At 27.8% G+C, this 230,686-nt stretch carries 149 protein-coding genes, 1 tRNA gene, 1 other RNA gene and 2 pseudogenes (2 of these 153 cut by a window edge); 81 read left to right on the top strand and 72 right to left on the bottom strand.

All coding sequences use genetic code 4. The features are described 5' to 3' along the window. A protein-coding gene (locus GOQ20_RS04220) for a lipoprotein 17-related variable surface protein (RefSeq protein ID WP_167845535.1) crosses the window boundary here: on the top strand, positions 1-1,082 show its final stretch. 8,530 nt of this gene lie to the left of the window's left edge; the window shows 1,082 of its 9,612 coding nt (coding positions 8,531-9,612); the start codon falls outside the window, past its left edge; the stop codon is at positions 1,080-1,082. A 655-nt stretch (positions 1,083-1,737) separates the two neighbouring features. On the opposite strand, the gene GOQ20_RS04215 is transcribed toward GOQ20_RS04220, so the two are convergent. Beyond that, positions 1,738-2,028 (bottom strand): hypothetical protein, encoded by a 291-nt coding sequence (locus GOQ20_RS04215; RefSeq protein WP_167845534.1) that lies wholly within the window; start codon positions 2,026-2,028, stop codon positions 1,738-1,740. A gap of 244 nt (positions 2,029-2,272) precedes the next feature. On the opposite strand from GOQ20_RS04215, the gene smpB reads away from it, so the two are divergent. The 9 genes from smpB to GOQ20_RS04170 all read left to right on the top strand — a co-directional run bounded on the left by smpB (position 2,273) and on the right by GOQ20_RS04170 (position 11,622). Beyond that, the gene (gene smpB / locus GOQ20_RS04210) at positions 2,273-2,713 is read left to right on the top strand and encodes an SsrA-binding protein (RefSeq protein WP_129620029.1); all 441 of its coding nucleotides are present in this window, start codon (positions 2,273-2,275) and stop codon (positions 2,711-2,713) included. 10 nt (positions 2,714-2,723) lie between these two features. Next, positions 2,724-3,099: a transfer-messenger RNA gene (gene ssrA / locus GOQ20_RS04205) on the top strand. A 3-nt stretch (positions 3,100-3,102) separates the two neighbouring features. Beyond that, positions 3,103-3,177 (top strand) — tRNA-Thr (locus GOQ20_RS04200). Positions 3,178-3,303: 126 nt separating this feature from the next. After that, the gene (locus GOQ20_RS04195; RefSeq protein ID WP_167845533.1) at positions 3,304-4,893 is read left to right on the top strand and encodes an MAG5620 family putative phospho-sugar mutase; all 1,590 of its coding nucleotides are present in this window, start codon (positions 3,304-3,306) and stop codon (positions 4,891-4,893) included. A gap of 64 nt (positions 4,894-4,957) precedes the next feature. Continuing rightward, on the top strand, positions 4,958-6,298 hold the full coding sequence (gene hisS, locus GOQ20_RS04190; protein WP_167845532.1) for a histidine--tRNA ligase: 1,341 nt from the start codon (positions 4,958-4,960) through the stop codon (positions 6,296-6,298). A gap of 11 nt (positions 6,299-6,309) precedes the next feature. Next, on the top strand, positions 6,310-8,028 hold the full coding sequence (aspS, locus tag GOQ20_RS04185; RefSeq protein WP_167845531.1) for an aspartate--tRNA ligase: 1,719 nt from the start codon (positions 6,310-6,312) through the stop codon (positions 8,026-8,028). A 15-nt stretch (positions 8,029-8,043) separates the two neighbouring features. Next, a complete protein-coding gene (gene asnS, locus GOQ20_RS04180; RefSeq protein ID WP_167845530.1) occupies positions 8,044-9,396 on the top strand; it encodes an asparagine--tRNA ligase in 1,353 nt (450 codons plus the stop codon). 74 nt (positions 9,397-9,470) lie between these two features. After that, positions 9,471-10,277, top strand: coding sequence for an alpha/beta fold hydrolase (locus GOQ20_RS04175; RefSeq protein WP_167845529.1), 807 nt, complete (start codon positions 9,471-9,473; stop codon positions 10,275-10,277). Positions 10,278-10,413: 136 nt separating this feature from the next. Then, positions 10,414-11,622, top strand: a complete 1,209-nt coding sequence (locus GOQ20_RS04170) for a hypothetical protein (RefSeq protein WP_167845528.1) — start codon at positions 10,414-10,416, stop codon at positions 11,620-11,622. A gap of 124 nt (positions 11,623-11,746) precedes the next feature. Here GOQ20_RS04170 and GOQ20_RS04165 read toward each other — a convergent pair whose 3' ends face one another. The 9 genes from GOQ20_RS04165 to GOQ20_RS04130 all read right to left on the bottom strand — a co-directional run bounded on the left by GOQ20_RS04165 (position 11,747) and on the right by GOQ20_RS04130 (position 19,110). Next, complete coding sequence (locus GOQ20_RS04165) at positions 11,747-12,841, bottom strand: IS30 family transposase (protein WP_233091217.1); 1,095 nt, start codon at positions 12,839-12,841, stop codon at positions 11,747-11,749. A 377-nt stretch (positions 12,842-13,218) separates the two neighbouring features. After that, complete coding sequence (locus tag GOQ20_RS04930; protein WP_233091216.1) at positions 13,219-13,590, bottom strand: winged helix-turn-helix domain-containing protein; 372 nt, start codon at positions 13,588-13,590, stop codon at positions 13,219-13,221. 96 nt (positions 13,591-13,686) lie between these two features. Further along, the gene (locus GOQ20_RS04925) at positions 13,687-13,953 is read right to left on the bottom strand and encodes a hypothetical protein (RefSeq protein WP_233091215.1); all 267 of its coding nucleotides are present in this window, start codon (positions 13,951-13,953) and stop codon (positions 13,687-13,689) included. A 304-nt stretch (positions 13,954-14,257) separates the two neighbouring features. After that, entirely contained in the window at positions 14,258-15,061 is an 804-nt protein-coding gene (locus tag GOQ20_RS04155; protein ID WP_187468889.1) for a TIGR00282 family metallophosphoesterase, read from the bottom strand. 42 nt (positions 15,062-15,103) lie between these two features. Next, positions 15,104-16,078 carry a recombinase RecA gene (gene recA, locus GOQ20_RS04150; RefSeq protein ID WP_167845527.1) on the bottom strand — a complete coding sequence of 325 codons (975 nt, stop codon included), beginning with the start codon at positions 16,076-16,078 and terminating at the stop codon, positions 15,104-15,106. Between the two features lie 121 nt (positions 16,079-16,199). Then, positions 16,200-16,466 carry a 30S ribosomal protein S15 gene (gene rpsO / locus GOQ20_RS04145; RefSeq protein ID WP_129620039.1) on the bottom strand — a complete coding sequence of 89 codons (267 nt, stop codon included), beginning with the start codon at positions 16,464-16,466 and terminating at the stop codon, positions 16,200-16,202. A 114-nt stretch (positions 16,467-16,580) separates the two neighbouring features. Then, positions 16,581-17,441 carry an FAD synthase gene (locus GOQ20_RS04140; protein WP_167845526.1) on the bottom strand — a complete coding sequence of 287 codons (861 nt, stop codon included), beginning with the start codon at positions 17,439-17,441 and terminating at the stop codon, positions 16,581-16,583. A gap of 2 nt (positions 17,442-17,443) precedes the next feature. Next, a complete protein-coding gene (locus tag GOQ20_RS04135; RefSeq protein ID WP_167845525.1) occupies positions 17,444-18,256 on the bottom strand; it encodes a YcsE-related riboflavin metabolism phosphatase in 813 nt (270 codons plus the stop codon). After that, complete coding sequence (locus tag GOQ20_RS04130) at positions 18,244-19,110, bottom strand: tRNA pseudouridine(55) synthase TruB (protein ID WP_167845524.1); 867 nt, start codon at positions 19,108-19,110, stop codon at positions 18,244-18,246. The genes GOQ20_RS04135 and GOQ20_RS04130 overlap by 13 nt, the downstream gene beginning before the upstream one ends. A gap of 133 nt (positions 19,111-19,243) precedes the next feature. Here GOQ20_RS04130 and GOQ20_RS04125 point away from each other — a divergent pair, with 133 nt between their 5' ends. After that, on the top strand, positions 19,244-22,546 hold the full coding sequence (locus GOQ20_RS04125) for a hypothetical protein (RefSeq protein ID WP_167845523.1): 3,303 nt from the start codon (positions 19,244-19,246) through the stop codon (positions 22,544-22,546). Between the two features lie 54 nt (positions 22,547-22,600). Here GOQ20_RS04125 and GOQ20_RS04120 read toward each other — a convergent pair whose 3' ends face one another. The 5 genes from GOQ20_RS04120 to GOQ20_RS04100 all read right to left on the bottom strand — a co-directional run bounded on the left by GOQ20_RS04120 (position 22,601) and on the right by GOQ20_RS04100 (position 29,063). Then, a complete protein-coding gene (locus tag GOQ20_RS04120; protein WP_167845522.1) occupies positions 22,601-23,464 on the bottom strand; it encodes a PTS glucose transporter subunit IIA in 864 nt (287 codons plus the stop codon). A 108-nt stretch (positions 23,465-23,572) separates the two neighbouring features. Next, the gene (locus GOQ20_RS04115) at positions 23,573-25,171 is read right to left on the bottom strand and encodes an MHO_4530 family protein (RefSeq protein WP_167845521.1); all 1,599 of its coding nucleotides are present in this window, start codon (positions 25,169-25,171) and stop codon (positions 23,573-23,575) included. Further along, positions 25,171-27,357, bottom strand: coding sequence for an ATP-dependent helicase (locus GOQ20_RS04110; protein WP_167845520.1), 2,187 nt, complete (start codon positions 27,355-27,357; stop codon positions 25,171-25,173). Before GOQ20_RS04110 ends, GOQ20_RS04115 begins: the two co-directional genes overlap by 1 nt. Before the next feature lie 30 nt (positions 27,358-27,387). Further along, a complete protein-coding gene (locus tag GOQ20_RS04105) occupies positions 27,388-28,041 on the bottom strand; it encodes an RDD family protein (protein ID WP_167845519.1) in 654 nt (217 codons plus the stop codon). A gap of 8 nt (positions 28,042-28,049) precedes the next feature. Next, positions 28,050-29,063: a glycosyltransferase family A protein gene (locus GOQ20_RS04100; protein WP_167845518.1), complete on the bottom strand. Its 1,014-nt coding sequence runs from the start codon at positions 29,061-29,063 to the stop codon at positions 28,050-28,052. 213 nt (positions 29,064-29,276) lie between these two features. On the opposite strand from GOQ20_RS04100, the gene GOQ20_RS04095 reads away from it, so the two are divergent. Both GOQ20_RS04095 and GOQ20_RS04090 read left to right on the top strand, forming a co-directional pair. Continuing rightward, complete coding sequence (locus GOQ20_RS04095; RefSeq protein ID WP_167845517.1) at positions 29,277-30,113, top strand: DegV family protein; 837 nt, start codon at positions 29,277-29,279, stop codon at positions 30,111-30,113. A 77-nt stretch (positions 30,114-30,190) separates the two neighbouring features. Then, the gene (locus tag GOQ20_RS04090) at positions 30,191-30,784 is read left to right on the top strand and encodes a hypothetical protein (protein WP_167845516.1); all 594 of its coding nucleotides are present in this window, start codon (positions 30,191-30,193) and stop codon (positions 30,782-30,784) included. A 66-nt stretch (positions 30,785-30,850) separates the two neighbouring features. Here GOQ20_RS04090 and GOQ20_RS04085 read toward each other — a convergent pair whose 3' ends face one another. The 11 genes from GOQ20_RS04085 to GOQ20_RS04035 form a co-directional block, all read right to left on the bottom strand. Continuing rightward, on the bottom strand, positions 30,851-31,411 hold the full coding sequence (locus GOQ20_RS04085; RefSeq protein ID WP_167845515.1) for a hypothetical protein: 561 nt from the start codon (positions 31,409-31,411) through the stop codon (positions 30,851-30,853). A gap of 249 nt (positions 31,412-31,660) precedes the next feature. Then, complete coding sequence (locus tag GOQ20_RS04080) at positions 31,661-31,933, bottom strand: hypothetical protein (RefSeq protein ID WP_167845514.1); 273 nt, start codon at positions 31,931-31,933, stop codon at positions 31,661-31,663. A 5-nt stretch (positions 31,934-31,938) separates the two neighbouring features. Beyond that, the gene (pgsA, locus tag GOQ20_RS04075) at positions 31,939-32,646 is read right to left on the bottom strand and encodes a CDP-diacylglycerol--glycerol-3-phosphate 3-phosphatidyltransferase (RefSeq protein ID WP_233091214.1); all 708 of its coding nucleotides are present in this window, start codon (positions 32,644-32,646) and stop codon (positions 31,939-31,941) included. Continuing rightward, on the bottom strand, positions 32,612-33,166 hold the full coding sequence (locus GOQ20_RS04070; RefSeq protein WP_167845513.1) for an MHJ_0274 family protein: 555 nt from the start codon (positions 33,164-33,166) through the stop codon (positions 32,612-32,614). Before GOQ20_RS04070 ends, pgsA begins: the two co-directional genes overlap by 35 nt. An 11-nt stretch (positions 33,167-33,177) precedes the next feature. Beyond that, complete coding sequence (locus tag GOQ20_RS04065; protein ID WP_167845512.1) at positions 33,178-33,501, bottom strand: hypothetical protein; 324 nt, start codon at positions 33,499-33,501, stop codon at positions 33,178-33,180. A gap of 28 nt (positions 33,502-33,529) precedes the next feature. Beyond that, positions 33,530-35,032: a magnesium transporter gene (gene mgtE / locus GOQ20_RS04060; protein WP_167845511.1), complete on the bottom strand. Its 1,503-nt coding sequence runs from the start codon at positions 35,030-35,032 to the stop codon at positions 33,530-33,532. Positions 35,033-35,036: 4 nt separating this feature from the next. Continuing rightward, a complete protein-coding gene (locus tag GOQ20_RS04055) occupies positions 35,037-35,618 on the bottom strand; it encodes a diadenylate cyclase (RefSeq protein ID WP_129620056.1) in 582 nt (193 codons plus the stop codon). After that, a complete protein-coding gene (locus GOQ20_RS04050; protein ID WP_167845510.1) occupies positions 35,618-35,854 on the bottom strand; it encodes a hypothetical protein in 237 nt (78 codons plus the stop codon). The genes GOQ20_RS04055 and GOQ20_RS04050 overlap by 1 nt, the downstream gene beginning before the upstream one ends. Positions 35,855-35,999: 145 nt before the next feature. Further along, positions 36,000-36,431, bottom strand: a complete 432-nt coding sequence (locus GOQ20_RS04045; protein WP_167845509.1) for a bis(5'-nucleosyl)-tetraphosphatase — start codon at positions 36,429-36,431, stop codon at positions 36,000-36,002. Positions 36,432-36,783: 352 nt separating this feature from the next. Then, on the bottom strand, positions 36,784-37,167 hold the full coding sequence (locus GOQ20_RS04040) for a hypothetical protein (protein ID WP_167845508.1): 384 nt from the start codon (positions 37,165-37,167) through the stop codon (positions 36,784-36,786). 357 nt (positions 37,168-37,524) lie between these two features. Further along, positions 37,525-38,703, bottom strand: coding sequence for an IS30 family transposase (locus tag GOQ20_RS04035; RefSeq protein ID WP_167845507.1), 1,179 nt, complete (start codon positions 38,701-38,703; stop codon positions 37,525-37,527). Between the two features lie 100 nt (positions 38,704-38,803). Here GOQ20_RS04035 and GOQ20_RS04750 point away from each other — a divergent pair. From GOQ20_RS04750 to GOQ20_RS04020, 3 genes and pseudogenes are all read left to right on the top strand, one after another. Then, positions 38,804-38,875, top strand: a pseudogene (locus tag GOQ20_RS04750) (hypothetical protein); the annotation flags it as partial. A gap of 30 nt (positions 38,876-38,905) precedes the next feature. Continuing rightward, positions 38,906-40,824 (top strand): annotated as a pseudogene (tet(M), locus tag GOQ20_RS04700) (tetracycline resistance ribosomal protection protein Tet(M)). A 118-nt stretch (positions 40,825-40,942) separates the two neighbouring features. After that, positions 40,943-41,110 carry a cysteine-rich KTR domain-containing protein gene (locus GOQ20_RS04020; RefSeq protein ID WP_000336323.1) on the top strand — a complete coding sequence of 56 codons (168 nt, stop codon included), beginning with the start codon at positions 40,943-40,945 and terminating at the stop codon, positions 41,108-41,110. A gap of 59 nt (positions 41,111-41,169) precedes the next feature. On the opposite strand, the gene GOQ20_RS04015 is transcribed toward GOQ20_RS04020, so the two are convergent. Next, positions 41,170-41,523, bottom strand: coding sequence for a helix-turn-helix transcriptional regulator (locus GOQ20_RS04015; protein WP_001227347.1), 354 nt, complete (start codon positions 41,521-41,523; stop codon positions 41,170-41,172). 504 nt (positions 41,524-42,027) lie between these two features. Between GOQ20_RS04015 and GOQ20_RS04010 the strand changes: the two genes are divergently transcribed. From GOQ20_RS04010 to GOQ20_RS03990, 5 genes are all read left to right on the top strand, one after another. Next, the gene (locus GOQ20_RS04010; RefSeq protein WP_167845506.1) at positions 42,028-42,489 is read left to right on the top strand and encodes a sigma-70 family RNA polymerase sigma factor; all 462 of its coding nucleotides are present in this window, start codon (positions 42,028-42,030) and stop codon (positions 42,487-42,489) included. Further along, positions 42,447-42,677, top strand: coding sequence for a helix-turn-helix domain-containing protein (locus GOQ20_RS04005; RefSeq protein ID WP_000857133.1), 231 nt, complete (start codon positions 42,447-42,449; stop codon positions 42,675-42,677). Before GOQ20_RS04010 ends, GOQ20_RS04005 begins: the two co-directional genes overlap by 43 nt. Positions 42,678-43,056: 379 nt before the next feature. After that, positions 43,057-43,341: an excisionase gene (locus GOQ20_RS04000; protein ID WP_443093813.1), complete on the top strand. Its 285-nt coding sequence runs from the start codon at positions 43,057-43,059 to the stop codon at positions 43,339-43,341. 81 nt (positions 43,342-43,422) lie between these two features. Further along, entirely contained in the window at positions 43,423-43,521 is a 99-nt protein-coding gene (locus GOQ20_RS04895) for an integrase DNA-binding domain-containing protein (RefSeq protein ID WP_198911688.1), read from the top strand. Positions 43,522-43,536: 15 nt separating this feature from the next. After that, entirely contained in the window at positions 43,537-48,267 is a 4,731-nt protein-coding gene (locus GOQ20_RS03990; protein ID WP_167845505.1) for a lipoprotein 17-related variable surface protein, read from the top strand. A 355-nt stretch (positions 48,268-48,622) separates the two neighbouring features. On the opposite strand, the gene GOQ20_RS03985 is transcribed toward GOQ20_RS03990, so the two are convergent. Continuing rightward, positions 48,623-50,266 carry a hypothetical protein gene (locus GOQ20_RS03985; RefSeq protein WP_167844923.1) on the bottom strand — a complete coding sequence of 548 codons (1,644 nt, stop codon included), beginning with the start codon at positions 50,264-50,266 and terminating at the stop codon, positions 48,623-48,625. 97 nt (positions 50,267-50,363) lie between these two features. Between GOQ20_RS03985 and GOQ20_RS03980 the strand changes: the two genes are divergently transcribed. Both GOQ20_RS03980 and GOQ20_RS03975 read left to right on the top strand, forming a co-directional pair. Next, complete coding sequence (locus tag GOQ20_RS03980) at positions 50,364-51,038, top strand: deoxynucleoside kinase (protein WP_167845615.1); 675 nt, start codon at positions 50,364-50,366, stop codon at positions 51,036-51,038. Further along, positions 51,022-51,672: a deoxynucleoside kinase gene (locus tag GOQ20_RS03975; RefSeq protein ID WP_167845504.1), complete on the top strand. Its 651-nt coding sequence runs from the start codon at positions 51,022-51,024 to the stop codon at positions 51,670-51,672. The genes GOQ20_RS03980 and GOQ20_RS03975 overlap by 17 nt, the downstream gene beginning before the upstream one ends. Positions 51,673-51,713: 41 nt before the next feature. Here the strand turns inward: GOQ20_RS03975 and GOQ20_RS03970 are convergent, their stop codons facing one another. The 10 genes from GOQ20_RS03970 to GOQ20_RS03925 all read right to left on the bottom strand — a co-directional run bounded on the left by GOQ20_RS03970 (position 51,714) and on the right by GOQ20_RS03925 (position 60,185). Beyond that, positions 51,714-51,887: a hypothetical protein gene (locus GOQ20_RS03970; protein WP_167845503.1), complete on the bottom strand. Its 174-nt coding sequence runs from the start codon at positions 51,885-51,887 to the stop codon at positions 51,714-51,716. A gap of 24 nt (positions 51,888-51,911) precedes the next feature. Then, the gene (locus tag GOQ20_RS03965; RefSeq protein ID WP_167845502.1) at positions 51,912-52,526 is read right to left on the bottom strand and encodes a hypothetical protein; all 615 of its coding nucleotides are present in this window, start codon (positions 52,524-52,526) and stop codon (positions 51,912-51,914) included. A gap of 15 nt (positions 52,527-52,541) precedes the next feature. Further along, the gene (hpt, locus tag GOQ20_RS03960) at positions 52,542-53,090 is read right to left on the bottom strand and encodes a hypoxanthine phosphoribosyltransferase (protein ID WP_167845501.1); all 549 of its coding nucleotides are present in this window, start codon (positions 53,088-53,090) and stop codon (positions 52,542-52,544) included. Next, on the bottom strand, positions 53,080-53,748 hold the full coding sequence (locus tag GOQ20_RS03955) for a deoxynucleoside kinase (RefSeq protein WP_167845500.1): 669 nt from the start codon (positions 53,746-53,748) through the stop codon (positions 53,080-53,082). Before GOQ20_RS03955 ends, hpt begins: the two co-directional genes overlap by 11 nt. Positions 53,749-53,778: 30 nt before the next feature. Beyond that, positions 53,779-54,261 carry a transcription elongation factor GreA gene (gene greA, locus GOQ20_RS03950; RefSeq protein ID WP_167845499.1) on the bottom strand — a complete coding sequence of 161 codons (483 nt, stop codon included), beginning with the start codon at positions 54,259-54,261 and terminating at the stop codon, positions 53,779-53,781. A gap of 33 nt (positions 54,262-54,294) precedes the next feature. Then, the gene (locus GOQ20_RS03945; protein ID WP_167845498.1) at positions 54,295-55,032 is read right to left on the bottom strand and encodes a BC85_0335 family putative methyltransferase; all 738 of its coding nucleotides are present in this window, start codon (positions 55,030-55,032) and stop codon (positions 54,295-54,297) included. Next, complete coding sequence (gene ruvX / locus GOQ20_RS03940) at positions 55,007-55,459, bottom strand: Holliday junction resolvase RuvX (RefSeq protein WP_167845497.1); 453 nt, start codon at positions 55,457-55,459, stop codon at positions 55,007-55,009. Before ruvX ends, GOQ20_RS03945 begins: the two co-directional genes overlap by 26 nt. Next, entirely contained in the window at positions 55,447-58,071 is a 2,625-nt protein-coding gene (gene alaS / locus GOQ20_RS03935; protein WP_167845496.1) for an alanine--tRNA ligase, read from the bottom strand. Before alaS ends, ruvX begins: the two co-directional genes overlap by 13 nt. An 8-nt stretch (positions 58,072-58,079) precedes the next feature. Next, positions 58,080-59,195: a tRNA 2-thiouridine(34) synthase MnmA gene (gene mnmA / locus GOQ20_RS03930; protein ID WP_167845495.1), complete on the bottom strand. Its 1,116-nt coding sequence runs from the start codon at positions 59,193-59,195 to the stop codon at positions 58,080-58,082. A 153-nt stretch (positions 59,196-59,348) separates the two neighbouring features. Further along, complete coding sequence (locus tag GOQ20_RS03925; RefSeq protein WP_167845494.1) at positions 59,349-60,185, bottom strand: histidinol-phosphatase; 837 nt, start codon at positions 60,183-60,185, stop codon at positions 59,349-59,351. 39 nt (positions 60,186-60,224) lie between these two features. Here GOQ20_RS03925 and GOQ20_RS03920 point away from each other — a divergent pair, with 39 nt between their 5' ends. After that, positions 60,225-60,971: a MurR/RpiR family transcriptional regulator gene (locus tag GOQ20_RS03920; RefSeq protein WP_167845493.1), complete on the top strand. Its 747-nt coding sequence runs from the start codon at positions 60,225-60,227 to the stop codon at positions 60,969-60,971. Between the two features lie 226 nt (positions 60,972-61,197). Here GOQ20_RS03920 and GOQ20_RS03915 read toward each other — a convergent pair whose 3' ends face one another. The 6 genes from GOQ20_RS03915 to rpsF form a co-directional block, all read right to left on the bottom strand. Then, on the bottom strand, positions 61,198-62,877 hold the full coding sequence (locus tag GOQ20_RS03915) for a PTS transporter subunit EIIC (RefSeq protein WP_167845492.1): 1,680 nt from the start codon (positions 62,875-62,877) through the stop codon (positions 61,198-61,200). Between the two features lie 113 nt (positions 62,878-62,990). Continuing rightward, complete coding sequence (rplL, locus tag GOQ20_RS03910) at positions 62,991-63,362, bottom strand: 50S ribosomal protein L7/L12 (protein ID WP_129620071.1); 372 nt, start codon at positions 63,360-63,362, stop codon at positions 62,991-62,993. Between the two features lie 51 nt (positions 63,363-63,413). Further along, entirely contained in the window at positions 63,414-63,911 is a 498-nt protein-coding gene (rplJ, locus tag GOQ20_RS03905; protein ID WP_129620072.1) for a 50S ribosomal protein L10, read from the bottom strand. A 365-nt stretch (positions 63,912-64,276) separates the two neighbouring features. Further along, on the bottom strand, positions 64,277-64,531 hold the full coding sequence (gene rpsR, locus GOQ20_RS03900; protein ID WP_129620073.1) for a 30S ribosomal protein S18: 255 nt from the start codon (positions 64,529-64,531) through the stop codon (positions 64,277-64,279). A gap of 28 nt (positions 64,532-64,559) precedes the next feature. After that, the gene (locus GOQ20_RS03895) at positions 64,560-65,093 is read right to left on the bottom strand and encodes a single-stranded DNA-binding protein (RefSeq protein WP_167845491.1); all 534 of its coding nucleotides are present in this window, start codon (positions 65,091-65,093) and stop codon (positions 64,560-64,562) included. 32 nt (positions 65,094-65,125) lie between these two features. Further along, positions 65,126-65,536 (bottom strand): 30S ribosomal protein S6, encoded by a 411-nt coding sequence (gene rpsF / locus GOQ20_RS03890; RefSeq protein WP_129620075.1) that lies wholly within the window; start codon positions 65,534-65,536, stop codon positions 65,126-65,128. Between the two features lie 262 nt (positions 65,537-65,798). Between rpsF and topA the strand changes: the two genes are divergently transcribed. The 12 genes from topA (at position 65,799) to GOQ20_RS03830 (ending at position 109,120) form a co-directional block, all read left to right on the top strand. Next, a complete protein-coding gene (gene topA / locus GOQ20_RS03885) occupies positions 65,799-67,661 on the top strand; it encodes a type I DNA topoisomerase (protein WP_167845490.1) in 1,863 nt (620 codons plus the stop codon). Positions 67,662-67,983: 322 nt separating this feature from the next. Further along, positions 67,984-86,757, top strand: coding sequence for a GA module-containing protein (locus GOQ20_RS03880; protein WP_167845489.1), 18,774 nt, complete (start codon positions 67,984-67,986; stop codon positions 86,755-86,757). A gap of 679 nt (positions 86,758-87,436) precedes the next feature. Continuing rightward, entirely contained in the window at positions 87,437-87,718 is a 282-nt protein-coding gene (locus GOQ20_RS03875) for a hypothetical protein (RefSeq protein ID WP_167845488.1), read from the top strand. Positions 87,719-87,808: 90 nt separating this feature from the next. Continuing rightward, positions 87,809-89,482 (top strand): IS1634 family transposase, encoded by a 1,674-nt coding sequence (locus tag GOQ20_RS03870; protein ID WP_443093812.1) that lies wholly within the window; start codon positions 87,809-87,811, stop codon positions 89,480-89,482. Positions 89,483-90,070: 588 nt separating this feature from the next. Continuing rightward, on the top strand, positions 90,071-104,215 hold the full coding sequence (locus GOQ20_RS03865; protein WP_167845487.1) for a lipoprotein 17-related variable surface protein: 14,145 nt from the start codon (positions 90,071-90,073) through the stop codon (positions 104,213-104,215). A 1,131-nt stretch (positions 104,216-105,346) separates the two neighbouring features. Then, a complete protein-coding gene (locus GOQ20_RS03860; RefSeq protein ID WP_167845486.1) occupies positions 105,347-106,459 on the top strand; it encodes a hypothetical protein in 1,113 nt (370 codons plus the stop codon). Further along, entirely contained in the window at positions 106,452-106,637 is a 186-nt protein-coding gene (locus GOQ20_RS03855; protein WP_167845485.1) for a hypothetical protein, read from the top strand. Before GOQ20_RS03860 ends, GOQ20_RS03855 begins: the two co-directional genes overlap by 8 nt. Continuing rightward, positions 106,637-106,927, top strand: coding sequence for a hypothetical protein (locus tag GOQ20_RS03850; RefSeq protein WP_167845484.1), 291 nt, complete (start codon positions 106,637-106,639; stop codon positions 106,925-106,927). The genes GOQ20_RS03855 and GOQ20_RS03850 overlap by 1 nt, the downstream gene beginning before the upstream one ends. After that, a complete protein-coding gene (locus tag GOQ20_RS03845) occupies positions 106,915-107,649 on the top strand; it encodes a hypothetical protein (RefSeq protein ID WP_167845483.1) in 735 nt (244 codons plus the stop codon). Before GOQ20_RS03850 ends, GOQ20_RS03845 begins: the two co-directional genes overlap by 13 nt. 39 nt (positions 107,650-107,688) lie before the next feature. Next, positions 107,689-108,021 carry a hypothetical protein gene (locus GOQ20_RS03840; protein ID WP_167845482.1) on the top strand — a complete coding sequence of 111 codons (333 nt, stop codon included), beginning with the start codon at positions 107,689-107,691 and terminating at the stop codon, positions 108,019-108,021. Continuing rightward, positions 108,008-108,400 (top strand): hypothetical protein, encoded by a 393-nt coding sequence (locus tag GOQ20_RS03835; RefSeq protein WP_167845481.1) that lies wholly within the window; start codon positions 108,008-108,010, stop codon positions 108,398-108,400. Before GOQ20_RS03840 ends, GOQ20_RS03835 begins: the two co-directional genes overlap by 14 nt. 102 nt (positions 108,401-108,502) lie before the next feature. Continuing rightward, positions 108,503-109,120 (top strand): hypothetical protein, encoded by a 618-nt coding sequence (locus GOQ20_RS03830; protein WP_167845480.1) that lies wholly within the window; start codon positions 108,503-108,505, stop codon positions 109,118-109,120. A 262-nt stretch (positions 109,121-109,382) separates the two neighbouring features. Here GOQ20_RS03830 and GOQ20_RS03825 read toward each other — a convergent pair whose 3' ends face one another. The 10 genes from GOQ20_RS03825 to GOQ20_RS03780 all read right to left on the bottom strand — a co-directional run bounded on the left by GOQ20_RS03825 (position 109,383) and on the right by GOQ20_RS03780 (position 120,112). Then, a complete protein-coding gene (locus GOQ20_RS03825) occupies positions 109,383-109,604 on the bottom strand; it encodes a hypothetical protein (protein ID WP_167845479.1) in 222 nt (73 codons plus the stop codon). Positions 109,605-109,608: 4 nt separating this feature from the next. Then, positions 109,609-109,962 (bottom strand): hypothetical protein, encoded by a 354-nt coding sequence (locus GOQ20_RS03820; protein ID WP_167845478.1) that lies wholly within the window; start codon positions 109,960-109,962, stop codon positions 109,609-109,611. A gap of 66 nt (positions 109,963-110,028) precedes the next feature. Next, positions 110,029-111,528, bottom strand: a complete 1,500-nt coding sequence (locus GOQ20_RS03815; RefSeq protein ID WP_167845477.1) for a hypothetical protein — start codon at positions 111,526-111,528, stop codon at positions 110,029-110,031. 12 nt (positions 111,529-111,540) lie between these two features. Continuing rightward, positions 111,541-112,875 (bottom strand): hypothetical protein, encoded by a 1,335-nt coding sequence (locus tag GOQ20_RS03810; protein WP_167845476.1) that lies wholly within the window; start codon positions 112,873-112,875, stop codon positions 111,541-111,543. An 8-nt stretch (positions 112,876-112,883) separates the two neighbouring features. Further along, positions 112,884-113,855, bottom strand: coding sequence for a hypothetical protein (locus GOQ20_RS03805; protein WP_167845475.1), 972 nt, complete (start codon positions 113,853-113,855; stop codon positions 112,884-112,886). A 4-nt stretch (positions 113,856-113,859) separates the two neighbouring features. After that, positions 113,860-114,372: a hypothetical protein gene (locus tag GOQ20_RS03800; protein WP_167845474.1), complete on the bottom strand. Its 513-nt coding sequence runs from the start codon at positions 114,370-114,372 to the stop codon at positions 113,860-113,862. 39 nt (positions 114,373-114,411) lie between these two features. Continuing rightward, positions 114,412-116,271, bottom strand: coding sequence for a hypothetical protein (locus GOQ20_RS03795; protein WP_167845473.1), 1,860 nt, complete (start codon positions 116,269-116,271; stop codon positions 114,412-114,414). After that, the gene (locus tag GOQ20_RS03790; RefSeq protein ID WP_167845472.1) at positions 116,264-117,457 is read right to left on the bottom strand and encodes a hypothetical protein; all 1,194 of its coding nucleotides are present in this window, start codon (positions 117,455-117,457) and stop codon (positions 116,264-116,266) included. Before GOQ20_RS03790 ends, GOQ20_RS03795 begins: the two co-directional genes overlap by 8 nt. Beyond that, positions 117,444-119,123 (bottom strand): hypothetical protein, encoded by a 1,680-nt coding sequence (locus GOQ20_RS03785; protein ID WP_167845471.1) that lies wholly within the window; start codon positions 119,121-119,123, stop codon positions 117,444-117,446. The genes GOQ20_RS03790 and GOQ20_RS03785 overlap by 14 nt, the downstream gene beginning before the upstream one ends. Further along, positions 119,114-120,112: a DnaB-like helicase C-terminal domain-containing protein gene (locus tag GOQ20_RS03780; protein WP_167845470.1), complete on the bottom strand. Its 999-nt coding sequence runs from the start codon at positions 120,110-120,112 to the stop codon at positions 119,114-119,116. The genes GOQ20_RS03785 and GOQ20_RS03780 overlap by 10 nt, the downstream gene beginning before the upstream one ends. Positions 120,113-120,449: 337 nt before the next feature. Here GOQ20_RS03780 and dcm point away from each other — a divergent pair, with 337 nt between their 5' ends. The 3 genes from dcm (at position 120,450) to GOQ20_RS03765 (ending at position 126,812) form a co-directional block, all read left to right on the top strand. Next, positions 120,450-121,709 (top strand): DNA (cytosine-5-)-methyltransferase, encoded by a 1,260-nt coding sequence (dcm, locus tag GOQ20_RS03775; protein ID WP_167845469.1) that lies wholly within the window; start codon positions 120,450-120,452, stop codon positions 121,707-121,709. After that, positions 121,693-124,635 (top strand): DUF262 domain-containing protein, encoded by a 2,943-nt coding sequence (locus tag GOQ20_RS03770; protein ID WP_167845468.1) that lies wholly within the window; start codon positions 121,693-121,695, stop codon positions 124,633-124,635. The genes dcm and GOQ20_RS03770 overlap by 17 nt, the downstream gene beginning before the upstream one ends. Positions 124,636-124,853: 218 nt before the next feature. Further along, the gene (locus GOQ20_RS03765; protein ID WP_167845467.1) at positions 124,854-126,812 is read left to right on the top strand and encodes a hypothetical protein; all 1,959 of its coding nucleotides are present in this window, start codon (positions 124,854-124,856) and stop codon (positions 126,810-126,812) included. Positions 126,813-127,158: 346 nt separating this feature from the next. Here the strand turns inward: GOQ20_RS03765 and thiI are convergent, their stop codons facing one another. The 3 genes from thiI to GOQ20_RS03750 form a co-directional block, all read right to left on the bottom strand. Continuing rightward, complete coding sequence (gene thiI, locus GOQ20_RS03760; protein ID WP_167845466.1) at positions 127,159-128,301, bottom strand: tRNA uracil 4-sulfurtransferase ThiI; 1,143 nt, start codon at positions 128,299-128,301, stop codon at positions 127,159-127,161. Next, positions 128,294-129,760, bottom strand: a complete 1,467-nt coding sequence (locus GOQ20_RS03755; RefSeq protein ID WP_167845465.1) for a hypothetical protein — start codon at positions 129,758-129,760, stop codon at positions 128,294-128,296. Before GOQ20_RS03755 ends, thiI begins: the two co-directional genes overlap by 8 nt. Before the next feature lie 93 nt (positions 129,761-129,853). Beyond that, complete coding sequence (locus GOQ20_RS03750; RefSeq protein WP_167845464.1) at positions 129,854-130,693, bottom strand: Cof-type HAD-IIB family hydrolase; 840 nt, start codon at positions 130,691-130,693, stop codon at positions 129,854-129,856. A gap of 114 nt (positions 130,694-130,807) precedes the next feature. On the opposite strand from GOQ20_RS03750, the gene mnmG reads away from it, so the two are divergent. Both mnmG and GOQ20_RS03740 read left to right on the top strand, forming a co-directional pair. Beyond that, on the top strand, positions 130,808-132,649 hold the full coding sequence (gene mnmG / locus GOQ20_RS03745; protein WP_167845463.1) for a tRNA uridine-5-carboxymethylaminomethyl(34) synthesis enzyme MnmG: 1,842 nt from the start codon (positions 130,808-130,810) through the stop codon (positions 132,647-132,649). Then, positions 132,639-133,073, top strand: coding sequence for a 23S rRNA (pseudouridine(1915)-N(3))-methyltransferase RlmH (locus GOQ20_RS03740; protein WP_167845462.1), 435 nt, complete (start codon positions 132,639-132,641; stop codon positions 133,071-133,073). The genes mnmG and GOQ20_RS03740 overlap by 11 nt, the downstream gene beginning before the upstream one ends. A 279-nt stretch (positions 133,074-133,352) precedes the next feature. On the opposite strand, the gene GOQ20_RS03735 is transcribed toward GOQ20_RS03740, so the two are convergent. Continuing rightward, entirely contained in the window at positions 133,353-134,252 is a 900-nt protein-coding gene (locus GOQ20_RS03735; protein WP_167845461.1) for a hypothetical protein, read from the bottom strand. A gap of 1,311 nt (positions 134,253-135,563) precedes the next feature. Here GOQ20_RS03735 and GOQ20_RS03730 point away from each other — a divergent pair. The 3 genes from GOQ20_RS03730 (at position 135,564) to GOQ20_RS03720 (ending at position 139,460) form a co-directional block, all read left to right on the top strand. Further along, positions 135,564-137,045 (top strand): RNA-binding domain-containing protein, encoded by a 1,482-nt coding sequence (locus GOQ20_RS03730; protein ID WP_318028600.1) that lies wholly within the window; start codon positions 135,564-135,566, stop codon positions 137,043-137,045. Positions 137,046-137,620: 575 nt separating this feature from the next. Continuing rightward, on the top strand, positions 137,621-138,949 hold the full coding sequence (locus GOQ20_RS03725) for a putative cysteine peptidase (RefSeq protein ID WP_167845460.1): 1,329 nt from the start codon (positions 137,621-137,623) through the stop codon (positions 138,947-138,949). Further along, entirely contained in the window at positions 138,921-139,460 is a 540-nt protein-coding gene (locus GOQ20_RS03720) for a hypothetical protein (protein WP_167845459.1), read from the top strand. Before GOQ20_RS03725 ends, GOQ20_RS03720 begins: the two co-directional genes overlap by 29 nt. 489 nt (positions 139,461-139,949) lie before the next feature. On the opposite strand, the gene GOQ20_RS03715 is transcribed toward GOQ20_RS03720, so the two are convergent. After that, the gene (locus GOQ20_RS03715) at positions 139,950-140,858 is read right to left on the bottom strand and encodes a hypothetical protein (RefSeq protein WP_167845458.1); all 909 of its coding nucleotides are present in this window, start codon (positions 140,856-140,858) and stop codon (positions 139,950-139,952) included. Between the two features lie 291 nt (positions 140,859-141,149). Between GOQ20_RS03715 and GOQ20_RS03710 the strand changes: the two genes are divergently transcribed. Further along, entirely contained in the window at positions 141,150-144,113 is a 2,964-nt protein-coding gene (locus tag GOQ20_RS03710) for a YobI family P-loop NTPase (RefSeq protein WP_167845457.1), read from the top strand. A gap of 406 nt (positions 144,114-144,519) precedes the next feature. On the opposite strand, the gene GOQ20_RS03705 is transcribed toward GOQ20_RS03710, so the two are convergent. Together GOQ20_RS03705 and GOQ20_RS03700 are read right to left on the bottom strand one after the other, a co-directional pair. Beyond that, entirely contained in the window at positions 144,520-146,178 is a 1,659-nt protein-coding gene (locus tag GOQ20_RS03705; protein ID WP_167845019.1) for an IS1634 family transposase, read from the bottom strand. 371 nt (positions 146,179-146,549) lie between these two features. Beyond that, positions 146,550-147,476, bottom strand: coding sequence for a hypothetical protein (locus GOQ20_RS03700; RefSeq protein ID WP_167845456.1), 927 nt, complete (start codon positions 147,474-147,476; stop codon positions 146,550-146,552). A 442-nt stretch (positions 147,477-147,918) separates the two neighbouring features. Between GOQ20_RS03700 and GOQ20_RS03695 the strand changes: the two genes are divergently transcribed. The 5 genes from GOQ20_RS03695 (at position 147,919) to GOQ20_RS03675 (ending at position 169,848) form a co-directional block, all read left to right on the top strand. Then, on the top strand, positions 147,919-149,568 hold the full coding sequence (locus GOQ20_RS03695) for an ABC transporter ATP-binding protein (protein ID WP_167845455.1): 1,650 nt from the start codon (positions 147,919-147,921) through the stop codon (positions 149,566-149,568). A gap of 1 nt (position 149,569) precedes the next feature. Next, entirely contained in the window at positions 149,570-151,393 is a 1,824-nt protein-coding gene (locus tag GOQ20_RS03690; RefSeq protein WP_167845454.1) for an ABC transporter ATP-binding protein, read from the top strand. Positions 151,394-151,501: 108 nt separating this feature from the next. Next, positions 151,502-151,762 carry a hypothetical protein gene (locus tag GOQ20_RS03685; protein WP_167844892.1) on the top strand — a complete coding sequence of 87 codons (261 nt, stop codon included), beginning with the start codon at positions 151,502-151,504 and terminating at the stop codon, positions 151,760-151,762. Positions 151,763-152,168: 406 nt separating this feature from the next. Continuing rightward, positions 152,169-161,306, top strand: a complete 9,138-nt coding sequence (locus tag GOQ20_RS03680; RefSeq protein ID WP_167845453.1) for a hypothetical protein — start codon at positions 152,169-152,171, stop codon at positions 161,304-161,306. Beyond that, positions 161,299-169,848, top strand: coding sequence for a hypothetical protein (locus GOQ20_RS03675; protein WP_167845452.1), 8,550 nt, complete (start codon positions 161,299-161,301; stop codon positions 169,846-169,848). Before GOQ20_RS03680 ends, GOQ20_RS03675 begins: the two co-directional genes overlap by 8 nt. Before the next feature lie 573 nt (positions 169,849-170,421). On the opposite strand, the gene GOQ20_RS03670 is transcribed toward GOQ20_RS03675, so the two are convergent. Further along, positions 170,422-171,255 carry a hypothetical protein gene (locus tag GOQ20_RS03670; protein ID WP_167845451.1) on the bottom strand — a complete coding sequence of 278 codons (834 nt, stop codon included), beginning with the start codon at positions 171,253-171,255 and terminating at the stop codon, positions 170,422-170,424. 416 nt (positions 171,256-171,671) lie between these two features. Here GOQ20_RS03670 and GOQ20_RS03665 point away from each other — a divergent pair, with 416 nt between their 5' ends. Both GOQ20_RS03665 and GOQ20_RS03660 read left to right on the top strand, forming a co-directional pair. After that, entirely contained in the window at positions 171,672-173,594 is a 1,923-nt protein-coding gene (locus tag GOQ20_RS03665; RefSeq protein WP_167845450.1) for an McrB family protein, read from the top strand. Then, positions 173,594-174,871: an LlaJI family restriction endonuclease gene (locus GOQ20_RS03660; RefSeq protein ID WP_167845449.1), complete on the top strand. Its 1,278-nt coding sequence runs from the start codon at positions 173,594-173,596 to the stop codon at positions 174,869-174,871. Before GOQ20_RS03665 ends, GOQ20_RS03660 begins: the two co-directional genes overlap by 1 nt. 102 nt (positions 174,872-174,973) lie before the next feature. Here GOQ20_RS03660 and GOQ20_RS03655 read toward each other — a convergent pair whose 3' ends face one another. Then, positions 174,974-175,738, bottom strand: a complete 765-nt coding sequence (locus tag GOQ20_RS03655) for a MurR/RpiR family transcriptional regulator (RefSeq protein ID WP_167845448.1) — start codon at positions 175,736-175,738, stop codon at positions 174,974-174,976. A 130-nt stretch (positions 175,739-175,868) separates the two neighbouring features. Between GOQ20_RS03655 and GOQ20_RS03650 the strand changes: the two genes are divergently transcribed. The 9 genes from GOQ20_RS03650 to GOQ20_RS03610 are packed head-to-tail and all read left to right on the top strand — an operon-like array spanning position 175,869 to position 183,040. Next, the gene (locus GOQ20_RS03650) at positions 175,869-176,939 is read left to right on the top strand and encodes an N-acetylmuramoyl-L-alanine amidase-like domain-containing protein (protein ID WP_167845447.1); all 1,071 of its coding nucleotides are present in this window, start codon (positions 175,869-175,871) and stop codon (positions 176,937-176,939) included. 16 nt (positions 176,940-176,955) lie between these two features. After that, on the top strand, positions 176,956-177,831 hold the full coding sequence (locus tag GOQ20_RS03645) for an N-acetylmuramic acid 6-phosphate etherase (protein WP_167845446.1): 876 nt from the start codon (positions 176,956-176,958) through the stop codon (positions 177,829-177,831). Continuing rightward, entirely contained in the window at positions 177,821-178,165 is a 345-nt protein-coding gene (locus GOQ20_RS03640; protein ID WP_165001804.1) for a PTS lactose/cellobiose transporter subunit IIA, read from the top strand. The genes GOQ20_RS03645 and GOQ20_RS03640 overlap by 11 nt, the downstream gene beginning before the upstream one ends. Then, positions 178,152-178,694, top strand: a complete 543-nt coding sequence (locus GOQ20_RS03635) for a hypothetical protein (RefSeq protein ID WP_167845445.1) — start codon at positions 178,152-178,154, stop codon at positions 178,692-178,694. Before GOQ20_RS03640 ends, GOQ20_RS03635 begins: the two co-directional genes overlap by 14 nt. A gap of 1 nt (position 178,695) precedes the next feature. Then, a complete protein-coding gene (locus GOQ20_RS03630; RefSeq protein ID WP_167845444.1) occupies positions 178,696-179,004 on the top strand; it encodes a PTS sugar transporter subunit IIB in 309 nt (102 codons plus the stop codon). Between the two features lies 1 nt (position 179,005). Further along, positions 179,006-180,478, top strand: coding sequence for a PTS sugar transporter subunit IIC (locus GOQ20_RS03625; RefSeq protein ID WP_167845443.1), 1,473 nt, complete (start codon positions 179,006-179,008; stop codon positions 180,476-180,478). A 22-nt stretch (positions 180,479-180,500) separates the two neighbouring features. Continuing rightward, on the top strand, positions 180,501-180,818 hold the full coding sequence (locus tag GOQ20_RS03620; protein WP_167845442.1) for a hypothetical protein: 318 nt from the start codon (positions 180,501-180,503) through the stop codon (positions 180,816-180,818). Between the two features lie 10 nt (positions 180,819-180,828). Further along, entirely contained in the window at positions 180,829-181,917 is a 1,089-nt protein-coding gene (locus GOQ20_RS03615) for a DUF871 domain-containing protein (RefSeq protein ID WP_167845441.1), read from the top strand. Continuing rightward, complete coding sequence (locus GOQ20_RS03610) at positions 181,901-183,040, top strand: anhydro-N-acetylmuramic acid kinase (protein ID WP_167845440.1); 1,140 nt, start codon at positions 181,901-181,903, stop codon at positions 183,038-183,040. The genes GOQ20_RS03615 and GOQ20_RS03610 overlap by 17 nt, the downstream gene beginning before the upstream one ends. Positions 183,041-183,102: 62 nt before the next feature. Here GOQ20_RS03610 and GOQ20_RS03605 read toward each other — a convergent pair whose 3' ends face one another. From GOQ20_RS03605 to GOQ20_RS03595, 3 genes are all read right to left on the bottom strand, one after another. Next, complete coding sequence (locus GOQ20_RS03605; RefSeq protein ID WP_167845439.1) at positions 183,103-183,828, bottom strand: UpaP162 family type II restriction enzyme; 726 nt, start codon at positions 183,826-183,828, stop codon at positions 183,103-183,105. Then, positions 183,821-184,804: a DNA cytosine methyltransferase gene (locus tag GOQ20_RS03600; RefSeq protein ID WP_167845438.1), complete on the bottom strand. Its 984-nt coding sequence runs from the start codon at positions 184,802-184,804 to the stop codon at positions 183,821-183,823. The genes GOQ20_RS03605 and GOQ20_RS03600 overlap by 8 nt, the downstream gene beginning before the upstream one ends. Before the next feature lie 202 nt (positions 184,805-185,006). Continuing rightward, positions 185,007-188,246 carry a type I restriction endonuclease subunit R gene (locus GOQ20_RS03595; RefSeq protein ID WP_233091213.1) on the bottom strand — a complete coding sequence of 1,080 codons (3,240 nt, stop codon included), beginning with the start codon at positions 188,244-188,246 and terminating at the stop codon, positions 185,007-185,009. 254 nt (positions 188,247-188,500) lie between these two features. Between GOQ20_RS03595 and GOQ20_RS03590 the strand changes: the two genes are divergently transcribed. Together GOQ20_RS03590 and GOQ20_RS03585 are read left to right on the top strand one after the other, a co-directional pair. Beyond that, entirely contained in the window at positions 188,501-188,938 is a 438-nt protein-coding gene (locus GOQ20_RS03590) for an RpiB/LacA/LacB family sugar-phosphate isomerase (RefSeq protein WP_129619999.1), read from the top strand. Between the two features lie 2 nt (positions 188,939-188,940). Beyond that, positions 188,941-190,452 (top strand): phospholipase D-like domain-containing protein, encoded by a 1,512-nt coding sequence (locus tag GOQ20_RS03585; protein WP_167845437.1) that lies wholly within the window; start codon positions 188,941-188,943, stop codon positions 190,450-190,452. A 289-nt stretch (positions 190,453-190,741) separates the two neighbouring features. Here GOQ20_RS03585 and GOQ20_RS03580 read toward each other — a convergent pair whose 3' ends face one another. After that, entirely contained in the window at positions 190,742-192,385 is a 1,644-nt protein-coding gene (locus GOQ20_RS03580; protein WP_167844923.1) for a hypothetical protein, read from the bottom strand. 138 nt (positions 192,386-192,523) lie between these two features. On the opposite strand from GOQ20_RS03580, the gene GOQ20_RS03575 reads away from it, so the two are divergent. The 4 genes from GOQ20_RS03575 to GOQ20_RS03560 are packed head-to-tail and all read left to right on the top strand — an operon-like array spanning position 192,524 to position 196,868. Next, positions 192,524-192,790 carry an HPr family phosphocarrier protein gene (locus tag GOQ20_RS03575; RefSeq protein WP_129619997.1) on the top strand — a complete coding sequence of 89 codons (267 nt, stop codon included), beginning with the start codon at positions 192,524-192,526 and terminating at the stop codon, positions 192,788-192,790. Positions 192,791-192,836: 46 nt separating this feature from the next. Continuing rightward, positions 192,837-193,757, top strand: coding sequence for an ABC transporter permease subunit (locus GOQ20_RS03570; protein WP_167845436.1), 921 nt, complete (start codon positions 192,837-192,839; stop codon positions 193,755-193,757). Next, positions 193,747-194,823: an ABC transporter permease gene (locus GOQ20_RS03565; RefSeq protein ID WP_167845435.1), complete on the top strand. Its 1,077-nt coding sequence runs from the start codon at positions 193,747-193,749 to the stop codon at positions 194,821-194,823. The genes GOQ20_RS03570 and GOQ20_RS03565 overlap by 11 nt, the downstream gene beginning before the upstream one ends. Positions 194,824-194,831: 8 nt before the next feature. After that, entirely contained in the window at positions 194,832-196,868 is a 2,037-nt protein-coding gene (locus GOQ20_RS03560) for an OppA family ABC transporter substrate-binding lipoprotein (protein ID WP_167845434.1), read from the top strand. Between the two features lie 76 nt (positions 196,869-196,944). On the opposite strand, the gene GOQ20_RS03555 is transcribed toward GOQ20_RS03560, so the two are convergent. Next, complete coding sequence (locus tag GOQ20_RS03555) at positions 196,945-197,796, bottom strand: hypothetical protein (protein ID WP_167845433.1); 852 nt, start codon at positions 197,794-197,796, stop codon at positions 196,945-196,947. A gap of 28 nt (positions 197,797-197,824) precedes the next feature. Next, on the bottom strand, positions 197,825-201,670 hold the full coding sequence (locus GOQ20_RS03550; protein ID WP_167845432.1) for a GNAT family N-acetyltransferase: 3,846 nt from the start codon (positions 201,668-201,670) through the stop codon (positions 197,825-197,827). Between the two features lie 514 nt (positions 201,671-202,184). Here GOQ20_RS03550 and GOQ20_RS03545 point away from each other — a divergent pair. From GOQ20_RS03545 to GOQ20_RS03525, 5 genes are all read left to right on the top strand, one after another. Then, positions 202,185-204,185, top strand: a complete 2,001-nt coding sequence (locus GOQ20_RS03545) for a DHH family phosphoesterase (protein ID WP_167845431.1) — start codon at positions 202,185-202,187, stop codon at positions 204,183-204,185. Then, on the top strand, positions 204,166-204,627 hold the full coding sequence (rplI, locus tag GOQ20_RS03540) for a 50S ribosomal protein L9 (protein WP_167845430.1): 462 nt from the start codon (positions 204,166-204,168) through the stop codon (positions 204,625-204,627). Before GOQ20_RS03545 ends, rplI begins: the two co-directional genes overlap by 20 nt. Before the next feature lie 41 nt (positions 204,628-204,668). After that, entirely contained in the window at positions 204,669-206,129 is a 1,461-nt protein-coding gene (locus GOQ20_RS03535; RefSeq protein WP_167845429.1) for a DnaB-like helicase C-terminal domain-containing protein, read from the top strand. A gap of 79 nt (positions 206,130-206,208) precedes the next feature. Next, a complete protein-coding gene (locus GOQ20_RS03530; protein WP_167845428.1) occupies positions 206,209-207,444 on the top strand; it encodes a CNNM domain-containing protein in 1,236 nt (411 codons plus the stop codon). 55 nt (positions 207,445-207,499) lie between these two features. Continuing rightward, on the top strand, positions 207,500-208,867 hold the full coding sequence (locus GOQ20_RS03525; protein WP_167845427.1) for an APC family permease: 1,368 nt from the start codon (positions 207,500-207,502) through the stop codon (positions 208,865-208,867). Positions 208,868-209,524: 657 nt separating this feature from the next. On the opposite strand, the gene GOQ20_RS03520 is transcribed toward GOQ20_RS03525, so the two are convergent. Further along, positions 209,525-211,951, bottom strand: a complete 2,427-nt coding sequence (locus tag GOQ20_RS03520; RefSeq protein ID WP_167845426.1) for a UU173 family protein — start codon at positions 211,949-211,951, stop codon at positions 209,525-209,527. Positions 211,952-211,975: 24 nt separating this feature from the next. Between GOQ20_RS03520 and GOQ20_RS03515 the strand changes: the two genes are divergently transcribed. Genes GOQ20_RS03515 through GOQ20_RS03505 form a run of 3 tightly spaced genes read left to right on the top strand, consistent with a single transcriptional unit; the run spans position 211,976 to position 213,310 of the window. Then, on the top strand, positions 211,976-212,452 hold the full coding sequence (locus tag GOQ20_RS03515; protein WP_167845425.1) for a hypothetical protein: 477 nt from the start codon (positions 211,976-211,978) through the stop codon (positions 212,450-212,452). Beyond that, a complete protein-coding gene (locus GOQ20_RS03510; RefSeq protein WP_167845424.1) occupies positions 212,452-212,958 on the top strand; it encodes a DUF4231 domain-containing protein in 507 nt (168 codons plus the stop codon). The genes GOQ20_RS03515 and GOQ20_RS03510 overlap by 1 nt, the downstream gene beginning before the upstream one ends. Further along, positions 212,936-213,310 (top strand): hypothetical protein, encoded by a 375-nt coding sequence (locus GOQ20_RS03505; RefSeq protein WP_167845423.1) that lies wholly within the window; start codon positions 212,936-212,938, stop codon positions 213,308-213,310. Before GOQ20_RS03510 ends, GOQ20_RS03505 begins: the two co-directional genes overlap by 23 nt. A gap of 30 nt (positions 213,311-213,340) precedes the next feature. On the opposite strand, the gene GOQ20_RS03500 is transcribed toward GOQ20_RS03505, so the two are convergent. Continuing rightward, entirely contained in the window at positions 213,341-214,603 is a 1,263-nt protein-coding gene (locus GOQ20_RS03500) for a hypothetical protein (RefSeq protein WP_167845422.1), read from the bottom strand. Next, positions 214,590-214,940 (bottom strand): RNA-binding protein, encoded by a 351-nt coding sequence (locus GOQ20_RS03495; RefSeq protein ID WP_167845421.1) that lies wholly within the window; start codon positions 214,938-214,940, stop codon positions 214,590-214,592. The genes GOQ20_RS03500 and GOQ20_RS03495 overlap by 14 nt, the downstream gene beginning before the upstream one ends. Before the next feature lie 279 nt (positions 214,941-215,219). Between GOQ20_RS03495 and GOQ20_RS04590 the strand changes: the two genes are divergently transcribed. The 6 genes from GOQ20_RS04590 to GOQ20_RS03465 all read left to right on the top strand — a co-directional run. Further along, positions 215,220-216,467 carry an MAG3090 family protein gene (locus GOQ20_RS04590; protein ID WP_187468888.1) on the top strand — a complete coding sequence of 416 codons (1,248 nt, stop codon included), beginning with the start codon at positions 215,220-215,222 and terminating at the stop codon, positions 216,465-216,467. 109 nt (positions 216,468-216,576) lie between these two features. Then, the gene (locus tag GOQ20_RS03485) at positions 216,577-217,917 is read left to right on the top strand and encodes a glycine--tRNA ligase (protein WP_198911694.1); all 1,341 of its coding nucleotides are present in this window, start codon (positions 216,577-216,579) and stop codon (positions 217,915-217,917) included. A 19-nt stretch (positions 217,918-217,936) separates the two neighbouring features. Beyond that, entirely contained in the window at positions 217,937-219,991 is a 2,055-nt protein-coding gene (gene dnaG, locus GOQ20_RS03480) for a DNA primase (RefSeq protein ID WP_167845419.1), read from the top strand. 1 nt (position 219,992) lies between these two features. Then, positions 219,993-221,432 carry an RNA polymerase sigma factor gene (locus tag GOQ20_RS03475; protein WP_167845418.1) on the top strand — a complete coding sequence of 480 codons (1,440 nt, stop codon included), beginning with the start codon at positions 219,993-219,995 and terminating at the stop codon, positions 221,430-221,432. 2 nt (positions 221,433-221,434) lie between these two features. Beyond that, on the top strand, positions 221,435-222,211 hold the full coding sequence (locus tag GOQ20_RS03470) for a Nif3-like dinuclear metal center hexameric protein (protein WP_167845417.1): 777 nt from the start codon (positions 221,435-221,437) through the stop codon (positions 222,209-222,211). Between the two features lie 191 nt (positions 222,212-222,402). Next, a protein-coding gene (locus tag GOQ20_RS03465; protein WP_167845416.1) for an SGNH/GDSL hydrolase family protein crosses the window boundary here: on the top strand, positions 222,403-230,686 show its 5' portion. The gene runs 2,111 nt beyond the window's last position; 8,284 of the gene's 10,395 nt are visible here — the first part of the coding sequence; the start codon lies at positions 222,403-222,405; its stop codon lies beyond the right edge, outside the window.

Raw genomic sequence — 230,686 nt, 5'->3', positions numbered from 1 at the left:
AAAATCTTAACCAAAGTCAGAAAGATGATTTAATTAACAGAATTAAAAATAATGACTTGGTTGATAACCCGGCAATTTTAGATCAAGCTCAAAATCTTGATAATAAGATGAAAGAGTTAAAAGATGAAATTGCAAAAGAAAACGAAATTAAAGGTTCAAGCTACTATAATAAAGTATCTGAAGAAAAACGTAATAACTACGAAAATGCTTTAATTAATGCTAAAAAATTAGTTAATAATGAAACTCCAAATGGTTATAATAGTGCAAATACTTCACTTGCTGAAACTCAAGAAATTTTAGATAAACTTAAACAAAGTTTCAAAGTAATTGATGATGAAACTAAGAAAATTAATGACTTATATGAGAAGTTAAACGCCAAAATTATTGAGTATCAAAAAGATGTTGATAATAAAGAATTACCAAAAGAAATTCAAGACATTTTAGATGAATTAGTTAATTATGACGAAGATATTAATGGCATTAATAAATTGATTGAATTAATTAAGCAAGGTAAATTTCTTAAATCATTAAACGAGCAATGAAATAATTCAGATGTTAAAAATCCTGATACCGAAAAATCAATTCAAGACTTAAATGCTAAAATTAATTCAATTACTGAATTAATTAATTCAGTTAAATCAAGCAATTTAAATAGTAAATTGGATACAAGTAAAAATTTTGTTCTAAACCAGAATCAATATAATCTAAACTTTGCAGAAGCTGAAATAAGTTATTTTGATGCTCTTGAAAATGTTGATAAAACTAAATTTATTGAAGCAACTAATAAGTTAGAACAATTAAATCAAACTAAGTTTGTTGAATTTGCTAATAGCATCTTAAATACTTCATATTTTGATACTTATAAACCAGAAAGCAATTTAAATAAAAAATTAACTAAAGAATTATTAAAACTTAATTACGACCCATTAAATAAAATAGAAAAATCATTATTTGAAACACTATTAAAAGAAAAAGCAGGTGTTGAAGAAAAATTAAGTTGACTTTGATATTTAGCTTTAGGTTTAAGCACAACTCTTGCAGCTATAATGATTGGTGTTTTAGTTAAAAAAAGTAAAAAATAATTCTTAATTTTCATAATAAAAAATATGGAATTTGTGTTCCATATTTTTATTTATTTTAAGAATGTTTAAAATTAATTGATATTACAAAATAACTTTTAATGAATTAAAATCATTCATTGATGATTTTATGTTTGATATAACAGTGAAAGAATTCGATTAATGCTAAATCAAAAACAACTAAAGTGTATTGAAATACCTTAGTAAATTAAACTTTTTACCAACTTTTGATGCCCCAACTTACCGTTTTCTGGGGTTTTATTTTTATATTTTTAAAATAAAATTTTATACTAAAAAAGAAAAAGTATTTTAAAAATTGATAGCAGACTATTATGTATCAAAAATTTTACATTTATGTAAATTATTGTAGCTGAATCAATTGCGTGATAAATGAAGACTTTTTTATTACCAAAAAACACTTCTTGACAAGCATCTAATTCAATATTTTCACCAAATTTTAAATGTATATTTTTAGCTTAATAAACGCTTTTTCTTTTCTTTTCACGCTCATCTATTTCTAAAGAACCAATTCTTGTGAAAAGTGAAGTTTTTTCACCAATTTCTTGTTCAAGCAATCTTCTAATTTTTTAGATTCGTTTTTATATTTTCTTGTCATTTGAACATTAGGAAAACCTTGCTTTTTAACTCTTTTAAAAGCTTATGAATAACTAATTTTAAAAATTTGTTTTACTTTTTCATGATAATAAAGCGAAAAAAGAGCAGTGTTAATAGTTGCATTTTTAGGAAAAAACTCTTCCGTAAAATCATAATAATCACGCATAATTTTATTTATAGTCTCATCTTTATATTTGAGAGCATTTTCATTTTTTCTACCTTTGTTAGCAACAGTAAATGAACCACTTTCGACAAGCAGTTTTATTTCTTTTTTGTATCTAATTATTTTTCTGACACTGACGCAATAAAGGTTTGCAAGTTCTTTGTTTGTCATTTTATTTTAAAGTATTAATACACCCGCGATTATGTGGGCTTTTCTCTCTTCGTAATCACTCATTTTTTCATGTGTTCTAATTTTAAACGCGCTCATATTCACTCCTTATTAATTAAAATTTTATCTAAGATGTAGATTTTATTTTTAAAACTCTAGGGTCTGACATTTCATTTAATATTTAATAAAACTCAGGTTGAGCTCATTTTTTTATACCCTTTTTTAAAAAATGATAAAATAAAAAGGTATGAAAATAGTGTCAAATAATAAAAGAGTTTCGCATAATTATGAGATTTTAGAACGTTATGAAGCAGGTATTTCACTTCTTGGTTGAGAAGTAAAAAGTGCTAGAGCTTCTTCGATTGATCTTTCAAATGCGTTTTGTTCAATTTATAAAAACGAAATTTATTTAAAAGAGGCTTATTTTAAGCAATATATGCTTGTTAAAGGTGATGAATTTCGTGATCGTAAATTACTTATGAACAAACGCGAAATTAGAAAGTTAAAATTCATTTCAGAAACTCAACCAGTAACAATCATACCTACTAAAATTTACTTTAATAATGCTTCTAAAGTTAAAGTAGAAATAGCTATTGCTAAAGGGTTAAAAAAATACGACAAGAGAGAAAAAATAGCTAAAGAAGAAGCTCAAAAAAGATTGCAAAAAACCTTAAAACTATATCAATAGTCCTATAAATGGGGGTGTAATGGTTTCGACACATTTAGGGACTTACATAATGCAGTAGTGTGGCAGACTATAATTGCTACTAGGCTTTCTTAAACGGAAAATCAAAAGAAAAAGAATTCAATGCATTTGCATTAATGAGTTCACAACAATCAAATCTTGCTTTTGCTTAATTAAATGCAATCAAGTTGCTTTAAGTGACTCCTTTAGCTTAAAGTAGGTCTTAAAGGATATATAACTAAAACTGACAAGTTAGTTATGAATTTTTGTCAAATTGCAGGAGTTAATTTTCTTTCATTTTATGCTTGCAATTACAAAATGAAATAAACTGTAGATTTGTGTATGAGCTTTAAGTGTGGACACGGGTTCGACTCCCGTCATCTCCACCATTTGCTGCTATAGTTTAATCGGCAAAACGTTTGACTCGTAATCAAAAATTGCAAGTTCGATTCTTGTTAGCAGCACCAATATTTTTAGTTCTATTTAGATACCATATTATTGAAAAACTAAATGAAGCTTCGCCAAAAGGTGAAGTTTTTTAATAATGATTTTTTAAGCTTTAATTATTTAATATAATTAAACAAAGGTAAGAAATGAATAAAAAAGACATAATAATTAAGTGAATCCAAACTTTTAACGTTACCAAAACTTCTGTACCTAAAAACACAGAGTATTTGGAAAATTTAGCAGCTGAAGATGAAGCGTTTTGAAAGCTTCCGTATTTTAATAATAATGGTATTTGGCTAAAAAATGAAGAGCAACTTTCTTACTCTTCAATTAACCTTTATGTTGTTTTATCTTTAGTAAACACAATGCTTGTTAAAAATAGAGTCAAAAAAGATAAGAAGATCTTTTTATTTTTTGATAAGAGAATTGATAAAAATATTGAAAAAAACACCATTTTCTTTTTAAAAAGTAAAGACTTTTTTGTTTACAAACCTAACTATGTAACTATTGATGAATTAATTACTCTTTATAGCATCAGAGAAAGTCAAATCCCAATTGCAATTACTATAACTTACAATGCTTTTAGGGATCTTTATGTTGTTAAACTTTATGAAGATGGTAAAGAAATTAACCAGAAAGACTATCAACAAATTTTAAGATACTTAATTAATGAAAAACACTCTTTTGAATTTATTCAAAACGAAGAAGTGTTTGAAATTAACACTGATAAAATTTTGAAAGAAATTGTAAATGATTTCAATTTTCTTGAAGAAAAGAACAATTTATACCTTAATGAAACCTTAAATGTAGCAACTATTATTGAAGATTCAAACACTAATTTTTTCATATCTTCACTGCTAACTAATTTCAATATTAAGCACACTAAGTTAAATCCATTCCTTCATAATAAAATCACTCGAGGTTCATTATTTTTTAACCGAATTTTGCAATCAAAATTTAGATATGATATGGTTTTTACCATTAATAAGCAAAATAAAATCTCAATTTATGCTAAGTACCAAAACAAGTTAGTTAAATTAACAACTGATCAAATTATTTACTTTTACTTAAACTTTTTCTTTTTAAATTGAAAAGATAGCCTTAAAAACAAAAGTAAGAAACTTTTTATCCCAATTGATAGTGGTTTTTTAGTTACTAATTTAGTTAAAGGATACCGTTTTGAAGCGCTATACGAAAATGAAATTAAAGATAATTCTAATATCATTTTCGGAAGTGATGGAACTTCATTTTCACACAACCGCTTTAATCTTTTTCAAGAAAGCAATCTTAGTTTCTTGCTTAATTTTATTCATCTTTTTTATATTTATAAAAATAGCAATACCATTTTTAATTACAAGTACAAAAAAATGCTTGAATTTGGTTCAGAATATAAGGTCAAAACATTAAGAATTTCAGCTCCAGATCCAGAACATCTAAAAGAAAATGTATATGATTTTTTTGCCATTGGTGAGAAACTGTCAAAAGAATTTCAAATCGATAAAATTATTAAAAATGATTATGCTTCAGCTAGATTTGATCACCTGTTAGCTCTTGAAATTTCATCTAATGAATGCGTTGGAAAAGTGTATTTAAAATACGATTATTATGAGAAAAAAGTGTTTGTAAAATGTGAAGTGCACCAAGAAAAATTCCAAAGAAAAGCCATTGCAATTTATCAATTTAAAAAACTCATTAATTCGCTCAAAAACAAAGTAAAAGTTTTGATTAAAAGATAAATAATTTAATATAATTTAAAAACTATATATAACTATTTAAAATAGTTAAAATCAAGGAGATAAAATGTTTTCTAAAGTAAAAGGAACTAGAGACTTAAACATTTGCGAAACAACTTTCAAAGACTATAATTTAAATTTAATTAAAGATATCCTTAATGAATACGGTTTTCAAAGAGTGGAAACACCTATTATCGAGCATTCAGAACTTTTCAAAAGAAGTGTTGAAGGAAGTGATTTAGTTAATAAAGAAATGTACGATTTTGTGGATAAAGGAAATCGTGAAATTACCCTAAGACCTGAAGGGACTGCTTCATTTGTGCGTGCTTATGTAGAAAATAAATGATTTGCTAATAATATGCACCAAAAATTCTATTACTATGGGCCTATGTTCCGTTATGAGCAACCTCAAAAAGGTAGATATAGACAATTTGATCAACTAGGAGTGGAATTTGTAGGTGATAAAAATCCTTACAAAGATGCTGATGTTATTGCGCTTGGAAATTTAATTTTAAATGAAGTAGAACTTAAAAACTTTAGATTAGAAATTAATAGTGTAGGTGATGAAGAAAGCAGAAGAAAATACCAGCAAGCATTACAAGAATACTTTAAAGATTTTTACAATGAGCTTAGCGAAACTTCTAAAAAACGTTTTGACCAAGGAAATTGCTTAAGAATCTTAGATGATAAAGAAGATTCACAAAAACCATTTATGCAAAATGTACCACAACTTAAAGATTACCTTTCAGAAGCTTCAAGACAATACTTTAATGACTTACTTGCAATCTTAGATGAAAAAGATATTAAGTATGTTGTGTCAAATAAATTAGTGCGTGGGCTTGATTATTATGATGAAATTGTTTTTGAGTTTATCGCTATTGATAAAAACGCAGGAAGCCAAAACGCTGTAATTGGTGGTGGAAGATACTCAAGATTAATCAATCAACTTGGCGGTCCAGAGCTTTCAAGTGTCGGATTTGGACTTGGAATTGATCGCTTACTTTCAATTTTATATGACAATAACAACTCAATTCAAGAGCAAAGTAAAAAAGCTACTGAAGATTACTTTGTGTATGTTGCTTTTTCAAATGATAAGCTTGCTCTTAGAAACTTCTTCATTATTTTAGATGCTTTAAGACAAGAATTTGGATGATTACGCTTTTATTTTGAATATGATCTTGTTAAGTCTAAAAAAGTGCTTGATCGTGCAAACAAAGTTAATGCTCGCTTTTTAATTACTGATAATCAAGAAGGTCTTATTTATGTTAAAGATCTTCAAAACAAAAATTCAAACATTCACAATGAATTTATTGATCCACAAACTCTTGAATTTGAAGAGGATATGTTAGAACACTTAAGTGAGATTTTTGAAGAAGAATACCAAAAATTACAAGGTGAATTAGAATAAAAAGGATAAATATGAATAAATTAATCAAAAACAATCAACTACGTTTAAGTGATGTTGGTAATGAAGTTACTCTTTATGGATGAGTAGCAAATAAACGTCGTTTTGGTGAAATTAATTTTGTGGATTTAAGAGATAGATTCGGAATTACTCAACTTGTTTTTAATGAACCAATTAATTTTCCAAAAGAAACAGTTTTAGAAGTTAAAGGAACTGTTGTTGCTAGAAAAGACCCAAATGATAAAATCGAAACTGGTCAAATTGAAGTTATCGTCTCATTATACAAAATTTTCTCAACAGCTAATGAACTTCCGTTCCCAATTAGAGATGATATTGATGTTAAAGAAGAACTTAGACTAAAATATAGATTTTTAGATTTACGTCGTCCAATTATGCAAGAAACTATTTTGCTTAAAAATAAAGTTTACTTTGCAATGCGTGAATACTTACAAAGTCAAGATTTTAATGAACTGGAAACGCCAATTTTATCAAAAGCTACACCAGAAGGTGCCAGAGACTTTTTAGTTCCAACACGTAAATATAATTCATTTTTTGCTCTTCCACAATCTCCACAACTTTTCAAACAACTTTTAATGATTTCTGGTTTTGAAAGATACTATCAATTTGCTCGTTGTTTTAGAGACGAAGATTCAAGAAAAGATCGTCAACCTGAATTTACCCAACTCGATATGGAAGTAAGTTTTATGGACGTGGAAGTATTCCAAAGTAAAATTGAAGAGATGTTCAAGCACTTTATGAAAAAAGTTATGAACGTCGATATTCAGATTCCATTCCAAAGGCTTAAATTTGATGACTGTATTCGTGATTATGGTTCAGACAAGCCGGATTTAAGATACGAAGTAAAAATTAAAGATGAACCTTCTTTCTGTAATTCAACTGAATTTAACATAATTAAAGATGCTCCAAGCAAGAGATACTTACAAATTGAAGAAGTAATTTCTAAGAAAGATTTCAAAAAACTTGAAGAAATCGCTAAGAAAAACAAAGTAAAAGCTTTATTCTACTTTGTTATTGAAAATGGAGCAGTGGCTCATTCAAACTTTGCTTCTAAAGTTGCTGATGAAGTAAATGCATTTATTAAAGATAAAAACATTCAAAATGGAACTGTATTTTTCTGCTGTGATAAATACGAAAATGCTTCACAAGCTCTTGGTGCTCTTCGGGTAGAACTTAATAGTTGATTTAACTGAGCTAGAGAAGAATATAACTTCTCATGAATTGTTGATTGACCGATGTTTGAACACGATGAAGAAACAAATACTTGAGCTGCAGCACACCACCCATTTACTCAATTCGATCATGATCTTGAAGATTTAGATAAACTTCCAATGGATAAAATTAGAGCTAAAAGTTATGACCTTGTGCTTAATGGATTTGAATTAGGTTCAGGAAGTGCTAGAATTTATGACCAAAAAACACAAGAAAAAATGTTCGATTTAATTGGAATTTCAAAAGAAGAACAAAAATCTCGTTTTGGTTTCTTCTTAAAAGCTTTCGAATACGGAGTACCTCCACATTGCGGAATCGGTCTTGGTATGGATCGTTTAATTATGATTTTAGCTAAACAAAAAACAATTAGAGATGTTATTCCATTCCCTAAAAACGCAAAAAATGATGATGTGTTCACTGAAGCTCCATCTTCAGTTACACAAGAACAACTTGATGAACTTTTTATTGCTTTAAATAAAAAAGAAGAACAACAAGAAGATTAAAAAATAGGAGAAAAAATGCATTCAATAAAAAAATATTTATTAAAACCAGATTTTTATGATGGTTGAGAAGTAACATTACAAGGATGAGTTTCTTCAAACAGAGGAAACAAAAAAATTCGTTTTGTTTCATTAAACGACGGTTCTACAGTTAAAAACATTCAAATTGTTTTTAAATCAGAAACATTTGACCTTGAATTAGTAGATTCATTAAGAACAGGTGCTGCTTTAGTTGTTAAAGGAACTCTTCATTCAACACCTGAAGCAAAGCAACCAATTGAACTTCAAGCTTCAGAAATCGTCAGCTACAAAAATGTTGATGAAGATTATCCAATTCAAAACCAAGAAATGAAAATGGACGTATTAAGAGAATTACCTCATATGCGTCACCGTACAAGTTTAATCAAAGCAATTATGCTTATCCGTTCAACCCTTGCTCAAGAAGTTCATAAATACTTTGCTTCTAGAGACTTTTACTACATGAATAGCCCTATTATTACTTCAAATGATGGTGAAGGAGCTGGTGAAACATTTAACGTTAGTGATGGCTCAAAAGATGGATTCTTTGGAAAAGGAAACAAAGCAACATTAGGTGTAACAGGACAACTTCATGGTGAAAGTTACGCTATTGGAATGAACAAAATTTATACTTTTGCACCTACATTTAGGGCAGAAAACTCAAACACAAAACGTCACCTTGCAGAATTTTGAATGATTGAACCAGAAGTTGCTTTTTATGATTTACATGATGCAATCAAACTCGCTCACAACTTAATTAAAGTAGTTGTAAGAAATGTATTACACAAAAACAAATTTGAACTGGAATACATCCAAGAAACATTACAAAATGGAATTATCGAAAGATTAGAAAAATTTGTTGAAAGCCCTCTTAAAATTGTCGATTACAAAGAAGCTTTAGAAATTTTAGATAAAGTAAAAGAACGCTTTGAAGATAAAAACATTCACTTTGGTTTAGATCTTGGTTCAGAACACGAAAGATACTTAACAGATGAATACTTTAAAGCTCCAGTTGCGGTTATTAACTTCCCTAAAGATTTTAAAGCTTTCTACATGCACCAAAATGAAGATGGTAAAACAGTAGCTGCTTTTGACCTTTTAGTGCCAGGAGTTGGTGAAATGGTAGGTGGAAGCCAAAGAGAAAGTGATTATGACAAATTATTAAAAAGAGTTCAAGAACTTGGAATCGATGAAAAAGACTTACAATGATACCTTGACCTTCGTCGTTTTGGTCATGCTGCATCAGCTGGATTCGGAGTTGGTTTTGAACGTCTTGTAATGTACGTAACAGGTATTGAAAACATCCGTGATGTTATTCCTTATCCAAGAACTGCTGGAAATATTAGAATGTAATTTTAACCCTTAATAATTATGAAATATGGTAATCCATATTTCATTTTTTATTTAATATAAAGTAAAATTTACTTATGAAACAAATAAACTTTTTCAAGTATCAAGATTGCCAAATCGAATATTTAAAAATAGATAATAACGCAAAAGAAAACATTTTAATTATTCATGGTTTTAGCGCAGATTTTGACTACTATCACAAATTTTATGATTATATTGATTCGCATAATATTCATGCTCTAAACGCACCTTTTCATGGTAATAGTACCAGTTCAAAATCAACAATGAATATGGATTATATTTTAGAAGTTTTAGAATTTTATATTTCAAGCAATAATCTTAATAATTTAACTATTATTGGGCATTCAATGGGTGGTGGGCTTGCAATGATGCTAGTGAAAAAATTCGGAGATATTATCAAAAACATCATTTTAGTTGGCCCAATGAGTAGATCGGGACTTGTGAAAACTGAAGTATTTAAAGAAAGTTTTTTCCCACGTAATATTAAAGAATATGAAAAATTAGCTGCTTTATGTTATTATGACCCAAATATAGTCCTAAAAAATCCAGAATATATGCAAATGCTTGAGAATTATTTTAAGAATAATCAAGAAAAATTAGACTATATTTATGAGCTAGGACACTCGCTTCCTAACTTAGAAAATATGGATAAAATCGATGAAGGAATTGCAAATTATAAAGGAAATTTATATTTATTATATGGTGATCATGATGGGATTATAGATACAGAAAACATCAGTAATTACTATCATTCTCTTAATGCAGATACTAAAACAATTGTTTTTGAAAATGCCGGACATAGTCCTTGATTCGAAAAAGAAAAAGACTTTTTTGAATCAATAAATTTTATTTTAAAAAGCTAATAATTTCTTTTATTTATTACCTTTGGAAAAACAGTTTGCAAAAATTGTTTTTTATGCAAATTTCTTACTTATTTGAATTTTGTGCTCCTTTTTTTTTGAGTAAAATTTTATTAGACACTTAAAAAAGGAGCAATAAATGAAATTATTTAATAAGAAATTTCTTACTAGTTTTGGGTTAGTTTTAACTACCACAGCATCACCGTTAATTTTACTTTCATGTGGTAATACTAATGCTAATGGCAATACTAAACCTTCAGCTGACTCTTCAAACACACAAGAAGAACCAAAAAGACCAGTTAATGATACTTTTACAGTAAATTATTCGTTAAATATTGCTAATGTAGCTGATTTAAAAACTGCATCAAGTCAATTAAGAGAATATGAAACAAAACTAAGAGAATTTGAATCTCAAGGTGCAGAAATTAAAAAAATAAAGTTAAACACACAATTAAATATTGGAAGTTTCCATTTACCTCAAACACCTAAAGCAGTAACTTTAACAAAAGATGAATATCTTGAATTAGTTAAGCCATTTTTAGATGATAATAGTCCATTTTTCTCAACTAACTGAGAATTATCACTTCCAGTTCAAGTGACAAATGCTACTGAAGCAAAAGAATTTGAAAAAGAATTCCAAAATTTCTTCAACAACTTTTATGTAACAGAACAATGATTTAAAGGTGAATTAAAACCTTTAACAGACGCAGCTAAAACAAATAGATTAAATCCATTTATCAACAAAATCACATTAGCTGATGCTCAAAAGAAAAACAAATTAAATGAGTATAATGCAGTAGTTGCAAAAATTAAAGAATTCATTAAACAAACCGCTAATGTTCAATTAAGTGATGATTTACAAATTATTGAAATTGACCCAGATTATGGAGCTAACTGAGGAATTACCTTAAAATTCCAAGCACCAAACGGAGTTCAAACAGGTAATGTAAGACTTGATCTTAAAAAAGCAGATGCTTCATGAACAGCTGCACAAATTGAAGAAAAAAATGCAAATAACCAATGAATTAAAAAAGCTAAAAACCAAATTAATCAAGTTTTAGCTAATCAAACAGTTTCAGCATTATTAAAAGTCTTAAAAACTCAATTTATCTTAAACTTTAGCGAAAATGAAGTTCAAACATTAGCTACAAAAATCGTTGAATTAGTTCAAGATTACACTTTTAGAGCTATTCCTGCTTCTTTCGTAATTCCTAATTTTGTTAAAAATGCTATTAAAAATAAATTAGTATCATTTATTACACCAATTATTAAATCTAAATTATTAACTTACACAGACAAAACAAAAGCTAAATTAGTAGAAATTGCAAATAGAAGAAATTCACAATAATAAAAAAATCCTGTAATTACTTACAGGATTTGCTTGAGTGTAATCTCCAGTGCAACAAAAACACCACTCCCAACGCAACATATGGGATGGTGTTTTTTTGTGGTGTTTCTTTAAATTTTATGAATTATTTTTTATATCATTTGAAGAATTTGTTTCTTTCAGTATTGGACTTTCTTTTTCTAAAAGCACGATCATATAATTGGATTTCTTGTATTTTTGAATCTCAAGGTTTTTTATAATAATTCAAATCGAAAAATAACTCATCAGCTGAAAAATAATCAAGAATTTCTCTTGGCATATTGTTTATTTGTTTTTCTGTTTCCATAATTTCTTCATCGGATATTTTGCTAAAATTCGTTTTCTTTGGATATTTTCTTCTTATTAAACCATTAAAATTTTCAATTGATCCTTTTTGGAAAGAAGCATATGAATCAGCTTTATAAATTTTAATTTGCAACCTATAACCAATCATGAAAAACGACTTAAATTCAAGTCCGTTATCAATAGTTATAGATTTAACATTTAGTCTTTTTTCTTTGATTAATTCAAACAACACTTTTGCTACATTTCACGGATTTTTGTCAGGTACTTTCCTTATCAATCCATAACGAGTTTGTCTTTCTTCAAAGGTTAATAAATGTGCAGTGCTTTTTCCTTTTTTACCGACAATTAAATCAGCTTCTCAGTGTCCAAATTCAGATCTATCATTAACATTTTTAGGTCTAAAAGTTATTGGTATAACATATCTATTACCTACAAGTCTTGTTATTGTGTCACCAGTTCTTTTTCCACCTTTTTTATAACGCGGACGTAGCTTGTTTTTTATTGTCAAAGCTCATAACCCGCTATTCATTCAATTGTAAATTGTTTTTATTGTAGGTATTGGAAAATCATAATGATTCTTTATTTTGAATCAGGTAATTTTTACCCCTGAATAAGTATTGTCAAAGTTTTCTAAAAACACTTTTGTGAAGTCTTTGTAATAATAAAAATCAGATTCCAATTTAAATTGATTTTTTCATTTTTCTCTTATTTTAGATTTGTTTTCAGCTTCTTCAGCTATATACCCATTTTCGGTCGAATTATTTTTTATTTCTCTTCATATTGTAGATTTTGAAAAACCAAGAATTTTTGCAATTTTTTCTAAAGAAATCGAATAATCTTTTAAAAAAAGTTCTAGTTGTGCCCTATTTTTGAAACAAATTCTTTTATAATTCATTTATGTGGATCCTTTGCAAAAACACCACAAAAAAATTTTAATAAATTTAAAAGAAACAAAAACACAAGAAAAAAAGCGTGGCGTGTAGCCATGCCTTTTTTTCTTGTGTTTTTGACCCCCCCGCGTTGCAATGCAAATTACAATCGAGCAAATCCTGTAATTACTTACAGGATTTTTTATATATTGAAATTAACTTTTTGACAATTTTCATTGCTTAAATTAGGACTTAGTATTAACTATAAAGTCAACAACAACAAAATGTAAGAGAAAAGTATGGATCAAAGGTATGGTTTTTGTGTTTTTTGATACCCCTTAGCATTGAAATGTGAATTGCAATCCATGTATTGAAACTAAAGGTTATTGTTAATTTATAAATTTTATTTATTCGATTTCGTGACTACCCATTTATCTGATTTAGTAGAACCCTCTCTTTTAATGAGATCATTAGATTTAAGTTTTCTTAAGTGATATCAGACGCCATCTTCTGTTATTTCTTTAAACTCATTTGCTATCTGTTTTGCAGTAATATTTGGGTTGTTTTTTATAAGAAGCAATATCTGCTCTTTAATATTAATAATTTCTTCGTTAGTTTCATAAGTTTCTTTGGTAGTCCCATCGATTTCTTTGGTAGTTTGAGCAGTTTCTTTTGTGGTTTCTTTGGTAGTCCCATCGATTTCTTTGGTAGTTTGATCAGTTTCTTTGGTAGTACTAATGGTAAAGTCTTTCAAAAATTCCGAATTTATGGTCATAACTGCATTGGTGTAATTGTCATTTTCATTGTCGGGATAAAATTTGAGTTCAGGATAAGAATTTTTAAATAGAGCGTCTTTTGCTCTTCTTATACCTTAACCATAAGACTCTATTAAATTTAATTTCAAAAACATATCTTTAATTTCCTTATTTAGGGCTTCAATAGTTACAGGCGGAAGAGGTCTGTTGTGATTTACAAAATAAATTCTATCATTATAAATATATATCCCTACATATTCAGGTGTATCATATTCTTTATGTAAAATAGCATTAGTAGCAAGTTCTTCAAACATTGTAAATGGATAATTGTAAATAATCTTATGTTCAATTTTATCAGGTTCTCTAATGGTGAAGGAAGCCATGATATTGTCTTCAAAATATTTACTAACTTGTTTAGCTTGTATTCAAACTGGTCCATCAAATCTTTTTTATTCCACTTTATCTTTCCTATCAATTTCTCTTATGATTTCGACATTTAAATTATAAAAAAGTAGTACAAAAATTCATAAATGCTTATAAAGTAAAAACCTATCAAAGCAAAAAACAAAGAAATAAAAACACAATAAAAAGCCTGGCTTATAACCATTCCTTTTATTGTGTTTCGGATCACTCCATCACAATTTAAATTAAAATCGATTAAAAGAGATTTAGTTTTTTGCTTTTTAATTAAAACTTAATATCATCAATTCTTATTGGCGATATTTTATTTTTATTTTCACTCATTTCAATAATTACTGCGTTAAATTGAGTGTTATTTGGACTAACTTCAAATTTTTCTTTGCTTCCGTAACGCATTTTTTTATACACTTGTTCATAGTTAGCACCAATTGCAGCATTTTGTGGCCCGCACATTCCAGCATCACTAATGTAAGCAGTTCCATTTGGTAATGTTCGATAATCATTTGTTTGAACATGCGTATGTGTACCACAAACTGCATTTACTTTACCGTCTAAATATAAACCAAGAACATTTTTTTCGCTTGTAGTTTCAGCGTGAAAGTCTACAAAACGAAAATCTACATTTTCTATACTATCTAAAAGAATATCGATACTATCGAAAAAGTTTAAAGCTTCTTCTTCATTTCAAGGTGACATCAAAGTGTTAAAAGTAATCCCCATTAAAGAAATTACTTGCAATTTAAATCCTTTAACATCAAAAGTTTTGCTTCCTACCCCTGGGTAATCAATTGGTATGTTTAAAGGTCTAATAACATCTGAATTTTCAATAAAATTGTAAATATCAGGATTAGCTCAAACATGATTCCCCATTGTAATTGCATTTACACCTATATTTTTAAGTCTAAGATAATCTTGATTGTCAAGACCCTTTCTACCGGTCACGTTTTCACCTTGTGCGATTACAAAGTCAATATTATTTTCTTTAATTATTTTTGGTAATACTTTTTCAACGGTTACAACTCCTGGTTCACCGAAAATATCACCGATAAAAAGTACGTTGAGTTTCTTCATGTTTATATTATATATGTTAAGAACAAATGTTTAATATATTAATTAATTTTGATTAAGTTTTTCTAAAATTTCTTTCTGAATTTGTTCATTATTTAAGATATATTCTTTTAAAGATTTTCTTCCTTGCGCAATGTTTTGATTATTGTAACTATATCAAGCACCTTTTTTAGCAAAAACTCCTATTTCAGTACCTAAATCTGCTAATTCCCCAATTCGATCAATTCCTTTTGCAAAAACAATTTCGCTTTGAGCTGTTTTATAAGGTGCAGATAATTTGTTTTTAACAACTTTGAATCTAACCTCATTTCCAACAAATTCTTTTCCGTCAGCTAAAACAGTACCTTTTCTCACTTCAATCCGAATGCTTGAATAAAATTTTAAAGCCCTTCCACCTGTAGTGGTTTCAGGATTACCGAAAATTACACCAACTTTTTCTCTAATTTGGTTAATAAAAATTACAGTTGTATTATTCTTGTTTAAACTAGCAGTGATTTTTCTAAGTGCCTTAGACATAAGGCGAGCTTGAAGTCCAATTTGTTGATCTTTCATTTCTCCCTGAAGTTCAGCTTCAGGAACTAAAGCAGCCACGCTATCAACTACTATTAAATCAATGTAACCACTTTTAGCGAGCATATCAACAATTTCAAGTGCTTGCTCACCTGAATCTGGTTGACTTAAAATTAAATTATCAATATCTACACCTATGTTTTTAGCATAAATTGGGTCTATTGAATGCTCAGCATCAATAAAAGCTGCTATTTTTCCTAGTTTTTGCACTTCAGCTATGCAATGGAGTGATAAAGTTGTCTTTCCACAACTTTCAGGTCCATAAATCTCAATAATTCTTCCTTTTGGTATTCCGTTAATTCCTAGCGCTTTATCTAAGGCATAACTGCCACTAGAGAAAGTTTCAATATCTAAAACCTTTGAATCACCCATTAGCATAATTGCTTCTTTTCCAAATTTTTTAGACACTTCATTTAGAGCATTTTTTATAAGTTCTTTGTTTTCATCCATTAATTATCCCTCCAGTATTAATATAAGTAAAAATTGAATATAACTGGAAAGTTTACAAAATAAAAAATATATCTTTGTTTTTCCACTTTACAAGAGAAAACCAAAGATATATTTTCAAATATTATTTACGTAAGTTAAGAGCTTCTAAACACTTGTTGTATTCTTCAAGGTTTGTTTCTTTCAAGTGTTTAAGTAAAACTTTACGTTGTGAAATTTTTGCTAAGAAACCTCTACGTGAGTGGAAGTCTTTAGGATTTACTGCAAAGTGTGATTTTAAAGATTCAATATCTTCTGTTAAAATAGCAATTTGAACAAAAGCGTTCCCTGTATCTTTTGCATTTTTTCCATATTTAGCAACAAGTTCTGCTTTACGAGCTTTAGAAACCATAATTATCTCCTTTAGTTAAATTATGTTTTAAACCGAGCTTAATTTGAACATTAAACTAAGTATAAAATTTATGTTTTATTAGTGCTATCATAATAGCTTTTGTATTATATCATTTTAATTTGAGTTTTGGATTAGATTAATGAAAAAAGATTTGATGCTTAAAAAGTCTTTTTCATTAACATTATCTAACTGACTATTTGAAATAATTCTAAATTCTTTAAAGACTTGAATTAAGATATTTGTATCATTTTCAATCTTAAATTTAGGATCGAAAGAAATGAAATGGTAGCTACGATCCATTTTAACATGAATTATTCCGTATATGCCAACACCATTATCAAAAAGCAGTGAAGCTCCATAAATACCAGGATGCATTCTCACTAGGTTTTCAGAAATTTTTAGCTCCATTTTTTGGTTAATTACTGCTGAAAATCCATAGTTAAAAACTAATAATTTATTGCTATCTTCAATATTTCCATATTGAATTAATTCTTTAATTAATTTGGAACTAATTTTAACACCATTAACTTTTAATAAATCGACAATTTCAACTTTTGAATCTAAATTATAGCAAGAAATGTCATTGCAATTACTTGAAGCATTTTTTCCAAATTTAAAGTCCTTACCTGTAATTATGGTGCAAGGTAAATTTTGTGTAAGTGCATAAATAAAGTTTTCACCATTAAGTTGTGAGATTTTTTGAAAATTAAGTTCCACAATAGCATCAAATTTTAAGTCAGATAAACTTTTGTATTTGTAATTATTATCAGTGAAAATTTCACCATTAAATTTAGGCATTCCAATTTCATTATTAAATGTCACTAAGATGATTCTTTGGTTATCTTTTTTTTGTTCTAAAGCTTTTTTATATAGATTATAGTGGCCTAAATGAAAAGATTCAAAGGAACCAAGAATGAAAATATCATCTTTTTGCGGAACAAAATCTTGAAATTGGTAAATTATTAAATCGTTCATTTTTAGATAATTTCAAGTTCCTTAAGTTTTAAGTAAGTACCATCATATTCACAATCAAGAGCAATATCTTTAGCTACTTCTTTAATTGGTTGTTTTGCACATTCCATTGCAACACCATAAAATGCATCTTTAAGCATTTCATAGTCATTTTCACTATCCCCAAAAGCTATTAAATTATCAAGAGATAAACCTAATTTGTTTGTCAAATATGAAAGAGCATTACTTTTGTTAATTGCAATTGGTCCAACAAAAATACCCTTACTTCAAATGGCAGATACTTCCATTTGGAAGTTATTTTCTTGAATGATTTTGTTAATTTTTTCGCTTACTTCATTTGGGTGTTCTGTATTTAAAGTAATTACATATAAATCATCTGTACCTAAAACTTCTTCATCAAAGTCGTGGTAATTATCTTTAAATGGACGAATAAATCATGAATTTAAATTGACATTAGGTGATTTATAAACCTTGTTAAAATCGGTAATTGAAAACCCTCTGACATCATCTTGAATTAAGTGATAAAGTTGAATAACTTCATCTTTAATCAAGGTTTTTTTATACACAAATTCTTTGTTTTGAACATCTCAAATAAAAGTTCCATTTGCTCCGATGAAATAATCTGGGTTTAATTGTTCTAAAAAATCACCAATAGTTGCAAATTCTCTAGCTGTAGCAAGCACAGAAATAATTTTATGCTCTCTTAATTCTTGGAACATTTTTCTAATGTTATTAGAAAAACGCATATGTCCATTTGGTAATAATGTACCATCAACATCGAAAGCTGCAATTTTTACTATATCTTTTATTTTTTTCATAATAACCTCTCAGGAAATACTTTTTTCGGGTAAATTCTACCGTTTTTAAATTCACCAACGGCACAAATTAAATTGGTGCTTTTGTTAATTAATAAAACCTTTTCTAAGTTTGTCATATTAGCTGAAAATGCCTTAATTTCCCTACCAAAAGATAAATCAAGAACTTGCTTTTCATTTAAAGCAAACTTGCTTAAATCAAAAATTAAATCATAAGAAATTTCGCTATATTGTTCAGGTTCTAACTTTTCTAACTTAACTAAACCAACTGCATCTCTTTTAAGATAGCTCATTACCATTTCGGTATTGCAAAGATTTGCAATATCTCTTAAAAGCGAGCGAATATAAGTTCCTTCAGAAACATCAAAAGCAAAGGTAGCTTCTTGTTTTTGGGCATCAAATTCAATAAGCGAAGCATCTAATATTTCTATTTTTTGCATTTTAAGCTCTACTTCCTTATTTTCCCTTGCATATACGTAAGCTCTAACCCCGTTAATTTTTTTAGCACTATATTTTGGGGGTAATTGTTCTTTAAGCTGCTTGATTTTTTCAAGAGCAATTAAAAGATTTTCCTTAGTTATTAGCGCAGGGTTTTCTAACTTATAAATTTGCTCTGCATCTGTATCTAAAGTATCTGAAAAATAGCCAAATTTGCATTTTGCAATATACTTTTTATTTTTGAAGTTAATAAACTCTAAAAGTCTTGTATCTGCATCAGTAGCTACTAAAACTAATCCTTGTGCTAATGGGTCTAAAATTCCGGAATGACCCACTTTTTTAGCACCTAAGCTTCTCCCAAGTTTCCTTACTTCAGAATTGGTATATACACCACTTTTTTTGTAATATTTATAAAACATTTCTTTACCTCGAATGTGTATTTATATTTTACAAAATTGTCGCAATATCGTTTATAAATATTCAAAAACAAAAATTTAGCTAAACAAAAAGGTACAAAAGTTAATTATTTCTCCATCTAACAATTATTTTTATATGAATAACGGAGGAGGAAAATGAAAAATGTTAATCAAAAACGAAAATAGTTCGTTTCTTTTCGGAAGAAGATATGAAGCTACTAACAAAAAACGCAAAAGAAATTTACTTTGAGTATTACTTGGTGTTAGTGTTATTAGTTTATTAATAACACCTTTTGTGGTTACTCATTGTGCAAATGTAGAAGAAATCAAAAATAACGAAAAGAAAATTGAAACTTTGAATTGACAAGTAGCTAAAAGAAAAAATGAAATTAACTTACTTAAAAATGATTTGGATCACAAAAATAGGCAAATTGAAGCTTTAAGCTCTAATATTGCTACTGAAAAGGAGAAGTTAATCACAGCTAAATCGAAACTTGTAGCATTAGTTGGTAATTCAAATGAAGATTTTTATCCAAGTGCTAATGGAGAAAATGCTTCTGAAAGTTCAATTGTTGGAAACTTAAAAGCTGAAATTTCTAGTTTAAAAAGCACAATTAGAGAAAAAGAAGCTAAAATTTCACGCCTTGAAAAAGACTTAAAAACTTTAAAACAAGATTATGAAAGTTTAAAACTTAAACTCAAAAATGTTGAAAAAGAAAATGTCCGTCTTTTAAATGAAATTGAAAACATTATTGCAATCAATAAACAAAAGATGGACAAATTAAATTTAGAAATTTCGCATTTACAAGGTGAAAACGAAAAGAAAATGAATATTATCAAAGAAAAAGAAACTCAAATTATTTCTTTAAATAGCAACATTTCTAATTTGAAAGCAAAAATTGTGCAGCATGAAAATACAATTAAAGAAAATGAGGCCAAAATTTCTAATTTAAATTCAGAACTTAAGTTAAATAAAGAGATGTTAGTGAATTTCTTTGTAGACTATCGAAGCACAATTAATGAATTGCTTTTAGAAATAGATAAATTAAAAGATAGCAATAATAATTTTGTAAATAGTCTCTTTACTAATATTAATGAAAATCTAGATCCAAACAACCTAGATTTAGCTGAAATTATCAAGTATTCATTACCAAAAGATGCATATTTAACCTTAATAAATGGTGAAAAAATCATTATTGATGAAAGTAAAGAATTATTAATTTCTTCAAGCTATGTAGCTTGAAATAGTTTAGATTTTGAAGATAAAGCTCTTCTTGATAAGTTTTTTAATTTTGAAAGCAATGAATATAAAGAAGCTTTAATTTCTGAAGTAAATAGTAATAATTCATACTTTAAAAAGCATCTTAAACTTGTTAACTTAATAAAAAACGCAATTATAAATAACACAAAAGTGTTAAATGAAAGTTTAACAAAGATAATAGAGTTAAATAATGAAAGAGATGAAAAATTAAGAAAATACTTAAATGTTTTAATTAACAAAATTGAAGAAATAACAGGTGAAAAATATCATCCAACTCGTGATTTTGGCGAAAATGGTGAAAATGCAGAAGGAGGATTAGTTTATAAATTAAGAAGCAAGATAGTTAATTTAGAAAACATTATTGCTATTAATAAAAGCAAATTAAACGAGTATGTTGGGAATTCAGAAACAACCTTTGTCGCTGGTGAAAATGGAGAAAATGCGCTTGAAAATTCTTTAGTTTATAAATTAAGAAAACAAATCGAAGAAAAAACTAATTTATTAAATAGTAAAGAAAGTGAACTTTTGAACAAAAATAGTGAGCTGAAAAATAAGGCATTAGATATAAAAAAATTAGAAAAAGAAAAAGTTAGTTTGACTAGCGAAATATCAGCTAATAAAGCTGAAATTAAGCATTTAAACGACGTTAAAAAACAAAATGAAAAAAATATAAATGAACTTAAATCGAAAAATATTTTACTAGAAAAATCAGGTGCTGAAAAAGATGAAAGTATTAGAAAACTCAATCAATTATTAGCAGCTTATCTTAGTGAAATTTCTGATTTAAAAACTAAATTAAAACACGCTAATAACAATAATGACGAAGCGCAATCAACGATTTTAGAAATCAAAAGAAAACTTAAAAAGTTAACTGGAAGTGATGACCCTACTTTCGATGTCGGTATTAGTGGTGAAAATGCGCTTGAAGGTTCATTAATTGATAAGTTAAATAAAATAATTAAAAGTAAAGAACTTTCAATTGCTAGATTAGAAAATGAATTAGAAATTGAGAAAACAAAAAGCATTGAGCTTGAAAAAATGTGAAATAAATTAAATGTAAGAGAAATTTCTAATTCATCACTTCTTTCTTCAACAAGAAGCACTTTCTATCCTGAAGGGCATATATGACAAGGGATGGTAAAAAATAGATATAATACACATTTTAGAAAAATTCTCCACGGTTTTGATTCAATTGATAGTGATGCCCTTGCTTTTGATATGTATTTTAGTAAAGATGGCCAATGAAATATGAGTAAAATCTTAAGGGCATATAAAGAAAAAGATAAAACTCTTAATCCAACAACTTATTTTGCTGAATTTGTGCTTAAAAAGGACGGATTTAAAACTAAAGTAGATATAGATCAAAAAATTGCATTGCTTGAACGAAGAAAATTTGAATTATTAGAAGGGATTCAAGATCTAGAATTAGAATATGCTGATGAAGATGATATTGAGAGACTAAGGGTTGAACTTAGAGAAGTAGAAAGCAGAATTGATAGAACAATTGATAAGTACTTAATTAACAGAACTGATTTTTCTTTCGAAAGCGAACTAACTGGAAAAGAACACTTTACATTATTATTTGCAGGGATCGAACATAAAAATATGACTCTTAGCGAAATTGAAAATAACATAAGATTGTTTAATGAAGATGAAAGTAATCAATTTATAAAAACTTATCGCGTAAAGCAACTTGTTGCAAGTGAAAAAAGCTCTACTTTCCACTTTAGAGAAAGTGAAATTGAAATTAAATGACAACCAATTATTAAAGTTTCTAGAGATGAAAGCAAAATTATCTTTAAAACTTATGCATTACCTCTTTATATTACAAATAGAGCAGGAAATGATAAACCTACTTCATTTACTTTATCATTATTTGAAAGAAAACCAATGCCAGATATTGAATATATCTTTGCGGACTGATGATATGAAGCCACTCATGATAGAAAAGTACCTACTACAGTTCTAAAAAGATATTTAATTTATGATGATGATAGTGGAGATTCTTGAGGAAGCACTGCTGAGCCAAAATGAGAAGAAAAATATGAATGAGACTTAAATTCTTTTGCTTTACAAAATATGGGAAATGTTTATTTATATGATGCAATCACTGTTCCAAAAGAGTTTAGGTCAATGAGTGAGCATATTCCTACTTCAATGGTTCTTCAGCTTAAATAACGCTTAAAAATAAGAAAAACTTGCCTAGAAAGGGCAAGTTTGATTTTTTACTTATTAGATTTTTTCAAGTTTCATGAATGTGTGAGAAATTGAAGCTTCTGGTCTTAAATCTTTAAGTTTTTTGTATTGTGAATCACCTGTTGCAGCAATAACTAAATGAGTATCAAGATTTTCTTCTTTCATTTTTCTTAAGTTAACTGACATAATTTTTTCACCAGCTAAAACTTTTGAGTTTAATGGTAAAGCATCTTTAAAACCAATTCCGTTAAGTTTATAGCTATCTAAACCAATTAATACAACGATTTCAGCACCAAAGTCACCTTTTAAAATGAATTGGTTTTTGTTAGCTGGAAGCATTGTGATTGTTCCATCAAAAGGAGCAACGATGTTTATAAATCCATTAACATCTTCACCTTCCATAATGATTGCAGCACCTTCACCAACCATTCCTTCTGAAAATACACCATCGTTTAATTCTTTAAGAGTAATTACTCTTCCACTTGTAGGAGCTTTAACTCTTCTAAGGTTAGGAATTTCTGCTTCTTCTTCCTCTTTTTTAGATTGTTCTACTACTTGTGCAATTTTTTGATGTCTGTTTTTTTTCATTTCTTTTTCGTATTCAGCTTTTAATGTTGGCACTGAATCTTTAACTAATTTGTTAAATTCTTCAACACCTACACCGTAAACGATTTGAACGTGGTTTTGACCTTCGAAATAAATTACGTATTTGAACCCAAGGTTAATAAGTTCATCTTTGTTAATTAATGACATATCTTTAACATCATATCTTAAACGAGAAACACAGTTGTTGTATGCTAAAACGTTGTTGATTCCACCAAGAGCATCGATTAATTTTCTTACGTTAGCTGGAACTTCTACTTTGTTTTTTCTACAAAATAATTTTTTAAAGAATTCCATTTTTTGCCTCCCTAATGAGTTTATAGTTATTAAATTTTATTAAAATTTAATTTTTAAAATCTTAATTCAACTTTAAATTTAAAAAAATTGTGGAATTTTTGCACAAATTTATTTGGTTGAATAAGTGCCTAAAATATCAGCTTTTTTAACAATAAAACTATCTAAATTTTTAGGTAAGTTTTCGTAAATTGTTTTAGTGTTGTTCTTTTTAGCTTTTAAGGTAATATTGATGCAATCAAATAAAATATCTGTTTTATCAATCTTACTTGCAATTTGACCACCAATAACAATTAATTGAATTTTAAGATTGTCAATTAAATTCAAAATTGGTTTATCAATATTATTAACATAAATTGAAGTTGGGATTTTATGTTCTAAATTTTCAGCAATAATTGTTTTTAATTGATCATAGTTAAATACTGAATCGTAAGCATACACGAGACATGAAGGTGATTTTTCATTGTGCGTAAATTGATCGTGAATAAACACTTCTTGAGATACTTTAAAAAGTGTTTTTTTAGAAACATTTGGTAATTTGTTTTGGATATAAGTATATCAAGCTAATTCGAAACGAAAATTTAAGTAAGGAATGTTTTTAAAGAATTTTTCTAAACTGGGATCAAAATCATTAGTAATGATTTTAGCAATTTGAATATCCGAAGCATTTTGTGAGTTGTAATTGACAACATTTTCAACAACAATCCCAAATTCATTTGAAGTATTTTTGCGAATGTAAGTTACATATGAATCAAGGAAATTTTTATATTGATCGCTTTCGATGAAATTTTTATCCATATTGATGTAGTTTTCATAATTGCTACGGTCATTTAAAATGTTGAAAATAGAGTAATTAATTAAGTTGGAAATGTTGTTTAAATCTTGGTTTGCCGAGATTTTTCCGTATTCAAAAATAGTGGCTGCAATAAATAATTTAGAAGAGACAAATGATTTGTTAATTTGGGCAATAATGTTTGAAAAATGTGTGTAGTAGCCTTTGCTTTTTCTTTTTTTAGGTATCACCACAAATAAAGAATCACGGTTATAAAAAAACTTGTGTTTTTTCTCGTTTATGGCAAGCATGTTGTAGATACTTGAAATATCTTCAGCAGCAATTTGATTAATGAAATAATAAGGCTTCAGTGCAAAGGCAAGCACGTAATTACTTTCGGAATTGGTTTTAAGTTGCAGGTTATTTTTAAAATAAGGGAGAACAATTCGATTGTCAAAAACTTTTTTACGGTTTCATTTAATTGAACAAATGTAATTTCCATTGCCCACATTATTAATGGTTAAAAAGTAAGGTTCATGTTTTTTTAATGTTGTATCAAGTCTAATAACAATTCGTTCAAATAAAGTTAAATTTTTGCTATTGTAAAAATTGTTATTAAATTCGATTGCAAGCTCTTTTTGATCCTTTGGATTATCGATGTATCCGCTAATGATATCCCTAGTTTTTTTATCAAAGAATTTGTAAACTTCACTAAGTTCAATGTATGAATATTGGTTGAATTTAGTTTTCTTGCTATCAAAAATAATTGAGAAGAAATGGTACTTAGCACTTAATCTTAATACCCTTTTGTTGATGTTGTCGATTTTAAAAAGAATAATCCCAGATGAAGAACGCAAGTAAAAGAAAAATAAGGTAGCTATGAAAATAGATACCATTATTAAGAATGCGAAAATCGAAAGCAAAATAATTAAAAGCATTAGTTTGAGATCACTTTAATTGAAGGGTGTTCCTTATTAAGTGTTCTTTCCTTTCCGTCTTTAATAAATAAAACGACTATATCTTGTCCAATTACTTCAAGAACTTCACCTTCACCAAATGCGATATGGCTAATGATGTCTCCTTTAATAATTTTGCTATTTTGAACTGTTTTTGATGAACTATCATCATCTTTGTTTTTAAAATCTGTATATAAAATGGTTTTGTTAATATCAATACCCATTTCTTCAATGAAGCGAGAAGGTTTTTTGTCTTCGTTTGTAGTGATTAATTTTCCTCTACTATCACTAATGAAAAGTTGTTTTTTAGCTCTTGTAACAGCAACATAAGCTAATCTTCTTTCTTCTTCAATTAGATCATCTTCAGCGTTATTAAGCGGGCTAAATTCACTAAGACCTTCTTCGTGAATGATGGATTTTGAAGTTGGAAAAATTCCTTCAGTAAGCCCTACTAAAAAGACATTGTCAAATTCAAGACCTTTAGAAGCGTGAATTGTCATAAGTGAAACATAATTATTTATGCTATCACTATCATCAGTAACTGATAAAAGAGACACCATATTAAGGTATTCTTGAACTCCCTTACCTTTGTTATTTTTCTCTCAGTTATCAATTGAGTTAATCAACTCTCTAACGTTATCAACAGCTGATCCACGAAGGTTTTTGTTATTTTCGATGTATTTGAAATAGTTAATACTTTCTAAGAAAGTGTTTAATGTAACACTAATTTTGTTAGTTTCTAAAGCTTTTTTGTATTTTAAAATCTCTTGGACAAATGGGAAAATTGACTTAGCAATTAAAGTTTTAGGAACTGGAAGTTCTTTAATATGTTTATAAATTGCGGTCATTAAAGAAATACCTTTAGATTTTGCAAATTCTTTAATTTTAGCAAGATATTTTTCACCAATTCCACGATTTGGTACATTAATAATTCTTTCAAGCGCTACTTCATTACCATCAAACATTACTCTTAAAAAAGCAATAGCATCTTTAATTTCTGATCTTTGGAAGAACTTAGTTCCATTAAAAATTTTGTGATTAATATTTTCATTAATTAAAGCTTCCTCAAAAGGGCGTGAGTAGTAATTAGCACGGTATAAAATAGCGATATTTTTAAGTTGAGTTTTTTGTTTTTTAAGTTCGTTAATTTTTTGAACTACTCATCTAGCTTCAGCTTCAACGTTAAATCCGTGGTAAAACTCAATTTCAACACCTTCTTCATTGTTAGTTACTAAATCTTTATTAAACCGGTTTTTATTGTTTTTAATTAATTTATTAGCAGCTCTTAAAATAACTTTAGTAGAACGGTAGTTGGTATCAAGCACGATTGTTTTAGCATCAGGAAACTCTTTGTCGAAATTTAAAATTAAATTAACATCAGCCCCTCTTCAGTTGTAAATGGTTTGGTCTGGATCCCCAACAATTGTTAAGTGAGTATTTGAACCAACAATTTTGCGGATAATGTCGTATTGAATTTGTGAAGTATCTTGAAACTCATCAATTAAAATATATGAAAAGTATTTTTGATATTCTTTAGCTACATCTGGCCTTACATCAAAAAGAATGTTAGTGTTGATAATTAAATCGTCAAAATCTAAAGACCCTTTAGTTGCAAGTTCATTAAGGTATTCTTGGTAAATTTTAGGAATAAGATCTGAATCAGTATCATTAAGGTTTTCTTGCATTTCTTTCATATTGTAGTGATTATTTTTAGCTCAAGTAATGTATTGAATCATATTTTTGTAGCTAATTTCATTAGTTGAAACATCTAATCTTTTATAAATATCAGCAAGAATTTGTTTTTTGTCAAGTTCATCAATAATTAAGAAGTTTTTTTTATAACCAATTTTATCAATATGGCTTCTTAAAACTCAAGAACAAAATGAGTGGAAAGTAAAAATATGCACTTTTCCACTTGAAGTATCTTGGATATATTTGTTGATTCTATCACTCATTTCATTGCTTGCTTTGTTAGTGAAAGTAACAGCAAGAATTTTATTTGGACTAATTCCAAGATCATTAACAAGATAAGAAACTTTTCTTGTTAATACTTTTGTTTTACCACTTCCAGCACCTGCGATGATCCTTAAATTTGTATCAAAATACACCACAGCTTCTTTTTGTGATTCATTTAAATCTGATAACAAATCAATTTTTTTGGTAATCATATATTTCCCTTTCTTTTTGATAGCTTGTAGCTAAAATTTATCAACTTGATAATAAACAATGTTGCGGTATTTTTTATAAAATGGATAAATTGGAATATCTTGAATTTTTTTGCTCTCTTGCACTATTTTTCAATTAACAACCCTAGTTCCACTTATAACTTCACTAACCCCATTTCGCTTTGAATTTTTAATAATAATGATGTAATTCACTGCCATAATCACAAATCAAATTGAGATAAAGTATCCAATTACATTTTTGAAAACATTAAGGATGCTTAAAGTGTTATCATTTTCTTTAATATTTCCCATTTCTGATAATTGGAGAGGACTAAAAAAGATAACGCTAATCAAGAAGATCAAAATTCAAATATAACAACCAACGATGTTACGTTTTAAAAATGATAGAACTTTAAATTTTTTATTAGAGTTATCGATTATTTTGATGCGAAAAACAAGCATCATTAATGTTTTTCCTTTAGTGATTATTGGTGTTAGTAAATAATAAGCACTAATAAGTAAAATAATTAATAAAATTGGTAGCTTAATATTATAAAAATTTGGTGTGAAATTTTCTTTGTCTGAGCTAGTTGCAAAAAAGACAATTAGCGCAGAAAAAGAAAAAACAATCACGAAATCTAAAAAGTTAGATAAAAATCTTTTTCAAAAAGGAGCGTTTTCGTACATATTATTTCTTATTCTAATGAACTTAATATTTTGCTTTGTTTATTTTTTCAATTGTTTTTAAGTGCTTTAACTTCGTTATTAACAACGTTCATATATAAATTTGAAGCTGTAAAAACCTGGAATTCATTATTTGATTCAAGTTCCTGGATCAACTTAAAGTGCTTATCAATTAAAAGTTGACTTCTTTTTTCAGAGATTTCATTTTTCTCTGATCAAATATTTTTATAGGCAAAAGTTGTTCCTGATAAAATTCCTGAAAGAATCAGTTTTAAAAAGTAATACTTAGCATATGTTAATTCTTGAGTTAATTTAATGTTGCTATTTTTAAGATATGAAATTAAAAGGTTGAAGGTTCTTAAAAAGTGATTTGACACAAGTCATACATCAGAACCTAAGTTTTCCTTAAAGATACGATAATCTAAATAAATGTATTTTTTAGCTTCAAACATTAACATATACATAACTTCAAGACAGAACTTAGTATCATTTTTATTTTCAACTTTGTACTTCATTAATTTTTTAGCAAGGTTTGTTTTAAACACTTTGTTAAATATCATTGGGAATGTATAGGCAAGAATTTGCTGGTTATTAGCAATTTTCATCTCTTTCTCTGCTTCAAGTCTTTTGGCTGGTTTTCATTTAATTGAACCAATGATTCTTGGTTTGAATTCAATAACATCAGCTGATTGTTCTTTAACTTCTTTAATTAAGGTGCTTATGTGGTATCTTTTTAAGTTAGTTGTGGAATTTAAAACAGTGAAATAATCACCTTTAATAACACGGAAAGCGCTAATTAAATTATGTTGGAAGTTGTTAATTTTTGAATTGTAAATTACCACAAGTCTTGTTCCAAAAAAGCTTTTGTACCTCTGGATTACCTTAAAGATTTTTTTAGCTTCAGTTTTTTTATTTAAGCAGATAATTACTTCAAAATCTTGGTTATCTTGGCTCTGCAATGATTTTAAAAATGTATCAACTGTTTTTTCGTTTGTATTATCAAGCGAGATTAACGAAATGGTCATTTTGCTCCTTTTAAGTTAAAAAATAAATTCGCTATAAATTTAAATAACTTATAGCCTTAAAATATATATTAAAATTTTACCATATTTGCCACCTGTTGATTTGCTTTTGTATATAATGAACAGTTAAAGTGTTAATTTTCCAGCACAAATGACAGAAAATATTTTTATCTTCATAACATTAACAAATTCAAAATTATCTATATAATATGATTTATGAAAACATTAGGTATAATAATTGACTCTTTTAGTGGAATTACACAAAAAGAAGCACAAGAACAAGGTTTTTATTTCTTACCTTTACAAATTGAAATTAATGGAAAAGTTTATGAAGATGGTGTTGATTCAACTGAAAATCTTTTAGAAAAATTACTTACAGCTAATACTTTTTTAACTTCACTTCCAAGACTTGATCGAATTGAAACTTCAATTACAGAAGCTGCAGAAAAATTTGATGAGGTAATTTACCTTGGAATTAACGAAAATCTTTCTTCAGCTTCAAGATATGCTAAAACCATTGCTCAAAACTTTAAAAATGTTCACATTTTTGATAACCATTTAGTTGGAAGTCAAATTACAAAAGTTGCAAATTTTGCACTTGAACATTTCAAAAAGAACCAAAATATTGATCAATTACTTAGTGAAATGAACCAAATTAATCACGAATCATTAACTTTTCTTGTCCCAACTAATTTAAATTACATGATTAAAGGTGGGCGTTTAACAGGTGTTAAAAAATTTCTTATGACTAAAATTGCAATGATTCCAGTTCTTGAATACAAAGAAAATGGTAGCGTATCACCGGTAGCTCTTAAAAGAACATTCGCAGGTGCGCTCCAAAAAATCATTGAAAAATTAGTAAAAATTAAGGATTCTTTTGACATTTCACTTATTTGCGGAATTGATCAAAAAAATAATGACACAGTCAATAAAGTAGTTCAAGAAAATGACATTAAGCTTGACACTGTTCAAAAAACACCAATGACAATTGCAATCCACACAGGTCCTGAAGCTATTGCTTTAATTGCAATGCCAAAACTTACATTAAAATAATTATTGAAAATGTAGAATTAAGTTTCTGCATTTTATTTTTAAGGTAAATTTATTAAAATATAAATAGGAGAAATTAAATGATTGAACAAAAAGAATTCGAAGTTATTAAAAAGTTTGTAATTAAGCATTTTAAATATTTTAAAGAACCATTTATTATTAACTTTTATTACCAATTTGGGTATCAAAACCTATTTAGCAAAACTCTATCAGAAAAAAATCTGTCAACCATTTCACAAATCACAAATAATTACGAATTGATTGTAAATGAAAATAGCAATAGTCCACTTTTATATAACTCTAAAGGTGAACTTACACCTTTAGGTCACAAATATAATCGTTTTTTCAAAGTGGTAAACATTTTAGAGCATAGCAAGAAATACGGTTATTTTAATGTCAATGACAACTCACCTTATATTGATCTTAATTTTGAAATTATTGATGCTGGATTTGGATTTATGTTACCTGAATTAGTGCACGAACAAACTTTAAAAGAGATTCTTAGTTATGACAAAATAGAGCATTTAAAATGAATTTTAAGTAATTACTTTAATTTAAATACAAACTTTAATTTATTTAAGCAAGGTTTAGATTTTGATAATTCAAAAATGCCTAAATTTGTGGATAAAGAAGAAAAAGAGTTAATCACTTCTTTGATTGATAAACTTATATAAAAACACCATTCCTAATTATTGAGGAAAGGTGTTTTTATATAAAGTTAATTAGATATTAAATGATAATTATTCTTTTCTAAAAGGTAAAGTGTTTAAAATTCTTTTATTTTTATAAGCTCTTCTTATATTAATTAAATATACAACAAAATAAAATATTGTAGTAAGGTAAATTGAAGGAAAAAAGCATAGGCAAAAAATGATAGGAATTTGAATTAAACTATAAACTGAAGAAGAAATTTTTCATTTAATGACTTTAAAATTAAGATTGAATATCCAAAACATAACATAGGATAAAATTAATACCAAAATTAAAATAAAAACAGAAAATATTATTAAAAATAATTTGTTTTTATATTGGTTTGTGTTGTCGATTTCATCATTTTTATATTTTCTTCGATAACTATAATGGAATAAACTGGATAAAATAAAAGATAGAAACGAGACAAACACGCAAACAGTATTGAAAACTTTTGAAAATATTTTAGAATCATTATCTGTTCAAGTATAAGCAAATACGACCATTAAAAAGAATGTAGAAAAAACAAAAGAAGAAATTAGTCCTAAAAATAACGCATTAACATATTTGTGTTTAGAAGATGGGTAAAAAATAAATTCAATACCAAGCATTGCACACCTCCATTATCATAAGTAATTTTCTTATGAAACTGCAAAAAATACATAAATAAAATATCTTAATTTAATTTTATCTAAATCTTAATTGAATTTTTATTTATAAAAATAATTACCATTTTAACTTAGATAAATAACAATTTTTATACAATGAATCTAAAGTGATGATGATTGCTTACTCAAAATGAGTGTATATAGATGCAAAAATAATAAAAAACCTTTCCTACAAAGTAGGAAAGGACTTCATTAAATTATTTTCATCACTATCAAGTAAATTAAAAATGAAAGAATTGAAATGATAAGTAAAATGCTTAAAATAGCAAAGACATACACAACTTTAGAACGAAAGTATTTAGCTTTTTGTTCTGGTGTGAATTTATTCTCTTCAATAATTTCTTCAGCTAATTTTTGCTTATATTTTAAAGGTTGTTTTTCAATTGTTTCAATGTCTATTGACATTGTTTTGCCTAGTGTATCTTGATCAACAAAATCAAAATTTTTGTTTTGGTTATGTTTCATAAAAATTATTTTGATTCTCTAATAATAGGTCAAATTTTTCTAACGTATAAAAATCCAGAAAAGACACTAAAACCAGCAGCAACTAATAAAGGAATTGAAACTACAAAAGGAGCTCAGCTTTGGGCACTTTTATCAAAGTATGTAATTTTCTCAATATTAAATGAGAAAACAAGTTGGTAAATGAAAACAATAATAATTCCAGCAGTCATAATTAAAGTTTTTAATTTACCTCAAATCGAAGCTTCAACACCAATATTGTTTTTAGCCATTGTAACTCTTGAACCATCAACGATTAAATCTCTAATTACAAAAATTAAAACTATTCAAAAAGGAACGTAATTCATTACTGCAAAATAAATAAGTGTTAAAGTTGTAATGATTTTATCAGCAAGTGGATCTCATAATTTTCCAAATTCTGTTACTTGGTTATTTTTTCTTGCAAAATATCCGTCAAGAAAATCAGTTACCATTGCACCAATAAAGAAAAGAAGAATAACAATATCAATTGCGCCTATTTTTGTGTATAAACCATTTAATGAATACGTAGTTGGTAAGTTATGATTTTCTACATATTTCATATATGACCATCAAAATCCATCTGATGTTCTTAAGATGTAAATGTTTGCGATCATTAAAAAAATCATTGGGATAAAAAGAGCGATTCTAAGCAGAGTTAATTTATTTGGTAGATTTAATTCTTTGAGAAATTTCATCTTCATACTCCTTGTTAATATCGCTAATGATTTTGTCCATTTCTCTTACTTCTAAAGCGTAATGTTCTGGTAAGTTTTTGAAAGCTTTTTCAAAATATTTAATTTCATTTGCTTGCTTGTTTGCTCAAAGATTTGATTTGTTGTCTTTTAAAGCTACATAATTAATTAAAAAATCTTTATATTTTGGTTCATTTGTGATGTATGTTTTAAATGAATCACTAGCAGCATAATTTTTTAAGATATTATGTGCACTTAAAGTGATATCGCTCATTTTGTATTTACCAATACTTACTTCAAAATTATCAAGTTGTTCTTGGTTTAATCTAATAAGTTGATTTATTTTAATAACAATTTCACGATGAAAAACTTCGCCTTCATTTTTTAAAAGCTCAGCAGCTTCTTTAATTTTCTTTCTTTGAATTTTTTCTTTAATAAAGGAATAAATGAAAAATCCAATTAAAAGGGCTAAAAAGACCCCTAGAATAATTCATATTACAGTATTGTCTAAACCTAAGTTCATTTGTGTCCTTTCTATTTTTTCAATTTAATTGATCATTTACCTTCTTTTTCAACGGCAAATTCTTTCATAATTAAATCAAGTTCTTCTTCTGTATAGTTTTTACCTTCTTTAATTGCATTGTGCAAGAAAGCACTATACCCTTTAAAATCAAAAGTAGTTCTAGGTTCTGATTTTTTGTAAGTAATTCTTCCACCATTTGAAAGTGGCTCATCAACTTCAATTTCAATATCTTTAAACTCTTGTTTAAGAAGTTTATTAAGCTCAGATACTTCTTTTTTAGATTCAAGTAAATCTTCAGCGAGCAACTTGATTTTTTCTATATCAACTGTGTTCATATTTGTTCCTTACTATGTTTAAAAATTACTAAGCTATTGGCAATGCTTGAGGGAAAACTCCAGCTTTAAAACCAATATATAAGAATAAAATGTTTATTCCAAAGAAAATTAAAGTTGAAATTGCATCTGAAAGAGTGGCAAGAATTGGAGCAGACATAACTGCTGGATCTTTTTTAAATTTAATAGCTAAAATTGGGATGATTGTACCTAAAAACTTAGATAAAATCACAACTAAAAATAATGAAAGTGAGCTGGCTAAAATGACGAAAATAATTGGAATTCATTCAGTGCCATCTTTAAAAATCGCAAAGTAGATAAAAAGCCGAATCACATTAACGATAAATAAAATAACTCCAATTACAGCTCCTACTGCAATTTCTTTACCAATAACACGTTTAAGATCTTTATCTTCAATTTCACCTAGCGCACTAGCACGGGTAATTGTAGTTGAAGATTGTGAACCAGCATTACCAGCACTACCACTAATAATTGGGATTAACGAAACAATAACCGCAGTAGAAATTCCAGCATTAAACATTGCAATCATATCTTCACTTAAATCAGTGAATTTTTGGATGATGTACTGGCTAATTGTAGCTGAAATCATCAAAATAATTAATCAGAAAACTCTGGATTTAACAATTTTTAAAACTGAAGTTTTTAAGTATCCTTCTTCTGAACCTTCAGGGTTAATCCCGGCAAGTTTATACATATCTTCAGTAGCTTCTTCTTGAATAACATCAATAACATCATCGGAAGTAATCATTCCAATTAAGAAGTTATCTTTGGAAACTACTGGTAAGGTTGAACGGTCATGTTCAGAGAAAATTTGAGCTGCATCTTCTTTATCATCATAAGGGTGCACAGTAGCAACTACTGTATAAAGATCTTCTAAAAGGTCATCTTCATCATTGTTAAACACAAGTTCTTCAAGGGTTATTGAACCTAAGAAAATTCCTTTTTCATCTGTGATGTAGAAGCTATGACTCATTTCAGCATTTTTCTTATAATCACGCTTGATTTGTCTAATAGCTTTTTTACAAGTTCAATTAGACTTAAGAATGGAAATATCCACGCTCATAATGCTTCCAACTTGATCATCTGAGTAAGTTAGGATGCTATTAACTTTCTCTCTTTTTTCCTCGGTAGCTTCAGCTAAAATTTTTCTAGTTAAATTAACTGGAAGATCTTCAAGCAAATCAGCAAGTTCATCAGATTGAAGTTCCTGAATAATTTCCATTCCTCATTCTTCAGTAAAAGAGTGCACTAATTTAGTTTTAGCATCATCTTCAAGGTATGAAAATACTTCAGCTGCAATATCAGTTTTTAAGGTTCTAAAGCAAAATAGCTGAATTTTTAAATCAAGTCCTTCAAGGGCTTGAGCTAAATCAGCAATAGGGTATTCTTCGAAAAATTCTCTAAGTAAACGGATTGATTTATTATCAACAAGTTGTTTAATTTGCGCTTGCAAGAAATCAATTGAATATTCTTGCTCATCAAAAGCTTGTTGATCTTTTTCAAAATCTGCCATTTAATTAATCCTTAAGGTATTTGATAAGTTCTTCTTGGAATTCTTCGATTTTTACTTCAGTGTGTAAATCACCCCTAATTAAAATTACTTTCCCAGTTTCTTCAGAAACAACAATTGTAGTTGCATCACATTGTTCTGAAATCCCAAAGGCAGCACGATGTCTTGAACCATAGCTATTTTTTAAACTCTTACGTGTGATTTTGTAAAAAGTAGCTGCGTAATAAATTTTGTTATCACGAATAACTACAGCACCATCATGAAGTGGAGAGTTTTTATTAAAAATAGCAATTAAAAGAGCACTTGAAATATTAGCATTTAGAACAATTCCGTCAGTTCTAAGGTTGTCAATATTATCGTTGTTTTCAATGGTAATTAAAGCACCAACTCTTCTTCTTGAAAGGTTTTCAACAGTTTCTCTTAGTTGGTTAATAAGACGAATCTGACTACTTCTACCTAATTTATCGTATTTAGATTTAGTAAATTTATTGGTGATGAAATTGGTTATGTATGGATATAAAGTAATTGAAAGCAATGCAACTAAAAGGATAACCACAAATATCAATAATGTAATAATTGTTTGATGCATTATACTCAGAATTTAATATTGTAGGCAATAAGAATTAAACCTACAATTATAAAAACAGTTCCAATAGTACCTAAGATATTAAAGAATAAATCTTTTTTATATCAAGGTAACATTTTTTGATATTCTTTGTGGCTTTGTTCACTTTTTTCTGCTTCAGCTTCAGCTCGATCAAGCTCAATTTCTTTTTTTCTAACTTCAATTAAATAAACCTTTTCTTTTTCGCTTTCTTTATTCATCTTAAACCTCCCTTTTTACAAAAAAATAACCCTTTTTATGACCTATTTTCTTGGCAATTTATAGTAAAAAATAAACATTTATATGTTTATTTATATTATAAATTAAAAAAATTATTTTTAAAAATTTAATTTAGCATAACTTGCTTTATTTTAGTCCATTTTTTACCTTAAAATCACTTCAAGCAAGCTTTAAAATATCACTAACAGACTTTTTGCTAATTAAACACATAGCGCGTGAAACAGGCACAAATTTAGCTTTTAGAATCTCACTTTTTAAATACTTTGGCTGGCTATTTCCATTGTAGCTTGCTAAAAAATAAACTACAATTTTACTTTTACCACTTGGCAAAATGTAGCTATTTGAATATTGATATTTTGTATCAATATCAACACCTATAAGCGAGACTTCTTCTTTTACTTCTCTAATTGCAGTTTCTAACTCATTTTCACCAGCTTCCATATGACCTTTAGGAAAACCTCAATCTTTATTAATTTGTTTAATTAAAAGCACTTTTCATTGCTTTTGAAACTTTTTAAAAATAATTGCACCGCAAGATTTTTCATCGTATTTTTTCATTTCTTTATTATAGATTTTTTTGACTTTTTTAACCCTATAAAAAGTCAAAAAATGAACTTATTAAATGCTGAAAAATTGTAAATTATTAAACGAATTGTCACTCTCATTTGTTTCTTTTAATATAATTATATTGAATTCTTAAGAATTCAACACAAGCAGTTTTGATATTAATTACTGAAATAAAATTCAAGTATTTAATTAATAAAATCAATTAATTGTGTATGTTAGTTTTTGGTTTTACAAATTCAATATTTGTGCTGCCGCACGGGCCTTCTTTTCTTTCGGAGAAAAGAAGCAAAAGAACTTCAAAATTCATAAAGAAATTGTTGATTATAAAATATGTTTTGTGATATTAGTTGTCAATGAATGCAACTTTATCTTTTCACTCTATATCTTTTTCAAGTAAGTTATAAAGTTTTAACAAAATCTGTTCACTTCTTTCAAGTATTTTGATTATCTTTTGTGCATTTTCATTTTTAAGAATTTCGTCGGGGAAATGTCTTAATTGTGACTGTGCTAAAGTGAATTTTCTAGAATTTACAATTGCCTTTGCAATCACATGTACTTGTGGGATAGAAATATCTCACCCTTTAGCTAAAGCATAAATTTCGGTTTCATTTAATTCAGATTCTTCAACTACTTTTGCAATATATTTCTTATTATTGATTTCGAAATACAAGTTTTGGTTTACATCTAAACATAAATTAATATCTTTTCCGCTTTGTGAAAAAAACATTAATCTTTTATTTAAAAATTGGAAAAGTGACGCGCAAGTTAAGTGTCAAAAAAATAACAATGCTTTTTTAATGTTTAAATTATAAGAAAATTAGTGCAAAAAAATTAAGAAATAGTGACAAAGATAAAACCAAAATCGCAAGCCCTTGTGGCTTGTTTTCTTATAAATTTTGAAGTTCTTTTGCTTCTTTTCTCCGAAAGAAAAGAAGGCCCGTGCGGCAGCACAATCATTGAATCTGTGAGAAAAGATAGACATAGAACGACACAGGGATAAACTGACATCGCACATCAAATGAGCTTCAATCACAAAAAATCTGGTTTAAGACTTAAATACCAAGTTTTTTATTCCTATTAATTTTTAATTTTTTATTGCCAGTATTCTTTTGTATTCATCAATTTGTTCTTTGAGTCAAAATACGTATTCTTGTGTTATTGAATTGAAACTTTTACCTTTAGGAATAAATCTTCTAATGTATCTATGAGCATTTTCGATTGAACCTTTTTGATATGAAGCATAAGGTTTACATTTAAATAACTTTTTCTTACCTACAACTTTATGAAGAAGTGTATTTTCACTACCTTTATCTACTGTTAAGGTTTTTATTTCGAGATTATATTTTCTTATTAACATCCTTAATGCTTTGTTAATTGATTTTGCATCTCTTTTAGTTAAAGCAATGTATAACTCTCTAGTTTTACGATCTAAAAGTGTGAAAAGAACAAATTTATCTTCTCTTTTACCAACTACTGTATCAGCTTCGAAATGACCTTTTTCTAATCTTAAATTCGCTTCTTTAGGTCTATATTTTAGATCTCTAGCATGTATTAAGGATCTTTTACCTTGCTTCAATGTAGTTTTTGTATAGCCACCCCTTGATAAATATAAAAGGGGATCAAAAGAAAGTTTTATTCTTTGTTGCTTTAGAGCTTTGTAAACTGTGCTGAATGTAGGACAAAAAGCATTTGGATTTGTTTGTTTAAATGAGTTAATCATAAACTTAACAGACATTTTACATTTAATGTTTTTAGAGTTTTTGTTTGCTTTTTTTCTTAATTCTTTAGTGACATCGTTTCAATATTTTTTAAAGTGACTTCACTTATTTTTTTGCGATTCTGACACTATCATTAACCTTTTGATTTTATAACTAAGCAAATGATTTGATAGTTTTCTGAATGAGAGAAATTTAGTTATAAAAATTTTAGATCCGCAATTTTTGCAAATAACTTTATTTTTCAAGCTATTGTGATAGTTATTTTTTTCGATCATTATTTCCATTTTTTGTTTAATTGTTCTAGATTGATAACCGAAATATTTTGCTGCTTTTGGCACTGAATTCAACACTAGAATTTTTAAAATAATTTCCCACATTAAGAGTATGGATATTTGTTTATCTCTAAGCAGTCTTTTAGATGAAACATTTGAGTGAAGACGTTTTATCTCATCATCTGTTTCTTTGATGATGAAGTGACGGAAATTTTCAGCATTATTTTTTACACAAATAATATTTAGTTTAGATAAATCTATTAATTTTTTCATATAATAAAAATGTGTCCTTTCTTTTCGAGCATTATTATTTTACACAATGGACACAAAAAGTCACACGCATTAAATTTGCGTGTAACTTTTCTAATTTATAATGCTTTGTATGCCTATGGTTATGCATAAAAATCCCAGTCATAAGAGTATTTATCACTGGGATTTTTATGCCCTTTTGGGTTTTTGAATGGAGGAAAATCACATGAAAATTATTAATATTGGAATTTTAGCTCATGTTGATGCAGGAAAAACTACCTTAACAGAAAGCTTATTATATAACAGTGGAGCGATTACAGAATTAGGAAGCGTGGACAAAGGTACAACGAGGACGGATAATACGCTTTTAGAACGTCAGAGAGGAATTACAATTCAGACAGGAATAACCTCTTTTCAGTGGGAAAATATGAAGGTGAACATCATAGACACGCCAGGACATATGGATTTCTTAGCAGAAGTATATCGTTCATTATCAGTTTTAGATGGGGCAATTCTACTGATTTCTGCAAAAGATGGCGTACAAGCACAAACTCGTATATTATTTCATGCACTTAGGAAAATGGGGATTCCCACAATCTTTTTTATCAATAAGATTGACCAAAATGGAATTGATTTATCAACGGTTTATCAGGATATTAAAGAGAAACTTTCTGCCGAAATTGTAATCAAACAGAAGGTAGAACTGTATCCTAATATGTGTGTGACGAACTTTACCGAATCTGAACAATGGGATACGGTAATAGAGGGAAACGATGACCTTTTAGAGAAATATATGTCCGGTAAATCATTAGAAGCATTGGAACTCGAACAGGAGGAAAGCATAAGATTTCAGAATTGTTCTCTGTTCCCTGTTTATCACGGAAGTGCAAAAACAATATAGGGATTGATAACCTTATAGAAGTGATTACGAATAAATTTTATTCATCAACACATCGAGGTCAGTCTGAACTTTGCGGAAAAGTTTTCAAAATTGAGTATTCGGAAAAAAGACAGCGTCTTGCATATATACGTCTTTATAGTGGCGTACTGCATTTGCGAGATTCGGTTAGAATATCGGAAAAGGAAAAAATAAAAATTACAGAAATGTATACTTCAATAAATGGTGAATTATGTAAGATTGATAGAGCTTATTCTGGAGAAATTGTTATTTTGCAAAATGAGTTTTTGAAGTTAAATAGTGTTCTTGGAGATACAAAACTATTGCCACAGAGAAAAAAGATTGAAAATCCGCACCCTCTACTACAAACAACTGTTGAACCGAGTAAACCTGAACAGAGAGAAATGTTGCTTGATGCCCTTTTGGAAATCTCAGATAGTGATCCGCTTCTACGATATTACGTGGATTCTACGACACATGAAATTATACTTTCTTTCTTAGGGAAAGTACAAATGGAAGTGATTAGTGCACTGTTGCAAGAAAAGTATCATGTGGAGATAGAACTAAAAGAGCCTACAGTCATTTATATGGAGAGACCGTTAAAAAATGCAGAATATACCATTCACATCGAAGTGCCGCCAAATCCTTTCTGGGCTTCCATTGGTTTATCTGTATCACCGCTTCCGTTGGGAAGTGGAATGCAGTATGAGAGCTCGGTTTCTCTTGGATACTTAAATCAATCATTTCAAAATGCAGTTATGGAAGGGATACGCTATGGCTGTGAACAAGGATTGTATGGTTGGAATGTGACGGACTGTAAAATCTGTTTTAAGTATGGCTTATACTATAGCCCTGTTAGTACCCCAGCAGATTTTCGGATGCTTGCTCCTATTGTATTGGAACAAGTCTTAAAAAAAGCTGGAACAGAATTGTTAGAGCCATATCTTAGTTTTAAAATTTATGCGCCACAGGAATATCTTTCACGAGCATACAACGATGCTCCTAAATATTGTGCGAACATCGTAGACACTCAATTGAAAAATAATGAGGTCATTCTTAGTGGAGAAATCCCTGCTCGGTGTATTCAAGAATATCGTAGTGATTTAACTTTCTTTACAAATGGACGTAGTGTTTGTTTAACAGAGTTAAAAGGGTACTATGTTACTACCGGTGAACCTGTTTGCCAGCCCCGTCGTCCAAATAGTCGGATAGATAAAGTACGATATATGTTCAATAAAATAACTTAGTGTATTTTATGTTGTTATATAAATATGGTTTCTTGTTAAATAAGATGAAATATTTTTTAATAAAGATTTGAATTAAAGTGTAAAGGAGGAGATAGTTATTATAAACTACAAGTGGATATTGTGTCCTGTATGTGGAAATAAAACACGATTAAAGATAAGGGAAGATACTGAATTAAAAAAATTCCCCCTCTATTGTCCGAAATGCAGACAAGAAAATTTAATTGAAATAAAGCAGTTCAAAGTAACTGTGATTACAGAGCCAGACGCAAAGACGCAGAGCCGATAAAATGAGATTGTATTAATCTCATTTTATCGGCTCTTTCCGTTATGTATGGATTCTTTTAATTAGTCTTCGATGTTTCTTGCTTCGTTGATACCGCTGGCTAAAGATTCCATTAAGGATAGTTCTTTGTCTGTAAAGCTATCCATGTATTTCTCTATCTGTAATCGTCGGGTGCTTTTTACCAAGTTATTAGCAGGTAAGAAAAATTCATCAACGGAAACATGAAGTAACGATACAAGGTCATAAAGAACTTGTATGCTGGGGTGTTGCCCTTTATTTTCAATATTAGTTAAGTACCGTGGGTCAATTTCAATCAATGCTCCCACTTGTTCACGAGTTAAACCTCGTTTCAATCGAGCTTCTTTAATGGCTAAACCAAAGGCTCTAAAATCATATTTATCTTCTTTTTTACGCATAGTAGACCACCTCTATACATTTTATTGTTCCTACTGAATTAAAAACAGGTATAGAAAAACGTGTTATATGGTTTATAGGTTTATATTTAATAAAAAGCACTACTAAACGCCAATAAAAAAAACCGTTATATGGTAGTGCTATTTACGCTGTTAAAATATTGTATATTACTTCCAAATGGCGGTTTGTTGGAGGTCAACGTCGCCATGAAGTACATCATATACAATAAATTTCCTTACATTGGGTTCTTGTCAAAAAAAGTCGTCTATCTGCAATAGATAAGTACGTCCACCAATGTGGTTTTATAAATCATATAGATAGAATAACAGAAGCGTGTAAACAGAGAAATAAATCTGTTTATATGCTTTTTTGGCTATTCAGAACTTTTTTACAAAGTTTATTTATCAGTAATGCAACAAATCCCCCTTTCACATTGGGACTAAGAGTGAAAAGAGATAAACGAGCAAGGCTCACTTCCTTTCCTAGACAGAAAGGGGGTGAGAAACATGAAACCATCTTCTTTTCAGACCACAATAGAAAATCAGTTTGACTATATCTGTAAACGTGCTATGGAAGACGAGCGAAAGAATTATACGCTTTATCTTTCAAGGATTGCAAAGCGTGAGGTGTCCTTTTCGGATGTTGGCGATTATCTTGTTAGCCAGTTTGCGACAACAGATAACTATTCAACTGACTTTCAGATTTTTACACTCAATGGGTTATCAGTAGGCGTTGAAAATGATTTGTTGAGTGAAGCATTACGTGAGTTGCCAGACAAGAAACGTGAAATTCTACTGCTGTTTTACTTTATGGACATGAGCGATTCAGAAATTGCAGACCTGTTGAAATTGAACCGTTCTATTGTCTATCGGCATAGAACCAGTGGACTAGCCTTAATTAAAAAGTTTATGGAGGAATTTGAAGAATGAAAACACAATATCCTATGATTCCCTTTCCTCTCATTGTAAAGGCAACAGATGGCGATACCGAAGCGATTAACCAGATTCTACATCATTACAGAGGGTACATAACGAAGCGTTCCCTACGACTTATGAAAGATGAATATGGCAATCAAAGTATGGTCGTTGATGAAGTCTTACGTGGAAGAATGGAAACCAGACTGATTACAAAGATTTTGTCATTTGAAATTAAGTAATATCCTCTCTCCTTTCGTGGAAGCGTGCTAAACCATTCCACGCTTCCCGAACAGGGAGGTTTGTTATTCCACCAAAGCATATTGAGCTTTCAATGTGTTTTGATAGGCTAACGAGCCATTGTTCTTTGAAAACTGAATAAAAGTAATCGAATACGTTTCGATAAGAAAAGAGCCAACGGAACTAACCGCCATGACCTATCTTATAAAGATAGCGAGCGATTCATGTTAGTGATCCGAGAAGCAATCTTTAGCAGGATTGCCTGCAACGACATTCTTATCGTGATAATGATACTCCCATGCAGTCAATAGTCCGAGCGTGATAAAACCGTCGCAGGCAATGAGTATGGCTACATGAGAACCATGCAGGGGTGGAACTCCCGTGAGCTTTGCTAAAGCTGTTCGATTGCTGGTAAAACAACTTTTATGAAATCCAAATAAGTGATTTGGAAAGGAGGATTTTATGAAGCAGACTGACATTCCTATTTGGGAACGTTATACCCTAACCATTGAAGAAGCGTCAAAATATTTTCGTATTGGCGAAAACAAGCTACGACGCTTGGCAGAGGAAAATAAAAATGCAAATTGGCTGATTATGAATGGCAATCGTATTCAGATTAAACGAAAACAATTTGAAAAAATTATAGATACATTGGACGCAATCTAGCGTCGCCAAAGGGTCTTGTATATGATAAAATAGTATTAAGTCGTATCAAGGCTCTTTCCATAAAGGAAAGGAGCAAATGCCATGTCAGAAAAAAGACGTGACAATAAAGGTCGAATCTTAAAGACTGGAGAGAGCCAACGAAAAGACGGAAGATACTTATACAAATATATATATATATAGAAGGACATAAAAAATATGAAAAAATCAAGAAAGATGTTATTAATGGGCTTAGGTGGTATTGTGACAATAGCACCTTTTAGTACCGTAATTAGTGCTACTCCTAGCTCTGCTGAGAAGCAAGATAAAAAGCAAGAATTAGAAGAAATCGCTAAGGTTCTTCAAATAACAAATATAAATAGCTACAAAGATAAGCCAAAATCAATTGGTGAAGGTTTTATCATTAATCCAAAACAGTATTCATGAGATGATCCTACATACACATACGATATATATCTGGATTCAGCATATGATTGGAACACGGATACAGGAGATGTTTTACTTTTTGGGCTTAATAGAGACACTGGTGAATCAACAAGATTTAAAATAGATTCGTTTTTTGTCTCAGAAATAAATGTTTTAACAGGAAAACTCAAAGTTAAGTTCAAACTACGTTCAATTGATGAAGGTTATGAAGACGTAACAACTGATACTTGACAAGAAAGAGATATTTCTGATATAAACGGTATTACTTGAAATAGTTATCTTGATGCTATAATTAGCGATACTGATGGATATGGAATAATACCAAGAGACAATGCAGCGAAAATAGATGCTGATTATTCTCCCGAAACTAAATTACCTTCAAGTGTTGATGTTAATGAATTATTCAAAAAAACACATATAAGTGATAGTATGCTTTCATATTGGGTTAAATTTGCTAGAGGTGAAAAAGCTAGTCATAATGATAAAGACGGAACTTATTCAATTAAAATCTTCCCCGAACTTTTTGCACCAAGTAATTTTTCAGCGGAAAATATTGAGAATCCACTTGATCCAACTAAAACTGTTATCAATAAGTTAAAATGAATCAATTGAGCAGATAATAATTTTAATAAAATTTCATATACACAATCGACTTTTGATGGACCTAAAACTTTTACAACAGAACATGACAATCATAAACCATCAGATTATACAAGCTCAAAAGGTTATGTTATTACATTAAATGGGTTTAAAACTGAAGGACAAAGACTAAATGAACAACTTCCAAATATAGGGCCATTTAAACTTAAAGATCATACAATATCAAATACTAATCCTGCTAGCGATAACACTATAGATAGAGTGAACTGAATAACATATGAAGATGCTAAACAAGATAACCTTTATTCTCAAAGTAACAATCCGGATTCAGGGTCAATATTTGATTGACACAAAACTGAAGATGATAATAACAGAACAATTACTATTACTTATGATTTAAAATCTACAAGACAGACAGAAGGTGGTTTTACAGGAGATGTTACTTCTAAACAAGTTACAATTACTTTAAAATTCCCACCAGCTGGCACACCAGTAATATATAGACAAACTAGAAGTGAACAAGATGAAATAAATTCATTAGATGCTAATTTTACAGCAGATCCTGAAAAACTAGCTTCATATTTTGACCTTACAGATGATAGTAAAAAACCACAAGGTACTGTTACAGCAGATTCTACAAATAAATATACAAGAACAGTCGAAGTTAAAAGTATTTCAGGTTATAATGACGCAGACGGAAAGTTAAAATTAAAATATGTTATTAAATCTGTAAAAAATGATACTTCTAGCGAAACATTTGAATCAACTGAAAAAGAAATTGAAATTCCAGGATATTTAACAGAAGCAAATAGAATTAAGAAGTTGAAAGAGAAAATAAAAAACCAAACTGATTTATTTACTTACAACGGCGGGAAGAAAAAAGATAAATTACCTAGTGACCTTTCTATATCAGATTTTACCGCTAAGAATTTAGATGCAGAAAACGCTGAGTTAAAAATTACACAATTGAGACCAGATAATCAATCAGGTAACGTAAGCCTTGATTATGCTCTTAAAACAAAGAAAACAGCTGACGATCTTTATCATAGTACTTATTCAAGTGAGTCTAATAAAGTCGACCCAAGCACTATAAAAGAAGATAGTAATATTAATGATAGTGGTTATAAAACAAACCGCGATTTAGAAAAAGAAAGACTTAATAATCTAGCTATTACATTAGACTATCCAGATAAGTCTACAATAATGCCATCTACTCTTACAAGTAGTGATCAAGATAAAGTAACATATGACCATAGCCAACTATCTGACGTAAATGTTGTGATTGATTCTATACAATCAAAAGAAGATAGATATGGAAGTGTAGATGTAAAATATCACTTTGTTTCAACAAAAAATGGAATGACTGATATTGTTTCTAGCACAAAAACACAAACTATATTAGGATTTAAAACAGAAAAACAAAGATTAAATGAATTATCTGTTAATCTTGATTATCCAAATAAAGATCAAATACTTGCTACTAATGCAAATAAAGATGATCTTACAAAAGATCCTAATACATATGATAATGCAAGTTTAGTAATTGATAGCATTGAAAATCAAAATAACCAAGAAGGAAGTTTAGTTGTTAAATATCATTTTGTTTCAACCAAGCCTTTTCTTCAAGATATCATTTCGACCTATAGAGAACAAACTATTCAAGGCTTTAAGAAATTAGATCCAAATGATTTTGATGTAGATGCTGTTACTCCTAATTTTGAATCAAACCACAATCAATTACCTTCTTATTTTGATTTAAGTTCAAGTGATAAAACACCTGCTTATAGATTAGAACAAGATCCACAAAGTAAATATACAACAACAGTTGAAATTCAAGAAGTTGCTGATCAAAATGATAAAGACGGAACTTTAAAAGTTAAATATATTATTAAAGCCACAAGCAAAGAAGATCCATCAAAAGTGCTAACATCAAGTCAAAAAGAAGCAACAGTTTCAGGATATAAAACTGAATTTGAAAGATTAAACGAAATGGATGTTACTTTTGATTATCCTGATAAAAATTTAATTTCTCCGAATAAAGCTATTGATGATTCTATAACTTGAAGTGGCAATGGTAGCGATTCAACAGTTCAAATTGTAAGTGATTCGCTTTTAAAAGATGACGCTACTGGGACTATTTCTGGACAATATACAATTACTTCGACAAAAAATGGTATGGAAGATGTTTTTGTAACTAAAAACTTTGTAATTCGTGGATTCTTAGATGAATCAACTAGATTAAATAATTTAATTGATAATCAAGATGTATCAAAATCAATTAGTTATGATGATCCGAATGTTCCACAAGAAACAATTAAAGCTTCTTGATTTATGCAAAATCCAAACTGACAAAATTTAGTGCGTAAATTGGTTTTAACTCCTGGTGGACTTCAAAATAAATCTGAAATTATTATTTTAGATAATCCAACACCGGATGATGATGAAGGTACACTTGCGGTAAGATATAAATTAACATCGACAAAATCGGAGCTTGAAAACTCACCAGAAGAAGATAAAACATCAACTAAAATTGGTGTGCTTAAAATTTGAGATTTTCTAACTAATTTACAAGAGAGAAAAAACTTATTAATAGATGATTTAAACCGTGAAAAAGAAGAGTATAAAAACAATCAACCTGGGTTAACAGAAGAACAAGCGGAAAAATTTATTAATTTAGTTAATGATGAAGCTACAGACACAATTCCAAAAGTAGATCGAATTCAAACACAAGCTACTATTCGAATCATTAAAAATGAAGCAGAAAAATTAATTTTCTTAAATCCAAAACAAAGAAATGAAATGAATGATGCTTTTAGTAAAAAGAATTTAACACTACAAGAAGCTGAGAAAATTTATCATGATTTTTCAACAATTAACTCTAAAATGAAGATTTTAAAAGATGGAGTTAAAGAGTACGAAGATTTAATTGCAGATCCAAATAATGCTAAATATCAAGAAGCAGAGCCTCTTTCTAAGAAGAATTTTGATGATAACTTTGCTTTTGCAAAAGAATTATTAACTTCCGATAAATTTGATGGTAAAAATCTTGATCCATTACAAAATGGACAAAGACCATATAACACATTAGATACTTTAATTTCAAGTGAAACTGCAGAACGTAGTTTGGCATTTGATTATGCTAACTTGCATCCAAATAGAGAAGAACAAAATCCACCTGCTGAAGAAAGTGAAGAAGCTAAAGAGTTTATTAACAAATTAGTAATTGATGCTAATGGTATTCATAAATTAACTAATAAAGAAATTAAAGAAATACTTGCTGAATTTGACAAGCTCGGTGTGAATAATCCTAACTATATTGAATTAGCAGATGAAATGATTAGATTTAATAATTTAAGGGATCTTTTAAAACAATATCGTGATAGTTCAGTTGATAATCCTGATTTTGATAGTTTAGAAAAAGAATTGATTAAGCTTTCTATCTCACAAGAACCATATGTTTATAATAAATCGAATGTAATTACAGCATGAAGAAGATTATTTAGTGATTTAATGGAATTACAAGATCAAGCTACATATGAAGTTAATTTAGTTCATTCGCTGCTTAACAATAACTTTGATTCGTTTATCTCTGAGACTAATTTAGCTAAGCCAATTAATCGAAATAGATATTCAGAATTTAAAACTGAGCTACTTAATAATAATTACTTTAATTTAATGAACAAAGAATCGAAAAACCTAAGTTCTAAAGAAAAAACAGCTTTACAAAACATTCAGAAAAAAGATGCATCTAATGTGCTATATAGCGCTTTATTTAGACATTACCTAGGTCAAAGACCACTTGAAAGATTGAGTTTTTGATGATGAGTTGTACTAACACTTATTACTTTAGGAATTTTTGATTTAATCTACTTATTGTATTCAAAAATTCAAAAAAGAAAATAAGATAAGAGACGAATTGTAAAATTCGTCTTTTTCTTTGTAAAAATATTTTTAGGGCATTTTCAAAATAAAAGTTTCTTATTGTAAATTATTAAACGAATTGTCACTCTTGTTTGTTTCTTTTAATATAATTATATTGAATTCTTAAGAATTCAACACAAGCAATTCTGATATTAATTATTGAAATAAAATTTAAGTATTGAATTAATAAAATCAATTAATTTTGTATGTTAGTTTTTGGTTTTACAAATTCAATATTTGTCCTACAGCACGGGCCTTCTTTTCTTTCGAAGAAAAGAACCAAAAGAACTTCAAAATTCATAAAGAAATTGTTGATTATAAAATATGTTTTGTGATATTAGTTGTTAATGAATGCAACTTTATCTTTTCACTCTATATCTTTTTCAAGTAAGTTATAAAGTTTTAACAAAATCTGTTCACTTCTTTCAAGTATTTTGATTATCTTTTGTGCGTTTTCATTTTTAAGAATTTCGTTGGGGAAATGTCTTAATTGTGACTGTGCTAAAGTGAATTTTCTAGAATTTACAATTGCCTTTGCAATCACATGTACTTGTGGGATAGAAATATCTCACCCTTTAGCTAAAGCATAAATTTCGGTTTCATTTAATTCGGATTCTTCAACAACTTTTGCAATATATTTCTTATTATTGATTTCGAAATACAAGTTTTGGTTTACATCTAAACATAAATTAATATCTTTTCCGTTTTGTGAAAAAAACATTAATCTTTTATTATGTTCGTCGTAAGGGGCGAGCATTTTATTTTTATACATAACAACCCCATTATTTACTCTTCTTCTAATTCTTAAAGAAAAATCATAAATGTTTGAATTATGATCATTTTTGATAAATTTGGTTTCTTTATTACCTTCTGTTTTTTGAAAATGTTTGTTATATTCGTCAATAATTTCTTCGCTTCTTTTATTTAATTCATCAATAGAATCAATACCTTTATTTTTAAATAAATAAGGGTAATAATTTTGAGCACTAGCAAAAGATCTTTCCACATTTGGCTTATCTTTAGGATTAGATGACACAAATAAAGTAATTCCTCTATCGATTAAAGCCTCTTCAAACATTGTGTATGTTTTTTCTGAACCTCAAAAAGTTCTTCTGCGATCTGTTGTTATATTTGAAGGAAATCCATATTTTTTAAAGAGTTTATCAATTAGCTTTTGGTAACCCACATTTGTTTCTTGCTCTTCACATTGAAGTTCAAGTAATTTACCTGTAGCTGAATCAATTGCGTGGTAAATGAAAACTTTTTTATCCCCAAAAAATATTTCTTGACAAGCATCTAATTCAACATTTTCACCAAATTTTAAATGTATATTTTTAGCTTGATAAACGCTTTTTCTTTTCTTCTCACGCTCATCAATTTCTAAAGAACCAATTCTTGTGAAAAGTGAAGTTTTTTCACCAATTTCTTGTTTAAGCAATCTTCTAATTTTTCTAGATTCTCTTTTACCTTTTCTTGTCATTTGGATGTTAATGAAACCTTGCTTTTTAACTCTTCTAAAAGCTTGTGAATAACTAATATTAAAATTTTGTTTTACTTTTTCATAATAATAAAGTCAAAAAGGAGCGGTATTAATAGTTGCATTTTTAGGGAAAAATTCTTCAGAAAAATCATAATAATCACACATAATTTTATTTATAGTTTCATCATTATATTTGAGTGCATTTTCATTTTTTCTACCTTTGTGAGCAACGTTAAAAGTACCATTTTCTATAAATGGTTTTATTTCTTGTTTGTATCTAATTATTGTTCTGACACTGACGTGATACATCCTAGCAAGTTCTTTGTTTGTTCTTTTGTTTCAAAACCTTATAATACCTGCTATTATTTGAGCTTTTCTTTCTTCATAATAGCTCGTTTTTTTATGTGTTGTTATTTTAAAGACACCCATAGTCACTCCTTTATTAATTAAAATTTTATCTAAGATGTAGATTTTTAATTTTAAAACTCAAGGGTGTGACATTTCGTTTGCTATTTAATAAAAAGTCAAAAAATGAACTTATTAAATGCTGAAAAATTATTTAATGATATAATGAATTAAAGTTTTTAAAGGAGTAAAAATGATTGTAGCAGTTAGTGGAATGATATCTTCGGGAAAAAGTACTTTAGTGAAGCAATTAGCCCAAAAATGCGGTGTAAACAATTTAATTTTAGATGAGTATGATCCAAAAGATTTTGTTTTCGAAAATCTTTTAAGTTGATTTTTACAACACAAACCTAATGTTGGATTAAGTTTTGATATTTATGTTATTGATAGCCACGTAGAACGGGTACATCAAATCCGTGAAAAAATGGTTAAAAATAATCTTGAAAATAGTTTTATTTTCCTTGATCGCTTTCCACTTGAACATTGCATTTTTGCTTTTGTGGATTTTGGTTATATCCAAGACAAAAAATACTTGCAAGTATATAAAGCAGGGTTAAATGAATTAATTACTCCTGAATCTTTACCGGATTTTGTGATTTACTTAGATATGGATTTTGAGACCTTTAAAAAACGTCTTTTTAAAAGAAATCGTCCAGCAGAAGTAAATAATTGAAGCAAGAACATTACTTACTGAGAAAAGCTTCATAGCATTTACAAAAAAGAGTTTATTAAAATGTGTGAAGAATTTAACGTTCAGTACCAAATTATAGATACAAACGGTAAAAGTGAAGAAGAAGTTTTCTTGCAAGCACAAAAGATCATTAATGATGTAAAAATCCAAAGAGGTAAAAATGAAAATAGCAATTAGTGGAATGATTTCTTCAGGAAAAAGCACCTTAGTTAATCATTTAGCATCTCATTTCCAAAAAATAGCTCCTTCAGATTTTTTAAAAGAATTCAAAGAAGATGATGAAATTTTTAACAATCTTTTAAAATGACATCTAGAACATATTCCTAACGTGACATTAGCTTTTGAAACTTATGTTTTAGATTCACATATTAGCGAATTAGAAATTAAAGAAGCGAACTTAAAAAGTAAATACAAGCAGTATTATATCTTTTTGGATCGCTTTTCAGTGGAGCATATTATCTTTAGTAAAATTGCGTTTGATACTAATTCTAGGCAATGAAAAGCTTATCAAAAGATAGCTAATAGTTTAATTAATGCTAGCAATATCCCTGACTTTGTAATCTTTTTAGATTTAGATTTTGAAACCTTTAAAAAGCGGATTTTTGCTCGGAACCGTGAAGTCGAAATAGCTAATTGAGAAACTAATGAAGCTTATTACAAAAAGCTTCATAGCAATTATAAAGATAACTTTATTTCTTTATGTAATCAGTATCAAGTGCGGTATGAAATTATTGATACTAATGAACTTAATGAAGAAGAAGTTTTAAAAAAAGCAATTGCTCTTATTAATGCTTTTGAGCTTAAAAAATAGGGATAAAAAACTATCACAAGATTTTGTGATAGTTTTAATTTTTAATTATTGTTTGCTAATTGTGATAATTTGAAAATTGATTTTTTGCTTAATGTCATAGCTCAAACAAGAGCAAAGTGAATTAAGTAAGGAATTGACTGTAAAATTGGATGTACAAAGATTCCGTTTGAATTGATATTGTTAAATTGGTTTGAACCTGGAGAGATAAAGCTCATTACATAAGATATTATGTGGCTTGTTTAATTGTTATATGAATTATCAATTAAAAGAGTAAGACCTGCTCAAGCCATTTGTAATCCCATTCACACTAAAAGAAACACTAAAAGTCATTTCATGCTATTAATTCTTCTGATAAAGAAAATAGCTACTAAATATAAATAAATTGCTCTAAATGTGAAAAGATAAGCTGAACCAAGGATTTTTGAATCATCATCTAAGCTATTATAAACTTGAAAATCCACTGGTCAGTTTTTGCTATAAACCACAGCAAGCATAATGTAGTGTAAAAGTAAGAATCAACCAAGGATTACACCGGTAAGACCAACAATGTATCCTTGTGATAATTTTTCTTTAGTTTTAAGGTAATGACCCACAAAAACAAGGGTAGCAGTAACTAAAAATAAAATAAGGAATGAAATAAGACCAGGAAAATCTTGCATCGCAAATAAATTATTTTTAAATGCTACTGATGAATTAAATTGCACATTGTTTTTAAAGTGATCAGCTGTGCCTAAAAACACCTTAAAGTCAATGAAAATAAATAAATATAAAGCACTTAAGATTAATGATGCAAGAATAACTCATTTGTAAACATTAAAAGCATGAAGTACTTTTTTCAAAGTTAAATTGTTCATATTTATCACCTTTCTTTATTTGATAAACTTTTTGTCCATTACACCAATGTAGTTAAGGTTTCTAAGTTTTTCTTGGTAATCAAGCCCAAACCCAACTAAGAAAGCATTTTCTACTTCAAAACCAAATTTATCAGCTTTTAAATCCACCTTACGGTTATATGGTTTATCCATTAAAGTAAGAATTCTAAGGGATTTTGGATGTCTTTCTAAAAGCATTTTTTTGATTTTATCAAGCGTAATTCCGCTATCAATGATATCTTCAATAATTAACACATCTTTATTTTCAATATCATTATCTAAGTCCATAATAATTTTAACACTACCACTAGAAGCATGCGAACCACTATAGCTACTTGCAATCATAAAATCAAGCACATGATCTACATCAATATCTTTTATCAACTGAGCTAAAAACGGCACAGATCCTTTTAAAAGCCCAACTAAAATAAGATCCTTGCTATCTTTGTAAGTTTCATTTACTCACACTGCACATTCTTTAATTTTGCTTTCAATAAAACTTTGGTCATATAAAATTTTTTCAACTCAAGGGTGTTTACTTTGCATTATTTCTCCCTTTTTTGTAAGTATTAAGAAGCTCTAAAGCTTTCTCAAAAACCTGCTCTTCGTTTAAAGTGTTTGTGTCGATAATTTCATATTTAATGTTGTATTTATTAGCAATTTTAATGAATGTTTTTTTGTAAGTATTGTACAGAACTTGGAAGTAATCTTTGTTTTTTTCTCAGTTATTAATTTCAACTTCTCTTCCTCTTTCAAAAATTCTCTTTTTGAAATTTTCAAAAGAAACATCTAAAAAGATTGCAAATTCAGGTACGTCATGCTCGCTTACTAAATTGTTAAAAAGAGCGTCGTAAGAACGAATAACTTTTTTAGGTAAATGGCTTAAATTTACTTTGGCAAAAACATAATGCTCTGCACTAAAACGATCTAAGAAGATAAAGTCACTATCTTCTTTTAATTTCTTTTCGTTAAAAAGTTTTACAGTGTCACTAACACAAGCAATATGCTTTGAAACGACATAAGCTTGGAATGCTAAGTCCAAATTTTCTTTTCTTTCATAAAATCAGTTAAGCATTTGATTAAAGACATCATCATCTTCCATAAATTCATCTAATAAAATTGAATTTTCTTTAAAATGATGTGCAAGTTTTTTGGATAGTGTGCTTTTTCCACTACTTATCATTCCAGATATTCCGATCAGCATATTAACTCCTTGTTATGTAATTATTATTTCTTAGTTTTGTTTAAATGAATCAATTCTAATTGTGTATTTAATAGGTGCTTCAACTTCAAGAACATCACCTACTTGGTGTCCCATCATTGCGCTTGCAAGTGGGCTGACGTTAGAAATTTTTCCTTCAAATGGATTTGAATCGTGTGAACCCATGATAATAACAGTTTTGCTTTGTCCTGAATCTTCACCTTCAACAACTGTGAAAGTAACTTCACAACCAATTCCAACATATGCAGATTCTGCATTTTCAATAATTACAGCATTATCGATAATTTTTTCAAGCTCTGAAATTCTACCTTCAACAATACCTTGTCTTTCTCTAGCTGCATCATATTCAGCGTTTTCTGAAAGGTCACCTTGAGCACGAGCTTCTTTAAGAGCCGCTTGTACTTCTGGACGTTCAACGTTAATAAGGTGTTCGTATTCGTCTTTATATTTTTTTAATGTTTCTTGGGATAAATAAATTTTTTCTACATTTTCCATGTCTTACCTCTTTTAATAATCTGTAAATTAATTTTACTTTATTTTATTTTCAATTATTTCACTTTTAACAATAAATAAAAATTTACTATCTAAATGTGAAATCTCTCACCTGATATCTGAAATGTAAAGATGATTTTTAAGCGACTTAATTTCATGGTTAGCAAAAAGGTCAATCTTAGCAGCGATCATACCATTAGGCTTTAATTTTGAGTAATACTTATCAAATAATTCATTAATATCTTTTTCAGTATTGGTAATTACTAAAAAATCAATTGTTTCATCTTTATACTCTTTAAATGAATGTGGAAATTCACTTGGAAATTGCTCTTTAGCTTTCTCAATACCAGCTAAATCTAAATCTTGGCTAATAAAATACACATCTTGCTTAGTTTTTTGGGCTAACGCAGCATAAACGAATGGATCATTTTGTGCAATGATTAAAACATCTTTATATGAATTACGATAAACAGTATTAATTAAAGCTTCAACATCTAAATCTTTTGCTTTTGACTTAAAAAATTCTTTAAGTTCAAAAGGAAGAAGTCCAACATCGTTTCTTAATGATTCAATTTGAATCATCGCTTCAGCTTTAGCCTTATCAGCATATTTTTTATTAATTTTATACACCGCAACTCTAGTAACTATGAAAATGATAACAGCTAATACCAAAGCAACTACTGCACTAATTATTAAAGCATTTCTAGTAGCTGGCGAAATATTACTTGAAGAAGTTCCTGCTATTTCATTAGTTGTTTCTAATAGAATATTCATCTCATTTACCTCTGTAATAATCTAAGTAATCTTGCAAGATAATAACTGCAGCAAGCTTATCTTTATGTTGTTTTCTTTTTTGACGTGTCATTCCAGCATTAATCATTACTTCTTCAGCTCTAATTGTGGATTTTTGTTCATTAACATACATAATTGGCAAATCAAAATTTTCTAAAAGCATCTTGCAAAAATCTTCTACCATAAGAGTTCTTTGACTTTTTTCACCACTGATTTTAAGTGGATAGCCAAGGACAAATCCACCTATTTTATAGGTTTTTAAGTACTCTTTGATTTTATCAATAGCGCTATTAAAATCATTTTCTTTAGGGAAAATAAAATTTTCAAGTCCTGAAGCAATAACTTCACTTTCGTCAGTTATAGCAAAGCCACAAGTTTTAGTTCCTAGATCAATTCCTAAAACTCTCATTTAATACCTTTAATAACTTCAGTTATGTCTTCGTTTGAGTTAATTTTACCCATTGATAAAATTGCGTTTCCACCACCTCTACCGTTTAAGATGCCAAAAAGAGCTTGAGCAATTTTGTTTGAATCTTGAGCTTTAGAAGCTACTACAAGCATTTTTAAATCCCCTTCTGAAGAAGCAACTACTACTGCAAGCGGATTTTTTTCTCTAAGTGTTGTAGCAATTGTTTTAATGTGAGCTTTATCTAAGTTTGAAACAATAATAAATTCTTGGTTATTAATTGTCTCTTTAGCTACATTTTCGTAATCAAAATCAACATTTGATTCTTTTTCTTTTAAAAGAGTTTTGTAATCTTCTCTAATTTTTTCAATTGCATTTTTAAGATAATCAATAGCTTCTTCTTTATCTTCAGGGATGTTAAGTTGAAAAGCATAATTTGGATTAAGTTTTTCGTTTCTTTCGATAGCTTTATTAGCTTCTTCAATGAATTTGTTAAGTTCTTCTTCTAAGAATTCTTCAACTAAAATGTTTGAGCTAATTGCTCTTACCCGGTAAACTCCAGCAGCTTTTTTCTCTACGTTTGTGATTTTAAAGTTTTCAAGTTTAGCAGTATTTGAAAGGTGAGTTCCACCACAAAGGTCAGCAGTAATTCCTTCAAATTGAACAATTCTTACATTTTTAGGATCCATATATTCAGCTTCTTCTAAAGTCATGATTGCACCCATTTCTTTAGCTTTATCTGTAGTCATATTTAAGTAATTACGTTTAACATCTTTAGCAATGTATGAACGAACTAATTTTTCAATTTCCTTAATTTGTTCATCGCTCGGTTTATTGTCAGCTGGCATATCGAAAGTTAAACGTTCTTCATTATTATCTGAACCAAGTTGTTTAATTGAATCACCTAAAATGGTTCTTAAAGCACAGAAAAGAAGGTGAGTTCCACTGTGGTTTCTTTCAAGTCCTAATCTAATGGCTTCATCAACAAAACATTCAATAGGATCAAAAACATTTACTTTTCCTTCAACTTTATGAATGTGGTTTCCGTGCTTGTCTTTAAATACATCTAAAATAATGATTCTGTTTCCATTTTGCACCATATATCCACGGTCATGTTTTTGACCACCGCTTGTAGCATAAAAAGGCGTTTGTTCTAAAATAAGGTAGCTAATTCCGTTCGAAGATTCAATATTTTTTTCAGTATCTAAAAGTGCTAAAACATTAGTTGTGTTATGAGTATGTTCATAACCAATGAATTGATCCATTTTTTTAGTAATAAGAGCAAGTGAGTTAATTACTTTGTCCATTCCCGAAACTTTAGCACCCTTAGAAGCTTCAGAATGACGCTTACGAGCTTCTTCGAACTGCTTATAATCAATTTTAATGTTATTTTCAGCTAAAATTTCGCTGGTAAGCTCAATTGGGAAACCATATGTTTCAAATAACTTGAAAGCTACATCGCCAGGGAAGATTTTAAGATCTTCTTTTAAAAAGTCATTTAATATTGCTTTTCCATTTTCAATAGTTTTTGAGAAAGCAAGTTCTTCATTTTTAATTACTTCAGCAATTGGCTTAGTTTCATATTCAAAAGGAAGTGAGTTTTTTACAACTTCTACAAGTTCATTTAAGAAAATTTCTTTACGAACTTTTAATTGCATTGCTTTATAAACACTTCTACGAATTAATCTTCTTAAAATGTATCCACGTCCAACGTTTGAAGGTTTAGCCCCATCGGCAATAGCATTAACCACTGTTCTCATATGATCGGCAATAACTTTAAATGAAGTGTTAATTTCCTTTTGCTCTTTATCATTGGTAAAGTAGTTATTAGTATCATATTTATAATCTGTATATTCTTCAATTTTAGCAATTATAGGTAAAAATAGGTCAGTATCATAGTTAGTAGGAGCATCTTGCATAATTGATACAATTCTTTCAAATCCAGCACCAGTATCGATATTTTTTTGCTTAAGTTCAGTGTAATTTCCTTCACCATCTGAATTGTAAGTTGAAAAAACAATGTTTCAAATTTCAATGTAACGATCATTTTCAATATCTTCTTTTAAAAGCTCAATTCCACGTGAATCATACTTTTGGCCACGGTCATAGAAAATTTCAGTATTTGGTCCACAAGGTCCTGATCCTACTTCTCAAAAGTTTGTATCTTTAGTTCCTGGGATTAAGTGTGATTCATCAAATCCATGACTCATTCAAAGATTTTTAGTTTCTAAATCTTCATAGTAATAAGTAAAGTAAAGTTTAGCTGGATCTAATTTTAAATGCTCAAGTAAAAATTCAACAGCAAAAGCAATAGCTTCTTTTTTAAAATAATCACCAATTGAGAAGTTACCAAGCATTTCAAAGAAAGTATGGTGTCTTGCTGTTACTCCAACATTTTCAATGTCATTAGTTCTAATGGATTTTTGTGAGTTTACAAGTCTACGTGAAGGTGGAATTTTTTTACCTGAAAAATAATCTTTTAAAGTAGCAACTCCACTATTGATTCATAAAAGTGATGGATCATTTTTAGGAATTAAATTTTGTGAAGGAACTAAAAAGTGATCTTTGCTTTGGAAAAAGTCAATTCACATTTGTCTAATTTGTTTTGAATTCATAATAACCTCTAAATATATGTTAATTGTTTATCATCTAAATAAACTTTTTCAATTACTGCACCACCAATGCATTTTTCTCCATCATATAAAACAACTTGTTGCCCTGGAGTAACTGCTTGTGATTTTTCTGGATAGTATATTTTTATTTCATTGTTATCTAAAAGTTCAATGCTTACTTTAATATCATTTTGACGATATCTAAATTTAGCTGTTAAGTTATTTGGATCATAATCAGTATTATTTAAATTTAAATTTGAAGCAATAAGCATATTTGAATCAAGATACTCGCTTCTAGAAGCAGGAGCTACATATAAAATATTTTGTTTAACATCATGACCGCACACATAATATGGCTCAGCCATGCCGCCAAGGTTTAAACCTTTTCTTTGTCCAATTGTGTAATAAAAGCACCCAACATGTCTTCCAACTTTTTTACCAGTTGTAATATCAACAGTATCACCATCTTGAGCTGGAATGTAGTTTTGAAGGAATTGACCAAAGTTTCTTTCACCAATAAAGCAAATTCCGGTTGAGTCTTTTTTATTAGCAGTAGCAAGTTCTAATTCGGCCGCAATTTCTCTAATTTTATCTTTAGTTAAATCAGCAAGAGGCATAATAACTCTTGAAAGTTGCTCATGTGAAAGCTGGGCTAAAAAGTATGTTTGATCTTTGTTTTGATCTTTAGCACGATAAAGATGTCCATTTTCAACTTTAGCATAATGACCCATAGCAATATAATCTGCACCAAGTTTTTCAAAAGCATATTTCGCAAAAGCGCTAAATTTGATGTATTTGTTGCATAAAATATCTGGATTTGGAGTTCTTCCTTTTTTGTATTCTTCGATAAAGTTTTCAAAAACGTTATCTCAGTATTCTTGAACAAAGTCAACTCTTTCAAGTTTGATGCCTAATTTTTGTGCAACCTTAAGAGCATCATTGTAATCTTGCTCTTGAGTACATACTTCTTGATTTAAATCTTTATTCCCTAAAATGTCATTGTTCGTAAAGCTATCTCAATTCCGCATATAAAGGCCAACAACATCGTAGCCTTGTTTTTGTAACAAGTATGCAGCTACTGACGAATCTACTCCACCACTCATTCCAATAACTACTTTTTTACTCATTATTTCTCCTTATTATAAGTAAAAATATATTTTTACTTAATTTTATCTTAATTTTTAAAATTGCGGGTGTGTTTATTATTTATTTTATCAAGTTTTTCAAAAATAGGACTAAACAAAAAGTAGCAACTACAAAAATTGCTACTTTAAAGATTTTTAAGCCTTATTTAAAAGCTTTTTCACTCTTTGTTTATATTTTTCAATATCAACTTTTTCAACTAAAAGATGGTCAATTTTTCACTCTTTTAAAAGGTTATAAGTTTTATCTACAATTTCTTTATCATGAAGCTGTTTAAGGTGGTGTGTATCTGATTCAAGAAGAATTTTAACACCTTTTTTAGCTACTATTTGTCAAAATTGCTCAATTGGATATTTGTTTCTAAAAGCACTTCCAATCATTCTTGGACCTTTTCAAAATCCATTAATATTAAATCCAAGTGGAAAATCAAGTTCAAGTGCTAATTCACAAATTTTGTTTGCAAGTTCTTCGCAATTCTCATCTCATTCAACATATGATTTCATATAAAAATCAGGATGCACTGCATAAGCAAATAAACCAGTTCTCATCCCTGCGCTTAGCGAATCTCAATATCTTTGAAGTTCTTTTGCTGTATTGCAATTACGGTTATAGTTATTCTCTGGATCTAGATTTTCCACAGCATGAATTCCTAAAATTAAATAATCTACATCTTCTCTTTGTAAAACTTGGCGATACCAAGAATCTTGATTTGGGAAATATTCACTTTCAAAACCGGTGTAAATTTTGACATTCGGATATTTCTTACGTGCTTTTTCAATATCTGCAATGTATTGATTCATTTCACTTAAATACATACGTGAATTATCTTTAGAATCAAGTTCTCCAGGGTAGGGGATATGATCTGAAATACCTACTTCTAAGTATCCACGAGCAGAATATTCTTGTAAAAGATCATCAATTGTCACGTCTGCATGTTTACATAAATAGGTGTGATTGTGGTAATCGTGTTTCATAAAATCCTTCCTTTTATCTTTTTATAATATAATTTGCATATGATTAGTAATATTAAAGAATCTTCACTTATTAAAAAGTTATTAGGTTATTCACATCGTGATAGCAATTCAGGCCACATCGCAAAAACCTTACTTATAAATATTCATCAAATTGATAAATTAAATTCAAGCGAAATTGCTGAGCTTTGTGCCACTACTCAAAGTAGCATTAGCAAGTTTGTGAAAAAATTAGGGTTTTACTCTTTTAGCGATTTTAAAGGAGAAATTGTTAAGTATCGTAATAAAGTTCAACTTAGTAAAACTCAAGGATATTTAAAAAATCAAGAACTACTTAATAAAACAATTAACTTTGCTCAGCTAGTGCTTAAATTTGACTTTACTAAAATCATTAACGCAATTAAAAATGCTAAGAAAATCGTTATTAATGCTTCTGGTGGGGCTTTAAGAGCTTCTGATGAATTTACCACCCAGCTTCAAAGAGCAGGATATAATGTTTTTTTACCTGATAGCTTTTCAAACCGCTACACGCAAGCTATTGTCTCTGATGAAGAGACTTTAGTGATTTTTATTTCCAACTCTGCTACAACAATGGAAACCTTAATTCCAACTTTACTTTGCAAAAACAAAGGCTCAAAGATTGTAGCAATTACTAATAAAATTCCTAATGATTTTGCAAATGAATTAACTTTAAGTTTCCAAAAATTTAACTCAGAGCAAAAAATTGATCCATTAGATTTTCATTTGTATTTAAATATTGTCTTTACTTATTTGCTTAATTTGCTTTAAAAACCACCTAAAAGGCGAATTAAGAACATAACGCAAGCTAAAGCACAAAGTAAAAAAACAAAAGGTAAATATTTCATGAAAGTTTGGTATAGCTGTCTTAAATATTTTTCATTTTCATCTACTACGTAGGTGATTTTTTTCTTTTTTCGTAAGTAAAAGAGCAATGCAGCTACCATTATAAATAGAGCTGCAAATACACCTGTAAAGATTATTATTCAAATCATTTTTATTTTTTAAGATTGTTCATAATACGGCTATAAACCATTGCTTTAGCACCAAAAACAGATTGGACTTGGTCACCACTTTCAACGACACCCATTGCGCCAAGCGCTTTGATTTTATCACGATCAACTTTGTCTTTATCAATAACTGAAATTCTAAGTCTTGAAATGCAACTTCCAATTTCGGTCATGTTTTCAAAGCCACCATAAGCATTAATTAATTCTTTTGATAAATTAATATCTTCTTCTTTTTCGTTTTTAAGAAGCTCTTTAGTTTGCTCGCTTATTTGCTGTGTTTCTTCTTTATCTTTATTTGCTGTTTTTTCTCTAAATTCTTTTTTACTCATTAATTTAACTTCGTTTCCATTTCTACCTGGTGTACTTAAATTCATTTTGGTAATTAAGAAGTAAAATACGAGAAGATATTCAACAAAGAAGACAGGTCCAAGAACTCAAAGCATTCATACACGATCAATAATTTCGTATCCTGAAAGGTTGTAAATTAATCATGTAATAATTCCTTCACCAGTTCCTGAAACCATACCTGCACCTGCAAGATACATAAACATATATGTAAATCCGGTCATAAGAGCATGTACAAGTCAAAGTACTGGTGCTACGAAAATAAAGGTAAATTCAATTGGTTCTGTAACTCCTGAAAGTACAGCTGAAGATACAGCACCAAAGATAATTGGAGCAGCTACTTTTCTTTTATCTTTAGGCACAGCTAAAAACATAGCTACAGCAGCTCCTGGAAGAGCAAAGATATTAGTTGGATATGTTCCGTTTGAAATCATTGAATCTTGAGCGGTAATTCTTTGACCATGTTGAAGTTTAGCAAGTAAGATTGTGTAAAACCCATTAAATGTTTCTTCTTTACCTTCAACAATGAATTTTCAAGTTCCACCAGCTGGTGTATATCTTAAAATAGCATTTGGAACATTGTGAAGTCCAAATGGAAGAAGTAATCTGTTGGTAAATCCATATAAGAATGAACCACCAGCTCCCATTAATCTAATTCCTTGTCCCATTTTACCAATTGCATAGTAAATATATACTCAAATAGCATTAAAAGGCAACCCGATAATAAATGAAGTTAAAAAGGTTGCAACTGGAGAAAATTTAGCTCCTCCAAAAAACGCAATTGCTTTAGGGAATTGCAATCTGTATGTATATTTGTGAGTCAAATAACCGATATAACCAGCTAAAATACCACCAAGAGCATTTAAATTGAATGAATTTGAATATTTTCCAAACCGTTCAATTAATTCTAATTTCCCTACTTCTTTAGGGTCTAAAAGTGATTTTAAACTTGAATATTTTAAAAGCACATTTCCTGCAAAATAAAGACCAATTAAGGCACATATTCCACAAAGAGCTGAAGAAGCTTTTTCTTCTTTAGCAAGTCCAGCAGCAATACCAATTGCGAAAAGAATATCTAAGTTATAAATTGGAGCCATACCAATTAATTTAATAGCATTTGCAGCTGCAGCAAAATTAGCATCTTTCATTGCACCTGTTTTATTACCGGCAGAAATCATAATGTAACCAATTGCACCAATAATTGCCATAATTGGCAAAATTGAAACTGGTAAGATTAAACTTCTACCAAATCTTTCCAAACCACTACGGAACTTACTTCAAAAAGTTCTAAGCGGATCTGGGATAGTTACTTTTTTAATCATCAAAAACCTCCATACCTAAATTGTGCATAATTTTTGAGATTTTTTTATTCTTAAAAAGAATAAAAAATATGAGCCCAGGCTCATATTTGAAATGATTTGTGTGTTAAAAGAAATTATTCAACAACAACGTCAGCACCAGCTTCTGCTAAAGCTGCACGGATAGGTTCAGCTTCTTCAGGTTTGATGTTTTCTTTGATTGTTGCAGGTAATGCATCAACGATTTTTTTAGCATCCATTAATGAAAGTCCTAAAAGATCTTTAACTACTTTGATGATTGCAACTTTTTTACCGTTGTCAGCTTTAAGAACAACTTTAACTGATGATTTTTCAGCTTCTCCACCTTCAGCAGGAGCTGCAGCAACAGCAACAGCAGCTGTAGGGTCGATTCCAAATTCTTCTTTCATTGCTTCAACAAGTTCCATAACTTCTTTAATTGACATTTCTTTTAATGATTCGATAAATGTTTCTTTTGTTAATTTAGCCATTATAAATACTTCCTTTCTTTTTTTAATGCTTTTTAACTTTTTAGAATTTAATTATTCTGATTTTCCTTCACTTACAAGTTTAAGTGATAATGAAATTTGTGATAAAGGAGCCATCAATGAACGTGCAAGAATTGCAAGAGCTTCTTCGTATGAAGGAAGAGATGCAACTTGTTTAACACCTGCAGCATCAACAACTTTACCATCAAATGTTCCGGCTTTAATAACCATGATTTTGTGTTTTTTAGCAAATTTTACTAATAATTTAGCTGCACTCATTTCGTCATTTTGAGAAAATGCGAAAATGTTTGGACCAACTAAGTGTTCTGATAAATCAGCATATCCAGCTGCTTGAGCAGCAAGTTTAAATAAACGGTTTTTGTATACTTTAATTTCAACACCCATTGCTTTAGCTTCTTTTCTTAATTCACGAAGTTCAGCAACAGTAAGTCCACGATATTCAGCAAATGCAACAGCTTGTGAAGAAGCGATTTTATCTGAAATTTCAGCAACAACTTCTCTTTTTGCTAATTTGAACTTTGATTCTGACATTAACTGCCTCCTTTCAAATTATATTTGTTGCAATACAATAAGGAATGAGATACACTCGGTAACATATTAAGCCTAAGCCGTTACTGTCTTTATGTATTGCTTATTTATTATAATCAAAAAATTTTTATTTCAAAATGCTTTTTGAGAATTTTATAACCCTAGCAAAAGGTAATAAAAACTTCAAATAGAAACAAAAATTGTATTTGAAGGAAAGTAAGATCTTATTTAAAGAATTATTTTTCGTTTTTGTATATTCCATAAAGTAATGCACCAATACCAATTGTGAAAATTACCTTTAATAATTGCGTGTAAAAAATATAAAAAATTCACCTCTTAAAAGAGATGAATTCATGATTGTGAGTAAATTATTTTGCCATTCTTGAACGAATAACGATGTAAGGCATTAAAGCCATAACTCTTGCTCTTTTAATAGCTGTAGAAACTTTTCTTTGGTGTTTTGCACATGTTCCTGTTTGAGATTTTGATTTGATGCTTCCTGTAGCAGAAACATATTTGTTTAATAATTCAACATTTTTGTAATCTACGTAGTGTGTGTTTGATTCACAAAATTCACATACTTTTCTTCTTGGTTGGAAACCTTTTTTACGTTTGAAATTCATTTGTACTCCTAAAATATTTTAAATATTATTATAAGTCATCTTCGCTGCTAAAGTGTTCACCAAGTTGGTGATCAATTTCAGAGCTTTGTGAAACTTCTTCATTAAATGTTACAGATGGTGTTCCAAAGCTGTTTTGAGCTTGGTTATTAGTTGTTTTTGGTGTGAATGTATTTCTTTGGAAATTATTTAATGATGAATTATCTCCAGAATTTCCAAGTCTTTCGTTAATTGATTGACGATTTTCTAAAATACGAATTCTTTCCACATTAACTTCATAAGATCTAACTAAAGTATTAGTTTGGTTTGATCTATAAGTGTTTGAATACAAACTCCCTTCAACAGCAACTAATGTCCCTTTAGGGATTCTATTAGCCATTAAATCAGCTGTTCCATTTCACCCTACAAGAGGAATGAAGTCAGTAACTTCATTATTACTATTTGAACTTCTACCGTAGTACTCGCGGTTAATAGCAAGTGAAACACGTGCATAAGGCACTTGTGAGTTTGTATAGTTTAACACAGCATTTGATGTTGTACGACCAATTAAAATAACTTTGTTCATATTGCCACCTTGTAATTTAAATATTTAATGAATTAGTTTTGTGAAGATTCTTCTTTGTTTTCTTTACGTGGTCTGTTGAATGTTCTTTTTGCACCTTCAACTGATCTGTTTCCGTCTTTTTTAAAGTATGGTTTTTTGTTGAATTTTTTAACTTTTTTGTTTAAACCTTTTTCTGAGTCAAGGTTAATTGCAAGAAGTCTTCAAATTTCTTTTACGATATTTGAACGACGTGTAAGTTCTTGAACGCTTTTAGCGTCTTCTGTTTCTACGTTAGCAAGAACGTATTGAGCATGTTTTGATTTGTTAATTTCGTAAGCTAATTCGTTTCTCTCTAATTTTTCAGCTTTAACTGAGTTTTCACCGAATACTTCATTAAGTAAATCGAATGCAACTTTAACGTCAGCTTTAGGATCAACGATAAGCATAATTTCGTATTTTGTCATTTTTTCTCCTTCTGGTCATTCTGGGCAAAAAATTGCCAAGGAGTATTTTTCATTAATGTTAAAAATATACTCTTATATATTATAAAGTAATAATGAAAATAACTAACTAGACCTATTTACTTTTTAAGGTCTATATTATAGACTTATTGGTAAAAAACGGTGAAAAAATTGAAAACTAAATTTTTCTTTTTTAGCTAGGTTTGCACATATCGAAAAACTAAATTTTTTCAATTTCGTAAAAATTTGTGTATATTATATTGATATGAAAAATTTAGTTATTGTTGAGTCACCAAATAAGGTTCAAACCATTAAAAAATATCTTGGAAAAGATTATGAAGTCCTTGCTAGTGTAGGTCATATTTTAAAAATGAAAACTAGTGGACAATTTGGACTTGGAATTGATTTTGAAAATTGAGAACCTGAATATTCACTTGATTCTACTAAGAAAAAAGTAGTAGAACAACTTAAAAAAGGTGTTAAAGAAGCTGAGCATGTTTATATTGCAACTGACCCGGATCGTGAAGGGGAAGCTATTGGAGAACATCTTGTTAATTATTTAAAGATTCAAGATAAATATTCACGTTTAAAATATAATGAAATTACTGAAGAAGCTATTTTAAATGCTTTAAAACATGTTGGAAAAATTGATGAAGCTTTAGTTGATGCTCAAAAGGCGCGGAGAATGCTTGATCGGATTATTGGATTTAGATTAAGCTACCTTATGAAAAATAAACTTAGCAATTCTCCAACTAACCCATCAGCTGGAAGGGTGCAATCAATTGCTTTAAAATTAGTTATTGATCGTGAAAGAATTATTCAAGCTTTTATTCCTGAGCAATATAGTAAATTAACAGCTATTTTAGCTCAAAGTAAATTAGAAGCTTTTTACTTTAACCCTGAAAATCCAAGCGAGAAAAAAGATTGAATTTTTAAAGAAGATCTTGATAGCCTTAAAACTTACTTTGAAAAAACTGATAAAAAATTAACAGTTGCAGATGTTAAATCAACTGAAAGAAAAGTAAGTGCTATTCAACCATTTAAACAAGCTGTTTTATACCGTAAAAGTCCTTTTTCATCAGCTGTAACTCAAATTGCAGCACAAAAACTTTATGAAGGTTATGGAGATGGTGGACTTATTAGTTATCCACGTACTGATTCAACTCGCTTAAGTGATACTTTTGTGCGTCATGGCCATGAGTTTATTGCTAAAAAATGAGGTAAAGATTACATCTCTGAAGAAATTAAAGGTTTTAGTGGCGATCAAAATGCCCATGAAGCTATTCGTCCAACTAGCTTATATCTTGATCCAGAATCAGCTAAAGCACAATTTAGTGAAATGACTGAACAAGAATATAAGTTGTATAAATTAATTTATGAAACAACTCTTCAAGCTTTAATTAAACAGCCTAAGAGAATGAGCACATCTTACACATACACTAATGGTGAGTATCAATTTAGAAATAATTTCTCAAAAATTACTTATGATGGATATTATGTTGTAACAGGAATTCCTGCTGATGATATTGATCCAGGATTTAAAAAAGGTGATGTGCTTGATGTAGATAGTTTCATTTTCACAGATCATGAAACTAAACCAATTCCTCGTTATAATGAAGGAACATTAATCGAAGCACTTGACGAAATTAAAGTAGGTCGCCCTTCAACTTTTGCCACTACAGTTAAGATCTTAAAAGATCGTCAATATGTAGAAACCAAAGATGGAACACTTTGACCAACTGAATTTGGAACTATTGTTTTAGATAAGTTAATTAACTCATTCCCAAAAATCATTAACGAAGATTACACAGCTAAAGTTGAAGAAGAGCTTGATCAAATTAGTGAAGATAAACTGAAAAAAAATACAGTTATGGAAGATTTTTGAAAACGCTTTGAAGAAAGCTATAAAGAAGCTTCTGAAACAATGGAAAAAACAACTTTAAAAGTAACTCAGCTTGATGAACCATGTCCAGATGATAATGGAATTTTACTTGAAAGATTTAATAAAAAAGGACAAAAATTTATAGGATGTAAAAACTTCCCAAATTGCAGATATACTCGAAGTATTGAAGGTGAAGCGCAAAAAACATTCAAACGCAGTTTTTATAAAAAATCTGCTTCTAAATAATTAATAATTGCACACATACCAATTTTTGGTATGTGGATTTTTTACACTTTTTACAACATGATTTATAGGAGTAAAATTACATTCAAAAATTTGTTTTATTATAAGTTAATTAAAAATAAAAGTAGTTAGCAAAAACATCAAAAATATCTATATTTTTGTATAAATATTGCATTTTTTAGGTCTCTAAAAAAAAAAAAAAAAGTATTTTAGGCCTACCCAATAGGGTTATATGACTTTTTTCTGGTAGCATAATTTAATATAATTATTTTTGTATTTTTTATAAATAAAAATAAAAAATTCTTTTTTTATAAAAAGGGGAATTATGAAAAGAAGGAAAATAGCAAAGTTTACATTGGCAATGGGAACACCAATGACTTCATTAATAACCTTATTACCTTTATCAGGTAATACAATAGTAAATTCACCTAATCAACCTGATGGCGGGATGGATCAAGTGAATGATTTTATTTATGATGGAAAATATACTACAAGTTTGTTTTGAACTTCTAGATACAAGATTCATACAGATATTAAGGATGATTGATCAAAAAGTTTTAGAAATCAAAATCAATCAAGTGATTTAGATAATTTCATTCAGTTACACAATGCTTCAGGTGACAATTTTGATCCTGTTAATTTAACTGACTCTACAAAATTATTAAATGGTTGAGATATAAATTCCACAAGTACATCTTGATGATCAGATTCTGATGTTCAAAGTCCTAATACATCCAAAAAATATTTAGTAAGATTTAATGGTAATGTAGCTGCCAGAAAAGAAGGTTATCTTGTTGGAGCAATCTACTTATCAAAAGATATGGCTTTAACTGGTAAATTAAACATAAACCTTAGAAATAAGGATATTTTAAGTGAATTTTATGAACAAAAATCATTCACAATTAGTGAAACTGAAAACACAGATGGCACAAAAAACATTATTAATAGATTTAGAAGCATTAATACTAGCATAAGTAAACCTACAAATAATCCAAAAATTTGAAGTTTAGTTTATCATCCTGTTTATTCAGAAGCTCCAAGTATGAAAAGCGGTGTTAGGGACGATATTGAAATAAATAACGGATATAGGTTTCTTAATAGTCAATATGGAGATGATTCAAGTGATACTTTAGAAAGTAGAAAATCGACTATTGATAGGTTTAGAAGCAAAAATATTAGTAATTATTTAATTCATAGCAGACATGAAAATAAAAAAGAACTTTGATCTTCTTGAAATGATGACTGAGAACGTGGAAAAGAACCTTGAAAATGAAGCAAAGGTGCTTTTAACAAATACTTAGACAGACAACCTTATGACACTTGATATCTTAATACGGATTCTTTAAGAGATTTAAGAAATGTTAGTTCAGGAAAACCATATAATGTTTTAAATAAAAATGGTGGAGCCTTACTTCTTGTATATTCTAACCAATTAGACCCTTCAAAACAGTATGTTATGGATATTGAATTTGAAGTAAAACCTAATATTTTTGATGATGGTACAGTTCCAATAGACTTTAACTCTAGTGGTGAGTCATTTTTTGGTGTATCAAGCATGACCCCACAAAACAAAAAGGATGTTACTGGTAAAGATTATGATAATAGATATTATTGATCAAATGGTATTATTCGTCATAGTGATAGAACAGAAACAACAAATATTAAATTTATAACCAGAGAAGAATTAAGTTCAAATGTAGATGAAAGTGAAGAAATCCCTTCTTCTGCAAGTTTACAAATTTACAGAACAGGAAATTCTTCTACAAATAATATTTTAGAAGTAGATAGAAATTATCTAACAGTAAATAGAACATATTTACAAAATTCGACAAACAAAAAATCATTTAAAACAAGAAATAGTCTTATTTTAGAACCTAGCACAATTAAGACGAAAAAACGTTCTAGTTACAATGGTGAATTAAACAAGTGAACAAATGATTGACTATTTTTAAAAGCCACTTTAGGTACTGAAGAAGATCAAAAGAAATGAAAACCTATTTTAAATAATAATGGAAAATTTCAAGATAGCAATGAACTTAGATACAGAGATTATGTGGATCAAACTTTAACTTGAGATTACACTGATTATGAAAAACTTAGAAGACACATCGATTCGAAGGAATGACTTACAAAAGCTCAAAAAGATCATTATAAAACTGTGATTTTAGATCAAGCTGATAAAAATAATTATTATTCAATATCAAATTATGACAATCTCAAAGCCGAAATTGATAAACATGATAAAGCTCAAAAAGATGTGGAACAAGCTTATAATAAAATCGTTAATTACGTTATAAATAATAAAAGCAACTTCATATTTGCTTCTAATGATAAAAAACAACAAGTTATTAATGTTTTAAATATTTATTGAGAAGTTGGTGCTTTCAAAAGTTCATTTAACAACAATAATGATCGATTTTTAAAAAGAAATGAATACAGAACTTTTAAAAATTGAGATTTTTTAAATAATTCATTAAATGCAATTAATGGTTTTATAAACATATTAAAAATTCTTGAGAAACTAGATGGTAATTCTAGAATGGATGCATATAAAACTTCAATAGAAGAATATGATGTAATTAAAGATTCTCCATACAATAAACAAAGATTTACTAAGTTTTTAAATGAAATTAAAAATATCGCAGAAACAGAACTTGGCAAATTAATCCCTACTGTTTTTGGAACTAATGGGGCAGCTAACTTAGATGCTGTTAAAACACAATGAACAAACAAATGAATTAATGATACAAATTATTGAACCGAACTTAATGACTTAAAAAACTCAATTGACACAGCTGAATTAATTTATGATAAATCAAAAGTTATTAATGGTCAATTAAAAAGATTAAAAGATAATTTCACAGATGTAAATATTGATGCAGATCAATCTAAAAAATATTATTTATATGATTATTTACAAAAATTTAAAAATTTAAATGGCAATGATATAAGCTCTTTATGAAAAGGTTATTCTTTTAGAGAATCTTTCAATCAACATGAAAGTGATTGAAATGAATTATTTAAAGAGCTTATAGGAACATCTGGTGCAGATTCAAATAATATTTTTTCTGATGCTACAGATAAATATAAAAAAGATGATAATACTAAATACGTTCCTGAGAATTTGAAAAACATTTCTACAATCAAAACAAGTTATGAAACAAAATTAGCATCATTAGTAGAGTCATTAAATAAATCATTTGGTAACGGAGCTAAATTAGTAGAAGAATTTGAAAAATATTCATACTTAAGCAAAGACGAACTTAGAAAATATTGAATTAGTTCAAGCAACCAAAGAACTGATTATTTTGGTGATTTAAATGCCTTTTATGAAAATAGTCAAGCACATAATTTAAATAACTTTGTAGTTTCTCCTTCTGATTCATTAGTTATTCAAGAAGTTGATCAAGAAAAAGTTAATAAATTCTTAAAAAACATATCTGATCGCGTTTATAGTAAAGCTGCCGAAGCTGTTAAAAAGACAATTCAAGCTTTACAATACTTACCAATAGATAAAAAAACTTACTACAAAAATGAAATTGATAAATTAGTTACAAATAAAGCTAATGTTTTATACAAAAATGACACTGACTTTACAAGTATATTAAATGAAGCTAAATTAAAAGATGCAGAGCAAAAAAGAATTAATGATATTGCTACTGAATTAACAAAAGCAAATAAATTTGATTATGCTGGAAAAGATCAAGTTTTAGTTAATAATGCACAATTAAGTGGATTTAGCGCAGTTGATAAATCCCAATATAAAAATGTAAATATTATTAAGAAAATTGCTAATACTGATCCGATAATTACTGGTGGTAAAGCTAAAGTTAGCTATATTGTTCAATCAGCTACTTATAATGATTTATATAGCTATTCAAATGCAAGTAGTGTTCCTGCAACTAATAGCGAATCAATTGAATCAAGCTGATCTACATCTGATTGAATTACAGGGTTTAAACCAGATGTAGAAAGAGAAAAAGCTCGTTTAAATGCTTTAAACTTACAATTCAATAATTTACATAATAAAACACATCTTGCTAGTGAAATTAATAAATCTAATTTTGCTACCGAAATTCAAGTTGTTAATAATGCTCAAAATGTTCAATTTAACCCTACTACAGAAGAATTAGTTTCTCATGTGTTTGAACCAAATGATCGAGATGGTAGTTTAGTAGTAAAATACATAATTAAATCAAAACAATTACCAGAAGTTCAAATAGCACAAAGAAGTGCAACTGTTAATACAAATACTAACAAATTCAAAACCGAGCAAGATCGCCTTAATGCAATTTTTTCTTCTTTCACAGCAACTTTAAAAACAGCAATTAATAACAAAGCAAACCGCCTTCCAAGTGCTGTTGCAGAATCTGAAATAAATCAATTTAATGATTTAGCAAATGGTTCTAATGCAAAAGTTGTTTTTGTAAGAAAAATAGCAAATGATAATGATGGAACATTAAAAATTGAATACAAAATTCAATCAACCAGATCAACTTTAAACAATATTCAATCATCAACTTCTAAAAAATTAACAGAAACTGGATTTTTAACATTTCTTGAACAAAAAAGAGCCCAAGTTATCAAATACATTAGTGATAGTAAAATTTTAACCAACTCTGAAAAAACAACTTTAAAAGGTGAAGCAAATACTGCTAACTCAATTTCTGCTTTAGAAGCTATTCAAGAAAAAGCTAAAATTTGAGAATTATCAAATGGTGTTAAAACTAGATATACTTCATTAAACGGTAATCAAGTAAATGAAGTTGTTAAAAATATTCGTGCTAAATCAACACTTGCAGAAGCAAATGTTGTCTTTAATGATGCTCAACAATTAAATCAAGTAATGAGCAATTTACATGATAAAGTTATTGAACAATTAAAAGCTCTTATACCTAATAATTCATTAAGTAATGATCAAGATAAAACTGCAAAAACAGCAATCAATTACAAACTATCTGATTCAGATAAACAAAGTGCTTATGATCAATCTTTAAAAGCTACTCAAGATCTTTTAAATAAAGCAAGTGGTGAAAATAAAAACCAAACTGAAGTAAACACAATTTTAAGTACTTTAGAAAGTAGATACGCAGCATTAAATGGAACTGTAAATAAAAATGATTTACATTCAAAAATAGATCAATTAAATCATTTATCTACTACACAAAAACAAGAGCTTAAAAACCTAGTTGATGGATCAAGTTCAAAAGAAGATGCTCAAAAGATTTACGAAAAAGGTAAATTATTTAACGACAACATTGGTAAATTTAAAGAGAAAATTACTGAAGCAAATAATGCTAAAAAAACTGAAGCTTATACAGAAGATACATCTGCAAACCAAGGAACCTTTGATACAGCTTTAAATACTGCAAATTCAGAATTAACAGCTTTACAAAACCAAAGTTTAAGTAATTTAAATGCAACTCAAATTGAAACTAAAGCAAATGAAGCCGCAACAAAAAATACAACTTTAAATAATGCAATCGAAGCTTTAGATGGATGCAGAAACAAAGTTAAAAAATCATTAGATAACTGAGAATATTTAACTCCTGAACAAGTTAAATCATTACAAGATAAGGTGGATGGTTTAAGTAAAGAACCAACTGAAAAGGAAATTGAACCAATCTTAACAGAAGGTCTGGATTTAGCAAAAGCTACTGCTAAAACAAAAATTACCCAAACTATTTATCCAAATTTAAGTGCTTCAGAAATAAATGCTTATAAAGGTCTAATTGATTTAGGCACAATAACAAAAAAAGCAGGTGAAAAATACGACAAAAAACTTAAAGATTATGTCGATCAAGCTGATCAAGATAATACAACTAAACAAAATGCAATTGATTCAATTAACCTTCTTGATACATTAACACCAGGTCAAAAAAATATTTTTATTAATAGTATTAAAGAACAAGTTGTTGGTAATGCTGAACAAAATAAAACTGCTGCAACTGAATTAAATAATGCAATCAAAGCTCTTAAAGATGTTGTTTTAGAAAAAGCAAAAGATTTAGCAGATAATGATAAATTAACATACACAAATATGTTTAATGCTTCTAAAAATGATAAAAAATATAGACTTGCAGATACAGATAAACAAACTACATATAATGGTAAATTAACAGAAATTAAAACTTTAGTTGAAAAAAATAATGTTCAAAAATCTGAAATTGAAGCCTTAAAACAACCATTTTTAGATGCATTTACTGATTTAAATGGTGAACAGAACGAAATAGCATTACATAATGAAATTGAAGCTTTAACTAATTTAAGCACAGATCAAAGAAATAATCTTAAAAAATTAGTTTCTGATGCTAACTCATTAGCTGATGCAAAAGCTATTATCGCAAATGCAACAACTTTAAATGATGCAATTGCTACATTAGAAGCTAAAATCACAAAAGCAAAAGAAGTTAAAGGGCAACCTATTTATCAAAGTGAAGATAATAAAAAACCTTTTGATGATGCTCTTATCAAAGCTGAAACAGCATTATCAACTCTTAAATTAGATAATTTATCAAGTTCTAGTGCAAGCGATTTACAAACAAAAGCAAGTGGGTTAAATGCAAAAGAATCAGAACTTCAATCAGCTATTGATAATTTAGATGGTGTTAGAAAACAATTCAAAAAAGATCTTGCAGCAAAATGAAACTTATTAGAAGAAGGTGAAAAGAATACATTAATTTCTAAAGTTGATACTATTGCGAAAGATGAATTTAACGAGGCTAAAAAAGAAGAAATCGTTAAAGAAGGGTTTGATATTGCTAAAACAAAAGCAAAAAGTAGATTATCAGCCACTTCTTTACCTAACACTGAATTTCCAAATCTTAATGCAGATGAATTAAATGCAATTGCTACAAAAATTGATTCAGAAACTGATACTCCATTTAACATTAATGCAGATAAATATGATGATTCTGTTGTTAAAACCTTAAATGAAGCTACAACAATAAATAAACAAAAACAACAAGCAATTGATAAGATAAATGATAAAACTGATCAAACAGAATATCCTAATTTAACAGATAACCAAAGAGTTGAATTTGTTAAATTAATTAAATCTAAGCCACTTTCTGAAACACAAGGACTTCTTGCTGCTGCAAAACAACTTGATCAAGCAATTGCTGAAGCAAAAGATGCAGCTTTAGGAAAAGAAAAAGATTTAGCGCAAAATACTAATTTAACTTTTGAAAACATACCAAGTAATGCAAAAAGCAAACCGAAATATAAATTCGCAACTAACCAAAGCGAATATGATTCAAAATTAACTTCTTTATTAAGCGAAATTAAAAAATCAAATCCATTAGCTACAGGGGATTCTGTTAATACAACAAAAACTAGCTTCACAAGTTCTTACAATGCTCTTGATGGAGATACTGAGTTAAATAAACTTAAAACCAAAGTAGATGGATTAAATAATTTAACTACAACACAAAAAGCAGAAATCAAAACTTTATTAGATAATTCTGATAATTTAGAAGCTGCAAAACAAATTGTAACTAAAGCTGAAACTGTTCATAATTCTATTCAATCATTAAAAGATAAAATTTCTGCAGCAGAAGCTGAAAAAGGTAAAACAATTTACACAAGCGATACACAAACAAAACGTGAAGCTTTTGATGACGCTATTCAAGATGCAAAAGATGCAATTGAAAATTACAAATCAGAAACATTTGATAATGCTGCTAAATTAGATACATTAAATTCAACTGTCACAAATGATGTTTCTACATTAAATAAAGAAATTGAAAAATTAGATGGTGATAGACAAGCGTTGAGAGATGAAATTAATGCATATAGCAATGACTTACTTACAGATAAAACAAAATATTTAAACCAAATCGAAGGTTTAAATAGAGTAAACCTAGATACAACTCAATCAAAAACAATTATGGATAATGCATTTGATGATGCTAGAATAGCTGCAATAAACAAAGTTAATGGTTTAGATCTTTTAACAAGTGAAGAGAAAAAGACATTTACTGATGAAATAAACAAACCTGAAACTAAATCAGGAAGAAGCTCTACTAATCCAGATACAAAACTTAAAGAAGAAATTCAAAAAGCTGAAGCGGCAAGAAAACTTAAACAAGATGCTATTGCTGCAATTGAAGGAATGAATGATTTAACTCGTGCTCAAAAAGATAAATTTATTGAGAAAGTTAAATCAAGCAATAGTTCTGAAGCTGCAAACATTCAGGCTAATGCTCAAACTCTTAATGACAAGATTATTGCTGCAAAAGCAGAGATTGTCAAGGAAGTTCAAGCACTTACAAATTCAAGTTCATTAAATTACGATCAAGCAAAAGCAAAAACAAATAGCGACTTTATAGTAAGTAAATATAAATTCGAAGATGCTGCAACCAAATCAGATTACGATACAAAATTAGCTAACTTAAAAGCTTTAATTGAAAATACAGAAGTTGATACTTTGGCAACTCAAATCGAAGAAGCAAAAACAAACTTAAAACAAGCATATGATGCTCTTAATGGTGATGAAGAACTTAATAAATTAAAAGAAAAAATTGATGCATTAAATAATTTAAGCAATTCTGCTCCAAATAACCAAATTGAGCAACTTAAAAACAATATCAATACAGATAATACTTTAGAAGATGCTTCAAAAATTGTTACTGCTGCTGAAACTTTAAATACCAAAATTGGAGCTTTAAATCAAGAAATCGAAAAAGCAAATAACCTTAAAGCTAGCGATGATCTTTACCTTAAAGATACACCAGATAGTAAAAAAGCTTTTGATGATGCGATTGATGCTGCTCAAGATAAATTAAATGCACTTAAAGGTAATAATTTATCAAGTTCAACAGAAGATAATTTAAGTGGATTTTCTAATGAAGTCACAGATGCTGTATCTGCTCTAGATAAAGCTAAAGACAAATTAAACGGTTATAAAGAAGATCTTAAGGATGATTTAGGTCGTTGAGTTGTTTTACCAACTGAAGAAGTTACAAAACTTAAACAAGAAATTGATGGTTTATCAAGTAAACAACCTACAGAACAAGATCGTACAGAGCTTTTAAACAAATACTTTAATAAAGCTAAAGAAACAGCTGATGGTAAATTGACTAATACTAATTATTCAAATTTAAGTGAAAGTGAATTAAATACACTAAAAGGTGAAGTTGCTGTTGCTAGTGCAAATACAACAAAATATGCTAACCATGATGATAGTCTTGAAACTATCTTAAATAAAGCCCAAGAATGAAATAGTGCAAAACAAACAGCAATTGAAGAAATTAAGAAATTAACTCACTTAACTCAAGAGCAAAAAGATAAATTTGTTAAAAAAGTTCAAGAAAATAATCACTCCCAAGTAACAACTATTCAAACTGAAGCAGAAGCTCTTAACAGTGCAATTGAAGCTGCAAAAAATGAAATTGTTACTGAAATTCAAACCTTAACTGCTACAACTCCTTTAACTTATGATGGAGCTAAAGGTAAAACAAGTGATGATTTCACAGTAGCTAAATATAAATTTGAAGAGTCTTCAGTTAAAACGGGTTACGATTCAAAATTACAAGCTTTAAAAACATTGATCGAAAATACAAACATTGATAATTTAACAACTCAAATCAATGAAGCAAAAACAAGCTTAAAAGAAGCTTTTGAAGCACTTAATGGTAATGAAGAACTTAATAGCTTAAAAGAAGAATTAAATAATTTAACTAACTTAACAAGCAATCAAATTGATCAACTTAAAGCAAATCTTGATCAAGCTGACAGTTTAGAAAAAGCTAAAGAAATTGTTGAAGCGGGCAAAACATTAAATACTGAAATTGGTGCTTTAAATAACGAAATTGAAGCTGCTAAAAATCTTAAAGCAACTGATGATCTTTATACTAAAGATACCGAAACAAGCAAACAAGCTTACGATGATGCAATTGCTGCTGCTGAAAATAAATTAAATGAACTTAAAGGTAAAGATTTAACAAGTTCATCAAAAGAAGATTTAGAAGGTATAGCTAGAGAAGCAACAAATGCTACATTTACTTTAAAGGGAGCTCAAAATAACTTAAATGGTTATAAAGAAGATCTTAAGAACGATTTAAGTAATTGAGATGTTTTACCTGATAATGAAATAGAAGAGCTTAAAAAAGAAATCGATAAGTTACAAAACAAAAAACCTACAGAAGATGAACGTAAGAATCTTTTAGATAAATACTTTGAAAAAGCTCAAACAAAAGGTAAATCTAAATTAACTCAAAATCAATATCCAAACTTAACTGAAAATGAATTAAATGAGTTAAAAGGAAATGTTGATTCTGCTGCTATAAATGCAAATAAATACGAAAAACACGATAATAGTATTAAAGATATTTTAGATAAAGCTCAAGAATGAAATGATGCTAAAAATACAGCAATTACAGAAATTAATGATTTAGATAATTTAACCGATGATCAAAAACAAACTTTAGTTAATGAAGTTAAATCTAACTCACACGATCAAGCTAAAGCTATTAAAGATAAAGCTGTAGCAATTGATAGTTCAGTTAAGGCTTTAAAAGATGAAACATTGAGCCAGCTTCAACAATTAAGCAAAAATGATAACTTAACTGTTGAAAATATGTTTGGAGCAGAAAAAACTGCTAATAAATATAAATCAGCTGAATCAGAGCTTAAAACCAAATATGATGAAGCGCTAGATAAAGCTAAAGAATTATTAAGTGAAGCAAATGTAACTAAAGATGAAAATGAGAGCGCAAAAACAGCTTTAGAAGCAGCTTTTAACGCTCTTAATGGTGGCGATCAAATCGACGATCTTAAAAGCCAAGTTAACGGTTTAAATAACTTAACTTCAGATCAAAAAAATCAAATTAAAGATCTAATTGAAAATGCTGATGATTTAGAAACTGCTAAAGATATTCTTAAAAAATCTAAGCACTTGAATGTAAATCTTGGTAAGTTAAAAGACAAAATCACAGATGCTGAATCTAAGATAAATGATCCAATTTACTCAAACGATACTGCCGATAAAAAATCCGCTTTTGATAAAGCAATCGAAAGTGCTAAAAAAGATTTAGAGAATTATTCTAAAGTAGACTTTACTAATGCAACTGCTGAAACAATTTCAAGCACAGCAGATGATGTTGATACAAGTGTTCAAACTTTAGATAGTGCAATTAATGCACTTGATGGAAATAGACAAGCATTAAGAGATGAAATTAATGCTTACCAAGATGATTTATTAGTTGATAAAAACACTTATTTAGAAAAAATTAATAATTTAAATCAAAAAGATTTCCAACCAAGTGAAAGTGAATCGATCTTAAATGACGCATTTGATGCAGCTAAAGAAAAAGTGAAAGAAAAAATTGACGCTTTAAGTAATTTAACTGAATCTGAAAAAGAAACTTACAAGCAACAAATTACTTCAGCAGCAAAAGGTGCTTCAACTCAACCTGATAGTAATTTAAGCGCAATTATTACAAATGCTACAAATGATAATAAAACTAAACAAGATGCAATCGATAGAATTAAAGCGTTACCTAACTTAACTACAGGCCAAAAAGAAGAATTTGAAAAACAAATTAAAGCACAGCCAGTAGCTAATGTTACTGACATTGAAGCTAAAGCTAATTCTTTAAACACTGAAATTCCAGTAGCTAAACAATATGCTACTGATATGTCTAATAAGAAAAATGAGCTTAAATACAAATGAGCTGATAATCAAGAACAATTTGATAATAAACTTCAAGCATTAAATGATTTAATTAATTCAAATACAGTAACAGCAGAACAAATAGAAGCTGCTAAAGTTGAATTATCAAATGCATACAACACACTTAATGGCGAAAATAGATTAGATGAGTTAAAAACTAAAATTGGTGAATTTAACCACTTAAGTGATGATCAAAAAGGTAAACTTAAAGAAACACTCGAAACTATTGATACTTACGAAAATGGTGAAACGTTTGTAGAAGCTGCTAAATCACTAGATGATAAAGTAGGTGCATTAAAAGCAAAAATTCAAGATGCTAAAGACAAAAAAACAGATGCTATCTATTCAAAAGATACAACTGAAAAACAAATAGCATTTGATAATGCAATTACTAATTTTGAAACATATTTAGGAAATTATTTAGCAGAAGATTTAAGTAATTTAGATGCTACTCAGTTAGGTGCAAAAGAAACTCTAATTGATCAGAGCATTTCTGCATTAAATGATGAAATTGACAAACTTGATGGAAAAAGACAAGCATTAAGAGGTGAAATCAACGCATACAGTAATGATTTAATTTCAGAAGCTGACAAGAAACCATACATCGATAGAATCGATGCTTTAGATCAAAAAGATCCTGCTATTGAAGATGCTAATAAGATCTTAAGCGACGCTTTTGACGCTGCTAAAGAAAAATCTAAAACAGTAATTAATGATTTACCAAACTTAAATCAAGATGAAAAAGATAGTTTTACTCAGTCATTAGATCAAGCGCAAAAAGGTGATTCAGCTAGCCCTGATTATAATTTGAATCAAATTATTACTAAAGCTAAAGCAGATAATCAAACTAAACAAGATGAAATTGATGAAGTTAAAAAATTAAGTGATTTAACTGAAGGTCAAAAATCTCGTTTTGAGGCAGAAATTAAAGCTGCTGCAACAAATCAAGCTACAATAATTCAATCAAATGCAGAAACTCTAAATGATAAAATTGCTGAAACTAAAACATATTTAGCAACTAAAGATTCAAACAAAGATGAGCTTAAATACAAATGAGCTGACAACCAAGGTGAATTTGATAACAAACTTGAAGAACTTAAAAGCTTAATCAAAGCAGATGATGTTACTGTAGAGAAAATTGAAGCTGCTAAAAATGAATTAGATCAAGCTTACACAGACCTCGATGGTGAAACTAAATTAAATGCTTTAAAAGAGAGAATTGGTGCTTTAAATAAATTAGAAGAAGCTCAAAGAGAAAGTCTTAAGACTACTTTACCTACTCTTGATTCTTACGAAGCAGCAAAAGAATTTGTAACAAAAGCAGAACAATTAAATAATAAGATATCTGATTTAGATGCAAAAATCGTTGAAGCTGAAGCTAAAAAAGCAGATCATATTTACTCAAATGATACAAGTGCAAAACAAGAAGCATTTGACAATGTAATTGATCAAGCAAAAGCTGCAAGAGAAGCATTAAAACAAGAAGCTTTAAGTTCTGACAATGCTACTTCGCTTAGCGAAAAAACAACAAAAGTAAATGAAGAGATTACAAAATTAGATGAAGCTATTGCAAAACTTGATGGAAAACGTGAAGCAATTAGAACTGAAATTAATGCTTACACAGATCAACTTTTACCTCAAGATAGAAAACAAGAATACTTAAAAGAAGTTGAAGCTCTTGATAGAGAAAACACTGATCAAGCTAAATTAGAAAACATCTTAAATAGAACATTCCAAGAAGCGCAAAATAAAGCAAAAGAAATAATCAGCGGGTATAAACACACTGATGATAAAAGTGCTATTTCTTCAAAATACTTAAATAATGAAGATATTAGATTATTAGATGTTAAAGTTGATAATGCAGCAAAAGATACCACTTCTAACCCACTTTCTCCAGACAAAAAATTACTTGCTGTTTTAAAAGAAGCGCAAGATTCAAATAATGACAAACAGAAAGCTATTACAAAAATAGATGGCCTTCCACATTTAAATGATCTTCAAAAAGCTGATTTAAAAACAGAAGTTATTGATACTTTATCTTCAGGAACAACTGAAGTATCTAATAAAGCAGACGCGTTAAATAGTTCAATGTTAAATGCTAAAAACACTATTGTTACTAAACTTAAAGAATTAACAAATAATACTGCTCTTACAGTTAAAACTTTAAATGATGATGCTTATGATAAAGACAAAGTAGCTAATAAATACAAATTTGCCAACCAAGATCTTCGTACAGATTATGATGCAAAATTAGATGCTTTAAAAACTGCTCTTACTCAAAACAGTGATAAATCAACAATTGATACAAAAACAAAAGAGTTAAAAGAAGCATATGAAAAACTTGTAAAAAGCAGTGAAGAAAACAAAAAAGCATATGATAAAGCAATTAATAAGCTTGATAAGTTAGATCAAAATCAAAAAGATAAAATCAAAGATGCTATAAATAATGCTCCAAATAAAGAAGAAGCAGACAAAATTATTGAAGCTGCTAAAAAATTCAATCTTTCACTTGAACAGCTTGAAAAACAAATTGCTGCAACAAAAGCAAAACAAGCTCTTCCTATTTACGCAAACGATGCTCAAGATAGAAAAGAATCAGTTGAGAAGCAGTTAACTAATGCCGAAACTGTGCTTCAAAATCTAAAATCAAATCCATTAGATAGTTTAAACAAAGAATTATTAAATAGCCTATCTGGTCAAGCAGATACTGCTAAAGATTCATTAAAAACAGCTACAGATGCTCTTGATGGAATTAGAGAAGTCGCAAGAAACAATGTTAAAGACCACTTCCCTACATTAACAGAAGAACAAAAAGCTTTTTTAGTTGAGCAAATTAATAATTTACCTAAAGAAACTGATGATACAGCAATTGATCCGATTTACAATAACGGATTAGAATATGCTAAAACTAATGCTAAAGAAGAACTTAAAACTCTTGATCTATTAACTCAAGATGAAAGAAATACTTATGAAGCTAAAATTGATGAAGCTGCAATTGTCCTAAGTGATGCAGACTATGCAATCAATGTTAAAAATGCAATTGATGCAGCTAAAGAAGCTCAAAAAGCTAAATCAGATGCTATTAGTGCAGTTAATAAATTAGAACACCTAAATAAAGCTCAAAAAGATGCTTATGCAAATCAAATTACTAATGCTGAAGCTTCAGAAGCAAATACTAAATTAGAAGCTGCTAAAACATTAAATAACAAAATGGGAGAATACAAAAATCTTCCAAAAGTTAATGAAGAAGATATTGATTATAAAGAAGCGAGCGAAAATAAACAACAAGCTTATCAAAATGCTCTTACTACAAGAGACAAAGATTTTAGTGATGAAAATGGTTCAAACTTAATCCTTTCTGCTGTTGAAAAGAGAATTGAAGCATTTAACAAAGCTAAAAATGATTTAGATGGTGAAGAGAGACTTGCTAAAGCTAAAGAAGATGCTATTGCTAAAATTGAAGGAGAAAATCCTGAGCATACTCACTTAACAAATGAACAAAAAGAAGCTGCTAAAGCTGAAATTAATAAGCAAACATCACTTAGTGGAGTTAATGAAGCTGATGCAAATAATGGTAAAGTTGATAGCTTAATGGATACTCTTAATAAATACATTGCTAATGCACCTGAACTTAAGAAAGAAATTAACTATACAGGTTCAGAAGCAAACTTAAGAGAAAATTACGATAATGCAATTAAAGCTGGTGAAACATTCTTAAATGATCTTCCAAATCAAACTAATAAACTAGATGCTTCTGCTCTTGAAACTGTAAATAAAGCAATTAATGATGCAATTAAAGCACTTAATGGTGAAGAAAACATTACAAGAGTTAGAAATGAAGAAGAAGCTAAAGTTGACGCTTTAGAAAATCTTAATGATGCTCAAAAAGCATCTATTAAAGAAAAAATGGATAAAGCTACAACTCCGGAAGCTATTAGAAATGAAACGGCAGTTGCAAATAGTCTTGATACAAAAATGCGCGAACTTAAAGAGGTTATTAATAACACAAGCGATGTTAAAACTACTTCAAATTACAGAAATGAAGATCAAGCGCAACAAACTCGTTTTGATAATGCATATAATGATGCAAACAATTTAGCCACTAAAGAAATTGGAAGTGCAATTTTAGATGAAGAAGTGATTCAAGGTAAAATCAATGAATTAAACTCAGCTAAAAATGCGCTTAAAGGTGAAGAAAAATTAGCTAAAGCTAAATCAGATGCTATTAGCGAAATTGATAAATTAGAAAATCTTAACAAAGCTCAAAAAGATGCATTAAAAGACAAAGTAAATGATCCAGCTACTGACTTAATTGCTAATGTAAATCAAGTAGTTGCTGATGCTAAAACATTAGATGATGCAATGAAAGATTTAAAAGATACAGCTAAAGCAATTCAAGATGAACTTGATAAAGAAAATAATCTTAAATATAAAGCTGCTGGTGAACCTTCAAAAGGAAACTATGATAATGCACGTCAAGCAGTTGAAGATTTAGTTGCAAATGGTGAAAATCCAAATGGACTTAATGCTGATATTGCTGCTGTTAATAAAGCAAAAGAAGATTTAATTAATGCTGCAAATAAACTTGATGGAAATACTAACTTCAAAAATGATAAAGATATAGCAATTGAAAAAGTTAAAGCTACTGACCTTTCTCCTGAAGAAAAACAAGCTTTAATTGATCAAATTACGAACGTTAAAGACCCTGAAGATTCAAATGATCAAGAAGATATTCAGAGATTCCAAGACGAACTTAATAAAATAGTTGATAAAGCAGATCTTATTAAAGAAATTAAAGACAATAGCAACTTAACAGATAAGCAAAAAGAAGATCTAATTGAAGATGCTCTTAATGCTAACGTTGATAATAAAGCTAATCAAAATGAAGATAAAAATTCATATGCAACTACTCTTGAAAACATTAATAAGAAAAAAGATTTCTATGAAGAAATTAATGCTGATACAAATTTAACTCAAAAAGATAAAGATAAATTAACTGAAAATGTTTCAGTTCTTGATCCAAGGGATAAAAACTTTGATACCCTTTTTGATAATGAAAAAGCTAAAGAAGAACTAGTTAAAGAAATTAGAAATAAAGATAATTTAACTGATGATCAAAAAGACACTCTTGCCAAGGAAGCTCTTAATTTAGATAATAAAGACGAAAACTTAGATTCAGAAATTCAAAAAATTAAAGATAAAGCAAACTTGATTGATCAAATTCAAAGTGATGATGTTTTAACTGAAGAAGATAAGCAAAAATTAAGTGATGAAATTTTAAATGTTGCTAAAGATGATCCTAAATCAGAAGAGAAATTAGATAACATTAAAGATAAAATCGACTTAATTAAAGAAATTCGTCAAAATGATAATCTTGATCTAGAAACTAAAGATGAATTAGCTAACCAAGTTCACGAAACTAAAAATGATTCAGAAAAAATTGATAATGAGCTTGAAAACATCAAAGCTAAAGAGGATGCAATTGAGAAAATCAAAAACGATCCTGAACTTACTGATAAACAAAAAGAAAATCTTATTAATGAGATTTTAAACTTAGATAATAAGCAAACTCCAGAAGGGCTTCAAAAGCAACTTGAAAATGTTGATAAAAAAGCTGATTTATACAAAGAAATCAATAATTCAGATCTTGAAGAATACCAAAAAGATCATCTTCTTGAAGAGCTTAATCCAGTTGATAGCAACGATCCAAATGCAGATACAATTTTTGATAACATCAGAGATAAAATGAAAGAGTTTGAGAAAATTGACAAAAACGAAAATCTTACTTACAAAGATAAAGAAAAACTTATTGATCAGTTAATCAATACTCCAAGCAATGATCCTAAATTTGATGATAAGCTTGAAGATATTGATTCTAAATTAGGATTAATTGAAGAAATTCGCAAGGATGATAAACTTGATGAAAAAATTAAAGATCAGTTAATTAACCAAGTTGTTGATGTTGAAAATGGAACTGACAAAACAGATAGCGAGCTTGGAAATATCAAAGATAAAAAAGATGCTATTGATAATATTGTTGATAGAAATATTACTGATGATCAAAAAGAAAAGCTAATTGAAGAACTTGTAAATCTTGATAATAAACAAAGCAATGATAAGCTTGATAAGCAAATTGAGAACGTTAATAAAAAAGCTGATTTATACGAAGCAATTAACAATTCAGATCTTTCTGAAGAAGAAAAAGCTAAGTTAATCAAAATGGTTGATGATGTTGATTCTTCTAGTGAAAATGCTGCTAAAGTGCTTGATAATATTAAACACACCTTAGATCAATTAATTAAGATTCATAATGATGAAAACTTAAGTGAGCAAGATAAAGTTAAGTTAGTTAAAGAATCATTGGAAAATAATCCAAATAATTCTAAATATGAAAAAGTTGCTAATAACATTGATAAAAAAGAGCAAGCTATTAATAACATTAGAAATAACCCTAACTTAACAAATGAACAAAAAGAAAGATTAATTAAGGAAATTCATAATCTTGATTCTAAAGATACAAGTTTTGATTCTAAATTAGATACAATCAACAAAAAAGCTGATTTAATTACAAAAATCCAAAGAAGTGAAACTCTTACTGAAGATGATAAAGCTAAATTAATCGATCAAGCTATTAATGTAGCCGCAAATGATCCAAAAGCTAGTGAAAAACTTGAACATATTGATGCTAAAGCTAACTTAATTGAGCAAATTAGAAATAACGCAGTTATTTCAGAAGATCTTAAAGATAGCCTTGTAAAACAAACTCAAGATGTGCAAAACGATTCACCTACTTTTGATGAACAGCTTACCGCAATTAAAGACAAGCTTAATGAAGTTCTAAAACTTACAAATGAAGCTAATAATGATATTATTAGCAAGGATATTTCTAAAACATTAATTGATGAAACAATTAATCTTGCAAATGATAATCAAGTTAGAACAAATATTAGCAAAATCGAAAACAAAAACGATTTAATTAAACAAATTAATCAAGATGAAATTCTTAATGATAAAGCTAAAGAAATCTTAATCAACTTAGTAATTGACAACAAAGTAAATAACCCAAGTTTTGAAATTAAACAAAACGAAATTATTGCTAAAATTGTTGATGCTAGAGAATTAATTGAATCAGTTAATGACTTAGAAAAATTAACTAAGACAGATAAGTGAAATAAATTCGCTAAAGAACAAAAAGATGCTATTAATAATGCTATAAGCAATTCAAATAACATCTTAGATAATCTTGATAAACACACAAATAATGATATTAAAGAACAAACTGAAATTAATAGACTTTTACTTAATACAGAAGTAAATAGTAAACTTTGATGATTATTAATTCTTGCTGCTGGTACAATCGCCACAATGGGACTTATATTCATTATTCTTGTTCTTAAGAGAAGAAAAGTGCAAGATGAAGATTAATGCTATATTCTCTAATTAAAAGAGAAATGCTAGTTATTTAACTTATAAATTAGAAAAATCACGCGTTAAAAATTTTCGCGTGATTTTTTATATATTTTTATTAAAAATACTCATATACCTAAAGTGTGTGAGTATAAATTTGTTTCAACTTAGAAACTCGGCTTTACATTGCAAATTACATTCAAAAGTTTGGTTTGTGATAGCCTTAATGAAAAATAAAAGTAGTTAGCAAAAATATCAAAATACCTATATTTTTGTAAAAATATTGCACTTTTTCAGGTCCCTAAAAAAAAAAAAAAAAACATTTTAGGCCTGCCTAATAGGGTCATATGCTTTTTTTGTGGTACCATAATTCAATATAATTATTCTGTAAAATGCTTTTATTTTAAAAATAAAAATAAAAAGTTATTTTTTACAAAAAAGGGAAAATTATAAAAAAAGAAAATAGCGAAGTTTACATTAGCAACGGGAATGCTAATGACTTCATTAATAGCCTTATTGCCTTTATAGGGATACAATAGTAAATTCACTTAATCAACCTAATGATGGGATTAATTAAGTAATTCAGATAAATTAATTTAGTTACGCAATGCTTCAGGTGAGAATTTTGATCCTCTTAATTTAACTGAGTCTACAAAATTATTAAAAATTTATACTCATATATATAAGGTGGTATGTTATGAAAAATAGAAAAAAGATTAAGAAAATTGTATTAGCAGTTAGTGCTACAAGTGGATCTTTACCTCTTGTATTTTTACCTATTTCTCAAACTAATACAACAGGAAGTTCACAGGAAATTGATAGTAAATACATGAGCTACACTCAATATAACAAAGTACAAGATGATGGTATTTATACTAATTACACAAATGCTCAAGGTATGTTTTATAACGGTTGAAGTGCTTTTAGTAGTCATAAACCTATTTACATTGGAGCAACTCCACCTGCGTTTCCCACTTAAGTGAGTTTTTTTACATTTTCGCAGCAGTACATATTTATCTAATAAATATGTAAAAAACCTAGTAATTTACTAGGTAAAATATGATATAATATGTGCATGCAAGCAAAAACAAAAGAAAAAAGAACATGAATATTGTGTGTTTCTAAACAAAAAGCAGGTACATATATACAGGTCGGGTGCAGAAAAATAAAAGGCACAGGATATGAAACGAGATTTGGGGTTGGATATGAACATGACTTTGAGAAGTATCAAAAAAATTCAATTGAAAAAATCAAAATGCTTGTTAAAGACATACCTTTAACAACTCCCAAAGAAGAAATTATTGAAATTATTAATCAAAAGTTTAAAGAAAACAAAAATGATCTTGTTGAATATAGAAAAAGATTTAAGGGATATGAACTTGTTTCTTCGTTGGTTGATCATTTTGACATTTTTAAAGACTGTCATAAAACAAAATCAGTAAGTTTAAAAGAAGTTGTGATGCAACAAATTTATCAAAGATTAAAAGAGCCATTAAGTATTTTAGGCACTTTCAATAGTCTAAAAAAAGAACAAGAATTTGTTTATTCTAAAAATTCTTTTTACAGATCGTTAGATTACATCGCTGAAAATAGGGGGCAAATTTTACAAAATGTAAATTCAGTTCTTGTAAATGAACACAAAAAAGATGTAGAAATCATATGATATGATTCCACCACTACTTATTTTGAAACTTTTAGTAGAGAAGGGTACAAAAAACCTGGTTATTCAAAGGACGGTAAGTTTAAAGAAGATCAAATTGTTATTGGGCTAGCAACTGATTCAAACGGAATTCCACTACATTACAAAGTCTTTCCTGGAAATACAACAGATGCAAACACATTCATCCCTTTTGTCTTGGAAATTCAAAAAATATATAAGATAAAACAAATTACAATTATCGCTGATAAAGGTATGTCTTTAAACAAAAACATCAGATTTTTAGAGTCCAAAGGTTTAAAATTCATTATTTCTTACCGGATGAAAACAGGAACAAAAGACTTTAAAGAATTTGTTTTAAACCAAGAAGGTTATATTCATTCTAAAACCGGTTTAGTGCATAAATCAGAAGAATTTCTTTCTCAATATAGAAACGGTAGAATCAATGGAAAAATAAGAAAAAGAATCATTACTTTTAGTAAGAAGAGAGCAAGAAAAGATGCAGAAGATAGACAAATTTTAATCAATAACTTCCTCAAGAAAGCTAAAAACGGAAAAGTTTCTTATGAAGATATTGCAGGCGGGAAGAAATATAGATTCTTTAAAGCTGTTGACAAATCTGGTTATTATGAACTTGATAACGAAAAGATTTTGCAAGATGAAAAATTCGATGGATATTATGTTTACGAGACAAATAGACATGATTTAACTCCTGATCAAATTGTAGATTTATATGCAAAACAATGAAAAGTTGAAGAGAATTTTAGAAGCTTAAAGAGTAGATTAGTTCTTAGACCCATGTATTTATCAAGTTGGAAACACATTACTGGTTATATCTGTCTTTGCTTTTTAAGTTTAGTTTTAATGAAATTCTTAGTTTTCAAAATTAATGATTTAATAGGTTTATCTCAAAAAGATAAATTTACAGAACATAGATTAAACAAAATGATTAATGACATTATAGAAGTTGAAGAAAAATTCAACAATAAAACAGTCAAAATTTTCGATATTAAAGATAAAAGTTTGGAAGATAGTTGAAATGACTATCTATTAATTCAAAAAGTTTTAGAAATGATTAAAAAGTAAAAATAAATATCCGCTTCAAACGGATATTTTGCTTTTTATACTAGCAAGTGGGAAACGCAGGAGAAACTCGGCTTTACATTGCAAATTACATTCAAAAGTTTGGTTTGTGATAGCCTTAATGAAAAATAAAAGTAGTTAGCAAAAATATCAAAATACCTATATTTTTGTAAAAATATTGCACTTTTTCAGGTCCCTAAAAAAAAAAAAAAACATTTTAGGCCTGCCTAATAGGGTCATATGCTTTTTTTTGTGGTACCATAATTCAATATAATTATTCTGTAAAATGCTTTTATTTTAAAAATAAAAATAAAAAGTTATTTTTTACAAAAAAGGGAAAATTATAAAAAAAGAAAATAGCGAAGTTTACATTAGCAACGGGAATGCTAATGACTTCATTAATAGCCTTATTGCCTTTATAGGGATACAATAGTAAATTCACTTAATCAACCTAATGATGGGATTAATTAAGTAATTCAGATAAATTAATTTAGTTACGCAATGCTTCAGGTGAGAATTTTGATCCTCTTAATTTAACTGAGTCTACAAAATTATTAAAAATTTATACTCATATATATAAGGTGGTATGTTATGAAAAATAGAAAAAAGATTAAGAAAATTGTATTAGCAGTTAGTGCTACAAGTGGATCTTTACCTCTTGTATTTTTACCTATTTCTCAAACTAATACAACAGGAAGTTCACAGGAAATTGATAGTAAATACATGAGCTACACTCAATATAACAAAGTACAAGATGATGGTATTTATACTAATTACACAAATGCTCAAGGTATGTTTTATAACGGTTGAAGTGCTTTTAGTAGTCATAAACCTATTTACATTGGAGCAACTCCAGGTGTAAATAATCAAAGTGGTAAGACAAATAACTATATTAATTATAGAAATAATTGATATAGGCTTTATGATTACAATGATAATTTGAGTAAACAAAAACAATACGGCAATAATTATAATAGGGCATGAGATTTATTAAATCCTTCTCTTGTTCTTAGTAATAGTCTTATAGAACAAAGATATAATTGACAGAAAAATTCTAGTAGACAAGATTCATCATTTTTTAATGGAGATGGATGAGATGCAGAAAACGATACAAAGACCTTTAAAGTTGGGTTTAATGTTGATAATTTAAAGACACAGGACAAAAAATATTTAGCAGGTATCTGATTTTCTGAAGATTTAATTTTAACTGGTGAAATAAATGTTACTCTTTCAACAAGAAGAAATTCTGATGGTTCATTTAATTTAACTAATACCAACTCAAAAAATGTTAGAACATATAAATTAAGAGTGGACGAAAATTATAATGTAGCTGATAAATTTAGTGAAGCCCAATATTATCAAGGTGTAGAAGATAATAAATATAAAATTAATCCATGAATTTCTAAATCATATGACTATACCGGTTATTATAAAAGTGGTTCTAATTTTTCAGGTTTAAGATTTTACAATTCAAACAAAAATTTTGAATCTGTTGAATTTGATAGAAATTCAAGTGCTACATATAAAGGTACAGGAAAAAGCTGATTAAATTCAATGCATTATGGTTCTTTTTATAATTCGAATACTTATCCAAGAGAAATTAGTGCGAATATTAATCAACAATATGATGTTTTATGAGGTACTACAAATGATTACTTCAAAAAGAGAACGCTTGCTAATATGGTTATTCATGATGAACCAGCTTTAGATGGTGATTACAAATATGTTCCATACCCATATAAAAATGATGCTTACAAATTAGGTTTACATCAAAAACAATATGCCGATAAATTTATTTATGATTCTCTTAATAATAATCAAGGTGGATTATTAATTTTTGAAATAAGATCAGAAGATGAAACTGAACATTTTACTCCTTCTTTACAAGTTGAATTTACTTTAAAAAGAAATCCAGCTACAATTGATAATAATGGTGTTCGCATTGGGAATAGTACTAACTCTCAAACAAGAAGCTCATCAAATAAAAAAACTTATATTGGTTTTGGACAATTCAAATATGAATGATCAAAATGAGCTGATCGTCAATATGGTTCATTTATGAAAATTGCCGATCGCCAGACTTATCAAAATATTAAATTAAATACAAGTGAAACTATAATTAAAAGTGAATATTTATTAGATAGTGACAAATTACCGAATACATCATTATCCTTAATTGAAGAAACTAATGGAGTTGAAAGATTTATTCATTCGATAGACAAATCAAAATATAATGAAATAATAAATGAAAATAAAATTCTTTCAGAATATAAAACTAAAAATAATATAGATTCTTTAATCCTATATAGAAATATGAATAATTTAAAACTTAAAACAAGTTTTATAAATTCAGAAGATAGTAAAAAATGAAAAATTATTTCTAATAATTCATATTCAACTACAAACTCTAATTTATTTTCATTTAATGATTTGGATGAAAATGGATATATTAATTTTAATAATATTAGTTATGATTTAACCGATTATGAAAAATTGCGAAGATTTGCAAATGACAGAACTAAAAACAAATGATTAACTGCCCCTCAAATTAATCATTTATTAGATCAAATTAAAAGTAATTCAAATTTTAATGAATCTACATATTCTTTTAATGGTTCAAAATGATTTGATTATTATAAAAATGAAATTGCCAATTTAAACACTTTACAAGGTCAAGCAGAAGAAAAGAGAGCAGAATTAAGGAGGTTAGTTCTAAGTACAACAGATAAAACAGATTGAAATAATGAAATTAGTAACAAAGTTCTTTTTGCTTTTGCGGATCAAAGAGAAGCAAAAGGACCTGCATTAAAGTTATTAGAATTAGAAGGGTTCAATAGACAAACACAAAGAAAATATAATTTGCAATCTAATTTGAATTCAAATAATGAAGCAATAAACAGAGATGATGAAACAAATGTTCTTTTACAAAATGCAACTGAAGTCCAACAATTTATAAATGATGTAGATGCTACCATTTCTAAAATAAAAAGTAGTGGTAAAACTAATTTAGAAAATGAATTTATTAATACCTTAAATAGTCAAAGTATTACTAATGTAACCTGAAGTAATTATAACTATGTTCAAGGTACTAAATTTATAATTGATGCAATTAATTCTGTACTTTCAAGATATAACACCCCTTATGATATAACTACTTTTGTTCCAACTAATAATGCACAATATCAAAGTAATAAAAACACCATCTTAAACAAAATAAAATCATTATCTAATTTATATGATGAAATTCAGAAGATTAAACCAATTATTGACAATATTCAAAATGATAAATTAGTATATGGTAAAACAAACAATAAATCAACTACTGATAATGCTTGATATACCAATTTTGTTACAAAATTGCAAAACAGCAATAATGCATTAAATGATTCATCTTATGCTTTTTATTCACAAGGTAATTTGGATACTTTTAAAACACAAAATGCAAGTAATTTAAAAACTAATTGAATTGATAAAATTCTAGAATTAAATGGAAATAAAAGTCAATTTACAAATGATATTAATTCATTTACTTATTTAGATAGTAACGCCAAATCGTCTTTTATTCAAAGAATACCAAATGAAAAAAACTTTAGTTACAATGAAACAAATTATCAATTAACTGATAATAGGAATACAATTAATAATCAATTAAATTCTTTAATTTCTGAAGCATTCAATCAAGCTAAAACAAAAGCAAAAGATAAAATTAACTCATTAAAATACGTTTCAAGTGAATTAAAAAAAACTGCTTTAAGCAATATTGATAGTGCTAAAATTTATACATATAAAACAGAAAATGCTCAAGAAAATTGAGTATATTTTGGAAACGATAAAAACCTTAAAACAATAGTCGATGAAATAGAAAAACAAAATAATTTCCATAAGGAATTAATTGATTATTTAGATTCAAAAACATTAAATAGCAAAAATAATGTTTTAAGTCAAAAACAAAAAGAAGCATTTAAAAATGATATTCTTTCTAAAAACTTTAGTGATCAAAGTGTTGTTAATAATTACAAAAATTTAATAAATAATGTAAATAACGTAACAAAAAACTTAAAAGATTATGCAAGCGAATTAGATCTTAATGGCGATAAGTATAATTATGCATCTAGCGATAAAAAGAGAACTTTTGATGCATACAAAACAGCAACTGATTCATTATTAAATAATAAAAGTGGCACTATTGATTCTTCAAAAATTTCTAAATTACAAGAAAATTTAACTAATGCTTATAATGCTCTAGATGGTGATATTTTTATCAATAAAGTAAAAGAATTAAACTATTTAACTGAGAATTTACAAAATCTTATAATCAAACAAATCAAAGCTGCAGATCCAAGTCAAAGACAAGCAATTTATGAAAAAGCAAAAAAATTAAACGATGATTTTGGCAAAACTGATTTAACTTTAATTAATACATATAATTCAGCTAAATCAAGTTCTGATTATACTGATGGATCAAAAGCAAGAAAATCTGATTTTGATACTGCTTTAACTAATCTTAATGCTAAATTAAACACATCTAAAAATAAATTGGAACAACCAACCCCAGTTCCAACAAATTACACAAACTTTATTGAAAATTATATTAGTCAATACGATCAATTAAAATCTACTATTGCAACTACTTATAACAATCTTGATGGAAATGAAATTACTGCTGAAAAAGCAAGATTAAATGCAATTGATTTAACTTTTAATTATCCAAGTAAAGAAACTATTTTACCTTCAGCAATTAGTCATTCATCAATTACTAATAACTTACCTAATAATAGTAAAGCAAATGTTGTTACAAGTAATATTGTAAAAACAGATTCAAACGGTACAGTATCTCTTAATTACCAATTAGTTTCAACAGATCCAAAATTTAGTTATTTACCAGAAGATGAAAAAATTAAATCAGATTCTAAATCTGCTACTATTAATGGATTTTTAACATCAAATCAAAAAGCTTTAAATGATAAAAAAGCTTCTTTAATTGAAGCAATTAATCAAGCAAAAAATGCTAATAAAATTACTGAGAGTCAAAAACAAGCATTAATAAATGCAGTTAATAAAGCTACAAGTCTTGATGAATTAAATAAACAAGAAGCAAAAGATAATCAAATTTTTAAATTAACTTCTACTTATGAACATTTAAATCCAAAACAAAATCAAGAATTATTTGAAAAAATTCAAAATGCTACAAGCACCCAAGATGCTCAAACTATTTTTGGAAAACAAGAAAATGTTAACTTAAATAATTCAATGAAAAAATTGAAAAATTTAGTTATTGAATATACAAACAAAAAAGCTAATGTTGATTACACAAGCGCAACTAATCAAAGTCAATTTGATACTATTTTAAATTCAGCTAATGAGTTAATTTCTTCAATTACAAATAATGGAACTACTAATCCTTCATTAAATGCTTTAATTGGAGATATTAATCAAAGTGGTTCATTAAATAATAGTTTTGCTTTACTTGATGGAATTAAAAATAAAGCAAAAAATGATATTAATGGATTAAGTTATTTAACAGAAAAACAAAAACAACAATATAAATCAGAAATTTATCGAATTTCTGATTTACAAGCAAGCAAGACAAAGCAATCAGAGGTTGATAAGATTTTAACTAAAGCTAAATTAAATCAATATAATGCAACTTTTGATTATACTAATAAATCAAAAATTACTCCAAGTGAAATTGTTGATAACAATATAACTAAAACCATTGCTTATGATAGTTCTTTAGGTAGTTCAACAATTACAACTGATCAAATTGTAATTAAAGAAATTGTTAAAAATAATGCTGATGGAACAGCAACAGTTAAATATGTTATAAAAGATGCAACTGATCAATCTTTAACTTCTGATACTAAAGAATCAGTAATTAGAGACTTTAAAACTGGTAATCAGGTAGAAAAAGAAAGATTAGACGCAATTAATGCTGTGGCAGTTAAAGCAACTACAGAACAAAAACAAAATCAAGCTTCAAAATTAACTAATGCTCAAGAATTGCAATGAGAAATTCAAAATAATCAAAATGCTGAAATTGTTGATAAAACCGTTGTTGGTTACAATGATATTACTGGTAAATTAAAAGTTTCTTATAGACTAAAATCAACAACTTCACCAAATGTTTATTCAGATGTTAAATATGCAGAAATTCAAGGTTTCCAAACAGAAAAACAAAGATTAGATGCATTATTAACTCAAGACAATGCAATTTTAACTATTACTAACAAAAAAGTGCCAACTGAAGCAATTTATGGTAATGACTTTAATATTAACTTCAAAGATAGTAATGTGCAAAAAGTAAGCTTCAAAAATAGCCCAAATATTACTAGCAGAAGTGATAGAGATGGTCAAATTACTTTTGACTACACTTTAAAATCTGATAGAGAAGATTTAATTACTATTCCAGAAGAAACAAATCAAACAAGTGAAGTTGTTTCAGCTCAAAGTTCAAGTTTTACAGCTTCAGGATTATTAACTGAAAAAGAAAGATTAGAAAACTTATTTAAAAATGTAATTTCACTTAATTATAGTGAACCAAATAAAACAAATTCAACTATTAATCCAAGCCAGTTACAAACTCAATATCTTTCAATTGCTGATGCTAATAACTATAAAATAAATCCACAATATGAATTACTAAGTTTAACTGGTGATAATTATAGAAATGGAACTAGAAATGTTAAAGTAACTTTAACTTCAACTAAAAATGGTTTAACTGATATTTCATATACTTATGATTTAGCAAGTTTATTAAATAAAGAAACTTTAAGTGAAAATGAACAAAAAATTGTTAATAGATATACCTTAACTGGTTTTGAAAATGAACAAAGTAGATTAAATAAATTAGCTGCTACTTTTGATTACACTAATAAAGCAACTACTTTACCTTCAGAGGCTAATAAAGATCAAATTACTTCTAATATAACAACTCAAAATCCAGAAGCGACAATTAAGATTAAAGATATAACTGCTTATGATGAAATTACAGGTGCAATTACTTTTTCATATACTTTTGCTTCAACAAAAAATGGAATTTCTAATGATGTTGAATCTGAAATAAAAACTGCTACTTTAAATTGATTCAAAACTGAAAAAATGCGTCTTGATGAATTATTAACAGCTAATAAAGCTCAATTAGAGGCTAAAATTAATGCTTTAGCAACTGCTGCATACAAAGATAATTTAGCTTCAAATATAATTAATAATTTTGTAATTGAAGATAAAAATAACAGTTTAACTGATGCAAGAATTAATGTTGTGCTTAAAGAGGCAGATGATGTTAAAGGTCAAATTGCTTATACTTATAATTTAGTTTCAACTAAAACTTTAAACAATCAACAAAACTTATCAACTCAAAATTCAGAAAATGCATCTGGAGTTTTAAGTGGCTTTAAAACTAATGCAGATGTTGAAAGTGAAAGATTAAATAGTGATCAATCATACAGCATTAACTATGTAAATAAAGCAACAACTTTAGCTTCATCATTAAAAGATGATGCTATCACTAATTGAACTTGAAATAAACCAAATGATGCTGATTATGAATTTATTGATCAAAAAGTAATTGCTTATGACGATGTTAATGGAAAAATTAAAGTTGAATTTAAATTAAAATCAACTAAAAATAATTTAGGTAAAGAAGTAATTAGCGACAAAAAAGTAGTTGAATTAACAGGTTTCTTAACTGAAAAACAAAGATTAGATAATTTAATTAAAGCCATTGAAACTTCAAGTGTAATTACTAATAATCAAGATGCTCTAACTAAAAAACCTTCACAATTAACCGATAACGACTTTACGATCACTAAACCAGAAGCTTGAAATAATGAAAATCTTAATATTGCTTTAGTAATTGATAACCAAGATCGTGATGATGAAACTGGAACAATTAAAGTTAGTTATCAATTAAGTACCACCAGAACAGATTTAGTTTCTGGTTATGATAACGTTGATCAAAATCTAGTTTCAGATAATGCACCAAAAGTGACATTTAATAATTATTTAACAACTAGTCAAGAAGAAATTAATCGTCTAGATGCAATTAATCCAACTTATACTAATTTAAATAATCAATTATTACCAAGTCAAATTAATACTGATAATAGTAATAATGCATTTAGTATTAATTTACCTAATGATGCAGAAGCACAAGTTGTGAATTTAGCAATTGAAAGTCAAAATGATAAAGATGGTTCATTAACTATTTCATATGAATTGCAATCAACTAAAAATAATTTAAATACTTTACAATCTGCTAAAAAAACTTATACATTTAATAAAGCAAATAATAACCAATACTTTACTGAAACACAAAGATTAGATCTTTTAGAATACAGCCCTACTTTAAGCTCGCAAACAAAAGCAACCAAAACTGCTTCAGAAATTAAAGCTAGAGATATTGAATTTGCAAATGTAGAAAATGCTACTGTTTTAATTTCAGATATTAATATTGTTTCAATTAATGAAGTAACTGGAGAAGTACAAATTACTTACTTAGCAACTTCACAAAGAGCTAATTTAACTGATGTTAAATCAAGTGTTAAAAATGCAACTTTAAACACTTTAACTGAATTGCAAAGATTAAATAATTTAGTGGATGCAAGCCAAAAGGTGTTTAATTTTGCTGGTGATAAAGCACAAAACTTAACTATTGTTGATGAAGTGGCTTTAGAACAATTATCTGGATATTTAGCTCAAGAAATTGATAATCAAAAAACTAATATTTTAAGTCAAAATAAAGCTAAATTAGTAATTGATTCAATTGAAAGCAAAAATAGCGAAACTGGAGAAATTGTTTTAAATTGACATTTAGAATCAAATAAAAACAACTTAAATAACCAAGTAGTTAAGACAACTAATAACCAATATACATTTACTGGTTTCCAAACCGCTAATGAGCGTGAACAACAAGAGTTAAATGCTTTAGAAAATACTGATTTTACTTTCACATATCATAGAACCAAATTAGCTTCAGAACTTAAAACTAATCCAAGCGGAATTAGCATTCAAAGCAATCGCGAAGATACTACTGCAGAAAGTGTGAAAGTAATTGCTTATAATGATGTTACTGGTGAATTAGTTCTTCAATATGTTGCTAAAAGCACTAAAAATGGTACTAACTTTACTTCAGAAGTTAAAACTATTACTTTAAATGGATTCAAAACTGAGCAACAAAGATTAGATCAATTAGCAGATAATTTAAGTAATACTTCATTGATTTTTAACAATGATAATAGCAATAGAGTAAATTATTTACCTTCAAATGCAACATCAACTACCCAAAATAATTATGCTTATGCTAATAGTGTTAATGATCAAGCATCATTAAATACTATGACTTTTAGTGCTGATGATGAAACTGGCTCATTAACAAGTCAAATTACTTTAAGAAGTGACAAATCAAGAAACGATTTAATTTGATCTGAAGATAATCTTAAATATAATGATTATCAATATTCAAGCGTTACTTCAAAAGCTAAAGAATTAATTCTTACTGGCTTTAGAACTCAAAATGAACAAAATAATTTAGATCAAGCTGCTGAAAGAAAAAGATTAAATGACTTAAGTGCAATATTTGATTACACAGATAAAACTAATGTGCTTCCTTCTGATTCTATTAAAGATGCAATTACAAGTCAAATTGAGCAAACTGATAGTCAAGCCACAGTAAAAACTATTCAAATTAGTACTAGAGACGAAATTAATGGTCAAATTACAGGTAAATATGTTTTTGTATCTACAAAAGACGGTATTTACAGCAATTTAGAATCTGATGAAAAAGAATTTACAATTAGTGGCTTCAAAACTGAAAGTCAAAGATTAAATGATTTATTAAATGCAATAGAAGCACAAGCATCTATTCAAAATGTAAGTGCAAATCAATATAAAAATCACTTACCTCAAGAAGTTTTAAATCAATTAATTTTAAGCGCAAACAATTTAACTAATGCACAAATTCAAATTGTTAATAAAAATGCAAACAGTGCAGATGCAGCAATTGATTATACTTATCGTTTAGTTTCAACTAGAGGATTAGTTAATGGTCAAAATCTTAATGATGTTGGAAGCACAGCAACCAAAAATGGTCAATTAGCAGGCTTTAAATCATTAAAAGAAGCTGAAAAAGAAAGATTGGACGCAATCGATGTAAATAATACTGATGATCAATTTAGTCATACTATTGATTATGTAACTAAAAACTCACAATTAGCTTCATCATTAACTCAAGCGAGAGGCCAAAATTGAAATTGACAAGTTAACCCAGATAGCGATCATGAATTTGTTGATCAACAAATTGTTGGTTATAATGACATAACTGGTGAATTAAAAGTAAGTTACAAATTACAATCTAAAAAATCTGGTTTTGAATCAGTTCAATCTGAAACTAAATATGCAATTATTTCTGGATTTAAAACAGAAAAACAAAGATTGGATGATTTAGTAAATAATAATCAAAATCAACCTGTAACTATTAGTCAAAATTCTGATACTTTAAAAGATGGTGCAAAAGCCAAAAAACCTTCTGATTTAGAAACTTTTGATTTTACAAGCAATTTAACTTCGGCAGGCCAAAACCAAAATATTAAAGTTTATCTTGAATTAGATACTAAAAATGCAGATAATGAACATGGAACAATTTTAGTTGGTTACCAATTAGAATCTACTAGAAACTTAACTGGTGAAAACGGTCTAGTTTCTGAAAATTGAGAAAATAAACCAGCTGAAAAACCATTAATTAAGTCAGAAAAATCAACAGCTCAAGAATTTAGTGGTTATGTAACTAATGACGATGAAGAAGCTAACAGAATTGAAAAATTATTACCATTAATTAAATTAGACTATCCTGATAAAGCAAATTACTTACCATCATTAAATGAAAATCAGGTGCTTGATCAAAATGTGCAAGTTAAATTTAAAGATGGTCGCGATTTAATGGATGAACAAGTTGAGTTAAAACCAAATTCATTAACTATTGTTAAACGTGATGATGAACAAGGTTTAATTCAAGTGCAATACATACTTGTTTCTACAACTAGAAACAACATTGAAAGAGTTGTCAATGCCACTGCACAAGAAGATGCAAAACAACTTACAGGCTTTAAAACAGAATTACAAAGATTACAAACTTTAAATTATGATTGACAAGATCAAATTACTAACAAAAACTCAGTTAGCCCAAGTGATTTACAACAAGCAAATATTAATGCAATTAATAATGAATTAGATCAAGCAACTAATATTCAAATCACTTCAAGAAATGATAAAACTGGAGTTATTTCAGGTACTTATAGCATTTACTCAAAACGTCCAAATTTAAACACTATTCATGTTGATAATGTTACTTTCACAATTAACGGATTACAAACTGAAGATCAAAGATTAGATAGAGTAATTGCTGATCAAAATATTGCAAAAACTATTACTTACAATAAAAATGATCAAAATACAACTAAAGCAAGTTCTCTAGTTGCAAATAAAGCAGAAGTGATTAAAAACTTAAATAATAGTTATTTTGTTACTTCAGTTGCAAATAATGAAGTTAATAAAGCACAAATTGTAATTGATGATATTAGTGCAAATGATGAAACTGGAACCTTAACAGTAACTTATCATTTAACCTCTTTAAAAGAAGGCTTAACAGATCAAAGATCTAGCGCAACTAAAACTTTAGAAATTGGTGGATTTTTAACTAACTTACAAGATGCTAAAAATAAAGCAAAATATTATATTGATCAATTGGTAGCTAAAAGCAAATTAACAGCTGATCAAGCTGAAGAATTGAAAACAGAAATTGATAATGCAACTAATAACAATGAAATTATTCAATTAAAAACTAAAGCTGATAAGCAAGTGATTATTAATGATGCTTTAAAGAATTTCGCAAATTTAAATCAAGCTCAAAAAGATAAATTAATTGAAGAAATTACAAATAGTTCAGATATTAATGAAGCTCAAAAAATCAAAGAAAAATACTCAGATTTAAATGATAAAATGGGTGATTTAGCAAATTTAGTTGCTGAGTACAAAAAGAAAAAAGCTGAAGATAAATATACTCAAGCAACTAAAATAACTAAAGATGCTTTTGATGATGTAATTGCTAAAACAGAAGAATTATTAGATAAAACTAATTCAACAGATTTAGGAACAAACATCGATGAATTTTTAGGCACTAAAGAAGATCATTCTGATGGTTCAATTAATCAAAAATATGAAGCATTAGATGGTGAAATCCAAAAAGTAATTAAGCAAGTTGAAGCAAGCGAATTATTATCTGATGATCAAAAAACAAGCTTTAAAGAAGAATTAGATAAAGTTAGTCCAAAAGACTTAAGTTACACTGAAAATAATCAAACCAAGACTTTAGATGATATTAAAGCTGATATTTTAGAAAAAGAACAAGAAAAACAAAGATATATTAATGCAATTAATACCTTTGAAAACTTGAATCAACAGCAAAAAGATGATTACATTAATCAAATTAAAGCTGCTAATTCTTCAGAATTAGAAACAATTAATGAAGAAGCTCGGTTATTAGATAATGAAATGGCTAAATTAAAAGAAGCAGCCAAAGATCAAGAAGCTATTCAAGCCGATAGTAAATATCTAGAAGCTGATAAAGCAGTTAAAAATGCTTATGAAACAGCCGTTATAGAAGCTAATAAAGTCATAAATGGACGTCCAAAAGATGCAACTGAAAATGATGACTTTAATTACAATGCAAATAAAGAACAAGTAACTAAATTAATTGAAAAATTGAATTTAGCAAAATTAAACATTGAAAAAGATGCATCTAAAAAAGCAATTGATAATCTACCAAACTTAAATCAAAATGAAAAAAACAATGCTAAAGATTTAATTGATCAAGCAACTTCTAAAACAGAAGTAGAAACTATTGAAGCTGTTGAAAAAATTAGAAATGATAAAAAACAACCTTACATTGAGCAAATTCAAGCAATTTCTAATTTAACTGATGCAGAAAAAACAAATTACATTAATGAAATTAAGAATACTAATTTAAATCTTAGTCCAGATAATGTTGTAGAAAATGTAGCAGATTTTGAAGCAATTATTCTAAAAGCTCAAAAAGAGTCATTAATCAAAGAATTAGAAAAATCAGTTAATAATGATGAAACTACACGAATTCTTAATGCAAAACAACTTGAATACTTTAAAAATGAAATTAATAATGCAACTAACTCAAAACAAGCTCAGTTGGTCTTTACTTCAGCTCTTGAAGTAGCTGATAAAATGGCTAATTTAAAAGAAAAAGTTGCTAAATACATTGAGTTAATTAATGATTTAAACAATACTAAATATCAAAATGCAGATAATCAAGAATTGATTCAAAATAAATTAAAAGTTGCTAATGAATTATTAAACTCTACTACTGAAAATGGTTTAGATAGAGATAATGATAATTTAGCTAATTTAGTTGCTAATAATGAAAATAATCAATCATTAGATTATGCTTACGATATTTTAAATGGTAAAGAAAATGCACTAAAAGAAAAAGTTAATAATTCAGGTTTACTTTCAAATGAAGAAAAAACATCATTAAATGAACAAATTGATAATGTTGATAAATTAAATAACGAAGATGAACAAATTACTGAAATTGCTAAAACTATTGCAAACAAAGAAGAAGCAAAACAAGATGCAATTAACCAAATTAACAATTTAGAACATCTTAATCAAAGCCAAAAAGATAGTTTAATTAATGAAATTAAATCTTCAAATGCACAAGAAAAAGATAATATTGTTAATAAAGCAAAAGAACTTGATAAAGCAATGGATGAATTGCAAAAAGAAGTTCAAAATAGCGATGAAATTCATCAATCAACTGCATATCAAAATGCAACTGATGAAGAAAAAAATAATTATGATAACGCTTTAGAAAACGCAAAACAAGTACTTAATAATCAAAAACCAAACGATTATGCTTCAAGCAATTTAAACCAAAATGAAGTTGTTGAATTAATTAATAAATTACGTGAAATTGCTAAAACAATTGCAAACAAAGAAGAAGCAAAACAAGATGCAATTGACCAAATTAACAATTTAGAACATCTTAATCAAAACCAAAAAGATAGTTTAATTAATGAAATTAAATCTTCAAATGCAGAAGAAAAAGATAATATTGTTAATAAAGCAAAAGAACTTGATAGAGCAATGGAAGAGTTGCAAAATGAAGTTCAAGATAGTGAACAAGTTCATCAATCAACTGCATATCAAAATGCAATTGATGAAGAGAAAAATAATTATGATAACGCTTTAGAAAATGCAAAACAAGTACTTAATAATCAAAAACCAAATGATTATGCTTCAAGCAATTTAAACCAAAATGAAGTTGCTGAATTAATTAATAAATTACGTGAAATTAAAAACAAACAAAACGAAAATATTACTGAAGTTCTTGATACTAAAGAATTAATTGCTTCACTTAATGACTTAGTTAACTTAACTAAAACAGATAAGTGAAATAAATTCACTAAGGAACAAAAAGATGCTATTAATGCTGCGATTAGCAATTCAAATAACATCTTAGATAATCTTGATAAATACACAAATGATGATCTTAAAGAACAAACTGAAATTAATAGACTTTTACTTAATACAAAAGTAAATAGTAAAATTTGATGATTATTAATCCTTACTGCTGGTACAATTGCCACAATGGGCCTTATATTCATTATTATTGCTCTTAAGAGAAGAAAAGTAGAAGATGAAGATTAATGTGGATATTCTCTAATTAAAAGAAAAATGTTAGTTATCTAACTATAGATAACTGCTCAAAAACGCAAAATTTATAATATAATTTACATTATGAGAAATGTTATAAATTTAATAAGTATTAAGAAGAAGGTGCCTGATATATATATATATATATATATATATAACGGAATGACATAAATATATGTAATATATTTAAAGAAAAAACATAAGGAGAATAAACCACATACAAGACATTAACAAAGTCAATCAATATAAGAGCACGAACAACGAGCAATACGGAGTGGATTAGTTTTGTCGTAAGCAAACTAAGACACGTAGTATGTGAGTTGTGATGTGCTACCTTGTTTGTTGTATTGACTTTGTTAATGTAAATTTAAATTATTGATTTATTGTCTTATTTACACTTTAATTGTAATACAAAAATAAATCATTTGTTTGATTTTAATTTATTTAATTCAATAAACACATAAAACGACATAAACGAAATAACTAAAATAATCAATAATTAACAAATATAAATGTATAAAAGAATAATAGAGAAATAGAGAATAATATACCCCCTATGGGGGTATTATTCTCTTTCTCTTATTCTTATACATATTTGTATTATTGTATTTTATATTTCATATGTCTATATGTGTTTTGATTGTTTTCAAAGAAAACAAGAAAAACCAACAAAAGAATAAAAGAAAGTAAGGGGGGATAAGGAGCAACTTTCCGGGTCTGTTTAATTTGCGAAAAAATGAAAAAAATAGCACAACCAAAAAAATTTGTTTTGACTTTCAAAAAAATTGTGTTATGATTTTATCGTATCGATTAAACGACTCGTACAAGTTTAAACGAATAAAATACATATTTTAATTAACAAAACAAAAAACCAAGTTAATCAGTTAACTTGTTTCATTATTTAAAAAATGTATTGTTTCCAAACTTTTAGCGAGTTAGTTTAGATAGCTAATTCGCTTTTTATTATTCATTTAATCAATACACTAAAAAGTTAAAAAAAAGAGCCACCAGATACCTCGTACGTATCTAGCAGCTTAATAATGATAACATAAAAAACATTATTACAAAAATAAAAAAACTAACTAGATAGGTGTGACAGTATCCAATGTGGCGGAAAGGCCAAAAATGCTAAATACATTGGAACAATTAAAAACAGAATATTTAAGCACTATAAAAAACAAAGGGACACAAAAACTTTACAAAGCAATTTTGAACAAAGTGGAAACCTTAAATGTTAAAGAGTTAAACGAGTTTTTAAAAGATTTAAAAGATAAAAACACAAATAACTATGTTGCTTTAAGTTATAGAGTTATTAAGCAATTTTTAAGATTTGCGGAAGACTTTGAAAAAATCAATTTACAAGTTTCAAAGCTTGAACCTATGAAAGTAGAAAAGAACATCAAAACTGCTTTAAATAGTTACCAAATGGATTTGATTGATGAGATAGCTAAAAACACAAGGGATCCGCGTTTTTGCTTCTTTCTTGCTTATATGCGTGAAAATGCTTGTCGTATTTCCGAAGCTATTAAATCACTTAATGATTTAGACAATTGAAAAACACAAAACGGAGAAACCACACAAATAAACCAAGCAAGCAAAAACGGAAATTTTCGGGTGTTTAGAATACCAAGTCAATGAGTGGGGAAATGAGAAAACTTTATCCCTTACAAACTTGATACAGTTCAAAAGCAAATGAAAAGATTTAGTGAGTTTTTAAAGAAAGAATGAAGCAATGAGCTTGGTGGTATTTCTTTAAAATCACACGATTACAGAACTGCGGGAATTACCGCTCTTTATACAAACGGGGTAAGTTTGGAAGACATTGCACTAGTAACAGGACACAAAAGCACTGGCGTGCTTCGTAACACCTACGTAAATGCTGATAAAGATTATATGATCTCACTTTTAAATGTAGCAAATACCGGAGCATTTAAGAACTTAAAAGAAGCGCAAGCAAATAAAGAACTTAAAAAGTTAAAGAGTGAAAAAATGAAACTTGAAAAAGCATCTCAAAAAAACCACGAACAATTGAAAAAGTTATCAGAATCATACGCAAAAGTAAAAACACAATTAATAAACTCAAAAGAAGAATTGAAAGAATTAAAAAAGGAAATCAAAGAGCTCAAATCTTACATTTCATTTATTTTAGACGGTTATGAACCAGAACAAGAAACAAACAACTTACTTACTAAATTAAAAGAATTAAACAACACATTTAAGGGGGTTAAAAATGTTTAATATCGTTATGCCTATTTTTGTCAGCTGCATCCTTGTAGCTATTTTAGCGGTGGGGGTCGCGTTTGCTTTCTTTAGAGCTTACACATTAGCAAAAGAAAGAGAAACCGAAGAATTTGAAAAACGTTTATTCATGAGAGAAAGACACATCAAAAGAGTAAAAGAAATGGAACGCAAATAATGAAAATAAAAGAGGACAAAAATTTAATAAATGAAACAGATTTTATGGATTTCGTTTATGAACCTATAAAAGTAACATTTTGAGGCGGAGAAGAAAAAACAGGGTATTTGACAACAATCCCCGTAAAATTTCCGTTGGTCTCATATATTGCAAGGTATATGCTTTTACCTTTTGAATGAAGCACAGTAATGCCCACAGTGTTTGCGTGGGAAATGGTAAAGCAAATAACTGATTTAAAAAGCAATATAGACTATAAAAGAGAAAAGGACAAAACAAAGTGAAAAAATTAGTTGTGTGGGGACTTTTTGACGATGCTAATAGATGCTATTATCAAAGTTTAAAAGATAGTTACGAAGTTTATAGCATAGGAATAAACAAGAAAAACGAAAAGAACTATCACCAGATAAATTTGTCCATTCTTAATAATGATTTATTTAATGAGTTGGACAAGTTACCAAGTCCGGACATTGTGCTAGCATCTCCGCCATGTAATAGTTGGAGCAAAGCAGACACAAACACAATTTTTGTGGAGAAAATAAACATCGAAAACAATAGAACTCAATTCCAATTTAAAACATTTAATTTTTATGATGAGCATAACAAAACAAGTCACAAGAACAAAAGGAGAGACCCAATCTCAAAAGCAAAATTGTTTTTGAATGGTTTTTCTACTGCTTTGTCAACTATTGAAATAATAAAGCATTATAAACCCAAATACTTTGCGATTGAAAACCCTTATCACAGTAACATTTGGAAAGTTTTGGAGTTCTTTAATTTCAGCAATAAATACACTATTAATAAAACAATGTATAGCAATTATGACAATGATTTTACAGATAAACCAACACGGTTTTTGTCTAACATTGATTTAAATCTCAAATGAGAAAAACAAAAACGGAACGGGAAAAATTTGAATACCTTTTCACGGAAAGATAGAAGCAACATCCCGAAAGCATTAATAAGCGAAATACTGACAAGATTTATTGAAGATATGAAAAATAAAAAGGAGTAAGAAAATGAAAACAACACTAAGAAATACAGTAATGTGAAGATGCTGAAACAATCAAAAACATTATTATGTGGATGGTTATTATATGAATGACAATACTTTTTTAAATCAGGGAATTTTTTATATAGACCGGATGACTATGAAAACGGTAGGCATTTTACTTTTTGCTCTGTGGCATGTATGTATCTTTTTATAGAAGAAGAGAAAAAACAAAACCCGAAAGCATTAGAAATCATAAAAGATTGAAAAATTAAAAGCGCACGGGATTTTGATTTAATTGATTATTTAGTAGCGAAAAATTCAAAAATAGATTTTGCTCATGTTATTGACAATGACCAATGAATTGAAATCGGAGAAGAATATGAAGACAAATAACAATGAACAGCACCAAATTGTGAAATTCCCAACACTTTGACTTACTAAAAAATTCAATGAAATCCCACGCATTGAAGCTGTTAGATTTCCGGATAGATACCCCAAGTATTTCCAAGGTGCTAACGATTGAGAAAAATGGACATTAATAGCAACAATTACGGCATTGGGTTTAATACCATACAGGAAAAATGTTTTTTACACCAGGGAAGAAATAAAAGGGGTCTGAAGACTTAAACCAACTTATAAATGTTTTAATGCGAACATAAAAAAGGAAAAAAATAACTTAAATAAGCAACAAATTAAATTGATAAGATACGTCAAAAAGTTTTTGAAAATCTTCTCAAATTATCACAATGATGTACCAACTCACGGGAAATAATCTTTCTAATTTATTAATTTCCTTTTTTAAAGAGACAAAAACGGCCTTTTTTCGCTTCAAAACACGCACAAGGTATAAAAACACATCTAAGTATGAAAACCTATGAAAAACAGCCTATTTTTTAGAAATGAAAGAGAAAACAAAATTCAAGCCGCTTTTTGAAAGACTTTCAACAGAGAGAATGGAAAGGTTTTTCAATTTGGCATGAAAGGAAGCACAACAGACATGAAACTCCCAGGACTCACCTATTGAAAAATAGACATTAAAAAAATATTATGGGAAAAGGATTTCAAAACTTATTTTGCTTTTAGGTCTTTCGTTTATGAAGATTGGAAAGCGGAAGCTTTGGAGTATATAAAAGCAAACAATTTAAATGAAAAAAAGGATTTGAGAGAAATGGAGAGAATTATTCTCGAATTTGGGTTTTGGAATTACATTAGAGAAAAAAGAGCAATGAGCTACCTAAAAAATGAGGGTTATAAAGTATATGAGACCAATGCATTCATTGACACAGTTTATAAAGCGGATTTGATAGCAATAGACAAAGAGACAAGCAAAAAAATTTTTATTCAAGTCAAACCCACTTGATACAGTTTCAAAGCAAAAGACCGAGAACATTTAACAAATAGCGCAAAAACACACAAAGCATTTGCGTGGTTAATGATACCCGAACCAAACACCAAAGCATTTAAATGGAAAATTTTTAATATTGAGTATTAAACTGTGGTACAATGAAATTGGTAGTTATTTTATAACTACCAAAAGCTTCAGCACGAAATGCGTTAGTGGCAAGACAATACTTATTTTTTAAATAAATAAAAATTTCATACAGTTCCTTTTTTAAAATTTGTACATTCTAATAACAATTGTAAAAAGTTTTTAAATTGGTGTCATACCAAAATAATAATAATAATAAAACAACAGCAACCGCAAGGCTGCTGTTTTTAAATACATATTTTAATTTTTCCAACTTTTTAGCTTGTTAGTCTTGTTCTTCTTCTGTTTCTACCTTTTCAGGCTTTGGAGTAGGAAGCTGAACAGGTTCAAAAATCTTTTTGTGTTTTTCGAATACCTGTTTTAATAAATCGTATTGCTCTTGGTTTAATTGAATATTTAAAAAGCATTTTAATGTGCTTTTAACTGTTTGAGCAAATATTCATTTAATTTTTTCAAATGCTTTTTTTAAAAAGTTAATAAATCCCATAATGTTACTCCTTATTATCTGTATCAAGTAATTGGCTTATTATTTCTTTAATCTCTGGTTTTGCTCCATTATGACGGACATACACCGAGAATGCTCGCGATAGTCTTTTTGTATCCTCTATGTTTTTTGTGATTTCCTTATTCATTAAGTCGAGTTTTTTCTCTTGCGTTTCTAGCATCTTGATTATTAATTCATTTGCGGTATCTTGTTTGGTTTGGTTTGTTATGTTTATATTTCCATTTTGTGTTTTGATTTTGCTTTCTCCTTTCTTGTCCATTAGTCATTTAATTACAAAGAATAAAAGCACAATAAACGCACCAGTGCCGCCGCTAGCTAAAATTGAATAAACTGTGTCCATTTATTGACGTCCTTGTCTTTTTTAAATATGATGTATTTTGTTAAAAAATTTTTTTCTTTGGTTAATTTAATTGTCATTTGTAAGCCCTTTCGCTTCTCAGTTAAAGTGTGGTTCATCGCTTCAAGTTTGTGCCTCATTTTCATCAAATGAATTTGGGTAATCAATTTGGTCTGCGTGCATTATGTGTCCTTTGAAAACAAATTTTACAACAAACTCGTAAAGTGATTTAAGGTCGAATTTAATTGCTTTAAGTTCTTCGGAAAGATTTAAATTTTCAAGTGTCTGAACTCTTTTGTTTGTTTTTCCAAGGTTGGTTGCAACTCTTGCAATTTCATTTGTGTTTGCTTCAATTTGTGGGTTTTGTGATGTATTACCTGTTCCGCTTGGCTCTCTGCTTTCAAGTTCATTCATTCTGGATTGTATTTGTGCAAAATTGGATTGTATTTCTTGGATTGAGTCGTATTCCACTTTTCTCTCTAATGCATTTTCAAGTTCCTGGTCTTTTTGTTTTAACTCCTCAATGGTTGAACTTTCATCAATACTTTGATTAATGATTTCGTATGTTTCATCAATGTCGCTTAATGTTTGTTTAAATCAATGAGTAAAATTAATGTCATTGTATGGAATTTTCTTTAATTTTTCATCAATTTCTGTTTGTTTTGTTTTAAGGTTTGAAATTGCTGCCCCTTGTGCTTCATTGATTACCCTTTGCTTTTCTAATAGGTCATTTTTAACGTTTTCAAGTCCTTGGGTAATTTGTTCCCTTTGTTTAGTTTCCACGCTTAAAAGAGTGCTTTTTGTGCTTTCTAAATCGCTTTTTATGTTTTCGGTTGTTTCTTTTTGATTATTTAAAACGCTTTGAATGTTCATTAGTGGTAATTCAACCATTACAAGACGACGATTTAAATCAAAAGTATTTTGATTAATTGCATCGGTTCATAAATTTCGCTCGTGTTGTAAAAGAGCATGCAGCTTCAAAATTGATTGTTTACGTTCTTCATTTAATGAATTGATATAAGTAGAAAGTTCAGAAATCTTTTGTGTAAATTCTTGTTTTCCTACAACGCTAATATTGTTTAAATATTCATTGATATCTGTTTCAATGTTTTCAAAATCTGAATTGACTAAAATTCTTTGTGCCACAGGGTTTAAAAATGAATCAGCAATTCCGAATGTTCTAACATCTCCATAAACATTTACGCTGCTGCTTAAAAGGTTTACACTATTAATGTTTTCAGGGTATTGATTAGTTGAAATACGGAAAGCAATTTCATTATAAATACAACTCCTTAAAAGTTCTACCCTTTTTGGACTTATTAATTCAGTTATGTGCTCGGTGTTAAATTCCAAGCGTTCAAAAATAATGCTTGCTTTTTGATTGATAAGAGCGTCACAAGTTTCAAAAATGTTACTTACTAACTTTTTAAAATTAGTGTTTTCATCTTCTGTGCCGCTTATTTTAGCTAACAACTTGGAAACTTTAAAATCCCCGGTTAAACTATTATTTTTTTGATTATAGTCCTGGAGAGAAATTCCAAGGACTTTGCTTATTTGTTCATAAGTCATTTGTTTGCTCCTTTAGTTTTTTGGTTTTAATTTCTTAACTCTCTTACTTGTAAAAATAGAGTTTTGAAAAGTATCAACGCCATAAACAGGTTTAACAACATATTTATTGTCTTGGGTTTTAAAAACACCCAAATTGAATTGTGTTTTGTTTGTTCTATGTGCTTTTGTGTATTTTGTATTGAGTGCGAGTTCTTCAGTTAATGCCTCACGGTCAAATGCTTCATATTCTAAACGAAAACGCTCAAAGTCTTTTGAAAGTTTTAAACTTTCCAAATCTTCGAAATAAAGCCCGTCTTTTAAGTTTCTTACTCCCTTACCTTTTATTCAACCCCAAGCGATATTGTCAAGATAAAAACGCCCTGGACTTTCTGCCTTTATAAAGTTCAAAAAAGTTTGTAAGGGTAAAGATAGCTCAAGGGGTCTTTTTCCTGGTCTTAGTGGTCTTTTCTTTCCTGGAATAGTTTTTCCGCCTGTTGCGTCTGTTTTAAAATAAAGCATAAAAGCAATGTCCCCACCGGTTTGGTCTCAGTAGTCTTGATTGTAAACTCTTACCCCTGATAGTCATTTTGAATTAAAAAACAATTGACCTTTATTCTCTTGGTTCATTGCTCTCAATCAGTATTTTTTTGTTTGTTGGTTCAACTTACCTTTTTTTACTTGTAAGTTAATGAGCTTATTAAAATAAGCGTATTGAACTTTTTGAAACATCTTTTGTGCTTTTTCTTTTGTTTTACGCATCAAAAACGCTTGACCTTTTACAATTAAAGACAAGGGGTCTTTTATTGCTTCAAAGGCCATTTTTCCGTATTTGAAAGAGTTGTCCACTAATTTTTTATTAAATATAAAAGATAAAAAACGTGAGTTTTGAATAAACTTTTTACCTGCTAACTCTTTGGCTATATCTTCAATTTTGTCTGCTACTCCTTTTTTTAAAAAGTTATAAAGTTTTTTGACTTGTTTCCCTTTCTCTATCCCTTTCATTATCCCTTTGGAAAGTTTTCCAATTATTCCTTGCCCTTTTTTAGCTAATTGCGAAACATTAAAACGAGCAAATAAAAGTGCATCCATTGCTGTGCTCATTAAAACAGTTTTTCAATTTACTTGTCCGGTTTGTACTAAACTTGTAGCAATATTTTTTATAAAGTGAGCTGCTCCCTTAATTAGAAAACGACCCGCAGCGCCTGTACCAGTTAAAATAGCAATAGAGTCTGCCGCTATTTCAATAACTACATCAATAAGAAAAGACACAGCTTTTTTTAGAAAATTCCAAAACGAATTTTGCCCCTTTGCTGTGTCTTGTTGTTTTTTAATCGGTAAAAGTATTGGGTTTGTTTCAATTAATAACATTTATTTTTTTAAGATGTTTTAAGTCTTTCGCCCTCTGGTTTTGCTTGAATGATTTCGTTTTCATGTTGTGCTGATTTGCTTCCGTTAGCAATTCCAACTGTTAAATTGTCTCAAAGCACACCAGTAGCAAAAGCACCCTCAAAGTAGACAGCCATGTCATTGCTTGGTGCCATTCTTTCTACATTAGCAGCTATTACTCTTTCAGCACCAGCGGCTACGAAATTAGTAGAGATAACAACATCAAATTGTGAAAGGTAAGGGTTTGAAAATACTTTATACCCACCAAGTTGTACAATTGAATATTGTCCCCCTGCTAATGTTTCTGTAACCCTATCTCCAACAAGTCCCATTGTAGCGATTTTGTCAAACACTAAAGGTTTAACAAACACGACAACTTGCTCCCTATCAATTAAATCAATCCCTTGCTCTAGGTCAATTGTTTCAGTTAATTTTGTTGCTTCTTCTACAATTTTCTCGTAAATTTCTTTTGCTGTTTTACTTGCTACATCAAAATCAACCTGCTTGTTGTCTTTTATGATTTTGTTTTCTAAATCCTTAAAACTTGTACGCTCATACATCTTTTGAAACTCTTGGAGCATTTTTGTTAATTTAGGGGTAAGCACTTCAGGCATTCCTAGTGTTTGCTCAAATGCTGTAATTGCTTCATGCGCATAAATAGGTTTATTGAAATTAATTGTAAGAGGTTTTGAAATTCTAAACTTATCAACAGTACCAGCACCTACACCTGTTTTTTCTTCTCACTTGCTACCTTGAATTTTTGAGACAGTGATAGCATAAGGAGATGCTTCAAGTGTTGCGGTTCCTTTTGTTAATTCATTAAATAAAGATTTGTCAGAAGCAATTGAAATAAGTTCAGCCCTTGTGATTTCTTCAAGTTTTAACATCTCCCCTGCTACTTTGTTAGCTGCTGCAAGTGTTATAGCATCGCCAACTGCTTTTTTTAAAGTTAATTCAGCCATTTGTTTACTCCTTTAATTTTTTGTTACGATCCCATAACCAAAGACCTTGCTTTCACTCGGTCTTGTTGGTTTTGGTTGTTCTATTTGTTCTGTTTCTTTTATGGTTCAATTTTTTTTGCTTTGCTTGGTTAAGAATTGAACCCTTTAGATTTTGAAAATCTAACTCATTAAAATCCAAGTCTTGTGCTTTTACATTTCCGTAAAAATTGAGTTTTTGAATTTCGTTATTGATAACACTATTCAATTTTTCAAGTGTTTGGTTTTGTAAGTTTTCAAGGTCTTGAATTCTTTGGTCTTTTTCCTTGCTCTCATTTTCCCTGCTAGCTATTTGATCGTGGTAATTTTTGAGCTTGTTTTTTATGTATTCCTCGTGTTGGTCTTTTGTTTCAAACATTGAGTAAATACCTAATGATTTAAGCAAATCAATTTGCTTATAGTCTGGTGATAGTTCTAATGACTTTAGAACATCATTCACACTTAAATTAAATTTTTGTGAAAGTAAATCGATTATTTTCATAAATGTCCGTCTTTAAGGGCAGCAGTTCCCGTATCCTTTCTATCAAAATTTAAAACTTAAATTGTGGCGCTTTTTAATATCTTCATTAACCACCACCGAAAAACCATTTACAGTGATGTGAGAAATATCTAAATAAAGTGATGTGATTTTTAAATTGTCCAAATTGTCAACGTTCTCTGTTTGAATTTCAAGAGAGCCGCGACCTTCAGGAAACAAACCGGCTAAATTTTTCTTTAAATCATTTTTGTTGATAAAAATAAAATCAGTCCTATTTTCAAAAAACTTGCTTCCGTCTATAACCTTTCTCCCTGTCACTTTAATTGTTTCGTATATATAGGTTGTTTCTTGTGAATATGGATTGTAATAGTTGGGTGTACCAGTTGTTGATGTCCTTGTAGATAAAACCGTCGAACCAATCACTTTGTAGTTTATACCTACATCATTAATAAAGCGCTCCGCAATTTCAGAACTTGATGCTTTAGACGTTCCGGAAAATTCGTATGTACGTTCAACTATTTCATCATCTGCTATGCTTTCAAGTTTAAAATTGAAAAAATCAGCGATTTTGTTATCAGATGAAAAAAACCAAATTGGATAATTCAGATTTAAACTCTTCTCGTTAAAGTCAATTGGATTTTGTGAAAAATCTAGTTCTTCAATTTCATCTGGCACAATAGGCAATTGGATTTGTGAACCGTCGTACATAAAACTATTTAAATTTAAAAATTCATTTCCAAATTTACCTGTGACACTTGTCGAACCAATTCAAAAATGGTCACTACGCAAATAAAAAGTGGGTTCTGGTTTTGATTGTACGTATTCAATGTAAAAAGGAGTAGTAAGGGTAAAGCCCTTTTTCATTCCACCGCCATAATTGAAATCGCTTTTTATGTGATTACTTAAAGCATATACAACAGCTTTAAAGTTAGCCGCTGCGTCAGTTTGTCCTGAATTTTTATACTTGTCAATTATTCTTTGAATTTGATTATTGTTATAGTTATTAGGTGTATTCTCCATTGTATATGTCTTTTTAAATTCATCATTAAAATCTGAAGTATTTGGAGAAGTTAAAACACTAGTAACATAACAACATGCTTTTATTACTGCGTATGCTTCACTGTCTAAATTCAATAAATTAAGCAAATTCAATTGATTCCCGTTTTCTCTAAACAAAAAAAGATTTCTAGGATTTAAATTTTTGTAATTGCTTAAAGTCCAAAAATAATAATCATACGTATTTGCTTTTACATTTATAGGATTCACAAAAAACATAAAAGGTTTAAATTCATTACTTACAGAACTTTGCCGAACATATTCGCTTTTTACTCTGCTTATGATTCCTTTTGTGTTTTGGTATAAGGTTATTGAATTTAATAGTGTTGGATCATTTAAATAAAAATTTACTGTTTTCTTACCCTGTGTATGAAAAGCATTTTTGTAGTCTTCTACATTTGTTGTGATTATAAAATCGACACCGTTTAACTCTTTTAAAAACTTTAATTGTGTGATGTTTATTTCCTCGAACTCTTCTTCATAAAGTTCAATCATTTGACTTTTGTCCTGGATATAATACAAATCATTTAAAACGTTTGGACTTGGTAGAATTGATAAGTCTTTAAATGAAAAGAGAAAAAAGTCATTTAATTCAAAATTTAAATGTTCATTTAATTGAAGCGAAAAAGTTTGCGCACTTGATAACTTTATCACCGTCTCACTACTGTCTAAAATAGGTTGTGAACCTTTTGATAAGATTAAAGCATCCACAACCTTTACCATTTCCAAAGCAATAACATTTACAGAATTTTTTTCAAATGTTAATGTTGTATTATCTTTTGTAATTGCTTTATAAATGTATAAAGTTTTATTTTGTTCAGTCTCAAAGAATGATGCTCTATTCATTGTTTAAATCCCCGTTTTCACTCGCTTCGTTATTTCCTTGATTGATTATCACACCATTTTGATTTGATAGCGCTTTTTGTGCTCTTTTTTCCAATCATTGAGTAGAACCCACAACAATTACACTATTTATGACTAAATCACTAAAAAATGAAATTGCTATCATTTGGAAAAACTTTTTATAGTAAATTTGTCTCAAGTTTGCTTTTGTTTCAATATAATCCTCAAAATCGGAATTGAATTGTTGAACTTCTGCAGTGTGCATGTTCTTTGTTCCAAAATCACCAGTGTCCTTTTTAAACATTAAATAGTTTTTAATTCACTGTTTAATACTTTCAATATTAGCCATTATGCTTGTGCTTTGACTTGCTACCTGAATGATTTCAAGAGGTTTTTGGAATGAAGCAAGTTCAGTTGTAGAAAATTTGACAATACGGTCACCATCTTGTGAAAAAAGCGCATTGATTACCTTATCCGCTAAACCCCCTTGATTTCAAGAAACGGCAGGAATTGGAGAGGAATAAAAAGTATCTAACATAAGAGCTTTGAGCTTAACATCCAACATTTGGAATAAAGACTCGTCAGCAATAGCAATGTCAGGTTTTTCATCTGCTCTGTTTTTAAATACAACATAAGGAATAAAAGAACCGTCCCAAATGCTTTGCTTATAATCTTTGAAAAGTTCAGACGCTTTTATTGTTATCTTTGTGAATGTATTGATAGCATACTCCCTAACGTATCCAGGATTGTTTTCAGTGTCTCATTCTTCAATGATTTCATAAGTCTTGTCCTTTATCTTTATCGTATTTGTTTTAACTTTAAGATAAAGCAATCTCCCGGAAAATGTTTTTCGGTATTCAAGAACTTCACCGGTCTTTATTTCACCAAATTCATTAAACCCTAGAGCGTAAGACCCTTTTTTATAGAGTTCATACTCTAATTTTTGAATGATTTCCAAAAAATTATTTTCATAAAGGAATTCTTTAAACTTTTCAATGTCTCCTGTCCCAACAATTTCAGGCAAGTCAGTAGCTAGTGAAATCATTTGAATATTTGCTCCCTGTTCTTCAAAATGAGATTTGGAGTCCGGGACTATGTATTCACCATTTGCGTAAACACCTTTTTTGTTAAAAATGTTATTTTTTAACTTGATACCTCTTTCAAATATTTCTTTATTAGTTAAAGCCATTTGCTACCTCTCTTTTTTCTGCAGCAATTCCAATTGCTATTTTATAAATTAAAGATAAAGCCATCTCGTATGCATTGATTAAATCATAAATTTGCGGATTCAGTTTTTCGTCTCTTTTTTCTTCATGACTTGGTATAACCTGTAAAGTTAAATGGTTTAAAAGTGTTTTTGTTTCACTTTGAGGTACAACGTGAATGATACCCTCGTCAAAACTCCATTTGTGGAAATCTTGGCGGTCAATAATTGAAAATTTTTCCGTTCTTGTTCTTCTTCTATTTGCTTGTTTTACAATGATGTTATCCAAGTTAATTGCTGATATTGCTAAATTTTCTAGAACAATGTCATTGTCAGCAGTTAGCAATGAAGCAAAATCATTTATTTGATTAGTTGGTAAATATTTTTTTAATTCTTCATTTTGTTGCTGTATTATGTTTATCAATGTCTCATTTGTTAACCGTCTTATAAATCTAGTATTTGAACCAAAAGAGGGGTGTTCTTTCAAATCTTCTATTGCGTTCAAAATTCAGATGCTACCGTCATTTAAAAGACCAACACGACACCAAGAGGCATTGTCTGATAGTCCAGGGTCAAACCCGTCAACAACTAAAAGCAATTCACCGTTTTCTACTCTTTTGTAAAAATCATTGATTGAATTAACTTTTATTTTTTTATTGAGTGATCCGTCTTGTTCATAAATGTAATTTTTGAGGTAGTACCCAACTTTGAAACGGTTGTCATTAAATGGAACACCGGCCACTGTTATTGTTCAAAGTCTCTTATTTGTTTTTTTAAGGTTGTCAAGTTGTTTTTTTTGAATTTCACTCATTGCGTTTTTTGGAACAAAAAACTTTGAGTACATAGATACAATGAGACCAAGCTCGTCACCGAATTCCTTATTCTCTTTTTGTAAATATGTTTGATTTACTACCTGGTCAATGATTTCATTGTCTAGTGTTCCGTCATCGTGTAAAAACTTTATTGCTTCATTGTGGTATTTCTTTACTAAAAAATGGTTTTCAGTAAAAATGTTATAAAAGAATTTTATTTTTAGTTGAAAGTCTTCAGGTGCTGCGTTCCGGAAAATGGTATTCATTAAAAGCAAAGGGAGTTTTTCCTCTTGTGTTTCATAAAGTCTTTCCAAATCGTAAGCGGAGAGTTTAGAATCTACGGGGTCCTCTATTGGTTCATCAATAACCACCTCACCAAAACGAAAGTCATTTTTTATTAACGTTAAACCTTGGAATGCTTGAGTTTTTTCAAAGTTTTGAAATAAAACCGCTCTACCTTTTCCACCGTCGTCATAATTTCAATATAAACCCTCATTGTTCATTGCTATATAATCACGATAATCTAGCCCGTGCTCTTCTGCTAAAAAGTCCAATATTTTTTTAAACATAGGGACAAGTGTATTCTTAATGTGATTGTATTGATTACGACATCAAACAGAATTAAAACGCTTATCATTCACAAGGCGGTAAATTGTAATTATTCCACCACCAAAAGACTTTGACACTCCTTTTGCTCCACTTTGTATTTCATAAAGGCATTTTGATTTATAAGCATCATAAACAGGATTAAAATCTCCGTCAGTATATTTAAGGATTTGAGCGAGTTTTTCCTCTGAGAAAAAAGGGGGTTCTTCTTTTGGTATTATTGTTATTCTCATTGTCCGAAATCTTCCCCAATTGAAACAATACGAGAGAATTTTTTATCAAAACCCAAACGCTCAACCGCTTTTTTTCCATTTCTATTTTTATCAATCGATAAATGGAGGATTTCAGTGTCATCACTTAAAACATTAGCGGTATAAAGTAACGCCACAACATCTGCTGTTTCTTCAATTGAACTACTTTCTTTTAAATCTGTTAATTTTGGTTTTGGAACATTAAAACAATCCTTTTCAATTGAATCACTTTTTGACGGTCTTGATAATTGACTCAAAGCAACAACAGGGATGTTGAAATATTTAGCAATATTTTTAAGCTCTAGCATTATTTTGTTTATTTCTTCCCTTTTACCTAATTGTTGCAATGAATATTTAAAAATTTGTAAATGGTCAATGAATAAAGCCCTTACATTCATATTTTCTTTTTTCATTTCATTAATTAAATTAATTAATTCCGAAGCATATAAATTGTAATTATCAAGTATTATTAAGTTTTTTAAATATCTTAAAAATGTTTTGTTTTGGTGTTCTTCATTAAATCATTTATTTTTTAAATCGATCAACTCATCTTTTGAATAATTGTCAAGTACTTTATTTTTAAAATGTAAATTTACAAACTTTTGAGCAATTTCATTTGCTGGAACTTCTAACGATATAAATAAAACAACATCATTTGTATTTTGGTTTATTTCTTTCATAATGTTATTAATCAAATTTATCATAAGTGTTGTCTTACCTGTTCCGCTTCTTCCTGCTAGAACATAAAGGTGTTTATTTGTTAAACCTTTAGTGTTTGAATCTAAAGCACTAAAATTTGTTTTAATTCCATTTGAATCAATATTCTCAATTTTATTGTTCAACATTTCTTTTATTGTGTTATCACAAAACAATGTTTTAAATTTGTTATTTTCGGATTTGTCTTTTTCTGTTTCCGTTGTTTTCTCTAATTTAAAAAATTCGGTGTTTTCAATTGTTTCTATATTTGTCATGTCTTACATCCTTTTAATTTAAATAAATAAAAATCTTTACATAAATAAGACAAGTGAATCAATACCATTGATTAAATTGGGATTGGGGGGTATTTTTTTTCACCCCCTTTCAAACCCTTATAAAAAACATACAAGGTTTATCCCCTGTATGTCTCTTTTAAATCTAAAACAATCTATTTAAGGTGTCCGGTATATATATATATATATATAGAAACCACACTTTAACTTATTTGCATAATAACTTTAATTTAAATCCACTTTTTCATTTTGTTAATTCATTTAAAAATACAAAAAAGTTGAGTGCTTAGCATTCAGCTTTTTTGTCTATTCCTAGAATATGAAAATTAAAGTCTTTGAAGCTTTCGCCGGTATAGGTGCTCAGCACAAAAGCATTTCGTGAGTTAACAAGCAAATAAAGAGTGAATTTGAAGTAGTAGCCACATCAGATTGAGATATAAGAGCAATTATTTCTTATGCATCAATTCATAATGGCTTAAGTGAAACAAAAATTGAAAAAATATGCAAAAATAAGTTTAATTCTGAAACAAAAATTGATGAGTATTTATCACAAAGGATTTTTAGCAGTAACTCTAAAACTCCTATAAAATACATTAAAAGATTACCAATTGAAACTAAGAAGGTATTAGCTGTAGCAAACTCTTTAAATAACAATTTCCCTGACATTAATGCTGTCTCAGGGGAAGTTTTAGATTTGCATGAAATTGATCTACTTACTTATTCATTCCCTTGTCAAGGGCTGTCGGTAGCTAATATGGGGCGTTCTAAAGGGATTAATGATGATTCAAGCACAAGCCATTTAGTTTGGCAAATCGGAAAGATTTTAAAGCAAGCTAAAAATAAACCTAAATATTTACTTTTGGAAAATGTTAAAAACTTAGTTAATCAATACCACGCTGAATATGAGCAATGAAAAGATCAATTAAAAAAATTAGGTTATAAAACCTTCACAGCTGTATTTAATGCTAATGATTTTGGGTCGCTCCAAAAAAGAGAAAGGGTTTTTGCTATTAGCGTGCTTAAAGGTATCAAAACCCCTTTTAAAAATGATGCTGAATATAAAGAATACTTGCTTTCTTTAGGTAGCAAGCATAAATTAACTACCTTAGAGCAAAGGAAAAAAGAGTATCATAAAATCTTTGATTTAAATAATAAAAATCTTGAAGAGTTAAACAATTATTTAGTTAATAAAACACCTTCCAGAGTAAGAATGATTAATGAAGGAAGAGATCTAAATGACCTAGAATTTGCGCATAAAAACAAATACACCATTAACACACTAACTACTAAGCAAGATCGGATTCCAAATGTTGGATATTTAAATTTAAAAGCAAATAACCCTAAAAAGCTCGATTATAGGTTTGTTTCGCCAAGAGAAAGTTACAAAATTATGGGATTTGAAGATAAGGATTTTAACAAGTTAAAACCATTTATAAATAGCGGAATTTTAACTAAAGAAGCATTATGAAGACAAGCAGGAAATTCAATTGATGTAAATGTTTTAAAAAGGATTTTTGAAGCAATTTGAAATATTCATGTATTAAATAATAAAGGGGATAAAAATGGCGAAAAAAAGTAAAGAAAAGTTCTTAACTGAAATTTGAGATATCGGTACAAATGTACAAGGATATTTCGACAACGCGATTTTAAAATGACTTCACAATTCTCATATTTCAAATGATTATATAAATGGCAATTTAATAAATCATTTAACAATAAATGCAATTGTTTATAAAGATGGCACTGAAGAAGAGTTTGAATTTTACAAAAAAGACTTATCAGAGAGCACTTTAAACCAAGTTGTGCAATTTTTAAAAATTTGCGACATTTTAGAAACAAATTCAAAAGATAAGGAACCAGCCATTTTTTATTTAAAAAACGAATTTATCGAAAAATTAAAGGACGATCCAATTTCGAATTGAGAAAATACAACTAGAGAATATATTTTTGAAAAAATCACCAATAAATTAAATCGTTATATAGATATCATTAATGATTACAATGCTAAGAAAAAGGAAACTAAATCAAAACAAGTTGACTTTGTAAGCTATTTAACTAATAATCAAAGAGAAATTTTTTATGATATAAGTGATAGTAATTGAATGAATTCAATTCTTTTATCATTTAGCAAAAACTTTATAGAGAATTTTGGAGATAGTTACTACAATTTAATTAATGAATATTTGAACAAGAAAAATAAATCTGCTAATGTAATAAAGCGTTGAGGTGAATTTTGTAATTATATTTGCACTGGAAAAAATCCGTTTAATGTGAAATTAATTTTAGATAAATTTATCACAGCATTAGGGATAAAAGAAAAACAAAAAGATCAAGAAATACTACATTTTGATTATTCTAGTTTTGCTCCTGAGAAATTAGGTTATACAAATGGTTTTTACGAATTCAATGGAAATTTAGATAGTTCCTCAAATATAGTTGATGATAATACACCATTTAAATCTTTTGTGTTCAATTTAAACTATTTACTTCATTTTTCTACTATAAAAAACGAAATATTCTTACCTTTATATCAAAGAAATTATTCTTGAAATGAAAGATTAATTGATATTTTATTTGAAGATATCGAAGCCTTAATTGAAGAAGAAAATAAAAAACATTTCTTAGGTTCTATAACATTTTCACAAATAAACAACACTTTAAACATTGTTGATGGACAACAAAGAACAATGACATTGATTTTGTTTTCATATGCGCTATATAAAATGATTCTTCATTATAATGTTCATAATGAAGATAAAATTCTTATTCCTGAAGTTTTTGTTGATATGTTCAAAAACAAAAAACATTGAATGAATCTTAGAGATTACGAAGAATCAGAATCATATCAATACTTAAAATCACTATTTTCAAGCGATATTAAAAAAATTAGGAAAGTTTTTGTACCTGATATTGAAAAAGAGTTTAAATCTAAAATAAAGAATAATTTAGATCACATTTGAAACATTTTAAATAGTAAAATTGGGTTTAATAAGGAAAAAATTGAAAAATTAACTAAGGTTTTCCTTGAGAATCTTTATTTCAACATTATGTTTGTGCAAAGCAAGTATGAAGATAAAATTTTTGAAAAAATGAACCTGCTTAGTCAAAGATTAAATAATATCGATTTAATTAATTCATTAATTTATAAACTTTGAGACCCTTACAATTATCCTGGTTGTGTAAAAAGTTTTAAGAAAAATATATCAGAGCATTTTTATAAAGTAAAAAACGATGAAACTATCGAAGATGATAAGAAAATTGAAATTTTTGCTAATTTTATTAATTACAAACACAATCTTAACTGTGATAGTGAAAGAAATAATGAATATAAAGTTTATTACATTCTCAAAAAATTCATTGAAACTAAACATAAAGAATTTAATGGAGACTTTCAAAAGTTTTTAGATGTGATTTCGAAAGATCTTTGAATTTTTAAATTCATATTAACTGAAAATACTAATGAATTAGAGAAATTATTTGATTCGCAGAAAATGCTATTTGCTAAAGAAATTAGCGAAGTAAACAAACATATGTTAATTTCTGTTTTCCCTTTTATGTGCCTTACTAAAGTTGCTGATACAACAGTTTTATTTTTAATTGTTTATAGTATCTTACAAAAATTTAATATCATAAGTTTTAATGAATTTGCATCTAAAGATGATAATTTAACCAACTTCAATAAAGCTATAAGATGACTTTTTGAAATCGAAAGATTTAGATGAATTTGAAAAACAAGTTACTTCGAAGGTCAATCAATTAGGGATATTGTTAAACGTTGAGCTGATAAAATTCAACATCATGATGGTAGCGATAATATTGAAAATATTGAAGATTTAAGAAATGAACTTTATAAATGAATTAATCCGCAAAGTACATTTAAAGAAATAATTAGTACTTTTGCTAAAGATATAGAAAATAGACTTTCAGAACCATCCAAAAGAACTACAAGTAGTAATAAAGACTACATAATGCTTATAAGAAGAGTTGAATGTTTTTTAATGAATGATTTTAATAATTTTCCAAATTGAAGCTATTTAAAAGATAATTCGGAATTAACAAAATTCTTAAATTTATTTAGTGAAAATTCAAGTTGAGAGCATTTTTATTCTAGAAAAATAAAAGAGGATTCAAAAGACGACGAAATAGAACAAGCACAAAAAGACTCTAATTTAATCGATTCTATTGGTAATGGTTTTATCTTAAATATGCAAGCAAACAACAAAGGGAAAAATAACCCTCCTGCTGAGAAATATGAAAAATTATATAAACATACGGAAAAATCGATGATGTCTTTTACAGGTGTGAAATTCACAATTAAAGAAGTAAAAGATAAATATTTAGATAAATTACCAGAATTATTTGAAAATCAATATAAAAACTATGATAAAAAAATTGAAATTCTCAAAATTGAGAAAGAGTGAACTAAAGAAAAAATTGAAAACAGAAATAAAGCAATCATTGCTTTAATTCAAGATATTTATTCACTTGAAAAATCTGATGAATAGTTTGACACTTTTGAGATCAAAATAACGAATAAATCTAGAAAATAGTTATATTCGTTATTTTTATATTAAATTTCCTATATAGTAAAAGTAAGTGGGGAAATGAAAGGTTTAATATTTAAAAGGTATTTATCAATTAATTTTTGGATTTTACTTAAGCACGCGTTTAAAGGTAATATAATTGAGATAGATAATAAGGAAATAAAATAAGGTGGTGTCTAATGATAGGTAATAAAGAGTTATTAAATAAATTAGAACTTGGACTTTGAAATCCAAGATTTGAAATTATTAACGAGTTTAATTTTGATTATATTAAGCGTTCAAAAAGTGCTAATTTTAGATATAACCTTGACCAAGAAATGAGCGAAATTGCTAATTTAATTTATGAAAACAAAGAAAGTTTTATTGAACTTTTTAATTCAATCAATATCAAATGATTACCTAATTCTGATTTTATTGAAGTTATTCAAAAAGATGAAGATAAATTCATTGTAATTGAAGGAAATAGAAGAGTAGCAGTTTTAAAAATCATTGCAAATTATGATGAATACGCGCAAAATATAGATAAATTATTCTGAAAAGTGAGTGAAGAAAAATCTAAGAAAATAAAGGTTTTAAAAGATTTTTTAGATCAAATAGAACCTAATAAACCTTTTACTGATTTTGAGTTATTAGAAAGCCAAATTAAGGTTCATAAAAGCAATGAAGAAATTTCGAATTCATTATTTAAGAAGCATGGAATAATTCTGGCAGGATATCAAAAATGAAATGAATTACTTCTTTATCTTGATATTTACTATTTGTTTGTAAATGAGAGCATTTACGATAAACAGGATTTAGAAGCTAAAAAAGAATTAGTTTTAGCGCGTTTTAATATGAGTGTAAATTCACTTTATAATTTATATTTAAATGCTTGCTGATTTATTCAATTAGCTAATAACAACTTCTCTGATTATGTAATTGAACAAGAATTTGTTGAGCATTTTTTAGAGCTTAGACACGAAGATTTAAATAAACATAAAACGCTTGAATTGCTTAAAAAAACAGCTATTAAAGTACGTAAAGATTTTGATTATAAAAGTAATATTGATGTTAAATTTAATGAAGCTAAAAGAGAATTTTACAATGCATCAAATTACAAAGGTTATCCGATTGAAAAAATTCAAAGATTTGTTTATAAAGTTTATTTAGATAAACAAGATAATCAAAATCCAGATAAAAAAGCAATTTTTTGTGCTATTTTCAACGATCCTGATTTTAGAATGAAAACTTATGAGTTTATTAAACATTTTTGAGACTTCCCTCTTTCTAAGCTTTTAGATATTAAAAGAAATGTCAAAAATGATAATGTCAAAAAAGTGGTGGATTATCGAATGAGTGAATTAGAAATTGCTGAAAAAATAAGTAAATTTTTAAAAACTAAATTCAAAAAGTATAAACCAATTGAAAACTTGCTCAATCAAATCATTCATAATACTCAAATTGATGAATCTAAGTTCTTTCTTAATGCTGTTGTATCTGCCATCCGGACCATTTCTGAATATTTTATAAAATTAGCACTTTTACAAACTATTTTGAAAAACAAAGACAAATCAAAAGATGAATATATCCAAGAACAGCTGAATTCAATTTTTAAAATTTGCTTAGAAAGACCAAGATCAAATATTAAAGATAAACAAGAAGAAATCAATGAATATAGAAGTGATTTTACAATCTTAAACAAAAATGATGAAAAGCTTTTCTTTTTAAGTTTCTTTAACATACCATTAGATGAAACTAATAGAGAACAACTTGGGTTAGATAAAGAAGTGATTATGTCTGAAAATCGCAAAAAGCTTTTTTATAACGTTCCAAATGAAAAAGTATTTAGTCATCTTACTGATATAGAAATTTATAAAGATGAACTTACAAAACTCTTTCAATCAAGTGATATTTGTCATGATTTTGTAGATTTTTACATGGATTCGCGTTCACTTCTTTCATACTTTGTCCACAATATTTATTCCTTAGAATTTGCATCCCAATTAGAAATTATCAAAGATAAAATCAAAAGAAGTTTAGAGCAGTTCCAAAACTTCTTTAAAATAATTGATCATATTAATTATGAATACTTTGATAAAGTTACAAAAGAAATGTTAGAAGCTTTTCCTGTTAAAGAAAAAGAAGCTTTTATTTATTAAATTATACTTTTATAAAACAACGAATAACCCTAGATAATAGAGTTATTCGTTTTTCATATAACTTAGTATACACAAATAAAACTTGAATAAAAAAGAGACAATCACTTGCCTCTTTTTGGGTTCAGGATTTTGTTATGATACTATAAAATACACATATAAAGGACCGTATCAACAGGTTTGCGCATGGAACCCGCGCGCAATATTAAGTTAAAAACTTAATTACAGTTATATAGATATCTAACAAGAATATTAGATACATTTATATTATATATCAACCATATTGAGAATTGAAAAATTAAATAAATAAATTATAAAAATTACAAGCAATAACTGCTCGCAATTTTCTTTAATCTCTATATTTAAAATTTAATATATCAATACCATTTTCAAAAGCTTCTTGCTCCATTTCTGGTAAGTTATAAAGCTCTTTTTCAAGCTCTAAAGCAGTTTGTAAAGAAGGTTTAGTGACAGGTTCTTTAGGAGCAAATAACTCACAAGTTTCATTAGCTTTAATAATCGAAATATCATGAGTACCAATTCTACGTGCAATATCAATAACTTCATTTTTATCAAAAGTAAGAAGTGGTCGGAAAATTTGAATTGAAGTTGCATTTCCGATTGTAGCAAGTGATTCAAGTGTTTGTGAAGCAACTTGACCAAGATTATCACCATTTGAAACAGCTAAATAACTTTTTTTAAGAGCCATTTTTTCAGCAATTCGATAAAAACTACGACGCATTAAAGTGATTTTATATGATTCTTTAGAAACAAAAGAAATGTAGTTCATAAGCTCGCTATAATCGCAAACAAAAAGAGTTGATGAACGTTGATATTTAGCAAGTACTTTAGTTAAATTTGAAATTTTTTCAATTGTTCTTTGATCAGTTTGTGGTGGTGTGATAAAAGTTAAAAAATCCACTTTAAGCCCACGCTTCATAAGCTCGTAAGCAGCTACTGGAGAGTCAAATCCACCACTAATAAGATGCAATATTCTTCCAGATACACCAACAGGAAGTCCTCCAAGTCCATTTATATATTTTGAAAAAATATAGGTACGTCCATTTCTAACTTCAACATAAAAAGTTTGATCTGGATTATGAACATCAACTTTCATTTGGGTATTTTTAAGAACAAAACCACCTAAAGCGTGATTAATTTGATCTGAAGTTAATTCAAATTTTTTAAAGTTTCTACGCGCTGCAATTTTGAATGTTTTAGATGTTGGTTCAACCATTTTTAAAATAGTTGCTTGAAAAACTTCAATATCATTTTCAACTACAACCACTGGAGAATATGAACTAATTCCAAAAACATAATTTAAGTTTTTTAAATTTTCTTCATTGTAATTTAGGTACATACGATCAAATTCTACTTGTGGTTTTTCACCAGTGATGTGTTGGATGTTTTGCTCTAATGTTTTAATGAAAGTTTTTCGATTTTTCTTTTTAAGAACAAGTTCTCCGTATCTAATTAAAATCTTGTTATACATATTTTTTCTCCTTAAGTTTATCTTTTAAATCACGATAAAGCATTTTATAATCATTGTTTTTTAATTCGTTTTGAGCTAATGTGAAAATTTGATTAATAGATTCGCTTTTTTTAGCTGAATATTGATATTTATTAGTTAAAACTTTTCTCAGTTCATTAATTAATTTTTTGTAAGCTGAATTTTCACTTACAATTTTAATTCCCTGTGAAATTAGATCAACTCAGTTGTTTCATTTGTATTTATTTTCACTAAGATTAATCACTGTTTCTTTAGTTAATTTTAATAAATTTTCTTGGTAAAAATTATCTAGTTCAAGCTTTATTTTTCTTGCTTTAAAACTGCTGGTTCAATTTTTATCTTCAATTAATTCTTTATATAAAGATATGGTTTGTAATACTTCAATATTAAAAGCTTGCATTTTGTGAAAGTAGGAGCTGCGCTTTATTTCTTTGTTCTGTCTATTTTGGAATGCATTTGAAGCTTTGTCAATAAATTCTTTGTATAAACTTAGATTCTTTGAGTAATTTTTAGCTATAGAAATGCTTTTAGCAATGTTTTTTAGCTCATTAACTACATTTTGATCAATTTTATCTTCTTGAATCTCTTTTATAATAGTTTCTAAAAAATGAGCGTTATTTTCATTAAAAGATTCAACTAAGTTTTTATTATGATTTTCCCTTGCTATTTCAAAAAGGAGTTGATAAATTGCTTTAATTTTATGGATGATTTGGTTATAAGAAAGTTCGTTTCATTCATTTTGCAAGCTTAGAACTTCTTTGGATAAATTATCATAAAATTTATGATCATAAGAATTAGATTTATTTTTAAGAAATTTAATTTGACTTGGAAGTGCGACAAACAAAATTCAGTCTAATTTTTTAAGCGAATCACAAATTTGAATATATTGCTGAATTTGCTTTGAAAATTCAATCATTTGCTGATTAGTATCTTTAAAATTTCCACTTTTTCTTAGGTTCTTAAAACTAGTTAAATTAGAGCGGTATTCATAATTAAGCACAATTGCTTTTTCGTAAGTATTAGGAATAAATTCCTTGCTTGAATCAAGAAAATACTGCGTTTCTGTGAGTGCATCTAAAAGGCGATCTCAATCATTATCGAAAGTGTTTCATTTTTGATTAAGTTCAAATGTTAGTGATTCAAATTTGCTATTATAACCTTTAAATTTATTGTGGTTGTAATTAAATTCTTTAACTTTGTGATAAAACTGAATGATTTGCTTGTTTTTATAATGCTCCTGAATTTGTTCGAAAATGTTTTTTAAGGTAGTTACAAAGCTACTAATAAATTGATTGAGTGAATTAAGATCATCATAAGTTTTATCAAAAGTTTTGTTTTCGTTTTTAATGCTTTGGTATTTTGAAAGCGTTGAAAGATTATAAGAAATAAGATAATTTATTTCATTTTTGATTTTGGTAATTTTGTTAAAAGTTTTATTCATATAAATATTTCTAAAAAGTAAAAAACTTAATAACACAAGTGTTATTAAGAATAAACAAATTAAAAATATTATGAAATATTTCATTTTTGCTACCTATTTTTTTGACTTTTGTTGTGAAATCATTCTTTTTAATTCGTAATCGCTACGGTATAAATAATCATCAATTGCTTCAGCAAGTCCATTTTGACGTACATCTGAAGTGTAATATTTAGCTGCTTTTTTAGTAACTGGATCAGCATTATCCATAACATATGAATAACCAACAGCCTGAAGCATTGGAATATCATTTGGACTATCACCAATTCCCATTACATCTTCAAGGGTGCAATCAAAAATATTATCACAAAGTCATTTAATTCCGCTTGCTTTAGAAACTCCGGTTTTGGTAATTTCGATGTGAGTTTTTAAGTTGCAAATATTTAAGTCAATATCAGCTTTTGAAGCTTCTTGATAAAATCTTTCAATTTCATCTCTATTTCCATATACTTCAATTTTATGGATATCTTCGTTGATTTTTCCTTCAGTGTTTCACTGATCATATTCACAAAAACGAGTTAAAAAGTCCTTATTTTCCTTAGTAAAATCTTTTAAGTAGTATTGATGAGTTCCAAAATAATAAAGCCCTATTCCTAATCTATTAGAAATTTCTCAAACTTTTTCTACTTCTTTAAGAGGCATATATTCAATATTTAAAATTCTTTTTTCTAAGTTATCAAAAATTAAGGCTCCATTTGAACAAATAATGTATCTACCTGAAAGTTCATTAGCTAATCTTTGGATTTTTTCATATGGACCATTACCAGTGTTGATTACAAAAGGAACGTTTTTATCAGCTAATTCTTTAGTTTTATTGATAATTTCATTTGAAAGTTCCTTATTAGGAAATGGGTAGATTGTTCCATCTACATCGCTAAAAATTACTCATTTATTCATAGTTTTTATATTATAAATTAATTTGATTTTTTTAGTTTTCTAAAACTAGAAAAAATAATTTTTTTGTATGAAAAAATAAGCAAAAAATCTTTTTTTAGTAAAATAATAAATACTATGAATAATAACAATTTAAATTTTGAAGCAGTTGTAATTGGTGGAGGACATGCTGGAGTTGAAGCAACTTTTGCGCTTGCAAATAAAGGGCACAAAGTTGCGCTTGTTTCTTTTGATAAAACAAGAATTGCAATGATGCCATGTAACCCTTCAATTGGAGGACCTGCCAAAGGGATTATTACACGTGAAATTGATGCGCTTGGAGGAGTTCAAGGGTATTTTTCTGATTTAGCAATGATTCAAATTAAAATGCTTAATGAATCAAAAGGGCCAGCAGTTAGAGCCATTAGAGCTCAAATTGATAAAGAAAAATACTCACAAATCATTTTTGAAGCTCTCTCAAAACACCCAAATGTAACTATCATTGAAGATGTTGCTACTGACATTCTTACTGATGGAAATAAATTTACTGGAATTGTTTTAGAGCAAAATGGAATTTTAAATGCTAAAGTTTGTGTGATCACAACTGGAACATACATGAATTCAAGAATTCTTCGTGGTGATGAAGTAACAGTTTCTGGACCTGATAATCAAAAAACTACACCAAAAGTAAGTCAGTCACTTGATAATTTAGGTTTTGAAATCCAAAGATTAAAAACTGGTACTCCAGCTCGGGTATATGCTCATTCAATTGACTTTTCAAAAGTTGAAAAAGAAAATTTAGAAGATTCATATTTAAGTTTCTCTTCTCGTTCTGGTGTGAAATTAGATAAGCAAATTTCATGTTATTTAACTTACACAAATGCTCAAACACATAAAATTATTCAAGATAATATTCATCGCTCTGCAATGTATTCAGGTTTAATTGAAGGAATTGGACCTAGATATTGTCCAAGTGTTGAAGATAAGGTAATGCGGTTTGCTGATAAAGAAAGACACCAAGTGTTTTTTGAACCTGAAACAGCTGATGGAAGCATTATTTATGTTAATGGTATGTCAACATCAATGCCAATTGATGTTCAAGACAAAATGCTTAGAACTATTCCGGGACTTGAAAACTGTGAGGTTCAAAAATGAGGGTATGCTATTGAGTATGATGCAATTAATCCGCTTCAACTTAAACCTACCTTAGAGACCAAAATTATTGAAAATCTTTTCACCGCAGGTCAAATTAATGGTACTAGTGGTTATGAAGAAGCTGCTGCACAAGGACTTATTGCAGGGATTAACGCAGGACAAAAACTGGAAAATAAAGAAGGTCTTGTCCTTTTAAGAAATGATGCTTATATTGGTGTTTTAATTGATGATTTAGTAACCAAAGGAACTAAAGAACCATATCGTATGCTTACTTCTAGAGCTGAATATCGTCTTTTACTTAGAAATGATAACCCTGATATTCGTCTTGCTAAATATGGTCATATGGTAGGGTTAATTAGTGATAGTGATTATCAAAAGGTTCTTGATAAATACAAAAAAATTGAAGATAAAATTGTTGAATTAGAAAATTCATTTGTTTCTTCAAAAAGTGATTTAGCTCTTAAATACGGAATTACAAATGGTGTAAGTATGTTAAAAGTACTTGCTCGTCCTGAAGTTGCTGCTAGTGATGTTGTTGGTGATTTTGAGTTCAAAAACGAATTAACAACAATTGTAAGGTTAGATGGATATATAAAAAAACAAGAGCAAGAAGCAAATAAAATGAATAAGCTAGATAAAATTGTAATTCCAGCTGATTTAGATTATTCACAAGTTAATAATATAGCTACTGAAGCAAAACAAAAACTTGAAAAAATTCGTCCAATTAACTTAGGACAAGCTTCAAGAATCAGTGGAATTAATCCAGCAGATATTCAAATGCTTCTTTTCCACTTAAAATCTAAAAAAGGAAACAATGAAGCTTAATATTGTTGCAGTTGGTTCACTCAGTAAAGAATACCAAGTTCTTTTTAATGATTATGTCAAGAAAATTGAGTTTTTCTGCAAGGTCAACGTTATTGAAATAAAGGAACAAAAAATCGATAATATTGAATTAAAAATCAAAAAAGAAACTGAAATGATTTTAAGTAAGATACCAAAAAATTCTAATGTCATTTATTTATCAACCAAAGCCAAACAATATGATTCAGTCGAATTTGCTTCACTTTTTACTAATGTTGATAATACAACTTTTGTTATCGGTGGATCAAATGGAGTAGATGAATCTTGTTTTGAAAAAAAAGTGAATTTTTCAAAAATGACTTTTCCACACCAATTATTTAGGGTAATGCTTATTGAGCAAATTTACCGTGGTTTTTCAATTGTAAATAACATTAAGTATCATAAATAATAATTTGAAACCAAAAAGTCACGCTATAACGGCGTGACTTTTTGTTTTAGGTTGCCCTTCAGTATTATTAGAATTTTCATTAATTTCTTCATTAGTTTTATTATTAAAATGTCTATCAAAGTATAAATAAACTTTTTCATTACCATGTCGTGAATTGTTATTTAATTTAGAACAGCTGCTAATTACCCCCCGAAAAGGGTAAGTAAAAAGATAAGTGGTTTTCATAAGTTTTTAAGTTTCATAATTTTTATTTCCTTTGTTATTTTTTTAAGTAATTTTTTATTCAAAAATTCTTTTTATAAGTTTATGTATTTCATAAAACTTTCTTCAAAAATCTTGTGTAAATTTTACACCAAAATCATTAGTAATGAACGTTTCACTTGTATTATTTTTAACAAGTTTTTCTAACTCTATTTCTATAATAGTATCATAAGCTTTTGTTATTTGAGTAATTTTTTCAATAATAACAGGTTTTATTTTTTCAAATCAGCTTTCGTGTATTATAAATGTAAAAATACTAAAAATTCCTACATAATCTTCAAATTTTTTGTTAATTACTGGTAAATCTCACTCTCTTTCGTTTAAATTATTAATTGTTAAACCTTTTGTTTCAGGCAAGCTTCTAAATTGAAAGTATGTAAATTCAAATACATCTGCATAAGGAATTGTTGCAAGTTTTATTTTTTCTAATACCTTATCATTTAATAATAAATTAACATTATCTAAACGCTCTTGTCTTTCTTGGACTAATTCTTCTTCTCCTTGGTTATTAAAAAATAAATCAAAAAGTTGTTTTTTGGTTTCTTGGTTAAATTCATTATTGTTATACATTTTTAAGACATTTTTTCATACAATTTTAACTAAATCAAAAAATTCTAATGTGCTTTGTACATAAATTCCTTTTTGATGTGAATACTCTCTTAATTTTCATTGCTGTTCAAGGTTTCACTCTTTTTCTGCTAATTTATTTTCAAGTGTAATTCTATTTTGAGTTCTAAATTCTTTAAAAATAGTAGCAGTTGTTAAAGTCAAGCTTTGTGTCTCTGCACTAGCATCATTATCACTATTATTATTTTCTCCATTATTTTTGGTAATGGTTTTATCATTACATGCTACCATAAAAGGTAAAGTAGCACTTGTAAGCACCATAGGACAAAGTTTTAATAATTTTTTAATCATAGATTTTCCTTTCTTGTTAAGCCGAGAAATCTTTAAAAGTATCTGTATTTCTCGGGTGACTTTATCACTTCTCTTCTTTAAATCAATATTTTCATTTTTATTAAAACAAAAAAAAAAAAAAAAAAACAAGTGTACAAAAAAGACTAAAACAACAATAAACAAGTGGTTTTTATCCAAATTAAAAAAATATTTTTAATAAAAATATCTATTTTTTCAAAAAGATAAAAAAGGGCGAGCTTTTGTTTAAAAGCGAGCCCGAATTTTTTTAATCTTCATAAATATTTATATTTTATGATTTTGAGAATTTATAAATATAAAAATAAAGCTGAAAATTTTTTTCTAGCTTAGTTTCTCAAGATTTTAAGTTGTAAACACAATTAGTCAATATTTTTTATAGTTTGGAAATCTGACGAAGCAAATAAACCTAAAACGCAGAGATATTCATAATTTTTCTAGTGGAATGTATATATATATAGCAAATTAATATACTTTAAAACTTCATACTAGCAAATGGGAAATTATAACGAATGAAACACGAATGAAACACGAATGAAACACGAATGAAACACGAATGAAACACGAATGAAACACGAATGAAACACGAATGAAACACGAATGAAACACGAATGAAACACGAATGAAACACGAATGAAACACGAATGAAACACGAATGAAACACGAATGAAACACGAATGAAACACGAATGAAACACGAATGAAACACGAATGAAACACGAATGAAACACGAATGAAACACGAATGAAACACGAATGAAACACGAATGAAACACGAATGAAACACGAATGAAACACGAATGAAACACGAATGAAACACGAATGAAACACGAATGAAACACGAATGAAACACGAATGAAACACGAATGAAACACGAATGAAACAAATATCAAATATAAATAAAGATAATAAACAAACAATATTAATATTGTTATATTTCTACTTTTATAATTAAATTTAAAATATTTGAATAAATATTTATTTTATAGTTTTAATGATTTATAAAATTTATTAAACTAAGCAATAATAGTTTTAATACATTTCATATGTAAAAAAGTATTATTTATAAATTTACAACTATACATATGTAATATTTTTCAAAAATATTAATATTTTTGAAAATAATTTCAATCCCAATACATAATTCTTCAATCATTGTTTAAATAAATTAAAATTTAAATAATTGTTTATATAAAAATACAGAGACATAAAAGGAGAAGTTATGAATCATTCGGACATTAAAAAAATAGCACGAAATATTCTTGATAATAGATCTATAGAAAATAGTTTTATAGAATATAAAAAAAACTATAAATTTTAAAGACAAAATTCTTAAAACAGCTTGTGCTTTTGCTAATAATTTAATGAACAATGAAATCAACTTATTGTTTATTGGAATAGAAGAGGTTGATGATGAAAACACAGGTGAAAAAGCAATTCCAAAAAGACCTATCACTGGAATAGATGAAAGTCAAATAGAATCAACTGAAAATGAATTAAAAAAGATTCTTTCGAATATTCGCCCTACAATAAATTATGAAATTATTAGCGACAAAATTGACGATAAGCCCTATCTCATTGTTGCTATAGAGGGTAATTCTTCTGGGTCTTACCGCACAACTGATGTTGCTGAAAAGAAAAAAGGAATAAAACTCAAAGCTGGTAAATACGTAAGAAAAGAAAGAGATACAAAATTAGCAACACCATTAGAAGAAAATGAGTTAAATAGAAAATTTTCAAATTATCATTTTAGTTCTAGCTTAAATTCGACAGCTACGATAAATGATTTAAATTATGAATATATGAAAGAATATCTAGTTCAAACACGTGCAAAAGAAGACGTTATTAATTTATCTAAGTTGGAAATGGCTAATTGTTTAGGATTAGTAAGTAATAGTGATTATGGTGGATATAGGGCTAAAAATTTTGCCGTTTTAATGTTTGCGAATAAACCAAAAGAATTTATTGATGGTGCATCTGTCAATATAATAAGAGAAGTTGAAGGTACTGATAAAATGACATCCAAAGAATTTGACGGACCTATTTGGATACAAGTTCAACAAGCTATTGAATATTTCAAATCTAATATTTTAGAGTCTTATACTATAAGGAAAGATAATAAAATTGAACATGAAATTATTTATAACTTCCCATTACCTGCTTTTGAAGAAATTATAACTAATGCCGTTTTACACAAAGATTACGACAAAAGAGAGTATGTTGGTGTTTATGTTCGTAAAGATGAAATCTCTTTCGTAAATCACAATAGACCGCTTCCACCAGTTACAATTGATGATCTAAAGACAAAAAAGAGTTTTGATACAAGAAAATATCTTAACACAGAAATAAAAGATATGTTTTTCGCACTTAAGTTGATAGAATCTTATGGCTCTGGAATAAAACGTGCAAAAGAATCTTTAGAAAAAAATGGATCACCTGAATTAGAATTTTATCCACAAAACGAAAATGATGACTATACACAGGTTATTATAAAAATACATCCAGAATTTTTAAAAGATAGTAAAGAAAAAGAATTTGAAAGATTATTTTCTGATAATAATGGACTTTTTAAATCACTAACTGACAATGAAAAAGATATCATCAAAATTATAATAGATAATTCTTATGTAACAGCTAAAGAGATTTCTGAAAAATTATCTATTACTACAGATAGTGTTTATTTTAATTTTAAAAAATTGAAAAATAAAAATATTTTAACTTACGAAGGGCCTAAAAAATTAAGAAAATGAATAATCAGATTCGATTTTAAAAAGCAATAAAAGCAATATAAAGTAGGATGAAAAATATGCTTATAATCATATTTCCGTCTTGTTGCTTCAATGTAATAATCTCAAGCGCAACAAAAATACCGTTCCCAACCCAACAAGGAATGGTGTTTTTATTGCGTTTTTTCTCTTTATTTCTTCTTTTTAATTTATTTGTGAATTCTGCCTTTTAAAAAAATTTTAATAAAAGAATAATATCTCTTGAATGAACACTGCTTTCCAATTGTTTGTAAAATAAATTGTTTTTTCCATTAATTATTTGTTCTTTTATAAAAAAACGCAAAAACCAAGTAAATAAAAACACAAAAAAGCTTAGGGTGTATCATGCTTTTTTTGTGTTTTTGAACTCGCACGCGTTGCAACGCAACTGAAAATCGCGTTTTAATTACAATTATTGTCATTGTCTTATAAAGTTTTCTAATATTTTTCAAAGCTTAATTAAATGTTTATACAAAAAATATTATTTTTTGATTAAAAAATACTAGTTTTATCTCGATAAAAACAATTGACCAATATAAAACAATATAATTATTATAGGTAATGGAAAAATTACCAACTTAGGAGAAAACATGAAAAACAAAATTGCTTTTAAAAAACTTGTTGCAATTCCTTTAATAGCTTCCGTTGTTGCTTTAAATAGTTTCAATATAAGTGCACAGTCTAATTTTATTAACGAAGAAAAACAAGAAGATTTTCTTTTCAAAGAAGAAAATCAAATAAAAATTGCTAAAACAGAAATTTTTAATATAACCAAAAAAACTATGAACTTTATTGAATCAATAGATTTTTACAATGAATTAGATGATCATATTAAAATTTTGTTCTTTGAAAAAGCTACTGTAGTTCTTAATTTATCTACTTTTACTATTTCTGAAACTATTTTAGATAGAATAGATAAAAATGATAACTTTAGTTGGTTACCAATTATTGGTATTATAGAAAAAAATGGTTATAAAAAATATCAAATTAATACAAAAGAAGAAATTTTTGATACAGATATTCAAAAATTGAAAGAAACTTATAAACAAAACAAAAACAAAATAAACATTGATGAAAACAAAAAAGAATTAAAAAAATTATTAGATCAAAAAATAAGAGTAAGAAAAAGTGCTGACCCTTCTTCTATAGGTGAACATTTTGATGGTGATTTAAACTCTTACTTTGATCACATTGTTGAACAATATGAGTGATTTAGACACAAAACAACAGATTACCAAATTGGTTATGTTACTGACGGTAGAATCGGTTTATGTGAATATATCGCTCTAGCTATGATGATAGAATATCAAGAACTATTTTGTAGCTCTGGATTCTTTACAGATTCTGAATGAGATTCATACTACACAACACCTATAAACAACAGTAATAATTTTTGATATGGAAGCCCTATTCACAAAAATTATCTTTATTCAAATCCAACATCTTCTGTTGCCTATCGTTTATATGAATTATCTGGAAAATCTGCAGACGTAAAGACTGCTAAAACTTTAAATGATGCTTTAATTAAATTTTTAAATCAAAATGGTAAAAATTTTGCAAGCAAAGTTCGTTCTGATTGATCAGCAACGCTAATTCATTCATCTCACCCTGAAGATTATTTAATTGAGAAAAAAGTGCCAGTTATGATTTCTTTTGCTAATATATTCAAACTACAAGGTCATAACGTTGTTATATATGGTTGAAATTCTAAAACAAGAAAATATTTAACTCACTATGGTTGACCTAATGGCAGAAACTCAGAAAGAATTATAAATAAATCTGACGTTTGAGGATGAATAAGTCCATCATATTGATACTCATTTAAAGTTAAAGATCAATTCAAAAAAGAAACAAGAAAAGCTTTTAATTTCAAAAACGAGGTAATTTCTTATGATCAATTTAAAGCAAAATACCAATAAAAGATTAGTTATTCATTTTTGTGCCTTACAATCAATAATTTTTCTTTTATTAACAGTGGGTTTTTTAATATATATGATTTACGGAATAAAAATAAATGAGACCCATGAAGGATGATTTACATTTTTAATTACGCTTACATTTTGTTTTTATGTTTTTGCCGTTTTAACATTAATTATTGCTAAAATACCATTAATAAGTTCTTTTGGTTCTTGAAAAACTAAATTGTTATATCTTTTTACGTTTGGTATTTTCTTGTTAAAAGTAAAAGACGAAAATATTGCTGATTTCAAACTTTACAAAAAAACAAATATAGCTATGATTTTTATATGAATTTCTTTATTTATAGGTTATTTAATTTTCCACACTGTTGGTAATTATTTAACAGACAATTGACCATTCGCTGGACTTGACGGTGTTATATTTTTTGAATCTATTTTAATTTTATCCACCTTAGCACCATTAGTTTTCAATTTATTTTTATATAAAAAATCTTTATCTTTAGCAAAATAATAACTTAATAATGAAACACAAATATAGATTAAAAATTTTGTAACTCTTGTATTTGTGGCTTCGGTGTAAGTCCCATAACAACAAAAACGCCGCTCCCAACGCAAAAGGGAATGGTGTTTTTGTTGCATTTTTCTCTTTTATTTGTTCTTTTTCATTTATTTGTGAATTATGCCTTTTAAAAAATCTTTAATTTTTAATAGAAGTAAAATATCTCTTGAATAAACACTGCTTTACCATTGTTTTTAAAATAAATTTCTTTTCCATTAACTATTTGTTCCTTTATAAAAAATGCAAAAACAAAGGAAACAAAAATACAGAAAAAAGCGTAGCATTTATCCATACATTTTTTCTTTTGTTTTTGAACCCGCCCGCATTGCAATACAACCTACAACCAAGTTCTGAATCAATGTATATGCAATTAACCTACTTTAAAGCTTTATGCTATAAAGTATCAAAGGTTTAACAAGAATTAAAATTTAAAAATTCTCATTAATTTGTATAAAATGACTCATTTAAAACAAATTCATTAACTAACATTCTAAAAATACGAATATTTGATTCCATTTTTCCTTTAAAATCGATATAACCACGACCACCTATTTTGTCGTCATCAAATGATTCGCTTTTATTTCTAAGGAAGTAATTATGAACAGTATTGTGAATTTCACTTATTTTTTCAAAACATAAATAAAAGTCGTTAGACAAATCAATTAATCTTTGTTTAAATAGTTTTTCAGCATCTTTATTAATGAAAAGAAATTTATTTTCATTTTCATTATAAGTAAATAACAATAAAGTAATACGTTTAAAATGCCCAATAATAATATGCGTTAATTCTTCATATCCTATTCAATCGATAAGGTTTCATTTCTTAATCTTAATATTTTGAGGGAAATGTACATAAGAAAATTGGAACACATCAGCGTATGGTGAATAATCAAGTTTCATTTGGTTAATCTGTTCTTGTGTTGCATTGGAATAATCATTAAGTATATTTTTTAATACATTTCAAGATTCTTCTTCCTCTCAAGTCATATTTTCTTGTAAATAATCGTTATAAAACTTTTTAATTTTAGAATCAATATTAGTATTTATTTTTGATTTTTCAATAAATTTAACAATTTCTACAACTAAATCGACAAATTCAAACATAGTCTTAGTAAACTTATTTTTATAAACATAATACTCTTTTATAAGTTTTCTTTCTTCATGGCTTCATATTGTTTCCCTTAATTTAAAATTAAGTGATTTTTCACTTTCTTTTTCTCATTCTAAATAAAGCTTATTTGATATTTCTTTGTTATTTTCATTATTATTTTTATTACAACTAACAATAAAAGAAAAAGCGCTACTTCCCAAAACGATAGGTGCTAATTTTAACAATGATTTTAATTTCATTTTTCTTTCTCCTTTTAGAAATAATTCTTATTTTTATTAAAACAAAAAAAAGCGTGCATAGCTTCACTTATAACACTAAAAATAAGGCGCTTTCTACAAAATTGAAAAATATTTTTAAATTAAAATTATCTATATTTCTGAAAAATATAGATTTTAAAACAGAATATTAATTCATTTTTATTATTTATAGGCCAAATTGTTTTAAAATCACTTTTTTATTTTCTCATCCTTAATATAGCTAAAGTATAATTTTATTATTGAATAATATTGAAAATTAAAAAGGAATTGATTATGGATAATAAAAAAGACAAAAATACTTTTTTCGCTCTTTCTCCCAAAATTTTAGATAAAGAAGAAATGAAAACCTCTTTTTCTAAATGTAAAAACGCTTTAGACCATGCTTTAAATAATGATGATATTACGAATATCGGGATCATTGGACATTATGGAGCGGGAAAATCTAGTTTCATAAACACTTATATAAAAGAAAATAATATTAAAAATGTTATAACTATTTCTTTACCTCATTTTTCTTCAAACGATAAGACAAACAATGCAGATAAAGAAATAAATGAATTGAATAATGAAAATAGATTGGAAAAACAAATTATTAATCAAATTTTATCTCAGGTAGAACCAAAGAGAATTTTCCTGAGTAAATATTCTTTTAAAATAAATAAACCACGAATTCAAATATTTTTTTACACTATATTAACCATATCGTTTATATTTTCACTTATTTTATGATTTTATAAAGATTATTGAAATAATTTGTTTCATTGACAAGATACAAATAATTTGATAATTTTGTGCGCTATTTCTTTTTTAATACCTATTTCCTTTTTCATTTTCATATTTTTTAAAAAGAAAATCTTAAAGATTTCAAAATTAAGTTTTAAAGGTGCGGAAGCAAAAATAAACGATTTAGAAAAAAACGACGAAACAATATTCGACAAAGATATAAGAGAAATTGTTTATTTGATAGCAAATTCCAAATCCGACATTGTAATAATAGAGGATTTGGATCGTAATAACAATGTTGATATATTCGTCAAATTAAGAGAATTAAATTTTTTAATTAATAAATATAAAGAGAATGTTTTTGGAAGAAAAAGAAATTTTAATTTATTTAGCCCCCAAAATAAAAACGTTGTCAAATTTATTTATTTAGCAAAAGGATCTATGTTTTCTTCTGAAGAAAATGTGAAGTTTTTTGATTTTATAATACCAATAATTCCTGTTGCTGATTTTATGAGTTCTAGTGATAAACTAAGAACGCTAATTGATGATGGGGTAAAAGAAAAAACTATTTTTTATTTATCTGAATATATTAGCGACATGAGAATTTTAAATAACATATTAAATGAATTCTATATTTATAAAGATATATTGGCTATAAATACAAACGACACAAAAATTAACAATAATTCTAGCAATAATATTGAAACAGATAAATTGATCACTATAATAATTTTAAAGAACTTGATGCCCCAAAGTTTTGAATTATTTTTTAAAAGAGAAGGCATAATTTATGAAATTTGAAAAGATCTCTCTCACAATAATGAAAAAGTGATAGAAAAAATATCTTCTATAAACGAAGATGAAAAAATTAAAGATTTTCTAAGAATGATCGTAGAAAATAAATATTTTGATGAATCTTTCGAATATTATGTAAGTACTTTTTACAAACAAACTCAAAACAGAAATAACGAACTTTTTATTAAACATGTAAAAGAAAATCCTGATAAATTATTCAAAACAGACATTAAATTTGAAAAGGTGGAAGAAGTTATATGGAGACTGAGAAATAAACACTTTAAAACTATATCAATATTGAATATCGATATATTAGAATCATTAGGGGATGATGAACAGGATAAAATAGAATTGATATTAGATAATTTTAAGAAAGAATATAAAGACATTTTAGAACGCTTATACGAGGAATTTCGAAATAACAACAAAAAGGTGCAAAAAATCATTATTTGATTTTTAAACAAAACGTTAAATGATGAAAAAAATAAAGGATTTAAAGATTGAATAATAAATCTAAAAAACTCAGAATCACTTACAACCAATGAACATTCAATGTTTAAATTTGTATTCACAATATGTTTTATAAATTTTGAAATTGAAGATTTTATAAACATATTTAAAGAATTTCCTGATTTCATAAAGAATAAGAAACTTCATATAAATTGCAATTTTTTTGAAAAAGAATTTAAAAAAGAAATTAAAAACAAAATTAATGAAATTAGAGATTATTCTATTAAATTTTTTAATTTATCTTATTTGGATTTAGATAATGAACAAATAGAAAAATTGATATCAAAAAAACTTTTATCTTACAACATAAATGATTTTATGGATATATTGAAAAATAATATCAAAGAAAAAGAAACAGAAATAACAATGAAAAATCTATTTAAAGTACTTTTTGAAAACAAAGAAAAAAATTCATTTTTAAAAAAATTTTGGAAATTTTTTGATGATAATTCTTTTTCACTTTTCATTAATTATACAAAGTCTAATAATTACTCTTATCACTCTAATGGAGAAGATGTCTTAAAGCGTGTACTAGATTCTGATTTAAATTGAAAATATAAACTTAAATATGTTGAAAAATGCAATAAAAATGAAAAAGTTTTAAAAAGTCTCTCTGACTTTACAAACTGAAAATCAGAAACACAAATATTGGACATTTTGTTTTCTAATAATTGTATTTTATTTAACAAAGAAAATTTTAATTTATATGTTTCAAATCAAAATGAATTAAGCAATGCCTTTATTCAATACCTTACCAATAATATAAATGAAAAAAATTACACCGAATACTTAGATAAAAATAACACAAAACTTTTACATAACATTATTAATAACAATGAAACTAAGGGAAAATTACTTGAATTTGTATTACAACTTATCGACTATAAATTAGTTATTTCTAAAGCTAGTTTTTCATTGGAAAAGCTGAAAACTATTATCAAAAAAGGTAAATTATCAATTAATATAAAAAATTTTCAGCTTTTAATAGAAAACAAATTTATAAAAGAGTTTATAGAGTTGTATCAACAGGTTGATACAAATAATGATAGAGATAACATATTGAATCAACTAAATTTAATTGAGAATGATCAATTGTTAAATGGGTTATCGAAACTTGAAGGTCTAAGTGAAGAAGAGGAAAAAACAAAAAAAGAAATACAAAATAAGCTTAAAGAAATAGATAATAATTTTATGAATATAGAACTTTAAAATATTTTATAAATTGTAAAAACAAACGTCTGATTTTAAGTTTCATTGCAAAAGAAGGAATTTAAAACCACAATAAAAAGAAAGGCTAAATGCCAAGCTTTTTATTGTGGTTTTTCAAAGCAAATACAAAAATAAATTAAATAAGTAAATTGTTTTAAAAACAAAGAAAACTATTATTTAAGAAATATTTCATTTCTTGAAAAATTACATTTTTTTGATTAGTTATAATTTAGATGAAAATAAAATATTAATATGATTATTAAAAACCACAAAGACACCTCAAAACTATTGAGGTTTCTTTGCAAATTAAACTTTTTTGTCTACTCCTAAGTTTGACACTTTTAAAACTTAAAACGACGAATAACCCTACAATATAGAGCTATTCGTCGTTTTTATATCACAATTCCTATATAGTAAATTTTACGTCTTCACATTTACCAATAGTTTCAATTGGTTTAAGTCCAAGAACTTTTAATATAGTTTTGAACTCTTCAGATTCTTCTGATTTAATATAAGTATTTATTTCTGGGATAATTGATAATTTTTGATTTTTAATTGATTCAATTATTTTATTCGTAGGAAGCGGATAACCACAATATTCAAGAACAAATTCTAAATATCTTTGAATCGTGAGTGCAAGGAAGCAAATTAAAAAATGTCCTTTGATTGTCTTTTCAGTTGAAAGATAAATTGGTCTTACTTCAAAGTTTGTTTTCATCACTCTAAAACTTTCTTCTATTTTTCAAAGTTTTGAATATTGTTCAATAATTTCCATTTCATCCATATCTTCATGAGATGTTAAAATTCCATAAAATCCATCTGCGGCTTCATCTTTCAAAATCGCTTGATGATCTAACTCAACTTCGTTAGCTGAAAGTTTTAAATACTTCTTACCACCTCTTTTCATTTCTGATTTTATAGCTGATAAATTGAGTAATTTTTCAGCTTTTTTAATAAGTCTTTCACGATCTTTTTTATCTTTTCTTTGTCTCTTTCCAGAGAAAGTTAAAATCAGTTTATTGTCAATTTCATAAAAGGTATTATTAGATTTAAAAAGCTCTTTGTGATCTTGTTTTTTCACACTGAATTCTTCATACATCATTTTATATGTATCAAGATCATAAATTCCTTCAATTTTATTTTCTTTACCTTTGATTTTGTAAGCCATTATGTAATCGTATCCTGCTTGTTTTATGGCTAATAAGTTACTTTTTGAGTTTAAACCTCTATCTGCAACAATAGTAATTTTATCTATACCTAAGTCTCTTTTTATATTCTCTAAAACAGGTTTTAAAGTCAAGAAATCAGATGTGTTTCCAGGGAATAAATCATAATAAATCGGTATTCCCATATCGTCGATTAAAAGACCTAAAACAACTTGAGTTTGGTTAACTTTATTGTCTTTTGAAAAACCAAATTTTCTAAGTTCATCAGGTATAAAACTTTCAAAATAAACAGTTGTAACGTCATAGAAACAGAATGTTAAATTTCTGTTAATTTTGTCTACAAATTGTTCATTTAAATGTTTTAAAATATCCGCTTTTTTATCCTGTAAAAACTCAAGTGATCTATAAATGTCTTTCAAACTATCATCAAATTTGTATCAATATTTTTTAATTTTTTCAACTGAACTTCTTTTAGAAGATGGTTCTAAAATTCTTGTTAAAATTAGCATTTTTGTAATTGATGCTAGGTCATATTTTGACCTACTATTTTTCTTTTGTAAGTCATTTAAGAAATTTGGTAATTCTAGATAATTTATGATTTCTTCGTAAACTAAATTTCCATATCCTTTAATTTCTGTTCCTTTAAATTTGTCCAATTTTAAAGAATTCATGATTTGTAAAATTTGTTCGTTTCTATCTTTTTGTTTTTGATTTTTCTTTGAACTAACAGATTCTTTTAATTCTTCAATGAAGTTTGGATTATCTTTTGTAAGATCTTCTAATTTACCTAAAAATTTTACTTCTCTAATTTTTGGTTTTTTAGTTTCTTTATCTCAATATGATTCTACGATTCTTACATATTGTGTTTTATTCTTTTTGATGATTTGTACTGATGCCATAATTTGTCCTTTTTACCACATTATACCATATATTTACTATATATGAAATAAAAAAATAAAAAATTTCTTAATATATGTAATATATTAAGAAATTCAAAAAGTCTTAAAAAAGACCAAAGTGTCAAAGTTAGGAAAACCACAAAGACACCTCAAAACTATTGAGGTTTCTTTGCAAATTAAACTTTTTTGTCTACTTTTCGCGCCCTATTTTAGTTAGTCAAATTATAATAATAACTTTCACAATTGGTAATTTTGTTTTAAACAACCATACAACTACTAAATACCCCCCCCGAAAAGGGTAAGTAAAAAGACAAGTGGTTTTCATAAGTTTTTAAGTTTCATAATTTTTATTTCCTTTATTATTTATAGTATTAGTCCGCAATAGGTAAATCTAAACTATCTAAAAAACCGTTTAATAAAGAAACATTTTCTCCAAAAACACTATCAAAGTATTGTTCTTTAATTTCTCCATTTTCTTTTACATAAAATGTTTTTTTGGTTTTATTTACAAGGTTTAATTTTTTTTCTATTCTAACCATTCTATCTTCACTAATGATTATTTGTTTGAGAATTTCTTTAAGATTATTATCATTTACAAAAACATCAATTTCGGTAGGAAAAAGACAGTAAATTAGACTTGTAAATTGATTTACAATTGAATAATTAATTGGTTGGTAGTATCAACGGGTGTTATTTAACTCCTGGACGGTTAAATTTTGATTTCCACTTTCAGTTCTAAAATCAAAATAAGTAAATTCAAATACATCTGCATAAGGAAGCGATGTAGTTTTAAATCTATTTTTTTGAATAATTGTAGCATTTTTAATGTTTTCAATAAGAGTTTGTTTAAATTTTCTTATTTTTTTATCAAGTTCGTTTCCATCTTCACTATAAAGTTTATTAAACATAAAATTTCTATTTCTTTGTAGTAAATTTGGGTCGTTATAAACTTTTTCAATGTAAGCGGGTAATTTAAAAACAATGTCTGTTAGTTGTAAAAAATAATTTACATAAGTTTCTTTGTATAAAGAGTATTGTTTTAATAAGTTTTTTTCTTCTGGGTTTCAATTTTTTTCCGCTAATTTTTTTGTAAGTGTAATTTGGTTTTGAGTTTGAAACTCTTTTAAAATTCTAACATTAGAATTATCTTGCTGGGTGTTAGTAATACTTGAACCATTATTATCTCCACTCTTTTCTCCATTATCACCTGCATTATTTTTATCATTACACGCTACCATAAATGGTAAGAAACTACCTGTTAAAACAACAGGTGAAAGTTTAATTAATTTTCTAATCATATTTTCCCTTTCTCAAGTAATCTTTTTCATTTTTATTAAAACAAAAAAAAAAAAAAAGAAGTGACCCGAAAAGACGAAATTAGCTAAGAATAAGGCGTTTTTGTCTAAATGCAAAAAATAAATTAAGCAAAATTGTCTATTTTTTCCAAAAAGACAAAAAAAGGCGAGCTTTTAAGTAAAAGCGAGCCCGAATTTTTTAAATTTTTTTAAATGATTTTTCTTTTTATTGATAGAGAATTTACAAACACAAATTTTAATGTTATAAGGAAAAATATGAACTAATTTAATTCATTTGAAATGTTTATAATATTTAATTATGATTAGAATTTTGAATTTATTAAATACAAAAACAAAGCTAAGAATTTTGCTTTGTGCTTTAATTTCAATTCTGCCGAGTTTTTTTGAAATGTGAATTCCGCAGTTTATAAAGCAATTTATTATAATGATTGATCATAACAAGACAATTGAAGTTGTTAGAATTTTTCATTGACAAATTTATCCACCTTCGTCTTTAAGTGTGTATCAATTTTTAATTATTTTAGTTCTTACTTCTGGACTTCTTAATTTGATTTTATGATTTACTTCACAAAGATTATGTGAATATACAATTAGTCACATTCGTCATTTAATTAGATTAAAACTATTTGACAAAATTATTCACTTAAGCAAAGATGATATTACTGAGCTTTCACAAGCTACAATCATTAATTATTTTGGAAATGATATTGGTAAAATCAATGCCGGTTTTTATGTTTTATGTCGTTCTTTATTTAATGGTTTATTCTTGATTATTTGAGGTTTATTTTTCTCATTAAATCTAGATTTAAACTTATCAATTGCCATTTTTGTAAATATTCCAATCGTAATTATTGGTTCGGTTGTAGCGATTAAATTTCTTTTTCCTTTATTTAGAAAGGAAAATTATATTTTAGATAAATTAGCAAATAATGCCAAAGAAGATATCAACGGAATTGAACTTATTAAAGGTTATAACTTAGAACAAACTCGCTTTGAGCACTATCAAAAAGAAAATAATAACTTACTTAATTTAAATTACAAAGTATCTTTTAGAGATTCACTTGCGTGACCCATTATTCACGCTTGCATTGCAATTGGAAATATTCTAGTATTTATAATTTTTGGAATTATGGCTAAAAATTATACAAATAGCAACATCCAAAGTCAAGTTGGAAATATCTATCAATTTTTAGCTTACCTTTCACTCATTTCTTCAGGGATTTTTCAAGTGTGTTTTGAATCGAATAAACTTTTTAGAGCTAGTGCTAGCTCTAAAAGAATTTATGAGGTTCTTAATTTAGAAAGCAAAATCAAAGATGTTATTAGTGAAATTAAACCAACTAATTGATCAATTACTTTTGAAAATGTTTCTTATATTTACCCAAATAACCCAGATTTAGATGCTCTTAAAAATATCTCTTTTGAACTTAAAGCTAATTCTTCACTTGGAATAATTGGTTCAACTGGTAGCGGAAAAAGTACCATTGTTAATTTACTTACTAGAGAAATTTTACCCCACCAAGGAATAGTTAAAATTGGAGGTTATGATTTAAACTTAATTGATACAAGTTATTTAAAAAGCAATATTTCTGCAGTTATGCAAAAGAATATGCTTTTAAGTGGTTCAATTAAGGAAAACATCACTTTAACTAAGGAAAATGCTTCTGAAAGTGAAATTTATCAAGCTATTAATATTTCACAATCTCACTTTATTAATGAATATGAAAAAAGCTATGAACAAATAATTGGTCAGCATGGAATTAACTTAAGTGGTGGTCAAAAACAAAGACTTAGCATCGCACAAGGAATTATTAAAAAACCTAAAATTCTAGTTTTAGATGATACTACTAGTGCATTAGATAACCAAACTGATAAAAACGTGCAAAAAGAAATTTTAAATAACTTTAAAGATATTACCCTGATTATCATTTCGCAAAGAATTAGAACAATTGAAAACTTAGACAAAATCATTGTTTTAGATAAAGGAATGATAGTAGGAATTGGAACACACCAGCAACTATTAAAAGATAATAAATACTATCAAGAAATATTCGAAAGTCAAAAGGAAAAATAAAATGAGAATAAGGATATCAAACCGGAATGAGAAAATTTCATTTAAAGATCTTAAAGAAATTTTCTCGATTTTACCTTTTAGTAAAAAGCAATGATTTTTACTTCTTCTTTTTGTCTTTTTAACAGCTGGAATTGGTAGTTTAATTTCTTGATATATTGGTTTTTTAGTAAGTCACTTTTTTAGTAGTGACAATTTTGAACAGATTTGAAAAGATCAATATTCTTTCTATTTCCTTTTAGTTATTATCTTGTTTTTCTTTTACATTTTTGAAAGACTCATTTCCATTTTTAACTCACTAATGCTTTCAAAAGCCTTTAATTTATATGCTAAAAACTTAAGAGAAACTTTATATTTAAAAATTCAAAGGCTGCCGATGAACTTTTTTGAAAATGAAAAAACTGGTGATTTAATGGCTGCAATTAGCAATGATACTGAAAATTTAGCTAACTCACTTTCAAGTATTGTTTCAAACATTTTAAGGGTCATTTTTACGTTTGTTTTAAATGCAACTTTAATGTTTTTATATGCACCAATTCTAGGGCTAATTTCAATTATTTTAGTTCCATTAACTGGGCTTATTTTCATTTATATAATTTCGAAAACCAAAAAATACTTTAGAAAAGCACAAGATGCTTATGGAGAATATAACGGTTATATTGAAGAAATTTTAGATTCACTTCCAAATATTAGAATTCATCAAAAGCAACAATTAGTGTATAAAAGATTTGAACAAATTAGTTTAAACGAACGAAACGCAGGAAGAAAATCAGTTCTTTTTTGACATATTTTATACCCAAGTTACAATTTTATTAACATTGTAAATCAGCTGCTTATTGTTTCACTAAGTACTTATTTTTTCTTAAATAAAATGCCTAGCTATGGAATTAAAGAGCTAGATTTTGGGGTAATTACTTCTTTTTCAATGTATATTTCATCATTAACGAGTCAAATTATGACGGTACTTAGTTTTTCAAATACATTGCAAAATGGCCTTTCATCTTGAGATCGAATCAAGCGGATTTTAGAATATCAAATTCCTTTTGAAAACGAAAAACTTGATTCACTTAAATTTATTAAAGGTGATATAGAATTTAAAAATGTCAATTTTCATTACCCAAACCTCAAAGACAATGTGGTTTTAAGTAATATTAGTTTCAAAATACCTGCACAAACTAGCTTAGCGCTAGTTGGGCATACTGGAAGTGGAAAAAGTACTATTTCCAAGCTTTTAGCTAAATTTTATGAGCCAAGTAGTGGAGAAATTTTAATTGATAATCAAAACTCAATTAAAATTAACCAAAAATCTTGAAGAGATAAAATTGCCATTATTTCCCAAGATACATTCCTTTTTGAAGATACCATTTTTAATAATTTAAAAATGGTCAACCCAGATATTAAAGAAAAAGAACTCTTTGAAATTTGTAAGCTTACCAAAATTGATGAATTTATCAATAAGCTTCCTAGTGGCTATGAAACTATTTTAATTAATAATGGACGAAACCTTTCTGAAGGGCAAAGACAACTTCTTTCAATTACTAGAGCTTTAATTTCGCAAAAGCCAATTATTATTATGGATGAAGCCACTTCAAATATTGATACTATAACAGAGAAAAAGATTCAAGAAGCTTTAAAATACTTAAGCAATAAAAAGACCTTATTAATTATTGCGCATCGCCTTAGCACCATTATTAATGCTGATAAGATTGTGGTGTTAGAAAAAGGTAAAATTATTGAGCAAGGAAAGCATTTTGAACTTTTAGATAATAAAGGAAAGTATTTTAATTTATATAACTCGATTCTAAATGAAGCTAAAAAAGATTTTTAAACCTAAAAATAGGTTTAAAAAAATATTTTCACAGTTTCTAAATAGATTTAATAAAATATTGCTTTTATATTATAATTAGAAAAACTGACTAAGCAAGGAGAATAAATAATGTCATTAGAAACACAAGAAGTACAAGAAATTAAAGAAGAAACACAAAACGAAAACAATCAACAACAAGAAGAACAAAAACCAGTTTGAACAACAAAAAGAAAAATCTTCTGAGGACTTATGATTTTATTAATTGTTGTCTTACTTGTTTTAATTTGCCTTGAGATTGCATACATCGCTGACTTTTATAAATATAAAGATACAGGATTAGATGGTCGTTTATGAACAGTTCTTCAAAGACAAAGAGGACTTTTTGGTTAATCCCAATTTGTATTTCAGATAATTAAAAAATAGCAATATCATCCTTGCTATTTTTTAATTACTAGCCTGAGCAATTTCATACAAAAAATTAAAAAAAGCGTCAAAAAAATTACAAAATATAGCTTTTTAAAAATTACTAAAATTTGTAAATTAGAAAATGAATAATTTATTTTTTTATTACTAAAAAAAGCATTAAATTCTTTTTATACCATATTTTAGGGACAAACGAACAAGTTTCAGACTTGTTTTTTTTTTTTTTTTGTTATTAAAACTTTAAAATAAATCTATTAATAATAAATTATTAATAAATATAAGTAAAAAATATACGAAAACAAAATTTATGTAATTAAAAAAACACTATCTACATAAATTTAATTACTTTGAAAAATAGGTAAGAGAGGTAAATATGAACAAAAGAAAAACCTTATCTAAAACAACTGTTGCAGTTGGTGCTATTGCAGCTGCAGGTTTAGCTGGAGTTGTTCTTGCTTTAAAAGAAGAGCCAAAAAATAACCGTGAAGTTTATGTCAATAAAGAATTTGGACAAATCAAACAATTTGAAAACAAAATTGTTGATTACCTTAACTCACACATTGATCCAAAAACTAAGCAATCTACTTTAAGCAAAGAGACACAAGATGAACTTTATGGAATTTTACTTGAAATTCAACACAACAAGCAAAATCCAGATTACAACTCACTTAGTGCTCAACAACTTGCTAATAAACTTGATCGTGACTTTGATTATGCACTTTTAAATGATGCCATTAGAAAGAATTCTCAAGAGGGGATAGAGAAAGCTTTAGAAGACATCACAAACCAAATCAAGGATCCAGAACTTAAAGCTCAATTTTTAGATAACAACAGAGACATTATCAACTCACTTAAAAATGGTGATATTAATGAAGCTGAAAAACTTGAACTTGCTAATAAGTTAAAAGAGCAAACTCAAGGAATTTTTGATCGTCAAAATGAAATTATTGTGCCAGCACAAAACATCTTATGAAAAATTAAAGATGAACTTGCTGAAAATCCAGAAAATTACAAACCAGAAGATAAAGCTAAAGTTCAAGGGCTTATTAATGCTCTTGAAGCAGCTTTAGATCTTAACACTATTTCAGCTGAGAATGTTTCTCAACTTACAGATGATCTTGAAAATGCACTTGCAAATCTTTCAGAAATTAAAAAAGAAACAGAGCTTGAGTATCAAAAATACTTAAACAAAAGTGAAATTGCAAGACAAAACATTCTTGATTCAAATTTAAGCAATGCTGAAAAAGAAAAATTACTTGCAAAAGTAGATAAATACGATGAAGCTGCAGCTTCAAAAGATTTAACTTATGCAAATAACAAACTTGACGATTTAAAAGAACTTGAAAAATTAGTAGATTCAATTCAAGAAGAATTAAATGATCAAAACAAAGATAAATCAACATTAAAAGACGAAATTAAAGCTATTATTGATGCTGCTCCAACTCTTGATCATGCTAATTTAAATGACACTCTTATTAGCGACCTTGCTAAAATTAGCGAGGCTTTAAATGATCCAAATATTTCTAAAGATAAACTTATTGAGCTTAAAAAAGATGCTAAAGCTAAAATTGATTTTGCACAAAGTCAACAAAAATCAATTGATAACACAAACGCTTTAATTGATCAAGCTAAAGAAAACAACTTAATTTCTACACCACAAGAAACTGAATTAAAAGATGAAATGACTTCAATTAATGGTGAAGATCTTTTAGCATTATCTGAAGATGAAAATGAAAAAATTGATGATGTTATTGAAAAATTAACTCGTGCTCAAAAAATCAATAGCGACTTAGAAAAATTACAAGCTTTAGTGGAATCCAAACTTCCAAGTGAATTTGCAGATAAACCACTTCTTAATGAAATTTTAGCTGAAGCTGAAGCTTTAAAAGCACAATCATTAGAGCAATGAGATGATCTTGATGGGGAAGAAGATCGTACATGAGAAGCTGAAGATAAAGTAGCTGAACTTTTTGACAAACTTAGAGACGCAAATAAAAATGAACTTAAAAACTTAATTGCTGCAGGGCAAGATGCACAAAATAACCCTGATGTATCACCAGCAATTAAAGAAGCTTTAAAAGCTCTTGAAACAGTTTCTACACCTCTTACAAATGATTATTCAAGTGCTACAAGCAAGCAAATTGAACCAAGAATTGAAGAGTACAAAAAATTACTTGATGATGCACGTTTAAGTGAAAAAGTAGCTCAAATTAACAAAGAAACTAACGCATTTAAAGACACAATTCCACCAATGGCAGATGGAAATGACAGAAACACTCAAGCAAATCTTTACAAAGATAAAATTGATGCTTTATTAAACAAAATCAACACTGTTCATTCAGATCCAAACTTAACTAACGAGGAAAAAGAAGCTCAAATTGACGAGCTTTATGACCAAATTAAAGCTCTTGAATCTCCAAAAGCTGACCTTCAAAAATTAATGGATGAGCAAGATAAGCTTTTAGATATTATTGCTAGCCTTGATGCTAACCCAGAAATTAAAAGACAACTTCTTTCAGAAATTAATGACGCAGACCGTCTTTTAAATGCTCAAAATGATGTATTTAAAAACCCAGATCAAAATGATATTGAACGTGAAGTTGAAAAAGTTAAAGAACTTGAAGATTTAATTAAAGAGAAAAGAAATAAACTTATTTCTGATCAATACTACCAAAAAGCGTTAAAAGCAATTAATGATGGTTTTGCTCCTTACCGTAATGGTGTAATTCCAAGTGAACTTGAGAAAAAATTCAAAGCTGAACTTGAAAAACAAAAAGCCATTTTAGATGATCCAAATACTGACCAAGCAGCTTATGATGCTGCTGTAGCTGCGATTAAAAAACTTCAAGATAACATTAAAGCTGCTGCTGATTTAGAAAAAGAACGTCTTGCTTTACAAGATGAAATTAGAAAAACTGAAGATATGGGTCTTGGAGCTAATAAGCCAGCAGAGCAAATTGCACAGGCACAAGCTAAACTTGATGAAATTAATGATTTTATTAATAATCTTACAGATCCAGCTGTTGGTACAGGTAAATACGGTGAATTAAAAGCTGCTGCTATTAAAGAAAAAGAAGATTTACAAATTGCTCAAGAAAAAGCTAAATTCAAAAACGCTCTTGATGATTTAAAAACTTACATTACACCTTCAGAAGAAAATGATCCTGCAGCATATAAAGAATTAGAAAAATTAATCACAGATAATATTACAAATCAACAAAATTTAGCTGAAGGAATTGTAAATCCTTCTACAAATGCTAAAACTATTCAAGATACAACTGAAAAAGTTCAAAACAACATTCCTCTTGCTGCTAAATTAAAAGAAGCACAAGCTAAATACAAAGAACTTGTAGATACTTATCCAGAAGTAGCTGCGCAACTTAAAGCAGTTATTGAAGCAAATACAATCAACTTAAATGATCCATCTTCAGAAATTGATGCAAAAATTCAAAGAATTGCTGAAGAATTAAACAAAATTGAAGCTAAAAAACGTGTTGCTGATGCACTTAAAGAAATTGAAAAAGTTTATTCAGAAGATGATGCTGATAAAGCAATTTTTGCTACATCAAAACCTAATCTTGAAAACAAAATTGCTGCTTTCAAAGAGAAATTTGCTAATCCAGATTTAACAGCTGCTGAGCTTGTTGCACTTCAAAGAGAAATCGAAAGAGCTAATAATTTAGGAGCAACTGAAAAACAAAACTTAGAAAAAGCTTTAGATGATAAATATAAAGAAGCAAAAGCTTTATATGATGAACTTGCATTAGAAGCTACTTCAAAACGTGGAATTGCTGAAGATAGTTTAGATAAACTTAATGCTGCTTGAGCTAAAATTGCTGCTCAAAAAGAAGGTGATAACTTTATTAATGCAGCTACTCCAGAGCAAATTGAACAGCTTATGAAAGAAATGAAGCTTGAATATCTTAAAGATGTTTTTGAAGATAAAAAAGCTAAAATTGAAGCTGTTAAAGATGCTTTCCCTGAGACAACTTCAACTACAAATGGTGATACAAGCCCAACTGAAAAACTTGCCCAAAACATTCAAGATTCAATGGATAATTGACTTGAAAAAGTAAATTCAGAAGATCCTAAACTAACAGAAGCGCAGTTAAATGAATACATTAGTAAAATGGATTCACTTAAAACTTATGCTGATGAGTCTACAAAATTACTTGATGCATATGGTGATACTCAAAATAAAGAGGAAATTATCAACGCAATTAATGAGAACTTAATTGATCCAAATGCTGATGATAAAGCTGTAATTCAAGCTAAAGCTGAAAACCTTAATACAGCTAGATATAATGCAGTTGAAGAAGAAAAATTACGTAAACAAGTTAATGACAACCTTGAAGCTTTAAAAGCTGAAATTCCAGCTGATTCATACGGAACAAGTCAATTAGCAGGTCTTACAGAACTTCTTGATAAGAAACAAGAAGAACTTGCAAATGCACAAGGTAAAGATGCAATTAAAGCAATTGAAGATGTTTACAAAAAAATTAATCAAAACATCGATGAAATTAAAGTTCTTGCAGGTAATGTAGATAGTCTTGATACAAAAATTAAAGAAGCTCTTGCAGAAACTCAAGATCCAAAAATTGAGGCTCTTCAAAATAGATTCAATGAAGATTTACAAAAAAGAGCTAGCGCTAAATACACAAACCCTGATTCAAAACAAATTAGTGAATTAAACGAAGAAGTTAAAAACTACGAAGCTCTTTTAAATGCTATTAAAGACTTTGATAAAAATTATGAAAATGTTAAAGCTAAATTAGAAGCTATTGACTATGCTGATGGATTTGGAAATATTGATAATTTAACATTCAAAATTAATGAAGAAGCAACTGAAGAAAGCTTTAGCAATTTAACTAAAGAATCAGTTAAAGCTAAAATGCTTGCTTCACTTGAAGTATTTAAAAACTTTGCAGATTCAATTGATTATGCAAATACACAAGTAAACACTCTTGAAATCAAAAAAGAACTTGCAATTATTTCAGTTTCACTTGAAAACTTCAAAAACTTAGTGACAGCTCAAGAAGAAGTAATTAATACTGATTATACAAATGTTAAAGACAATGCTACAGCTAAAAAAGCTGAATTTAGCAATTTAAATGTATCTCCTGATTCATTAAAAGACTTTGGATTTGATTTTGATGCTAAAAACATTGGTGAATCAATTTTAAATTCAGAAATTGCTGCTAAAGAAGAAGCGGATAATTTAAACTATACTGATGCTGAAGCTATTAAAGAACAGCACAGTCAAGCACAAGAAGAAAACCAAACAATTCAAGCTAAAATTGCAGCTGATAAAGCAAAACTTGAACAAGTTACATCTACAATTGATGATTTAGTAACTCAAATTACAAGATACAGTAACCAAGTTAGCTTACGTGTTAAAGAATTAGAAGTTGCTAAAGAAAGAGTTACTGAACTTCAAGCTCAAAGAAGTTATGATTCATCTCTTTCTGAAAACACTATAACAAACGCACAAGCTAAAGTTGTTGAAATTGAGGCTCAAATTGTTGATCTTAAAGAAAAATTAGCTACTTCAAAAACTCAATTGCAAGAAGCTCAAGATGAAGCTAAAAAAGCTTTCTACCAAATTCAATATGATTTATTTAAATACAAACAAAATCTTGATCTTCAAAACAAATTAGCTGAAGCATTATTTACTGTTGCTTCACAAGAAACAAATAATGATACTAAATTCAACTTAAAAAATACAGCTTTAACTTGAAAAAATGAAGTTATTAACACTAAAATTAGTGACTTACAAAGTGAGCTTGAGGAAAAAATTGCTCTATTTACAAATAGACAAATAAAAATCCAAAGTATTAGAGATAATATTGAAACTCTTAATGAAAAATTATCTAAAGATGAACCTAAATATGCAATTGCAAATAGCAAAATTAGCCAGGCTTATCTTGATATTCTTAACTACATTTCAGAAAGCTACACTACAACTGATTTAGATAATTACACAGATTATATTTCTGCTGTAAATAAAGTAGTTGATCCATACAAAATAATTGCTGATAAAGTAAGTGATTTAGAAGCTAAAGTTACTGAAATTGAAGCTGATGATTATGCTAAAGAAAATGCTCACATGAAATCATTACTTGATCAAGTAAAAGAAGAAATTAGCTTTATTAAAGGTGATTTACTTGTAGATTCTAGAACAATTCTTTCAATTTACCAAAATAATGTGGATCAAAACATTATCAATGAGTGAAAGAGATTATTACAATTCCAAATTGATAAACTTGAATTTTATAAAGCATATGTAGCAAGCCAAAAAACACTTGATTCATATAAAGTGCAAAACAAAGATACAGCTCTTGCTAATAGTGAAAATGTATTCCTTGAAGCAAATGAATCTGCACCACTTCAAAAAATCTTAAATGACATTTTCAAAGAAATTTACTACACAAATTCGTATTATTCTTCTGAAGAATTTAACAAAAACTTCAAAGAAAAATACTTAACAGGTGAAAGTGATACTTCATTAAAAGTTGCACTTGCTAACTCAATTAACCTTAAGAAAGTTCTTACTAAAGCAGAAGCAATTTATGCAGCTAGAAAAGTAAGTTCTGATGGTGCAAATGCTGATACAGCTTTAATGAATGATCTTTACGTGCAATTAAATCAAGAAATTGCAAAAGCTAAAGAGCAACTTACCAAATTAAATCATGATGAAATTTCTAAATCACTTGAAATTGACAAAATTGATGATGGTTCAACAGGGCTTATTGCTAAGTTAAAAGATCAAAAACTTAGAGAATTAAAAGCACAACTTGCTAATGCTAAAGATGTTAAATCATATGTAGATAGTAACTATGGATTTAATAATGGTCCAAAAATGGATGATTTTGAAGCTCAGGCTATTGAGCAACTTCAAACCTTATCAGATAACCAAGGTCAAACAGAAGAAATTGAATTCATTAAGCAAAGCAATCAGTTAATTGAGCAATCAAAAGCTAAAATTAAAGCTCAACTTTTAGCATTATTCGAATATGAAAGAAACAGTTTAAGATCACTTCTTGTAAGATCAAAACAATATGCTCAAATTTTCAAAGGTGTAGATTCTGAAATTGCTTCTAAATCAATTGATAAAGCTGAACTTGCTAAGTTATATGGATTATCATCAAGTGATATTGAATCATTAATTACAAGCATTCAAGCTATTGAAAGCTTTGATCCTGCTTTATGAAATATTGACAATGATTATACAAATTCAACTGCTAGTTATTCAGAATCACAATATGAAAATTACACTGATACAATTAATGAAATTAAAGAGAAAAGAAAAGATCTTAACTCTAAATATACACTTGTAAAACAAACAACAACCTTAAAACTTAAGAGCTTTAAAACAGAATTTGATGAAGCTAAAAAAGAACTTACAGCTCCAAGTGCAGGTGCTGATGGAACAACACCTTCTAACTTAAGAACTATCATTAATGATATGCATTTTGACACTTCAAGTAGTGAGTATTTAAGTTCATTCTTAGATACAACAAGTTTTGATAATGCAACAAATTCAACTCAAGGAACAAATCCTTTAGATGAGCCAGTTAATGATGCTGATAAAGATGCTCTTGTTGCTTCAAAAAATAAATTCTTAGATTATTCAAAAGCTATCTTAGAGCAAAATACAAAATGAAATAAATTAATTTTTGGTGATAGTGAAACTGATAACAAAGCGCTTAAAAATATTTACATTGATTACATTCAAAGAAGATCTCAAATTGATGAGTACTTAAATCTTTGACTTGATACTAATGCAGTAGATCAAAGAGATACTATCTTTGCTGAGTTTAAAAAACAATTCAATGTTCAAAGCGCTCAAGCTGAAAAAATCAAAAATGATACAAATACTTCATTAGTTAAAAAAGAACTTGATGCATCTGATTTAAATTCACCATCAATGGTTCTTCTTAAAGTAAAAAGAGCTTTAAGTTCTGCAAAAGGATTTAGAGACTGATTAAATAGTCCAGTTAACAAACAAGATCTTTTTGAATACCTTTACAACAAACCAAGTCAAGATTCATACCACTATAATTACAATGATTTAGAACTTGTAACTGGTAAATATGCTGATGATTGAACAGATGCTGTAAGCAAAATTCAAGATGCTGCATACACAACAGTTAGAGTTGGTGGGGTAGATAAAAAAGCTCTTTTAGTTGATGGACAATCATTCTTAGACTTATTTAGCAAATTCTCAATTGTAAAACAAAATAGCAAAATCTTCAATAATAGCAATGTTAAAGTCTACTTATACATTGATGAAGATGGTCAACCTTTATTAACAGATATTGTTCAGGCTAACCCAAGTTACAAAAATGTAAAATACAACATTTTAGTTAAATTTACAATGCCTACAAATAATAATGATTCAACAACTTCAGTATTCAACGATACGGGGGAAGTAGTAGTTTACTGAACAGGAGTTGAATCAAGATTTAAAACTTATTCAGAAATTAAAATTAATAACGATTGATTCTCAAGTACAAAAGGATTCTTCAAAACTGATTGATCTAAAAAAATGAGCGAAAATTGAAAATCTACTCCTGTTGAAAACCTTCCAGGTGCAGTATTATTTGATTATGCAAAAGGTGGAGTTACACCGGAAACAGCACCTAGTGTTATTGTTTCAGGATATAACGACTTACAATCACTTTATAATGAACAAACTTACTTACCAATGTATTCAGAAGACAAACTTACTGAATTAAAAGGTCAATCATTTGAAATGAATGACCCGTTTGTAGAATTAGATCCTAACTTAAAAGCTGCAAAAGCTAGAGTATCAAAATATCCAGCAAATGAGCAAGCTGAACAATGAGCGCAAGAGCTTAAAAAATGAAAACGTACTTTAGATATTCAAAAAGAAAGAATTAACATTAACATTTCAGCTAAAAATGGCGGAAACTTTAGATACAAAGGTAAAACATATGCCAAAAGTGCTGATCTTACATTCTGAAGATTATTACCATCAGATAACTATGGTTCAATTTCATATGTACCTCACTTAATTGCTATTCCAGTTTATGATGTGGATAGCAAGAAAATGGGAATTATTCTTTGATTATTCGAAATTGTTCCTTCATCAAGTGCTAATTACTTTATTGCAGGTATTCCTTGAGCAAACAGATCTATTGCTTACGTATCTAATTCATACACATATTCAGATACTGATGCAGCTGAGAATTACAAAAAATCATTACAAATGGCTAAAGATGTTCTTTCAGAATACGTTAACAAAAATACTGCTTATGCAATTGCTAACACAACTGGTGGACCAAGTGGTACAACAACTTCATTCCCACCTAGAGGTGCTATTTACTTTGCGGATGGAAAAGGTGCTTCAGATGCAACTGATGATGGAAACGGAATGACATTTGCATCAAACGGATTCGTTAACACATTTAACATAGATTACATGGCTAAAATTTACAAATCAGATCTTGAATTACAAAATAATGAAGAAAGGGAAACAAATGAGTAATAAAACTAAAAAAATAATTGGTGGAGTAGCCGCTGCAGCTGGTGTAGCTGTAGCTGCTGCTACTATGCACTTAGTGTTTATTAAAGAAACTATGGGTCTTGACCCAAATTCAGCTTTAGTAACATTAAGTTATAGCTACTCTGCAATGGAGCAAGCAAGTAAATCAAACTACTTTAAAGACAAAATTAGTTCCGAATCATTTGAAAACATTAAAAACTATAATGTTGTTTTAAACAACAAAAACTTAACTGATAGAGAAAAAATTCAAACAATGTCTGATTCATTAAATAAGTTAGCTCAGGAAGTATCAAATGCATTTTCACCAAGTATGCCTAAAGAAGATTATTTAATTCTTAAGGATATTTTAGAAAAGCAAAAAAACCTTTTACGTGAAACAACTTTAAAAAGTAACTTTAGCTTAGGTCCTACAATTGAGCTTGAAAAAGCTTTCGCTAGATACGAAAGTGATCCTTCATACGATATTTCTGAAGCGCTTCAAGAATATCAAAGAAAGCTTCAAGAAGAACTTGCAAAACAAAACGGATACTTACAAGTTGCTGATGAATTAGTAAATAAAGCTAGAGAGTTTGAAAAAACTTTCCCTTATCCTAACTTAAAAAATGATCTTCTTGATTCAGTTGATAGTTTAGAAAAATATTCAAATGGATATGAATTTACTTTAAATGATCTTGAAACTAAAGAAATTGTTGTTCAAAATAAATTAAATAAACTTGAAGAACTTAAACAAAGAATAGACAAAAAAATAAACACAGGTGATTCACTTGTTGATAAAGCTAACCAATTATTAAATTCAGATATTAACCCAAAACTTAAACAAGAAATTCAAGATGCCATAAATCAATACAATAATGTTAAAAATAACTTAAGTTCAGAAGCTGATTTAGATGAAGCAATTCAAAACTTACAAACCACTTTATTAAAAGAAAGTGATTACCGTAAAGATCCAGAAGAACTTAAAAAAGCAATTAAAGATTTTGTTGCTACAGAGCAACTTGATATCTTTGATGATTTATTCAGAAAAGATCTTCCAGATTTAGATAATCTTCCTAGCGATACTGAATCACTTGCAGATATTAAAAAACAAATCAATGATAATTACAATAACCTTAAAGCTTTAGAAGATGAATTTAAAGACTTAGAAGCTCAAATTGATGATGCTTATGATAAAAAATTCCTTTCTGACATTGACAAATTAAGACTTGATAATTTAGAAGATAAATTCAGAAAAGCAGCTTCAAAAGAAGAAGCTCAAAAAATCCTTGATGAAATGAAAAAAGTCTTTGATAAAGCTGTTTCAGATTCAAAAATCATGATGGATGAGCTTGATAATTTAAGAAATGACATCAAGTGATTAAAAGATCAAGAAAATCTTAAACCAAATATTTCATCTGATTTAGATGAGCTTGAAAACAAAATTGATGCAACTAAAAACCTTGGAACTATTCCTGTTGCTGAGCTTAAACAAATTTACAAAGCTTGATCAAATGAACTTAAAAATGATTATTTAGACCAAGCACAAAACTTAAATGACCAAATTCAAGCCTTAAAAGATCTTTATAACAATGATCCAAGTGATTATGCAGCTGATATGCTTGCACAAATTGCTGATTTTGATGATTTAACCAAAAAACTTTCAAGCACAACCGATCCTATTACAATTAGCAACTTAAAAGATGCAATCGAGAAAATGAATGATTTTCTTGCTATCAAACCAGTTGTTGATAAATACATCGAAGTGCAAAAGTTAATTGATGAGAAAAAAGATCATTTAGATGATATTTTCAACGTGGATAATGATCCAAATTATGTGCCTACAGAAGTTGAAAAAGTTTTTGCTACTAACTTAGATAATTTCAAAAAACAAGCTGAAGATCTTAAAAACTCTTTAAATGCAGATAATGCAGATGAAGTTAAAGCTGCCCTTGAAGAAATTGCTAGAAAAGTTCAAGAAAACACTGAAAAAGCACTTATTGCTAAAGATTCTATTGATGCAATGGATAGAAGTGACAATCTTCTTGCCAAAGCTAACACTTTAGATGATAAACCATTAAAAGAAATGCAAGATGTTGCAGCTAAAAAAGCTGCTCTTGATGCAATTTTAAAAGATCCAAACACAACTAAGGAACAATTAAAACAAGCTCAAGAAGAACTTTCACTTGCAAATGACAAATTAGCAAATGCAATTAGTGAAAAAGAACAAAACAAAATGTTCAATGATCTTAAAAAGAAAATCAATGAAACATTCCCAAATACTAAAACTTCTGGGCCTTTAACACCAATTGAAAAAGCTCTTTTAGATAAATTAGATAGCATCAAAGAAGCTTATGCAAGAGATAAAACAAATCCTGAAAACATCGATAAAACCAAAGAAGATTTAGCTAAACTTGAGCAAATTCTTCCTTCATTAAAAGATCTTCAAGATACACAGCTCCAAGCACTTGTTCCAGCTATTACTGAAACAGAAGAATCACCAAATAAAGGTACATATTCAGCTGAAGAGCTTCCAAAAGCTAATGAAATTCAAAACAAAATTAGCGATCTTATCGACGCAATTAAATCAGATAACATTCCTAACTCAAGCGAAGTTGCAACACTTAATAATGATGCTTTAAATGAAGTTAATGCCTTAAAAGTTGCTAAAGCTAAAGATAATATTGTTGCTTTAAATAACTTAATTCAAAATAATAAAGTTAATAACCCTACAACTGAAGAAGAAAACAAAATTAACGAAGGTATTAAAGCCATCGATGATTTTGTTCAAGATGCTCTTGCTAACAAAAACCAAGCTAGCGATATTGAGCTTGCTGAAGAAAAAGTGGCTGCATTTAACCCTCTTGTAGATGAGCTTAAAAAAGCTACAGATTTAATGAACCAATTAATCGCTGAGCAAGGGGATACCGATAAAAACCAAAAATTAATTGATCAAATTAAAGAAGCAATTAAAAATAATGGAATTAATCTTGCTGATTCACCAAGTGAAATTAATGCTAAAACAGAAGCTCTTAAAGATTTCCTTGCTAAAGAAGAAGCTAAAAAAGAACTTAACGATTCAGTTAAAGAAGATGTACAAGCTGTTCTTGATCAAATTAAAGATAAAGCAATTCAAGTGCAACTTGTAAATGACCTTGAACAACTTAAACACGAAGCTGAACTTTTAGTAGAATCTCGTACTGCTACAGCTGAAGAAATTAAAGCTAAAAACGATGAAATTCTTGCTAAATTAAGTGATATTCAAGACAAAATTAGAGAAAACGAAGAATTATATCAACAAAAAATCGATAAAATCGAAGCTCTTAAAGAAGAAATCGATCCTAAATATGCAGATAAACAAAATCTTCCTGAAAGTGAAAAACCATATTATCTTAAAGCAATCGATGAATACAATGCTTTAAAAGATGATCCAAGAACCACTTTACAAGATCTTGATGATATGTATAAGAAAATTCAGTTTGAATTTGATCGTGATGAAGCAATTAAAGCTACTCAAAGATTAAAATCAGATATAGCGCCAAACGCTGATGATTCAAACAATCCTTATAATGAACTTACAAGTGATTCTAAATCAGGATATGCATCAGTTAAAAAAGCTGTTGATCTTTTCACAGATAATGTTCTTACTGAATTAAATGATCCAAAAAATACTTATAGTAACTATGATCCAGTTGCGACAAAAGAAAAAGTAGATTCAGCAACTCAATTATTTGATGTTCAAAAATTAGTTGCTAAGAAGATTCTGCTTTTAAAAGAGGAACTTGCTGAAGAACAAACTAGAGATAGTGATAGAGATAAACTTGAAAGCGACATTAAGGTTCTTAATGACATGCTTTCAAATTCTCTTGTTAACTTTACTGATTCAAAAGAAGATATTGAAAACAAAAAATCTGTTTTAGATGAACAATTTGAAGAATATAAAACATTCGAAATTAAAAGAGATGAATCATTAGGATTTATTCAAAGATTAAGAGAAAAAACAGAAGATGCTATTGGTGCTTATGATCCAACTGGACTTGCAAACTTAAATAGTGTTTATGACGCTTTCCTTGATCAAGTAAACAAAGCTTCTACTTTAGATACTTTTGAATCAGTTAATGAAAAGGTTAAACTTTTTGAAAATAAATTACCTGCAATTACAGAATTTGCTAAAGCAGTCAAAGTGGCAAATGATGATTTCCTTTCACAAAATAGTGATTCAGCATTCTTAAAATCATTAAATACTGAACTTACTCGTTTAATTAATGAAGGTGAAGCACTTGTTGTTGAACAAAGTGCTAATTCAGAAGCAATTAATGCTAAAACAGATGAAATTAAAAAATACTTAGAAAGATTAGCTGTTATAAAAGAAATTCATGAAATAATCGAAAAAACACGTAAAGCTAATAAAGATATTGAATATTACGTATACAATGGTCAAGATAGTGAAATCAAGAAAACTGAAGTTGATAATTGATTAGATAAAATTCAACAAGATGCTTTCAATGAAAAATCAAAAGATGAGCTTGATAAGATAAAAGTTAGAGCAGAAGAAGCTCAAAAAGTTGTTGCAAAATACAAACAGATTTCAGAGCAAATTCAAACATACAAAAACTTAACAAATACTTTTGCGGGTAATGAAGTAGATGCCAAACTTCTTATTCAAGCGTTATGACAAAATACAGCTAAAAAGCCTTACTCACAAGATAAAGACAACGTTGAAATTAAAAATGTAATTAACAATTTAGATAATAAAAATGCTCAAATTCAAAACTTAAATGATGAAAGAACAGCACTTAACAATTTAATTACTGAGTATAGAGAAGATTCTGCAAATGGTCTTGCAAATGCAGATCTTAAAAACAATCATTTAGATCTTTACAATGCTCTTAAAAAGAGAGTGGATGATTTATACAAAAATAAGGTATTAAAATCAACATCTTTATCTGATTTAACATCTGCAACTATAACAGTAGATGGTTATAAAAAAATAATTGAACAAACACTTCAAAATAAATTTATTGATCTTTCAACTATTGTTAAAAAAGCTGAAGAAAAAATTTCATCAAATGTTTCAACTGATACTGAAGTTAATAAAGAAATTGAATCTTTAAGTGCTGAAATTAAAAAAGCAAAAGCAGGATTTTTAACATTTACAACTAATGATCAAATTTCTAAGCTCGTTGACTCAATTAAAATCAAGATGCTTAAAATTGAAATTTTAGTTGATTACCAAAAAATCAAAGAAACAGTTCAAACATCAAGTCTTTCACAAACAGATAAAGCACCTATTAACGCGCTTTTAAATCAATTCCTTACTGAATTTAAAGCACAAACAGGTGATGATTCTGAAAAATTAAAAGCTATTAAAGATAAATACCTTAGCAGAGCTCTTAATGATTCATATATTAGCGTAACTGGTGAAAGTGATTTAATTGATGCAAGCAAAAACAACATAGTTCTTCAAGCTTTTGAAGATTCAAAAGAATTAAGAAGAAGAATTGATCTTGCAAATTACTATTACAACGAAAGACAACAAGGTGATAATTCAAATATCATCGATACACCAAGATCTAAAGAACTTTATGCTGAATTAAAAGCAATTATTGATTCAGCAGAGCAAGTAATTGCATCTAATCCAAATGACGAAAACGCAAAAGCTCATAAAGCTTACGAACTTCAAGAAAAAATTGATGAAATCCGCACAGAAAAATTAAATCAAGTTAAAGCTCTTTTAGCACAAACTGAAAAATTACGCAGTGAAATTACTGCTCAAAGTTGAAGTGCTAACTCAAGCTATGAAACTAAAGCAATCAATGATTTAAAAGCTATCACTGAAAATGATGGAACAGCAAATACTAAATTACCTGAAAATATAACAATTAAAGATGTTAACTTGAAAATTTACTATGCAAATAAAGAATTTGAAAATCAAAAAGAAAAAATTTGAAACGAACAGCAAGCAACTTTAGTTGAAGAAATTAAAAAACTCGATAAATTAATTGACGCTTTTTCAAGTTCAAACATCAGAAGCAGTGTTGATATTAAAGATGAAGAATACAATGTCTTAATTTCTTTAAAAAATAAACTTTCAAGAAGAAGTACATTTACATATTCAGAATTATCTAAATTAACTGAAGAAACTTTTAAAGAACAATATCCAAGTGATTCAATTGATGCTTCAGATTCATTATTTACTCAAGAAGTTAAAGTAATTTTAGGTGAATCAAAAGCACAAATTGAAACTGGAATTAATAAATTTAACCAAATTTACTCAGATAATATGAAGAAATACATTGGTAAAGAAGATTCTTCTAAAGGAATTATTAGAGACTTTAGAGATACAATTTCACCATTTATTGCTTCAGAAGATGAGCAACAAGCAAGTTTATTTAAACAACTTGGAATGACCGAAATTATCAATATTTTCAATAACAAATTTAATGTGGCTTACAATGCGTTTTTAGGTATAGAAGGTGCTTCAACTGATGAAACTAACTATAATACATTAGTTTCAACTACAGATCCATTAGTAATGATGAATAAAGCTGGTTCTTTATATGACTTAAAAGGCTTAATGAAAGAACTTGTTGAGCAAATTCAAAAAGACTTTAAAGGTCTTTACACATCTAGAGCTAACTTAAATGAAATTATTACCGACCTAAGTTCATCAAACAAAATTGATACAGCTTACTGAGCTATTAATACTTTATATAGCGATGCATATAACTCATACAAACAAAATGTTGATGATATTAAGCCAGATTTTGTTAACTTAAGTTCTAAACTTGCAGCAAATCCAGAAGAAACTTTAGAACAGTTAAAAGCAAGACAAAATGAATATGCTAAAACTGAAGCTAAAAAAATTGTTAACACAATTAACCAAAGTGAAAAATTCTTTACATGATTAGAAGACAATCTCACTGATGCTGAATTAAATAAATTAAAAGAAGAAACAAATACTACTAAATTCAACGTCGAAAAAGCAGATACTTTTGCTAACAAACCACGTAAATTGCTTCTTTTAAATGATGTAGTTAATAAATTTACTCAAATTACACCTTTAGATTCAACTAGATATAATGATTTTACAAATAGAATTGATTTATTAGGTAACGAGGCTTCTGTTAAAGAGATTGATATTACAAACTCAAGAGAATTAATGAACTTATTTACTAAGTTCAAATTCACATCCAAAGATTTACAAAACCAATTTAACTCAGATAATTTAAGAGTAATCATTAAAAGAAGAAGCGATGCTTCATGATATACAATTGAAAACCAAAGTAATGACTATTCAACAACAAAAGTCCTCTTTGATGTTGTTTATAGATTTACACCAAGAAATGTTCAAAACTTCGATAACTTTACAACTGTAGAATTTCAAAGCGATCAATTACTTATCAAATTCAAAACAACATCGATGCTTGAAATCCAGCCAGGAAGAAGTGTTTTTGTTTCAAATAAAGATGGAACAGATAAATTTGGTTCAGATATCAAGCAAACAGTTATGAAAATTAAAGACACCGGATGAAACATCAACCAAACAGATGAAGAATTATTAACTCAATTCTGAAATGGTCTTTCAACCAATATCTTTGGTGGTGTTGGTTCACAAAATTCAATTAAAATCTCAGATGAAGATTACAAAAAAGCTAGTGCTGCAATTAGTGCAGATCAATTAACTGGTGATAATAATAAAGTTGCAAAACTTATTAAAGAAGGAAAATTAGGATTAAAAATTTCTATTCCAGTTTCAAACTCTTTTTCTGGTTCATGAACAAACATTATCGACTCTAATAATGGTAGATATAAAGTTTACTTAAGTCCAAATGACAAAGAAATGATTGTATATGGAATTTATCCAAGTAAACCAATTTCTCAAGGTTCTCATAATAATGGTTATGGTGACAGAGATTTACCATTCAAAAATGCTTATGGAAACTTATTTAGTGGTACAGATATTTATAAAGCTATGCCGCAAGTTGAAGTGTTTAAGTGAGTATTTCAATTTGAAATAGATTCAACAACAAAAGAAGTCAAATCATACATTAAACATCTTGAGTCTAGAAACTTTACAAAAGTTCGTAATTTAATGGTGGATGGATACAATTCTCTTGGAACTAGTGATGTAGATAAACAAGTGTGAACTGCTGATAAATTCGCTGAATTTGTTTATAAAAACGATTTAATTTTTACCCAAAACAATTCTAATTTAGAATTTAATGTACCTAGATCAACTGATTTTAACTCAATTAATAGCTTTGTTATTAATTATCAAAGTCAAGCTGCAGTGAAATACATTTTAAACCCACAAGATAGTGTATTTGGTACAAGTAAGAGTGATGACACTTGAAAATTCTTCAAATCTGGTATCGACCGTATGGGTGGAATATTAATTGAAAATGGAACAATTAAAGAAAAAAGAGATTTAAGGACTATTCATTGACCATATAATTCTAGTTCTGCAGGAGATGAAACTATTGGTAACATTTTCTCTATTCCATACCAAAGTACTATTCAAGAATTCAAATTCAAAATTAAAGATTAATAATTACAATTATTAAAACATATAAGTGCCAAGTTATCTTGGTACTTTTTATTATTCTTATGAGCACTCTCAGTAGCCTAATTAAGTCTTTAATAGGGACAATTAGGATTTTTAAAAACCCAAAATACCCATATAAAGGAGCGAAAAACTCAAAATATAGTCTAGCCACATTTTGAGTAATGTTTTAATTACTATTTAAATTATTTAGCTTCAGCTAATGCGATACCATTTTTTAAATCAGTTGAATTTTGCTCTTAGTGCATTATTGTAATAAAAGCTCGATTGTAAGTTGCATTGCAACGCGGGTGGATTCAAAAACACAAGAAAAAAAGCAATTTATTTCAAAAACAATGGTCAACCAGTGTTTATTTAAGAAATATTGTGCTTTTATTAAAAACTATAAAATTAAGGATTTTTCAAAAGACAGAAAGAGAAAAAGTGCAACAAAAATACCATTCCTAACGCAATAGGGAATGGTATTTTTGTTGCATTGGAGATTACACTCAAGCCAAGCATTTATAATGCTTGTTTAATAATTTGCTTTACATTAGTTATTTTTTAATATTTATTTAATTATTTTAATAACTCTCTTTTATTTGAGTTTGAACTCTGGATTTTAACAATGATTGATCAAATTGCAAAAGATACTGATAAAACCCCAAGAATAGTAATTAAAACAATTGATCAAACAGGTAATCATTCAACTTTAAATCAACTATATTGATTTTTAATCGCAAAGCAAAATCCTATTGCTACAAAGGTAATTGACATAAGCAAAAATAACATAGCAAATAACAAGAAATCTATATGTCTTTTATCTTTTTTAAATAATTCTAATTTTTGACCATCTTTTAACAAGTAAACCAAAGTAAATAATGGGATTAAAGAACTTATAAATAACGAAACAAACATACTTAAATAAAAATGTCAATTATTTTCTCAGTCGGCAGGTATTGCTTTGGTTCTTGAATATCCTTCTATATAATCATTCGGTACATTAATTGAACTAATAGGAATTAGTTTATTTAAAATTCAAAAACTTAAAAACATAACACCAAAAAACATTAATACTAAAAATAAACGAAACATAAATCTTGCTGTTAAAAGTTTTATCACTCTAATTTCATTTATTTTATTTTTATAATTAAGATTAAATCTGGGGGTTATAAATTCTTGAATCGAAAATTTATCATTATTAAGTTTTTTATTTAATGATATTTTTAAATAAATTAAAAATGTGTACAAAATAAATGCAAAGCACCCAACCAAAAATGTTGCAAAATACCCTTTATTTTCAAAACCATCACCAAATCCTAGTGATCCAATAATTAATAATATAATTGGTACTATTCACAAAATGAATGCAGATGAATTAATTATGTTAATTGTTTTATTTTTTAATAACATATTTAACCCTCCCAACAGTTCTAGTAAATGCTAAGTCAAATTTGTCACTAAAAATCGGAAAAGTGACGCGCAAGCTAAGTGTCAAAAAATAACAATGCTTTTTTGTTGTTTAAATTATAAGAAAATTAATGTGAAAAATTAAAAAATAGTGACATTTAGTTTAATAATTTACAGGCATTTCTTTTATATCATTATTATTTTACACAATGGACGCAAAAAAGTCACATGCATTTAATTTGCGCTTCACTTTTCTAATTTATAAAATTTTTGTTTTTTACTAGAAAGAATTAGTATAAGTGAAAAAATATTATTAAAAGAGAAATATTATTTTACAAGAAATGAATGCTGATAAAATTAAATAAAGAGACAAAAATAACTTTTTAAATCTTGATTCCTAAAAAAGTGAGAGATAAAAAATGAGTATTAATAAAGAAATAATCCAAATCAATAAAATAAAAGATTATTTAGCACAGAAACCGAACATACAAAGAGATGCAATTCAAAAAATAACTAAAATAGATATAGATAATGTGAACTCATTTTATAACGAAATTAAATCTAATTTTGAACCACGTAAACTAGAAAAAATACCAAGTGAAGATTTATTGTATAAACTCTTTAATGAAACCAATGAAAACGGAGTAAAAAAAGAAGATAAAAAAGAAAATTTAATGTATCGCCTAGAGTATTATGGTTGAGTATATAAAAAACCAATTAATAAAAAAACTGAAGATTATATGAATGAATTTTTCGGTAGTATAAAAAATGGGGACGCTAGTACTAAATTCCCTTTACAAATAGCCAAAAGTAAAGATAAAAAAGAAATCATTTTCATTCACAAAAAAAGAGAAATTACTAAAGAAGAAGCTATACAAATAACAAATGATGTTAAATTGTTTCTTAAGAAAGTTTATGAGAAAAGTAACACTTATGATAATTACAATTTAAATAACATTGACGAATGCATTGAATTTATAAAGTCAATTTATAATTCTATAAAAGAACATGAATCTTGAGAATTTAAGGAAGGTGACTGACCATTTAGTCTATTTGATAGAGTTTGATTTAAAAAATATCTCCATATTATGTTTCCCGATGTATTTTCTCCATATTACAAAACTGATGGATGACAAAAATACATTTTAGATATTCTCTTTGGTGATGAAGCAAATAAATGACAAGAGCAAGAAAAATTGAGTAAAGAAGAGAAAAAAGAAATAAGTTTTATGGTTAATTCAATACTAATAACTAATAAAATCAAAAGTGAATTTAATTTAAAAAATTATGAATTTATTCATTGTATATCTAATATGGATAATGAAAAAGAGAAAAATTATGTATATGTAAATAAAAAGGGTAAAGAAAATATGACAGAAACCAAAGAAAATAAAAACAACATAAATGAAAAAGGTGTAAATATCATCTACTACGGTGTACCTGGTGTTGGTAAATCATACAAAGTTCAAAAAGAATATTGTTTAGATGACAAAGATAAACAAGTCAGATTTGAAAGAGTTGTTTTTCATCCTGAATATACCTATGGAGATTTTGTAGGTCAAATCAAGCCAATTATTAAAAAAGAAAATGGAAATACCCTAATTTCTTATGAATTTGTCCCTGGTGCTTTTACGAAGATTCTGAAAAAAGCAATTGAAGATACTAATAATCATCACTACTTAATTATTGAAGAAATTAACCGCGGAAATGCACATTCTATTTTTGGTGATCTTTTCCAACTTTTAGATAGAGATGAAAGTGGAAAAAGTCAATACGGAATAACAAATTATGATCTTTTAGAATATATAAATAATGATGATTTAGAACTGGAAAAAATCCATTTACCTTCGAATTTATTTATTATTGCCACAATGAATACTTCAGATCAAAATGTTTATACTCTAGATACTGCCTTTCAAAGACGTTGAGAAATGAAACATATTTCTAACGATTTTACAGAAAAGGAAGAAAAACTTGAAAACTCTGAAATATTAGACACAAATGTTTCTTGAGGAACTTTCTTAAAAGTAATTAATGACCATATTTTAAATAATTCTAGCCATATGAGTTCTTTGGAAGATAAAAGAATTGGTAAATACTTTATAAACAAAAAGGATTTAGAGAATAAAAAAAGAATTGATTATTTTGCTCATAAAGTTCTTAAATATTTATGAGACGACGCTTTTAAATTAAACAGAGAAAGTGTGTTTAAAGATGAATTTAAGAGCTTAGATTCAGTTATAAAGATATTTATAAAGAGTGAAGGTAATGAAAGATTTAAGAGCATTTTCAACGTCGAAGTTCAAAATAAATTAAGTTCTAAATCAAATAACAATAAATAATGAGTCAAGATATAACAAATAAAAAAGAACTTGAAATTCAAGTAGTAAATAGTAATGAATTAAATGGTTTTGTAGGTCTATTAAAAAAAGATAACACTCTCACAGTTTCATTTCCTATTGGTTACAATCTTAAAGACATAAACTCAAAAGGTGAAGAATCTAAAATAATAGAAATTAAAAAGTTGTTAAAATGTCTTAAATTTTTGAACAGAGCGCAAGAACAAACACTTTACAAAGATCAAGAAAGTTCATCTAAAAATTCATTTTTCCCATTAAGTTCTTTTTTATATGTTTTAGAACAATTTTTGATAAGCAACAAGAAATATCTACATGAAAAAGATATTATCATTACACATTCTAATGGCGGAAAAATTGATTTTAAAAAGACAATTCAGATTGAAAAACCAATTATTTCTGGCAAAAATTTAATCTATTTAAATCTTTTACACCGAAAAAATCTGCAAAATCATGAGGAGTTAATTACAAAGATTCATAAATATTGCATTTATGAAGGAATTAGAAATCTTGGTTGATTTTACAATGTTTCTTTATCAGTTATAGAAAAACCCAATGTGAAATTTCACAAATCTTTATTCAAATCTTGCTTACAACAAAAGCTTTCAAAAACTCAAAAAGACAATGAAATTTCTTTGCTAAAATGTATGCTTAATATAATTGAAAACTATGATGATGAAAATAAATCTAGCTGAATTTATGGTACAAAAGAGTTTGAATATATTTGAGAAAGAATGATTCAAAGTGTTTTTGATAACTACGAACAATCTAAAAAAGAAGATCTAAAACCTAAAGCAATTTGAACAATAGAAAACCCTATTTGAAAAGAAGAAGAAGCAAGTTCTTTAATACCAGATTCGATAATGATTTTAGAGGATAATTATTACATTTTAGATGCAAAGTATTACAAATATGGAATTGATCCAAGTAAAGGATCAAATACTCTTCCGCAAACAAGTGATATTGTTAAGCAAATAGCTTATGGCGAATATATTTGTCACAAAAAGAAATTAGGTGCCAAAAATGTTTTTAACGCTTTTTTAATTCCTTTTGATTCACAAAATGATTATTTTAATTCAAATGGAAAATTCTTTTATGTTGGAAAATCAGGTATAAAAGATTTTGGAAGTTCTAAACCTTATGAGCAAGTTAACGCAATTTTAATTGATATAAAATGATTAATTGAAAATTATGATAAAACAGATGATTCTACAAGAAATGACTTAGCTAATTTAATTAAATCAAACACAATAATTAAATAACAAAAAGAGCAAGATGTATTTGTATCTTGCTTTTATTTTATGGTGTTAAATTAAGTGAATTATTAAGGTCTAATTTAGATTTATTTACTTATTTTATAGGTATTAACGGTATGAAGAAAGCTCAAGATTTTCTTGGTTTTTTTGGTTCTTTTGAAGCTCGATAAAGATTTTGTAATAAATCTCAACAGCAAATATTTTAGATTGCATTGTAAATACCCTAAGAGCATCTTGTCTTTCTTCGGTTTTGATGTGAAAAAAGAATTTGACTTTATCTTTTACTTCAGGAGGCATTCATGAAGAAACCACAATAACTGCGGCTTTAGTGTGCTTTACAATATCAATCATTCATTTGTGCTGAAACGATACAGAATTAACAATAATAACATCTTTTTCAGTCAGTAGTTTTGAAAGACCGATTTGCTCATATTTATTTCAAACAACTATAGCATTTTTGTCCATTCTTAGCAACTTAAGTTGAAAGTCAATATTGGTGCTTAAAGCCCCAGAAACACCGATAAATAGAATTTTACGACTATTATCAATAATTCTAGCTGCAAGTTTAATTTTGTTATCACTATCTTTTTTAGATAGCTTTTTCTTTTTGTAGTTTTCTAAAATTTGCTCATGCATAAAAATGAGCTCTTTAACATTTGAAAACCCCATTTTTTTACAAAAAGCCGTAAAAGTAGAAGGGCTAATTCCGTTTTGATCGCAAAAATCAATTGCTTTTTCAATTGGTTTTAAATCTTTAATGTATTTTAAGATCTTACGTGCAATGTGTTTGTTAATTGTTTCCTTTTGATTACTTTGATCAATAAGTTTGTCATAAAAGATCTCAAAATTTGTAGTTTTGCTTCGTTTCGCCATACCAAAATTATAAAATATTTCACAAAATATTAAATATAACACAAATTTTTTTGAAATTTTTGATAACCAAAAAATAAAATTAAAGTAGGGAAATAATAAAAATCCCGGATATTTTAATTAAGGAGAAAAGATGAAAATCGGTAAATTCTTGCTTTTAGGAGCTAGTATAATTCCTGCTTTATCGATAATTAGTTGTAATAGTAAAACTAATGAAAAAGCTCTAATTGAAAAACTAGAAACTGAAAATTTAAATCTTAAAGATATCTCTGCTGAAAAAGCTAAAGTAGAAAAAGTAAATGAAGATTTAAATAAACAGATTAAATCAAAAGATTCAACTCTTGCATATTTTAGTGGCTTTTTAAAAACTGAAAATCCACTTTTAACTAATGCAGCAACCATTTCGAAAGTTAATGAAATTATTGCTGCTAGAAATACTTTTAATCAAGCTGGTGATAAATCAGTTAATGAACTTGTTTCATTTATTAGTGATAAGTTCTTAAATGATCCATATGTAGCTAATCGGCTAATTGGAAATAATGAGAATAAAGAAGTATTAGTAGCTGATTTTACAGGTCTAGATTGCTTTACATATTTAGATTATGTTAATGCACTTTTATATGCTAGTGATTATAGTGGTTTCTTAGATGCTTTAGTAAGCACTAGATACAATAATTCAGAAGTAACTTATGTAAATAGAAAACACTTTTTCACTGATTGGGAACATGGAAATCCAATTGCGAAAAACTTAGTTACTGAGCAAGTTTTAGGTACTGAAAATGCAGATAAAATTATCACTATTGATTTTGTTAAAAATGGTATGCCAAATAAAGAAAATCCTGCTCAAAGAGATTCGGTTCTTGCTGGTGTTGCGCAAGAAAATAGAACAGTTAAATACTTAGATGTTAAAGCTGTTAGTGATGAATTTTTAGCTCAGTACTTTAAAGATGGTGATTTGATTATGCTTGCAGTGCCTGCTAGCTTAAATAGTTGATTAGACGTAACTCACTGTGGATATTTAATCTTTAAAGAGGAAAATGGAGTTAAAAAGCATACTATAGAAACGCTTCAAGTTCAAAAGCTAATATGAAAGTTGTTGATACTCCACTTGTTAAGTATCTTACAGATCGAAACTTTGATACAAAAAATAATAAACCATACGATGTACCAAAAGTTCCAGGTATCTTACTTTATAGAACCTTAGAAAGAAACAATTAGTTATGAAAATGAACAAAATTGCAAGTTTAAAAACTGAGCAGCGTAACAAACGAACTTTCAATTTTTCCAAGTTAGATACTATCTCAATGGTTGAAACAATTGCATTAGAAGATTCAATCATTCTAACTGAAGTGCAAAAAAACAAGGTAAAAATTGCTAAATTAATTAATTCTGCTCACAAAGCTTTAAAAAATGGCGGAAGAATCGTTTATATTGGAGCTGGAACTAGCGGAAGAATTGGGATGCTTGATGCATCAGAAATTTATCCAACTTACGGAGTAAAAGGTAAAATTATTGCATTAATTGCTGGAGGAAAACAAGCTTTTTATGAACCAATTGAAGGTGCTGAAGATAATAAAGAGCAAGCTAGAGAAGATCTAAAAGCAGTTAATTTAAACAAAAATGACATTTTAGTAGGATTAACAGCTTCTGGTAGAACCCCTTATGTAATTGAAGCTCTTGAGTATGCTAAGCAAATTGGATGCAAAAATGCTTTAATTTGTAATTCGCTTTCAAAAGAAAATAAATTAGATGTTGATCATTTAATTTTCCTAAATACTGGAGCGGAAGTTATTACAGGTTCAACACGAATGAAAGCTGGAACATCACAAAAAATGATTTGCAATATTTTATCAACTGCAGTAATGACTAAGCTTGGATATGTGCGTGGCAATTATATGATTAATGTAATTCCTTCAAATCAAAAGCTAGAACAAAGATGTAAAAATATGATTCAAGAAATTACAAATGCTTCTAGCGAAGAAATCGAGCAGGTATTTAGTCAAACCAAAAATGTTCAAATGTCACTTTATATGTTAGAAGATAATCTTTCATTATCTGATGCAAGAAAAAAATATGAGGAAAAATATGGAAAATAATATTGAACAGTTATGCTTTGAACTTATTTCTTTTAGTGGTGAAGCTAAAAATTGTTTCTTAGAAGCTATTGATTTAGCTTTTGACGAAAAACTTGAGCAAGCTAAAGAAAAAGTCAAGGAAGGAAAAAAGTTTCTCAAAAATACTCACAATGCTCATTCAAATTTACTTACAGCTAGTTTAAATGGGCAAATTCAAAACGAGTCAGTTTTAATTATGCACTCTGAAGATCAATTTATGTCAGCTGAAAACGCTTTAGTAATGGCTGAAAAAATGATCAAATTAGTTGAAAAATTAACTGACAAATACAAAGAAGGTAAAAATGAAAAAAACTAGAGTTAGCTCTGTTATAGGCCTAAGTATTCTAGTTGCAATTCTTTCAATTATTGAAACACTTGCATTTATACCAAAGATAATGCAAAAAAGCAAATCTGAAATTGCAACAGTTAGCCTTAACTATTCTGACATTAATTTTATAATGACAGTTTTATTAATGTCAATTCTTATTTTTGTTTCCATCGTTTTATTGGCAAAAGATTTTTACCAAAAACGTAAAAATGGACAAAAATTACTTGGTGATAACCCAATTAAATATATTTTCACCTTAACAACATTTGTTATCTCATTTGCTTTACTTTTACATACATCAATTGCTTATTCAGTATTTAGCGATGACCTTATGCAATTATCAGCAAATAATACTGTTTTTAGAGGTGAAGCTTATGAACTAGCAATAGCTCAAAATAATAGCATTAAATATACTCTTCTTAGTCTTGTTTTTGTACAAGCAGCCAACATTTTAGTATATTTAGTTTATGTATTTGCTAAAAAAGCAATAGCAAGCAAAAAATTAAAAGAGGTGTAAGATGAAAGTATTACTTATTTGTTCAGGAGGAATGTCAACTCAAATTTTAATTTCTTCACTTGAAAAAGAAGCAAGTAAATTAAATTTGGACAATTTTAGTGCCAAAGCCATTGGGACTAATGAAATTGAAGAATTTGAAGGTGATTTTGACATTGTTTTAGTTGCTCCGCAAATTAAACACAAATATAGCCAAATTGAAGAATTTGCAGTTAGCAAAAACAAAAAAATCTACCAAATTCAAATTACTGAATATTCACCAATTGGTGCATCCAAATTAATTCAAAATATTTTAAAAACAATGGAGTCATAAAATGGAAAAAACCAAAAAAAGTTATGGTCTTTCATTTATGAAATGAGTCGAAAGAACATTTATGCCTATTATTTCTAAATTAGGTGAAAATCGTTATATCGACGCAATTCGCAATGGAATGATCTCAATTATTCCTATTTTATTAATAGGTTCATTATTCTTAATCCTTTTCTTTTTCCCAATCGGTAAAGAAAGCGGACAAACTTTCGGGCAAGCTGTTTTAATGAAAACCGAAGCTGGAAAAAAATGAGCATCATTTTTAATGCTTCCATATAGATTAACATACCCAATGTTAGGATTTTTTGCAGTTCTTGGAATTGCTCGTTCTCTTAGCAAAAGCTACAAATTAGATGATCAACAAGGTGTTTTGATTGCGCTTATTGGTTATTTAATTTCAATTATTGGACCAAAATATACTGGAATTGGTAACCCAACTATTTCAACTGCTTCTTTTGGATCAGCCACAATTTTTGGTGGAATTGTAGTTTCAATTCTTTCAATTGAAATCTTTAGATTATGTGTTAAATATAACATCATAATTAAAATGCCTAAATCAGTTCCACAATCAGTAGCAAAACCTTTTAACGCATTAATTCCTATGATTTTTGTTATTTTACCTGCTACTTTCTTATTCTACTTTTTAAAATTCGATATTCACTCATATGTTAACTTCACCCTTTCTCCACTTCAAACATTATTTGGAAAAAGTAATTACTTTGGATTCTTAATTGTAGTGTTATTTGTTATGATTCTTTGAATCGCAGGTATTCATGGAATGTCAATCATCGGAGCTCTTGCTCGTCCATTTTGATTAATTGCAATCGATCAAAACAGCGAACTTTTAACTAACTTAAAAGTAAGTATGCTTTATGCAAAAGATGGTGCTAACATTTTAGTTGAACCATTTTTCCAATGATTCGTATGAATTGGGGGAGCTGGAGCTACCTTAGGACTTATTATTGTAATGCTCCTTTTTGCTAAATCAAAATACATTCGTTCAGTTACTTATCCATCAGTACTTCCAGGGATTTTCAATATCAATGAACCAATTATCTTTGGATACCCGCTTGTTCTTAACCCGTTTTTAGCTCTTCCTGCTATTCTTTCACCAATTGTAATGGGAACTGTTACCTTTATCTTAATGAAACTTAATTTAATTGCAATTCCAGTGCAAACTGTTGGTTGAACTCTTCCTACTTTCTTTGGAGCACTTCTTTCAACAGGTCTTGATTGAAAAGCTGGTGTGCTTACCTTTGTTTTAATTTTTATTTCATGTCTTATTTGATACCCATTTGCAATTGCTTATGATAAAAAACTTCTTAAAGAAGAAATTGAAATGGAAATTGAGACTAGAATTGCTGAAGCTAAAAAGCAAAACATCACTTTAGATGTAGATAAACTTAAAGAAGAAATTTCTAAAGAATTTCATTCTAGAACTATTTTCAAAAGAAAATTTTGAAAAAGAAAACAATAAATTTTAATTAAAAAGGATTTTTATGCAATGATGAGTTTTCCTAATTTTGATTGCTTGTGCCGCCTTTGCATATTTAATAACTAATAAAATCAACACCAGCTATCAAGTTTTTAAAAAACTTAAAATGTGATATGTTCTCCCTTTCCCTTTTATTGTATTTATTCTAGTTGGTGTGCCACTTATAATTGCAAATGTTGATTTTAATATCACTTTTTATGCAACAGGAATTCCATTTGTGCTTTGCCTTGGATTTTCTACAACACTCTTTTTAGAAAGATATAACATTTGAAGAGAGCAAAAACTTGCTAAAGCTAATCAGCATCAAAATAAACGCAAATAGAAAGGTTAATATGTTAGGAGTTTCAATTTACCCAGAAAAGCAAGATAAAAAAGAGATTTTAGATTATCTTGAAAAAGCTGCCAATTATGGTTTTAAACGTGTCTTTTCGTGTCTTTTATCAGTTAATGGTGCCAAAGAAGAAGTTGTTAAAAGTTTTAAGGAAATTAATGATTTTGCAACAAGCAAAGGAATGGAAGTTATTTTAGATGTTAATCCTAGGGTCTTTGATAAACTAGGTGTATCTTATGATAATTTAGCTTTATTTAAGCAGATGGGAGCTACCGGAATTAGGTTAGATCTTGGTTTTGATGGTAAAAAAGAAGCTGCCATGACTTACAATAAAGAAAATTTAAAAATTGAAATTAACATCTCAAATGATAATAGTTATTTAGAAAACATTTTAGCTTACTTACCTAATTTAGATAATTTAATTGCTTCTCATAATTTCTACCCACAAAAATACACTGGTCTTTCATTTGAATTTTTTGAACGCATTACCAAAAAATTCAAAGCACATAACATTAGAACAGCCGCTTTTGTTTCTTCACAAAATGCAACTGTTGGACCTTGAGAATTAAGTCATGGACTTTGTTCGCTTGAACTTTTAAGAGGTAAAAACGTAGCTAGTCAAGCTAAGTTTCTAATGAACCTAGGTTATATTGATGATATTATCATTGGAGATTCATTTGCAAGCGAAAAAGAGCTGAAAGAACTTTCAGAACTTCAAAAAGGAATTGTTAATTTTAAAGTTCATTTAAATGAAAGTAACTTGGAAATTGAAAATATAATCTTGCTTGAAAATGAACACTTTAGAAGGGGTGATACTAACGATTATAGCATTAGATCAACTCAAAGTAGAGTCAAATATAAAGAGGCAGAAATTAAGCAAAATACCGAGCAAAAAGTGCTTAAAAAAGGTGATGTTGTTATCTGTAATAAAAACTATAAACAATATAAAGGTGAGCTTCAAATTATCTTAAAAGACCAAGAAAATGTGCTTTTAGGTAAAAATGTAGTAGCTAGAATTGATGAAAATGATTTATTTTTAATTGATCATATCAAACCTTTTGGAAGGTTTACTTTTGGCAAGAAAAATTAATGCAATTGGTTTAATGTGTGGAACTAGTGTTGATGCTCTGGATGTAGCTTACATAAGCATTTGAAGTTTTGATGGGCAAATCAAAATAGAGCTTAATAACTTTGAAATGTTCCCAATTGAAACTAATTTAAGAGAGAAAATTTTCAAATCATTTAAAGATGATATTTCATCAAGATTTCTATGTTCGCTGAATTTTGAAATAGCTAATTTTTATGCTAAATGTATTAACCAGTTTATTAAAAAACACAAAATAGATAAAAAAGATGTTAATTTCATAGCTTCTCACGGACAAACGATTTACCATTTAATTGACCCAAGTGAAAGCGAAACTAAATCAACAATGCAACTTGGTGATATTAGCGTAATTGCTCAAAAAACACAAATTACTACTATTGGTGATTTTAGACCTGCTGACATGGCTAATGGCGGTCAAGGCGCTCCGCTTGTAACTATTTTTGATTGAAAAATTTGCAAAGATCCTAATAAAGTTAACTTACTTCAAAACATTGGTGGAATTTCTAATGTTACCGTTTTAAATCACAACTTTGAAGATGTTTTTGCTTTCGATAATGGCCCAGGTAATGTTTTAATTGATTATGCTGCCCAAATTTTATTTAACAAACCATATGATGCTGGTGGTGAATTTGCAGCTAGTGGAACAGTGAAAAATGAGATAATAAATTACCTCCTTAATGATCCATATTATAAAATTAAGCCTCCTAAAAGCACTGGAAGAGAAAAGTACACTAAAGCATTTATCGAAAAATTAATTGCAGATTTTCCTAATTATAATAAGTATGATCTAATTCGTTCTTTAACTTACTTTACTGCTTTAACAATTGCTAATTCATATAAAGATTTTGTGTTTAAGAAAAACAAAAAATACCAAGTATTTATCTCAGGTGGCGGTGGTCATAATAAAGTATTAATGAAACATTTACAAGACCTAATTCCTGATGTAAAAGTTAATTTAATTGATGAACTTGGAATTAATTCTGATGCTAAAGAAGCGATGGCATTTGCTATTCTTGGATATCTTACATATAGCAAGAAACCTTCAAATGTGCCAAGTGCAACAGGCGCTAAAAGACCGGCAATTTTAGGAAAGATTGCTCCTTATTAAGTTACAAAATCCTTAAATAAAACGAATAACCCTAAAAATCAGGGTTATTCGTTTTTTATAAGCTATTTTTTATGAATTATTTGATCAAACTGAGAATCAACTTCTTTTTGTAGGTTTTTGTTATATATTTTGGTAATTTGATCTTTTGTATTGTTGTACGAGATTTTTTCAATAGGCATTTTTTGAGTTTCTCTGTGATTGTTGCTAATTATCATTCTTCCAGAATTTTTATTAAATTCTGAAGATCAATTTCTACTATCTTGATGATGACCCAAATCAAAATTTATTTCTTCTAAATAAAAAGAATCAAATCCAATAATTTCTATTTTTGAACGATCATTTATTTTGTATTTAGCTTTTAAAATTAAATAGTGATAATCAATATTTTCATCGTTATTCAAAACGTAATCTTCATAAATTTTATTTATAGCTGAGATAGCATTATTATTACCTTTATCAACTTTAAAGTTAATCAAAAATTTCTCATCATTAAAATAATAATAGAAATCGTAACTAGAATTGGTTACTTTATTACTTTGATCTTCTATTGAATTTCTTTTAAATTCTATTGAAAACTTTTCAGATAATTGTTTTAACTTCACACTAAAAAATTCTTCTAGACAAAAGCCAATAGCTGTAGAAGAGCCAATTACAGAATCTTTATCTCCCGGTAAATTTACATCTTCTATTTTTATCTGTAATTCATTTTGATATTCTTGTGAAATACTTTTAATAACTTCTAGTATTTTTTCTTGAAATTTTATTGCATTTTCTCAATATTTATTCATTTTTTAATATCCTTTTTACTATTTTTGCTATTTCAAATGACATTAAAGGAGGGACGGCGTTACCGATTTGTTTTAGCACGTTTGATTTAGATGAAAGAAATTCAAAATCATCTGGAAAACTTTGTAATCTTGCTAATTCTCTTGGTGTAAGAACTCTATTTAATTTTGGATGCACATGTACCCCGCCATGATTTTCTTTAACAGTTCTTGAAGGTTTATCATAATCAAGTCTAAAATAAGCGTCAGAATACTTCTTCATTACACTTTTACCTTGTGGCGTGTTTTGGATTTTTGCAATCATTTCGTTTGAATGTTTTGAAAAAATATGATTGAACAACTCTAATTCTTTTACATTTTCTAAATCTTCAATTGCCTCTCTAACTGTTTTTGGTTTATCTGTTTTGAAATTAGATAGTTTTTCAATTATCTGATCAACTTTTTCTTTATTTTCAAATGATGAACCAATAAAGATTACTCTTTCGCGTTTTTGTGGGACACCAAAATTAGTTGCATCTAATAAAATGAATTTAGAATAATATCCTTTTTCTCTTAATATCTCAATTATTTTGTCAATTACTAAAGATCCATCTTTTTCTTTAAAAGATAAAATACCTTTTACATTTTCTAAGACAAAATATTTAGGTTTGACTTTTTCGATTACTTTTATAGTATATTTATACAACTGGTTTCTAGGATCATCTGGATTTCTTTTGCCAGCCATTGAGTAACCTTGGCAAGGAAACCCGCCAATAACTAAATCAATTTTATTTTGTCAATTTGTTTCTATTTCGTCTATAACATTTTGATCTGTTATATCTTTTGTAGTAACATCTAATTTAAAATTTTTATTATATGTATCTACAGCAGGTTGTCAAAATTCAACTGTATATTTGATGTTAAAGTTATTTTTATAAAACCCTCAAGTTAATCCACCTGCTCCTGCAAACAAATCGATTAATGTAAATTTTTTAGCCATTTTACACCTCCATTTTTTTATATAAATATTTATTAAATTTTATTAAATAAAAGAAAAATTATTACGAAATAGAAATAACAAATAATTACTTTTATTTCATAATAATTTCTCAATTATTTTATTTTGGGATTTATCCATTTTTTATTACATTAATTTTAAATAATTTCTTAAAAATATAAGTGAAAATTTCTTAATTTATTAATTATTTACCATCTACAAGTCCGTAGTATTTTCTGAAAATTTCAGAAAGTCTAAGGTATGCTTTTTCTTTTTTATGTCAACGATTTTCATTAGCAGAATCATTAACTTGAAGTCATCCGGTACTTTTAATTACTCTTCCAAGCCCTGGGCCTTCATATTTCATTTCACCGCTGAGGAACGAATCTTTCATATATTCTTCAGTTTCATATTTTTTAAGATTTAATTCCTCAATAGCAATGTTTAATTCTTTTTCATATTCAGTTTTAGCGTGATCTCCTCACTTATTGTTAATTTGATCTAAAATTTCTTCTAAATCTAACTGATCAACATCTTTAAGTAAACTAATTTTGTCAATGAATTTTAGAATAAGTTCTTTTTTATTTCTAAGAGTAGGGCTGGCCTCAACTTTAGATGCGATATCATTTTTAATTTGATCATCGATTTTCTTTTTTAATTCAATGTCTTTAGAAATAACCGCCAAAATGTAATCAATGTTAATTTCATCTTGTTTAATAAGTTCGACAACAAATTCGACTTCATCTAAAATGCTTTCTTTGTGAGCTTCTCTATTTTTACGAGCTTCTTGCTCAATTCCAAGATAAAGCGATTCATAATCTTGAATAATACGTTCATCCAAAAAGGTATTTGCTTCATTAGCAAATTCATCAAATGTTTTAAGAACATTTCTCATTTTAAGTATTTCATTAAAAGTTTGAACAAATTCTTTTTTGCTTTCCTCTGATGAACTAACAAGGTGTAATAACTCAATTTTGCTTTGATGATCATTAGAAAGTGGGAAATCTTTTTTGAGCTTATCGGTTAATTCACGATAACCTTTAACTATTTCATCTTTATTTGGATCGTGATAGCCATCAATGTAATCTTTATAATCTTTTAATAAGATAATGTTTTTATTGCTTTCATCTCCAAAAAGTCGAATTGCTTCTTCGGTTTCAGCTGCAATGTTTCTAAATGTAACAATATTTCCAAAAGTTTTAATTGAGTTTAAAATCCGGTTAGTTCTTGAAAATGCTTGAATAAGTCCGTGCTGTCTTAAATTTTTATCAAGTCATAAAGTGTTTAAAGTAGTTGAATCAAACCCGGTTAAAAACATATTAACAACAATTAAAAGATCAATTTGCTTGTTTTTCATTCTAAGCGAAACATCTTTGTAATAGTTCATAAACCCTTCTTGTGAATCGATGTTAAATGAAGAAGCAAATTGCTTATTATAATCATTAATTGCTTCGCTTAAAAACTCTTTATCATTAGCTGAAAGGGTTTGGAAGTGTGAAAAATCTTCATCATCAATACTTCCGAATGTTCCATCATTTTCTTGGTTAGGATCGTAAGTAAAAATAGTTGCTATTTTAAATTTTTCATTATTAGCTTCTTGAAGCTGTTTTCTGAATTCTAAGTAGTATTTACGGGCAAATTCAATGCTCTCAACTGCAAAAATTGAGTTAAACCCTTTGATTCTTTCAAGTTGCTTTACCACTTTGCTTTTTCTATTTTTAGCAATTTGCTCAGTGTTAGTTACGACATTAAATTCATAAGCTTTATCATTTTCACCACTCATTGTTTTTTGGTCAAAGTGATTTAAGATATATCCTACAATCTTAGAAATTCTTTTTGGGGCAAGTCTAACTGCTTTTGTATCAATTTCGCGAACTAATTTGGATTCAATTTCATTTTCATTTTTAGCAACAACAGTTTTAACATAATCAATTTTAAATGGTAAAACAGTACCATCATCAATAGCATTAACAATAGTATAGGTGTGCAGCCTTTCACCAAAAAGAGTATCAGTAGTGATTAAGTTTTTCTTTAAGTCCTTAAAGGTTGAATTATTTTCAAAAATAGGAGTTCCAGTAAATCCAAAAAGGTGGTATTTTTTAAATTTATTTGTAATTATTCTGTGCATTTTTCCAAATTGAGAACGGTGACATTCATCAAAAATAAACACCACATTTTCCCTATATGCAATTGAATTCGAATTATTTTTAACAAAGTTAGTAAGTTTTTGAATAGTTACAACAATAACTGAATTTTTATCTGATTCAAGAAGCTGTTTTAAATCATTTGATTTATTAACTCCGGTAGCAAATTCACCATCAAAACGTTGATATTCACGAATTGTTTGGTAATCTAAATCTCTTCTATCAACAACAAAGACAACTTTTTTAATGTCAGTCAGTTCTTCTTTTACACGTTCTGCAGTTTTAAATGAAGTTAAAGTTTTCCCGCTCCCTGTGGTATGTCAAATATAACCACCAGCTCTATTAGTTCCTTGAGTTCCTTCAAAAGTTGAAGTTTTAATTTTTTGAATGATTTTTTCAACAGCTGTAATTTGGTATGGACGCATAACTAAAAGAATTTTGTTTTCGTCAAATACACAATATTTAATAAGCAAGTTTAAAATGGTAATTTTGCTGAAAAATGAACGGCCAAAAGCCATTAAATCAGAAATTTTATTGTTTTTCTCATCAGTTCAATATGAAGTGTATTCAAAAGATTTAATGTCTTTTCTAACAGTTTGATTGTCTTTAGTTTTAAGGTTATTTGCACCTTTTATAGCTAATTTTCTAGTGGTATTTGAATAATATTTAGTTTCAAAACCATTTGAAATAACAAAAATTTGAATAAAGTCAAAAAATCCATCTTCACTAGCAAAGCTTTCTTTTTGGTATCTTTGAATTTGACCAAAAGCTTCTTTAATTGAAACACCTCTTTTTTTAAGTTCTAAATGCACAAGTGGAAGACCATTAACTAAAATAGTTACATCATAACGATTTTTCACATTTCCGGTATTAGATTGATATTGATTAATTACTTGAAGGTGATTTTTGTGAATGTGCTTGGTATCCAAAATTCAGATGTTTTTCTTTTCTCCATTATCTAAATCAACTGAAAAAACTCTATCTTTTTGAATCATTTGAGTCTTTTCTTCAACGCCAGCTTTTGAATTAATTACTTGATCATAAAAGTTTCTTCATTCTTTTTCGCTTTTAAACTGATAATCATTTAATTTTTCGATGCATTTTCTAAAGTTAGCTTTTAAATCATCATTGTTTTTAATCTCTTTATATTCATAACCTTGATTAATTAAAAGTTGAACAAATTCTTTTTCAAGATCAGCTTCTGTTTGATATTTAGTTTCTCTTTTTGGAAGTTGCAATTCTAAAACATCAGCAACAACTGTTTTTTCGCTATCTTGCATAATTTTTTTATACTGTTGCATATTTACCCTCTCTTATTATGAAATTACATTAATAAAATTATACTAATAATTATTTTATAGCCTTAATTTGTTTGCTAAAAAGTCTCATAATTACTAAATTAATTTTTTAATTTTACAATTTTCGTATTTTCAACTTTAAATAGTGCACATAGTTAGACTTTGTTTGCTACTTAATAAGATTTTCACATCTTACTTTTAAGCAAAATAAAGCAAATAAGTTATAATTTAATTAACATTTTTTAAAGGAGTTTATTATGAAAAAAGTTGTTGCCTTAGCAAGTGATCATGCTGGATTTTTACTTAAAGATGAACTTGCTAAATATGTTCAAAAATTAGGATATGAAGTTGTTGATTTAGGTCCTGAAACTGATCAAAAATCAGTAAGCTATGCTGAAAAAGGTAAAGAACTTGCGGAATATGTTTACCAAAACAAACCTGCCTTCGGAATTGGTGTTTGTGGAACAGGTCTTGGAATTTCTTATGCTTTAAATAGACATAAAGGAATTAGAGCTGCAAGAGTTACTTCGCTTGAAGATGCTCATTTAGCAAAACAACACAATGATGCTAATGTTCTTGTTTTTGGTGGAAGACAAATTGCTCCAGAACTTGCAGAGCAAATTGTTGATGAGTACATCAAAACAGAATTTGAAGGTGGAAGACACATTCAAAGAATTGAAGAACTTGATAAATAAAGATGAAGAAAATCAATATCAGTAGGATTTTAATTTTTATCCTACAATCAATTATTTTTGCACTTGTTGTCTTTGGAATAAGTGTTTTAATTACGGTTGTAAACGAAAGTTATATTTCAGTTTTAATTTTCGTTTTATATATTTTAAATTGTGCTTTCGCTTTAATTATCATTAAGCAAAATCGCCAAATTGAAGCTAAAATGAGCTGAATCTATCTGATTTTATTCATTCCTTTCATTGGACATTTCATATTTTTAGCATTTGGTTTTATGACAAGAAACAAAATTGAATTAAAACTTGAAAATGATCCAAAGTATAAATTAAGATATTATGAATCAAAAGGTATTATTGAAAATGCTAACCGTCATAACGAAATAATTCACCCTTATGAAAGAATTCGTGAAAAAAGTTCGCTTCCAGGTGCAATTGATATTTATTCTGATGGTTATCGTTTTTACGAAGTGCTGCTTGAACAAATCAAAAAAGCTAAAAAGTCAATTTTCATTATCACTTACATCATCAAAAAAAGTGAAATAACTACTGAATTTATTGAACTTTTAAAAGAAAAAGCCCTTGAAGGGGTTGAAATTAAGTGACTCATTGATGATTTTGGGGCTATGATTTCACAAAAACATAAAATTCGGAAATTAAAAAAATTAGGAGTGCAAATTGGGTATATTGGTAAAATTTACTACCCTTTTATCAATAGCTCAAGCTTTTCAAGAAACCACCAAAAATTCATTTTAATTGATTCTTCAATAGTATTTTCAGGTGGAAATAACATCTCTGATGAATATGCATCTCTTTCAAAAAAATATGGACATTGAATTGATGTTAACTACCGAATTGTAGGTCCGTACGTTAATAATTACAATCTTCACTTTGTTAAGATGTGAAAGTCAATTACGCATAAGGATATGGAACTTGAAAATTATTTATATTACAAACACGGTTATAACTTAAATAATTTCAAAAATGATCTTTTATTTGTTTCAGATTCACCTTCATTTGAAGAATCTGAAGCCGAATTTTATTGACTTAAAATGTTTGCAATGGCCAAAAAATCAATCAAGATTGCCACTCCTTATTTTTCAATTACAAGTGCACTTACCAAACAAATCATTTTAGCTTTAAAAAGTGGAGTTGATGTGGAAATTTTCATTCCAGGTCTTCCGGATAAAAAAATGGTTTATAAAATTACTTTAAATCAGCTTAATGAACTTCGGAAATACGGTCTTAAAATTTGAATTTATAAAGATCATTTTCTCCATTCGAAAATGGGGTTAGTTGATAATAAAATTGCCTGAATGGGTACAAATAATATGGATAGCCGAAGTATGTTTTCACAATATGAAACAATGGATATTATCTCTGGTGAAGCTACCGGTCAAATTAATCAAATTTTTGAAAAATACCGTAAGAACTGCGTCGAGATTTCAAACCTTGGAAATCTTACTGGAGAATATAACCTTTTTGAAAAATTCATCTTTGATTTAACTAAACCGTTGATATAATATTATTTACATTTGTAAATTATTAAACGAATTGTCACTCTTGTTTGTTTCTTTTAATATAATTATATTGAATTCTTAAGAATTCAACACAAGCAATTCTGATATTAATTATTGAAATAAAATTTAAGTATTGAATTAATAAAATCAATTAATTTTGTATGTTAGTTTTTGGTTTTACAAATTCAATATTTGTCCTACAGCACGGGCCTTCTTTTCTTTCGAAGAAAAGAACCAAAAGAACTTCAAAATTCATAAAGAAATTGTTGATTATAAAATATGTTTTGTGATATTAGTTGTTAATGAATGCAACTTTATCTTTTCACTCTATATCTTTTTCAAGTAAGTTATAAAGTTTTAACAAAATCTGTTCACTTCTTTCAAGTATTTTGATTATCTTTTGTGCGTTTTCATTTTTAAGAATTTCGTTGGGGAAATGTCTTAATTGTGACTGTGCTAAAGTGAATTTTCTAGAATTTACAATTGCCTTTGCAATCACATGTACTTGTGGGATAGAAATATCTCACCCTTTAGCTAAAGCATAAATTTCGGTTTCATTTAATTCGGATTCTTCAACAACTTTTGCAATATATTTCTTATTATTGATTTCGAAATACAAGTTTTGGTTTACATCTAAACATAAATTAATATCTTTTCCGTTTTGTGAAAAAAACATTAATCTTTTATTATGTTCGTCGTAAGGGGCGAGCATTTTATTTTTATACATAACAACCCCATTATTTACTCTTCTTCTAATTCTTAAAGAAAAATCATAAATGTTTGAATTATGATCATTTTTGATAAATTTGGTTTCTTTATTACCTTCTGTTTTTTGAAAATGTTTGTTATATTCGTCAATAATTTCTTCGCTTCTTTTATTTAATTCATCAATAGAATCAATACCTTTATTTTTAAATAAATAAGGGTAATAATTTTGAGCACTAGCAAAAGATCTTTCCACATTTGGCTTATCTTTAGGATTAGATGACACAAATAAAGTAATTCCTCTATCGATTAAAGCCTCTTCAAACATTGTGTATGTTTTTTCTGAACCTCAAAAAGTTCTTCTGCGATCTGTTGTTATATTTGAAGGAAATCCATATTTTTTAAAGAGTTTATCAATTAGCTTTTGGTAACCCACATTTGTTTCTTGCTCTTCACATTGAAGTTCAAGTAATTTACCTGTAGCTGAATCAATTGCGTGGTAAATGAAAACTTTTTTATCCCCAAAAAATATTTCTTGACAAGCATCTAATTCAACATTTTCACCAAATTTTAAATGTATATTTTTAGCTTGATAAACGCTTTTTCTTTTCTTCTCACGCTCATCAATTTCTAAAGAACCAATTCTTGTGAAAAGTGAAGTTTTTTCACCAATTTCTTGTTTAAGCAATCTTCTAATTTTTCTAGATTCTCTTTTACCTTTTCTTGTCATTTGGATGTTAATGAAACCTTGCTTTTTAACTCTTCTAAAAGCTTGTGAATAACTAATATTAAAATTTTGTTTTACTTTTTCATAATAATAAAGTCAAAAAGGAGCGGTATTAATAGTTGCATTTTTAGGGAAAAATTCTTCAGAAAAATCATAATAATCACACATAATTTTATTTATAGTTTCATCATTATATTTGAGTGCATTTTCATTTTTTCTACCTTTGTGAGCAACGTTAAAAGTACCATTTTCTATAAATGGTTTTATTTCTTGTTTGTATCTAATTATTGTTCTGACACTGACGTGATACATCCTAGCAAGTTCTTTGTTTGTTCTTTTGTTTCAAAACCTTATAATACCTGCTATTATTTGAGCTTTTCTTTCTTCATAATAGCTCGTTTTTTTATGTGTTGTTATTTTAAAGACACCCATAGTCACTCCTTTATTAATTAAAATTTTATCTAAGATGTAGATTTTTAATTTTAAAACTCAAGGGTGTGACATTTCGTTTGCTATTTAATAGATTTAACTAAACCGTTGATATAATATTATTTACATTCGGAATGTGGTATAATGTTATTACATTGTTGATTAATCTAAAATAAATACTAAAGTTAGGTATTAAAATAGAAAGGATAAAATATGAAAGAATTTACATGTAAAATTATTGATCCAATTGGATTACACGCACGTCCTGCTACTTTAATTGTTAGCACAGCGTCAAAATTTAAATCAGATGCTAAATTATCATCAGGTGGAAAAGAAGGAAACTTAAAATCAATTATGAACATCATGGCTCTTGGTGTTAAAAGTGGTGCTGAAGTTACAATCAAAATTAGTGGTGAAGATGAAGAAGCTGCTATGGCTGCTCTTCAAGAAGCATTAAAATCAAACAATTTAATCGATTAAAACCTAAGTTGCTTTTTTAAGCAACTTTTTATTATTTTAGGATGTTATGATTAGGTACTTCTATCAATTATTTTTAAAAGACCTACTTTTAGGTGTTTTAAGCATTATAACAATCACTTTATTAGCATTTTTATTAATTAACATCAATAGTTTAAATCTTTCTTATAATTTCGCTATATTTACCTTAAAATTATTCTCTTTCAAAATCTTTCTAGCTAGCGAAACAAGCATCTTTGGACTTTATTTTAATAATTCACTGAAAGTTATTCTGCCTTCCTTTGGAATATCCTTAATTTTAGGTTTTATCATCGGAACCATTTCAGGATATTTTTATAAATCAAAAATTACGCAATATTCTAACTTAATTATTTATATTTTTAGTGCATTGCCAGTTTTTGTAATTGCACCAATTTTAGTAGTTTTTGCTGAGCAAATTGATCTTCCTTCTATTTACGTTGAAACACAAATAGCTAATAGCTACGTTTCATTTTTATCTTTAATTATTCCGAATTTACTTATTATTGTCATTTGTGCAAGCGTATTTGCTATTTTTGTGCGTAATTCTGTAATTGTTGAACTAAGTAATGAATATAATAAGTTTTTAAAAGCGCAAGGGTTTAGTAAGGTTGCAATTTACTTTAAATCTGTTTTTAAAAATACTTTTATTAGCTTTTTACCATCAGCTCTTATTATTTTTACTACCATTTTATCTTTTGATTTAATTGTGGAGAGAATTTTTCAAGTCCCAGGAACTAGTGTCATTTTAATGAGCGCTTTAAAAAATAATGGAAACTTATTTTTTATTTATTTAATCGCTATGTCACTTTTAATTTTGCTTTTACAACTTATAATTGAAGTGGTTTTAAAAATTATCAATCCTTTTGAAAGAGTGTTTTTGGTTAAAGCAAGCAAAGCACACCTTGATTTTGCAGACCATTTAAGTAAAGGAGTAAGCAATGCAAGCTAATCAATTTAATTTTGCAAGCAAAAGTCAAACTTTTGCAAGCGCAACAGTGCTAATTTCTCAGCAAAAACTTTATTGAAAACGCTTTTTTAAAAACAAAAGCGTGATTATTGCTCTTTTTGCCTTGCTTATACTTTTGCTTTTACTAGTCCTTAATCACTTTCTTTCTCCATATCAAAGTGATAAAGCTATTTATGATTCTTCTTTGGTATATAACCTTCCACCAGTTAATAATCCGATTATTAGCCGAACTTTTGAAAATGGACCTGATACAGATTATTTAATGAATTTAAACAAGAAAGGAATTATTGATTTTGAGTCAATTACAAACTACAAATCTTTTTATATAATCAAATATAATCCTTATCAAGTTTTAAGTTTTTTAAGCCCAAAAGATGAGCTTAAAACTTACTTTGGAACTAATTCAGTTGGCATTGATAATTTCACCTTAATGACCGATTCAATTTTAATTACTCTCTTAATTACCTTCATTTCTGGTTTAATTCAGCTCTTTTTTGGAAGTTTAATTGGTAGCTTAGTTGGGTTTTGTTCTAATAAAGCACTCTATAAAAGTAGTTACTTTATTTTAAGTGCAGTAATTGTGGTTCCTTATTTATTTTTAACAATTAGCTTGTTCTTGCTTTTTGGTTATTCACTAGCTAAAGCAATTTGCTTTTTAAGTATTGTTGGATTTTTTAGCATTTTTTATACTAGCTATCACAAATGTCAAGAAATTAAGGTCCTTTCATATATTGATGGTTATAAAACAATTGGTTATTCAAATTCTAGAATTATTTTAAGAGTTATTTTTAAGCAAATTATTTTTTACAACCTTTCATTTTTTAGCGATCAACTTTCATTAAGTTTTCTTTCGATAGCAGCATTAAGTTTTTTTAATGTTGAAAATATTAATTCACACATTAATATTGGGAATTTATATAAACAAATTATTGAAGATTTTAGCAATTATTACTTAAGCATTAGCACAATTGTTATTTCGATTGCTTTAATTGTTATTTTTAAAATTATTGGTGCAAGTTTAAATATGGCACTTTATCCAAAAATCTAAGGTAGAATATGAAAAAAACATTAACTTTTTTAAGTTTAATAGCTGCTTGCAGCGCTCCTTTTGTAGCTAATTCTTGTGTTGATTTTGATAATATTCATGCTAATAATGTCTTTATTAAAAATGAAAATCAAGCCAATATCCTTTATCAAAATCAAGCTCTAAAGCCTACTGATAGCTACATTAATAACGAAATAATTCGCACTATTTTTGCACCACTCATTTCTTATTCTCACCAAGGTAAAGTTCATGAAGATAAAATTAACAATAATTTTGATAGCGTAACTAAGAAGATTTTGAATTTTTATTTAGCAGATAGCATCATCGTTTATTTACCTGATAATAATGGTAATTTAACTCAATTTAGCTTTATTGATAGCGATTATAATCTCAATTTAACTAAGCCAGATAAAGGGAGTGGGTATAGCAAACCTATTTTAAAAGTTAGTTCACCTACATCTACATCAATTAATCATCCTGATTTTTGAAATAAAGTAAAAAAGGCAAGCAAAATTGAATTTAACTTAAAAGAGAACCTTTTTTACGTAGACAAAAATGGGCAGCAAACTAATAAGTTATTTCAAGCAAGTGATATAGCTAATAATTTATTAAATAATCAGGCATATTTACAGAAAATTAAAACCTTATATAATGTTGCTTTTAGCTACCAAAATAATAAATTAATTTTTAGTGCTTTTGATTTAAATAAAGAAACAAAACTTGATTTATTCATTCAAAACGAAGTAATGAACAACTTTATTTTTCAACCTAGTGTCAAAAATGAAAAAGACTTATTTTTAGGTACATACGTAGTAAGTGAAAATGAAGTTAACAAGTTAATTCTTTTAAAAAATAATTATTCAGCAAATGATATTTTCAATAATGCAAATGATTCACTTGCTAAAATAATTTTTAATTACAACCCAGTCCCACTTGATGAAGAAACCTTCAGAATTCAATCGCTTAGAGCCTACCGTCAAAATTTAATTTCAATACTTAATTACAACACTTTAAATTCAAAACAACAAGAAAATGTACTTAAATATTCGGATATTTATGGATATAACGAAGTTGTTTCATTTAATAGCAAAGATGCAATTTTCAAATGAACTTATAATAGCGAATTGCAGAGTGATAAGCCAAATAATGCTTTCAGTAATGATTTTGCAAACTTCATAAATTCTTTAACTAAAAAGGAATTATTTAATTTTGAAAAAGCTTTATCAATGCTTTTAAACCCATATACAATTGCTAAACTAAATGATAGTAATTATTATTGAAATGTAGCTCCACTTGCAAGTATGAAGTTACAAGGGATTGATCAACAAAACAATAATTTTGACTCGCTTTCATCTGCTTATTATTTATCGACTTTAACTAGTTTTGAGAATTTTGAAAGCAACTATTTTATTGAAAAAGAAGTGTATTATCAAAAAGATAACATTCTTGATTTAAACAAGCAACTTAGAAGTGCTAATTTCAAAGGATTAAAAGAGATTATCGCTTCTATGATAAGTAAATTTAAATTATCTCATCCAGGTGCAAAAATTAGCTTCACTATACCTTTTTTAGATAACTTTTCAGAGAAAGATAAGCGGCTTCTTGAAAGATATAAAAACATCTTAAATGAAAATTTTGATTTAAATGTGCAAATTGAAAAATATGATCAAAATAAAACTTACTTTTTCCAAAAAGCCCATATTTCTTATTTAAACAATTCACTTGATAGCTTTTTTAAAGTGGTTTGAGATGATTTTCATTCTTTAAAAAGCTTTAGCTATTTTTTAGATTTAGCGAGCGATGAAGCGATTCAAAAGTTCATAAGCGCTTCGAATTTAGAAGAATTTTTAAGCTATTTAAACACCAAAACAACATATGAGCAAATTAAAATAATAAATGCTTTTAACAATCATTTTAATATTCCGGTAATTTTAAATAATGCTCTTAGCGAAAAAACTTTTGAGAAAATATTAATTCAAAACTATTTAGAACTTCCTTCTTTTGAAGATGGTATTATCAATTATTCAGATGTTAGAACTAACTACTAATTAGAATGCTGGAAACGCAAAATAAAACGAATAACCCTATTTTGTAAGGTTATTCGTTTTTTAATGCCATTAATAATTATTGCTCTTCTTTTTGTATTATTTCAATAATGCTATTTAAATTTTTCTCAAGTAATAATAAAGTTTCAGAGTTTTCATTTTCAAGATAAATATTATCAAGCATTTTTTCAATAGCTTCAACAGTTTCTTCTTTACTAATTGGTGTTGGGTGATAAATGTTTTGATCATTGTGTTCTTTTAAGCAAACAAACATCGAAGGTTTCACACCTGAATTTAAAAGGAAACCTGAAAAATGTTGTGGGTGCCCCATTCCAATTAATTGTTCTTCTGAATAAATTGGGTCAAATTCATCAGCACATGTTGGGTAACAAAAGTTCTCTTCTGAATAGTGTAAACATTCAAGGTTTTTAATCATGTTTTCATCGATTTGAATTGGTTCTTTGATTTCAAATCTTAATTTGTAAAGTCCTTTTGATTCATGTTCATGTGCATTTGATTTTCATCTATTTGTCATTTCCTTGAATTGATTTCTTGAAACTAAAACATCTGTGTAATAACGAGTTGCTGGTTCCATTCCTAAAGTTCTATCAATTTTAAATCCATTAGGAATAAGGAAAGGTAACTTATGACTTTCTTGATCTTCATAAGATAAACCTTCAAATCTATCCACTGATTTAGCATTTTTGTTTAACAAAACAAAGCTGTTATATGGATGAGTCAATTTTACTTTTTTCATGTTTTGAAAATCTTCAACATACACTTCTTGATTGTGCATATGATCGTTTTCTGCATGGTTTTCAGTAAATTCAAAAATATTACTTAAATTTGCGAAAATATCGTAAATTCGTTCCATTGAAAGGTAGCTTAATTTCTTTGCAAAGCTATGAACAATTTGCTTTTTATCTTTCATTTTTACTCTCTATATTTTAATTTTCATACTATTTTTTGTTTATTTCTCTTTTTTTACGTTTTCTTTTAATTTTAGAGCTTAACTTAGAATCTTTTGCACAAATTAGTTGACTAAGATATTTACTAATTTTTATTTCCTCAGCGTTTAACCCAAATTCTATGGTTCTAAACTCATTTATAGAGTTATAAAGAGATGTAAATGATGATGTATTTAGGTACTTTTTATCAATTTCACCTTTGAAATTTGTTTGTTTTAATAAAACATCAATCAAGTTTTCGATATCTTTTTCTTCAATAAAATAACAATCTAGATTTGAATTTATAAACGAAGAACCATTTAAAGAAAAATTTTTATTTTTGATATTTATATGCTCTATTAAGTGACATTTTGATAACTTTTTATTATCCAAAACTAAATCAGAAGGATTAACATTTTCTTTTAATTTTGCACTTATTTGTTCGTTGCTTAATAACTCTTCAATAATTTTATTATTCGTATTCTTTTTGTTTATTCTAGGCGTTTTTGTTTCGTTTTTTAATTTAACAAATTTTTTGATGTGGAAAATTGGATGTCTTTTTACATATTCAGCAATAATTTTTTGTCTTATTTTTTCAACTATTACGTATACTTCGTCGCTATTGATGAGTTTTTCTTCTTGATTTTGTAGAATGTAAAGCAAATAGTAATATCTTGAACTATTTTTAGAGATGGCAATGTGTTTATTTTCGATTTCAATTATTTTTGTGTATAAATGCTTGATAAATTCTTTACAAATTTGAATGTTTAAAGTATCTTTTACACTCTGATCATTTAACATATAATTTTCGATTTTTTTCTTTGTTTCTTGAACCTTTTTAAATATGTTTAATAATTCTATATTATTATCATTTGTGTTTTGATACACAACAAAACCTAAAAAATTGATTAGAGATTGGAATCTAATTTGAGATTTTTGAATAATCTCGATTCTTTTGTTATTGTCTATAAAACCATTTTCATTTAAATTGAATAAAAAATAATCGGAAAGGTAATTGAAAAGAAAGTCATTTTTAAAATAATCTTCACAAGAATTGTTTTCTACAGCTAATACTTTTTTAAGTGAGTCAGAATCTTTGAATTTTAGTATAGCATAATATTTATTATAGAATTTAGCGCAATATTGACAATTTGGTTCTACACATTTCTTAAGTTCGTTTTTTAACTTTTCTCATTTATCAATTTCTATTGCTTTAGCACCTATAGTCATTTGTGAAAATATTTTTTTAAACTGATTGTAAAAGCCATAGTTTTCTAATTTTGAAATTGAGTTTTCAATTTCTTTAGTTAAATCTTCGATAAATTTGTTTTTACTTATTAAGTCGTAATTAATTACTTGATATTGAATGTTTTTAAGTGTTTTTCAATTCGAGATAAATGAAAAGTATTTTCTAAGTCTTTTATTTAAGAAATCTTTTTGAATAAATCTATAATCTGGGAATCCAGATTCAATAATATTGGTTCCACTAATTGTAGATATTGATTTTTGAATATTATCAACTGTTTTTTCGATCACGCTTTCATCCAAACCTGAATTTAATCTTATTTGATAGTCAAAAATCTTATTTAATTTATTTACATTTTTATTCATCTCAATACAATAAACAAAAGTAGCTTTTTCATTTTGCTTTTTAGGATTTAATTGAGCTTTATTTTTGTTAATCAAAAAGATCATTTCTTTAAGTGAATTTAAAGTTTTTAAAGCACCTTCTCAATCATCATCAATTTTTACATTGTCAAAAATGATATATTTGATTCCAGCATTATTGATGATGAAAATTAAATCATCAATATTTTTGCCTAGAAAACTATTGTTTTGTTCGAGTTCTGTTGTGTTACCTTTAATTGAAATCTTTTTAATTCTTCAAAAATTGTTAATTACCAATTTTGTAATTGAATAAAAAATAATTGTAAAAAGCAGTACAAAAAAGGAAAGGAAAACAACAAGATATATTTTATTATTATTTCAATAATTCACTACTTCCTTGTTACTAAAAAAAGCAATAAACACGCAAGTTAACATTGCTAAAATAAAACCTGCGGCGATTTTAAATAGTTCAGAAACTTTTCTTTTTACCTTAATTTTGGATTGATCTTGTTTTTTCAATGGTATTTGGTAAATTATTTGTTTTGCAATGTTATCTTCTAATTTCAAGTTTTCTGTATCATTACTACTTCAATCAATTCAAATAGTATTTTTGCTAGATTTTTTATCATTTTCAACATAATTTTTGATCAAACTTGTTTTCCCTGACGAAAACTCACCAACTATAGCTATATTTTCGATATCTGGCTCATTCATTGCATAATTTAATTGTTCAATTTGATCATTTATTTTGCTTTTATCAAAATTAACTTTTTCTTTGAATGGAACAACATCACTTTCAACAATTGATTCATATGTAATCAAATATTTGTCAAAATATCCAAACTTTTCATCTATTTTAAGTTCATTTAATTCGCAATTTTCTAATTTATATTGAAATGGATCATTATAAAAAGGGAATTTTGGAAATTCAGGATGCTTTACTAAATCTAAATTATTACTTCCATCTGAATTATCAAATCAACCTGTAACATATTTCATTCAATGATAATTGAGTAATAAATCATAATTTAATTGAATTTTAGTTGCCACATATCTATCAATAAAGTTGTTTTCAGTTTTATTTTTGTCTTCATTTTCTGCTTGTAGTAATTTTTGTTCAAAGTCATTTGTGCAGCTATTAATAAAATCAAAAAATTCTCTGGTGTCTTTATCTAGAAATTTGTATATTTCTTCAGTATATTTATCTTTTGTTTTATATATTTTTGAATAAACACTTACGAAAACATACATATTAAAAAGCATTTTATTTGGTGGTGAAAAAAAGAAAACAGAATCGATATTTAAAAATGTTATTAATTCTTGAATTAACTTATCATAATTTTGTGCATCAAAATCTTTTAAATCTATTTTTCTTTGGAAAAAGGTATTTTCTTCGTTATATAAATTAATGAAATTATCGATGATAAATTCATTTACAAATGCTATAAATTTATCTTTTTCTAAGTCATTTAATTGGTATTTAAATTTGTTTAATAATATCTTTGATTCAGCTACAATCTTTTTGTAAGAAAGAATAAATTTAGACTTATTTTCTAACAAAAAATTGACATTACCTTTTCCTTTAGAACTTTCTTTACTAACTTTTTTAGATTTGAATTTATTAAATAAGTTTTTGAAATTAGAAGCAATAGTTTTCTTTTTATTTTGATAAGAACTTTCTTTTTCTATTCTTTCAAGACTAAATAGTTCTGCCTTATCTACAAAACCAATGTTTTTATAGATGTTTCCAATTCTATCTTCTGTGTAGTATAAAAGTATCTTCTTACTTTTGTCTTGTTGAAAAATGTATGAACATAAATGGCTAACAATAATTTTAGCTAATCCTTTTCCACGGTAATTTTCATCAACTAAAACACCTCATAAAATTGAATATTCATCTGTTTCATATACAATGCATGCATGAGCAATAACTTTTTGATTATCAAACATTAAAAAACCAAGTTTATTTTTTTGTTTTTTGTATTCTTTAATTCATCTATCTCTAGAATCTGGGTAAAAATCATTGTCAATTAAAAAGTTTTTTGCAATTTCAAAGGTAGCATCATTTACTTTTTCTATTCTATATTCAGTATTGTTTTCAAAGTTTATCATTTCTTTTCTATCTAGTGTAGAGAGTCTTTGGTAAAACTTTTGATATTCATTAGTTTTTACAAATTTATTAATCATCTTTTTAGATAGCTTCGGAGTTAAATTGCTAAAAGTAAGATATTTTGGTTTTCTTTTAATCATGTCTTTTACAATTTTCCTTGTTTCTAAAAAGTTGTATTTTGAGCTAGAAATAAATACTGAATCAGCTTTTAAGTGATGAAAAATTAATCCATTTCTTAATTGATCTATTTTTAATGTTTTATTTTGTTCTTTTTTACTATTTATGTCCCTTTCTTTACTTATTTCGCTATTGTCTATATATATATATATATATATATATATAGAAGTTATTTACAATCGGATCTTTATATAGTAAATTAAATTTATTTTTTTCTTTTTGCATAAGACATCCATTCTTTAGTTAACTATATTAATTATATCAATTTCAATTATATACAATTGGGTGGTAGAACGCGATTCCGAAAATAAAAATCACTTATGTAAAGGAGGTAAAAATGTAAAAATTAAATTAAATAATTTCTAATTAAAAAACCTTGTTTTTCTTATTATCTTTCGATCTAAAAAAGTAAATCTGGTGTTGAATATGTTAAAATATAAATAATTAATTTACAAATAAACTAAAATAGGAGAATTTATGAACTCGAAACAAAAAGTATGAGTGTATTCACTAGCAGCTTTTTCTTGTTTTGTGACGCTTTTACTCCTTCTTTTTGTATTTATTTTTAATACCGAAATAATTTGAGTAAGAATTTTAGTTGCAATTGGAATTCTTCTATTCTTTTTCCTAACTGGTGTGATGCTTTATTTCCTTATCTATAATTTTGCTCGTACAAGAGAGCTAGTTAAAAAAAGTTTCAATGGTTTCATTGAAGAAATTATGACAAATAACAATATCGGAATTATTGTTTACGATATTGAGTACCGGATTATTTGAGTTTCTAACTTTATTAAAAATAAATTTGGAGATAACTACATTGGATTTTTCATTAGTGATTTTTTCCAAAAAATTGATCCAAGTAAAAATGATAAGTTTAATTTAAATTTAACTAAGTTGCAATTTAAGTATAAGAAAAACTTATATGAAGCTCAGTTCTGGCCTTTAAGTAGTACTATTGTTATTCATGACATTACTACAGAGCAAACGTTTAAAAACGAAGCTTGAGAACAAAAAGCTGTCATTGGAGAAATTGAAATTGATAACTTACAACTTTATCAATCAATTTTATCTGAAGAGCAACTTTTTAACATTAACAAAATCGTTATTGATGTTTTTAAAGAATGTTCAAACAAGTACAACTTCATTTATCGTCAATATACTAATGGTAAATTTATTATTTTCACAAACGAAGTCACGCTAAAAGATTTTGAAAAAACTAATTTTGAAATCTTTACTAGAATTAGTGAAAGAGTCGATAATTTAGATATTAGCAAATTATCGCTTAGTTTAGGTTTTGCTCGTGGATGGAGCTCACTAAAAGAAAAACTTGAACAAGCTAAAAAAGCTTTGGTCCAATCACAAAGTCGTGGTGGAGATCAAGTGACGATTTATTCAAATAATTCACAACCAATTTATTATGGTTCAAATACTGAGATTTTAACTGATAGCAGTAGAACTAAGATTAAAAATATCGCTTTAGAGCTTGAGAAAAAATTATTATCTACTTCAATAAGCAAAGTAATGATTTATGGACATGCTAATGCTGACCTTGATTCAATTGGTGCAAGTTATGGAATTTATGAAATAGCTAAAGCTTATGGTAAAAACGCTTATATTTGCAATAACACCTTTGATGATACAGTTAAAAAACTTTTTGAAGAGAAAAATAATAAGCTTCCAAAAGATATTTTCATTCGAAATATAAATCAAGCTAATAAAATGACGGATTCATCTACTTTAGTTGTGCTTGTAGATAATTCAGATCCATTTAGAACTGATAATAAAGAAGCTTTAACAAATGTGCATCCAAATAATGTTTTTGTCTTTGATCATCACCGTCTTGGTAAAAGTATCGACTTTGCTTCATATAGCAATATTTATGTTGATACATCAGCATCTAGTGCAGCTGAAATTGTTACTGAAATTGCAATGTTCCTTGATTATAGGGTAAATCTTAGTAACGAAATTGCGCAGGTACTTCTTAATGGAATTTATTTAGATACCAATCAATTTTCTAAATCAGTTACCACAAGAGCCTTTGAAGCTGCTGCCTTTTTAGAAAAGCATGGAGCTAAAGGTTCAATTAGTGGTGAGATGCTTAAAATTGATGAAGATACCCAAGCATTAATTGATCAAATTCTTAAAAATGTAGTTGAAGTTAAAAAAGGTTACTTTTTAACTTACACCGAACAAGAAGCAAGTAATGATGTTATTTCCATTGCTGCTAATGAAATTTTAAAAATTAGAGGTAGAGTCGCTAGTTTCGTGGTTGCAAAACTTAAAGGAACTAAAACCTACAAATTAAGTGCTCGTGGTGTTAATACCAATGTTCAAATTATTTGTGAAGCTGTTGGTGGTGGTGGTCACTTTGGAACCGCTGCTGCTACTAGTGATGAAGAACTTGAACAATTTGTAGATAACATCCGGACAGCAATTATCGATATAGGGAGAAAACAAAATGAAAGTAATTTTAATTAAAGATTGTAAAGACGGAAAAGCTAACACAATTATTGATGTAGCTGCAGGATATGGAACAAACTTTTTAATCAAAAAAGGTTTCGCAGTTGCTTACAACCCAACTAACTTAAAACTTTTAGAAAAAAGATTAGATGAACTTAGTGCTAATGAACATGAACACAGAAGTGAAGCTAGAGAATTAAAGGAAAAACTTGAACAAGAAAGATTAAGCTTTACTTTAGAAGCTACTATTGATAAAAACGGACACTTGAATGTGCATGGATCAGTGTCAAGAAAAGATATTGAAAAAACTCTTGTAGAAAAAGGGTATAAATTACCTAAACACGCAATTCAAAAAGTGGACTTTGTAGCTGAAGGGCTTCACGAAGTTAAAGCAGAACTTTACAAAGATATCGTGGCTAAAATTTACGTAGATATCAAAATTCACCAAATTAAAAAATAAAAATCCAAATTAATCATAATTTAAAAGAAAGGAGGCTTATTATGAAAGCAAATTCACCAAAAAATGCTCCTATTAATGAGCTAGATTATGACAATTTAGTTGCTAATCCAAGCAGTATTTATGTTGATGAAAAACTCGAAAGAAACGTGCTTAACATTATGATCACTAATGATGATCGTCAACTTTTAGGAATTGATTATTTTAATGAAGATACTTTCTTCAACATTAAAAACCGCCAGCTTTTTAGTTTAATTAAAAGTGAACACCAAAAAACTAAAAACAAAAACGTTACTTTTAACTATGAAGATATTTCACACTTTGTCAATCGTGAAGAAACAATTAAAGAATATCCTGAGCTTAGCCAGTATTATTTAAACGTTGTTTTATCAAGCGGACTTGCTAATGATAATAACTTCCTAACTTATGCAGATCGCTTACTCGATTTGCAAAAAATGAGAAAAGCAGAAGCATTTATCTTAACTTATTCAAAAAGATTACACTCAGAAAAAGATTTATTACCTGAGCAATTAACAACCGATTTTGAAAACTTTTTCATCAAAAACAACACTAATAGTTTAAATCGTAATAACTTTTTAACCCTTGAAGAAGCTTCAACAGAATTTATTGAAAAGATTATTGAAATTAAAAATAACACAAACATTGTTGAAGATAGTATCCTTTCAGGATTTAGAGGCATTGATAATTATGTTAATGGTTTCAAACCAGGACAATTAATCATTTTAGCTGCTCGTCCAGGGATTGGAAAAACAGCGCTAGCTTTAAATATTGCAAGAAATATTTCGCTTAATTCATCACTTCAAAGAAAAAGAAACGTCATTTTCATTTCTTTAGAGATGCCTACTAGCGAACTTGTAGCTAGAATTAGTTCAACTGAAACAATGGTAGATCTTAAAAAAATTCAAAACCCAAAATATATGCAAGAAGTTGAACTTTCTACACTTCAAAAAGCTAAAGTTGAATATTTAGACAATATGAACATTTATATTGATGATGCTGCTACATCAAAAATCAACGATATTGTGTGAAAAATTAAGCATCTATATAAAAACTTAAAAGGTGAGCTTGATTTCATTGTAATTGACTACCTTCAACTTATTTCAGCACCAGATGCATCTGGAAATAGACAAAATGAAATTGCAACTATTTCAAGAACCTTAAAAACCTTAGCTTTAGAATTAAAAGTTCCAATTATGGCACTTAGTCAGCTTTCGCGGAACGTTGAAAGTCGTGATGATAATCGTCCACAGCTTCACGACCTACGTGAATCTGGAGCTATTGAGCAAGATGCTGACATTGTTATTTTCTTAAGTAGGCCAAAAATGAAAAAAGATGCAAATAAAAACAATGAAAATGACAATAGTCAAAATGTTATTAAAACTAATTTAACTGTTGCTAAAAACAGAAATGGGCAACCTGGAATTGCTAACCTTTATTACTTTGGTAATTATGTTAAATTCCAAGACCCAGAACCTGAAAATTAATTAAATAAAAGGAGTTTATAATGGATTGTTATCCCAGTTATACTTTCACAATAAATATCAAACTTAGAGGTATTAAATAATGTCCCTGACTATTCAAATTATTCTCTTAGTGGCACTTTTAATTTTATTTGTTTTAAGTAGTATTTATAGTGGAAGCGAAACAGCTTATACCTCAGTTTCAAAAGCACACGTTCGTGAAATGGTTCAAAACAAAGAGCGTGGAGCTAAACTTATTTATAAACAACTTGAAAGATACAACCAGCTTTTAAGTGCTATTTTAATTGGAAATAATATTGTTAATGTGGCTTCAGCTACCTTAACTAGCGCACTTCTTGGAAGCATTTTGTCCCAAAATGAAGTTTTAATTGTTATTATTTCTACTGCAGTAGTAACTCCTATTTTAGTAATCTTTGGTGAAATTGCACCAAAATTACTTGCAAAAAATAATCCAATGCGTTTTTTAAAAATATTTTGCTATTTTATTGAAGGGACGTTTTGACTTTTTTATGTTCTAACTTACCCAATTAGTAAGCTTGGTAAAAAAGTTTATGTAACTCACTCTGAAGATCAACTTAAAAGTATTTTAGATTTAGCTCAAAGTGAAGGAGTGCTTCAAACTGGAGAGAGCATTTTAGCTCAAAAAGCACTTGATCTTGATTCAACTAAAGTCTCACAGCACTACATCCGTTTAAAAGATGTTGTGTATTTGGATTATAAAGATAATATATCAAAAGCCCTAGAAGTATTTAAAGAAACCAATTATTCTCGCCTTCCGGTGATGAAAAATGGACAATTAATTGGAATTGTTCTTATTAAAGACATTTTCCACCTTCAAAAAGGAAAAGTCATTAATTATTTAAAAACAGTACCTTTAATTTCAGCTAACTCAATTCTTTCTTCAGCTTTAGAAAAAATGCGTTTAGCTCGAGCACAAATGGCTTTTGTTACCCAAAGTAATAACAAAGTTGATACCATTGGAATTATCACAATGGAAGATATTATTGAAGAAATCATTGGTGAAATTTATGATGAATACGATGATGAAGAAGAAATTTACGAAATTTCACTTCAAAAATCAAGAGTAGTTGTTAGTGCCTATATTTACGATGTATTCAAACAACTGGAAATCGATTTAGAGCTTCTTAGTGAAGATGAAGAAGAAATGACGGTTCGTCAATACCTTCTTAAAAAGACTAATTCAAAAAGAATTTATAAAAACACTCGTTTTAACTTAAATGATATTGTTTCATTTAAAGTTGTTGAGACTTTTCAAGGTAAACCAAATGATACCATTGTTGAGATCAACAAAATTTAAAGTAAAATCGCTAGCTAAATGCTCGCTTTTTTATTGCTAAGCCTAGAAAGGATCTATGAAGAAGAAATTTAACTCCATATCTCTTGCGGCTTTATTAGTTAACTACATGGTTGGTTTTGGTTTTATAGCCACAATCATGAAAATTGTTAATTTAGGACCATGAGGAATTTTAGTTATTTCATTAACATTATTTGTGGCTATAGCCACAGCTTTAGTTTTTACTCGGTTATCTAATAATTTCCATGAAGAAGATGGTGGTTCAATGTATTTTGCCAAGCAGACTGGCAAGGAAAGTTTTGCTTTTTACGTTGGATTTAACCAATATGCGCAATATCCTCTTTTTTCAGCATCAGGACCACTTTTTTTAGTTACTGCTGCTGAAACATTAACATCTAATAATATTGTTTTATGAATCGTTCGGATTTTTTCAATTATGTTTTTCATTTTCCTTGCTTTTGTTTCTACATCGAAACTTAAAACAAGTAAATTCATAATTTTTGGAGCAGCAATTGTTAAATGAATTATTCTTTTTATCGGTTTTGCAATTCTGCTTTATTTAGCAACTAAATTTAATTATTACAGCTACAACTTCACTCATTATCAAGATGTAAATACCTACTTAATTCTTTCTAATTCACTTAGCTTTATGTTTGCTTTTTCTGGAATTGAAATTATGCCAAGCTTTGCCAAAGAATCTAAAGTTAGAAATTACAAGAAAGTATTTATCATCTTATTTGGTACAGTTTTATTCATCTACTTTATCGGATATGTCCTATTTTTAGGTACAAAAATTTCAATTTTTGATGGTAAGTTTGTCAATATTTACACTCAAGTTCATCACTATGGTTCAATTTTATTTATCATCTTCTTAATTTTTTATAATGTTTCAGACACATTAACTAGCCAACTTGCTTACTCCAGAACTTTATCTTACTTTGCCAAGCAAGGATATCTTCCAAAGAAAATAGCCTTAGAAAACGAAAATGGCGAGCATAAAAATGCTATTTGACTTAATACCATTATCATTTTGACTTTTATGACTTTCTTTGTGCTGCTTCCTGAAATTTTAAAAGCACTCGGAGTTAAAATTGAAAAAGATTATTTCAATAGCTTCCTTGATCTAGGAACAATGACTTATTTAATCCAGTACGTCGGCTCTTTTATAACCCTTTTACTTTTAGAACAGCAAAAGAAAGTGCGCAAAATTGCTCTAATTGAAAAAATGTTTTATTTTGTAGCAATTTTTATCCTTGTATCAATGATTTTAGTCCGTCTATTTCCATTTTTAGCTGATGGACCTTGAAAAGTATCTAACTGAATTTCACTTTTTACTTTTATATTGATTCACATTATTATTTTCACTTTAATTTATCTTAAAAAGCAAAGAAATAAGAAAGAAATTTTAGCTAAAGCAAATAATTAAACCAAAAAAACAATGTTTTTCGAATAACCTCTATTTCTACCAAAAAGCGCTTAATTTTTGAAAAAATTGAAAAATTAAGCGCAAAAAGTATTAAAATTAGATAGGAGGTAAAAACCTCCAGATTTCAAATAAATTCAAAACTATTCTTAATCTTTTCTTTTCAAAAAAAATTTTTCAATCTATTTATATAATATTTATATTTATAACTTATTTTCATTTACATTTACAAAATTTAAAATCTATTTATGTTCTCAAACATTCATTAAATATTGATAAAATCACTTTATTTAATTTCTTTTATTATTTTTATTTTATATATTAATATCATATAAACTTTTAATTTATACATCTATGTAATATACTCCTTGATTTGTTTTACCAAACAATAATCTCTTAGTTATCTACAAATCAAATATTATAGTCATTGTTACTTTTATCCTTTTATTTATTTACATTTTTACACTCATGCAAAGCATTTCTTATAATTTATCAATGACATAATTTTTACAAAAAGTCAAATGCTTATTTACTTTGTGATCTATCATGATCTTCTTCTAGATGTATTTACTCCTTTTTGTTTTTATAAAATATTTATTATTTTATTTACCTTTCTTTGCTTTGCAAAAAAACCACCTTTTACAGGTGGTTTTTTTATCTTTACTTAGTTACAATATCTAATTTACCATCTTGGTAGATGTATTCGAAATTTTCATTTTCAATTTGATATTCGAATTTATCAATTTCAGGAGCTGCACTGCGAACTAGCATCATTAAAAATTCATACACCATAATCATAGCTCTAACGTCATTTTCGCAGTATCTTTTAAGCTCAGGTTCTTTTTCCATTTTTCAAACATTATCACCAGTGATTTGAGCATGTCTTAAAATAGCTTCTTCCATTGCCATAGTCCCTTTTTGAATAACAAGTTCCGAATAAGGGGTAATTAAGGTTTTTAAAGGAAACTGATTTTTAGTAATATATTTTTCAATCTTTTTAATTGAGAAAAAGTGCTTTAAAAAGTTTATATGAATTAAAGTTGTCTTTAAAAAATCAGTTTTTTCAATCATTCCATAGTATGATTCTGAAAGTAATTCAATTTGATGATTTTCATTGGTCTTAAAGAAAAAGTACCCCTCTTTATTTCCAATATGAAATTCATGGAAGATTGCTTTTTTTTCAAGTTTATTATGGCTAAAGCAATCAGCTAAGTCAATTGTGTTATTGTTAATGTGATCCACGTGAGAAGCAAATTCACTAACATCTATATATTGTGAGTTAAATCAATTAATAAACTCAAGGTCTTTATTATCTTTAAAGGCACGTCTTACAAGCTCTTTAATTTCTTTATTCCGCGTATTTTCGTATGTTTTGTTAAATACTACATAATAATCAGCTTTATTGCTGTAAATAGTTTGGATAAGCATTACTAAATCTTTTAATGTAATGTTTTTGGTATCGACTACCACATTTTCAACATTTTTTTCAACTCCATTAACAGTTTCGATAACTGATACTTGGTTAACAATTTGACCATATGAAGAACTTTGATCTAAAATTGGGAAAACATTTGAAAATCCTTCATAATCGTATCAAATCACTCTTTTATCTTTAATGTGTAAATTACGGATGTAATTTAAAAAGTGAATGTTAAAGTAATTAGGAACTCTTTCAAAAAATTCTTTATCATTTTTATATAATTCGAGGTTTTGTAAAGATTTATTTTTGAAGAATTTAGAGCTTATTTGCTCAAAATCAGGTCCTCAAATGTATTTTCTAATTGCATTAACTTCAAGTTGATTATCAAGGAAAAGTTTTTTAGGAAGCACAATGTTATTTGGAGCACTAAATTGCTTTTGATAGCTTAAATCTACAATTGCATAAGGAAGATGTTCAACGCTTTCTTTAACTGAGAAAAAGTAAGCAATAGCATCATAATTAAAATTATCACCAAATTCAAAATATGAATTAATAATGCAATCTAAATATTTATCAAAAGTATCTAAATATATATTTTCATCTTTTTCTATATTTGAAGAATTTGGATCCTTAAATTTAATTTTAACTTCTTCACCAAGCTGATTAATAATTGTTTTTTGATAATTAGTGTAATTAATTTTATTATAATCTGCCTTAATAACAGTTGGTTCTTTAGGGTTTGGAGAAATTTTTCCAAAGCGTGCACTTTGGAAAAATGAACCTTGAGATTTATTACCTTCATAATATGATCCAGTTTCAGTAAAAAGTCTTAATTCGCCAGTGTTTTTAAGTGCATAAAAAAGTTCTTCATCTTCTAAAGTAGTAGCAGCGGTGGCTTTTTTTCTTGGCTTACCCTTGGCTGCTTTAGTAGCTGAATTTCAAGTTGAAAATGATTCGTAGAAAGTACATGTATCTTTAGTAGTATTTTTAGTGATATTGTTATCAAAGAAATTGATGTTAATTACACTAATTTGTTTTACATTGTAATTTAATTTTCTAAGCACATTGTAGGTAAAAAATCCTTTGTAAAAGAATTTAGGTTTAGCAAAAGAAGTGTAGTTTAAAAAGACAATTTTTTGCTCCTGTTTATCGTAAAAAAATGCATCCGCATTAGTGTCGAAAATTTCTCCATTAACTGCTTTTTGATAAGTAAAAAGTGGGTTAGAAATTAATTTAATTGCATCATTTTCTATAGCAGCTTTAGTTTGAGATCATTTAGCTTCAGCATTATTTTTAGATGAAATATCAGCAATTTCGTTTATTTTATATCCGTATTTTTTAATGTAGAATTCTCTAGCTAAAGCAACATATTTTTGGAACGAATCGCTTTCAACTTTATTAACTATTGAAAGGTTTTCACCTTCTTCATTATCCATAAAGTCACCAAGAAAAATATCTTCATCATCCTCATTTTCTCCTTCTTCCTCAAGGTGCTCTTTATAATTCGCAAAGTATTTAACACCGCTTTTATCAAGTGGTCATTTTTTTGAATATTCGCCATTTTCAAGGCGCTCTGCAAAGTTTCCTTTAATTCAAATTAAAGCAGGGTTATCTGTAAAAACCCTAAAAAAAGTCTTAAAATTGATTTTAATATTTTTGTTATTCATAATTATTATTATAATTTATTAGTTATGAATACAATATTAAAAACGATTAATAAAAAGCTTAAAAAGGATCACACCAAATTACGAATTTACAAGCTTCTTGATCGCTTAATTTCATTTATTATCGCAGTTTTAAATATCTCAGTACTTTTCATAGCTATTTATGCTTTAATCAAACTTGTGAGAATTAATACAACTGAAGCTGATAATATGAAAGATATTAAGTTTTCATTTTATTTAATTTTAGTTTTTGTAATTTTTATCATTTGTTCTTTTATTTTAACTATTGCGCTTGAAGTTTATAAAAATAATTCGCGTTATCAAGAATACAAAAAAGTCTATAACACAATGGAACATTTACTTGTTAAAGAAGCTCAAGGGATTATTAGCGAAGAAGAACTAATTATAACTATTGATGCTCTTTGAGAAAAAGCAAGCGCCAAAAGAAAAATTGTTATTAAGCAAATTGTGCAAAATCAACTTGAAAAAGGACCAATTAAATAATGAAAGAATTTAATGCTTTTCGTCAGTATAAAAAACTTTATTTAAAAGTTTGAAACAGAGTTTACATTTATGGATTTTTTTATTATTTATTAAACTTAATAACAATTATTTCAGCACTTGCGATTGCAATTATTGCTACTGTTTTTATTGCCGGAACTGTCAAGTATCCTAATGATATGGTAAATCCATACAGAAGTTGATTTAATAATGGAACTAACTACGTAATTTCCACAACTATCATCAACTCAGTTGTAGCTTTAATTTCAGGACTGCTTTCATTTTTCTTAATTAACAAAAGATTTAATGATGCTAAAAATAGGATTCAAAAAATCAACATTGAATATACCTTATATAAAGGTAAAGAAATTTATTATTCTGATGTGGATAAAAAAACTCGTGATTACATTTTATACAAAAGAGTCACAAAGATAGTTTCTTATGATCGCTTTAGCACTGATTATTTAAATGAATTAAGGGTAGAATATGACACAACAAAACAAGGATAGAATTTTCTCAATACTTAAGAAAATTAAGCGTAAAAGAAACGGTAGCCGTTTTTTATTTATAAGCATGAGTCTAATTTCAATAATCATTTCAGCTTCATCAATTATTTTAAACCTTTATGCAATTAGATACAACGTTTTACCTGTTCAAACAATGAGTTTATTTGTCGCTATTGCAGTTATTTCTTCGGTTATTACTTTTTTAGTAACCATTCAATCATTTTTTAACATTACTGAAAGTAAAAATAAACTTGAGCAAAGTGTTGAAAAAAGAACCGAACTTAAAAATAAAATTGAAGAAAGTAAAGAAGTTAATGAAAGTTTGGTCAATGAACTTTTCGATACTTATGTTTAAATAAAAATCCTCTTAATACCAAGAGGATTTTTATTTAAATGGATCAATGTCTTGCTGAATGCAATATAAAATTTTGCATCAGTAAAGCAGACCAAAAAACTCACCTAAATTAACTTCATCATTAATATCAATTTCAAGTTCAATGGTTTGGACTAAATCATTAAAGGAAGTTAGATAATTGTTAAAAACATTAAAAGATTGTTCGTTAATTTCTTCAATTGTAAATTTTTCATATTTAATTGGGAATTCAAAATCATTAACAATTGAAGAGAGCTGATAGTTGTATTTTTTCTCTTTAAACCTAAAATAAATAATGCTTTTGTTATTTTCGCCTGATATGATGCTTTGCCCTAAAATTGGAAGTTGCTCTGAAAGAGTAACAGCATCATTATATAAGTTTTTAGAAAGAGTGCTTTTATTAAATAAATGAGCTGCTAATTTAACGCTTTTAGTTAGATTCGAATCATAACCAATAAATAAGTTTAAATCCGGGCAATATGACTTGGAATTTAAATCGGTAATAACACTATAGTAAATTGACATATCAATAGCTATTTTGTCATAAATTTGATCTTTAAATAAATTATCAGTAATGTTTTTATACCCCTGAATTAGCTTAGCTACATTAACTCCTTGAGTAGCTAGTAGCACTAATGAAACTTCAGAAAAAAGCGGATAATTATTATTTGTATCTTCAGAAGCGATTAATACGTTCTGAATAGGAAGGTTGTAGTTTTCAAAAATCTTATAAGATCTTTTTTTACCAATATAGTAAATATACTTTTTAACAAGGAAATCGCTAGCAATAGTAGCTAAACGGTTCAAAATAAAGGAACTAATTTGTCTAAGTTTTTGGTTTTTATTGAAATTATCAATGAATAAAAGTCGAATTTTTCTTTTTGAAATATTGTTAAAGAAATGGTTAATTTTTTCATTAACTGATTCATAAGATTCAAATTCATTAATGAAAATTAACTTGATTTTATGTTCTTTATTAATATCGTTTTTAGAATAAAGAAATTCTAAAGCAGCTTCAACTGAAAGACGAATTTCATAAGTGGTTAAAATGATTAATTGTTCTATTTTTTGGTCATATAAGTAATTACAGAAATTAATAATTTTATCAATTCCAGTAACTGCAAAATTTAAAGCAATGTCATTAAAAGCTAAATATTCAGACCCTTTAAAATCAAGCGATTGTAATTTTTCAATTAAAGAATTAGATTGCTTGAATTTATCTTCTTTGAAAAATTCATTTTCAAAAGAAAGATTTTTTGATTTAATTTTTATCATTTTTTACCTTTTTAAATGTCGCTTTATTAAAAGCTTCTAAATTTTTAAACCCATTTCTTGTGGCTTTTAACATAAAGTTGTTATTATTTTTTCCAAAATTAGGATGATTTTTCTTAAAACTACCATATCTCATATTTTTTTCTTTATTGTAAAAAAGAAACACAAAATTGATAACTTCACCCACTTTAAAAGTGTTTTTTACATTAATTTGCTTTTTATCAGAAATTTCTTTTTTAACAATGTTGTATTCTAATTCGTTTTTATCCACCACAATTATATTGTTAGGAAAAACTTTTTTCACTTTCCCTGTAATTATTTCATTTTTACTATATTTCATAATTTTAATTATAATGTTTTTACATTTTTTTAAAAAGAAATCAAATGCAGAAGCTATGCTTTGCTTTACTTTTGAAACTTTTAAGCCTTAAAAATAGAACTATTTGTTTTTGTTTCAAGAAAACACTCTAAAAATGTGAAAAAATAACTTTTTTGCTTGTATTATGGGAATTTTAGTAAAAATAATCTATAATTCTTTTTATATAGAACAAGAATAAAAAATATATAAAATTTTATGATTTAAATCTTTATTTTAATTGTAAATTTCAAAGGAGCCAAAATGAAACGTTTACAATGTTTATACAAACCAACCAAGGATAAAAATTATCCTTGAGCATTGAAACATCCAAAAGTTGATTCACCACTTGCACTTTTTAAAACTCGTCAAGATGCAATGAACTGATTTTTAGCACTTGGATATGATTGTGTTACATGATTTCACACAGAAGAAGGAATTTGAGGTGGAAGCGTTCTTGCTGAAAAATTAGAAAATCAACAAGAACAAGTTTTTGAAATTAATGTTGACAAATACGATGGTGGTGTTAAATTACAAGATGCTGCTCAAGAATTATTTGTAAACCTTGAAACAGAAAAAAGAAACCAAAATGAAGCTGAGAAATACTTATCAACTTTAAATGATTTCAAAATTATTAAAAATCACGAAACATACTTCCCAAAAGATGATGTTGTTAAAGTAAGAAGAACTAAAAAAGTTGAACCTGAAACAATCGTTAAGGTAGAAAAAGAAGTTGTTGTTGAAAGAGTTGAAGTCCCAGTTGTTAAAGTTGTTGAAGCTAAAGAACCAACTGTTGAAGAAGTTAAATATACATATTCAGCTGAATTATGTAAAATGGGACAATTAAAAGCTTTTGCTTTATATGCTAAAAAATTAGAATCAGTAGCTCAAAAATACTCATCACCAGTTAAAACTTCATTAGAAGATTTTAAACACATTGAAGCTAACTTAGAAGCTGCTGCAAAAGAATTTGACAAACTTGAAAGTGAATTTGAAAACACAGAACACAAACACGTTTATGAACTTGTTCAAAAATCACTTAAAAAATCAATGCAAACAATTTTAAGCAATGTGCAAGAAGATGATTCTATTACTTATTCACCTGCTACATCACTTTATTTTGAGGAAAAATGTTGCTCAAAAACAAACTTAAAACTTTCACAATCAACATCATACGTTCTTTACGGAAAACACCATGTTGGATTTGTTGAAGAAAAAGATTATCCATATGCAGTTTTTGTTAAAGAAGCACCTAAATACTCAACAAACTTAGTAATTTTTGAAAACGAATCACCTGCAAAAGTTGTAGAAAAAATCGTTGAAGTTGAAAAAGTTGTAGAAGTAGAAAAACCAGTTGTTGTAGAGAAAGTTGTGGAAAAAGAAGGGGAAAAAGTAGTTGTAAAATCAGGATCATGAATTTGAGATTGATTCGCATTTATGCTTTTAGGTATCGGTTACTTAATTTTAATAGTTGTTATCTTAATCTTACTTTTCACAGGAAACACAATTTAATAAGCAAATTTATTTAATAACTCGCAAAAAGCGGGTTATTTTGCTTTTTATTTAATAAAATAAATTTTATTAAAAGTGGTAAAATTAGATAACTATGAATAAATTTAATATGCAAGACCTTGTTAACCACCTAAAAACTAATGGATTTGTCTTCCAAGGAAGCGAAATTTATGGTGGTCTTTCTAATACATGAGATTATGGACCTGTTGGAACTTTACTTAAAGACAACATCTTAGCTCAATGAAAAAGTGAATTTATAACAAAAGAATCTGCTAACTATTTAATTGATTCAAAAATCTTAATGAATCCAAATGTTTGAGTAACTAGTGGACACGTTTCAAATTTTAGCGATCCGCTTATTGAAAACAAAGTTAACGGAAAACGTTATAGAGCAGATAAATTAATTCAAGAAGTTGATCCAAGTTTAATTCCTGAAAAAATGACTTTTGATCAAATGAGAGATTTTTTAGTTGCAAATGTGCATGAATATGAAGGTGCTAAAACTAATTGAACAGATATTAAGAAATTTAATTTAATGTTCGAAACTTTCCAGGGAGTCACTGAAGATAGCAAATCTAGAATTTTTCTTCGTCCTGAAACTGCACAAGGAATCTTTGTTAACTTTAAAAATGTACAAAGAACAATGCGTGCTAAATTACCATTTGGAGTTGGTCAAGTTGGAAAAAGTTTTAGAAATGAAGTAACTCCAGGAAACTTTATTTTCAGAACTAGAGAATTTGAGCAAATGGAATTAGAATTTTTCACTAAACCTGAAGAAGCATCTTATTGATTTGATTATTATGTTCAAAAAGCTTACAACTTTGTGCAAAAATTAGGGATTTCAAAAGAAAACATTGCAATTAGACCACACGAAGCTGAAGAACTTTCTCACTATTCAGCAGGAACTACTGATATTGAATTTAAGTTCCCATTTGGTCAAGGTGAACTTTTAGGAGTTGCTAACCGTACTAATTACGATTTAAAATCACATATGGAAGCAACTGGAGAATCGCTTGATTATTTAGATCCTCAAAGTAATGAAAAAATCATTCCATACGTTATTGAGCCAAGCATAGGACTTGATCGTTTAATGCTTGCAGTTATTTGTGATGTAACTTACATTGAAACTCTTTCAGAAAATGATACTCGTGTTGTAATGAAATTCCCAAAACAAATTGCTCCATATAAATTTGCAGTTTTACCACTTGTTAAAAAATTAAATGAAAAAGCTAAAGAAATTTTTAATCAATTAGTTGAAGCAGGAATTTCAGTAACTTATGATGAAGCTGGTTCAATTGGTAAAAGATACCGTCGTCAAGATGCTATTGGTACATTTTACTGCTTAACAATTGATTATGATACTTTAGAAGATAACCAAATCACAATTCGTGATCGTGATTCAATGGAACAAATTAGAATCAACATTAGTGATTTAAAAAACTATTTTTAATTTTTAAAAGGAAAATATAGTGCAAAACGTAAATAAAGAAATCATTGATTCTGTTATTAAAAATGCAAGAATCGTCGACGTAGTCGGCGAATTTCTTAGTTTAACTAAAAAAGGAAATAACTACCTTGGACTTTGTCCATTCCATAGTGATTCAAGCCCAAGTTTTACCGTCAATGAGCAAAAAGGAATTTACAAATGTTTTGCCTGCAACGAAGGTGGAAATAGCGCCACCTTCTTGATGAAAAAATTAGGGATAACTTTTTATGAAGCATTAGAAAAACTTTCAAATATGCAAGGAATTGAGCTTAATTTAAAACAATTTAACAAACAAGGTTATTCATACAATCCTGAAGATACCGAAATTATTGAACTTTTAAATTCAATTAATACTTTTTATAAATTTGAGCTTATTAAAAGTGTCGATCCAAACATTAAAAACTTTTTAAAAAATAGACATTTAGATAATCAAATTATTTTAAATAAATTTGACATTGGATATGCACCAGAAAATCAACTTATCAATAAAGCTAAAGAATTTAACTACTCTGAAGAAGATCTTGTTAAAGCTGGGCTTATTAATCCGCAGCTATATGAAATTTTTAAAAATCGGATTACCTTTGGAATTAGAAATAACAATGGTGACTTAGTTGGTTTTAGTGCTCGTGCGCTTGCTAAAAGTGAAAATGCCAAATACATTAATTCACCTGAGACTAGATTATTTAACAAATCACAAATTCTTTATAACTACCATAACGCTAAAAACAAAATCCAACAACTTAAAGAAGTAATTATTGTTGAAGGATTTATGGATGCTATTGCTTGTTATAAGGCTGGAATTGAAAATGTTGTAGCTGTTATGGGAACTGCTTTAACTAAGCAACACCTTAGCTCGCTTAAAAACAACAAAATTGTTCTTTTTTTTGATAATGACACAGCCGGTTTAAAAGCTACTATTCGCTCAGTTGAATTAATCCTTCAAGAAGGGATGGAAGTTTTTGTTATTGAAAACAACTTTGAAAAAGATGCAGATGAAATTCTTCATCACCATCAAAATGGAAGAGATGATTTGATTAACTTAATTTTCAATAACCGCTGCTCTGCAATTGATTTTGTGTATCGTAAGTTGCAAATCTTGCACAATTTAGATGTTTCACCTGAATATTCAAACATTAAATTATTTGCTAGCGAGCTTATGCGAATTTTTGCTAATGCTCAAAGTGATCAAATTAAATACTTAATTAACTTAGTTAAAAAAGATTTTAATTATGATATTGAATTTGATTTTGAAAAGAAAAATCAAATTCAAGCTTCAAATAACTTTTCAGATTATAAAGAAAACGATCTTTACATTAATGATCCAATTAGTTATGATCAAGACCAACTTCTTGGGTATATTCCTGAATATGTCCCTGGTGAATTTGAACCCCAATTTCACGGAAGAATAAATGATAATTGAGATACTGAAAAAGTCATTAATGAACTTGAAGATTTTATCGTCATGGACAATCGGCTTACTTTATTAATTAGATGTTTAAGTAATGATGCTTACTTACAACTTTTTATAAATGAGCTTCAATCTAAAGAAATTTATGAGGAAGCTTTTATGTGAGACGATCAACTTTCAACTGATGAACTGCTTAAGCAAACATATAAAAACTTATTAATGTTTTGTAAGTTCAAATTAGATGCTAATTTTTCACCTGAATATGAAAATATAATTCACCAGCTTTTTCAAAGCGTGGAACAACTTTTAGAAAGAAAAATTAGTGAATTTAAACTTAATAATCCTAGCTTTGAAAGAATTTATGAAAACATTGATTTCTTTGAGCAAACTTCCAATTTAAAAATCAAAATTAATAACTCACTTAGTGAAGAAGTTAAAACCGTTACTGATTTAAATGTGCTTAGAAATCACATCAAAAATAAATTAAACCTAATTTTAAAAGATAGTATTAAAGCTTTTGAAATTAAAAATGAGAAATTGACCCAAATTAATATGAACACTAAATTCATAGGTGAAAGATTGTACCAAGCAATTTCTGTAATGAAAAGCGATGAGAAAAAAGGAGAATAAAATGGATAAAAAATATGATTTAGTTGTTGATTTATTAAAAGATCAACTTAAGAAAAAGAAAAAGAAACACCTTTCGCAAGAAGAAGTGTTTGATTTTCTTTTAAAAAATCAAATGGAAATTACTGAAGATAATGATGATTTTTTAGAAAGATTAATTTCTGAAGACATTGTTAAAAACGACTTTGATGAAGGTGATTTCGATGATACAGATCTTGATGATTTTAAGAAAAATGCTGGAATTTTTAGTGATTCAGATGATAAAGACAAATTAGACGAATTAGATGATAAAGATTTTAGCGAAGATTTTGAAGATGAAGATTTTGAAGACGATTTTAGTGATGAAGATGACAACATAGATTATTCTCCTGAAGATTACAATGAAGAAGAATCTTCTGAAGATGAAGATGATGAAGAAAAAGAAGAAGATGAGGAAGACATTTTAGATTTTCACGGTGATGATTCAGATTTAGACTTAGATCTTAGCTCACTTACTTTTGATACTCACGAAGGTGGAGTGCATCTTGAAGAAGAAACTCAACAAAAGAAAAACCTTTCAAATAAACTTACAGAAACAAATGACATTGTTAAATGATACATGCGTTGAATTGGTAAATATGGAGAACTCTTAACAATTGATGAAGAGCGTCAATTAGCTGAACAAATGGAAAAAGGTGGATTTAGAGGTAAAAGAGCTAGAGATAAACTTATCCAAAGAAACTTACGTTTAGTTATTAATAATGCTAAAAAGTACAAAAACCGTGGACTTAGTTTTATCGACCTTATTTCAGAAGGAAACGCCGGAATTATGAAAGCTGTTTCTAAATATAATGTTCAAAAAGGGTTCAAATTTTCAACATATGCTACTTGATGAATTCGTCAGGCAATTACTAGAGCTGTAGCTGACCAAGCTAGAACAATCCGTGTGCCAGTGCATATGGTAGAAACAATTAACAAAATTTCTAAAATTGAACGTGAGCTTCAACAAGAGCTTGGACATGAACCAACTGATGAGCAAATTGCAGAAAGATATGACAAAAACTTTACTGCTGAAAAAGTGCGTTACATTAGAAAAATCAACATTGACCCAATTTCTCTTGATAAACAAGTAGGTAAAGAAAATGATTCATCATTTAGTGATTTTGTTAAAGATGATAACGTAATTTCTCCAACTGATCATGCTGCTCAAGAAGAGCTTCAAAGTGCTTTAGAACGTATTTTAGAAGCTGATTTAGAAAAAGATGAACGTGAGCTTATTTGCAAGCGTTATGGAGTTGGATTCGATGAAAATGGTGAAAAATACCGTGTGCATTCACTTGAAGAACTTGCTAAAGAAAGAAATGGTGTTTCAAAAGAACGTATTCGTCAAATTGAAAACAAAATTTTAAGAAAGCTTAAAAACGGAAAACACAGTAAAGAACTTAAAGATCTTTACCGTCCATAATTATGCGTGTTAGAGAATTTTTAGCTTTCTTAAATAAACTTTATCCGCTTGAAAGAAAAGAAATTTGAGACCCTTCTGGTCTTAGTGTTAAAGCTAACCAAAATAAAAAATTTACTGGAGCTGTTATTGCAATTGACATCACTAATGAAGTGGTGGATTTTGCTATTGAAAATAAGTGCAATGTCATTTTAACTCACCACCCTTTTTTCTTTGAAAAAACAAGGGAATTAGAATGAATTAAAGCACCATATAAAAAAGAACTTGCAAGCAAAATGCTCCAAAATGGAATTAGTGGATTTGCGATGCATACTAATTACGATATTGACATTTACGGAACTTCATATCAAATATTAAGATATCTTGGCTGAGAGCATTTTTATAACTATGGATCACCATCATATAGTGCTTTAGCAACTGTTAAAACAAGCTTTAATGATGTGGTTACTAGACTTAAAAACAACCTTAATTTAAGCGAGTTTAGAACTAATGTTGAAACTCAAAACTTTGATAAACCAATTGAAAAAATTGCTTTTTTAAGCGGAAGCGGATACATTGGAGAAATTACTCAAATAGCTCAAAAAGGGATTGATTTAATTGTTAGTAGCGATTTTAAATGAAGCGATTGAATCGCCTTTAATCAAAACCAAATTCCTATTTTAGAAATTCCGCATCTTGATGAGGAAGTGTTTGCTTATCACCTTTTAGAGCTTCTTCAAGCTAAATTACCAGAGTTTAAATTTTTACTCAAAAAGACAAAAGTACCATATAAAAACCTTTAACTTTTTACTTACCTGCACACCTTAGTGGTGTGCTTTTTATACTTTTATACCTTGCTTATAGGCATAAAAGTATTTTTGTAAATAATTTTCAAAAAGGGTTGTAAAGTTTCTTTTGCTCAATATTACTATATAATAGTAATATTATTTTTAAGTCCTATATATTTTTATAAAAATATATAGAGGAGGAAATTATGGCAAAAAAAGCAAAAAGAAAGTACATCTTTTCGACACTTATAGCTTTACTAGGGGCTACTTCATTTTTAGCTTCATGTAGTGCTCCAGGTTCTTCTAAACCAATCCCAAAAGGTGGTGAAGATACAAAGATTCCTGGAATTACTTGAGGAGAAAAACACAAAGGATATGATGCTCCTAGTGATGAACCAGTTTTCAAAAAAGAAAATAATGCAAATTCTGTACCAGATCCAGTAATTTCTTTTGAAAATAAAAATATTGAAAAAGAAAAGTCTAATTTATTTATTGCAAAGAATCAAAAAATTAGATATGTGGCTATTGGTGATTCAATTGCTGCAGGATTTGATGGTTCATTACCAAAAGATTACCAAGGAGAACTTGTTAATGGTGAAATTACAGGTGTATCTTATTCATCTTTTTTAGCTCGTTTACTTAACCAAAATTCAAGAGTAGAATTTTATAAAAACTATTCTTTTTCTGGAGCTACTGCAATAGATTGAATCAATCTTCTTGGAATGGATTATGAAGATCATTTAGCAAATAATGCAAGAGTGATTGGAAAATTTGGAGAAAATGGATTAGAAAAAGTTAATGAAATGAAAAAGCAACTAAAAAATGCAAACTTAGTTACTCTTTCAATTGGTGCTAATGATTTATTCTATTTAATTTTTAAAGCTGCATCAAAAAGCAACCTTAAAGAAGTGTTTGCAAATTTAACATCAAAAAACCCTTCTTATGGAAGCGTTTTGGAGTTTGTTAACTCTATCTTTAAAACAAGCTTACCTGAAGCTAAAAAGCGTCTTTCAACACTTATTGCAAACCTTAAAGCCCTTGCTCCTAAAGCAAATATCAACATCATTGGTTATCCAATGCCATTCCTTGGTTTAAAACAAATGATTGATGACCTTGTTGGTGATCTTCTTGGTGGAATGATTGAATTTAGTCCTTTAGATTTCTTTTTAGAATTTTTAAATAGTGGACTTAAAAACATTGCGCGTAATTCAGGTGTAAATTACATTGATTCATACAACCAAGAATATTGAAATCCAAGATCACTTGATTTTTCAAACATTTATTTTGATATCCATACCAATACACGTGGGTACAAAAAAATGGCAATGGATATTTATTTAAAAATTACTAATCCAAGTTTTAAAATAGCAGATTATGAAAGTGGAGACTTTGGATTTACTCAAGCTTTCTTAAGTGATGATGCTCAATATGCTCGTTATCAAATTGAACCTAGTGATACTCCAACCAATATTATCGGAGCAAGTTCGCAAGCATACTTAGATAATGAAGATAAATACGAAAGATACGTTGCTTCATTTAGAGATAATCACAACTATGGTGATAGAATTGCTCGCCTTTCAAATCTTTTTAGACAATTATCTCAAGAAGTTATTAATTTTATTACAAGTTCAGATTACTACCGTCAACTTGACCCAAATGGATTATTTAAAAACATTCTTAAAAAGCAATATCCAAACGAAATTAGCGGAGTAGAGCACTTTGTCCAAGCTATTAAAGAAAGTGGATTTTTAAAAAATACTTTATTTAACTTCCAAAGCGGACTTGAAAAATTCATCAGAGAAGATGGAAAAATTCAAGTTTCTAAGCTCCCTGCACTTCTTATAAGCTCTGCAATTAATGAAGAAAATATCATTGGGCTTGTAGCTGCAATCGCAGGTAGCCCACTTGTATCTGAAAATAAAACTGATGTAATTCAAGCAATTAATGAAATTTTCCAAAATGGATTAAGAATTTATAAAAATCAAATCACCAATTACATTGGTGATAAACTCGAACCAATTGTTTCAAAATACGGAATTGATCGTGAATTTATTACAAAATTCATCACTGAAGTATTAAGCAATGAAAATCTTCCAAAAATTGTTAATAATTTAATTTCTAACTTTGTTAATAACAACGAAAGATTTGCTCAAGCAAGAACATATAATGAACTTTTAACTGCCTTTACTCAAGATCCTGAAGCTAATAAAGAATTATCAAGTTTAATTTCTTCTTTTGCTATCACTGTTCTTTCAAATCCAAAAATTAATTCATTATTAATTGACTTTATTTATGAATGATTAGTTACAAACCAGTTGCATACAAATATTAGCAAAGCGCAAATTACAAATTTATATAACCCAATAAAAGATTTTGTTCTTCAAGATATCAAAAACTTAAATGTAATTCCAAATATTCTTGAAAGCCTTCTTAATAATGTTCAATACTATGGTATTGAAAGGGTAAATCAACTTTTTAGTGATTCAGCAATTGAAGGACTTATGAAATCATTTGGCCTCAAAGGTGAAATTGATCAAGAAAAACTTTGAGATATGCTTCGTAGATTTGCTGCAAGTAATATTATTCAAAATAATAAAACTACACTCAAACAACTTGTAACTAACTTAATGAACAAAACTAGCGCTCTTCCAATTGGTAATTTAGCTTTATCAATTCTGCCAGAAAACATTAAATCAGTTATTGAACGTTTTGTAGCTCCTGAATCACTTGCTAGTTTTGTAGATTTTATCTTTACTGAAAATGAAGCTCGTGATATTGTTAAAAACTTAGCTCACACATTAATTGATAATTTTGATGTATTTAAAAACTTCACAGATAGCAAAGATTTAGCTAACAAGTTAATTAAGAAAGTAGATATTAACTTTGTTACAGGTAAATTAAAACCATTAATTCACTCAATTTTAAATGATAATAATACTAATGAAATTTACCGTCAAATCATTCTTTCATCAATAACTTCGATTGGACTTGATGCAGAACTTCCAATTTATCAAAAGCTCGCATTTGAACTTAGCAGTCAAATTAACCCAATTGTTAAGGAAATAGGTATTGTTGACCCAGTAATTGATAAATTAGTAGAAAACCTTAAACAAATGCATGCTCAAAATAGTCCAGTTGATCATCTTAGTGAATTAACAAACGGAATTGTACAGATTGTGCAAAGTAAACTTTCAAATAATCCAATTGATCTTTTTGTTAAATTCATTAAGCGTCCAGTATTTGCTAACAATAAAGAAGCATTTGCCAACATTGCAATTTCAGTTTATGAACGCTTAATTGATACAGGAACTATTTCTAATTTCTTAAGAGAAAAACTTCCAAGCCTTATTGATAGCCCATCAATAAGCAAATATGTTGATAGAGACGAATTATTACTTTTAGTTTCTGATGCTGTTTTTGATCCAGATTTCCACGCTTTAATTAAAGATATCATCCGTCCGCTTATTTTAAATACTAATTGAGCTAGTTCAATTAATAACACAAACGAATTAATTGTTGCAATATTAAGAACCGAAGGTGTTTTAGATGCTGTTGTTGCACATGGACAACCACTTGTAGCTAAAATTTTAAATAATGGAACGTTCAACCGTAGCTTTGTTAAATTACTTAAAACAATTGCAAGCGATTATGGATACAACTTTGAAGATCAAAAATATGATGATGGTTTATTAAAACTTTCTACTTCATTAATTAAAATTGCTAATGAAAAAGGAATTATTAATTCAGCTGTTGATATTTTCTTTAACAAATTACAAGAAAGTAGTGATTTAACTGCTTCATTAAATGAAGTTAAAAATCAACTTGGAACAATTATTAATTTTGGTGATTACTCATTAATGAAAAGCATTTTAAGTTCAGAATTTTTCAGCGCAAATAAAGAAGATGCTAAGTTGCTTTTAAGCGCTTTAGTAAATCAAACTATTGCTCATCCAAAACTTGAATCTTGAATTAATAATGGCCTTTTAAATGGTGTTGCAAGTAGCTTAAATGTAAATGTTTCTGAACTTAACCAGTTTGTACTTAATCTAATTAAGGATCCTAAAACTAAAACAGTTCTTTTAAAAGTAGTTGAATTTTCAACTGATAATGCTGCTGATCTTGCAAGTGCAAATAGCTACCAGGAACTTCTTTTAAAAGTTGTTAAAAATGCAGACTTAATCAACTTACTTGAAGCGAACTTAAAACCATTAATTAAGGAAAAATTAAAAGATCCATTTACAACTAAATTAATTAAAGGAATCGCTCTTAATACCTTAAATAATGGCTACTCATGAGTATTTGAAAATACAACTAATAAAGAACAAGTTATTTCAGATTTAATTAGCTTAATTATTCAATCTGAAGAAGAATTTGACATTGTAAACCGTGTTTTTAGTGCCCTTGTTACATTTGCAAATGATAGTAGAGCAAATACTTTAGACGATTTAGTTGGAAAAATTAAGCTTGCCTTTAATGATTTATTTGACAATAACCAAACCGAAGCTACAATGCTTAAAATGTTTAAATTGCTTAACAATAGCTTTGTTTCAAGAAATAAAAATGACTTAATTCAAATTGTTAAAAACATTTACAACCACTTTTTAGATACAACTGAAGAAGTTGAGAAAATTTATGATCTTCTTCCAGTTTCTCTTAAAGAAGAAATTAGCAAGTATGCAACTAAAGAAGAAGTTGTAATTTTAAGCCAATTTGTGCTTAATAACGCTTCATTTAAAGATATTGTTTTTGATGTAGTTACTAAAACCATCAATAACTTTGACTCAATAGCAAATGCTACAAGTTTTGAAGAAATTATTAAAGCATTAGTTAATAATGCTGCTCCTTTAGAATACAAACAAAAAGCTAAAGCTATTATTGAAAGTGTTTTTGGAGATAACAAAATTAAAAACATTATCAAAAATGTTGCTAATAATGTCTTTCAATCACAATTATTTGAAGTTTATGAAAATGGCGCTTCATATAACTTAGTTTCTTCAGCGGTTGATAACATCATTCCGCTTGCTAAGCAGTTAGGAATTTACGACGCTTTATTTGACACTGTCTTTAACGTGCTTGAAAAAGCAAAAGTAAGCAACACTCCTTCAGAAGAATTCAAAAAACTTCCTGGTTTAATTAAAGAAAAGCTCCTTGAAAAATTCAATGCAAATCCTGCAAGCTTTATTGAAAAAATCTTTAATTCACAAATTGTTACTTCAAACCGTGAATACCTTAAGAAAATTCTTAAATTCTACTTAAATAAAGCAATTAAAAATGGAAGCTTAGCTCAGATTTTAAATAATGCAATTGTTAATGATAATTCTCAAATTTGAAGCTACCTTGATAAAACTAATGCTCAATCATTAGTCAATCAAGCTCTTTCAAATGAAAATACAAATGCAATTATTGAATCAATTATTAACTTTGGGTTTAGAAATAATTCATGAATTCCGTTAATTAATGAGCCAAAAGAATTAATTGCAACTATTTTACGTGATAGTGATTTACTTAATTTATCAAGTGAAGTTGATAAATTAGTTAAAGCAATCTTAACAAGCGATAATTTAAGTGCAACAATTGTTAAAACAGTTAATAAACTTCTTAGTGATAATGGATTTAACTTCACAGTTTCATCTTCTTTAGGTAATGGACTTGTGGATGTTGTTAAAAACATTATTTATGTAGATAAATCTAACTCACTTATTAAAAAATTCATGGTTGCTTTAAATGCTAGAAAGAGTGAAATTCGAAACTTTGATGCCTTAATTAATGTATCAAAAGAAATCTTTGGTCAAATTATCGACTTTAAAGATTACTCAATAGTGCATGCTATTTTAAATTCAAATATCTGAAGTGCAACTAACAAAACTGAGCTTAGCAATATTGCAAATAAATTAATTGATAAATACTACATTAACGAAAATATCGAGAAAATTCTTGAAGCAATTAATTTTGCTTCAATAGCTGAGCAACTTTCAGCTGATGGAAACAAACTTAAAAATGTAGTTAGAGAACTTCTTCAAAGCTCTCAAGTTAAATTGCTTCTCAAAAAAGCTGCTACCAGAATCATTAACAACGTTGATATTTACAAAAACACTTATTCATATGATGAATTAGCTAAAGCAATCGTTTCTGATAATGATTTTATAGCTTTAATTAAACCTGATATTAAACAAATTTTCAACTTACTTCTCCAAAAATCAGATGTAAAAGAAATTATTAAAAACATTATCAAAAACTTCCTTAATAATTCAAACGTGCGTCCATACCTTGCTGGAGTTTCAAATATTGATGGGTTAATTACCAACTTAATTGGTTTATATGACATTTTAGATAAACACATTGGTATTTCAGATCTTGCTTTCGAAACAATTGTTGCTTCAATTCGTTCAAATGGACTTAGCTTTAATGCGTCTTCATTAGTAACTGGTTTATTAAATGGACTTCAAAACATCTTTGTGCAAGCTGGACAAACTGAATCTAAAGTGGTTGCCCTTGTAAAAGATTTAGCTACAAGTAGATTAATTACTGAAAATAAAAACGACTTAGTTAAAATTGTTGAAAACATCTTCATTAATAGCAACAAAGAAGAACTTGTTGAGAAAATCTTTAACTCACTTGGACAAGATACTAAAGATACAATCGCTAAATATCTTCCTGAAAATGAAACAAAAGAATTACTTGTTTACATTTTAAATAACGTTAACGTTAAAAATATCATTAATAAAACCATTAAATCAGTGCTTTTAAAAGCTGATCAATTTGCCAACGTAACTTCATATAATGACATTTCAAATAAATTATTTGAAATTATTGATATTAATTCAATAGCAGAAGATTTAAAGAAATTAATCAATGACTTAACTACTCAAACTCAAGTTACTTCAAAAATTTACAGTTTCTTAAAAACCACGCTTACTACATATCATGTTGATGTAACTAATGCTAATGTTGATCGCTTACTTAGAGATATTTCAAATAACTTGCATACTGTTTTAAATCAAATTGACTTAATTAACCCAATCTTAGACAAAATTGTGCAAATCACTAATGAAGCAAAAGCTAATAAAACAAATGCCTTTTCAATCATTACTAAAATTCCAAGTGCAATTAAAGATATTTTTGTAGATAAAGTAACCAAAAATCCAAGAGCTTTAGTTGATAAACTGCTTGAACTTAGTTTTATTAAAAACAACAAAGCTGCCTTTATCAAAATCCTTCAAGACTTATTTGTGGGTCTAAATAAAGAAGGAGTAATTGCAAATCTTGTTATTGGAGCAATCCAAAGAATCGATTCTTCATCACCAATTTTAGCTTACACAAATAGAGTTAACCTTGCTAATACAGTTAGAGAATTATTAGCTCAAGATTCGCTTAATAACATTGTTAAAAAAGCAATTGCTTTAATTATTGATGATACAAGATGAATTGATTACATTAATAGCCCAAATGATTTAATTAACTGAATTTTAAGTAAAAAAGATGTTTTAAGATCACTTAAAGGCGACATTAAAAACCTTCTTGAAAACTTTGTTCAAAATGAGCAAGTAGGTATTATTGGAAGTGATATTCTTACTAAATTTGCAACCGATTATGGAATTGAACTTGAAAATGTTGATGTTCCACGTCTTGGTAAAGCAATTGTAAACGAAATTATTCCAATTCTTAAACAAGCTAACCTTTGAGATAGTTTATTCAATACAATTTACGATAAGATTTTAGCCTCAAATAACCTTAGTGAATTTACTGATGGTTTAGTTCCTGCAATTCTTGGTTTATTTGACTTTAACAACTACCAAATTGTTAAATCAATTGTTAATTCAAAACTTGGAACTGAACATCGCGAAGTGTTCTTTGAAGCAATTAAGGCACTTTTTGCAAAACTTGGAAATGATGCTGAATTTACTTTCAATTTAATTAACAATTTCCCAAGCTTAAAAACTCTTTTAGATAAATATTCAATTACAAATGACCAAATTAAAAACCTAATTACCACAATTTTAGGTAGTGAAAATGCTAAAGGTCTTTTAAGTGAATTATTTAAATCAGTGCACCTTAATTTTGAAGCTATTAAAAATGCAAATAGTTATGAAGAACTTATTAAAGCTCTTTTTGCAAATACAAACCAAAACAATAACTTAGCTTTAGCAACTAAAAAAGTTATTTTAGATATTGCAAATAATGAATCATTTAAAAATGTTGCAGCTAAGATAGCAACTACTGAAATTATCAAAACTCAATATTCAAGAATTTTAAATAACGTAACTAACAAAGAAAGTTTAATTAAAAACTTATTTGAAATTTACACTTCAACTGAAAATAAAGTTCAATTTACTCAAGATTTAATGAAAAATCTTTTTGATAAATTAGGTCAAAATGGAACAAACCTTAACATAAATGATTTATTAACTCCATTAATTGAAAAATTTAAAACCTTTGCAAGTGGTGAAAATTGAGAAGCAAGAGCTATTGATCTGCTTAAAGATTTAACAA

Source organism: Mycoplasmopsis gallinacea, assembly GCF_012220205.1.
Taxonomy (GTDB): Bacteria; Bacillota_I; Bacilli_A; order Mycoplasmatales; family Metamycoplasmataceae; genus Mycoplasmopsis; species Mycoplasmopsis gallinacea_A.
The sequence above is the reverse complement of the archived record's forward strand: the minus strand, read 5'-3'. Positions and strand labels throughout refer to the sequence as shown.